This window comes from Nesiotobacter zosterae (assembly GCF_033843645.1).
In the GTDB taxonomy this organism is placed as follows: Bacteria; Pseudomonadota; Alphaproteobacteria; order Rhizobiales; family Stappiaceae; genus Pseudovibrio; species Pseudovibrio zosterae.
The window spans coordinates 1-197,742 of the sequence record NZ_JAWXVZ010000010.1 but is presented as its reverse complement, the minus strand read 5'-3'; the positions used below and the strand labels follow the sequence as shown (position 1 = coordinate 197,742).

The window sequence follows — 197,742 nt, the reverse complement described above, 5'->3', positions numbered from 1 at the left end:
CTCTCGAGACTGACCATCTCAAAAGCGGTCTGCTGGGGGGAGGGTTTCTTCAACATACCCCATTGAATCAAAAGTCCCCGCATAAAGCGAGGACTTTCAATCACTTTGTCAGCAGTCTGAGCCGCCTCATGTGGGCGGCTTTTTCTTGAACCTGATCTGGCCCGATTAGGCGTAGAGACGACGTTTTTCCGTCACCGCCACATCTGCGAGAGCATCTGAAACAGCACTGCGAATTTCCACCAAAGAGAAAGGCTTGGTAAGAACATCGCGAACGGCTCCGTTCAGCTCATCTGAACGTTCCCGTTGATCTGCATAGCCCGTCATCAGCAGGATCGGCAGGCCGGGGTAGCGCTGGCTTGTTTGCATGGCAAGCGCAATTCCGTCCATTTCCGGCATGCGGATGTCCGAGAGCAGCAGATCGAACGCGCCTTGCTCGTTGTTCAGAGCTTCGGCGGCTTCGCTGCCATCTGCCACTGCTGTGACGCTGTGGCCGTCCAGTTCCAGTGCGCGCTTCACAAATGCGCGAACTGCGTCATCATCCTCAGTCAGAAGTACGCGGGCCATAAAGTCCCCCTTCTAAGCGTCACCGTCCTGTGGCACGAATCCGATAAACGGTAGCTGTCGCCACGCATGACCCATGTCCATGCCATATCCGACCACAAACTTGTCTGGGCAGTCAAACCCGACATAGTCTGCCTCGATATCTGCCTTGCGGTGCATGGGCTTGTCCAACAAGGCAGCCACGCGAACGGATTTGGCGCCGCGCTCAGCGATCATGTCGCGAGCGAACTTCAATGTCCGTCCGGATTCCAGAATGTCATCGACAAGAATCACGTCCCGGTCCGTGACATCGCTCTCTATGTCACGCAATACCTTAACATGCCCTGAAGATACGGTGGCCGCACCGTAACTTGACAGGTGAAGGAATTCCATTTCCGGTGCAATTTTTGCAGTATGCAAAGCGCGGGCGAGGTCAGCGGCAAACATGAAGCTGCCCTTCAGCACGGCTACGACCAGCAGGTTTTCTGGCTGATCTTTTGCAATGGCTTCCGCAACGCCGGTAACGCGTTCGGCAATGGCTTTCTCATCGTATAGAACGCGGATTTCCGGGGTACCGGTCATCTTGTGCTCGCTCTTCTTTGTTGGCGCTCTACGAAGCGCATTTGAATGTCAGCGGCTCGATCCGGTGGCTGGGCCAGCCGAGTTCTGAACCTGGTTTTAGTCGCCGGATCCAACGTCATCAGGCGCGGTTCAACCGTCCAGGCGTACAGCTCACTGAAATCGTGAGAACGCAGGGACAACCTGACCGCCGGAATCTCGACGCGTCTGCTTGTGATGTTTTCGATGGAACCTTCGACCACAAGAACGGTCACGCCGTCCTGCACTTCGCGGAAGGTTCTCAAGTCCCGAAACTCCAGACCGCGCAGATTCACCGTGAGCCCGACCATCTGATAGAGGCCAGCGAGATCCGGGAACTGTCTTACGATCGTGTCTCTATAGCTTACTGTCATCACGCAGGCCAGCAGAGAAGCTGCAAAAAGTCCCAGGCCAGTTAGTCTGCGTAGACGTTTGCTTGTACTGTGTTTTGGCTTCGCCAAATGCGAGTAGCGCGAGCGCGTCTTTTCTCGGCTTTTGGTCTTGTCCTTGTCGCCTTCGTTGCCAGCTGAGGGCTCTGCGGCGTTTTCCGGTGTGCCGGGAACTGCCGTGTTACCGTCTTCATCGCCCGAAGCGTCATCTGGATCGGCTGGTTCCTCAGGAGGCTCAACGTCCTCCTCCTCTTCGTCGTCGGCATAAGAGCCTTTGTTCGCCTCGGCCTTGCGGGCGGCACTTTCCCGGTCCAGCTGCTGCCATTCGGCGTCGGCTTCCTTCTCATCAAGGGATTTGGAGTGAGGCTCTTCAGCGGTTGCCCGCCAGCTGGTGCCACAGCGGGTACACTTCACCGTCCGACCTTCCGCGCCAATCTTGTCGCTAGGAATTTCGTAGGTCGTCTTGCAATCCGGGCATTTGATCTTCAGTTTCATGGAAGACCTAGGGTTCCCCTGGCTGTGTTCTACAGTGCCCGTTAGCGCCAGCCACTTGGCAGACGGGTGTCTCGGCCTAACAGAATCTTCATATGATTAAGGAACTGTTAAACCCTGATTTCACATTAGCTATAAACCCAAATATGGAAATGCAAGTGACTGATTTATCCGAATTTAGCGGCCAGTCAAACATTTGGGGATAGTTGCAGAATGAAAGGGGATAGCCTTAACAGTCCATTAACAGCCACCATGTAGCGTTCCGCTAACATTAAGGAGCAGGCGGTGATTAGGTTTGAAAACGTGGGGTTGCGCTATGGCATGGGGCCGGAGATCCTCAAGGATCTGACTTTCTCCATTGAACCCCAGTCCTTTCAGTTTCTTACAGGGCCTTCGGGTGCGGGGAAAACCAGCCTGCTGCGCCTGCTGTTCCTGTCGTTGCGCCCGACCCGAGGTCTGATTTCCGCATTCGGTACGGACACCTCCCAGGTGACCAAGTCCCAATTGCCCGCCATGCGCCGCCGCATTGGCGTCGTGTTTCAGGACTTCCGCTTGCTTGACCACCTGACCACCTACGAAAACGTGGCGCTGCCGCACCGGGTGGCTGGCAAAATGGAATCGGATTATCGCTCCGATGTGATTGATCTTTTGAAATGGGTGGGCTTGGGCGACCGCATGCATGTGATGCCGCCGGTGCTTTCTGGCGGTGAAAAACAGCGAGCGGCGATTGCAAGAGCGCTGATCACGCGCCCTGAAGTGTTGCTGGCGGATGAGCCCACCGGTAACGTGGATGCGCCGCTGGCCCGCCGTCTTCTGCGTCTGTTCATAGAGTTGAACCGCCTTGGCACATCTGTGCTGATCGCGACCCACGATCTGCATCTTCTGGAACAAGTCAACGCGCGCCATCTGGTGTTGCATGACGGCCGGCTTCTAATCGATGAGTAATGGAATGGAACGACGCGAACCCTCCATGTCTTCTGAAGAGCGGCCCAAGCGCGCTGCCGGGCCTCGTCCTGCCAAGAAGGGCACTGTAGCGGCTGGCGTGAAAGCCAAGATGGCCCAGAAGCTTCCCAAAAAGGGTGAGGGACAAGGACGCAGGCCAAAGAAGGCCAGACAGGCACCCATCGTGCCGCCGCAAGCTGTTGCAGGGCGTGCGTTGATGCTGGTGGTGGCCATCATGAGTTTTCTTGCCTGCCTTACTGTGGGCTTCGTGACAGTCGTCAATGATGCGGCCACCGACTGGAGCAACGATCTGGTTCGTGAGCTTACCATCCAGATCCGTCCTGTGGACGGGATCGACATGCTTCAGCAAATTGATCGCACGGTGGCACTGGCTCAAGAGTTTCCCGGCGTTGGGCACGTGCGGGCGTTGTCGGACACCGAAACGCAGGAGCTGCTGCAGCCGTGGCTTGGCGCAGGGCTCGACCTGGAAGACCTGCCGGTGCCGCGCCTGATCATGGTGAAGGTAGACCAACCCGAACTGCTTGATCTGGGAGAGCTGAAACGCACTGTTGAAGACCAGATACGCGGCTCCAGTCTGGATGATCACCGCCTGTGGACCCAGCAGCTGTCGTCCATGGCGAACGGCGCTGTGGTGATTGGCTTTGGCATTTTGGTACTTGTGCTGGCCTCCATGATCCTGTCTGTGGTGTTTGCCACCCGTGCCGCCATGTCCGGTAACAAGGAGGTGGTGGAGGTGCTGCATTTTGTTGGTGCTGAAGACCGTTTCATCTCCGCCGAGTTCCAACGGCACTTTCTGGTGCTCGGCCTCAAGGGCGGTATCGTTGGCGGGGCGATTGCCTGCCTAAGCTTTCTTTTGATTGAGTTTTTAGGAAACACGAGCACCGAATTTGGCGCTGCCGGGCAGGCACAAGCTTTGCTTGGCACCATCTCTGTCAGCCTTGCAGGCTATATAGGCGTGGTGTTGGTGGTGGTGCTGGTCGCAGTTCTTACTGCCGTCACGTCGCGGATTGCAGTACACTCACATCTTGCGGGGATGGACTAGGTTTACTCGATTTTGGAGTTCACTTTTGGCCACGATCTGGTGTTACATTGCCCTCAACAAGTCTGAGGTGAATGGTAAAACTGGATCCAGCGCAAGGTGGCGAGCGTTCGGATCATTCTAGAATGACGGATGAAAAACTTCTTGCTCCTGCTCGCAAGGACGACCAGAACCCCGAAGACAACAAGGGGCAATCTGGTGGCAACATGGCCTTGAGAGGGAGCGTCGAACATGATTTGGCTGAACTTGAACCGGCTGCGCCCCGCCGCCGGTCGCGCCTGTTTGCGCTGAAGCTGACGCTCGGGGTGATCCTTGCCAGTGTTCTGATCTGTCTGGCTTCCTTTGCCATCAGCTTTTACGGCTATGTGGCCATGCTCAACTCCAAGCCGACTGAGGCCATTCGCGCGGCAGATGGCATTGTGGTGTTCACCGGTGGGCGTGAGCGCATCTCCAAGTCGCTTTCATTGCTGGCCGAAGGCAAGGCGAAGCGCCTCCTCATTTCCGGCGTACATCCTGACACCACGGTCGAGCAGATTTCGCTCATGACCGAGCAGAAACTGGCGTTGTTCCGCTGTTGTGTAGACTTGGATCGCAAGGCGCTGAACACCATCGGCAACGCGTCGGAAACGGCGAACTGGGCCCACGAAAATGGCTTTGCCAGTCTTGTTGTGGTGACCAGCGCCTATCATATGCCACGCGCTCTTGCAGAGTTGCAGGCGTTGTTGCCGGAAGTGGAGCTGATCCCCAACTCCGTGTTCCATGAAGGCCTCGACTTGCGCAATTGGTATTCAGATCCTGCAACAACAAAGCTTCTCCTTCGTGAATTTGTGAAGTATACCCTCGTGCGGTTGCGGGTGTTTTGGTACTCCCTGACATGATGATCCGGCCTTGAGGCTGATGTTCCATGACGGCACCTTGCTGCGCCCTTTTGGACGCGCGGGTGCGATGACACTGACTGGGTATGATGATTTTACTGCGATCCATTTTATTTAACCTGTTGTTTTATCTCAGCACACTGGTTCTGATGATCGCATTCGTGCCGATCTTTTTTCTGCCGTGGCGTTGGGGCTTCTGGATCCTGCCGATCTGGTGCAACGTGAACCTGTTCCTGTTGCGATGGATTGGCGGTGTGAAATCAGAGTTCCGCGGCCTTGAGAACTTGCCGGAGGAAGGCTGCATCGTCGCAAGCAAACACCAGTCGGCGTGGGAAACCTTCGCGTTGCTGGCGCACCTGAAAGCCCCTTCGTTCATTTTGAAACGCGAACTGCGCCGCGTGCCTATCTTTGGCTGGTACATTACCAAGCTGCGTCAGATCCCGGTGGACCGCGGCAAGGGCTCAGCGGCCTTGGTGTCCATGGCGCGTGCTGCGGAGGAAGCTATTGAGGATGAACGCCATATCATCATCTATCCGGAAGGAACGCGCCGTCCGGCAGGGGCGGAACCCAAATACAAATATGGCATTTCGCATCTCTACAGCGCGCTGAACTGCAAGGTGGTGCCAGTTGCCATCAATTCCGGCGTTTATTGGCCGCGCCATCGCTTCTTTCGTTTTCCGGGCACCATTACGGCCGAAATCCTGCCGCCAATTGAGCCCGGTCTTGAACAAAAGGAGTTTCTAGAACGCCTGGAACGGGATATCGAGACCGCTTCCGACCGACTTTTTGAGGAAGCTGCAGCGGCAACACCGGATAATATTATCGTGAAGGAAGCGCGTGCGCGCATGGCGGCGCGTGCCGAAGCCCTTGAAACTGCAGAGTAAACTTGGATTAACATTTGCAAGTTACATTGAAAGCCGATCGTGATCCGTCACGGTCGGCTTTTTTCTTGCGTTAGTTGCTTTTCGTTCATATTTTGTTCCTATACTCTCTATCAGTGAGTGGGTAATGAAGCGAGTATCAGCTGTGCAATATTCCCTTTTTCGGTCCAATCAGAGTGGCGGGCGTGCCGCGCGTGTATCCGAACTGCTGTCTGCAGGGGATCGTTTCCGTTATTGGGAAGGCAAATCGGGCCAGCGTTATCTGTTTTCCAAAATCAAGGAACAGGAGCTGCTGGACTATCCCGGCAGCGTGGTGCTGATGGCCGATGAGCGCATGGACCATGTGGTGGTCTGGTTGGGGCATGCGGATCAGCATGGCGAGCTTCACGGGGCCCACAGTGTGCCAAAGCGTCGGCGGCAGATGGCGTTTTACGTTCACCTGCTGTGCACCACCGACGAAGAGCGAAAAGAGACCCTGTCGGACCTTCAGGCGGGGCTGTTCTCCGAGTGAGCGGACTGCGTGCCCTGATGCACGAGGCGGGTCAGCTCCTTTTCCAACCATTCCAAGCCGTGATCGCGAATGCCCAGTTCGCGCATATGCCGCGCCGTGTTGATGACGTATTCCGGGTTTGCACCTGACTGACCCTTGGCGGACAACACGATTTTCAGCTGTTCTTCAAGCGGTAGAGCCCCGGCATACTGGGCATGACTGCGGTCGGCCACATAGGTGAGGGCCTGCACCGGATCATGTGGGCGTCCGTCCAACTGCACCCCGCGTACCGTTTCACGGTAGACCATGGTCTGCTGTTCACGCTCGCGCAAATAGGTGATGGTGCGGTCTCGGTTCTTCGCCGCGACACGGAAGGCCATTCCACGACAGGAACCACCCCGATCCAGCCCGAATACGAGGCCGGGATTGTCTTGTGTGCCGCGGTGGACCCATGAGTAAACACAGAGCGAGCGGTGGGCACCGCGCAACAAAGCCGGCACCGCCTCTTCGTAGTCGAAGCCGGGACGCCAGATGAGAGAGCCGTAGCCAAACACCCATAAATCTCGCATAACGTGCTAATTCCGTGTTTCTTTTTGCAGGGCTTCGGGTAACAGTCCCGCCGAAGCGATGCAATGACCCGTCAGTATGAGGTGAAAATTACTATCATGAGCGCGACCGCCAGTCCTAAGAAGCCCTCTAAAAAATCCTACATTATTCTTGGCGTAATGGTGGTTCTGGGGATAGCAGCCTGGTCAACCTACTGGAGTATCGGCCGGGGGATGATCAGCGATACGCTGACAAACACGCAAAAAGTTGCGGCCGCAGAAGGCGATGTCTTTGACTGCGCGAACAAGCGGGTTGGCGGTTATCCCTTCCGGTTTGAGGTGACGTGTTCTCCGCTGCGCATCGAGCGGGATGGGCAAACCGTGTTTGCTCACGAAGTCCGTGGTGTGGCGTTGGCCTATCAGCCGATGCACATGATTTTTGAAGCAGACAGCCCGTTTGAAGCGGTAGCTGGGCCGGGTGGTCCGGGCTACGCAGCTACCTGGGACATGGCGCGTTTGAGCGCTAATCTTGCAGAGCGGAAGATTGAAAAAGCCGACATGGTGATTGAGAACCCGTCACTTTCCGTTGTGGCGCTGGATACGCCGCTGACCATGGCGGCGCGCAATGCAGAAGTGCACATTCGCGCCAATGGCGAAGAAGGCGAGGCGTTGGACGCGGCAATTTTGCTGCAACAGCTCACCTCTGAAACCATGGCGTTGGATCTTCCAATTGATCTGGAGCTTATTGTGACTGCGCCAAAAGGCGGGTCGGCGCTGGAAGGCAAGGTGCGCAGTCTTCAAGATCTGTTGGTGGATGGCAAGGTTGACCTGATTGTGCGCAGCGCGCGGCTCTCTTCGGGCACGTTTTATCTTCAGACCGAAGGACCGGTGACCGTGGACGAGCAGGGCCGTCTGTCCGGCACACTGCCGGTGACCATTTCCGGGGTGGATCAGTTGGCAGCCGCTCTGAAGCCGCTGTTTCCTGAAGGCTCTCAACTGCCGCAGAACCTGCAGGCAACGGCGCTTTCCATCGGAAAGAGCAATATGGTGGATGGGCAGCCGACCATTCAACTGCCCATTACACTGGATCGCGGGCGCGCCCGCATTGCGTTCATCAATCTTGGACGCGTGCCAAACCTGTTTTAAGCGTTGGCAAGGGACAGTCGGTCGATGGAAACGTTGTAGCTCTGTTTGTCGCCCGGCTCTCCCATCTGCTCATAAAGCCCGGTTTCGACCTCGTTTTTGGCCGGAACCATCCAGCGCACATGGGACCAGTCGCGGTCTTTTCCGACGCCTGCCACATGCGCCACCAGGTGACGGCCAATGCCTTTGCTCTGGTAGGAAGGCATGACGTAAATGTCTTCCAGCTGGCCGATACGGCGGCCTGTAATCAGGTCTGGAAGGTCGTAGAACAAGGCAAACCCAACCAGCACATCCCCTTCATAAGCACCGAGGAATTCAGCACTGCCTTCCGCCAGCAGGCGCTCGGCATAGACTTCATCCGGACGGCGCGGTGCGCCGCGCTTCAAGGCTTGTGCGTTCTCTGCAATGAGAGGGGCAAGGGCCGGTGCATCGTCATGGACAAGTGGGCGAATGGTTTCAGCGCTCATGGTCTCTACGGTCCTGTCTAATTTCAAAGCTTTAGAAGCAGTGTCGCGAATTCAAACAGTAAATCAAGGGAGTGCTCGGCTTCTTTCGCTGAAACCCAAGGAAACTCCTCACCTCAGGTAAAAAATCCGGTGTTGATATATGAAAACACCGTGAAAACGTGTAGGACGCCTCACTGAAACCAAATGCGTTGAACGGCAGGGCCTTCATGGGGCAAATCACCCGCAATCAGGCGACGGCAATCGGCTTTACAGCAGTGATCATGTGGTCTTTTCTGGGGCCATTCGGTGCGCTGTCCGGCGAGGTGCCGCCATTTCTACTGAACGCGCTGTGCTTTACGGTTTCTGCTTCATTGGCTTTTGCCCGGCTTGCGATAAATCCCTCTCGCTTGATATTGCTTCGGCAACCGCTTCATGTGTGGGTGATGGGCACCGTGGGCCTGTTTGGCTATCACGCGCTTTACTTCATCGGCATTCGAAATGCACCGCCGGTGGAAGCGAACCTGATCAACTATCTCTGGCCGGTCCTGATTGTATTGTTTTCCGCTCTTCTGCCGGGCGAGCGTTTGCGCGTTCACCATGTAATCGGTGCGGGACTTGGGCTGGCAGGCGCGGGTCTTTTGATTGCGCGCGGTGGGGCGTTTGATCTGAGTTCGGATTCTACGGTGGGCTATGCGGCCGCCCTTGCTGCAGCGCTTGCATGGTCCTCCTATTCGGTGCTGTCGCGGCGCATGGGCAATGTGCCGACCGAAGCGGTGGCGGGCTTCTGTTTGATGACGGCGATCCTCTCCTACCTTTGCCATTTTCTTTTTGAGCAAACGGTGATGCCGCAGGGTCCGACGCAGTGGTTCGCGGTGGTGGGTATGGGCTTGATGCCGCTGGGCCTGTCGTTTTTCACATGGGACATTGGCATGAAGCGCGGCGACATTCAGGTGCTCGGTGCGTCCGCCTATGCTGCGCCACTTTTCTCCACATTGCTTCTGGTTCTGTTTGGCTTTGGCGCCTTTACATGGCCGGTGGCAGCGGCCTGCGCATTGATTGTGGCAGGCGCACTTTTTGCAGCTAAAGATATGATATTGCGAAAGAAATATTCAGCCTCCTAGGCGAAAGGCTGATTTAGTTCACCCCGCCCCGTAGGCTATGCTGTGTCGCAGATCAAACACCGTTTAGGGAGCGTGAACGATGGGACAGGCAGGGAACGGACCTCGGCCAAGGCGAAGTGTGTTGTATATGCCGGGCTCCAACGCGCGGGCGCTTGAGAAAGCCAAAACGCTGGACGTGGATGCGCTGATCTTTGACCTGGAAGACGCTGTGGCTCCAGAGGCCAAGGCAACCGCACGGGAACAGGTGGCAAGCGCGGTCAAAGGCGGCGGCTATGGGCATCGGGAGCTGATCATCCGCATCAATGGGCTGACATCCGAGTGGGGCCGGGCGGATCTGGACGCTGCCATTGCCGCCAAACCGGATGCCATCGCGCTGCCCAAGGTGAATGGCCCGGTGGACTTGAAGCTTGTGGCTGGCATCATGCAGGCGCAAGGGGCAGATCCGGCAATCAAGCTTTGGGCCATGTTGGAAACTCCACTGGCCATGCTCAATGCCAAAAGCATCTGCCTTGCGGCGCGCGAAGAAAGCTCCCGGCTGGAGGCGGTGGTGATGGGCACCAACGACCTTTCCAAGGAAACGGGCACCCACATTACCAAGGGCCGCGCTGAAATGATGCCATGGCTGATGTTATGTCTTGCGGCAGCCCGAGCTGCAGGGATCAGCATCATTGATGGCGTTTACAACAACTTTTCTGATATCGAAGGCTTTTCGGAGGAATGCACCCAAGGGGCGCGGATGGGCATGGATGGCAAGACGCTGATCCACCCAAGCCAGATTGACGCCTGCAACAGCGCTTTCGCGCCCTCTGATGAAGCGGTTCACTGGGCGCGCAAGGTTATTGCTGCGTTTGAAGCGCCTGAGAACGCGGGCAAAGGGGTGCTGCAGGTGGATGGCAAAATGGTGGAGCGCCTGCATGCGGAGATGGGCCAGAAGGTGGTTGCCATCGCTGATGCCATTGCAGCGCGTGCTGGCTGAGCAGAGCGGCTGTCATCGCCTTTTAGCAATTGCTTAGGCCACTGGCATTGCAGGGGTTTAGCTGATAGGTTCCGCTCCCTCTGGTGCCGAACACAGAACAACTTCGGCTCAATTTGTCATAAAAGGGGTGCTGCATGCGCTTGTTTCGCCTGATCACTGAACCGGATTCCTCAGAGTTCTGCCACCGCGTCACACAGGCGCTCAACCGTGGCTGGGAACTGCATGGTTCACCGACCATGACCTACGACGCAACACGGGGTGTCACCATTTGCGGCCAGGCCGTGATCAAGTACGTTCCGGATGAGGAATATACCCGCGAGACGAAACTCGGCGAGTGGTAAAAGCTGTGAAATTTCAGAGACCTGCGGCGCACTACGCAGGTCTTTTCGCGCTCGTAAATGCGTCATAGCACGATCTCGTAAACTTCCCCGAAGTCTTGTAGGCCTAGGTCAACAAACCGGGGTACATCACCGTGCTATCAATCTTTCTGAATGCAGTACTGCCCGTATTCGCGGCGGTGGTACTGGGCTACGTTTTTGGCTGGATGAAGCTGTTCAGCAAAAGCGAATCCATCATCATCAACAAAACTGTTTTCTATGTTTTCCTGCCAGCCTTGTTATTTAAACTGGTAGCGCAGGCCCCCTTTGACAAATTTGAGTACCTTTATGTCGTGGGCTACATCCTCGCGGAGGTACTGGTTTATGGCGTGACTTTCGTCGTTGCCTACAAGGGGTTCGGGCGGTGTGTGCGTGAAAGCCTGCTTCTGGGCATGGGAGCGGCATTTTGTAACCACACGTTTTTCATTCTGCCCATTGCAGAGGTTCTTTATGGCCATGACGCCACCTTGCCGGTGATCTCCGTCATTGTCATCGACAACCTTCTGGTGCTTGGCGGAACGGTTCTTGCGCTGGAACTGATGAGCAAGAACGGCAACGGTTCTCCCTTTCACAATTTGTGCGCAACGTTTTACACGAACCCGAACATCATGGCGTTGGTCTTGGGTCTCATGGTCAATCTGGCTGGCATCTCCACCGATAACGGGATTGGCATCTACGCCGATTTCTTGGGGAGCGCGGCGGCACCCGCCTCCTTGTTTGCGTTGGGGTTGGTGCTCAGCACCCAGCAGCTCAATGTCGCAAGCCCGCTTGTGTGGGGGGTGACCGCACTGAAGCTGGCGGTGGTTCCGGCCATGGGTTGGGTCTTGTTTGAACTTGCTTTCTCGCTCCCGCCGTTCTGGGTCGGGCCAGGTGTTTTGGTAGCAGCCGGACCAAGTGGGGTCCTCGCCTTTGTTATCGGCGTTCAATACAAGGTTCCTGAGGAGCTGCTCGCTCAGGTGATCCTGATGACGACCTTCTTCTCGGTGATCACGGTGACTGCCGTTGCCGCGCTGACCGTCTAGCGTCTCAGCCGAACTGCTCGGCTGGGGCGGCAAGCGCGGTGAACAGCTCAGTGCGCAGAGCGCTATCTGTTTTAAACTCACCGCTGATGTGACGAGTGATCATGGAAACGCCCGGTTTGCGGATGCCTCTGGTCGTCATGCACATGTGGGCAGCTTCAACGACCACGGCCACGCCGCGCGGTTTTAGGGTCTGCTCAATGGCCTCGCCAATCTGTGCAGTCAGGGTTTCCTGAATTTGCAGGCGCTTTGCGTAGAGCTCAACAACACGGGCAATCTTAGATACGCCTACAACCCGATCTGATGGCAGATAAGCCACATGGGCCTTGCCAATAATCGGTACAACGTGATGCTCACAGTGGGACTCGATGCGCATGTTGCGCAGCACGATCATGTCGTCGTAACCGTCAGTCTCTTCAAAAGTGCGTGAAAGGACCTCTCTCGGGTCTTCGTTGTATCCGGCAAAGAATTCCTCGTAGGCCCGGACTACGCGAGCGGGGGTGTCTATCAGGCCTTCGCGCTCCGGATTGTCTCCTGTCCATTTCAATAGGGTCCGAACGGCGGCTTCCGCTTCTTCGCGGGTGGGTCTGCTTTCTGCAGAATCGTGCGGTGTTGTTGGGCTTTGCTTGTTCTCGTTAAATCGCATCTCTACCAATATCCTTGATGGCGGCGGTGTGTTTTTTGTTTTGGTATAACATTACGCATCATTCAAGAGGCTCTATGCTGAGAAAATCAGAAGCGTGTGGCATCGCTACCTCAGAAAAACGGATGTTTGTCGTTGTTTTCAGGCAAGAATAGCGTCGACCAGACGCTTGTAGACGCGCCGGACTCGCTTCTTGTTGGCGTCGGACGTGGCATAGAAGTTCGAAAGACCCGGCGCGGCATTGACCTCCAACACGCAGCAGCCTTCAATCGCGTTTTCATTGGTTACGAGAACATCTATGCCAGCATAGCGCAGGCCCAATGCGGCGGTGGCGGTGGTCGCGATCTGTTTTACCGCCTCGCCCACATCCTCGGTTCTATCTAATGCCATGCCGCCGGTGGACAGGTTGGCATTTGGCAGCAGCTCCACTTCATCACCAGCCGCTGGAACGGTGTTCAGCGACAAATTCGTTTCCTTCAGATGCTTTGAAAGGCGCGGGTCATCAAGCGCGAGTTTGCGGCCCCCGGTTCGGGTGGCAGAGCGCGTCAGCTGGCGTTCAATGAGGGCGGCGAGCGAGGATGTGCCGTCTCCTGTGACGCTCAAAGCGCGGCGTTCGATCACCGCGAGCACTTCGCCGTCCAGTACGATGACACGGAAATCCCGCCCCGCAATCCCCTGTTGCAGCAGGGCGGAGCCATAGCGCGCAAGCACATGGTCAGCAGCCTCTTGCAACTCTGACCTCGTCGTTGCGCGCAAGACGTCAATGCCTTGAGAACCTTCATTCGGCTTCACGAAAACCGGGAACCCAACTGTCTCAGCAAAGCCCATTGCAGATGTAGCGCCGTGCATATGGGCCGCCGCCGCTGGATTGCGCAAGGCGACAAGGTCAATCTCAGCGTCTGTGTGAATGACAAGCCCCTTGGGGGTGTTCACACCCGCGTGCGCCAGCAGTCTTGAACAGAAGTCCTTGTCTGTGGCCACTCTGGCCGCCCCAAAGCTGTTCAGGGGCAGGCAGGTTCCCTTAAAAGGCAAGGGCCTGCCATCAGCGCACTGAATGACTCCCACGTGCTGGAAAGCCGGATCCACATAGACTTCGGCGCCATGGTCCGCGCAAAATTCGCAGAGCATGGCATTGCCCAAGGAAAGGCTTGGCAGTGTGGTGGCCAGAACAAATTCACCCATTCGAAGCTTCCAATGAAAAAGGCCCGGAAAACCGAGCCTTTTGATGCCTTTAGTCGACCAAAGCGTCAGTTGTTGCGACGGTTTTGTCGTGCATTGGCCAGATAGTCAATCTCGAAAAGTTCCGGGTTGGTCGGGCCATTTTCTTCAACGTTGTAGATGGCAACAGAGGTGTCGTAACCCTGATTGTCGCGGACGGTCCATTGCTTGAGCTTGAAGTCCTTTGTGTCGAAAATCAGTGTCAGGCGTCCTGAGGCAAAGCGCGTCTTGTCGTCGATCTGAACGGAAACAAGATCTTCTTCCACGTTGATGGCAGTCACATTGGCATCGCGGGTCAGGTCAATTTTGTCGGCCAGCAAGAAGCGCAGTGGCGTTTGTGACAGCGGCCATATGTCCTGTGTCTGCAGCTTGCGGTCCTTGATGGAGATCATGTCGCCATCGGCGATGATGTCCAGACTGGATGGCTTGTTGTAGTAAAAGCGCAGCTTCCCGGGACGGTGAATGAAGAACTGCCCTTCCACCCGGCCGCCCGTTGGGCCGAACTGGATGAACTCGCCGCGCATTGTCTTTACGGAGTTGAAGCTCTTGTTGATGGCCTGAATGGCCTGCGCCTGGCTTGGAGCCTGCGCCATGGCACCTGCCGGAAGCAGCAGGGCCGCAATGAGGCCAAGCACAATGCCGAGGGATGCAAAACCCAGCTTCATCCGCTTTGCATGTCCGGGGCGATTAGAAACCATCAATATAACTCCAACTCATCTTGGTAGCGCTACGCAGCAAACTCTGGTGCTCGTATAGGCCGGTCTCTTGGCAAAGTTTAGGCACGTCAGGTTAACTCTTGTTCATGTTCGCTACATCATTTCGTTATCGTCCGTGCGCAGCAGGATTTCACGCTTGCCGGCATGGTTTGCAGGGCCAATGATGCCCTCTTGTTCCATGCGCTCAATCAGCGATGCTGCACGGTTGTAGCCGATGGACAGACGGCGCTGGATGTAGGAGGTGGAGGCCTTCTTGTCCCGCGCCACAATGGCCACGGCCTGATCAAACAGGTCGTTGCTGGCGTTACCGCTACCCGCAGTCAGGGAATCGTAGCTGCCGCCTTCGTCCTCTTCTTCGGTCACTTCCTCCAGATACTGAGGTGTGCCTTGTGCTTTTAGGTGGTTCACGATCTCTTCCACCTCATCGTCCGAAACGAATGGGCCGTGAACACGTTGAGTTTTGCCACCACCGGCCATGTAAAGCATGTCACCCATGCCAAGCAGCTGTTCCGCGCCCATTTCACCCAAGATCGTACGACTGTCGATCTTGGAGGTTACCTGGAAGGAGATACGGGTTGGGAAGTTTGCCTTGATGGTACCGGTGATCACGTCTACGGATGGGCGCTGTGTCGCCATGATCAGGTGGATGCCCGCCGCACGGGCCATCTGTGCCAGACGCTGGATCGCTCCTTCAATGTCCTTGCCCGCGACCATCATCAGGTCAGCCATTTCGTCGACCACTACGACGATGAATGGCATCTTCTCAAGCGGCAGTTCTTCTTCCTCGAAGATCGGCTCGCCCGTGTTGCGATCAAACCCGGTCTGAACGGTGCGGGTGAAGCGCTCGCCTTTCTTCATGGCCTGCTCAACACGGGTGTTGTAGCCATCGATGTTGCGAACGCCCATCTTGGACATCTTCTTGTAGCGGTCTTCCATTTCGCGGACCGTCCACTTCAACGCCACAACAGCCTTGTTCGGGTCTGTTACAACAGGCGTGAGAAGGTGCGGAATGCCGTCATAAATGGAAAGTTCGAGCATCTTCGGGTCGATCATGATCAGCTTGCACTGCTCTGGCGTCAGGCGATAGAGCAGGGACAGGATCATGGTGTTGATCGAAACGGATTTACCGGAGCCCGTTGTACCGGCCACCAGCAAGTGCGGCATGCGGGCAAGATCTGCAATAACGGCTTCACCGTTGATGGTCTTGCCCAGCGCCATGGCGAGTTTCGCCTTGGACTTTTCAAAGTCGTTGGCGGCAACCAATTCACGCAGGAACACGGTCTCGCGGCGCGCGTTTGGCAGCTCGATGCCGATGGCGTTTTTACCCGGTATCACCGCAACACGGGCAGAGATGGCGCTCATGGAGCGTGCGATATCGTCTGCAAGACCAATGACGCGGGACGACTTGATGCCCGGCGCAGGTTCCAGTTCGTACAGAGTGACCACTGGTCCTGGCCGTACTTCGATGATTTCTCCGCGTACGCCGAAGTCTTCCAGCACACCTTCCAGAATGCGGGCGTTTTGCTCAAGTGCATCCTGACTTATTTGCTGACGGCCGTTGACTGGCGGCTCAGTAAGCAGCATCAGCGGCGGCAGTTCATAGTCGTTCTGGGGTTGAGCTGGCAGTGGCAGGCGGCCTTGGGCTTCCTGCTGGACGCGTTTGCCCGGCACCGGTGCTGGTGCCGGTGGGATTACGCGGCCACCTTGTTGGTCTTCCGGTTGAGCCTGAGGAGCGTTTATGTCCATTGGCTCTGGAGGGCTGGCGATGCCGATTGGACGCAAAGGCGCAGCAGGTGTTGGAACCGGTGCTTGCAGTGGCTCTTCAAATGCCTGCTCATCAGCATCAAAGTCTTCACCTGAGGCGTCATGGAACGGATGATGCGACGGATCAGGATCTTCCCAGGGTGCACGCGGGGAAGGGCAATCGTGTTCGAAGTCGACCGGCGCGCCTTGCGGTGCTGCATGGCTTGCCGCGGGCTGCTCGTAGGATACTGCGCCACGCTCGTAAAACTCACGCAGGCCGTCGTCCTCTTCAGGCAGCAGCTTGGCTGCCAGTTTGCGGCGCAGGTTGGTGATCAGACCGCCCTTCTGCTGTTCTGGAGCAGGTTCTTCCTCATAATAGACAGGCTGTTCATCTGAGGCGGCGTAGTCTGCATGGTATGGCTGCTCATGGGGCTGCTGGTCGTAATGCGCCTGAGCATAGCCTTCGTGCTCGTAGGGCTGCTGATAGCCCTCGTGTTCGTAAACCTCTTCTGCATGCGCATACTCCGGCTCGATGGGAGCAGGGTGGGCGGCATAAACATTGGCCTGTGCAGGCTGCTGTTTCTTCTTGAAGAAGGTTCTCTGAACAGCGCTGGTTGCCATCAACTTCCAATGGGACAACGCACCGATGGCCGCGGACAACCGGCCGTCTTCGTTGTCATCCTCGTCTTCATCGAAGCTGTCGTAGTCGTCATAGTCGGCGTCTTGTGCATTGACCGGCAACTCGGCCTGCGGTTCGTGCAACGGCGAGCGGCCGATCCATCCTGCGGCATGGGCCATCATGACGAGCGCAGGCAGGCCAAGGCCCACCGTACCCACCAACATTTTTGCACCATCCGTCAGACCGTTGAAGAAAGTATCTGGAACCGAAAACAGCCAGTCGCCCAAGAAACCGCCCATGCCCGTAGGCAGCGGCCAGCCTTGGGCAACGGGCAGAGCCGCAAGAGCGCCGGAGAAAATCAGCGTGCCACACACCCAGGTCGCCAGTCGCTTTCGGTTGAGGCCTGAACGATGGTACCAGAAAATACGCCAGCCCCAGACCAGAACGGGAAACAGAACCACCGCTGTCGCCAGACCAATGGACTGCATCAAAACATCCGCCACAATGGCGCCGATGCCGCCAAGTGCATTGCGTACCGGCTCCGTGGTGGAGTGGCTGAGGCTTGGATCGCTCACCGACCAAGTTGCAAGTGCGGCAGCAAATGCAATCGCGACCGTGATTACAGCCAGTCCGGACAGGGAAACCATATTGCGTTTCAACATGCGCTTGAACGGGCTTTCGGTGTCCTCAAGCGAAATGTTGGTTTTGCGCGGGTGATGCATGGTTGAGGCTTGATGCATTCGCTTACTCCAGACAGGTCACGATGCGATTGAACGCTTCGCGGCTTGTGTCGAGGCTATCTACAAGGGCAAGGCGGATGTAGTCCGCGCCGGGATTGAAGCCCTCCGGCATGTCGGAGGCGATGTAAGCGCCTGGAAGCACTTTCACACCAGCTTCGCGCCACAGCTTTTCAGCGGTCGCAACACCGCCACCCCAACGGGACACATCGAGCCACAGGAAGAAACCGCCATCATTCATGACAGAGCCGAACAGGGGAGACAGGATCTCTTCAGCGGCTGCGTACTTCTCATTGTAGAGGCGGCGATTTTCAACGACGTGGTCTTCGTCCGCATAGGCTCTAACAGCCAAAGCTTGCGCGGGCAGGGGGACTTGCGGTGCCGCGATATTGCGGAAGTTGGCAAAAAACTGAATGAACTCCGGATCACCAGCGGCAAAGCCACAACGCAGGCCCGGCAAATTGGAGCGTTTTGAAAGCGAGTTGAAGCTGACCACGTGGCTGAGCGTTCCATCCATGGCGCTTGCAGCTTCCAGAACACCGGTTGGCGGCGTCTCGCGGTAGATTTCCGAGTAGCACTCATCGGCAAAGATGAGGAAATTGTGTTTACGCGCCAAGCCTATGAGCTGCTTCCAGTAGGTCATGGGAGCGACGGTGCCTTGCGGGTTTGCAGGCGAGGCAAAGTAGAACGCAATTGTTCGGTCAAGCAGTGCCGGGTCCAGTACATCGAGGTCTGGCAGAATGCCGGTGCCTTGTTCCGGCAGCAATATTTCTTCTGCGCCTGCCATGTGCGCACCCGCGCCATAGGATTGGTAGAACGGGTTTGGCAGCAGAACCGCAGGGGTCTCAACGTCTTTTTTCAGATAATCACGGGCGCTTACGCAGGCAAAAACCAAACCTTCGCGTGAGCCATTGAGTGGAATGACACTCTTGTCAGCATCAAATGCGGCGTCCAGCCCATAGCGGGCTTTCAGCCATGAGCCGATGGCAGCGCGGAACTCCGGCGTTCCGTGAATGGGCGGATACTTGCGAAAACCTGCTTTGTTTTCGACCAGTACGTCCATGAACAACGACGGCGGTTCGTGCTTGGGCTCGCCAATCGTCATTGTGATTGGCTCAAGCGCGGGCTCGATTCCCTCCAGCTGATCGCGCAGGCGTTGGAAGGGGTTGCCGCCCGAAATTGGTTTTTTCTGATTGTTGGACACCGGATTTCTCGTCCTACTACTCTTTTGAAACTAGCTTAGAGCCGATTTCTAAAGATTTTTGGTAAATCTGACCTTAACCATATTGTCGATCCAGTATCTTCCAGTTGCAATTTCCCGCGGATTTAAGGGAATTTTGGTCTTAACTTGGCAATTTGCGAGGCGAAAACGGTGAGGGCGCTAAGCAGGAAAGGGCCTTGAATGGAGCGGGTTAGATCACGAGAGCAGACTGTCTTTGCGTTTGAAATCAGTGCCGATGGAGTTCTCCACGAAACCGCAGTGGAAGATGTGATTGATGCTCATCTTGGTGCGTCCAAAGGCGTGCATTGGTTACATGTCAAGCAAGAGGGCAATTCAGCAGAGGCGCTCCTGAACCAGTTGCCTTTGGATGCGGATCTCATTGAAAGCCTGAAATCCGCAGATGCGCTCCCAAGGTGCACCATTTTCGCTCAAGGCGTCTTGTTGAATCTTTTTGTATTCAAAGAACTTGATCAGTCATTTCTCCCCGATCTGGCGGTCCTTCGCATGTGGGTGAGCGAGCGGCTGGTGGTCTCTGTGTGTGATGACAAGTCCGGTATCATCCCCGCTTTGGGTGAGGAGGTAAAACGGGGTTTGCGCCTGCACAACGCGGCAGAACTGGTCTCCTTCATCGCCCTCAGTCTGGCCGATCGGGCAGAGCCACTTTTTGAAGCCTTGTCGGACCGAATTGAAAACATGGAGGATCTTGTGCTCCTGAAGGCCTTGCAGCCCTGGGAGACAGAACTGGCTCACATACGCCGGACGGCAACAATGATCCGACGCAGTCTTTTCACGCAGCGTGATGCCATTCGTGGCTTTGAGATTGAGAACATGGCCTTGATGAGCAGGGCGGCCCAGGTGCGTTTGAGAGAGGCGGCAGACCGCATTACTCGAATCGCTGAAGAAATGGATGCAATTCGGGAGCGAGCCGAAATCGTCCACGATCAGGTCATGTTCAACAGAGCCGAACAAACCAACCGATATATGCTCATGCTTGCAGTTGTTGCGGCAGTGTTTCTGCCGCTTTCGCTTATCACGGGTCTTTTGGGTATCAATGTTGGAGGTATTCCGGGCGCTCACAGTCCCTACGGCTTTGTCGTGGTGTGCCTTCTCCTGCTCGCCGTGGTGGCGCTACAAATTTACATTGTGCGCCGCCTCAAAATACTCTGATTGGCATCCAAAACCGCGGGCAGAGTAGCTAGAAGTCGCTGGTAATGCCTTTGACTTCCCAGTCTTGGTAGCGCGCAGGGTCCAAGCCTCCACGTCCGTCCACCTCAGCTGGTCGATTTGTGGTGACGGCATCGATTTCTGCTCGGCGGGCTTCGGCTTCTTTCAGCGCGCGCTGGGCAGCAGGCGGCAAATCCTCAAAACGCTTGCGCTTTGGGGCTTCCTCCACTTCTGAGGGCGCTGCAATCTCAGTGGTGGAGTAGTTCAGTTTGGAGCCTGTGTCGTTATGTCCAGTCATTACCAAAGCCTTCCCGCTTCTCTCAATTTTGCTGGTCCGGGTCTTGTTGGTGAGATCAATTCTGCCTAAGTGACTTATATCCGTCAAAATTTTAGGTAGTCTGCTTCGTGGCAACTTTTAAATGGTATACCCACCTTTATTTGTCGAGCGAAGCACCATCACAAATCTCAGACGACGGGAAAAACGCCCGTTGGTCATAGTCCTAAGAGAGGGTCTTTAGTCATCATGAACTACTTCCGAACAGCCATGCTGCTCGCTGCCATGACGGCTTTGTTCATGTTCGTTGGCTTTTTGATCGGCGGTACGGGCGGCATGATGATCGCGCTCCTGTTTGCCGGCGCGATGAACCTTTTCAGCTACTGGAACTCGGACAAGATGGTGCTGCGCATGCACCACGCGCAGCAAGTAGATGAGCGCCAAGCGCCGGAACTGGTTGGCATGGTGCGCACCATGGCGCAGCGGGCGAACATGCCCATGCCCAAAGTTTATGTGATCAACAACCCGCAACCAAATGCTTTTGCAACGGGGCGCAATCCTGAAAACGCAGCAGTGGCTGCGACCACGGGCCTCCTCAATACTCTCAGCAAAGAAGAAGTCGCCGGCGTGATGGCCCACGAGTTGGCGCACATTAAAAACCACGACACGCTAATCATGACCATTACCGCGACCATTGCTGGTGCGGTTTCCATGTTGGCGAACTTTGCGTTCTTTTTTGGCGGCTCTCGTGACAACAACAATCCGCTGGGTTTTGTCGGCGCGATCTTGATGATGATCCTCGCGCCGCTGGCAGCCAGCCTCGTGCAAATGGCAATATCCAGAACGCGAGAGTATTCTGCCGATAAGATGGGTGCGCAGATTTGCGGCAATCCGCTCTGGTTGGCGTCTGCTCTGAACAAGATTGCAGGTGGCGCCGCTCGCATTCCAAATCCGGATGCGGAACACAACCCGGCAACCGCGCATATGTTCATTATTAATCCCCTCTCCGGTGAGCGGATGGATAATCTGTTCTCAACACATCCGAACACGGAGAACCGCATTGCAGCTTTGCGTAACATGGCCTCTGAGGCCGGCATGACGGCATCAGGGTTTGCGTCGCAACAACAGGCGTCACGGCCAAACACTGGTCCTTCTGTACCGCCTTCCAATGCTCCCAAGGGGCCATGGGGCGGGGAGCAACCCAAACGGCCTAAAGGGCCGTGGGGTTAAACCCACCCTCCGCAAGTGGCATTTGCAGGCGCTCTCCAACAGAGCGCCTTTTGGATTCTTGAAGCGAGTTTGAAGACAAGCCAGTCAAACAGCCATTTCCTTATGGCCGGTTTTGTGTCATTAGGCACACCACCGTTATGACAAGTAGATGAATTTGAAGGGCTTGGCCTTTCTATCGGGGCCAGTTCGCGGCCCCAATCAGTAGGATTTTGGCGTCGATGAGCGCAGACAACAACACAACACAGGCCGCCGCACGTAAGGCTTCTGGCAAGAAGCGTGGCAAACCTGCCGCCAAAGGCGCAAAAGTACCTGCTGTGCAGCCGGGCACCGAGCCAGGCTATGCCGCACGCAAGGCTGCCACGGATCTTCTAGGCAAGATCATGTTCAAGCGCATGCCCCTCGATGGTGAACTGGATTTGCGCAATGGCCATCCGGGCTACAAGCGGCTTGAGCCCAATGATAGGTCTTTGGTGCGCGCAATTCTTGGAACCGCGTTGCGCCGCCGCGGTCAGATCCAAGGTGTTCTGGATGCGCTTCTGGAACGTCCGATACCGGAGAAGACAGGCCGCGTTCTTGATATTCTCCATGTTGCGCTGGCTCAAATTCTGTTCATGTCCATTCCAGATCACGCTGCGGTTTCGCTAGCTGTGTCGCTTGCCGGACGAGATGGCCGCGCCAAGCCCTATAAAGGCTTGGTGAATGCCGTATTGCGGCGTGCAACTCGGGAAGGCAGTGCCCTTCTTGAAGAGCAGAGCGCACCCGGGATCAACGCGCCAGACTGGATGTACAAACGATGGATTGAGGTATTCGGCGAAGAAACTGCTGCAGCGATTGCGGAAGCGCATCTGCTGGAGCCTTATGTCGATTTCTCGATCAAGGACGATGTGGCCAAGTGGCAGGAGCAACTGGGCGGTGAGTTGAGCTGCGGCAAGTCCGTACGTCTGGTGCCTGAAGGGGCAATCGATGTGCTCCCCGGTTTTGATGAGGGGGCATGGTGGGTTCAAGATTCGGCTGCAGCTGTTCCTGCGCGCCTTCTGGGCGATGTTGCTGGTCTTCGCGTGGCGGATCTGTGTGCTGCGCCGGGCGGCAAGACAATGCAGCTGGCGGCAGCAGGCGCCCATGTCACCGCTGTTGATGTGTCTGCGCGTCGCCTTGAACGCCTTTCTGACAATATGGCTCGCATGGGTTTTGAAGTTGAGACAGTCGCCTGTGACCTTCGAAACTACGAGCCAGATCAACAATTTGATGCCATTTTGCTGGATGCGCCGTGCAGTGCCACGGGCACCATCCGCCGTCATCCTGATGTTGCATGGCTGAAGCGGGAAGATGACGTCTCAAAGCTCGCAGACTTGCAGTACGAGCTGCTTACCAAAGCTGCGCACTGGCTGAAACCCGGTGGTTTGCTTGTCTACTGCACATGTTCGTTAGAGCAAGAAGAAGGTGAGCTTCAAATTCAGCGATTCCTCTTGGAATCCCCAGAGTTCTCCAGAGAAACCGTTGATGCAGAGGCATTTGCGCTTCCTGCCGCAACCGTCAACTCTCAGGGAGACTTCAGAGCTTTGCCCTGCCACAATCCGCAGAAAACGGCGAGATTGAGTGGCATGGATGGCTTCTTTGCGGCGCGGCTGCGCAAGTCCTGAGCTTACTGCGTCTTTTTGATCACACGCGGTGGCAATTCGCAATGATATGGTTAACGAGTTTTAAAGGCCTTTCAAGGCAATCCTGTGTCTCGTGGTTGAGACAGGCATGAAGGAGGCCTATAGCGGGTATGGCGTTGGGCGCGGTGTCTGAACAGGCGCTTCTTTGGCGTTTGATGGCGCAAAACATGGTGCAAGCAGCGGTTAGGGCCCTGCGTGGCGGTTCTGTCATGCGGTTTGGTTCCTTGCGCCACACACCATCGCGTCTGCTGATTGCCCCGCAAGATCTGCGTACAACCGATGCCACAAACGCGGCTGATATCTACGCCGGTCGGTTCCTGTTCTCCGGACACCTGGTGGAAACTGGAGGCGAATCTCCTTTTGAAATTCCAGCGCCGAGCGTTGAATGGGCAAGGGCCCTGCATGGTTTTTCCTGGTTGCGCCACCTGCGCGCTGCGGAAACTGCGATGGCGCAGAAGAACGCCCGAGCGTTGGTCGAAGATTGGATCAAGGCATGCGGGCGCGGCGATCCCGTGGGCTGGCGGCAGGAAGTCATAGCTCGGCGCATCTTGAGCTGGATGGCCCAATCTCCCTTGTTGCTTCAAGGATGTGAAGCGGACTTTTATCGTAAGTTCATGCGCTCTCTTGGCAAGCAGGTCCGATATCTGCGCCGCACCGCCGGTGAAGCGCCTGATGGGGTGCCCCGTCTGACCGTTGCCATGGCAGTGGCTTGTGCCTCGGTTTCCATAGAAGGGCAAGAGCGCCATATCCGCAAAGCGCTGAAGCGGCTTGATATGGAGCTGCAGCGCCAGATCTTGCCAGATGGCGGACATGTCTCTCGCCATCCCGGCGCAGTACTTGACATTTTGGTGGACCTTTTGCCGATCCGGCAGGCGCTGGTCATGCAAGGCCAATCGGCCTCTCCTGCCATGATGGAAGCCATTGATCGAATGATGCCGATCATCCGTTTCTTCAGGCATGGCGATGGCTCTTTCGCGCACTTCAATGGCATGGGCTCCACGCCGGGCGACGTGGTCGCAACCGTGCTGGCTTATGATGATGCCCGCGGGGCGCCCTCGCCAAGTGCGCCTTACTCCGGGTATCAACGTCTCTCGGCAGCGGACAGCCTGGTCATAATGGATGCGGGCGCACCGCCCCCGATCCAGTTCAGCGGTCAGGCCCATGCCGGAACGCTGTCTTTCGAATTTTCCTCGCACCGCAACCGAATTGTGGTGAACTGTGGTGTGTCTCAACGTGACCGCATTGAATGGCGTGCGGTGGCGCGCTCCACAGCGGCGCATTCGACTGCTTCTGTGGGCGAGACCTCGTCCAGCCGGTTTCTGAACAACCCCCGTTACGAACGCTATCTCGGCACGCCGATCGTGTCTGGGCCGCGTTCGGTTAGCGTGGAACGCTACGATGATGAGCTGGCTGAACGCGTAATTGCCAGCCATGATGGCTATGCTGCTCGCTTTCACCTGATACATGAACGGGATTTGACGCTTTCTCGTGATGGTACTGTTCTTGACGGTGTTGATCGGTTTCAAAAAACCGGCGAACCCGGCGAAAATGACCACTACACCCTCCGCTTTCATCTGCACCCTACTGTGAAGTGCTCCATGCTGACCTCTGGCCAGGCGATTATTCTGCAGTGCCCGGACGGTGAAGCTTGGGAGTTCATGGCCGAAGATGGCGCCGTGGAGTTGGAAGAGTCCATTTATCTTTCGGATGTGTTTGGACACCGCCGGACAAATCAGATTGTGATTTACGGCCGCGCCAGCGAACGGCCGAACGTAACATGGATGTTTCGCCGTGTTGCCGCTGCGAAAGGGCGGCGTAAATCGAACTAACTTTACCCGGCTTAGCAATAGCAACGATGTTTCCTTTCATTTCGTGTGCCGGAAAAAATCCATCCTCAGCCTTTATAATCCGTAGAAACCGTGGTACGGCGACGCCATCTTCGATGTGTAACCCTGCAAATACGTAAGGCTTGATGCTCATGGCTGTCCTGTCAAAAGGCATACCTGTTCCTGAAATGGTTCCGGTAAAGCGTGCTCTGTTGTCTGTTACCGACAAAACTGGATTGATTGCGTTTGCAAAAGCGCTGGTAGATCGCGGTGTTGAACTCGTCTCCACGGGTGGCACGCGCAAGGCCATTGAAGAGGCTGGTCTTGCAGTGAAGGATATCTCTGAAGTGACGGGCTTTCCTGAGATCATGGATGGTCGGGTGAAAACGCTTCATCCAAAAGTGCACGGCGGCTTGCTGTCCATCAGAGATGATGCGGACCATGTGGCGGCCATGGCGGATCACGGGATTACGGGCATCGACCTGCTCTGCGTGAACCTGTACCCGTTTGAGGAGACCGTTGCGTCTGGCGCCGATTACGCCAATGGCGTTGAGAACATTGATATTGGTGGCCCGGCCATGACGCGTGCCGCAGCCAAGAACCAGGCCTATGTGACGACACTTGTCGACCCGGCTGACTACGATGCCGTGATTGAAGCGCTTGATGCCAATGGCGGCCAATCGCCAATTGCACTGCGCAAGAAGTTGGCGCAAAAAGCCTTTGCCCGCACTGCGGCCTATGATGCGGCGGTGTCCAACTGGATGGCCGCGCAGATTGGTGAGAGTGCGCCGGACTATCGTGCCGTTGGCGGCAAGTTGAATGAAGTCATGCGCTACGGCGAGAACCCGCATCAAGCCGCTGGTTTTTACCTGACAGGCGAGAAGCGCCCCGGTGTGGCGACTGCCCGCCAAGTGCAGGGAAAGCAGCTTTCTTACAACAACATCAATGACACGGATGCTGCCTTTGAGCTGGTTTCCGAGTTTGATCCGGCCCGCACCGCTGCGGTGGCCATCATCAAGCACGCCAACCCTTGTGGTGTCGCCGAAGCGGCCACGCTGAAAGACGCTTATGAAAAGGCGCTTGCCTGTGACCCGGTGTCTGCTTTTGGCGGCATTGTTGCCTTGAATGGCACTCTGGACGCAGATGCCGCAGCAGAGATTACCAAGATCTTCACCGAGGTGATCATTGCGCCAGATGCGACTGAAGAAGCCATGGCGATTGTTGCCAAAAAGAAGAACCTGCGTCTTCTGCTCACCGGTGGCCTTTCCGACCCGCGCGAAGAGGGCGTGTTCGTGAAAAGCGTGTCTGGCGGTCTGCTGGTGCAAAGCCGTGACAACGGCGTGGTGGATGACCTTGACCTGAAAGTGGTGACCAAGCGCCAGCCGAGCGCGCAGGAGCTTGCAGACCTGAAGATGGCGTTTCGTGTTGGCAAGCATGTGAAGTCCAATGCAATTGTCTATGTGAAAGACGGGGCGACCGTTGGCATTGGCGCGGGCCAAATGAGCCGTGTGGACAGTGCCCGCATCGCCGCCCGCAAAGCGGAAGATGCCGCTGAAGCAGCGGGGCATTCCGAGCCTTTGACCAGGGGGTGCGTTGTCGCCTCTGACGCATTTTTCCCGTTTGCCGACGGTCTGCTTTCTGCTGCTGAGGCAGGAGCAACTGCGGTGATCCAACCGGGTGGCTCGATGCGTGACGACGAGGTGATCAAGGCGGCAGATGAGGCGGGGCTTGCCATGGTCTTTACCGGGATGCGCCACTTCCGCCACTAAGGATCCCTGATCAACTTTAAAGCTCTCAGAACCCGCAGCAAACGCTGCGGGTTTTTTTATTTCCGACATGAACTATGTTTAGTTTAATTAAAATTCTAAACTAGTTCATGGGCCTGTTTCAGCGTGAAGAGTGTTTGACGTGCCCTGTGACCGAGCAGACAAGGCAATCATTTGCTCTCCCAAAATACCGCACTCGAACTGACCGGGAATAACTCCGCCTGCAGGGTCAGGGCATGGAACCACTTCATTTCACATTGGTTCCCCGTTTTGCTTTGTGTCTATTTTGCCCTTCAAGTCGCCATTCGGCTTTTGAGTTCCGCCAATCTTGGGCTGGACGAGGCGGAACAGATCATCGCGGCGCAAAGCCTTGAGTGGGGGTATGGCCCGCAGCCGCCGCTTTATTCCTGGCTTGTGGTTGCCTTTTTCTCAGTCTTTGGCAAGAGCCTGTTTGCTCTGTCGCTTCTCAAGAACGCAACCCTGCTGCTTGGGTACCTTGGGGTGTGGTTCACGGCAAAACGCATGGGTGGCAAGACCTTCGCCGCGCTTGCGACGGCCTCGATTATTTTCCTTCCTCAAATATCATGGGAAGCGCAGCGTGCCTTGTCCCACTCCGTGCTGTTGTTTGCTGCCGCCTCGTGGACGGTGTACGTGATGCTGCTCTGCATTGATAAACCAACTTTGCTGCGCGCTGCCGCCTTGGGCGGGGTGGTGGCAATTGGGGCGCTTGCCAAGTTCAACTACTTCTTCCTCCTGGCAGCGGTGCTGATCGGGTGTTTGGCGCAGCCCGCGGGGCGGCGTTTGCTCTTCTCCCGCTATGCTGTGATTTCCATTGGGGTTGCCGCCGTGCTGCTGTTCATGCCAGCGCTTTGGATGGTACAAAATCAGGACCTTCTGTTCTCCCGCGTGCACAAGTTTGGCATTCACCGCGTTGAAGAGCCTTGGTATGCGGGGCCTTTCTCCCTTTTGCGGGCATCCATCAGCTTCATTGCTGTGTCACTAGCGGTCTATCTGCCCTTCCTGTTCTTGCGCAGGTCAGAGGATAAGGCCCCAAAGGCCGATGTGAACAAGTCCGCCTGTCAATTTCTCCTGGCGACCTTGCTTGCCGCTATCACCGTGATCTTTCTGGCGATGGTGATGAGTGGGACCACTGTTGTTAAGGACCGGTGGCTGCAGCCAACGCTGTTTGTGTTTCCTGTCATTTTGGCGGGGTGGGCGTGGCCGCGCATGACGCCAAACCGGCTGGCCTATGTGTTCGGCATTGCCGGGGCGTGTACGCTGGCAATAATGATCGCGATGCCGATCAACATGAACCGGGACAGCACCAAACGCCCCAGCGCGCACAAGATCCCATCCTCTGCCATTGCAGAGCGGGTGAACGCAAATGGCGCAGCCGTTGTGCTTGGGGAACCCAAGGAGTTTGTGGGGGCGGTGGGGTACCATCTTGAAGATGTGACCATCACCAGCCATGAGTATGCTGCGCTGCGCATTCCGTTCAACCGGCCGGTGATGCTGATCTGGCGCCACCCGCGCGACACCGAAGCCCCGGACAAGCTGAAGCGGCTTTATGAGCGCCTCTATGGTGAACCGCTCTCCCCAACAACGGCAACCAAGGTGGAACTGCCCTATGAGGGGCGTTCGGGTGCAACATTCACCTATTACGAACTGTTGGTGGAGTGAAACGTCCACCAGCCTGCCTAACGCTTTGGGAAGGTGTTGCTGTTAGACTAGCGCGTCTTGAGGCAGAGGGAATTAATGAGCGCCATGATGGGTGAGGATGCACCGGGCCGGGCAAAGCGGACACTGAAGGATCTGCTGCTCGCGCTGATTAACGCGACGCTGGTGCTGGTGATCCTGGCCGCGCTGGCGGTTGGGTGGGCCATTTACGCGGTGATGGATGTGACCGAAACGGCCGCAACGCGCACGGCGTCTGCCGTGGTTTCTGCCAGCGGCATCAAGCCTGCCGAGTGGCAAGCGGAGCTGCGCCGCCTCAATGATGAGCTGACGGCGCTTCGCCGGTCTGCGAACACGAACCCTGAGCTGAACGCCAAACTGACCCGCATTTCCAACCAGCTTGGCAGCATAGAGCAATCCTTGCGCACCTTGAGCGAGCCGGAAAAGCTCATCGAGGGGGATGTGGTCGACCGGGCGCTGCTGATGCTACAGCAGCGGCTGCACCAGTTCCGCCAGCAGGTGAGGGGCGATACCCCGGCCCCTGGCACTCCGCAAAGCGAGGCGCTGGGCGTTTCTGCCGACTGAGGCAAGCCCGCACCCCATCAAGCACTTTTGGCACCGCCGAGGCCCCCTCGCGGTGTATGGCGTCTGGAAGGAACCCGCCGGATGACGGGATGGCAAGGCGGGCAGGCTTTGCCTGCGCATTGTTGTGTTTGAGTCTTCGGCAAAGGCACAGCCGCCTTGCCCGGACACTTTATCATGAAAGGCACTGGCCCCCAGTTGAACAGACGCGAAAGGCAGTTGCCTGCCACCGCTGAACGCCCTTCACTGCGGACAAACCCCCCAGGATCATGCGGTCTCCCCTGGGTTACCTTCCACCGGACCTCCTGGAAAGATGCGTTACCTCTTCCAGCAGCCCCGCCCAGCCCACTTCGCGCCAGTGGACGGTCCACCGGCGGCCCGTTCAAGTGGGCATGGGTTCAAAATTAGAGGCGTCAGGACCAAGGGGAATAAGTTTTTCAAAGGGAAGGGGCCAGTCTATAAGCCGGAGGGGGAGGCGTCCAGCCGCACTGCACCTTCTGATTGTGATCCCTTTGGTTCAGTTGGGGGGCACCCTGTTTTGGTTTATCCTGACAACGGTCAGAGTGACGCAGCGTTTGCACCGGAGGGTTACCCATGTCAGTTCCAATTCACCGCAAGGCAACCGAAGCCGATTTGCCCGTCCTGCTCACCCTGGAAGAGCGCTACATGGCGGAGCTGGAACCCCAGCACTATGAGCATTGGAAAGCGGCGGAAGCTGCCAAGAAAAAGATGCTGGCGGACCATTTGCCCCAGACCCACGTGTCCGTGCTCGCCGATCAGGTGGTGGGGTTTTGCAGTTGGGGCCTGGTGCGAGAGGAGCCCAAGATCTTGCATCTTTATGTGATGCAGGACTTCCGCCGCTATGGCATTGCCGCCCAGCTTCTGGCGCTGGCCGAAGAGCAGGTGAAGCGCGCGGGCTTCAACCGGTGCAGCTACGCACCCATCAGCACCCACCCGGCACGCACGTTTCTGGAACAAGGCGGCTACAAGCTGGTGCGCGAGGACGGCGAGCGCCTGCACCTTTTGAAAACGTGGTAGTGGCAGAAGAGCATGGTTACGGCGGGTTTCCTGCGGATTGTGTGGCCGCGTTTTAGCGAGAGGCGCAAGTTTCTCCTTGTCATTCTGGATCCCGCATCAAGTGCGGGATGACGCTTGAGGGGAGGTGAGGGTGTTGGGGTTCCAAGGCGTTACTGATGTTGGGCGCGGGTATTGGGTCTCACGGGCGTTTTGGCGATGATGCAGAGGCTGCTTGTTGCGCAATGGCAGGACTGCTGGTCTTGCATCACCTCACCGCGCAACGTTCAAGTAACTTCAGGGCCTCTCCATTACCTCTCACTGTCATCCCGGCCCCCGAGCCGGGATCCAACGGGCGGTGCTACGTACTTGGGGGGCAGGCATGAAGCAAAGGCTTTCCCGTGGTGCTCTGGATCCCGCATCAAGTGCGGGATGACGGCTTTAATGTAGCGCAGGGCTGTGAGCCGATGAGACCCGCGGTCTTCTCCATTACCCCCAGCGTCATCCCGGCCTCCGAGCCTGGATCCAGCGGAAGCGGCCTATCATTTTAGACTGGCAATTTCATGTTGTTGTCGCCCCGTGGTGAAGGCCGCAGACTGAGGCATGGCGTATTTTGTATACATGACAGCCAGCAGACGGCACGGGACGCTCTATACGGGCGTGACCAACGACTTGGCCCGGCGCGTTTACGAGCACCGTGAGAAAATGGCGATGTCCTTTACGGCGCGCTATGGCGTGGCACAGCTGGTCTACTATGAGGAATACGAGCGGATTGTTGATGCAATTGCTCGTGAGAAAAAGCTGAAGCGTTGGAAGCGGGCATGGAAGGTGGAGTTGATCGAGGGATTTAATCCGGCTTGGAGAGATTTGTACCAAGAGTTGGCATGACGGGAATGGAAAGGCGTGCTGGCTTGGCTCTGGATCCCGCATCAAGTGCGGGATGACGCCAGCGGGGAGGTGAGGGTGTTGGGATTCCAAGGTGCTGCAGTTTAGAGGCGCTGGTTCTGGTTTCGTATGCGTTTTGGAGAGGTGCTTTCATTTTCTGAGAGTTGCCAAGGCTACCCTTCTTCCAACACCTCACTGCGCAACGTTCATGAGACCCACCGTCCTCTCTATTACCTCCCAGCGTCATCCCGGCCCCCGAGCCGGGATCCAGCGGAAGGTGCAACGCGTTCGGTCGGTCGGGCGCGGGGGATGGCTTTCCCGTGGTGTTCTGGATCCCGCATCAAGTACGGGATGACAGCTTTGATAAAGCGCAAGGCCGCGAGAGGTGCTGGGCTCTGAGTTGACATTAGGGTGTTGGTTGGCCCTGAGGGATGAGGTGCCAACAAAAAACGGGCCCGTGGAGAGGGCCCGTTCTTGATCCGAAGTCTTTCTAGAAAGTCTTAGCTGGAAACGAGGTTGCGGAGCACGTAGTGCAGGATGCCGCCAGCCTTGATGTATTCCAGTTCGTCTTCCGTATCGATGCGGCAGAGCACTTCGATGGTCTTTTTCTCGCCACTGGCGTATTCCACCTCGATGTTCACCATCTGACGCGGTTTCAGGTCGGCAACGCCATGGATGCTGACTTTCTCTGTGCCTTCGATGCCGTGGGACTGCCAGCTTTCGCCTTCCTTGAAGGTGAACGGCAGAACGCCCATGCCCACCAGGTTGGAGCGGTGGATGCGCTCGAAGCTTTGCGCGATCACGGCACGCACGCCAAGCAGCTTGGTGCCCTTGGCCGCCCAGTCACGGGAGGAGCCGGTGCCGTACTCCTTGCCCGCAAACACCACAAGCGGGGTGCCTGCTGCCTTGTAGTCCATGCAGGCGTCGTAGATCCATTCCTGCTTGCCGTCCTTCATGGTGACGCCGCCTTCAACGCCCGGCACCATCTGGTTCTTGATGCGGATGTTGGCAAAGGTGCCGCGCATCATGACCTCGTGGTTGCCACGGCGGGAGCCGTAGGAGTTGAAGTCCTTCACCGCGACCTGATGCTCCGAGAGGTAGGTGCCTGCCGGGCTGTTGGCCTTGATGGCCCCGGCCGGAGAGATATGGTCGGTGGTAATGGAATCGAGGAACAGACCCATGACCGCCGCGTTCTCGATGTCTTCGAGCGGCTTGGGGTCCATGGTCATGTCTTCGAAGTAGGGCGGGTTTTGAACGTAGGTGGACCCTGCGGGCCAGCCGTAGGTCATGCCGCCTTCAACCTTGATGGCCTGCCAGTGCTCATCGCCCTTGAACACGTCGCCGTAGCGCTGTTCAAACATTTCCTCGTTGATGGAGGTGCGGATGAGATCTGCAATTTCCTGCGTGGAAGGCCAGAGATCCTTCAGGTAGACCGGGTTGCCGTCCTGATCCGTGCCGAGCGGGTCCTTGGTGATGTCGATGTTCAGCGAGCCGGCAATGGCGTAGGCCACAACCAGTGGCGGGGAAGCCAGATAGTTGGCGCGCACGTCCGGGTTCACGCGGCCTTCGAAGTTGCGGTTGCCGGACAGGACGGAACAGGCCACAAGGTCGTTGTCGTTGATGGACTTGGAGATCTCTTCGGGCAGCGGGCCGGAGTTACCAATGCAGGTGGTGCAGCCATAGCCGGTGAGGTTGAAGCCCAGTGCATCCAGATCTGCCTGCACACCCGCCTTTTCCAAGTAGTCGGTGACCACTTGAGAGCCGGGGGCAAGGGAGGTCTTGACCCATGGTTTCACGGTGAGTCCCTTTTCGCGGGCCTTGCGAGCCACCAGACCCGCACCGATGAGCACTGACGGGTTGGAGGTGTTGGTGCATGAGGTGATGGCGGCAATGACCACGTCGCCGTTGCCGAGGTCGTGGTCGCGGCCTTCAACGGCTACCCGCTTGAACTCCTCGCCTGCCTTGTTGAACTCACTGGCCATGGTCTTGGCGAAGCCGCTGGAGGCGTCTTCCAGCGAGATGCGGTCCTGCGGGCGCTTTGGCCCGGCAAGGGAAGGCACAACGGTGGAGATGTCCAGCTCCAGCGTGTCGGTGAAGACCGGTTCTGGCGCGCTGGAATCGCGGAACATGCCTTGCGCCTTGGCGTAGGCCTCGACCAGTGCGATGCGGTCCTTGGCGCGGCCGGTGGCCTCAAGGTACTTCAGGGTGTCGGTGTCGACGGGGAAGAAGCCGCAGGTCGCGCCGTACTCTGGTGCCATGTTGGCGATGGTGGCAGCGTCTTCCAGCGACAGGTTGTCGAGACCGGGGCCATAGAACTCCACGAACTTGCCGACAACGCCCTTCTTGCGCAGCATTTCAACCACGGTGAGCACAAGGTCGGTGGCGGTGATGCCTTCGTTCAGCTTTCCGGTGAGCTTGAAGCCAACCACTTCCGGGATGAGCATGGAGATGGGCTGGCCAAGCATGGCGGCCTCCGCCTCGATGCCGCCCACGCCCCAGCCCAGAACAGCCAGGCCGTTGACCATGGTGGTGTGGGAGTCGGTGCCCACCAGGGTGTCTGGGTAGGCGATGGTTTCACCGTTTTCTTCCTTGGTCCAGACGGTCTGGGCCAGATACTCAAGGTTCACCTGGTGACAGATGCCGGTGCCAGGTGGCACGGCGCGGAAGTTGTCAAACGCGGACTGGCCCCAGCGCAGGAACTCGTAGCGCTCCTTGTTGCGCTCGTATTCCTTCTCCACGTTGAGTGCGAAGGCGGAGGCGGTGCCGAAGTAGTCCACCATCACGGAGTGGTCGATGACCAGATCCACGGGGACTTGCGGGTTCACTTTCTTCGGGTCGCCGCCGAGCTTGACCGCCGCATCGCGCATGGCCGCAAGGTCCACAACGGCGGGCACGCCGGTGAAGTCCTGCATGAGAACGCGTGCCGGACGGTAGGCGATTTCGTGGGTGGAGGTGCGGGAGACCAGCCACTGTGCCACTGCGGTGATGTCTTCCTTGGTTACCGTGCGACCGTCTTCAAAACGCAGCAGGTTTTCAAGCACCACCTTCAAGGAGAAGGGAAGCTTGGAAACACCCTCAAGGCCGTTCTTTTCAGCATCGGGAATGGAGAAGTAGGTGTAGCTCTTGTCGCCGACCGTCAGGGTCTTCTTGGCGCCAAAGCTGTCCAGGGATGTGGTCATTGCGAGCGATCTCCTTTTGGTTTGACAGTCTGGCGCATGGGTGTGCCCGACTGCGGAGCGGGTCTCTCTGGATCACCTTTGAAAAGGTGTTTTTGATATGCCCCTTTGCGGAGCGTTTTATTGAACCCCTCCGTGACGCGCTTTTGCAGTGGCGGCCCGAGAGAGGCGAAAAATCAGTTGTTGTCCCTATAGCGTTTTTTCGCAGTTCGTGCCAGATCCGCGACGTTGGGTGATGATGTCATCCCATCGGACAGCGGGGGTATTCGGCACAGGTTTTGCCAATAAAAACAGAGGGTCACCGCCTTCTCAATATTATATACATATGTATACAATAATTTCCAAGAGGGGATTGGCGATATTTTTTGTAAGCGCGGGCATCCTGAGAAAAGCGATGAGATGGGCGCGTTCATCTCCGGGGTATCACGTAACAGGATCAACCGCGTGCGCCAGTCCTTGAGGGTGCGGCTAAGCAATAAGTCTGGAAACCGCCGCAAAGACGCGTGTTTTCCGGAGAAGCCTCTGGAAATTTGCCGGTGTGGAGTGGTATTCCACTGGGCACGGGCCAACCCACCGTGCCCGCCCGCATGGCATTTAGGACAGACCAAACGTGGCAGCTGAAACCAACACCACTTCGACGCAACCGGGCTTGCGGATCGAGTGCCGGGCGCTTTCGTGCGATCGCGGCGGACGTGAGGTGTTCCACGGCCTGTCCTTTGCGGTTGGAGCTGGGGAAGCGCTGTTGGTGAAGGGGCCAAACGGCGTTGGCAAGTCCACTCTGCTGCGGGTGCTGGCCGGATTGGTGGTGAAATCCGGCGGTGAAATTTCGCTGGAGGGCGGGGAAGCGGAACGGCCATTTGCAGAACACTTGCATTACTTCGGCCATTTGGACGGGCTGAAGCCTGCCCTGACAACCCTCGACAATCTCTCTTTCTGGAAGACGTTTTGCGACCCGGTTCAAGGGCGTTGCGGCATGGACCCGCTCGAGGCGCTGGGCGTGCTTGGCATTGAGCATACGGCGTCGCTGCCTGCCGGTTTCTTGAGCGCGGGCCAAAAGCGCCGTCTGGCTTTGGCGCGGCTTTTGGTGGTGTGGCGTCCGATCTGGCTGCTTGATGAACCCAGCTCGGCGCTGGACAAGGCATCGGAACAAACGCTCCATGACCTGATCGAAGCGCATCTGGAAGCAGGCGGCATTGTAATTGCGGCGACGCACCTGCCGTTGAAGCTGAAGCGGGTGCAGGAGTTGCTGATGGAACCCGTCACCGCCGACGCGGCTGAAACCGAAGCTTATGCAGAAGGCGTAGTGTTCGGCGACGAAGAGGGATGGGGCTGATGAGCTGGATGGCTGCACTCTTCCTGCGGGACTTCAAACTGGCCGTGCGTGTGGGCGGGGGCGCGCTGATTGGTGTTCTGTTCTTTCTTGCCGTTGTCACCGTGTTTCCGTTTGGCGTTGGGCCGGATCTCACGCTGTTGGCGCGCATTGGCTCGGCGGTGCTGTGGATTGGCGCGTTGCTTTCGACGCTGCTCGGCCTTGACCGGTTGTTCCAGGCGGACCGCGAAGACGGCACGCTGGACCTTTATCTGCTGGCCGGTCGCCCCATGGAGCTGGTGGTGCTGGTGAAGTGTGCGGCTCACTGGGCGGCAACCGGCTTGCCGTTGGTCATTGCAACGCCGCTGTTTGCGCTGTTTCTCAATCTGGAGCCAATGGCCATCGCCGCTGTCACCTTGACGCTGGTCATCGGTACGCCCGCCTTGACGCTGATCGGGGCAGTGGGAGCCGGGGTGACGGTGTCGCTGCGCCGGGGCGGGGTGCTGCTTGCCATTCTGGTGGTGCCCTTGTCCATTCCCGTGCTTATCTTCGGGGTGAGCGCAGCCACTGCGGTGTTGTCCGCAACGGCCCCATTTCTGACGCCGTTCTTGTATTTAAGTGCCATCAGCCTTGTAGCGCTGGTGGTTGGTCCGGTCTCTGCCGCAGCGGCGCTGCGCTATGCGAGTGATTAGAGGGGGAAGGCTGGGCACGCCCTGCCATAATGCGACAATTTCGCGCAATCGCATCTTGGTGGGAACGGCGGTCGATCTATCTTATTGATGGTCGCGGCGTCCCAGTTTAGAAGAGTTTCATGAATTTCTACGATCTGGCAAACCCAACTTTCTTTTTGAACCTCGTGCGGCGTGTGCTGCCGTGGCTCGTGGGGATTACTTTGATCTTGTTTGCGGTGGGGCTGTATCTGTCCTTTGCCGCGCCGCAGGATTACCAGCAGGGCAACACGGTTCGGATCATGTTCATCCATGTGCCGTCCGCGTGGCTGGGCATGTTTTGCTATGCGATGATGGCCATGTCCTCCATTGGTTCGCTGGTTTGGCGTCATCCGCTGGCGGATGTTTCTGCCAAGGCCGCGGCGCCCCTTGGGGCCTGCTTTACCTTTCTGGCGTTGTTCACCGGTGCTGTGTGGGGTCAGCCCATGTGGGGCACATGGTGGGTTTGGGACGCGCGCCTGACCTCTTTCCTTGTGCTTTTCATCATGTATCTGGGCATCATTGCGCTCTGGAAGACCATGGACGACCCCAACAAGGCGGCACGCCCAATCGCGATCCTGACTTTGGTGGGCGCTTTGAACCTGCCCATCATCAAGTTCTCCGTGGACTGGTGGAACACCCTGCACCAGCCAGCGAGCGTGTTCCGCATGGATGGTCCGACCATCCACCCGTCCTTGTTGACGCCGCTCATGGTCATGGCGCTGGCGTTTACGTTCTTCTTCATCATGATGCACCTGATGTCCATGCGAAATGAAATCTACCGTCGCCGTATTCGTGCCATGCGTATGCGTGCTGCAGCTGCTCCAAGTGCGCGCGCCACTGTCGCGTCCGCCAAGAACGCGTGAGGAGAGGTGATCATGGAAAGCTTCCTTCCGGACCTTGGTCGACACGCTGGTTTTGTGATTGCAGCCTATGTGGTGGCAACACTGGTGATCGGCGGCATTGTTTTGTTCGTTCGCGCTGATCAGAAGAAGCAGGAAAAAGATCTGCAAGAGCTGGAGGCCATGGGCCTGCGCCGCAGATCACAGAAGAAGGGGTGAAGCTGTGAGCGATAACTCGGAGATCGAAAAGCCAGAACCCCGGCGTTGGTCGCCGTTTGTGCTGTTGCCAATTGTGGTGTTTGGAGCGCTGGCTCTGCTGTTTTTCTATCAACTTGTATCCGGCAATGATCCGCAAAAGCTGCCTTCGGCTCTGATCGACAAACCAGCACCCGAGTTTGTGTTAGGCCCGGTTGAAGGACTTATGAAGGACGGCAAACCCATGCCAGGCTTTGCCCATGAAGACCTTCTTGGTCAGGTTTCCGTGGTGAACGTGTTTGCTTCCTGGTGTGCGCCGTGCCGAGCTGAACACCCATACCTGATGGAGCTTTCCAAGGATGATCGCTTCCAGATTGCGGGTTTGAACTACAAGGACACAGACCCGAAGGCCGTGCGCTTCCTGACCGACCTGGGAAATCCTTATGACCGGGTGGGCGTAGACAGTGGCCGTGTCGGTATCGACTGGGGGGTGTATGGCGTGCCGGAAACCTTCATTGTCGATCGGGAAGGGCAGATCCGCTACAAGTTTGTGGGTCCGCTGGACGCGCGCAGTTTCAAAGAAGTCTTCTTGCCAGAACTTGAAAAAATCCTCTCAGAAAACGCCGGTTAAAGGCAGTCTGTAGCGTGCAGACCAGTCGCGTGTGCGGTCTCACCGTCTTGTGACTGTCACTTTAACTGGGATGTCTATAGGTTGCTATTCCGACGCAATGGCAAGGATTCTGGCACTGACATGATGTTGATGGTGAAACGCATACTGGTTTTGGGCGCGGTCTTCGCAGGGATTTCCATCGCACCCGCAGTGCATGCTGCTGAAGCGCAGAAGCCAAAAGCCATTGTGGAGCTGTTCACCAGCCAGGGTTGTTCCTCCTGCCCGCCAGCAGATGACATTTTGTCGGAGCTTGCCGATAAAGACGGCATTCTGGCACTGGCGTTTCATGTGGACTACTGGGACTACCTTGGGTGGGCGGACACATTTGGCTCTGCTGACAACACCAAGCGTCAGAAGATGTATGCGGAAGCCAATGGTGAGCGGAGCATCTACACGCCGCAAATGGTCGTGAACGGGCACCGTTCTTTCGTTGGCAGTGATCGCGCCAGCATCAAGAAAGCGCTGGAACGGCATGTGAGTTTGCCGCTGTCTGTGGAGACCTCTGTTCATGACAACATGTTTGAGGTCAGCGTCGATGGCGCTGTGCCCGGCCCCAAACTGATGGCGAGCGTATATCTGGTCAAGGTGAGCGACCGCGCCACCGTTAGTATCCGGCGCGGTGAGAATGCTGGGTCCAAGCGCGAATATCGCAATGTCGTTCGGGGGATCATGCCGATCGGCGTTTGGGATGGGGGGCCGGAGACCTACAAGTTGCCGCTATCTGAAGTGGGTGGCAACGGTGTTGAGCGTATCGTGGTGCTGGTCCAGAAGATGGTGAACGGTAACCCCTCTGACATCCTTGGAGTGGCGACGACTGCGCAGGTCAGCTTCTGAGGATTTCCCGCTGATAACCTATGGCTAAGTTCCTATCGATGTTTGGTTAGGTTTGATATACCTGCCAAACCTGTTAGGCATGCGCGTGATTGCGAACGGTGGCGCACTCACCAAACTATCAGATGGGCCAGAAGTTATGAACGAGAGCATGCGCTTTGCGCTCGGCAGCATTGTTGTCGGTTTGATTGTACTGGCGACAAAGTACGCGGCTTACCTCTACACCGGCTCTATTGCTTTTTACTCCGATGCGCTTGAGTCCATCATCAACGTGGCCTCGGCGCTGGCTGCAGCAGGCGCGCTGCATCTTGCCCAAAAACCAGCGGACCACAACCACCCTTATGGGCACACCAAGGTTGAGTACTTTGCTGCTGTGTTGGAAGGGGTGCTAATCGTTCTGGCGGCGGTGACCATCTTGCGGCAGGCCTATATCAGCATCATGGAAGGGCCGCAGCTTGAGTACTCCCTGTTTGGCTTCGTGCTGAACGGGGCGGCGTCTGTGCTCAATTTCATCTGGGCGAGCGCGCTGATGCGTGTGGGCCGCAAGCACCGCTCGCCGGCACTTGTTGCCGATGGCAAGCACATCATGACGGATGTCTATACTTCTGTGGGTGTGATTGTAGGCGTGGGGGCTGCTTATGCGACGGGCTGGACCATTCTTGACCCCATACTTGCCATTGTGGTTGCCGTGAACATTCTTTGGTCCGGCTGGCACCTTGTACGCGAGTCCATTGGCGGGCTCATGGATGAAGCGGCTCCGGAAGAAGAGCAGGAGCTGTTGCGCACCTTGATCTCAAAGCATGGCGAAGGGGCAATTGAGGCCCACGATTTGCGCACCCGCCATTCAGGGCATGTGACTTTCGTGGACTTTCACCTGGTGGTTCCGGCGGACATGACCGTGCTGGACGCCCACGAGATTTGCGATCGGATCGAAGAGGGTATTGCCAAGGAGTTGCCCGGCGCGCGGGTCACCATCCACATCGAGCCGGAAAACCACGCCAAACATTCGGGCATTGTGGTGATCTAGACCTGCTCCGGAGGCGCGCTGCAAATGAAAAGGCCCGGGTGGGAGAGCCCGGGCCTTTCGTTTTTTGGGAAGGTGATTGCTGGGAGTTTTCTCCCTTTGATGTTTAGAGGCGCTGAGAGCCCTGGCCGAATTCTGGGTAGGCTTCGACGCCAATTTCGACCTTGTCCAGACCCATTGCTTCTTCTTCTTCGCCGACACGGATGCCGATGGTTGCCTTGAGGGCGAACCAGACCGCCGCAGAAGCAATCACGGTGAAGACACCGTATGCAGCCACACCAAGCGCCTGAGTTGCGTAAGACGCGTCGGTGTTGGACAGCGGCACGATGAGCGTGCCCCAGATGCCTGCGATCAGGTGAACCGGGATTGCGCCTACAACGTCGTCGATCTTCAGCTTGTCCAGCAGCGGCACTGTGAAGACAACGAGCGCGCCGCCAACACCACCGATGATGATGGACTGCAGAACGGATGGTGCCAGTGGCTCAGCGGTGATGGACACGAGGCCAGCCAGGGCGCCGTTCAGGGCCATGGTCACATCGACCTTCTTGTAAAGGATCTGGGTCAGAACCACTGCAACGATCACACCACCTGCTGCTGCCATGTTGGTGTTCGCGAAGATGCGAGAGATGTCGGTCACGTCGCTGATGGTGCCCATTGCGAGCTGGGATGCGCCGTTAAAGCCGAACCAACCGAGCCACAGGATGAACGTGCCCAGAGTTGCCAGAGGCATGGAGGAACCCGGCATGACGTGAACCTGACCGTCTGCGCCGTATTTGCCTTTACGGGCACCAAGGATCAGCGCGCCAGCAAGCGCGGCCCAGCCGCCTACGGAGTGAACGAGTGTGGAACCGGCAAAGTCAGAGAAGCCTGCTTCTGACAACCAGCCGCCGCCCCACTGCCAGGAGCCTGCGATCGGGTAGATGAAACCGGTCAGCACGACAACGAAAGCAAGGAACGGCCACAGCTTGATGCGCTCGGCCAATGTGCCGGACACGATCGACGCTGCTGTTGCTACAAACACCATCTGGAAGAACCAGTCAGATGCAGTGGAGTAACCGGTGTCGAGAGCGTCGCCGCCGACCGGGTCGAAGGAGTAAGGACCAAAGGAACCCATGAAGCCGCCATCAACGCCGGTGTACATGAGGTTGTAGCCGGTGACCCAGAACATGAGGCCCGCGATGGAGTAGAGGCTGATGTTCTTCAAGCACTGCATGGACACGTTCTTGGAGCGAACGAGGCCTGCTTCGAGCATGGCAAAGCCTGCTGCCATCCACATGACGAGGAAGCCGCCAATGAGGAACAACAGGGTGTTGAAGATGTACTGAGTTTCAGGTGAGACCGGCGGTGTTTCCTGAGCCAAAGCCGGTGCAGCCATGGCGGCAAGGGCCGCGACTGACAGGCTTGAAAGGGTATAGATGCGCTTCATTTTTTCAGTTTCCCCTCGATTTTTCTAATTAGAGTGCGTCGGCGTCTGCTTCGCCGGTACGGATGCGAACGACCTGGTCGATGCCGTAAACGAAGATCTTGCCGTCGCCGATCTGACCGGTCTTGGCCGCGCCAGCGATGATTTCGACAACCTTGTCCGCCAGATCTGCATCCACGGCGACCTCGATCTTCAGCTTTGGCAGGAAGCTGACCGCGTATTCCGTGCCGCGGTAAATCTCGGTGTGTCCCTTCTGACGGCCGTAGCCCTTCACCTCGGTGACGGTGAGGCCTTGAACGCCAACGCTCGTGAGGGCGTCGCGCACCTCGTCGAGCTTAAATGGCTTGATGATCGCCATTACAATTTTCATAGTCAGCTCCCGCTCTACTGTTGACCAATCGGGAAATTCGTTCCCTGTGTTCCCCCGCGCTCTCCCGGTCCAAAACTGACTGCGCTCAGTTCAGGACCAGCAGGTCCGCGTTCGGCCTATTACATACAAGGAGTGTGCCAACTCGATTTTTCGGCGGAATTCTGCTGTTTTTGGGGTGTTGGTACTTCTTAAAAACCTATTAAAAACAGCGTTCTATCCGGGACATCTAGGTCGAGAGACTAGGTTTTGGGCAGAGCGACGCCGCGGCAGGTGTGGTGATAAAAAAATAGGCAGAGCACAAAATTTGCTCTGCCTAAAAAATAGTCAAACTGTAGAGGGAGGGGTCAGGCTCTAAAGCCGCCTTCCTCTAAAAAGCGCTGTTCTTCCGGTGTCGTTTCCCGGCCGACAAGGGCATTGCGATGCGGGAAGTGACCAAAGCGGCGGATCACGTCCATGTGGATCAGGGCATAGAGGTAGCCGTTCTGATCGCCCCAGCGGCGGAAAGCGTCCACTGCAATGGTTTGGTCCTCAATGTTTTCGGAGTGCTCAAACGGCAAGAAGAAGAACAGGCGAACCTCCCGTGGGTAGGCCAGGTGGTAGTTCTTTTCCATGGCTTGTCTGGCGATGGCGAGGGCCTTGGCATCATAAGCGAAGCTCTCGGCGGAGCCTCGGAAGAGGTTTCGCGGAAACTGGTCCAGAAGCAGGAGCAATGCCAACGCGCCATGGGGCGTTTCCTGCCAGCCGTCGTAGTCGCCCTTGGCGGCCTTACGCAGATCACCTTCAAACCGGCTTCTGATTTCCTCGTCGAATTCCGGCGTGCTTTGAAACCATTTTTCTCGGCCAGCTTCCCACCAGAACTCAAGGATCTCGTAGATTTTGTTAGACTCTGTTGTTGTCATGGGCCCCCCGACAGATTACAGAACCCGCCAGAGCACAGCGGGACTATTGGACTGGTGCGCATGTTACAGCCTGTTGGCTGCATCAGCATCACCTGATACCGTTCCAAATGGGAATGTCGTGATGGATTTTAAACAGCTTGATCTAAAAGGACTTAATTGTCCGCTGCCGGTCATGAAAGCGCGCCGGGCGCTGGCGCGCATGCGGGCGGGTGAGGGCCTTGAGGTGCATGCGACAGATCCGATGGCGCAGATCGACATACCGCACATGTGCAATCAGGACGGGCACACGCTGCATGGCGTGGAAACACAGCAGGACATTCTCGTGTTCCGAATTACCCGCGGCGCGGTTGAGGGCGCCTAGGTCAGCAGCTTTTCAATGGATGTGGCGAGGCGAATATCGCGTTTCGTCAATGCATTCACGTCATGGCTGCTAAGCGATATCTGCACATCTCTATAGTTGTTGGACCAGTCCGGGTGATGGTTCTGCTTTTCGCAAAGCAGGGCGACTTGTGACATGAAACCAAACGCCCGAACGAAGTTTTTGAATCTAAACGCTTTTTGAATTGATTTGCCGTCTATTGAAATTTTCCAGCCTGGAAGGCTCTCCAGCGCTGCGTCAATCTCTTGCTGGCTAAGCACGTCGGTCATCCAAAACTCCTCACAGGCTCGTGTTCGATATATTACCGCGCCAACAAGAATTCTGAGAAAAGGCGCTTATATTCAAGCCAATAATAACAAGAAAGGATTTCCCAATGTCCAACACGTGGTTTGCGTTTGCTCTCCTCCCAGCCATCAGTCTTTTTGTCGTGACTGTTGGTTTGAGCATGGCCGTCGCGTAACGACCTCCTTTTGTTTGACGTGGATGGGTATGCTCTGGATATGCGCAGCGCTTGCGATTGTGTGTATCATCTCGTCGTCTGATCCCTGATTTGGCGAGCGAGAACCCATCCATGTCAAAGACCCGCGTTCTTTTTGTCTGCCTTGGCAATATCTGTCGCTCTCCCTTGGCGGAGGGCCTGTTTACCCATCATGTCACAACCCACGGTGTGCAGGACCACTATGAAATTGGGTCCGCTGGCACGGGAGGCTGGCATGTTGGCAACCCGCCAGATCCACGCAGTATCGCCATCGCAGCGCAGCACGGCGTCGATATTGGCATGCAGCGGGCGCAGCAAGTTCACCCCAAGCACTTCACGAACTATGACTATCTGATTGGTATGGACGCCAGCAACGTTGAGCGTTTGCATCATCTAGCGCCCGCTGGCGCGCTGGCGCAGATCCGCATGCTGTTGGATGAGCAGCGCAAGGATGTGCCGGACCCTTACTATGAGGGGCCTGAGGGATTTGCGCTTGTCTATCGCATGGTGAACGAAGGAACGCTGGCCCTGTTTAAGCAGCTGGAAGCACGGCGCCTGTGACTGGCGCGCCTAGCGAAACATGCTGGCGAATTGTTGAACCTGTGTGCTGCCGATGCCGAACAGTTTGTTAAGCTTGGCATGCAGCCAGATCCCGGCATGGGTGAAGGCGTTTTCCAGGGTTTCTGGTTGTGCCCAACTTGGGGTCTTTCGATAGAGCAGCCAGTAGACGGCCCAGATCACGAAAAACGTCACGCCCCAGGATATCATCGTGTCGGACAGGAAGTGCCCGCCGAAGGCAACGCGATTTATCGAGAACACCAAAGCCGGGCCAATCGTGCCGATGGCGACTGGGAGCTTCCATTTTTTGGGGACGATGAAGACCAGAGCGACCAGCCAGATGGAAGAGGATGCCTCGCCTGAGACAAAGGAGCAGTTGGTCTGGCAATAATCGGAGCTTTGCCACACGCCGACGAAGGGATTGGAGCCGCCGAAAGACTCCACGTGACGAGGGCGGGGGCGGCCAATATTATTTTTGAGCAGAGCGTTGACGACGAGCCCGGGACCAATGATCAGAGTGCTTATAAGAAACAAGGGGGCGCGCAGATCAACCAGAGCCCTTAGCTTCGGCAAAAGCAGTTTAATGAGCAGAACGGCAAGAGAAAGGCCCACAACCCACGACACCAGGTAGTGTTTCATGTAGCGAATATCTTGCAAGAGTGGGCTTTTTGCCGCTGGGAAATAACCATCTGAGCTGTAAAACATCTGGCTGGCCCAGATATCTACTGCAGGAAACGCCAAAAAGAAAAGTGATACAGAAATAATGTATGCCGTTGTCAAGACAAACGGACACCTAGCGGAAATACTAGGAAGGTTTACATATGTACGCTTCACCCCAATGCCCCCATTGCGAGCGTCTAATGTTATTTTTGTATAATAAAATTCTGACGCAATGCGCAAGGGTATATAATCGATACGTGACGATAAATTAAATGAACGATGAATGTTTGATGGAGTTGCGCTGATGCCCCGGATCGCTTTCTGGTATGATTTTGCTTCCACCTATAGCTATCTCAGCGCCATGCGCATTGAGACCCTCGCAGTTGACCGTGGCATCTCCGTAGAATGGCGTCCATTCTTGCTCGGGCCAATCTTTAAAAAGCAAGGGTGGGAGACCTCGCCATTTAATCTTCAGCGTTCTAAAGGAAATTACATGTGGCGGGACATGGAGCGTCAATGTTCTGTTCTCGGCCTGCCGTTGGTACGCCCCAACCCGTTCCCGCAGAACAGTCTTTTGGCGGCGCGGATTGCCTATTGCGGGCGCAATGAAGACTGGATCGGCGCATTTACCCGTGCGGTCTATCACATGGAATTTGCGCTGGGCGAAGACATCTCAAACCCTGAGCTTCTTGCCGCGCTTCTGGTGGAGTTGGGAGCACCGGCAAAACGGGTGATGAATGAGATTGAGACGGCGGAGGTGAAAATCGGCCTGCGGGCGGAAGTCGCAACCGCAGAGTCGCTTGGTATCTTTGGCGCGCCCAGTTTCGTGACAGAACATGGAGAGCTGTTTTGGGGCAATGACCGGCTGGATGATGCGCTGGATGCGGCGTTCATGAGATTTGGCTAGAAATCCGCAGTGGTATAGAGGCAAAGGCGAGCTGCAAACTGGCTTGCTCTAACGGGTTTGACGCCTACGCCTTCCTTTTAAGCGCGCTGTTTTCAGGGGTGTTCTTTCATAGCCTGTGTGATCAGGGGACATTTTCTCAAGAGATTGGCTCTGGTGGGCGGGGTTTGGAGGGCTTATAAGGTCTTCTCTTCCTAAACGAGTATCCGTGGCATGGTCTTCGACTGGTGCCCGGTGCAAGAGAGCCTCATGTTTCAGCAGACCGTCCAGCTTGTGTTGCCCATATTCATCTTGATCGGGTTGGGTTATGCGTGCGCCTCCCTAAAGCTTCTCAAAGAGGGCGTGGGGCAGGCGCTTGGCTCCTTCTGCGTGACAATTCTGGTTCCTGTGCTGATTTTCAGGACGTTGACCGGCGCTGAGTTGGGTGACGTGTCGCCTTTTCCGTTTTGGCTGGCCTACTACTCGGCTTTGACGCTGGTTTACTTTGTTGCGGCCGCCATCGTGCGCTGGGGCTTCAAGCGCGAGGCCCGTGCGGCCGTTGTGGCTGGCCTTACCGCCGGGTTCAGCAATACGGGCCTTATCGGCATTCCATTGATATCGTCTCTTTTCGGGCCCGAAGGTCTGGTGCCGCTTTCCCTGATCATTGCGCTGCATATCCCGTTTGTGACGATCCTCTCAGTCTCTTTGATGTCCCGCGCTGTGGTGATTGATGGCTATGAGGAAGCGCGTCCGATCAACGAGGTGCTCCAGTCGGTCATAAAGAGCCTGATCAGCAATCCCATTATCATTGGTATCTTGAGCGGCGTTGCGGTGAACCTCGTTGGTCTCCCCATTCCGTCCATCGCCGAAACCGTGTTGACCTCCATGGCGACGGCGGCAACGCCCGTTGCGCTGTTTGCGGTAGGCATGGGACTGGTGGACTACGGCATTCGTGGCACGCTGAAGATTGCAACGGTGCTTAGTGTGCTCAAGATTGGCCTGTTGCCGCTGACCGTTTTCATCTTCATGAGCCAGTTCACGGATTTACCGCCCCTTTGGGTGGCTGTAGCAACAATGGGCGCTGCCTGCCCAACGGGCTTGAATGCGTATCTTCTGGCTGTGCAGTTCGGCACCGGGCACGCCATGTCTTCAAACGCGATCACAATCACCACCTTCACCGCGATCTTTACAGTGAGTGGGTGGCTGGCGTTCCTTCAGGCGTTCGGCTACTAGCCGAAGCCAAGGCGGGTGCGGATTTGCCGAGCCGTCACGCCATCAGCGCGGAGTTCGCGCAAGGATGTGTCTCGGGCTGATTTTGACAGCTTGCGCCCGTCATCATCCAGGATGAGTCCGTGATGTTGATAGGTGGGGCATGGGAGGCCAAGCAATTGCTGAAGCACCCGGTGAACTGCCGTGGCATAAAAGAGATCCTGACCGCGCACTACATGAGTGATGCCCTGAAGGGCATCATCCACCACCACAGAAAGATGGTAGCTGGTGGGCGTGTCCTTGCGGGCCAGAATGACATCTCCCCATTCGCTCGGCACGGCCGGGACATCGCCGGTCTCGCCTTGCGGGCCGACGCCCGTTTCTGGCCAGAACACTAAATCAGCAAGCTGCGCCAGCGCTTTTTGCATGTTGAGGCGCAGGGCAAAGGGGCGGCCCGTCACCGCGGGCTCTTGCGAGCCACCGGGATAAAGAGGGGCGCCATCCGGATCGCGAGGCCAAGGTGTCCCGGTCGCAAGTTCCTTATCGGCAATGGCCTGCTTAATCTCAGAGCGCGTGAGGTAGCCTCGGTAAAGAAGGCCCTTCTGCTCCAGCTCGTTGAGGGCTGCAGTGTATGCGCTCAGGTGTTCGGATTGGCGGCGAACGGGTCCATCCCACTCAAGACCGAGCCACTCCAGATCCTCAAGGGCATCCGCGCAAAGCTTGTCTGTGCAGCGCACGGTGTCTATGTCTTCTATCCTCACAAGGAAGCGTCCTCCCAGTTCTCGGGCAATGTGCTGATTGAGCAATGCTGAATAGGCATGGCCAAGGTGCAGGTGGCCATTGGGAGAGGGGGCAAAACGAAGGACGGGCGCAGACATTCAGGTTATGGTCTTTCTGTTGGAAGGCTGCTCAGGCTTGTTGAAGTTTAGTTTGCCGCACGCAGCTGGCAAGGGGAAGTAGTGTGAAACCCATTGAAACAGAAGAAGATATTGCACGAGAACTGCAGAGCCTGTTGCTGCTGGATGAACGGCTGCGCGGCGTTTTCGAGATTGCCGGGGTGGTGCCCTTGCGTCGGCGCGCGGCGGATTTCAAGGCGCTTTCCAACATCATCGTCTCACAGCTGATTTCTGTTGCCGCTGGCGCTGCCATTTTCGGGCGTCTGGAAGCGCTTGTGGATCCGTTTACACCGGAGGTCTTGCTGTCGAAGTCCCATGAGGAGTTGAAGGGGGTTGGCTTGTCCGGCTCCAAGGTCAACACCATTCGCAGCATCGCCGAACACATGGAAGATGGGCTTGATCTTATGCATCTTGCAGAAATGCCCGCCGATGTAGCCCAAAAAAAGCTTTGTGAAATCAAAGGCATCGGCCGCTGGACCTCTGACATTTTTCTTTTGTTTTGCGCTGGGCACCCAGATGTGTTCCCATCAGGGGATGTGGCTTTGCAAAACGCAGTGAAGGATGCCTTCGGGCTGGATGAGCGGCCGAAGGGCAAAGAGCTGGATCTGATTGCAGAAGCGTGGGCCCCGCATCGCGGCACTGCAGCGCGGCTTTGGTGGTCTTATTACAAGGCCCGCCGCGAAGGTCGCGAAACGCTGCCCATCTAGTTTGGGAGAGGCATATGGAAAGCCATGGTGTCCTTCGCCACGGTGCCAAGGAGACACCCGCTGAAAGTCTGGTGGTGCTGCTTCATGGATATGGAGCGGACGCATCCGATCTGATCACGCTTGCAGACGATCTGACAGAAGCGTTGCCGCGTTGCGAGTTTGTGGCCATTGAAGCGCCGCAGGTCTGCGACGTTTGGGCCGCAGGACGGCAGTGGTTTCCGCTCACGGAGCGGACGCCAAAGGAGTATCGCCTTGGGGCTGAGGCCGCAGCGCCTTATCTGGTTTCTGCAGTGGAAAAGGAAATGGCACGCGTTGGCGTGGAGCCGAGCTCAGTCGCGCTCTTCGGTTTCTCACAGGGCGCGATGATGGCCCTTCATGTGGGGCTTCATTACCCCAAGACATTTTCCGGCATTCTTGCATATTCTGGTGCGCTGCCTGCACCGGATACGCTCTGCCGGGAGGTGGCCAGCAAGCCGCCGGTTCTGCTGGTGCATGGCGAGGAAGACGACGTGGTGCCGTTCTGGAACTTGTCTGTGGCACAGACAGCCATGGAAAACGCGGAGGTGCCGGTGACTGCACAGGGCCTGCCGGGACTTGGCCATGGCATCAACGTGCACGGGATTGAGCTCGCGCGCACGTTCTTGATGGAAGTGTTCCACGAAAGCTGACAGGCGCTGTCCTAATTGGTACGGCTTGCGACGAAGTGCGCCAGCTCTGACAGAGGCTTGCCGCGTTCGCCGAACGGAGCGAGCAGCGCATCGGCCTCTGCGATCAAGTCTGCAAGCTTGGCGCGCGCAGCGTTTTCTCCCAACAGGCCGACAAGCGTGGCCTTCCCCATTTCCGCGTCTTTGCCGGTTGCCTTGCCGACGACCTCAGCATCGCCAACAACATCGAGAATGTCATCAGCCAGCTGGAAGGCAAAGCCGATCACTTCCCCGAAACGGGTCAGCGTGTCGACGGTTTCTTGCGGTGCATCGGTCAACAAAGCGCCAGCGCGGCAGGCATAGCGGATCAGGGCGCCGGTCTTCATGGACTGGAGGAGCCGGATTTCGGCCTCGGTACGATCGCGGTGTTCGGACTCCAGATCCAGCATCTGGCCGCCAGCCATGCCACCGACACCGGAAGCGCGGGCAAGCTCCTGAGACAGGACAAGGCGCACTTCGGCGCTTTCGGAGACTTCCCGGCGGGCAATCAAATCGAATGCGAGGGTCAGCAACCCATCACCGGCCAAGATAGCGGTGGCCTCATCAAAGGCGATGTGCGTGGTGGGTTGGCCGCGGCGCAGATCATCATCATCCATGGCGGGAAGGTCATCGTGCGCCAGGGAGTAGCAATGAATGCACTCCAGCGCCGCCGCAGCTGTGAGGACGCCGTCATCCTCGCGGCCCAGCATCTTGGCCGCTTCCACCATCAAGGCGGGGCGCAAGCGCTTGCCTCCTGCAAGGGCGGCATACTTCATGGCTTCAATGAGACGACTTGGGCGGGCGACTTCCTGCGGCTCTGGCTGCAAGGCTAGGGCGTTGGTCAAGGTTTGTTCCACACGCGCTGCAGAACTGGCGAGTAAGGTGCGGGCCGCGTCGCTCACGAAGTCTCTCCCGAAAAAGGTAGTGTGCCTGATTGGTTGCACTGCTGTCGCCTGAATGCCAAGCCGCGTCAAGCCCATGGCGCGAGAGGGGCTCCAATTTTTTGAGGGTGATAGAAGCAGCAGCTACGAAAAATGCGAGGGCTTCCGTTAGGAGAGTTGCGAAATTTCTCCGTTACAATACTCTTGAGTGTGGATTGCTTTGGAAGGAAGAAATGCGAGCTCTTGCCAGAATGCTGGAGCCCTTCCTTGAGAAGGGCCAGCTTATCATCATTGACGCAGAAAATGTACGCCATGAGCTTGGCGCGCGCGCGCCCGGCCCAAAGGCAGTGATACGCTTTCATGATAGGTGGCTACCCCTAAAGATGTTGTGGGATCCGGAGCTTGTGGGTGCAGAAGCCTACATGGATGGGCGTTTGACTTTGGAGGAAGGCACTCACGTCAACGATCTGATCAGCGTGTTCACGGTCAATCGCGGCCCGTTTAACGCGACTGCCCTGCAGAAAGTTGTTTGGTCTTTCAAAGATGGTCATGCGCGTAGAAAGCAGCGCCTTGATCTTTCGCGAAACAAGGCGCAGGTGCGCCACCACTATGACCTGAACACGGATCTCTACCGGCTGTTTCTTGATGACGGGCTGAATTACTCATGTGCTTATTACAGAACACCGGAGGATACACTTGAGCAGGCGCAGGCTGCCAAGTTGGACCATCTGATCGCCAAGCTCGACCTGAAACCCGGTATGCGCGTTCTGGAAATTGGCGGTGGCTGGGGGTCGTTGGCGATCCGCATGGCGCAGGCGGGGGCTGACGTAACATCGCTGAACGTGTCACCTGAGCAGATCCGGATTGCCGAAAAGCGCGTTGAGGCGCTTCGTTTGCAAAACAATGTCGAGTTCATCTGCAAGGACTACAATGAGTTTTCCGGGGAGTATGACCGGGTTATCTCGGTCGGCATGATGGAGCACGTGGGCATTGGCAATTTTGATGCCTACTTCGCCAAGGTGAAGGAATGCCTGAGCCCCAAAGGCTTTGGCGTCATCCATTCCATCGGACGCTACACGCCACCGGGCACGACAGGCCCGTTCTTGACCAAGTACATCTTCCCGGGCGGGTATGTGCCATCCCTCTCTGAGGTTTTTGCAGCAACGGAACGGCAGCGTTTGTGGGTGTGCGATGCCGAAATTCTGCGCCTGCATTACTATTATACACTCAGAGCGTGGCGGCTTCGGTTTGAGGCCAATTGGGACAAGGCTAAAGCGCTTTACGATGAACGCTTCTGCCGAATGTGGCAGCTCTATCTGAGCGCATGCGAGATGGGCTTTCTGGAAGGGAGCACAATGGTGTTCCAGCTTATCGTGTCACGTGAGCGGGACGCGGTGCCGCTGCTTCGCGACTTCATCGGCGACAATGAGCGCAAACTGCAGGCGGCGGCAGGGCACGACACTTGGTTTCAACGCGCTTGAACAAGAAAACCCGAGATGCGGGCGCACCTCGGGCTTTCAAGGGGAGGAATGTGTGAGCCGCGTTACTCAGAGGCTTCCAGCGCAATTGCGGCCGACTGAATGATCGACGCGTAACGCACGGCGGTCTGGATCATTTCGGAGGTCATGCCTTCTTTGCGCAGAACAGCTTCGTGGCTGTCGATGCACATGCCGCAGCCGTTGATGGCGGAAACGGCGAGGGACCAAAGTTCGAAGTCTGCCTTGTCAACGCCGGGCTTGCCAATCACGTTCATGCGCAGCTTTGCAGGCATGGTGCCATACTGTTCGTTGGAGGACAGGTGAACAAACCGATAGTAAACGTTGTTCATGCCCATGATGCTGGCTGCTGCCTTGGCGGCTGAAAGCGCTTCTGCAGAAAGATGCGGCGTTGCTTCAGCGATCATGGCGTCCTTAACGGTCTTGTTGCGGGAAGCAATGCCACACGCGACGAACAGGCCGTACTTCTGCTGTGCGGTCAGGCTTTCATCAGAAGCCATCGTGCCAAGGTTCAGACGAACGTCCTTGGCGAAGTCACCAAGAGCGGATTTCAGGCTATCAATGGACATGGATTTTACTCAGCAATGTTCTGGGAACAAATAGGGCGGGGGCAGAGGAGCCGGATGAACCGGCTCACTCTTCAAATGCAGGGTGTCGCGGCTTAGGCTGCGAGAACGTCGCCGCCAACTTCACGGTTACATGCGCAAAGTTCGTCGGTCTGCAGAGCGTCGAGAACGCGCAGGGTGTCCTTCGGGTTACGGCCAACGTTGAGGTTGGTCGCGTAAACGTGCTGGATGGTGTTTTCGTTGTCGACGATGAAGGTGTAGCGGTATGCAACGCCTTCTGGCGCGCGAACGCCAAGACCATCAACGAGGGAACCATTGGTGTCTGCGAAAGACCAGATTGGGAGCTTGTCCAGATCTGGGTGATCGCGACGCCATGCCAGCTTCACGAATTCGTTGTCGGTGGAGCCGCCGAGAACAACTGCGTCACGGTCTTCAAACTCGGAAGCCAGACGCGCAAACTCTGCGATTTCAGTTGGACAAACGAATGTGAAGTCCTTTGGGTAGAAGAAGATAACCTTCCACTTACCGTCGAAGCTCTTTTCGGTGAGCGTTTCGAAAGCGGACTCGCCGTTTTCTTCGTGCTTGTTGAAGCCTGGCTTAACACCGGTTACAGAGAATTCTGGAAGCTTATCGCCAATACCGAGCATGATCGTCTCCTGCATGAAATGTGGGCCACATGACGGTGTGGCCTTATCGAAACCTTTATGCTGCGCTGCACAGCGCCGCTTACGGGTTTTTTATGGGGCAGGATTGTTGTTCGGTCAAAACGATAATTGCGAACATTGCTATCGGAAAAAACGATACCACATGTTGCAATTGTTATAATTCGCTGAAAACTGCCGTTTTTTAGAATCATTCTGAAATGGCGCTGAAATCTGTGACACGCTGACGCATCATGTTACCCACACTTAGACAGCTCCAATACTTCAAAGCACTGGCGGATCACCTGTCCTTTTCCAAGGCGGCAGAGGCCTGTCATATTACCCAGTCAACGCTCTCGGCTTCAATCAAGCAGCTGGAAGACATTCTTGGTTGCGAGTTGGTGGACCGCTCCGGCCGCGCGTTGGTTTTGACCGAAGCCGGTGAGCATGTGCTGCAGCGGGCAACTGAGCTTTTGCGCGATGCAGAAGACCTCGTGCACGGTGTGCAGTCTGATCAGGAACCGCTCACTGGACGTTTCCGCTTGGGGGTCATTCCTTCAATTGCGCCGTTTTTGTTGCCGCGTTTTCTGCCAGCGCTGCGCGGTCGGTATCCCAGATTAAAGCTGTTTTTGCGTGAGGACCTCACCCGCAACCTGATCTCTGCTCTTCGAGAAGGGCGAGTTGATGCTGCGTTAATTGCCTTTCCCTACAATGCGGAGGGATTTGAGCAGATGGTTGTGGGCCGGGATGAGCTGATTTTGGCTGTGCCGGGTGCGCATCGACTGGCGAATGCTGCTGTGATTGATGTTGATTCGATTATGAATGACACGTTGCTGCTGCTGGAAGACGGACACTGTTTGCGCGACCACGCACTTGCAGCAACTGGCGGGCGTTTGAGTGTTGGCGGAGAGGACTTCCAGGCAACATCCATGACGACCTTGATCCAGATGATTGACAATGGGCTTGGTCTCACATTGGTGCCGTCTTTGGCTGCAAAAGCAGGGGTTACATTGGGAACCAATTTGAAGTTGGTTCGGTTGAACAATGAAACAGCCTATCGGGACATTGGTCTGATCTGGCGCAAGAAGTCGGCCTTTGACAAGAATGCCCGTGTTTTGGGGCGGGCTGTAGAGGAGTTTTTGAGCGGGGAACCGCTGAGTGCCGAGGAGGTAATGTGACACTGACACGCTCGGGCAGCCGGTCCCGCCGCAAGAAGGGGCGCATCAAGCGGTTTTTGCTAAAGGTGCTGGCGATCCTGTTGGTGACGCCGGTTGTGTTGACGGTCGTCTATTCAGTGGTGCCGCCCGTCTCAACCTTGATGCTTGGGCGCTATGTGACGTTGCAATCCGTGGAGAGGGATTTTGTTCCGCTCGAGGAGATCTCGGTACATCTGCAACGCGGCGTGGTGATTTCGGAAGACAGTTTGTATTGCGAGCATGGCGGCGTGGACTGGGCGGCGATGCAGACTCAGGTCGAATCGCTTCTTGAAGGGGAGCGGGCCAGAGGGGCCAGCACCATTCCAATGCAGCTGGCAAAAAACCTTTTTCTTTGGAACAGCAGAAGTTATCTGCGCAAAGCGGTGGAAGCGCCGCTGGCAATCATGCTCGATTCCATGCTTACCAAGCGTCGGTTGCTCGAAGTTTATCTGAATACTGTGGAATGGGGTGAAGGAATCTTCGGCGCTGAGGCCGCCGCGCAGCACTATTTTGGGGTGTCAGCGAAGGATTTAAGCAGGCAACAGGCCGCTTTAATGGCCACAACCCTGCCAAACCCTATCCTTAGAAACCCAGCGAAACCTAATGCTGGACATCGCAGACTTGCCAGTGTAAATCAGCAGCGAATGAAGGTGGCCGGGGACGTTCTTGCTTGCACGTCCGCCGAACGGCAGTGATGTGAAATTTATTTCTCAAAGGCACTGGCGTTACGGTGAATTAGCCTGTATAACCCCCGCCATTCTGACACTTTTGTGTTTTCGCACGTTGAGGCTACGCGCCCGGCGCGTGAGTATTGACGAAAGAGAGAGCTACGATGGCAGTTCCTAAGAGAAAAGTTTCGCGCATGAAGCGCGGCTTTCGCCGTTCTGCGGACGCCCTGAACCAGCCGACTTACGTGGAAGATAAGGATTCGGGCGAACTGCGTCGTCCGCACCATGTCGACCTCAAGACCGGCATGTACCGGGGTCGTCAGATCCTTCAGCCAAAAGACGACGTCTAAGGCTGAACGCGAAGAACGCGACTGACTTATAAAAGACGAGGCCGTCCATTTGGGCGGTCTTTTCTTTTTTGGATTGATGCCTTGCAAACCCTGTTTCAGGGCATCGCAAGTGAAAAAAAAGCCGCCCGGCATAGCGAGGGCGGCTTTTTGCATTTCATCAGTTCAAGCCTTTAGCCATTCGCAATGTACTGAGCACCGTTGATGGTGAGCACTGCGCCTGTCATAAAAGCGGCTTCCGGTGAAGAGAGGTAGCGCACGAGACCTGCGATCTCTTCAGCCTTGCCAAGGCGGCCGACCGGGATCTGGCCGATAATGCCCTCCAGTACCTTTTCCGGCACTGCAGCTACCATGTCGGTATCAATGTAACCGGGACAAATGCAGTTGACGGTAATGCCTTTTCGGGCAGTCTCCTGTGCGAGGGCCTTGGTGAAGCCAATGACACCTGCTTTTGCAGCTGAATAGTTGGTCTGGCCGAGTTGGCCCTTCTGCCCGTTGATGGAGGAGATGTTTATGACGCGACCGGAGCCCCGGGCCCGCATTCCCTCGATCACTGGCTTTGTCATGGTAAACATGGAATCGAGGTTTGTGCGGATAACCGCGGACCATTCTTCAAAACTCATTTTATGAAACCACCCGTCGCGGGTAATGCCCGCATTGTTGACGAGGACTTCAATATCACCCAATTCTTCGCTTACTTGTTGTATTCCAATTTCGCATGCTGACGCGTCCGACACATCCCACTTGTAAACCTTGATGCCGGTTTCAGCGCTGAACGCTTCCGCCTTCTCAACGTTACCCGCATAAGTGGCTGCGACAGTGTATCCCGCCTCTTGCAAGCCCTTTGAGATCGCTGCACCTATTCCGCGTGTGCCGCCAGTTACCACTGCAACTTGTCCCATCAACGCATCCTCAACATCTCTTTGAAATTTTTTAAGTACCGTAGAGTACAAAAGCATAATGGCGGAACGTCAAGCGCTCCGCCATTAGGTAATGGTATGGGTTTTTAGAGGCTTAGATGCGTTCTACGCACATTGCGACACCCATGCCGCCGCCGATGCAAAGTGTTGCAAGTCCTTTGCTGGCTTCAGATCTTTTCATTTCATGTAAAAGAGTTACAAGAATTCTTGCTCCTGATGCGCCAATTGGGTGACCGATGGCAATAGCACCGCCGTTGACGTTTACTTTCTCAGGGTCAAGTCCGAGGCCAATATTTACCGAACACGCCTGAGCTGCAAACGCTTCGTTGGCTTCGACAAGGTCCAGATCTTCCACGGACCAGCCGGCCTTCTCCAGTGCCTTCTTGGAGGCTGGGATCGGGCCTGTCCCCATAATGGCAGGATCAACACCCGCAGTTGCCCAAGACGCGATGCGGGCCAGTGGAGTGAGACCGCGCTTTTCCGCCTCAGCCGCTGTCATGAGAACAATGGCGGCAGCGCCGTCGTTGATGCCGGAGGCGTTGGCTGCTGTGACGGAGCCGTCTTTGGCAAATGCAGGGCGAAGCTTCTGCATGGCTTCCATGGTGGCACCGTGACGGATGTATTCGTCATCCTCAACGATGCGTTCGCCTTTGCGCTCCTTCACCGTGACAGGGGTGATCTCTTCCTTGAACTTGCCAGCCTTTTGAGCAGCCTCGGCCTTGTTCTGTGATTTGACTGCGAACTCGTCCTGCTGCTCACGGTTGATCTGGAATTTTTCGGCAACATTCTCAGCGGTCTGCCCCATGTGGTAGCCGTTGAAGGCATCCCAGAGGCCGTCCTTGATCATGCTGTCGATCATCTTGTAATCGCCCATCTTTACGCCGGAGCGCAGGTGCTGGCAGTGTGGAGACAGGGACATGTTTTCCTGACCGCCTGCAATAACGATGGAAGCATCACCGGACTGGATCTGCTGCATGCCCATGGCAACGGTGCGAAGACCGGAGCCGCAAACCTGGTTCACAACAAGCGCGGTGGAAGTGTCTGGCAGGCCAGCATTGATTGCAGCCTGACGGGCTGGGTTCTGACCCTGGCCGGCGGTGAGCACCTGACCGAAGATCACTTCATCAACATCCTCAGGAGAAACCTGGGCGCGTTCCAAGGCGGACTTAATTACTGCAGCGCCGAGATCGTGTGCTGGCACATTGGCGAAGGATCCATTGAAAGACCCGACCGGGGTGCGGGTTGCACTTACGATTACGACATCATCTGGATTGCTCATGACAAAACCCATGCTTCAAAAAGGACAAAAGGCAGCACGCACGCCCACGTTTAAATGAACAAGGGGTGCGGCTAATGAGAAACACCTGCGGATGATACCTAGAGTTATTAGTGTTTTTCCAGTTTAAAAGAGGCGTTTTCTTTTCGACTATAGTGCACCACGGAAAACGGTAGCGCTCGCATGGGTAGATGACGTAAGCTATCGTTTTGAGGGAGCTTCCTGCCTTTTCAGTAGGATTTTAAGAATAACGCTGGCGGCAATGCCAGCACCGGAGCACAAGTTACACAGATGGCCAAAACAGACGCGCCGACCATCATCAAGAAGTACGCCAACAGGCGTCTCTACAACACGGGCACCAGTACATATGTGACGCTTGAAGATCTGGCCGTCATGGTCAAGGACGAGGAGGATTTTGTCGTCTATGATGCCAAGTCAGGCGACGACATCACCCGCTCGGTTCTCACGCAGATCATTTTTGAGCAGGAGAGCAAGGGGCAAAACCTGCTGCCGATCGCATTCCTTCGCCAGTTGATCCGATTTTACGGCGACAGCATGCAGACACTGGTGCCAAGTTATCTTGAGTACTCCATGTCGTCTTTGACACAGGAGCAAGACAAACTGCGTGAACACATGACGCAGGCATTCGGCTCGTCAGCGCTTGATGTGATCGAAGACCAGACCAAGCGCAACATGGAGATGTTTGAGCGCGCCATGCGGATGTTCTCGCCGTTTGATCCGACCGGCAACCCGTTCGCAGGTGCAGCGCCAACTCATCAAAGCGCGCCAAAGCAGGCCGAGCCTAAAAAAGAAGAGCAGTCTTCTTCTGATCTGGCTGACTTGAAGCAGCAGCTTGCCGACATGCAAAAACAAATCGCAGCGCTGGCGGATACAAAAAAGTAAATCAGGCTGCGAAATAGGCGAGCCGGTTTGAGCTATTGAATGGGCTGCCTCTGCGGTACGGGGCAGCCCTTTTCGTATCACCCCACGTCCGCGGTGAAACCAGCTGCCTCGATACCGGCAATGGCGCAGATTTCGTCGTTGTCTGATGTGTCTCCGGTTACACCGACGGCTCCAACAACCTTGGCTGTTTCCGGATCCCGAATGAGCACTCCGCCCGGTACCGGCACGATGCCGCCCCCTGCCACGCCGTTAAGCGCCTGGACGAAGTGCGGCCGCGTTTGAGCGTTTTCGTTGAGCCAGCGGGAGCCTTCTCCTAAAGCGACCGCGCCATACGCCTTTCCGATGGCAATTTGCGGGCGCATGAAGGAAGAGCCATCTTGCCGCTCCACTGCAATCAGGTGCCCACCTTCGTCCAGCACCGCGATTGTCAGGGGTTTGAAGCCTTCCTCGCCGCTCTTCTGATAGGCGGTCGCGATGATGTTGCGCGCGGTGGCAAGATTTAAAACAGGCATTTCCATCCTCATGGCTGATTTGTTTTGTGTTCTGATCTGGCTTAGCATCTCTACGTATTTTCGATTAGTGTTTGTTTTCGAAAAACACTGATGCCGAAAAATGCTCGGTATAGTGGGGGATAATTCATGTTCAGAGATTTTCAGGCACCCGGGCGTTCGCCGGTGTATGCGCCCAATGCCATGGCGGCCACGTCACATCCGTTGGCAACTCAAGCGGCCCTCGAAATTTTGAGAGACGGGGGAAACGCAGCAGATGCTGCCGTTGCGGCCATCGCCGTGCTTGCCGTTGTTGAGCCGCACATGACGGGCATTGGCGGTGACTGCTTCAGCCTGGTGGCGACGCCTGATGGCCGTCTGCATGGCATGAACGCCTCCGGTAGGGCCGCCCAAGACGTCTCTGCTCAGAAGCTGCGCGATGCAGGGGAAACAGAGATCGCCGCTGACTCCGTTCACTCCGTCACCGTACCTGGTGCCATTCGCGGCTGGGAAAAGTTGCTCAAAGACCATGGCCGTTTTGGCTTAGCCAAAGTGTTTGGCCGTGCCATCGAGTATGCCGACAAGGGCTTTGCGGTTGCGCCGCGCGTGGCAGCAGACTGGCAGCAAAAGGTAGATCTGTTGCGTAAGGATGCCGGATCGACGCGGTTCTACCTGAAAGACGGGAGAGCACCGCACACCGGTGAAGTGATGCGCCTGCCTGCGTTAGCAGAGACGTTGCGGGCAGTTGCGGAGAGCGGTTCCTCGGCTTTCTACGAGGGCGCAATTGCCGAGGATATGGTGACCACGTTGCGGGCAAAGGGAAGCTATCTCACCCTTGATGACTTTTCTGCGATGGAAGCTGATGATCTGACGCCGATCACAACGGACTATCGCGGTGTGACGGTAGCGGAGCTGCCGCCGAACGGGCAGGGCATCATTGCGCTTGTCATGCTGGAAATCCTGAAGCGCTTCGATCAGGAGGGGCTTGATCCGCTGGGTGGCGATCGGTTCCACTTGCAGATGGAAGCAGCCAAGCTGGCCTATGCCGGGAGAGACCGGTTTTTGGCCGATCCGGAATCCATGCGTTTTTCAGCGAGTGAGTTTCTCCAAGAGAACTACATTGACCGTCTTGCAGGCATGATCCGCATGGATGCTGCGCTGCCGCGGCAGACTGAACAGATCCTCTGCCCAAGTTCCGATACGGTTTATCTGAGTGTGGTCGATGCCGATGGCATGGCGGTGTCGCTTATCAACTCCCTCTACAATGGCTTCGGATCCGGCATTACTGCGCCAAATTCCGGTGTCTTGCTTCAAAACCGGGGCTCTTGTTTCTCACTGGAAGCGGGGCATGACAATGAGCTCTCGGGAGGCAAGCGGCCATTGCACACCATCATTCCGGCGATGGCGATGAGGGACGGCAAAGCGTTTCTTTCTTTCGGGGTGATGGGCGGCGGCTATCAACCTTGCGGTCATGCGCACGTCCTTTCAAACATGTTGGACTACGGCATGGACGTTCAAGCTGCCCTTGATTGCCCCCGGCTGTTTTTGAATGAGCGCAACCTCTCGCTGATTGCGGAAATGCATGTACCTGAGGCGACAATAGCCAGCCTGCACGCACGGGGGCACGAAGTGGAACGGACAACCGCCGCCATCGGGGGTGGACAGGCCATTTTGTTTGACCGTGTCAATGGCGGCCTTGTTGGCGGGTCTGACCCGCGTAAAGACGGCTGCGCGCTGGGCTATTGAGGCGGCGCAAAAGAAAATCCCCGAAGCGTGTCCCCGAGGCGTCCGACCGAAGTGTGCCAAGGGGATTTTCGGGTTCAAGCTGAGTGCGTGAGGATGCGGCCGCAGCCAAATCGTCGGGTCGATTTAAACGTTGCCTTATAGCTCATGCTTGAGGTCTGCGGATCGGCGCGCCGTTTCTCACGGGTTTGCGGATCCTTGTCTCTCACGGCAATCAGGTGCGCTACAAAGGGTGCGTTGCTGCGGTACGAGACAATCTGGCCAAGGTTGTCTTCCTGAGCTGTGGCGCCGTCAGATGGCGTGCCATCAACCGGGACAAGCGCACGGCCTGAGCGATGAGGACGATTTGGGACATGGGTTGCACGGTGTTGGTGTGCCGCGCGTAGGGTCGGGCCTCTGCGCACCGTGGCACGGTCCGCATGATACTCAGTACTGGCAGTCAGTCGGGTTACTCGCATACATCCTCCCCGCAGGCGCTGTCCCAATTTGGGGCAGGCCGTGGCCTTGCGGTGTATGCTTCGCAAGCCCTGTGCCAAGCGTTAATCTTTGCTTAACGATTTCACGGCGACCAACAGGGCGACAGTCCCGACTTGTTGCCCAAGACTGGTTTGGGGTGAATAAGCAGGCTCTGAGATCTTGAGGGCTGTGCTTAGAGCTGGGCGAGGGTCTCTTCTGGCCCCTCGATGAGCAGTGTGGCACCGTCCTCTGTGAAAGTGCGGTCCAAAACTCTCAAGGATAGCAGGGAGATACGGCGTTCAAGCTCAGAGGTGTCGGCAAAGGAAACGGAGACCTTCTTTGTCTTGATCGGGAACCATTGTTCCAATTCGGCACAGTTTATGGCCGCGTTTGCAGCGCCGGAATACGCCCGTGCCAAACCGCCTGTGCCCAGCTTTGTGCCGCCGAAATATCGCACTACGATAATGCCGCAGTTGATGAGCCTGGCGCCGATCATGGTCTTGAGCATAGGCATGCCGGATGTTCCGGCGGGCTCGCCATCATCCTTTGCCCCTTCATCAATACGCCCCTCATCCAGCATGCGCCGGAACGCGGTGACATGATGGTTGGCTTTGCGGTGTTGATCGCGCAGTTCGGAGAGGCGGGTTTCGAAGCGGTCATAGGGAACCAGAAAAGCGAGGAAGCGAGACTTCTTCTCTTCCAGCTCAGCCTGAAATTCCCGAGTGACCGTATAGAGCGGCATGCGTTTCCGTGAGTTGTCTAGTTCTGCTTCTGAGGCTTTTTAAAGTGCTTGGACAGCTTGAGGGCCTGGCCCTGGTAGTTGGAGCCAATCCCCTCGCCATAGAGGGTTTCAGGCCGTTCCTGCATGGTTTCGTAAACGAGACGTCCGACTGTCTGACCATGCTCCACGATAAAGGGCACTTCATGAGAGCGTACTTCGAGAACAGCACGGGAGCCGGAACCTCCGACTGTCGAGTGACCAAAGCCCGGATCAAAGAAGCCAGCGTAGTGCACGCGAAATTCACCCACCAGCGGATCAAAGGGTACCATTTCGGCGGCGTACATGGGCGGCACGTGAACGGCTTCCTGCGACACCAGAATGTAAAACTCGTTGGGGTCCAAGATTAGCGAGGCATCGCCGCGGTTATAAATCGGCTCCCAGAACTCCTCCGGGGTTTGCGCTTCTTTCTTGTCCACGTCGATGACGCCAGTATGGCGTTTGGCGCGGTATCCGATGAGGCTATCCTTGCCCGTGCCCTTCAAGTCGATTGAGAGCTGCACGCCGCCGCCGATCAGATCGTCTCCGCCCGACACCAGTGTGTGCTCTTCATGCACCTTGAGAAGCTCTTCATCTGAGATCAGGGCATCTCCATTTCTGAAGCGGATCTGTGAGAGGCGGGTGCCTTCACGCACGAGGACAGGGAAAGTGCGCGGGGAAATTTCTGCGTAAAGCGGGCCGGAGTAGCCTTCGCGGACACTGTCAAAGGCGCGGCCTTCATCGGCAATGACACGGGTGAACACATCAATGCGGCCCGTGGAGCTCTTTGGATTTGTGGTGGCGGACAGGCCCTCAGGCAGCTTCAGGGCTTCCTGAAGCTTTACGATGTAAACGCACCCGGTTTCCAGCACGGCGCCTTTGGTCAGATCAATTTCATGCAAAATGAGGTTTTGCAGCTTGTCTTCCACAAGGGCACCGGGACCCGGGAGGAAAGAGGCACGAACGCGCCACGCCTTGGCTCCCAGCCGGAGGTCCAGGCTCGCAGGCTGGATCTGGTCTTCATCTGGTTTGCGCGGCGCCGAAATGGCCCCGGTTGCAAACATGTTGGCGATTGTTTTCGCAGGAAGAATTCCACCCATACCGGTAGGTCCCATGATCTGATTTGCTGTCTGCTCAACTGCAGTAAAGCGCAGCTCGTGTTTTCTCAAGTGACTTCCGTGATTACAGGACAATGAGGCACAGGCCAAGGCTTCTGTGATCTGGTTTTGAGGATACTTCAAGAAAGCAGGGCCACAAATTTGTTTGACGCACCCTTGTCTTTGGCCTAATCAAAAGGCCTGTTTTGTGGTGATTTGGGCCGGCCGGCTTGCTGCCACGTAAAATAAGTTGCTAAAGGGCCGGGTTCTTGTAGCAAGACCCTGGCTATTTCGGCCGGGGTTTTTTGTTTTCAGAAACGGGCCACTCTATGAGCAGGGCAGTTCTCGAAAACCGATGATGGCAAGGACGCATAATGAGCACAGACAACAAAGACACTTGGAAGCCAGCCACCAAACTCGTGCATGGAGGGACCACGCGATCCAGTTTTGGTGAAACGTCTGAAGCCATGTATCTGACACAGGGCTTTGTGTATGGCAGTGCTGAAGCGGCAGAGGCTCGTTTTCTGGGCGAGGAGCCGGGCTACATCTATTCTCGCTATGCAAACCCCACCGTCTCCATGTTTGAAAAGCGCATGTGCGAGATCGAGGGCGCAGAGGCTGCGCGGGCGACCGCCTCCGGTATGGCAGCTGTGCATTCTGCCCTGATGGCTTCAGTGAGGGCGGGCGATCACGTGATTGCACCGAAGGCCCTGTTTGGGTCTTGCCGATACATCATCGAGCAGTTGCTGCCTCGTTTCGGGGTCGAATCGACCCTTATTGACGGGACTGATTTTGAGCAATGGAAGGCAGCTCTGCGCCCGAACACCAAAGTCGCCTTCATGGAAAGTCCAACCAACCCGACGTTGGATGTGATTGATATTCAGGCCGTTGCAGATCTCATGCACAACGCCGGTGCGCGTCTGATCGTCGACAATGTGTTTGCAACTGCCATTTGGCAATCGCCTCTGGCGCTGGGCGCTGATGTGGTGATATATTCCGCCACCAAGCACATCGATGGGCAGGGACGCTGCCTCGGGGGTGTGGTGCTTTCTGATGAGAAGTGGATCACCGAAGAATTCCATGATCCTTATAAGCACACTGGCCCGGCCATGAGCCCGTTCAATGCCTGGGTGCTGCTGAAGGGGCTTGAAACGCTGCCTCTTCGCGTTGAGCGCCAAACCTATACTGCAGGCAAGGTCGCCAATCTGCTGGCTGAGCATGACGCTGTTTCTCGCCTTGTCTATCCTGGCCGTGACGATCATCCTCAGGCGGAGATCGCCAAGAAGCAGATGCGGGGTGGTTCGACCATGTTGGCGTTTGATCTTGCTGGCGGCAAGGAAGCGGCTTTCAAGTTCTCCAACGCGCTGAACATCGTGCAGCTTTCCAACAACCTGGGCGATGCCAAGAGCCTGATCACACATCCGGCAACCACCACCCACCAGAGTGTGGCGGAAGAAGCGCGACTTGAGCTGGGTATTTCTGACAAGACCCTGCGTCTCTCCATAGGCATTGAAGACACGGATGATTTGCTGGCGGATGTAGAACAGGCATTGGCGCAGGTTTGATCCGTCCTACGCCAGGGAACTCAAGGGCGCTCAGGCGCCCTTCTTGTTCATGCGCAACAGGTTGGCGTGAAAGCACCAGTGCGGCGCTGTTGGTTGACAGGCTTGTCCGTTGTCCCTATCACGGTGGACAAGGTTGAGAGGCCTGCCGCTCACGAGCCAATGGGCTTATGGTGAAGCTCTCTGTCATCACGGCATAACAAGCAGATCCCTAGTTTTCAGCGGTCTGCGGTAATGTGGGCACCCGCAGAGTAATGCTGATGACAATGAAAGGATGCTTTCATGCCCGCAGCTCTGTCTGTTCCAACCTTGAGCACTGCCAAGAAACGAGCCCGTGAAGTGCGCGCTAACCTTGCACTGATTGGGAAGGTGATCACCCATTCCGAAGCCTTGGAGCACGTTGCAAAGGAGCTTGGTTTTCGCAACTGGAATGTGGCCGCCGCACGCCTTTCCAACAGACCACAACTTCATCTTTCCATTGGTGACCGTGTCTCGGGCCGGTATTTGAAGCAGCCCTTCGAAGGTACTGTGCTCTCAGTTCACCCGATTGGCCACGGGGATGCCTATCAGTTGACGCTGCAATTTGACGAGGCGGTTGATGTGGTCAGATTTGAGAGCTTTTCTGCCTACCGGCAAAGAGTCAACGCCACCGTGTCACCAGAGGGCGTGACGTGGGCCAAAACCAGTGATGGCGCTCCGCATCTGGTGCTCGATCTGTAAAAGCGAAAGGGGTTGGCAGGAAGCGCAAGCGACTACTTCTGTCAGCCCTGATTTGAAGCTATGTGGTTGAGTTTGCTAATTCTTTTGGCTCGCCAGCGGAGGCGATGCCGGAAACCGTGCGATAGATGTCAATATGGCGGGAGATGACCTCGTTCCAAGTGATCGCCTTGTTGGACATATGTGCGCCTTGGGTCAATCGATCGAAAATGCCGTTTTCGTTGTTCATCACTTTAAGCAGTGTTTCCCGATCTTGCTTAAAGTCCCCTGATAGGAACAGGCCGTTCTCGCCGTCGACAATCAAGTCTCTTGTTAGTCCAACAGGCGTGGTCAGGACTGGCGTCCCAGAGGCAATAGCTTCCGGAATGTTCGCTGGCCCTCCTTCATGCGCACTGAGCATGAGAAGGAAGTCAATCTCCTTGTAGACCTCCGGAAAAAGCTGGTAGGGCAGGAACTCATAACAACGGCAGCTAAAGCCAAAGCTCTCTAAAAGGGCGGCATCCTGACTTCGCCCTTCCCCAATCAGATAAAACTCTGCGCTGCCCGGTGGAAGGGTTTGAAAGATCTCTTCCAGAAGGACCTCTCCCTTGACGCGGCGGCCATAGCGCCGTGAGATGAAGCCGAGCTTGAGAGGTTCGCCAGTTTTGTATGTACGGAGAGGCTTTTTGCTGAAAAGCTTGGGATCGTAGCCATGGGGAACCACCACTGTGTGGTGCATTCCGTGTTGGGCTAGAAACTCCGCTTGACCCGTGTTCAGGCAGATTATGCGCTCTGCTTGACGGTACTTTGACTCGAAGCGGTCAAACGATACAAAGGGGTCGCTGTCCTCCAGGTCGTGATGGACTGTCACAACGCTGCGTGCAGGCAGGTGCTCTTCAAGCTGCGGTCTGTGAAAGTGATAGATGTCCGCTCCTGGAAGTGCCTTTTCTGAGATCGCAAGGTCAAACCGGCCGTCTCTGGCAAATCTCCTGAAAAGGTCCGCGAAAATCTTGCTGCCCAAGTCCCGGGTTATGACGAAGTTCACTTTCATGCCAACGCCTCTTCGAAGGTTGGGCGAATGCTGATTTCGCTGGCCTTGGATTTGATATGTGGGAGGCTTTGGGGCTCCTGGAGCATCGCCGAAATTCGATGTAAAGGACAGTTGTTGGCGAGGAACAGGTGATCCAATATCATGAATGAGAGATACGCCTCCAGACCTTCGTATTCCTCCAAGGAAAGCGTGCAGACGAGCTTGTTGTCTTCGACAATTTTCCGCAGTTCACCTGTGGAACTCAGATTATTGGTAAACCCACCTTGGTCGTAGAAGGCACCACCTATTACGTAAGGCTTGAAGCCTTCCAGAGCGGCCTCAATCGCGCCTTGCGAGCACAGCGTGAACACGCCGCTGCATTCTCTTAGAAGCTGCCGCAAGTTCGAGTTTTCCAAAAGCACAAGGCGTTCTTTTTGGTGAGCTGGCAGGCATTCTTGCCAGTCTTGGAGATACTTGAGCGTCACGTTGCCGAGATCACCGTACTTTGCCGTTTCCCAAGGATGCGCCTTGAATACGACAAGTGCATCTTCATCTGCCAGCAAGGCCTCAATCATTTTCTTGTAGGCAGGAATCGTGGACAAAACCGTGCCATCGCCCGAGATGATGGAGTAATCATTGATCACTTGTCCGAGTATCAGATGGACGTTTTGGTAGCCTTGTGTAAATGAAAGAGCCTGCTCTGGCGGCTGCGTAACATTCTTGTTCTTCATTGAGCGAAAGGCATTGTGGGCCTGAATGGCTCTGATGCGCTTTGCCTTACTGTCGAGATCTGAGTTCAGATCAGCCACGATGTGATTGGAATGTCGGCTGTTCGAAGAATTAGAGATTGGTGTGTATCTGTGCTCCAGATAAAAGTGATTTCCCGTGAGAAATGTTTCGGCTACATAACACCTGACTTGTGTTTTTCGCAGTATTTGCATGAGTGTCCTGCAGTATATTCGGGACCCTGAAAATATGACTGCGATATGTTGTTTGTCCAAGTCAGGTATTTTCTGCCAGAAATCGAACCAAAAAAGCGCGGCGGCATAGCAATTTAACAGAGTGGTGCGGTCATGTTCCCAAGCAATATCGAAAACAACTGCGCTGTCTTTCTCTATTTGTTGGCTTTGCCAGTGCTTGAGGTGAATGCGGGCACATAGCAGCTCCTCAAACACCAGTTCTCTGATCGGAGTGCTGTGCCGCTTTAAAGCCTTCAACTCGGCGGATGATTTGTTTTCAATATTCTTCAAGTATGAGGCTAGTGCTGAACTGTGTTCGTCATAATTGCCGTTGGCTTGCATCAACTGGAAGGCATAGGTGTCTGGCTTGATGCCCAGTGTTACTTGGGCTTTTGAAGCCTCGAGGTACTTGTGAAGAGAAGAGAAATTTCGCCGGTTTAGGTGGAAGTCTTCTGTGAGCAGTAGTTTGGTTCGCCGCGATGACAGGGGTGCATGAAGTTGGTGGTTTAATCGCTCGCTACTCCTCCCATACTCCCTAGCGAAATATTGATCAGTAGTGACAGTTGTAAACGGCACTTCAGCATTGCCGTCTGCAACTTTTTCTTCCAGGCGTTTGATGTTAAGTCGCATGGTGCGAAGTTCAATCAGACTTTTCAAATACCCGATGAAGCGCAAATAGAAAAACTTCAAAGCAAAGCTCCTGTCTTAAACCTTGACGTTTCTTCCTGCCAACTCGTTCAGAACAGATAGTTCTTTAAAGTACAGAGCTATTCTGCCTCTATAGGCGCGCGAAAACGCAAGTTCATTCCGAAGGAAAAACACGTTGTACTGACCTGGTGTTTCAACGTCCCGCGTTACAGGCGAAAACCCAGCCTGTTTGAGGAGCTCATAGTTCTGAAAAACTGTCTTTTGGCCGGACCAGATTTCGTAGTCTTCAACTTCAGCATAGATTGCTATTGTATTTTTGAGGGTTTCTGTCGCACCTCTGAGCACTTCAAAAAGGTGCCCCTCGACATCTATTCGCAAAACAGTCGGGCGCTTTAGTTCCGGTTGAGAGATGGCATCCAGAGTTACGCACTCGACATTGGTGGTGTCGTACAGCTCTCCGGGTTTACGCATCAAAGAATTGTTTTTGTACAGGTCGCTCTGGGTTTCTTTCTGTTTTTGCTTGAAAAACGGAATGACGCCAGAGCGGTCAGAGGCGGCTTTGTTGATGTATTGAAAGTTGGGTGGCGGTGGAGAGCGATCAAACTCCATTTCGAAATGTTCGAAGACTTCAGGATCGGCTTCAAGCGCCAAGGCAGTGCAGTTCTCAAGCTTTTTTGCCAGAGTAAGTGACGTGTCTGCCTCGTGGGCGCCGACCTCAACAAACAGTTCGGGTTTTGCGACCCGGGTAACGATATCCATGAACAAGCGTTCGTGGCACTCGTTTGATCTGCGCTTGTAGTGCATATCAGTTGTATTGTAGAGCAAATTGCACAGCAAAAACTGATTGGTGTACTCAAACGCCTGCCACATGAATGCCCCGAACTGATTTAGATACCAGTGATTGATAGGTAGTGGCGGGCAGTATGGTATCCGCGGTCTGTGTCGAACAAACCTCTCATTTTCGCACCGTGTTTGTCGCTGGTCTGAAGTCAAGGAGTCCAGCGCAATGGATCGGTGAGCGCGTTACTGGCGGTCGAAGATCGAGCCCATACGTGGGCTAAAGAGGCGGTCGTAGGTTTTCAGCAGGAAGTTATCTGTCATTCCAGCGATGTAGTCGCAGATGACACGCGGATCGTTATCGGCCTGCGTCCATTTTGCATAAGCATCTTCCGGTAAGAAAGATTTGGGGTCGGAGGCAAAGACCTCGAACACCGAGACCACCATTTTTTGGCCTTTGAACTCCAGATGCTGGACACGCGGTGTGAAGATCACGAAATCAGCGACGAGTTTCTGCAGAGCTGAAAGGAACTCGTTTGGTTGATCCTTCAGCTTCACGCGGTACTTCAGCAGCGGGTGCTCGAATGCATCCAGCTGCTTCAGTTCAATATTTGAAATGAAGTGATGAACGAGCAATGAGATGTACATCTTCCGCCGGGAGCCATCGCCAAACAGGCCTCCTACCATTTTTTCGAAGGCGTTGTTGCCAATCTTGTCGGAATAGCGTTCTGCTTGTTCGTCCAGAAACGCCGTGCAGGTGTCATCGCCAATGCGGTTGCGGAACTGATCTTCCGTAATCAGGCCCAGAGCAATCGCGTCTTCCAAGTCGTGAACGCCGTAGGCAATGTCATCGGCCACATCCATAATTGAGCAATCAAAGCTCTTGTGTTTCGCTTTGCCATGTTTTCCCGCGCGAGGTTGCACTTCAACGAACGCTTCTCGGTCGGTGATGCTGAAGGGTGCAAGCAGCCAATCAACCACATCTTGTTCCGTGTCCATGTATGCCTTTGGCGGAACACATGCCTTGTGGTCGATGAGTTGCACGGCTGTGGTGTTCGCGTGAAGGCGCGGTTTGACGTCGCTGTTGCTCGCAGCGCTGAATGAAACGGGGTACTTCAGCAGGCCAAGAGCAACGCGGCGGGTTAGGTCTGCGCCGTTTTCAGGCGAGAAGGCTTCCAGCTTGGAAAGAATGCGCAGGCTGTGCCCATTGCCCTCGAAGCCGCCATTTGCGCGCATGCAATAGTTCAGTGCCACTTCACCCCCATGCCCGAAAGGGGGATGGCCCAGATCATGGGCAAGGCCAAGCGTTTGAACCAGGTTTTCGGCGGGCAGCCATTCGGCTGCTGGGTGCTGTGTGCTGGAGAGAAGACCACGCAGCTGTTTGACGAGGCCGCCTGCAATCTGTGCCACCTCCATGGAGTGGGTGAGGCGGGTTCGGTAGAAGTCGCTATCCCCGAGATTGAGGATCTGCGTTTTTCCCTGGAGGCGCCGGAAGGAAGCTGAATGCACAATGCGGGAGTAGTCGATATCGAACGGATCCCGTGGATCGTCCACGCGCTTTTGCTTGCCGCTTTTTCTTTCTGTCCAGCTGCTGTTCATTCTGCCCTCGCGCTGCCTACGTGAACCAACGTGCCCTCTATGTGCAAGGGAAAGAAGCTGAAAGCAAGCGACGGAAAAAGTTAAACCCGCCTTCATTTCCGAAGGCGGGTTCATTTTGTTCCCCAGGACGGTGATTTGGTTTTTTACTGTCCTTTGTCCGCCAGCTGTTTGCGCTTGGCCAAAGTGCGAAGACGCAGAGCGTTGAGCCGGATGAAGCCTGCCGCATCCTTCTGATCGTAAGCGCCGTTGTCGTCTTCAAAAGTCACCAGCTCTTCAGAGTAGAGCGAGAGCGGAGAAGACCGGCCGACAACCATGACATTGCCCTTGTAGAGCTTAAGGGTCACCGTGCCGCTGACCATTTCCTGGCTCTTGTCGATCGCCGCCTGAAGCATCTCACGCTCTGGAGAGTACCAGAAGCCGTTGTAGATGAGCTTGGCATAGCGAGGCATCAGCTCGTCTTTAAGGTGTGCTGCGTCGCGGTCAAGAGTGATGGATTCCATCGCCCGGTGGGCCTTGATCAAAATGGTGCCGCCCGGCGTTTCATAGATGCCGCGGGACTTCATGCCGATGAACCGGTTTTCCACCAGGTCCAGACGTCCGATGCCGTTCTCGCGGCCAAAATCGTTAAGCTTGGCAAACAGAGTTGCCGGAGACATGTGGACGCCGTTGATGGAAACGGGGTCACCTTTCTCAAAGCCGATCTCAAGTGTTGTTGCATGGTCCGGCGCATCCATTGGATCGACGGTCCGCTGGTACACATAGTCCGGCGCTTCTTCTGCTGGATCTTCCAGAACCTTACCTTCTGAAGAAGAGTGCAGCATGTTTGCGTCAACGGAGAACGGCGCTTCGCCGCGCTTGTCTTTTGGCACCGGAATCTGATGTTTTTCCGCAAAGTCGATCAGATCGCTACGAGATTTAAGCGTCCAGTCGCGCCAAGGGGCAATCACCTTGATATCCGGGTTGAGGGCATAGCAGGCCAGCTCGAAGCGAACCTGATCGTTGCCCTTGCCTGTTGCGCCGTGGGCAACGGCGTCGGCACCGGTTTCCTCTGCAATCTCGATAAGGCGCTTGGAAATCAGCGGCCGTGCAATGGAGGTGCCGAGGAGGTACTCGCCCTCGTACAGAGCGTTGGCCCGGAACATTGGGAACACAAAATCCCGAATGAACTCTTCCCGGAGATCATCAACATGGATCTCTTTTACGCCCAGAAGCTCCGCCTTTCGTCGTGCTGGTGCAAGCTCTTCGCCCTGACCGAGGTCCGCGGTGAAAGTTACAACCTCGCAGCCGAATTCGGACTGGAGCCACTTGAGAATAATCGAGGTGTCGAGCCCGCCAGAATAGGCAAGCACAACCTTTTTGATGTCGCCTTGGGCCATGATTAATTCCAGTTAAAAGATACGCGCCGGGCGGCGTTTGTGCCGTCCAACGCGGCGCACAATACCCGGCCTACTCTTTAAAGCAAGAGGGGCAATGGGCACACTGACGACCCTTTAGCTGTCAAAGAGCTCCAATCAGGCCACTATAGCATAAGCAGCGTTTTCCTTGCGTGGAGAAGGGCTGTATTTTGGTCAAATTGTAATTCCATGAAAAGTATAGGTTTTTGATTTGGTAAGTATAGCTTTTTCTGAAAAAGGATAGGTTGGTGCAGGTGTTCGTGAGATATGCGCCAGTTGCATGTCTTAGCTATTGGTTGCGGCAAAAAAACATGAATAAAACTACCGCAACGGCCTAAATGTTTGGTCTTGTTTGTAGTTTTTATCGTCTCTTGGCTGACGGAATTTGCAGAAAAACACCGCAAATTCCGTTTCCAGGGGAAATGTCGCCCTGTTTTTTAGGGGGTCAAGGGCGACTCATTTGGCACCTGGCACCCACCCTTTGGGCGCAAGTTCAAACCCTTCAAACTGAAACCCTGGTGCGACGGTGCAGCCGACAAGGGTCCAGCTTCCGAGGGCGCGCGCTGATTGCCACGCCCCTGCCGGAACCACGCCTTGCGGGCGCTGCCCAGCGAAAAGATCCGTTCCCAGTTCAAGAACTGAAGGAGCCGCCTCACCATCACTGATGGACAAGGCGAGGGGATCGCCCGCATAAAAATGCCAGATCTCGCAGGCATCCACCTTATGCCAGTGAGAAACCTGCCCTTCCTTCAAGAGGTAATAGATGGCCGTACAGGCCCCGCGGGGCTGTGGGCTTCCGCCATCGCGAAAGGTCTCCACGTAGTAGCCACCTTCCGGATGGGGCTGCATGTTCAGCTCCCGAATGATGTCGTCAGCAGAAATGGGGCTCATCACGCCATATCCTTCCTCTGGCGAATTTCCGCAAAGACGTCGGAGAGCGGGGCCCCCTCCATGCCAAGATGCTTCTGGATGGCGGGGTTCGCAGCGCGCAGGAACGGATTTGTAGCCAGCTCAAGTTTGAGTGTTGTGGGTAGCGTTGCCTTGTCCTCGCGGCGTAAGGCTTCGATTTCTGCCACACGCTTGATCAGCTCTGTGTTTTCCGGATCTATGGTCAGGGCAAAGCGTGCGTTTGACAGGGTGTACTCATGCCCGCAAAACAAAACAGTTTCCTCAGGCAGCGTGTCAACGATATGGGTTAGAGAGGCCCACATCATTTGCGCATCGCCTTCAAACAGGCGGCCGCAGCCCAAAGCAAACAGGGTATCGCCAGTGTGTGCGAGACCTGCGTCTTCAAACCACCAGGTTATGTGGTCCAGTGTATGGCCGGGCGTGGCCAGCGCGCGAACTTTCAATGGGCCAGCCATAATGTGGTCGCCGTCTTCCACGCCAACCTCGATCTCCGAGAGTTTTTGCTGGGTGCGCGCCGGCCCGACCACGCGGGCGCCGGACTTTTCTTTCAGCTCGCCAAGACCACCGACGTGATCCCAGTGGTGGTGGGTGATGAGAATGTCGGTGAGGTTCCAGCCCTCGGCCTCAAGCACAGCGAGGTAAGGGGCAGCGTCCGGCACATCCAAAGCGATGGTCGTGCCGCTCTGCGGGTCGTGGACAATGACGCCGAAGTTATCTGAAAGGCAGGTAAATTGCCGATATTCGACCTGACTCATGACGGGGCTCCCGGTTTTAGGCAAGTTCGGAGGGGCGATCATCGGGGTAGGTCCATTGAAATTCAACCAGCAATTATGGGAAAGGCGGCGATAAGGTGTCGCGATGGCTGGCTGGCACCTTGATCCGGCATTGCGCAAACACTGCGCTGACCCCATAAAGGAAGTGTTGCACTACACACGGACGGCTGCATGTATCTTGATGTTCGACATCTTCGCGAGTTCTACGATTTGCCGCTTGGGCGCACACTTCGTGTACTCGTTGGAGCGCGTGTGCGCGAGATTTGGCCGGAAATGCGTGGGCTCAGCATGCTCGGCATTGGGTATGCAACACCTTTCATGCGTCAGTATTTGAAAGAATCCAACCGTCTCTTTGCAGCAATGCCTGCGGCACAAGGCGTCATGCGCTGGCCACGTGAGCACACGCGGCCCAACTCTGCGTTTCTAACGGAAAACGACGCGTTGCCGCTGCCAGATGCGAGTATTGACCGGATTATTCTGGTGCATGGGCTGGATATGGCGCATGACCCTGATGGTTTGATGACGGAAGCCTATCGGGTTCTGGCTCCCGGAGGGCGCCTTCTGGCGATTGTCCCGAACCGTAGAGGGGCATGGTGCCGTTCTGAGGTGTCACCGTTTGGGTATGGCAGGCCCTATTCCCGGCCCCAGTTGGAGAGCTTTCTGACAAGCCATATGCTCTCAGTGGTCACGCGAGAAGAAGCGCTTTATGTGCCACCCACGAAGTCACGCATGATTTTGAAGTCGGCGCGTTCATTTGAGCGCATTGGACAGGTTTTGTGGCCTGCTTTTGCTGGTCTTCTCGTGGTAGAGGCTGAAAAGAAGGTCTACCGTGGCATTATGAACCGCAACAATCGCTTTGCCCGCGTGTTGCAACCCGTGTTCTTGCCGGACGGCAAAACGGCGGGTGTTCAGGCGATGGATGGTTCTGGGAAACAGGACCCGCACCCCAGCTGCTGAATGGTGTTAAGCGGAGCTGCTACTTGCGCTTGAGAAGAAAGACGGCCTGATCACCAATAAGGTTCCACACCCACCATGGCGCATTGAAGCCAATGGGTTCGCCCTTGGCGTTGAGCGCTTGTGCCTTCAAAACCTCGGCGTCCACTTCCTTTGACAGCTCAACAAAATCGCGGATGGTGCAGAAGTGAATGTTTGGCGTGTCGTACCATGTGTATGGCAGATAGTCGGTTACGGGCATGCGGCCTTTGGTCAGTAGCTGCATGCGGTTGCGCCAGTGGCCGAAGTTTGGGAAGGACACGACAACTTTTTTGCCGATGCGCAGCAGCTCCTGCATGACCTGCTTTGGGTCTTTTGTTGCCTGAAGCGTCTGGCTGAGGATTGCGTAGTCAAAACCGTCATCTGGGTAGGCGCTCAGATCCAGATCCGCGTCACCTTGAACGACGGACAGGCCTCGGGCCACGCATTTGTTGACGCCAGCCTGAGAAAGCTCGACACCGCGACCATCAATATTGTGACTGCGAATAAGGTGATCCAAAAGGTCTCCGTTCGCACAGCCGATGTCGAGAACTCGCGCGCCGGGTTTGGTGATCAGATCGCTGATGAGGCGGTGGTCGCCGCGAATGGTGTTGGGTACGTGCTTGTTCATGTCGATTTTGAAACCATTTGAGAAACAGGGAGCTGGCCACGCATAGCGCTTCAGGCGTTGAGGCCGCGCGCTTCTGCAGCACTGTTCAGGAAGCCGGATACGGTTGCAAACATCTCTGGTTCGTTCAGCAGAAATGCGTCGTGCCCTCGGTCGCTGTCAATCTCGACGAAGGAAACATTGGCTGCCGCAGCATTCAGAGCCTGAACTACTGCTTTGCTCTCTGATGTGGGGAACAACCAGTCTGTCGTGAATGACACAACGCAGAAGCGGGTCTTGGTGTGCAAGAAGGCGTTGGCCAGTTTGCCCCCGTGCTGAGCTGCCAGGTCGAAGTAGTCCATGGCGCGTGTCACATAAAGGTATGAGTTGGCATCGAACCGGTCCACAAAGGTCATGCCTTGATGGCGCAGGTAGCTCTCGATCTGGAAATCGGCGTCGAAGCCGAAGGTGATCTCGGAGCGGTTCTGCAGGTTGCGCCCGAACTTGTTGTGCAGCGACATGTCAGACATGTAGGTGATGTGCGCCGCCATACGGGCCACGGCAAGACCCTTGGTTGGACGTTTGCCATGTCTTTCGTAGTCGCCATTTAGCCAGTCCGGATCGGCCATCACGGCCTGCCGACCAACTTCGTGGAATGCGATGTTTTGTGAAGAATGGCGCGGTGCAGTAGCGATTGGGACGGCTGCGAAGACCTTTTCCGGATAAGCTGCGGCCCATTGCAGGACCTGCATGCCACCCATTGATCCACCAACAACGGCGAACAGGGTTTCGATGCCGAGCGCTTCCACAAGCTTTGCTTGGGAGCGGACCATGTCGCCAATTGTAACCACCGGCATGGTGAGGCCGTAGGGTTCGCCAGTTGCAGGACTGGTTGAGGCCGGGCCTGTGGTGCCCATGCATCCGCCCAGAACGTTGGCGCAAATAACGAAGAATCGATCCGTATCCACGGGCTTGCCAGGGCCGACCATCATCTCCCACCAACCGGGTTTGCCGGTCACGGGACTGGTGGACGCGACGTATTGGTCGCCGGTCAAGGCATGGCAAATGAGGATTGCATTGGTCTTCTCCTCATTGAGACTACCGTAGGTTTCGTAGGCGATTTGCCAAGGCGCAAGTTCGGTGCCGCCGTCAAGTTTCAAGGGCATGTCCAGACCAAATCGCATGACCTTGCTGGATGGGTGATTCACTTCATCCTGTTGGCCTATCGCATCAACTGCGCGTTCTGTTGCAGTTGCTTCGGTCTCGCTCGCCCCTGTGGCAGTACCAGCGCTGTCGGTCATTTTATCTCCGGCATGGAAACGGATCGTCGTTCCATCTTATCTTTGTTTTGACAAGAATTTTGCAAGTTTGCTATGGGCCGGGGCTAAGCGTGTCAATGTTTTCTTTTGATTTCGCTCGCCGAGTTTTCTATGTCTGTGCGGTAACTTCATCAGCCCTGAATGGTATGGTATGGCATTTCCAACTGAACCTATGAAAAAGATTGAAGGTTTGAAAGAGGTGCGCGCCCGCGTCGATGCGGTTGATGCGCAGCTACACGAACTTTTGATTGAGCGTGCAGCCCTTGTGGGACAGCAACGGGCTCTTGAAGAAGCCGCCGGTTTGTCACAGCCGCTCCACCATCCAGCGCGCGAGGCTGAAGTTCTGCGCGCGCGCGTGGAAGCGCATGCCGGACCATTGTCGCTGCTGACAGTCGAGCATTTATGGCGTGAGATCATTGCCGGATCCGCTTCGGCGCTGGGCGGTGTCACACTGCACATGGATGGTGCCAGCAATGCAGCAGCGTTGATGGAAAGCGCTCGGTTCTATTTCGGTTTCGACGTGCCGCTTTCTGAGGAGATTGATCCACCGGCGGTGCTGGCTGCAGTTCATGAAAATGCCGGGGATCTGGGCATTGTCGGGCTTGAAGAGCGCGCTGAGCAGCCGTGGTGGCGCGGCCTTGGCATTCGCAGCGATGGCAGCAGCGGTCCAATGGTTGTGGCGCGGTTGCCGTTCCTGGTCATGGATGAACGTGCAGCGGACTTGCCCGCTTTGGTGATTGCCGGGGCGTATGACACAGAGGCTGTTACAGATGTGCGGGTGTATGATGCTCGCTGGAACGGCACGCCCCCCGTCTCATTGATGAGCCAGGGTATTGAAGTGTTGAGTTTTTATCGCACTTACGAAGGCGTTGATGCATTGCTTGCCGTCTCAGGTGATTTAAGCTCTGCCGACCTTCAGGAGGCCTTCTCAGCTTCCGGGGCCCTGCCGGACAAGCTGCGCCTTGTGGGTGGCTATGCAGCCCCAATCGACATTGATGGTGAATTTGATGGTGACCCGGAGGCCGATGAACGGTCCGACCGGGATAGTGAAGAGGACTAAGTCTTATGGATCAGCCGGTTTTACGCCCTGTTCCCCGCCCTGGTGTTATGCAGATTGCACCATACGTTCCCGGCAAGTCCAAGGGCAACGGGCATGGAAAGCTCCATAAGCTGTCCTCCAATGAGACGCCGCTTGGTGCCAGCCCCGCCGCACTGGAAGCCTACGGCTCAGTGAAGTCACTGGAGCTATACCCCGATGGCGCGGCTACGGAACTTCGCGAAGCTATTGCCAAAGTGAATGGCCTCAATGCAGGCAACATCATTTGCGGCTGCGGTTCCGACGAAATCTTGAGCCTTATTGCCTATGCCTATCTTGGTGAAGGTGATGAAGCGATCTACTCGGAGCATGGCTTCCTAGTTTACAATATCGCCATTCTGGCTGCAGGGGCGACGCCTGTTGTGGCGCCCGAGACAGACTGTACGGCCAATGTTGATGCCATCCTTGAGCGGGTAACAAGCAAGACCAAAATTGTCTTTCTTGCAAACCCGAACAATCCAACCGGCACCTATCTTCCTTTTGATGAAGTGCGCCGTCTGCATTCCGCTTTGCCAAAGTCGACGCTGCTGGTTCTGGATGCAGCCTATGCGGAGTACGTTCGCCGCAACGATTATGAGGCCGGTCTGGAGCTTGTTGCCACCTCTGACAACGTCATCATGACCCGCACGTTCTCCAAGATATATGGTCTTGCTGCTCTGCGTGTTGGGTGGGGCTATGCGCCAGATCACGTGATCGACGCCCTGAACCGCATTCGCGGTCCGTTCAACATGAACAGTGCGGCCATTGCGGCTGGCGCTGCTGCGGTGCAGGATCAGGCGTTCGTTGAAGCGGCGGTGGCCCACAATGAAAAGTGGTTGCCATGGGTAACTGAGGAATTGACCAAGATTGGCCTCAGGGTAACCCCAAGCGTCGGCAATTTCGTTCTCATCCATTTCCCGGAGGAGGACGGGAAGCGAGCAGCTGATGCAGATGAGTATCTGCTGGACCGCGGCTGTGTGCTGCGGCAGGTGCGCGCTTACGGCTTCGACAACGCGCTTCGCATGTCCATCGGCACAGAGGAAGCGAACCGTGACGTTGTTGCCGCTCTCACTGAGTTCCTTAATACCAACTGATAGAAAGCCATATGTCTGAACCCTCCTTTAGCCGTGTCGCGCTGATTGGCATCGGTCTGATCGGCTCGTCGCTAGCCCGCGTCATGCGCCGCGAGAATATTGCGGAAGAAATCGTGATCTCCACTCGGTCTGAAAGCACCTTGCAGCGTGCTGAAGAGCTGGGCCTTGGCGACCGATATTATCGTGACGCGCGGGAGGCCGTGGAGGGTGCAGACCTCGTGATCGTGTGCGTGCCGGTTGGTGCCTGTGAGGCTGTGGCAGAGCAAATTGCGCCGGGCCTTGCGCCGGGCGCAATCGTCACGGATGTGGGCTCGGTGAAAGCCAACGTCATCAAGGCCATGAAGCCCTATATTCCGGACAACGTACACTTTATCGCGGGGCATCCGATCGCAGGTACCGAATATTCGGGTCCTGATGCTGGCTTTGCGTCACTCTTTGAAAACCGTTGGTGTGTCTTGACCCCGGAATTGGGCACTGATGAAAAAGCGGTGGCAAAGCTCAGTCAGTTCTGGCGACGTTGCGGATCCGACGTGGAGACGATGGATGCTGAGCACCATGATCTGGTGCTGGCTGTTGTCTCCCACCTGCCGCACATCATTGCCTATAACATCGTCGGCACCGCAGATGACCTGGAAACGGTTACCCATTCTGAGGTGATCAAGTACTCGGCTTCAGGTTTTCGTGACTTCACCCGTTTGGCTGCATCTGACCCGACCATGTGGCGCGATGTCTGCCTGAACAACAAAGAAGCCATTCTGGAAATGCTCGCTCGTTTTTCCGAGGATTTGTCCGCGCTACAGCGTGCTATCCGTTGGGGAGATGGCGACATGTTGTTTGACCTGTTCACGCGCACGCGCGGCATACGTAGCCAGTTGATTGAAGCTGGTCAGGAATCCGCCGCCCCGAACTTCGGTCGTCAGAACGAACGTGGTGAGCCGGGCGAGTAAGGCTTTTCGCAGGAAGAAGATATCGGGGCAGGGTGTGGCAACCGCACCTTGCCCCCTTTTTTATGGGCCGCGATTTCACACACCATCTATTAATCCTGTATGGCGTGAACGGCTCACGTGCATTGGTGTGGTTCGTCTTCAGGTTTATCAACCCAGGAGACAAAACCATGAATTATTGCGTGATCCCAGCGAACACTTACGGCTCGATCCAAAGTGGCGACTTTAATGACATTCAGTTTCTTACAGGTGGGCAGGCTTCGTGCACCGTGATTGTCGTAAAGCTGCCAGACCAATCTACTGCGATGGCCCATATCTTGTCTGCAAACCTCAATGGCGCGGGAGGTAATCCGATCGCACCTGCCGTTTGCGCCGAGCGATTGGCCGGATTCTGGGATAATTATCTAGCCGTATCCAACAAGGGCAATGTCCAGTTCATCAAGGGCGCCCAACCTGGTGACTCAACAGATATCGCAATCCAGGCTGTAAAAGATGCGCTGGAAGACGCAAATAGGCCGGGTGAATTCAACGATGTTCAAAATGAGGGCAACCCGGAATATGCGGTGGCGGGCGATGGGAACATCATAACGGACGGCATTCCTACTTGGGCGCAGGCCAAGAATGCTCTGCTGGGGCTTACCGACAACGCAGCGGTGCAGGGTAACATCAATGTTGCCATGTTTGTTGGCATGAATGGCAACACACTGCATGCCAATACAGAGCTTGTTGAAGGGATCAATAACGTGGCAATCAACGTGGGTTAATGCGTCCAAGGTTGCAGTTTTGGCCCCTTTGGCACTGAATTGAGGGCTTTACTCAGATCGTCAGCCCGTTAAGGTTGTGACCCAAAGTAGACGCAGCGTTTATCGGAGGATAAGCGCTGCCTGCGTCTGTTGTTGTGGAAGGCGACAAGGCGTAGTGGGGCAACTGAGTGTTCTTGGGAGGGAGCTGCTCAATGGGCTTTATCGATCCGATCGCGTACTCTGTACCGGCGTTCGTCATTCTGATGATTGTCGAGGGAGTTGTGGCCCTTCGAGGTCAGTGGCGCGGATATACTTTCAAAGATACGGTGATCAGCCTTTCGATGGGCATTGGAAGCCTCGTTGTGAAGGTCGCGTTTGGCGCAGCCGCCAGCTATGCGGCGCTGAGCTGGGCCTATGGAAATCGGCTTATAGAGGACATCCCTGTGGCGTGGTGGAGCGTTGCCATCTGCTATCTGCTCTACGATCTGGCGTATTATTGGGAGCACCGGTTTGGCCATGAATATCGTTGGTTTTGGGCGAGCCATGTGAACCACCATTCATCCCAGCACTATAACCTCTCAACGGCGTTGCGGCAGACATGGACCGGCACCATAGCGCTAACATTCATTTTCGGCATGCCCGTCGCCTTTCTCGGCTTCCCGCCGGAAATGGTCTACTTCGTGGCCTCTCTCAACCTCGTCTACCAGTTCTGGATTCATACGGAGCTGGTGGATCGGATTGGGCCTCTGGAATATGTGCTGAACACCCCAAGCCACCACCGGGTGCATCACGCGACCAATCCTCGTTATCTGGATTCCAACTATGGCGGCACGCTGATCATCTGGGATCGCATGTTCGGCACCTTCACCGAGGAAGTAAGGGAGGAGCCGCCGCGCTATGGCATCGGTAAGGAGCTGGAAAGCAACAACATCTTTTACGTCGCATTCCATGAATGGATGGCGATGCTGAAAGACCTCAAAGGCGTGCGGAGCTTTCGTGAGCTTGTTGGCTACACGTTTGGTCCGCCGGGCTGGTCGCCAGATGGATCTCGCATGACCACAGCCCGGGCAAAGGCAAACTGGAAGCGCCGCCAAGCCAAGAAGAACGCTCAAGAAAACATCAGGGTAGACGAGGGGGCGCTCAAGAAAACGCCGGTCGCGGAGGATGCCGCTGGTTGAATGCAAAAAAGGGAAGGCACAGAACCTTCCCTTTTTCAATTGCTATGAGGCCACGAGCTTACGCTGCGCCTTTGTTTGCTGCACGTTCGGCGCGTTTACGTTCATGCGGGCACAACAGAGCCTTGCGAAGGCGGATTGACTCCGGGGTCACTTCCACCAGCTCATCGTCGGCGATGTAAGAGAGCGCACCTTCGAGGCTCAGCTTCATCGGCGTGGTCAGCTTTACGGCATCGTCCTTACCGGCAGAACGGATGTTCGTGAGCTGTTTGCCCTTGAGAACGTTCACCTCAAGGTCATTGCCACGGGTGTGCTCGCCGATGATCATGCCCTGATACACCTTGGTGCCCGGATCGATCATCATTGGGCCGCGGTCTTCCAGGTTGAAGAGCGCATAGGCAACCGCTTCACCCTGCCCGTTGGACAGAAGAACACCGGTGTGGCGACCCTGGATCTGACCCTTGTAGGGTGCGTACTCATGGAACACGCGGTTGAAAATCGCGGAGCCACGGGTGTCAGACATCAGTTCAGCCTGATAACCGATCAGCCCGCGTGTTGGCGCATTGAACACCAGACGCGTACGACCACCACCGGATGGACGCATTTCAAGCAGCTCAGCTTTACGCTCAGTGAGCTTTTGAACCACTGCACCGTGGTACTCGTCATCAACGTCGATGATAACTTCTTCGATTGGCTCCAGGCGGTTGCCAGCTTCATCTTCCTGATAAACCACACGCGGACGGCCAACGCACAGCTCGAAGCCTTCGCGGCGCATGTTTTCAATCAGGATCGCCAGCAGAAGTTCGCCGCGACCAGAAACGATGAAGGCATCGGCCTCGTCGGTCTCTTCGACGCGCAGCGCCACGTTACCTTCAGCTTCCTTCAAAAGGCGCTCACGGATAACGCGGGACTGAACCTTCGAGCCTTCGGTGCCAGCCAACGGGCCATCGTTCACACGGAACATCATGGAGAGGGTTGGCGGATCGATTGGCTGTGCTTGGATCGGTTCTGTCACCTGTGGGTCGACAATGGTGTCTGCAACGGTGGCCTTGGTCAGACCTGCGATGGAGACGATATCGCCCGCTTCGCCTTCTTCAATGGGCTGGCGTTCCAAACCACGGAAAGCGAGAACCTTGGAGATGCGGCCGGTTTCAATCAGCTTGCCATCACGTGACAGTGCTTTGACTGGCATGTTTGGCTTGGCGGTGCCGGAGGCGATGCGACCGGTGAGAATGCGACCGAGGAACGGATCAGACTCAATGGTTGTTGCCAGCAGGCGGAAATCGCCTTCTTCGGATTCCGGTTCCTGAACCTTGTCGAGGATCATGTCGAAAAGCGGTGCCATGTTCTCTTGCGGGCCGGTTGGCTCAAGAGCCATCCATTCCTGCTTGGCAGAACCGTAGACGACAGGGAAATCGAGCTGTTCTTCGTTCGCATCCAGAGATGCAAACAGGTCGAATACCTCGTCCAGCACTTCGTCGGCACGCTGTTCTGGTTTGTCGATCTTGTTGATCGCAACGATTGGCTTGAGGCCAAGCTTGAGGGCTTTGCCAAGCACAAACTTGGTCTGAGGCATGGGGCCCTCAGCCGCGTCTACCAGCAACACAACGCCGTCGACCATGTGAAGGATGCGCTCAACTTCACCGCCGAAGTCGGCGTGGCCAGGGGTGTCGACAATGTTAATTCGTGTATCGTTCCAAACGAGAGAGGTGTTCTTGGCAAGAATGGTGATGCCGCGTTCACGCTCGATATCGTTGGAATCCATCATGCGTTCTTCGGTGCGTTGGTTTTCGCGGAAGACGCCGGATTGCTTCAGCAGTACGTCGATCAGGGTTGTTTTGCCGTGGTCAACGTGGGCAATAATCGCAATATTGCGAAGTTTCATGAAGGCTCCATAAGGCCATAAGGAAGTTTCGTGCGCGCAAGCATTTTGCGGCACATGCTTCTTCCTGCGATTACTCTCTATGAAAGACGGGTTCTTCTATCCTATTTATGTGACAAAATGAACTGCTCTACAGTCTAAATTGTACCCGTCTTTGGTTGGGGCAAGAAACCTAAGGTCATCTCGCCAAAACGTCTCGGAGGCCCTCAACTAGCTGCTATGGTAGAAGGTCCAATCTTCTTCCAAGAGTAACCCGCCCTTACGCATTACGCGTAGCAGCGGCTCTGTGCCCGCTATTTCGTAGCCGTAGACCCACTGGCATTCGTGCCAAGAGGTTCCGACAATGTCAAACCGAGTACGGGGCTCCAAAGAAAATTCTTCAAAAGGTCGTACTGGCTTAAGCGCGCCTTTAATAGCCAGTGTCAGCCCCGGGGTCAACGCCACAAACACCTCTTCGCTCTCCGTGAAAAGGTTGCGCCAAATACGTCCAGGATTATCAATATGATGGTGGAACGAAAACCCGCGCTCATCAAAGCTGAGGCGCAGTTCGTCAAGCTCCAAGTCCGTTCGATTGGCTTCAGGCAGATGCACGCATGCCTCCCGGGCGTACCCCGATGAACTTAAGTATTGCCTAGTTACGTATAGATCAGGTGTGTCAGTTCTATGGTCGCGCAACATTTACGTAGGGCCGAATGCGCTTCATTAGACTGCGTAGTTTATCGCATTGCAATCCTGACTATTTGAGTCAACTAGAAGTCCTGATGGTATGTTGGATTGGCTGTGCCTCCTGAAAAAGTGGGCAGCCTTAGGCTATGGTGGAATGCTCCTGTCCTCAATGGATTGGCTCAATGACGGATTGAAAAAGCTGGCTTCGAAAGTGGGGCCAAATCAGACGTTTCACGAAAATATCGCAGTCTACCGGTTCGACAACCCCACCGTGGTGTCCCTCGCCGAACATCAACCAGCCTTGCTTGTCTTCGCGACCGATTCCATTGTCGGTCATGTCGCTGGCCACCAAAACAACTATGCCGCGCTCACTTGCCTGCTATTGAGCCCCGCTGAGGCAATCGATCTGGAAGTATCTGCGGCGTCGCGAGAAAAGCCTGCTTGTTTCCTGAAAGCCGAGATTGATCGCGGTGCGGCGTCAGATCTGTTTCTGGAACTCACCGATGAGTTCAGCCCTATGCCATCGGAACAGTCTTTTGGGCCCTCATTCGAGCTGGAGAGTGCGGCGCGCCATTGTGTCTGGCGTTTGGTTCAATGCTTGTCCAACGAGAGGGATGCGAGCTTTCTGACAAAAGGCTATTACCGCGAGCTCTTGTACCATTTGGCTTTGTCGCAGCAAGGGGCGGCGTTTCGGCGTCTGTTCCATGTTTCGGAAAAGCGGCAGGGTATCAACCGCGTGCTTCAACTGCTCAAAAGCGAGTATTCCAACTCTGCGTTAACGGTGGAGGAGATGGCCCGCATTGCATGCATGAGCACGTCTTCTTTTCATGAGGGGTTCAAGGCTGCCACCTCAAAGTCCCCTCTGCAGTACATCAAAAACATTCGCCTTCAAAGAGCACGATCAATGATGTTGTCGGAGGGGTTGAGTGCCAGTCAGGCTGCCTTTCGTGTTGGATATGCCAGCGCATCGCAGTTCAGCCGCGAGTATAAAAGGTTATTCGGCTACTCACCTTCGCAAGACCTTTCGAGGTTTCGCAACCTGTGATCCATGGTATGTTCACTTTACGTAATGACAATTTGCAGATATAAATTTGCGTTATTTATAAGCTTACCTTACAAAATTTCAGAGGGCGTATGTCGAAGACAGAGCGAGAAAGTTTCGGATTTGTACTTCTAGATACGGCGCGGGCCTATCGCCGCGCATTTGAAGCAGAAATCACAAAAAAGGGTATGGGGATTACGCCCGGCATGGCTCGGGTTCTTGCCTATATTTACCACTATCCAGGACTGCGTCAGAACCAGGTCGCAGAGGGCATGATGGTGGAACCCATGACGGTCGTCGGTCATCTGGATGCGCTGGAACGTGCTGGCTTTGTGGAGCGAAAGCGGCATCCTGAGGATCGGCGGAGCAAAATGACGGAGATCACTGGCAAGGGTTTGGAGCTGGTAGAGCAGCTTAAGCGTATTGGAGAGCAAGTGCGTGGGATGTCAGGGCCGCATATGTCAGCTGAGGAGTTTGATGCACTTCAGGATCGGTTGCGGGAAATGCGTGATCAGTTAAGTGTCGGGGCCAAGTCGGAGCTCAGATCGTAATGCACTCTCCGCTCGTGAGCGAACGACGCGCATCAATTATTGGGGCCGTGCTTGTTGCACTTGGCCCCATTTCTCTTGCGCTCTACACACCGGCCATGCCGGAGCTTGTTGATGTGTTTGGCACCCAGATGTCGACCATCAAGCTCACAATGACGTGCTATTTTGTTGGCTTCACAGTCGCGCAATTGGTATGTGGGCCGCTGTCTGATGCCTATGGACGCCGACCCATCCTGCTATGGTTTTTAGGAACGTACCTTGTCGGCAGCCTAATGGCTTTTGCGGCCAGCACCATCGACTGGCTGCTTATCGGCCGATTTATTCAGGGCCTTGGTGCCTCCTGCGGAATTGCTGTCTCTCGCGCCATCATTCGAGATCAATTCACCGGTGACAAGGGCGCGGCGATCATGAACCTGATCGGCATGATGCTGGCCGCCGGGCCGGCTTTTGCGCCGCTTATTGGTGGGGTCACTCTTGAGCTCCTAGGTTGGGAGGCGATTTTCGCGTTCATGGTGCTCTACGGGCTCGTGGTGCTGGGTATTGTTTTGGTGTGGTTGCCGGAGACCAACCGATACAAAGACCCGGCGCTGATAAACCCGAAGCGGCTCGCAGCCTCATATGGCTTGCTTCTCTGCCACCCGGTGTTTCTGATACCTGCATTGATCCTAGGTTTAACCATCGGTGGATTTTACATGCTCGCCACGGTATTGCCGTTTGTTCTGATTGAAGTTGTGGGTCTGACCCCTACAGAGTTCGGCTTGGGCATGCTGATGCAAACCGGGTGCTTCTTTCTTGGCGGTGTGTTGACTCGCCAGCTTATGAAGCGTCTGCAATCCGACACTGTGGCGGCTTTGGGGTCTATGTTCGGGGTCGCAAGTGGGCTAGGGCTGATCTATGGCTATTTCTATCTGGAGCCAGGTTACTTCAGCATCATGCTTCCTGTGGGCGCGTTTGCCTTTGCAAATGCCTTGATCTTGCCGTCCATGACTGTACGCGGCTTGCATCCGTTTCCCCGTATCGCAGGTGCCGCTTCGGCCATGATGGGTTTTGTTCAGATCGGCGTTGGCTTGCTGGGCAGCGCCATTGTGGCGGTTTTCATTCCGGACCCGCTGCTGGCACTTGCGGTTGTTTTGCCCGGCATGACGTTCCTAACCGCGATTTTGTATTGGGGAGGCCATGCGATCCTTCCAAAAGAAGTCCCCGTGATGGACCAGGTGGCGCCTTAGAATGCATGAGGTGAAACAACTCTTGTGCGGTTTGCCGGCACCACACCCTGCCTTGGCTTGATTTCTTGTCGAAAAAAGAGCATGTCCCGTGATCAATGTTGCTGCTAATGCCATGATCACGGGGGAGCCCTTGACCGCAGTTTTCTCAAGTTCTTTACTCGAGGCCTCCAAGCGCCCACTGGTGATGGGCATTTTGAATGTCACTCCGGATAGTTTCTCGGATGGCGGGTGTCACAACGGCCCGGCAGAGGCTTTGGCTCACGCTCAGCAAATGATTGCAGAAGGTGCCGACATTCTCGATGTTGGGGGCGAGAGCACGCGGCCTGGAGCGACGCCAGTGGCAGCTGGTGAGGAGTTGTCGCGCGTACTGCCTGTACTGGAGCGCATTAAGGATCTGGGCGTTCTCATTTCAATTGATACGTACAAGGCGAGCGTAGCGCGGGCGGCGGTTGCCGCAGGGGCTCATATCATCAACGACGTATGGGGGCTGCAAAAAGACCCGGATATGGCGGCCGTGGTGGCTGAGGCGAATGTGCCGGTGATCATGATGCATAACCGGACCGAGGCGGATCCTGCCCTTGATATCCTCTCGGAACTTGATCGGTTCTTTGAGCGTTCGTTGAAGTTGGCGGAGGCTGCGGGCATTCCCAGTCACCACCAAATACTCGATCCGGGGTTCGGGTTCGGCAAGACCCTTGAGCAGAACTATCAAGTGCTTCAGAACTTTTCCGCGTTGAAGAAGTGGGAACGTCCGGTCCTGGCCGGTGCCTCGCGCAAGCGCATGGTGGGGCATGTGTTAAACGTGGAGACGGAGGAGCGCTTGTTTGGGTCGCTCAGTGTACATGTGCTGGCGTTGCAGGCTGGAGCACAAATTGTGCGGGCTCACGATGTGAAACCGCACGCGGATGCCGTGCGAATTGTGCAAGCCATGAAGGAAATGGGCGGGCGATATGCAGAGTAATGTGGTGATGGCCGCCTTGGGCCTTGGCTCGAACATGGGCGATACCAAGTCCTACATTGAGGCCGCGATTTCAGCTCTGTCTGCGTTTGAGGGCATTGAGGTGGTGGGGAGGTCCTCAGACTACCGCACCCCTCCGTGGGGGCCCGTACCTCAGGACGACTACCGCAACTGCTGCGTTACCGTCAAAACCCATTTGTCACCAAAGCGCCTGCTTGAGGCGTGCCTTGGTATCGAGAAACAGCTTGGGCGTGTGCGTGATGAACGCTGGGGCCCACGGACCATTGACATTGACGTTCTGCTTTATGGGGAAACCCGAGTGGAAGATGACGTTCTCAGCGTGCCCCATCCGCGCATGATGGAGCGGGCTTTTGTGCTGGTGCCGCTGGCGGAAATCTGGCCGAATGCGCTGATTGGCGGCGGTCTCACCGTGGCTGGTGCGTTGGAAAAATGCCCGGATAAAAACGGCATCAGCAAGCTTTAAAAATCGTCTGCTTCCATCCGGCTCATTGCTTATCTGCGAGTTTTTCGCAAATAGGGGTTGAAGCTACAGCGACTAGAGGTCCTATCTCTAAGTGCGAAGTGATTTGCATGGAGAAAAAGGATGTCTGACAAGATGGCTCACGCTTCCTGTTGTGGTAGCTCTAAAGCACATGTTGGTGCGCATCATCACGTCGCGCATGTTGGTTCTGACTGCGGCTGCAGCGCACATGTTCACGCCGCCGAACAGGGGGCTAGTGGCAGCGAAGCGAAAGAAGGCGGGGCGAAAGCCGACACCTGCTGCAGTTCGGAAGCTGAACCCGAACCACGACCCATAAAAGCCTCGGAGAGTTGTGGCTGCTGTAGTGGTGAAAAAGCCCTTCCGGACGTGAAAGACTGGAACGGGGCGCGTTCTTTCCGAGTAGAGGGTCTGTGCTGCGCGGAGGAAATCGGCATTTTGCGCCGAGCTGTCGGGCCTGTTGTTGGATCCGCCGACAATCTTGGCTTCGATATCCTCAACACCAAGATGATAGTCTCACCAACAGCCAGCAATGTTAGCGATCAAACCATCATCAAAGCCGTGAACGCTACAGGCATGAAGGCTACGCCATTCGTCGACAGCGAAGCCGATGAAGCACGAGAGCGGATGCACAAGCGCCTTGGTTCATTCACGCTGGCCTCAGGCATCCTGTGGGGGATCGCTCTTGTTCTGCAGGCTGCTCAGTACCTTGGATCGGGTTCACAGCCTGACCTCCTTCAGGTTCTTTCAGGCACGCCGTCACTTGGCGTTGAGATCGTTTATCTTGCTGCGATTTTTGCCGGTGCTCGGTTGGTTGCTCCCAAAGCCTGGTACGCGCTGAAAACGCTGCGCCCGGACATGAACCTTCTCATGATGGTAGCTGTAGCTGGTGCAATCGGGATTGGCGAGTGGTTTGAAGGGGCAACAGTCGCCTTCCTGTTCTCTCTATCGCTGTATCTGGAGAGCTGGAGTGTCGGGCGGGCCCGCAAGGCCGTTGCAGCCTTGATGGATATTGCGCCAAGCACGGTACGCATTAAGCACTCTGATGGTCGGGAAGACGTAGTGGACGTCAAGTCCGTTGTGCCGGGGACGGTTTTTGTGGTGCGCGGCGGAGACCGCATTCCTCTTGATGGCATCGTTCGGTCAGGCATCGGCAGCGTGGATCAGGCTCCGATCACAGGTGAAAGCGTGCCCGTGATGAAGGAAGTCGGTGCGGACGTTTATGCTGGCACGATCAATGGTGAAGGCACCTTTGAGGTTGAAGCTACCAAGGGCGCAGACGATACCATGCTGGCGCGCATCATTCGCATGGTGAGCGATGCTCAAGGGCGACGTGCGGCAGCTGAGCAATGGGTAGACAAATTTGCTCGAGTTTATACCCCGGCTGTCATGGTGCTTGCGCTTTTGATGGCGGTTGCGCCGCCAGTGCTGTTTGGCCCCTCGTGGGAGGAGTGGTTTTACCGCGCGCTTGTTCTGCTCGTGATTGCCTGCCCCTGTGCATTGGTTATTTCAACACCTGTTTCAATCGTGGCAGGGCTCACCTCTGCTGCCCGCAATGGCGTGCTCATCAAGGGTGGCGTTTACCTGGAACTGCCCGCGCACCTTACAGCGCTTGCTTTCGACAAGACCGGAACGATCACCGAGGGACGACCAACGGTTACTGATGTCGTGCCGCTGAACGGTCATGGCGTGCAAGAATTGCTGCGAAGAGCAGCGTCACTGGAGGCGCGCAGTTCCCATCCCCTTGCGCAGGCCATAGCGGAATGCGCAAATGAGGAGGGCGTTGAGTACGAGCCCGCTGAAAACGTGGAACTGTTGCCGGGGCGTGGTTTGTCGGGTCAGCGGGATGGCAAGACCTACTGGCTCGGATCGCGCCGCTTCCTGCAGGAAAAGCGTTTCGATATTGGAGAAGCCAATACGCTCGCTGCCGAACTTGAGGCTGATGGCAAGACCGTGGTTCTGGTTGGTACGGATCACCATGTTTGCGGGGTAATTGCCCTTTCGGACAAGATCCGCGAGACCGCTGCCGCCTTGGTCAAGGACCTCCATGACGCTGGCGTTCAGAAGCTCGTCATGTTGACTGGCGACAACAAGGCGACAGCCGAGAAAGTGGCGAAGGCCGTCGGCATTGATGAAGTGCGCGCCGAACTTCTGCCGGAAGACAAGGTGGCGGCAGTCGAAGAGTTGGAACGCACGCATTCAATTGTCGCGATGATTGGCGATGGCGTCAACGATGCTCCGGCCATGGCTCGGGCGAACTTTGGGGTCGCCATGGGCGCTATCGGCTCTGATGCCGCCATTGAAACCGCGGATATCGCCTTGATGAAGGATGACTTGTCGCGCTTGCCATGGCTGATAGGTCATTCAAAGCGAACGCTTGCAATCATCCGTCAGAACATAGCGTTTGCTTTCGTGGTGAAAGGCTCGCTGGTCGTGTTGACAGCGCTGGGTCTTTCCAGCCTATGGGTGGCCATTCTGGGAGATGTGGGCGCCACGCTGGTCGTGGTTGCAAACGCTCTTCGGCTGCTAAAGGACCGCTAAAATTTGATGAACTTGAGAATTGGCCGCTCTGGGCGAATAGATCGGCCAATTCCTGTCACGCGGGTATCGTGTTGCAGAGGTCAGTTTCTGGTCTTCCGCCCAGTTCATGAACAGCGGATGCTAGCGCGGGTGGCGGTTTTGATCGTTTTGCTGACCAATCCACCAGCATCCGGACTTGCGTCCGGCGACCAGCCAGTAAGCAAAGCCTGCGATGAAGCCTGCAGATGTGACAATGGATGAGCCCGGGCGAAGGGCAAGCGATGTTCCATCAGAGGGCAGTTGATCGCCTATGGACCAGATGGCCAAGGCGATAAGGCCAGCTGCGCCCACATGATAGACAACACCTTTCCAGCGCATTGTCTCAGCAAAGCCGACGGCAAACACGGCCGGAATCAGGGCGAGGGAGCCGATCATACTGGCTGAAACGACGGTCGAGCCCGTCATGGCGATAAAGCCAATTGGATCGGTGTCTGGCCCGCTGGCGCGGAAATAGCCCCATGAGAAAAACAGGCCAGCAGCGATCACTGCGGCGATGAACCCGCAGATTATCCTCATTAGCTGGAAAAAAAGTTTGCTGCTATCGACCATCTCGCGCCCCAAATCTTGTTGGTCTGAGCAGGCGCACTGCGCGACTTTCAAGAGTGCCGAACCCCTGCTGCAAAACAGATCGCAAGTTCATGCCTGAATGTCCAGCGGGAAGAGCTGAGAAAAGGGGGATCTCGGGCGAGCGTTTTGCACGCCCGAGAGAAAGCATTGTCTAAGAAAAGCTTAGGCTTCGCCGGCCGCTTGAGCTTTTTCGAGTGCTTCGCGCTCAGTCTTGCGAAGACGTTCGGACGCGGACTTCAGCTGGCCACAAGCCGCGAAGATGTCCCGGCCGCGCGGGGTGCGGATTGGGGACGCATAGCCTGCACGATTAACAACATCAGCAAACGCTTCAATCTGTTCCCACTCTGAGCACTCATAGGGCGAGCCCGGCCATGGGTTGAATGGCAAAAGGTTGATTTTCGCCGGAATGCCTTGGAGCAGCTTCACCAGTTTCTTGGCATCGTCGAGACTGTCATTAACGCCCTTCAGCATCACGTATTCAAAGGTGATACGCTTGGCGTTGGACAGGCCCGGATAGTTGCGGCAGGCGTCAAGCAGCTGTTCCAGCTTGTACTTGCGGTTGATTGGTACAATCTCGTCGCGCAGCTCATCATTGACGGCGTGGAGAGAGATCGCCAGCATGCAGCCGATTTCGTCACCGGTTCGCTCGATCATTGGAACAACGCCGGAAGTTGAAAGAGTGATGCGGCGCTTTGAAAGCGACAGGCCGTCGCCGTCAGACGCAATCAACAGTGCCTTCTTGACACTCTCGAAGTTGTAGAGCGGCTCACCCATGCCCATCATTACAATATTGGTGATGCGGCGGCGGTTGGAGTTGTTCTCCAGCGCACCTTCCGGGGCATCCGCATCAGGAAAGTCGTTGAGGCGGTCTTTGGCAATGAGGAGCTGGGAGAGAATTTCCTCAGCAGTCAGATTGCGTACCAGCTTCTGTGTGCCGGTATGACAGAAGGTGCAAGTGAGGGTGCAGCCGACCTGAGAGGAAATGCAGAGGGTGCCGCGGTCTTCCTCCGGGATGTAAACTGTCTCTACTTCCACGGGCTTACCAGCGCCGCGAGAGGGGAAACGGAATAGCCATTTGCGGGTGCCGTCTACAGAAACCTGTTCACTGACGATTTCAGGACGGGCAATGGTGTAAGCGAACTTCAGGCGATTACGCAGCTCTTTTGAGACGTTCGTCATCTTGTCGAAGTCGGAAATGCCGCGAACATAGAGCCAATGCCAAAGCTGGTTGACACGCATGCGCACCTGCTTCGGGGCTACGCCGACCGCTTCCAGCGCCTTGCCGAGGTCCGTCCTGTCCAAGCCGATCAGGGTTGGTTTCTCATCGGCAGATTTGGCCACAGCTTCGTCGTCTACCGCAGCAATCTTGATGAGTGGGTCGCTATGCTTGTGCGCGATGTCCAGCGAAATCGCCATGGGGTCTACTCTTTAAGCTCGTTGATTGTCGTTTGCAGCGCAGCTGCTCGCAATGTGCGGCGCGCTCTGCGTTCCTTGCAAATATAATGGGCGGCAGCGTTTTCGCCACCGCCCGTTAGGCGTCGTTATACCTGAATTTGCGGAGGTTGAAAGGGCTTTTGATGGTTTAAAGCCCAAATCGTGCGCCGAGTTTTGCTAAGTTTCTGTTTGAGAATATAAATCAGAAAATCGCATCTGCCCGTTTTGCCTCTGCCAATACCTAGTGTTTAACGGCAAGCCGCATTCGCATCATTGATGGAAGCTGTAATGCCGCTCAAAGAGAACTTGTATGTGGTCTGAGTGCCGCGTCCGGATACACCGGAAATGGTCATTTCTCGACCGGCTTTCATAGCGTTTATCAGACGCTGCTCTTCTGCAGCATTCTGCACCCAAGCGCCGTCGCCCTTGGTAAACATTGTGAATGTGGTGCCGTCCACGTTTGCTGTCACAGTGGAGCCTTCACGGAAATTGTAACCTACAATGACGCTTGGTTCATTGTTGACCTGCTCATTAGGGCGGGTCGAGACGAAGAAAAATACGTCGCCGTGGTTACGGTCCGTGGGCAACAGCTGCGTTGGCTTTGATACCGCGTAGCAGATTTTGCCGTTCTGACCGCTAAACGTGTAAGCACCCCAGTCCCGGTTCTGTTTAACCAGATTGGCTGACTGCGCATGGGCCGCTGCGCCAGAGATACCTAGAGCCATAATGGCAGTGATCAGGATACGTGCTTGCATCTTCTCCAAACCGCTTCGTTTGCGCTGCTCAACATTTGGTGCGCGCATGAAACACACCATAAACTTAGTTTTAAGGTTACCTTAAAGATGGTTACTAAAGGGTTGAAGACCCTTAGCCTGTCGTGGAAACTTAAAACACTGTAATTTCTAGCGTTACGCTGGCAGCATAAACTTGGCGACAGTGTGGCGTGGTTGCATTGTCCTCCAGACAATCCGTGGAGGCCCGGGCAAGACTTCGTGTAACTCCTTATCCGTCAAACAAAATGGGGCCTTTTTTGATGGCGACGAGCCGGCGCCGCGTGCTGCTTCAGAGCGCAAAACTGCGCTGATATCGATGTATCTAGCGCGTTTTCAGGAAGGCTTTGGAGCTGGGCCGATACACTGTTCATGCTACGGAAAACCGTAAGCCAGCACAGAAAGCCTCTACAATTCAGGCGGGTATTGCCGTTTAAGTCAAAAGAGGTGCCGTTTGGGAATGCGCGTGTACGGCAGGCTGTTTTTCCGGCATGCGAGCGCCTGTGAATTTGGTTGATGTGCGTGGAAAGCTGCATTTACACGCTCGAATCACGCTTAATTCAGCTGGTTCCCGGCACTTTTCGCCCGGTGCGAAACAAGGGAGCGCCGTGAACATGCTCAAGCATGGGGTCCTTGGGGGCACCTGCGGTAAGCGAGCGCTCCGCATACTTGCCATGAACCTTGAAGCGGTCATAAAGCACGATGCCAGCCGCGATGCCGATGTTAACGCAAAACTTAGTTGGGATTTTCACCATGAAGTCGCAGCGTTCTTGCATCTGCGGCGACAGAGAACCACGCTCAGGCCCCAAAATGTAGGCCGCCTGCAGTGGGTGACCGAAACTGGGCAAATCTACTGCGTCGTCAGTCAGCTCCACACCAACCAGTTTGCAGCCACGCGGAAACATCATTTCTTCCGGTGATGACCATGCAAAGTAGGGCAGGTGGTCCGGGCTTTTGGAGGTGTCGGCTTTCATGGCCTTACCAAGTCGCGGATCCGCATCAACGGAGAAAAAGTAACTGGCGCCGAATGCATGAGCGGTGCGCATCAAGGTGCCGAGGTTCATGGTTTTAGACAGGCCTTCAGAGCCCACTGCAAAGTAGCCGCGCATGCGTCTCGTTCTTTTTGGTTGTTCCTTGGGCATCCTTTACCCCCAAGCGCCCATGGGGATCAAGAGTGGCAGGCAAATGAAAGGCCCGGAGGTTTGCCGGGCCTTCAATAAAACTCAAGCTTCGAGAACGGCAACCACCGGTGCGTGATCCGATGGTTTTTCCCAGCCGCGCGCGTCACGCATAACGGTGACATCCTTGGTGTGGTTCGCGGTGCCTGCCGTCATCCATACATGGTCCAGACGGCGCCCCTTGTCGGCCTTGGACCAATCCTTGGCGCGGTAGCTCCACCACGTGTAGACCTTTTCTTCCATCGGTATGTGCTTGCGCATGGTGTCTACATATTTGCCAGCGTTACGAACCGCTTCGAGCCGTTCACACTCCAGTGGGGTGTGGGACACCACTTTCAGCAGTTGCTTGTGAGACCAGACGTCTGTCTCATAGGGCGCGATGTTGAGGTCTCCAACTACAATGGATTCACCTTCAAAGGTGGAGAACCAGCTTTCCATTTCATCCAGGAACTTGAGCTTGTGCGCAAACTTGTTGTTCAGTTCGGGATCTGGAATGTCGCCGCCCGCTGGTACATAAAAATTGTGCAGGCGGAATGAGCTGCCGTTGAACGCGATGTCAGCCGCAATGTGGCGGGTATCGCCCATGCCACAGAACTCTCGACGCTCCACGTTTTCGAGAGGAACGCGGGAAATCAAGGCTACGCCGTGGTAGCCCTTTTGGCCATGAAACTCGATGTGACGGTAGCCCAGTTTCTCCAGTGCGGCAGACGGGAAGCTGCCATCTGGACATTTGGTTTCCTGAAGGCACAACACATCCGGTGCGTGGTCCAGCAGCATTTTCTCAACGATTGGCAGGCGTAGGCGCACCGAGTTGATGTTCCAGGTGACGATTTTCAGTCTGTTGCTCATGGCGGGCTTGGCGTTCCGGTGGTTCTGAAGGGACGGACGTTTGAGCCCCGCATATGGATATGCTGTCGCGCGGGCTCAATGAGCTGTTAACCCAATGCACAAGTGTTTTACTAGCGAAAAAATGGGGTCTTCGATACACTTGGTCTAAACAATAAGATCCCTAGGAGGGGACGATGCCCAAACCATTGGGAGTTTCAAGAGTTTTAAGCATCTCGTTTGCTCTGAGCGTGCTGGCCTCAGCCAGTTGGGCACAGATGCCAAGCTCACCGGTTGGGCCCGCAGGCGGCGGGTTCACGCCCAGTTACGGTTCTGGTGGGTCCTCGAGCTTTAATGCGCCGTTGGGCGCCTATCCCGAGGCGCTGGGACCGGCCAGCGACCGACCTGTTGGTGCCTATCCTGATGCGACTGTTCCCAACCGAAAGCCGCCTGAGGTGGTGGGCATTCCCAAGCCAAAGAATGATGGAACTCCGCTTGTCATTCCGTTTGGCAATCGCGCTGACCCAAACTCTCCTAATGCCGATCGGGAGGGGGCGGGCAACATCAAGTAGCTTTGAACCGGGGTGCAGTTCAACCGTTCGGGCATGAGACATGGAGATGGCTCATGAAACGCATTCTGTTGCTCGCCTCTGGCTTGATTGTCGGGATGATTATGTTTGCGCAGGTGTCGGCCTATGCTTCCTGGACCGCCTATGCCACCACGCGCGTCAACATGCGTACTGGACCCGGCACGCAGTTTCCAATCCTGTTGCAAGTACCTCAGACCGGTGTGGCTGTCGTGCACCGCTGTTTGCGCAGTAGGTGGTGTGATGTGTCTTTTCGGGGAGTCCGCGGTTGGGTGTATGGTCGCTATCTGAAATCCGGACCCTTGCCGCGCACCTATGTACAGCCTCGCATCTATGTGCAGCCCGTGCCTGTGACGCCCTATTACAGCTATCAGTTCGGGTTCGGAACGCCGCTTTATTACCGGCGCCACAATCCATGGCGTAAAAGGTATTACAAGCGGCGCTATTACTACCGGCATTGGTAGGTGTGATGCTCAGCCTTGTTTGCGTTCTATGAGAGCAACAATGTCGGATATGATTTTCGTAATGTGAAAGTCCTTTGGCGTGTAGACCGCCTCAACACCCTTCTTTTTGAGTGCTGCTGCGTCTTCTGGCGGGATGATGCCGCCTAGAATGATAGGTACATCCTTAAGGTTCCGGTCTAGCAGCGCTGCAAGTATTCCGTCCATGAGCGCTCCGTGAGAGCCGGAGAGCACAGACAGTCCGATGACATCCACCCGTTCTTTTTCTGCGGCTTCGGCAATCTGTGCAGGTGTCAGGCGAATCCCTTCGTAGACGACCGACATGCCGCAGTCGCGCGCCCGCGCGGCGATCTGCTCCGCGCCGTTAGAATGGCCATCGAGCCCTGGCTTCCCAACAAGTATTTTAACTCTGCGCCCCAATTTCATGGATAGCGCATCGACCCGCGCCTTGATCCCCTCAAGCCCGCTGGTGTCGTTGCGCATTGCAGTGCTAACCCCCGTGGGAGCACGATACTCTCCGAAGACACTGCGCAGAGCAAAGCCCCATTCCCCTGTTGTGACGCCAGCCTTGGCACAGTCAATGGACGGGGGCATGATGTTTTGACCGCGTGAAGCTGCTGTTTTTAGCGCGGCGAGTGTTTCTTGCACCCTTCGCTCGTCGCGTGTGGCACGCCATGCTTGAAGGTTTGCGATGGCTTCTGCTTCAACCTCCCGAGAGACGCTGAGGATGTTTTCGCTGTTGTTGACTGTAAGCGGAGAGGGCTCGGTTTCGGTCCACTGGTTTACGCCAACAACGACCTGATCGCCGCTCTCGATCTGTTCTACTCTGGCGCCATTTGCCTCCACCAGCTGTCGCTTCATGTAGGCTGTCTCAATTGCCTTTACCGCGCCGCCCATCTCTTCAATGCGTTGAAGTTCTTCGCGCGCCTCTGACTTGAGTGCCTCAACTTTTCTCGTAATCTCGGTGGAGCCATCAAAAATGTCGGCGTATTCCAGAAGGTCGGTTTCATAGGCCATGATTTGCTGCATCCGAAGCGACCATTGCTGATCGAAAGCGCGTGGCAAGCCAAGAGCTTCATTCCATGCGGGTAGCTGCACTGCACGGGCGCGCGCATTTTTCGAGAGTACAACAGCCATCATCTCGATAAGGATGCGGTAGACGTTGTTTTCTGGTTGCTGCTCAGTCAGGCCCAGCGAGTTGACCTGAACGCCATAGCGGAAACGGCGGTACTTTTCCTCGTTCACGCCATAGCGCGTCAGGCAAATTTCATCCCAAAGTTCGGTAAAGGCGCGCATCTTGCACATCTCAGTGATGAAGCGCATGCCAGCGTTTACAAAAAACGACATGCGGCCCACCACCATCGGAAATTCTGCTTCAGGGACAGTCCCGGACGCCTTGAGGTGATCGAGCACCGCTATTGCGGTTGCCAGTGCGAAGGAAAGCTCCTGAACGGGTGTCGCGCCTGCTTCCTGCAGATGATAGGAACACACATTCATGGGGTTCCATTTTGGCATGTTTGCGTAGGTCCACGAGATCACATCGGTGGTGAGCCGCAGTGACGGCGCAGGCGGGTACACATAAGTTCCTCTGGAGAGGTACTCCTTGATGATGTCGTTTTGCGTCGTGCCACTCAGGGCATCTCGGGCAACGCCCTGCTCATCTGCCAAGGCCACGTAAAGTGCCAGCAGCCAAGGCGCGGTGGCGTTGATGGTCATGGAGGTGTTCATCTGGTCAAGGGGAATGGCGTCGAACAGGGCCCGCATGTCTCCCAAGTGGGCTACGGGCACACCTACCTTGCCAACTTCACCAGCGGCGCGTGGATCATCAGGGTCATAACCGAGTTGGGTGGGCAGGTCGAAGGCGATGGAAAGACCTGTTTGTCCCTTTGCCAGGTTGCGCCGGTAAAGAGCGTTGCTCTCCTTTGCAGTGGAGTGACCGGCGTAGGTGCGAAACATCCAGGGCCTGTCTTTCGACCGAGTGGTTTCGCTAGCTGGCGTCATTGATCTTTCCTCCGTTCACTTGCACCAGTGTAGCGTCATTTTTCGACAGATTGGATCTGCCCAAAAGGCGCAAGTTTCTGCGGTCCACTTTTTAGCTTGAATAAATATCGAATCACGGATAAAAAATATCCATGAATTGCAGAGGGGTTGAACATGAAGTTTGGGGACGGTGTTGAGCAGGCCATCCATTCCGTTGCGATGCTCGCGGGGCTGGGGAAAGGACAGGTGCTTTCTGCTGCCGCCTTGGCAGAGTTTCACGGTATCTCTCCCAGCTATCTCTTGAAGCACCTACAGGCTCTGTCTCGAGCCGGGATTGTTGCAACAGTTCCGGGGCCCAAAGGGGGGTATCACCTCGCCAAAACCCCGAAAGAGATATCCCTGTTGGATGTTGTTCTTGCGGTTGAAGGTCCAGAGCCAGCGTTTCGCTGCAAGGAAATTCGGCGAAACGGCCCCAACCCTCTGCCTGAGAAGTATTATTCTGCGCCGTGCCAGATCAATGCCGCCATGTTGCGTGCTGAGAGGGCATATCGCGCCGAGTTGAGACAAGTGACGATTGCGGACCTTCTGGCACAAGTGACCAAAGACGATGATGGCTCGTTGGCTGCCCGAAGCTGCGCTTTTCTGGATGCGAATGTTCGCACCCAGTCTTAACAATCCAATGAGGAAGAAAAGGAATGCCGATGGAACCCCGGATTGACTACATGAAGGCTTCTCCAGATTCATTTAAGGCCGTTTGGGCTTTGGAGCAGTTTGTCTCCAAAGAGGCTGGCCTTGATCCTCGTCTTCTCCATCTCTTGAAAATTCGAGCTTCTCAAATCAATGGATGCGCGTTCTGCATTGATATGCATGTGAAGGAAGCGCGTAAAGATGGGCTTGGAGAGCAGTGGATCGCGCTCATCTCGGCTTGGCAAGAATCTCCTCTTTATGACGAACGGGAGCGCGCTGTTCTTGCGTGGACAGAGTCGCTTACCACCGTTTCAGAGAGTGGTGCGCCGGACGCGCACTATGAGATGTTGAAGCCTTTCTTCTCAGAGGACGAAATCACAAAACTGACCGTCGCCATCGGCACGATCAATGTCTGGAACCGTATTGCGATTGCATTCCGCGTTCCGCATCCAGTAGACCCGACCAACTGAGAAGATTGAGGCTGCCCCACGTGGGCTTCTTCGAGCGAAAAGGTGTGCTGCGCCGCGTTATCGTGGTGCAGCATGCTGCAAACTGACTAGCGAACCTAAGCAATAGTATCATAGGCACGGGCTCTCCTCCGGTCCGATACTCTGATTATGCCCTCGTCCTCAAAAAATGAATATTGCGTCGCAATATGGCTGGCGTAGGGTGTTCATGCGCGGATCCATCTCTGGACGCATGTAGCGAGTGAGGAGGAAACCATGAGTTCAATTGCGAATGTCGATCCTGCGAGCCTTGATGAGGCTGCAGGGGAACTCAAAGACCTCTATGAGATTGGTGAGATACCGCCTCTCGGCCACGTTCCCAAGAACATGTACGCCTGGACCATCCGCAAGGAGCGGCATGGTGCGCCTGAAGACGCCATGGTGAAAGAGGTGATCCCTACATGGAAACTGGACAGCCATGAAGTGCTTGTTCTCGTGATGGCGGCTGGCGTCAACTACAACGGTATCTGGGCTTCGCTGGGTGAACCCATGTCGCCGTTGGACGGCCATCAGATGCCTTACCATGTGGCCGGATCGGATGCAGCAGGCATTGTCTGGGCTGTTGGCTCCAAGGTGCGCCGCTGGAAAGTGGGCGATGAAGTGGTCGTGCACTGCAATCAGGATGATGGCGATGATGAGGATTGCAATGGAGGCGATCCCATGTTTTCCGCCAGTCAGCGGATTTGGGGGTATGAGACACCGGATGGTTCGTTTGCGCAGTTCACGCGGGTGCAGGCTCAGCAGCTTATGGATCGACCGCGTCACCTGACCTGGGAGGAATCTGCTTGCTACACACTCACACTTGCGACGGCCTATCGGATGTTGTTCGGCCATGCGCCGCATATTCTGAAGCCGGGGCAGAATGTACTCATTTGGGGTGCTTCAGGCGGTCTTGGTGTGTTCGGTGTTCAGCTTGCGGCTGCTGCGGGCGCAAATCCCATCGGCATCATTTCTGACGAAGACAAGCGCGACTACGTCATGTCGCTTGGGGCCCGTGCGGTGATCAACCGAAAGAACTTTGATTGCTGGGGGCGTTTGCCAACGGTGAACTCTGAGGACTTTGAAAACTGGCAGAGCGAAGCCCGCCGTTTTGGCAAAGCCATCTGGGCTGTAACCGGCAAAGGCAACGACGTAGACCTGGTCTTTGAACACCCCGGCGAGATGACATTTCCAGTATCTACAATGGTGGTCAAGCGGGGCGGCATGGTGGTGTTTTGCGCCGGCACCACTGGTTTCAACCTCACCTTCGACGCCAGATATGTCTGGATGCGCCAAAAGCGCATTCAAGGCTCGCACTTTGCTCACCTCAAGCAAGCCAGCGAGGCGAACCAGTTTGTGATCGACCGGCGCATAGACCCCTGCATGAGTGAAGTTTTCAGTTGGGAAGATATTCCCAAGGCGCACACCAAAATGTGGAAGAACCAGCACATGCCGGGCAACATGGCCGTGTTGGTAAACTCTCCTCGCCCGGGTCTGCGCACATTTGAAGATGCGATCGCCGACTAAGATTTTACTACGAGGCCCTTCTAAGGGAAACCGCGTGCCTTAGATACACCTCCGTGGTTGGGGGAAGAAGGCTGTCTGCCGTCAACTAAAGCTAGATGTTGTGGTGCGGTTTACGATGCGATGACTTGAAGGTTTCGTTTAAAGGCATCTTAAATCAGTATTTCCAATTCTATTGCAGTATATCGTAGTGATGTGGGGTGTAGTAGCAATGTATTAACTGGCCTGGGCTGAGGTCCTTCATGTTGCTCTGATGTTATACCTTGACATATCGATAACATAAACTATGCTCTCGGCCGTCGTTGGGTGAACTCGGCCGCAAAAGGTCTATTTGTCCGATGCAATTTGTCGTGGGCGTTGGCTCAGTCTGTGTAGCTAATACCGGCACACTATTTGGAAACGCCGGTATCCTTGCATCCCCGTTTATGGGAGAGTATCTCTTGCGAAAATTCAATGTTGCGATTGCCGCCTTAGCTTTTGCTGTGCCGGTCAGTGGATCGATTGCAGTTGCCGCGGAGCCAGTTTGTGAGATTGATCGCCCGGTTGTATTTGCTGGGCTTGATTGGGACTCCAGCGCTTTTCACAATTCGGTTGCCAGCTTCATCCTGGAAAATGGATACGGGTGTGAGACCGACATCATTCCGGGTTCAAACATTCCGTTGATTAACGGGTTGGCTCGCGGCGATGTTGACGTACACATGGAAATCTGGCCAACCAACGTTTCTGATGCGCTGCAGAAGGGGCTGGACGCGAACGCGTTTGTTGATCTTGGCGTAAACTTCCCGGATGCGACACAGGCGTGGTATGTGCCAAAATATCTGGTTGAAGGCGAAGATGCTCCAGCCAAGGGACTGAAGTCCGTCTACGACCTGCCCAAGTACAAAGAGGTGTTTACGGACCCAGAAGAGCCTGGCAAAGGCCGGTTCTATAACTGCATTGCAGGCTGGGTTTGTGAGGTGTTCAATACCAAGAAGCTGCATGCCTATGGGCTGACGGATGATTTTGTAAACTTCCGCAGTGGTACAGGCGCGGCCTTGGCCTCCGCCATTGAATCCAACATTCTGCGCGAAAAGCCGATCCTGTTTTACTACTGGGGCCCGACATGGGTCATGGGCAAGGTTGGCGATCAAGTGGTTGCGCTGGAAGAGCCAGCTTTTGACGAGGCCATTTGGCAGAGCGTGACAGAAGAGAGCGACCCGTCTCAGGTGACTGAGGCGACGGAATATCCGATGTCTGCTGCCCACATCTTCGTGAACACGGAGTTCAACGAGGCTGCGCCGAAGCTGAGCGCGTTCCTGACTGCGTACGATACGAACAGCGCAATTGTTTCTGAAGCACTTGCATACATGCAGGAAACGGGCGGTTCATCTGACGATGCAGCAGCTGATTTTCTTCGCAAGAACAAAGAACTATGGACAGGTTGGGTTCCAGAGGACGTAGCTACGCGGGTTGATGCGGCGCTCTAGACGACAACTTTGAAAGGATTTCACCTGAGGGCTACCCCCTCAGGTGTGGTAGAGTTAGGGCTGTCAGGGGATGAGACGCCCTGTTCGCACACTTGTTTGGGTCTCTGCTTTGGGAGGTCTGCTTGTGCCGCGTACAATGACAAGCATGCACCTCAGGTGCTGTGCAACGAATAGGTGACCTTTTTTGGGCACCAGGGGATTTTCGAGGTTGGTGCATGGAGTGCGTAACCTCCTATTGGAGTTAGGTCTGTTGTCAAAGGTAAATGCTGTATTTGCCGCATTGGTGTTAGCCCTGCCGTTCTCGGCGGGTTCGGGTGTTGCTGCTGAACGCACCTGTGAAGTAGAGCGCCCTGTGGTATTTGCGGGTCTCGATTGGGATTCAAACGCATTTCATAATTCTGTAGCGGGCTACATTATCGAACATGGGTATGGCTGTGAGACCGATATCATCCCAGGGTCCAGCATTCCGCTCGTTAACGGCATGGCCCGGGGCGATGTCGACATCACCATGGAGATTTGGCCGAAAAACGTTTCCGAGGCCCTGACAAAGGGACAGGAGCGCGGGGACTTTGTTGATCTCGGCATCAACTTCCCGGACGCAAAGCAGGCTTGGTATGTTCCCAAGTACATGGTTGAGGGCGACGATGCGCCTGCGAAAGGTTTGAAAACCGTTTTCGACCTGCCGAAGTACAAGCATCTGTTTGAAGACCCGGAAGAGCCGGGAAAAGGGCGGTTCTACAACTGTATCGCAGGATGGGCTTGTGAGGTTTACAACACCAAGAAGCTCAATGCTTATCAACTAAACGACCATTTCGTTAACTTTCGCCCTGGCACAGGCGCAGCACTTGCTGCTGCCATTGAGTCAAACATCAAGCGCGAGCGCCCAATCGTCTTCTTCTACTGGGGGCCGACGTGGGTAATGGGCAAGATTGGTGATCAGGTCGTCGAGCTGGAAGAACCCGCTTTTGATGAAGCAATCTGGCAGGCCGTGACGGATGAAAACGACCCAACCAAGGTCACTGAAGCCACCGCTTATCCGCTAAATCCGGCTCATGTTTACGTGAATACCGAGTTCTCCAAGGAGGCACCCGACCTCGTGGAGTTTTTGACAGCTTATGAGACAAGCAGCGCAATTGTGTCTGGCGCCCTGGCCTACATGCAGGACACGGGTGGCACCACTGATGATGCCGCGATTGAGTTTCTTAAGCAGAATAGGGGCCTGTGGACTGCATGGGTTCCTGAGGATGTTGCCGCAAACGTCGATGCTGCTTTGAAGCAGTAGTTGGCTGCGGCCCTGAGTGCGCGGAGCACGGGCTGACCCGTGCTCTTCTATTAATAACTGTGAGAGGAAATTATGGACTCCGTCCTATTCCCAGATATCGGAAGACCCATACGTGTTGCGACCAACAATTTTGTAGACTATTTGGTCATAAATTACGGAGACGGCTTTGAGGCCTTCTCGAACTTCATCCTGTTCTTCTTGGTTCAGCTCGAGCGTTTCTTGCGCTCCGCCGATCCTGTTGTTGTCTTGCTGTGCGTTGCGTTGCTTACCTACGCTGCCAGCCGCCGCATTGGACTGACCATCGGAATGGTTGTTGCTATGTGGCTGGTAGGCGCGTTGGGGCTGTGGGAGCAGGCCATGCAGACCATCGCTATCATGCTGGTCTCGGTTGCTCTTTCTGTGATGATTGGCATTCCGGCAGGTGTATTGGCGTCACGGTCCGAGCGCTTCCGCGCCGGTTTGAACCCCGTGCTCGACCTTATGCAGACGATTCCAAGCTTTGTGTACCTCATTCCAGCGGCCATGCTGTTTGGCCTTGGTAAAGTGCCCGCAATTCTGGCGACCGTAATTTACGCTGCGCCGCCTCTGATCCGTCTGACCGACCTCGGTATCCGAATGGTTGATTCAGAAGTGGTTGAGGCCAGCCGCGCGTTCGGCGCTACCCGCTGGCAGGTGTTGAAAGGGGTGCAGATCCCGTTGGCGCTGCCTTCCATCATGCAAGGTGTAAACCAGACAATGATGATGGCGCTCGCGATGGTCGTGATCGCATCCATGATTGGTGCCCGTGGTGTGGGTGAAACCGTGCTGCTGGGGCTGCAAAGAAACGACTCTGGTCAGGGCCTTGTTGGTGGTATCGCCATCGTTATCCTTGCAATTCTCTTCGACCGTATCACGCAGTCCGCAGGTCAGCGCATGCAGGCCTATCGCAAAGTGAACGGATAGGAGAAGCATCATGGTAAAAATTCAAGTCAAAAACATTACCAAGATCTTTGGTCCGCGCTCTGCGGAGATGCTCAGCAAGGTCAAGGCTGGCATGGGCAAGGAAGAGCTTCTTGCCGAAACCGGACATACGCTTGGTCTTGACAACGTATCCCTGTCCATCGGCAAGGGCGAGATCTTCGTGATCATGGGGCTTTCCGGTTCTGGTAAGTCCACCATGATCCGTCACTTCAACCGCTTGATCGATCCAACTGACGGCCAGATCATCGTTGATGGCACGGATGTAATGTCTTTGAACCGGAAGGAGCTCGAAGACTTCCGTCGCCACAAGATGAGCATGGTGTTCCAGCGCTTTGGCCTTTTGCCTCACCGTACTGTTGTTCAGAACGTTGCCTATGGCCTGGAAGTGCAGGGTGTGAAGCGCGACCAGCGTGAAACCAAGGCGCGTGAGTGGATTGAAGCTGTGGGTCTGGCCGGTTTTGAGGACCAGTATCCAAGCCAGCTTTCTGGTGGCATGCAGCAGCGTGTGGGTCTGGCCCGTGCGTTGGCTACGGATGCTGACGTTCTCCTGATGGATGAAGCGTTCTCTGCCCTTGATCCACTGATCCGCTCCCAGATGCAGGACCAGCTGGTGGAGCTTCAGGAGAAGCTGCACAAGACCATCGTCTTCATTACGCACGATCTGGATGAAGCACTGCGCATTGGTGACAAGATTGCGATCCTGAAGGATGGCAAGCTGTCTCAGGTGGGTACGCCGCCAGAAATTCTGTTGCAGCCAGCTGATGACTACGTTCGTGCCTTTGTGCGCGATGTGAACCGTGCTCGCGTTCTGACAGTTGACACCGTTATGCAGCCGCCAGAGTGGCGCATTACGCATGACAACATGGAGCGCGCTCTGGCTGATATGCGCCGCAAGGGTGAAGAGTTTGGCTACGTTGTCGAGAACAAAGAGTTCCGTGGCGTGGTGACTCAGGAAGCGCTTGAGGAGGAGATTGCCAAGCCAGGTGATAATCCTTCGCTCTACGAGTTTGCTGATGACAGCGGCAGTGTCGATCTGGAAAGCACCATTGAAGAGGCGCTGCCAGCAACGCTGGAAAGCGATTATCCGGTGCCAGTCGTTGATGAGTCCGGTCATTTTAAGGGCGTTCTCAGCAACGAAGAGGTTGGCAGCATTCTAACGCCTCCGGAAGAGGAGGAAGTAGAAAGTGATGCGGCTGAAAAGGATGATTCCGCCTCAGGTGCCGAAGCGGAAGAAAAGAAAACCTCTGGTGAAAGCGTCAAGCGCGCTTCTTGATGATTGCCACCAGAATAGTTGAGGGAAAAGGCCGGAAGTTTCCGGCCTTTTTCTGTTTTGTCGTTGTGTCTCCCCAGATCCGCCGTATTGGTGGCTAGGGTTTGCCCACTACGCTCTGCAGGGGAATAGAATGCGGAAATTGAACTGGAAGCTGCCGGCTTTGTTCGCGGCTATGTCGATGGTTTTGGGAGCTTGCGCGATAGCGCCTGACGAACCTGCCTATTATCGCAGTCTGGAAGCATCAGATGCGATGATTGACCAGCAGGTGGCGGCGCAAATGATTTCCGGTTACCGTGAGCAGCATGGTCTTGGTCCAGTGCGCGTTGACGCCAAACTCACCTCTTTGGCTGAGGCCAAGGCAAAGGACTTGGCTGTTTCCGGAGGCTCGAATGTGTCCGGCCGGGAGGGGGAGGCGCTTGCGCGGCGTATGAGCCAGATCGGGGAGGGCGATACCTATGCAGTGGAGAACACCAGTGCGGGCTATCGACGTTGGGCAGAAGCTTTCTCCGGGTGGCGGGACTCCCCAAAGCATCAGGCGGTCATGCTCGATCCTGATATCACCCGCATAGGGATTGCCACCGCTTACGCCCCGTCTTCCAAGTACAAGGTGTTCTGGAGCATGATTGCGGCCTCTGATTGATGTATCTATCATAGATTTTGATAGGTATTGGCTGCCTTGCAGCGTGTCTCTGAAGGGACTGGAATTGATTTCCCACTGAAACTCAGAGAAACCTATAAAAATCAACCAGTGCTTCTAAGCCCGCGTGAGCGGGCTTTATTTTTTTACTATGCTTCCTCGACTTGTCTGAGGCACCCAGCTTATTCGTCGAAAACGCGGACAGGGCTGGGCCATTGATGCGGTGCCCGCGTTTTGCTTGGCGCGCATACAAGAACTACTTCGAAGAAATCAGGTAGTACTTTTCATGATTTTTCTGCTGTAGATTTATTATGTAAATCTGTAAATTAGATATGTATATTTATACAAACCATAAGTATTTATTGAAACTGCAAAAAGTATGAATATCTTCATACCAAAGACCAGTTAGCCTAAAAGTTGACAATGATAAAATTGTGACTATTATCACGTCTGCTGAATCGGGCTCTTGCGGACTTTGACGTCTTTTGAGAGTCCATATTAAACTCGGGTCCCGGCCCGAATTGAACGAGTTCGTCTCTCCTTTTATTTGATAACGGGAGATGGATGACTATAACCTCGTGTACCGGAGATTTCTCTTGATTAGAGCTACACTCACGCTTGCTGCTGCTGCAATTGCGTTGCCGCTGTCCATTGGTTCGAGCGCCGCTTCTGAAGCGCAATGCGAAATCGATCGTCCAGTTGTGTTCGCAGGTCTCGATTGGGATTCCAACGCGTTCCACACGTCTCTTGCCAGCTACATCATGGAGCACGGCTACGGATGTGAAACGGATGTCATTCCCGGCTCCACCATTCCCCTGCTGAACGGCATGGCCCGTGGTGACGTTGATGTGACCATGGAGATCTGGCCCGACAACGTGACTGAAGCGTTGCAGAAAGGCCAAGAAAACGGCGACTTCGTCGACCTTGGCATCAACTTCCCTGACGCACTTCAGGCTTGGTTTGTGCCGAAGTACCTCGTGGAAGGGGATGACGCACCAGCCAAGGGCCTCAAGTCCGTTCAGGACCTTCAAAAGTTCAAGGATGTTTTTGAGGATCCAGAAGAGCCTGGCAAAGGTCGTTTCTACAACTGTATCGCAGGTTGGGGCTGTGAGGTCATCAACACCAAGAAGCTGAATGCTTATGGTCTGACTGAAGACTTCGTCAACTTCCGCCCAGGTACAGGTGCGGCTCTGTCTGCAGCGATTGAAGCCAATGTGAAGCGCAAACAGCCAATCTTGTTCTACTACTGGGGTCCAACTTGGGTGCTCGGTAAGGTTATCGACGATCTTGTGATCCTGGAAGAGCCTGCCTTCGATCAGGAAATCTGGGATCAGCTTTCCGAAGAAACCGACCCGACCAAGGTGAAGGAAGCTGTCGCTTACCCACTGTCCAAGGTTCACGTCTACGCAAACTCAGAGTTTGCTGAACAGGCTCCGCAGCTGGTTGAGTTCCTGACCAACTATGAAACCACCAACGCGATTGTGTCTAAAGCTTTGGCTTACATGCAAGACACGGGTGGCACCACTGACGATGCGGCCATTGAGTTCTTGAAGACCAACCGCGACATCTGGGTGCCATGGGTGCCGGAAGAGGTTGCGGCACGTGTTGAGGCTGCGCTGGAAAGTTAAGCTTTTCCAAACCGCTAGAGTTTACAGAAGGGCACTCAGAGTACTGGGTGCCCTTTTTTGCTTTTATCGTTTGCCAAGTAGGCCTTTGATCTTGGCGATGGCATATTGTCTTGCGAGGCTTGCTTGAGTAAGCACCGCTTTGGCAAAGGTAAAGCGCAGACCTGATCCAATGGTCAACGTCGCGTGCTCAAACCGGTCCTGCCACACCACGTTGGCCATGCGATTGTCAGTTGAGGTCAGCGAATCCGCGCCATTGAAGCCCGGATCGCGCAAATTGACGGCGCTGCTGTAGAACAGAAGCTGTGTCCCTGGAGAAACCTTGCTGTAGGCTTCGTTGAAAGCGGTTTTCCATCCAAACCATCGCTTACCTGCCGCCAGCCAGAGCTTGATGGCAACGGGCTCGCCGGCCAGCGTCATTTGGTCAACGCGGGCCTGTTCGTTTTGCGCTGCCTGCGCGAACATCTCTCGCGTAAAGGCGAGGGCGTTTGAGCGCTGTATGAGAGCGGAGCCTTGGTGCCCTTTCCAACCTTTCTGCTCAAGGTCCAGAAAGGCCTCCAGCCCTTCGAGAGCTTCTTCAGCGGTTGAGCTGGCAGAAAAGGCAAGCTCTCCCTGTTTTTCCAATTGCCGCCCATAGCGTTGGATGCGCTTGCCAGATTTGGACGCAAGCGCCTGCTGTAGTGCCTCGAATCCCGCCTCTCCACCTCGTTGAAAGGCGCGGTCCGTCTCTTTGCTGCGCGCGACTTGCCAGCCCTTGGTCTTTGCAACTTCTTTCAGTTGCGCTTGCACGAGGCCTCCATTGCTGTGGAATGGCAGTACCAGCATATTCCAAGGCGAGAGCTGCAACGCGGTTTCAATCACCTGTTCCAGCGCCTCTTTTGGGGCATCAGGTGCCAACAGCAAGGTTCCGAGTGGACCATAGTCGCCTGCAAGGCCCTGCGGCACCTTAAGCAGTGGCAGCGGGCCTTTCATCAGAACTGGCAGCGTGGCCAGTGCGCGGCCACTCCCCGTCTCTCGTGCCATGATCAGCTTCAGGCGGACTTTTGTCATATGACGCTGATAGGCCTTTATGAACGCGGGGCCGAAAAAGGGATTGGGCTCTATGGCTTCTTGCGTCAGCGCGGCCCACTCTGCCTCGACCTCCTGCCAGTTGGTCTGGTCATAGATGGTTACGGTGAGCGCGGATTGCTTCATGAAATCGCAGCCGGGCTGGCAGATTGGGCGAGAAAGAACGGGCGCACGCCGAGGCGTTTGAGCGTTACGCTGTAGACGAGGGCAGCTTCTGTGAAAATAGCGAGGGTTGTCGAGAGCGCTGCGCCCATCAAACCCAGCTGAGGAATGAGAAGGACATTCAAAGCAACGTTCACGGCAAATACAAAAGCATAGATCCATGCGCATCGCATTTGGTTGCCTGACATGATGAGCAGCGCATCTGCCGGTCCAAGGGAGGCGCGCGCAAGGACGCCGAGGATCAGGATGTAGAGCGCTGGCAGGCCCTCTGTGAAGTCTGAGCCGAACAGGCTGAGCAGAAGGGGCGCAACGGGCACCAAAAGAATGCCCAAAAGCAGCGTGGGATAGAATGTCATCTGCGCTGCGGTGCGGGTGTAGGCATGCAGCCCATGGGTATTGCCGCTGTGATAAAGCCGTGAGAGCCGGGCGGCGCTTACCGAGCGTACGGCGTAGAAAACGAAGTGCAGAAGTGCCAGCGTGCGGGATGCCGCGAAATAGATGCCCACCTGATGCGGATCAAGCCAGTAGCCCACCATCAACACATCGGCGCTGGTGATGAGCTGAAAGAACCCATCCACGAGCAACATCGGACCGGAAATCAGCAGCCAGTATTTGAACTCGAACACCTTTGGTGCCTTGGTCACCTTGCTTTTCAGCCGTTTGTGCATCATGAGCGTTTGCAGCGCTGCGACAGCCCAAGCGGAGAAGATAACACTCAGGCAGGCGGTTGTGGCTGTTGCTGCAAAGCCCAAAAACCAGGCTGAGACCATGGCAAGGATGATCAGCAGGGGGCGCCAGATGAAAATCGGCATCATGGCCACCAGTTGCCAATCATAGGCGCGGGCAATGCCCTCCAATACGCGGGAATAAACCGTGATGGGCAGACAAATCGCCATCAGAAGCAATGGCAGCACGAAGTGATTGTCCAGCACGTCTGAGAGTGCCCAGGTCAGCAGCGCGCCAAGCCCTGCGATCAGGGTTGCGCTTGCAAAGCCGACTGTCTTGGCGGTGTAGAGCAATCCGTTCAGTCGGCCGTGGTCTTGGCTGGCCTCGTATTCCGGGATGAAACGCAACACGGAGTTTGAGAACCCGAAGCAGGAGAACAAGCTGAAAATGATCAGCAAGGTCCACACGGTGACGAAAATACCGTATTCGGTGCCGCCGAGGAAACGTGCCAAGAACACCTGCAGTGCATAGGCCAAGGCCGCGCTTGCCACACGAATGAAAAAGACAATCAACGCGCCCCGGTTTGCCGCCGCTTGGTCATCCGTGCCCCATATCGCGCTGTCAACCTTGGCGGCATAGGGCAGCAAGGCATGCAGGCGGTTTGGCAGCATCTTTTCAGCCAGTGGGGCGAGAAGGATTCGCAAGAAGAGCTCCCTGGGATTTGGCGGGTCAAAAGATGTTGGGGTGCAAAGATTAATATTTTAATCAATGAAGCGCTCGATCTGCGCGCCGGGCATGCTGCTCTTTTGCTTCGTGTTTTTGCGTTGCGGCGCTGAATTTTGGTTGCCCATAAAAACTGGGGGTAAATGAGCGCTTGACTCTCGAGTGTTCTCGCGGAATCAATATAAGAACATTACAAGAACAAATAGCGAATACGGCGAGATTCGATGAGCTCTCGAACGGCAGAAATTGAAGTCTTGCGCCGCCGCCTCGCGGTTCTGGAAGGACGCCTCCCTCAGGAATCGCAGATGAGTTTGGCTCCTGCACCCGCCGCCTCGATTATGCAGGAGCCAACTCATACCCCTTCCGGTTCTGAGGTTGAAGGGGCCGCGGGTGTGTGTGTAGCGCCTGCAGGTCAGAGCCGGCACCGTTTGTGTCTGGGCGTTGAAGAGCTGGACCAGCTCTCCGCACAGCATGGTTTCAAGCTGGGTACCTTACATGAATTCACATCAACTGAAGTGCGCCAGAGCGGAGCGCTGACCGGCTTTGTAGCCGCTTTGGCGATCCTGTGTCTGAAGAAGCGCGACGGCATGGTTCTGTGGGTGCTGGATGAGATGGTGCAGCGCGAGGCAGGCCTGCCCAGTGCGCAGGGCTTTTTGCAGTTTGGTCTTGATCCGGCGCGGCTTTTGATTGTTGCCCCGCATCGGGTTGAAGAGGTTTTGTGGGCGCTGGAGGAGGGCAGCCAATGCCGGGCTCTGAGCGTGGTTGTGGGCGAGATGCAAGGGGATTTCAAATCGTTGGACCTGACAGCAACGCGCCGGTTGGCGTTGCGTTCAGAGCGGTCCGGGGTGCCTGTGTTCTTGATGCGGCACAGCGGTCAGGCTGCGGTCAGCGCAGCCATGACCCGCTGGCGGGTGACGCCACTGCGGTCTGAAGCGGTGGGTCTGCGAAACAAGGGAGCATTTGTTCCTGCACGTGCCTTGATGGCGGCACCGTGTTGGCACGTGGAACTGGAAAAGAACCGGGACGGGCGGCTCGGTTCCTGTGAACTGGAGTGGAACCATGCAGAGCAACGGTTTAAACGCATCTCCCGCCCTGAATGCGGGACTTCCCTTGGCACCCCGGCGCCTGAAGCAACGCATCCTGTGTCTATGGTTCCCCGAGCTGGCCACAGACCGCATCTGCCGCAGGGATCGGGGCAGGTCGTGGCGCTCCGGCGACGCGGTTGAACCCCTTGCCGTTTATGGCAAGCGCCGCAATGCGCACCGTCTGATCTGCATTAATGCGCCTGCGCGCAAGGCGGGCATAGCGTTGGGCGAGGGGCTGAGCGATGCCTGTGCCCGTGTCCCTCACTTGCGCACAGAAGAAGAAATTCCCGAAGCAGATGAAGCGCTGCTTGCCGCTCTGGCAGATTGGTGCGATCGCTATACCCCCCTTGTGGCGCTGAGTGGAGATGATGGTCTTCTGCTGGACATTACAGGCTGCGCCCATCTGTTTGAGGGTGAAGAAGCGCTTCTGGAAGATTGTGTGACGCGCCTTTCTGCGCAAGGCTTTACCGTTCGCGCCAGCGTGGCGGACACGGTTGGGGCTGCTTGGGCGTGTGCCCGCGCCAAGGGCGGGGTCATCGCGCCGGGTGGCCAGCGCGACGTTCTGGAGCCTATGTCGCTCTCCCTGCTGCGCCTTGAAGAAAACTGTGTTGCCGCGCTCAACAAGGTCGGCCTGAAACGCATTGTAGATGTGCTGGACCGGCCTCGCGCTCCTCTTGCCAGCCGCTTTGGCGGGGAATTGGTGCGCCGACTCGATCAGGCTCTAGGCCTTGAGGGGGAGCCGATCTCTCCGCGGCTGCACATCCCGGCGCTGGTTGCGGAGCGTCGGTTCTTTGAGCCAATCTCCCGGCAGGAGGATGTGGAGGCCATCATCTTGGCACTTGGCGATCACATCAAGGCTCAACTGGAAGATCGGGGACAAGGCGGCCGTGCGTTTGAAGTGGCGCTTTTCCGCGTTGATGGTGTCGTTAACCGCTTGATGGTGGGCACCAGTGGGCCCATCCGCGAGCCTTCCTTCATTCTGCGTCTTTTCAGGGAGAAGCTGAAGTCTGTTGGCGATGAGCTGGATGCCGGGTTTGGCTATGACCTTGTGCGTCTGAGTGTGCTTGAGGCCCAGTCCTGCACCCCCGGCCAGTTGGACCTAAGCGGAGCGCGAGACGAAGATGAGGATTTGGCGCAGCTGGTAGACCGTCTTGGCGCCCGGCTCGGCATTGCGCGGGTGGCGCGGTTTCTTCCCGGCGACAGCCACATGCCGGAAAAACGTGCAGCGCTGGTGCCAGCTGCTACCGTGCGAGAAGACGCGATCTTTTGGCCGGATGAGCATCTCTTATGGGACAACACATCCCTCGAGCGGCCGTTGCGGTTGCTGGCCCGCCCGGAGCCGGTGGAGGCCGTGGCCATGGTGCCGGAAGGCCCGCCCTTGCGGTTTCGCTGGCGCAAAGCGCTCTACGAGGTTGCCCGATCGGAGGGGCCAGAGCGCATTGCGCCGCCGTGGTGGCAGGGGCCCCAGCCCACGCGGGACTATTTCCGTGTGGAAGACAGCGAAGGGCGGCGTTTCTGGCTGTATCGCGAGGGCCTGTTTGAGCGGGAGGTGCCGAACCCGCGCTGGTTCCTGCAGGGCTTGTTCAGCTAGGTTGGGGAGGCGCGGATGAGTGGACATCTCTTGCGCCAGTCCTTTGTCGAGTTGGGCTGTGCCACAAACTTTTCTTTTCTGCATGGGGCTTCACACCCGGAGGAACTGGCGTTTACCGCTGGCGAACTTGGCATGCCGGCGCTCGGTGTGACGGATCGCAACACTTTGGCTGGCGTGGTGCGCGTGCATACCGCCGCAAAGGAAGCGGGCATTCGCACGCTGGTGGGATGCCGACTTGTTTTTTTGGATGGCACGCCGGACATTCTTGTCTGGCCTACGGATATTGAGGCTTATCAGCGGCTGTCTCGCCTTCTCACCATCGGCAATCGCCGTGCGCCGAAGGGCGAGTGTCATCTGCACCTTGAAGACCTGATGGGGTGGGGTGAGGGGCTTGTCATGGCGCCGGTGCCGCTGGCGCTGCCACGCCAGGCAGATGAAGCTGCGCTTTGCCGCGTGCTGGGGCGTTTGACGGACGCGTTTGGAGCTCGGGTCCGGCTCGCGGCCCGGTTCCTTTATCATGGTAGCGATAGACGTTGGTTGGGGCGTCTTCAGGAAATTGGTGCCCGGCAGGAAGTGGCGCTGCTAGCTACCAATGATGTTCTCTATCACAGGCCGGAGCGCCGCCCCCTTCAGGATGTCATTTCTTGCATTCGCCTTCACAAGACGCTGGAGACCGCAGGCCGCCTGCTGGAAGCCAATGCAGAGCGGCACCTGAAACCCTATGGCCCCATGCTGGACTTGTTTCAGGATTGCCCGAGCGCCGTGTCTGAAAGCCTGCGCGTGGCAGACGAAATCACCTTCTCGCTGGATGAGCTGGCCTACACCTATCCGGATGAAACCTTCGCGTCAGGCTTGCCGCCGCAGGAGGAGCTGTCACGCCTTGCCGAGGAGGGCATGCAGCGGCGCTATCCGGCCGGGGTGCCGGACAAGGTGCGGGCTACGGTGGCGCGCGAGCTGGAGCTGGTGGAGGCGCTGCAATACGCGCCGTACTTCCTGACGGTCTATGACATCGTGCGTTTTGCCCGGTCCCGAGGCATCCTGTGTCAAGGGCGCGGCTCGGCGGCAAATTCGTCGATCTGCTTTTGCCTTGGCATCACGGAGGTGGACCCTGATCGCGCAGATTTGTTGTTTGAGCGGTTCATTTCGCCTGAGCGCAAGGAGCCGCCGGACATTGACGTGGACTTTGAACACGAGCGCCGCGAAGAGGTGATCCAGTACATCTATGAGAAGTACGGGCGGGAACGGGCCGGGCTCGCCGCCACGGTGATTTGCTATCGCTCCCGCTCTGCCTTGCGGGAGGTGGCCAAGGTCTTTGGCTTTTCAGAGGACGCGATGAACGCCCTCAGCGGCACCATCTGGGGACGATCCGACCGGGGTGGCACGCCGGGGCAGATCCGAGATGCCGGACTGGATCCGGAGCAAGCCGTCATGGCACAGGTCTTGAAGCTGGCCCACGAGCTCATCGGCTTTCCTCGCCATCTGTCGCAGCATGTGGGAGGCTTTGTCATCACGCGGGGGCGGCTTGATGATGTGGTGCCTATTCAAAACGCCGCCATGGCAGATCGCACGGTAATCGAATGGGACAAGGATGATCTGGACGCTCTTGGCATTTTGAAGATCGACATTCTGGCACTTGGCATGTTGTCGGCCATTCGCCGAGCGTTGGTCATGCTCAAGGAAGATTATGGCGTCACCCATTCTATCGCCAGCATTCCGGCGGAGGAGAGCCAAGTCTATGACATGATATCGCGGGCTGACACTCTTGGCGTGTTCCAGATCGAGAGCCGGGCACAGATGAGCATGCTGCCGCGCATGAAACCGCGCACCTTCTACGATTTGGTGATTGAGGTCGCCATTGTACGCCCGGGTCCCATTCAGGGCGACATGGTACACCCTTACCTGCGTCGGCGTCAGGGGCTTGAGCAAGTGAATTTCCCCAAGGAAGAGTTGCGCGAGGTGCTGGGCAAAACATTGGGCGTGCCTCTGTTTCAGGAGCAAGCCATGAAGATTGCCATTGTGGCAGCTGGATTTGAGCCTGCGGAGGCGGACCGCTTGCGCCGCGCCATGGCCACGTTCCGCCGGGTTGGGACCATTGGCACCTTCCAGCGCAAGATGGTGGAGGGCATGGTGGCCCGCGGCTATGAAGCGGACTTTGCTGAACGCTGCTTCAAGCAGATTGAAGGGTTTGGGGAATATGGTTTTCCAGAGAGCCATGCGGCCAGCTTTGCGCTGCTGGTTTACGCGTCTGCCTGGATCAAGGCGCGCTATCCGGATGTGTTTTGTGCGGCGCTTCTCAACTCCCAGCCCATGGGCTTTTATGCACCAGCGCAGTTGGTGCGCGATGCCAGAGAGCATGGCGTTGAGGTGCGCGAGGTAGACGTGAACATGTCCGAGTGGGAAACCATTCTGGAACCGGGCAGTCCGGCCCGCAACAAGCTGCATTATCGTCATCGGGAGATGGCTGAGACTGTATACTCAGACCGGGCGGTGCGGTTGGGGTTTCGCATGATCAAGGGTGTTCGTCAGGAAGATATGGCGCGGCTCGTTGCCCGGCGTGGCAGAGGGTATGATTCGGTGCGTGATCTGTGGCTGCGCACCGGACTGCCGCGCGCGGTGATTGCGCGACTTGCGGAAGCGGATGCCTTTCGCTCCTTGGGGTTGGACCGGCGCACGGCCTTGTGGGCGGCTCAAGGGCTTGAGCAGGGCGGGGCCGCAGAGCGGTTGCCGCTGTTTGACCGGGCCGATCTAGATAATCTGCGTCCAGAGCCGGACGTGAATCTGCCGCCCATGCACCTTGGAGAGCACGTGGTGCTGGATTATCAGAGCCTGTCGTTGTCTTTGAAGGCGCATCCCGTTTCGTTTGTGCGTCCCGCTTTGCAGCGCATGCGTGTCACGCGGGCGGCGGATCTTGTGAACCTGCCATCAGGGCGGCGGGTTACCGTTTCGGGTCTGGTGCTTGTGCGTCAGCGGCCCGGGTCAGCCAAGGGCGTGATATTCATGACCCTTGAGGATGAAACCGCCGTGGCCAATGTGATCATCTGGCCAAAATGCTTTGAAAAATACCGACCCATCGTGCTGGGTGCCCGTTTTGTGAAGGTCTCTGGCCATCTGCAAAACGCAGAGGGGGTCATTCACGTGGTTGCGGAAAAACTTGAAGATGCCAGTGGTCTGCTGTCCCATCTGTCCGCCCAAGGGCTGGAGGATGCGGCGCTTGCCCATGCAGATGAGGTCAAGCGACCGGTGCAGGAGCTTGCGCCAAAGATCCGCCCAAAGCGTGGATTGGCGCAGCTCATTCAGGAAGTGCCGGAAGTTGCGCAGGATTACGAAAACCTCTCCCGCACGGCTCAACGGGTCATGCCGAAGGGGCGCAACTTCCATTAGGCATCTTAAACGCCGTTTGGCAGTGGAAGTGGCTCAACGTAGAACCAGCGGTCCTTCTTCTTGCGGAACAGGCTGAGTTCCTTGTGTTCGTACATCTGGCCACGGGCAAGGAACTTGGCCTTGAACAGCACCAGGCCTTCCTTGTCCTGCGGGCTGCCCTTGGCTGCATCCAGAACGTCGAGGGTAAGCCAGTGGGTCTCATTGGCCCATTCACGCACTTCCATCTCGTTCATGGTTTTCTGAAGCGGTGGCCACAGGGTATCGCGAATGAACTTCACGTTCTTTTGCGTGTACGCCGTGTACCGGGCGCGCATCAAGTCTATGGCTTTCTCCGGTTCCGCTGTCCCTTCAATGAAAGGCTGGCAGCATTTTGCATAGGCTTCACCTGAATGGCAGGGACAGTTTTGCGAAGTCGTCATTGTCTCTCTTCTTAGCTTTCAAGATCAGTGTCTTTCGACAGTCTACCGTGCCGGTCTGGTCATCAAGCCGGACCCAACAAGGGCTCAGGTGCCCGTAATTGAGAAGCCCCTTACTTCTTATCCAGTTGATTTAAAGGAGGCATGGTTTCAAAGTGCATACCAAACTTTCACGGCTCGTCGAATAGTCTTTCGGGGACTATGGGCATGAAAAGGTTGGATTGATGCCAAATGACATCTTGATCGTGGGCGCGGGGCCTTCTGGATTGACTGCCGCCATTGAACTGTATCGACGTGGCTATCGCCCGCGCATCATTGATCAACTGCCAGAGCCGAGCCCTTATTCGAGAGCGCTTGCCATCAATCCGCGGACGTTGAAGATCCTTGGTCCGTGTGGGGCGCGAGACGCTCTTGTCCGGCGCGGAAACAAGATCCGGACTGCCCGCCTGTTCGGGCCAGAAGGAGAGCTGGTCAAGATTGACCTCGGTCAGCTGCCTGCGCCCTATGACTTCATGCTTATCTTGCCGCAGACAGAAACGGAGGAGGTCCTTGCTGAAACTCTTCAGGACTATGGCGGCACTATTGAGCGCGGCACCACGCTGAAATCATTGCACCAGATCGGTGGGCGATCTCAAGTCGTCTTGACGCTGCCGGATGGCTCGGACCAGCATGTCTCGCCGGATGTGGTCATTGGAGCAGATGGGGCACATTCGCCGACACGCCACATGATCGGCCAGTCTTTCAAGGGCTCCGCCTACGAAAACGAGTGGGGCCTTGCCGATGTGGAAGTGGAGACGGATCTGCCGCTGGATGGCATCAGCGTTTTTGACCGCGCTCCCGTGCTGTTCGCTTTGTTCCCGCTTGGAGGCAAACGGGTCCGGCTCATGTCGGATCAGGCGGATATTCTTGAACATGTCCCCGAAATGCTGCGCATTGCAGAGGTTCACTGGCACAGCACCTTCAAGATTTCCCATCGTTTGGTGGACAGTTATCAAAGCGGCTCCGTGTTCCTTGTGGGCGATGCAGCGCATATCCACTCGCCTTTTGGTGGGCGCGGCATGAACATGGGCATTGAAGATGCCGCTTGGCTTGCCTGGCAGATCAGCACGGGGCGCACGGATGAGTACACGGAGGACAGACGGCCCGTCGCTCATCAGGTCATTGAAAGCGTGGATCCTTCCACGCGGCTCATGGCCTCGGAGCGTTTTTGGGCGAAATTTGTTCGGCGCACGCTCATTCCTCTTTATGCGCGGTCTCATCGGTTTCAGGATCGGTTTTTGCCGGTCATTTCTGCCAGTGACACCCCGTTTCCGCCATGGCTTTCCGTTGAAGGCATCGGATCAGGCGACCATACCGAGATGGAAACCTTGCCCCGCACCGCTAGACACGGCTGAGAATAAAATTCACGCGCGCGGCAACAGGGACCTTGGGTAAAAGGACCGTGTTGTAACCGAGCGCTTGATAGGCACGTTCGAGGCGGGCGAATTCAGCTTTGGCGTCTTCCAAGCTATGCCTGCGCTCAGCGTCGGTTATGTAGATTTCAGGCCAAGGCGGGGCGAGAAACACTGTCTGCGCATAGCGATACATGTGAGCGTGTGCGCGATATTCCGTTGACCCGGTGGCGTGTTCAAACGCGGCAACCGCATCAATCAGAGAACGGTCAAAGAACACCGGACCGCTCAGTCGAGCAGCTGCCGAGTGATCTTTTAAGCAGCAAGCCATGGCCTCTCTTGCAAAAGCCGCGAGATCGATCCAAGGCAGAGCGGTGCCGCCGCTTTGCACTTGATCTTTCACAACTCTGCGTCCCGGCTCGCAGATGGTCGCGTGTCCTTGGCGATCCAGAGCAGACAGAATCGTAGACTTCCCTCCGCCGGAACAGCCTGAAATAACGAAGAAATTTTGCATGAAGGATCCAGCTGTCAGCACGAAAGTGCGATGCAGAAAACCATAGGAGAACCAAACGCCCAAAGCGCAGGACCACGTCAACTTTTAAGGAAGGGAAATTAAGGGTATTGGAGCGGGCGATGAGATTCGAACTCACGACATCAACCTTGGCAAGGTTGCGCTCTACCCCTGAGCTACGCCCGCATTTTCCAATGCGTCTCACCGAAACTGGTGTGGGTATCACCAGATTTCTCACGGGTGATGAGAAATTGGAGCGGGCGATGAGATTCGAACTCACGACATCAACCTTGGCAAGGTTGCGCTCTACCCCTGAGCTACGCCCGCATTCCGTTTCGAAGAGCCCCGGTGTGGAGCCCGTCGGTGAGGTGGGCGTTATATGGCAAAAGCTTCTGACGAATGCAATAAGGAATTTTCATTCTCGTGATTTCTTTTGCAACTCCTGTGGATTTTATTTGCCAGCACCATGCAACGTTGGTCGGCCAAAATATCTGTTTTATAAGGAGAATTCTTGCTTCTTGCGGTTGTTTCAAGCTAAAAACATCCGCTGATTGATCAGGGTTTCTTTTTATAGGGCGGGAGAGCTGAATGGCTGCGACACGTGAAGAGCTGATGGCCTTTTTCGATGAACTGGGGATCGAGACATCCACAGTGGAGCACAAAGCTGTCTTCACCGTTGCTGAGTCCGATGAGGTCTTGGACCACCTTCCAGGTGGGCACACCAAGAATCTGTTCTTGAAGGACAAGAAAGGAAACCTGTTCCTAATTGTGGCGGAGCAGAGCGCGCGGATTGACCTCAAGGCGGTCGGCCCGCTAATCGGTGCATCTGGGCGCGTGTCTTTCGGCAAGCCTGAGCTACTTATGGAAGTACTTGGTGTTGAGCCGGGATCCGTGACGCCGTTCTCGCTGATCAATGACCGGGGGAACCAACGCGTTTCTGTGATCTTTGATGCTCACATGATGGGTCATGAACTCTTGAACTACCATCCGCTGAAGAATACGGCGACAACATCAATCAAAGCCGAGGACTTGATGAAATTTGCCAGAGCTTGTGGTCATGAACCGCGAATTCTAAAGGTTTCGGAACAGTCCCAAGATATCGAATAGGCCTCATACGGGCGAATGATTGTATTTCAGGCGCCAAGACGCCATGTTAGGCCTTAACGACCAATCGATTTCAGCCGCAGAGTGTGTGGCAAAAGAACAAGGGATCAGTGCAACATGAGTGGATCCGGATACTCAGTGAGCGGCAGCTTTGGCGGTGCAATGTCAGGTGGTTATGGCGGCGGTTATGACACCGGCGCGGCAAGCTCGGGCTCAGCGCCTGCTTCCGCAGCAGCAGGCGACCTGATCAAAGACACGACGACGCAGACCTTCATGCAGGATGTCATGGAGGCATCCATGCAGACACCTGTTCTGGTGGACTTCTGGGCACCATGGTGCGGCCCATGCAAGCAGCTTACCCCCGTGTTGGAATCCGTTGTTACCGAAGCTGGCGGGGCGGTGAAGCTGGTTAAGATGAACATCGAAGAGTTTCCGGAAATCGCCGGGCAGATGGGCATCCAGTCAATTCCGGCAGTTGTTGCCTTCAAGCAAGGTCAGCCTGTCGACGCTTTCATGGGCGCGCAGCCGGAAAGCCAGATCAAATCCTTCATTGAGCGACTTGGTGTGAAGATTGGCCCAAGCGATACGCAGGTTATGCTGGAACAGGCTGAGGCTGCCCGTGCCGCTGGTGATGTGACTCAAGCGGCTCAGGCCTACGCGGGTGTTCTGTCCATGGACAGCGACAACGTAAAGGCTATTGCTGGTTTGACCCAGTGCTTTGTTGCGGCAGACGAACTGGACCGCGCCAAGCAGACTCTGGAGATGACGCCGGAAGACAAGCGTGATGATCAAGACTACCTTGCTGCGCTCAAGGCCATTGAGCTAGCAGAACAGGCCGGTCAGGTGGATGATCTGGCGGACCTGCGCGCACGCATTGAAGCCAACCCCGCTGACCATCAGGCGCGTTTCGACTATGCCATTGGTCTCAATGCGCGGGGTGAGAAGCAGGAAGCAGTGGATCAGCTGATCGAGATCATGCGGCGTGATCGTGAATGGAATGAGGATGGCGCTCGTCAGCAGTTGCTTCAGTTCTTTGAGGCTTGGGGCTTCAAGGATCCGGCTGCAACGTACGGTCGACGCAAGCTGTCATCCATACTCTTTGCTTAAACGTAGAAGCCTCATCAGACAGTCCATGGAAAGTGATGAAATGACAGTTGGCAATGCAACCTACGCTTCGATAGAGGATGTTCCGAAGGTTGTTCCCCTGTTTCCGTTGCAGGGCGCATTGCTGCTGCCTCGCTCACATATTCCACTCAATATCTTCGAGCCGCGCTACATTGCGATGATCGACGCTGCCATGCGCACAGATCGGGTGATCGGCATGATTCAGCCGGATTTGGGTATCGATGAAGAGGACCCAAATCCGCGCCCGCCGCTGTGTAGTGTCGGATGCCTCGGCAGGATTACGTCGTTTCAGGAGAGCGGGGACGGGCGCTATCTCGTAACGCTGTCTGGCGTGACGCGCTTTGATCTGCTCGGCGAGGTTGAAGATCGTGCACCTTTCCGCCGCGGTGCCATTGACGCGACCCGGTTTCTGGAAGACCTCACGCCCGGCGTGGGGGAGGAAGACGTTGACCGGGAAAGCGTGCTGAGCGCGTTGCAAACTTATCTGGATGTGAACGAGCTGGAAGCGGATTGGGAAAGCGTAAACACAGCGTCGACCGAGGTTTTGATCAACGCCCTTTCCATGATGAGCCCTTATGGGCCCAAGGAAAAGCAGGCGCTTCTGGAAGCGGACTCGTTGAAAGTGCGGGCCGATACTCTGATTGCGCTGGCGGAGATGGAGCTGGCGAGGGATAACCCAGGGCAGGGTCCGTCCATCCAGTAGGGTGGGCCTTGGTCTTTGTTCCAGAGAATTGAAAAGAAGCTATGACTGAGAAAACTGCTCACAAACTTGATCGCCGTCTGCTCGAATTGCTCGTTTGTCCGGTCAGCAAGACCACGCTCGAATATGACGAGGAGAAGCAGGAGCTGATTTCCCGGGCAGCAAAGCTCGCTTATCCCATCCGAGATGGCATTCCGGTGATGTTGGCTGAAGAAGCGCGCAATCTGGAAGATTAAGCTAGAGTTTCAGAAGCCGTTTCAATGCGGCTTCTATCTCCCCGGCATCGCCCTCGACCCTCAACGTCTTGAATCGAGATGTTGTTCCCGCTTCAACATGCACAAATGACTTGGGTGTTTTCAGGCTCTTGGCCAAAAGCTGCTCAAGTGCTTTGTTGGCGGCCCCCTTTTCAGGGACTGCGCGCACCTTAGCAGCCAAAAACACCTTGCCATCTGATTGCTGGAGAAACCCTTCTACCGCGTCCTTGGAGGATTTTGGTGTGAGGCGGACCTTTATGAAAAGCCCGCCGTCAGTCGGCGTCCAAGGGAGGTCTTTGGGTGCCAAGGGACTTAAAATACGTTTGGATAGACGTAGCGCACGATCACGTTCTGCAGGAAGAAGATCCCGATCAGCAGGACGATCGGCGACAGGTCCAGTCCGCCCATGCTTGGCAGGAGGCGGCGTATCGGCCGCAGAAGAGGCTCTGTCAGATTGTAGAGCATCTGTCCAATCATGGAGACAAACTGGTTGCTTGGGTTGACGATGTTAAAAGCGTAAAGCCATGAAAAGATTGCGCTCGCGATGATAACCCATGTGTACAGGTTAAGGATGAGCATAAGGACGTCAAGAATAGCCAACATGGATTGCCAGGTCTCCGAATACTAATAGGCAGGTGTATTGTGCTTGCCGCCATCGCCCACTCTCAGCCAATGACAACGGCCCTTGGTCTGATGTAGCTGCGAAAAACCACTGCTGCAAGAGCGAGCATGGGCCTTTTGCCTTTAAATTGCGTTGAAATGCCTTGGGTTATTCGCTTGGCAGCTGGTGTTCAGCGGGCGCTGAGCAAGCCGAGCGCGTGCCCTGACAGATTTCGCAGCCGCTAAACGATGTGCGCGCTTCAGCAGAAAGTAAACTGTGAGAGAGACCAGCTCTCTGGAGACCATGTTGAACAGCTCGTGGCCGTGTTGGGTGAGAACACCTCACCCAACACTTGAATGGGGCCACGTGAAACTGTTGATGGCGCGCCCAGCTGTGTGTGCTGAAATACTTCCGCCTCGATCAGGCGGGTCGGACGCTGCTGTTTGTCTTCTGCGCGAATGGTCTGCAGAAGGGTGTCAACAGCGTCGTGTGCGCGTGCGTCCTCCTGCGGCTTTCCGAGTGTATGCACGGAAGCCAAGGCAAGCGTGCCAGCAATAATTGCTGGCACAGCAAATTTGAACCAACGGAGAGACATATAGAGGTCTTTATAGATGTGTTTTTGTGATTTTTTTATTAGTTCCCAACTGCGGCAATTTTGGGGTGTCGCAGAGGATTAGTGCAACTGTTGAAAAATCCTGAAGGGATGAGGCTTCCGGTTTTTGCAACAGATCTCCAGTTTATTTCCAAGCGTCCGCACGAAGAGATGCGTACCAGGTAATAGCTGGCTTTTCTTTTACTACATCTTGACTATGCGCCTGTGAGGCAGGAGCAAGTAGAAGGGGGAGTGCCAATGCGGCAATTGCAGGAACTACAATCTGTAACCAACGAAGAGATTTCATTTTTTGTTTCCCTTTCTTTGTTGTTGACAAGGAGAGAGATAGTCCAAACTTTCAGCTTTGGCTAGAGGCCCCCTGTGGAATATCAGAGGGCAAAAACCCTAAAAAACGGCAGAATTCTGGGATACTTAGCCGTGCTACTAGTTTTCTCAAGGGCAGCTATGCACTAATCACTACCACTTAAAGTGGCTTTCTGGCCGGAAAGTCTGGGGGATGTGAATATCTTTCGCGGAAGTAACGCCAAGTTGTTGCATCAGAGCGTCGGCGATGCGGTGCGCGATTCCATAAGAGATCTTGAATCCACCTGTTGCGATCCAGATTTTCTCATGAGTCGGCATTTGACCGACAAGCGGGTCGCGCTTTCTGCACTTCGGGCGTATGCCTGCCCATCGGTTGATTATTGGCGCATCCTTCAAAACAGGGCAGAAGGCAATGGCCTTGTTCAGCATACCCTGAAGCGTGTCTTCTTCTGTCTTTGTATCTTGCCACTCCCGCTCTGACGTGGAGCCGACGGCCACACTTCCGTTTTCGTGGGCAATGACATAGATGCCGTCGTCATAAATCACGGGCAAGTCATGGGGCAGGTCCAGCTTGAGGGAGAGGGACTGGCCCTTTACGCCGCCGCCGATGTGCTGACCTGTGAGGTCCTCAATGAGGTCAAACCCTTCATACCCTGCTGAAAGAACCAGATGGCCTGCGCTCACGGGCTCGGCGCTTGAAAACGTCAGCTTGCCTGTTGCTTCATCAAAGCTTTTGAACTCGGTGTGTTCCATCAAGGTGATGCGCGGCTGGAGGTAGGCTTTAAGCGCTGCCGAAACCAGGCGCGGGTTGGCACGGGCTGCCAATGTGTCCCAGATGAAGCCAAGCGGTGCTGCTGCGGCAGCTGGCCAGCCTGCGTGAGGCGACGCGTCCAAGACGGAAAAACGGAAGCCGGTTTCCGCTGTTGCCCAGCGGGTCTTGCTTTCCTCCTGCCGATGCAGGGCGTGGTCGAGCTTGTCTTGAGTATAAAGTGGCATCAGTCGCCCGACGCGGCGGTAACCCGTAGACAGGCCGGTGGCATCTTCAAGCTGGGCGATGCCATCCGAGAGGGTCTTCAGGGCCTCGAATTGAAACTGTTTCTTGTCATTCCACTGGCTTGGAATGTGCGGCATCAAAGCGCCAAGCAGGCCGTGGCTGGCACCGCTGGCAACCGTGTTTTTTTCAATCAAGACAACACTCAGGCCGTGGTCGCAGGCGGCTTTTGCGACAGACAGGCCGAAAATTCCAGCGCCTACAATGGCGATATCAAAGGCTTTCATGTATTCATGCCTCGGTTCTTTAGATGCTTGTGCTTACACAGTGAGAATTGGCCGTTCATATGACAGAAAAAGCTGAATTGGAATGGCGCAACGAGGATGTGCCGTTTTCGTCACGTTTCGACGATACCTATTTCTCCAAGGCCGGAGGTCGTGAAGAGACAAACTATGTGTTTGTTGAGGGCAATGGTCTGGAGCAGCGGATGACACAGGTTTCAAGCCTGGTTGTGGCAGAACTGGGGTTCGGCAGCGGCCTTAATTTCTATGAGACTGTCTTGCACCTTCGCCGACTGCCCAAGGACACGCGACCTGCGCTCACGTTCATCTCCTTTGAGCTTTATCCCATGGCGGAGGAGGAGATTCGAAAGACCATCCGGCCGTGGCCAGAGTTGATGCCCATTGCTGAAGAGGTGTTGTGTCACTGGCAGCTCAAGCAAGGATGGATGGAGGTTGCTCTTGAGGACGTGACCCTTTGTCTTGGCGTGGGAGATGCCAATGAGCTGATCAAGACCATGCCTAAAGCGGCAGATGCCTGGTATCTGGATGGGTTCAATCCCTCCAAGAACCCGGAGTTGTGGTCTGAAGAGCTACTGCGAGCTGTGTTTGATCAGACGAATGAGCAGGGCACCTTTGCCACGTACACGGCTGCTGGCTGGGTGCGGCGAAATCTGCAGGCGGCAGGCTTTGCGGTAGAGCGTGCCAAGGGGTTTGGCACCAAGCGGGAAATGCTCAAGGGGCGTAAAATCGCAGGCCCCTCGAGCTAGTGTTGTTTCAGAAGTGGTTCAGCACTCTGGAAGGTTCACAGCCAAGCCGCCAAGGCTGGTTTCCTTGTACTTGTCGTTCATCTCTTCGCCGGTCTGGCGCATGGCTTCGACGCAATTGTCGAGCGGCATGTAATGAGAGCCGTCACCGCGTAGAGCCAGTGATGCTGCGGAAACGGCCTTGATGGCGCCAAGCCCATTGCGTTCAATGCACGGTACCTGCACCAGTCCCTTCGCCGGATCACATGTCATGCCGAGGTGGTGTTCCAGAGCAATTTCAGCTGCATTTTCAATCTGCTCATTGGTGCCACCCAGAGCCGCGCACAGGCCAGCTGCCGCCATGGCAGCTGCGGAGCCGACCTCACCCTGGCAGCCGACTTCTGCGCCGGAAATTGAGGCGTTGTGCTTGATGATGCCGCCAATAGCTGCAGCGGTCAGCAGGAAGGTGCGAATTCCTTCATCATTGCTGCCCGGACAGTGGTCTCTGTAGTATTTAATGGTCGCCGGAATGACACCTGCAGCGCCGTTGGTTGGAGCTGTTACGACCTGACCACCGGCAGCATTCTCCTCATTGACCGCCATGGCATAAACCGAGAGCCAATCATTGGCCACATGGGGCATGGACATGTTCAGGCCGCGTTCTTCCTGAAGTTGGCGATAAATGGCAGCCGCGCGGCGTTTTACCTGAAGGCCTCCCGGCAGGATGCCCTCTGTTTGCAGCCCGCGTTCAATGCACTTGTCCATTACAGACCAAATGCGCCAAAGCTGCGCGTCCAGATCATCTACCGCCTGCCGGGCCTGTTCGTTGGCAAGCTTCATTTCTGCAACGGACTTGCCGGAGGTGGTGCCCAGCTCCAACATTTGTTTGGCTGAGGCAAACGGGAACGGTACCGGCGGGAGCTCGCCGTTGGTCGCGAGGGTGGCTTTGCCTTCCTTCATCGCTGACAGCTCGTCTTGGGTGAGAACGAAGCCACCCCCAACGGAGTAATAGATTTCACGAAAGTGAAGCGCTCCTGCAGCATCGTAGGCCTCCAGCACCATGCCGTTGGCGTGCCCCGGCAGGTTCGCTTCGAAGTCGAACACCACATCTGTTTCCGGATTGAAGGCTAGCGCAGGCAGACCTTCTGGTGTGATTTGCTTGTGAGCGGCAATGGAGGCTTCAATGGCTTCCGTTTCTTCCGGATCCAGTGTCTCCGGTGTGCAGCCAGCCAAGCCAAGGACCACGGCCTTGTCTGTTGCATGGCCTTTTCCGGTCCACGCCAAGGAGCCGTGAAGAATGCACTTTACAGCAGCAGCATCTCCTGCCCCTGGCCATCTTCTGGAGCCATCGCGCAGTTCATCCAAAAACTTGGCAGCGGCGACCATGGGGCCCATGGTGTGGGAAGATGAGGGGCCAATGCCGACTTTAAAGATCTCGAAGATGCTCAAAAACATAAGTGGGTGCTCGGATATTATGCCTGAGAAGACTCAGGTGGTTTCGTTTCGCCTTAGATAGGCGGTTTGGCGTGTCAGCGCCAGCGTTAGAATGCAGGTCTTGGACAGTCGCTTCGGTGATCGTTGGATTTAATAATGAAAGCATCATGCATTTAAATGTTGCAAAAGATTCGGCCGCGGGTCGATTACTTCACTTATCCACCTCCGAAAAGAAGCTGTTTCGAGAATTTCACCAGTTGAAATTGGGGATCATGTAGAGCTGGTGCACGCGAAAATGCAGCTGCAGGCGTGCAAATTCGCAACACTCGGCCTTAGATCTGCTTTTTCATAAAACTTACAGGTGTTTTGCGGATATAGTTGCCGCAGAGATTCTACAGGTGGGATTTATCATGAAGCTTCTTGCCAAAGTGGCGTTGACCGCCGCTCTGATGGCTGGCGTGAGCGCGCAGGCTCTGGCTGACGATGGCATCTTGGTTGATGACCTGACGCCAACCGAGGCCAGCAAACAATATGTAGTTGATATCGGTGTGGCCGGTGTCATTACGCCAAAATACGACGGCGCGGATGATTATGTGGTTTATCCGCTGCCTTTGTTTGCCTTCAGCCGCTTTTACTTGCCGGGCTTCGGTCAGGTTAAGGATGGCGGTACGCAGAGCCTTTTCTTCTACCCTTCGTTTGGTTTTGTTGGTGAGCGTGAGCCTTCAGACGATGCGCGCCTTGCAGGGACCAAGAAGGTGGACTGGGCTGGTGAAATCGGCTTTGGTGGCGGTTTCCGCTATGATGCGTTCCGGATGTTTGCCGAAGTTCGCCACGGCTTCAATGGCCATACCGGCATTGTGGGCCGAGCTGGCATCGACTACATCACAAAGCCGATGGACAAGCTCACACTTGCGATCGGTCCGCGTGTCGATTTTGCCGACTCTGATTATATGGAGACCTACTTCAGCACGACATCCAGTGCGGTCGTGGGTGCCTACAGCGCAGATGGTGGTTTCAAGAGCGTAGGGGCCATTGCCCGTGTCAGCTATGAAGCAACTGAGGATGTGTCATTGCACCTTCAGGGCGGCTGGGATCGCTTGATTGGTGATGCCGCAGACAGCCCGATCAGCTTGGACGACGATCAGTTCACCGTCGCGATCGGCGCAACATATCGCTACGACTTCAATATCTTTGACTAAGAATTGAAGCTCTGAGCAGATTTGTTTTTTTAAAGCCCTGCTTTGATCACTCGGGATCGGAGCAGGGCTTTAGTTTGATGTCCTCGGAGATGATAGTGGTTTCGTCGCCGCAGGCCAGCAGGAAGGTTGCGTCGTTCAAACCTCGGGCGTTTGTAAAGTTAGCGCCGATCAAGCGGCTTCTCCTGAAAAATGCACCGCTCAGGTCAGCTCCCGAAAAATTTGCGCCTGTCAGGTTGGCACTTGCGAAGCTGACGCTCTCCATCTTCGCATTGGCAAAGTTCGCCCCTTGCGCCTTCACCCGGTCCAGATCAGAGCCTTTCATACGGGCGTTCGTGAAGTTGGCGCCCACAAGATTGGCGCGCTGCATGTTTGCTTCACGCATCATGGAGTTGGTGAAGTTTGCACCTTGCAGAGACGCCCGAATGAACATGGCGTTGCGCAGGTCCGTTCCCTTGAAGCTGGCCTTGTCGCCCATGGCGCCGTTCAGGTCAGCATCACGCATATCGGCTTCACCAAAGTCTGCGTTGCTGACGTTGGCTTTCTCCATGTCGACGCCGCGCATCTGGGCGATTGCGAAGTTCGCACCGGTGAGGTCTGCTCTTTCCAGCTCTGCGCGTCTTAAATCCGAAGCCTGAAAATTCGCGGAAATCAGAACGGCATTTTTGAGATCGGCATCTCTAAAGACGCTGCCCTGCAGGTCTGCATTTTCTAGGTTCAATTCGCGCAGATCAGCCAGCCGTAGATCGCACTCGATGCATTTTCCGGTATCGAGCAACATGTCTACAGTCGTTACCTGAGCGTCGACCAATGTTGGGCCGGATGGGTCGCACAGGAAAAACAGCGTGGCGCAAGCAGCAGCTTTCATGGGTGTGCACTTCTTTCGAGTTTATATGAGCCCGTAGCCTGTCAATTTTACAGCACCACAGGGCACGGTGCCAATAAAATCACATGAGGGTTTCAAGTCTATCTAAACCACCGTATTTTCTTTCACTTGTTTCTCACAGTGCACCTGCGGGACACGGATTGGACAAACTTTTTGATATTCAATTTTATGGAGTATTGGGTGCGCTCTGGCATCATCAACTAAAGCGGGAATGTGCGATGACGCAGCGGCCATGAAGTAATGGCAGCTTCAGGTGGAAGTCACAGATAGGGTCGCGAACATCTGTGACTTCCACCTAAGTGCTGACTACGCAATACCTAATGTCAGCATCACCTTGATACTCAACAAACCTTTCCAAATGGTTGGCAGACCTGATTTTTCGCTGTCAGGGAAAAACCGGAATGCCAGGGTTTCCACTGGAAAGAGATCAGTCGAGAGGGGCGAAATGAAAGAGCCTCCCGGCTTTTTGCCGAGAGGCTCTTTTTGAAACTAGAGGCTGAAGACGCACTACCTGACATCAGCTGACGCACAGGTTGCAAAAGGCTTGCCAGATGTGAACGCAGTGACGCGGCCCAGATGTAGCCATAGTTTCTGCTTGGACAACAAAATCGAGGTTAATTTAACAGGGTGTTAAAGTGTGGTGAATTGCATAATGCGATGCGCTCTGCCTTAGACCCTTAAGAGAATTCTTTCTCGAGATCCAATGTGCTTCGTTCTCCCAGGTGTTCATAGTTCTCAGCGCTCCACTTCTTGGCCGCGTTGCGCCCAATCTCAAACAGCAGTTCTATGAATTCCCATTGAGGATTCAATTTTGAAGAGGAGCCGAACGGGAGTAGATCGTGGGTGGCTTCGATTCGGTGCATAAACACTTTCGTGTAGTGATTCGCATCCAGCTTTCCTTGCTCCAGCAGGCGGGAGACGAATTCGATGGCGCGCAGCTCTCGGAGCAAGGTTGAGTTGAACGTGATCTCGTTCAGCCGCTCGGCAATCTCTTGGGCTGTTTTCGGCAATTCTGCGCGTGCCACTGGATTGATCTGAATGAGCAACACATCTGTCGTGGGCGACCGCTTGAACAACGGAAACAATGGGGGATTGCCCATGAAGCCGCCATCCCAATAGGCCTCGCCATCAATCTCTACCGCCTGATAGACGGTTGGTAGACATGAGGAGGCAAGCACCGCGTCAGCGGTGAGTTCTCCATCGGTGAAGATCTTGATTTTGCCGGTGCGCACGTTTGTGGCTGCCACATACACTTCCACGCGATCGCAGCGACGCACGCGCTCGAAATCGATCTGGCTTTCCACCAACTCCCGCAGTGGATTGTAGTTTAAGGGATTGAGCTGATAGGGAGAGGCGACGCGGGAGACAAGATCCCAAGCCATGAAGGGCACGGAGTTGTCCAGGCTCCAGTTTCCGAAAAAAACATCAATTGGACTTCGTTGAAAAGGGCTCATGTGACTGGCCTTACTGACAGACTGCCAGAAGTTCCGTAGCGCCTCTCTCGCGCCGTCTTCTCCGCCTTTGGCAAGGCCATCTGCCAAGACGACCGCGTTCATAGCCCCAGCGCTGGTACCCGAAATCGCCTCGATCTGCAGTTTTTCATTTTCCAGAAGCCAGTCCAAGACGCCCCAGGTGAAGGCGCCGTGGGCGCCTCCACCTTGAAGAGCCAGTTTAATTTTCTTCTGGTTTTCTCGTGCCATGCTGCGCACTCCTTCGCAGATGTTCAAGGGTCAGGAGGGCTATTGAGCAGTCCAGCCGCCATCAATCGGGATCATGGACCCGGTTATGGAGGAGGCAGCGTCCGTACACAGGAACAGGGCCACGCCAGCTACTTGTTCAACTGTAACGAACTCTTTCGTTGGCTGAGCTGCCAGAAGCACATCTTTTTTGACCTGTTCCTCTGTCAAACCACGGGCCTTCATGGTTTCAGGGATTTGCGCTTCAACCAACGGCGTCCAAACATAGCCCGGGCATATAGCGTTGACGGTGATTTTGTGCTCAGCCACTTCCAACGCTACCGTCTTGGTCAGGCCTGCGATGCCATGTTTTGCTGAGACATACGCTGACTTGAAAGGCGAGGCGACCAGCGCGTGGGCGGATGCAGTGTTGATTATCCGTCCCCAACCTCTCTTCTTCATATGCGGAACTGCTGCACGCATTGTGTGGAATGCGGAGGAGAGGTTGATGGCGATGATGGCATCCCATTTTTCGACCGGAAAGCTCTCGATGGCCTCCACATGTTGGATGCCTGCGTTATTGATTAGAATGTCTGCCGTGTCGAACGTGGAGACAGCGGTCTCAATCATGTCTTCGATTTCCGCCGGCTTAGTCATATCCGCACCATGGTAGATGCACTTGACGCCGAACTCGCTCTCAATTCCTGCTCGTTCGGTTTCAATCGCTTGTGGGTCTCCAAAGCCGTTGATGACGATGTTCGCCCCTTCAGCTGCAAGTGCCTTGGCATAGGCGAGGCCGATTCCTGATGTCGATCCTGTAATTACCGCGGTTTTCCCTGTCAGCATCACGTTGCTAAGCTCCCTCTCTGGTGGCGCTGCATTCTTTCAGCAATTCTACGTGATATATGTGTAAAGCCGTAGGTTCGTGCTGCAAAGCACAAAAAACCCTAGGGAAGGTAATTTGTTACGGGGGCAGAATGGCAAAGCGGCTGTATTCTTCGCCTTTGGTTTGGTAAGTCCGTATGCAGATGTTAGAACTTTAGGGATCGGTGATTAGATGAGTGCAGTTATTTCTGCGGCCGCTGGCGGGGCAGGTCGGCGAGGCGCCAAGCGCGTTTTGGTTGCTGGTGGCGGCGGTTTTATCGGTGCCAACTTGTGTCGCGTTTTGCTTGCTCAGGGACACACCGTTATTGCGCTGGACAACTACTACAGCAGTGCGCGCCGGAACCTTCTGGATTTGGAGTCGCAGACCGGTCTGACGCTCATTGAACATGACATTATTGAACCGCTGCTGCGCCTTGAGCTGGGTGAGCTGGATGAAATATACAATCTCGCCTGTCCGGCCTCACCGCCACACTATCAGCGAGCGCCGCTGTTTACGCTGAAAACTTGTTTTAATGGCACCATGAATCTTTTGGATCTGGCGGTCCTCAAGAACGCGCGGTATGTGCAAGCTTCAACTTCCGAAGTTTATGGCGACCCGCAGATTCATCCGCAGCCCGAGAACTATTGGGGCTATGTGAACCCGGTTGGTATTCGTGCCTGTTATGATGAAGGAAAGCGGGCCGGTGAAACGCTTTGCATTGAGTACATGCGCCAGTATGGCGTTGACCTCCGAATTGCCCGTATCTTCAACACTTATGGTCCGTTCATGGATCCCAATGACGGCCGTGTGGTCTCGAACTTCATTGTCCAAGCACTGTCCGGGCAAGATCTGACGGTTTATGGCGATGGAAGGCAAACGCGTTCGTTTTGCTACGTTGATGACATGGTTCGCGGACTCTTGGCGCTCATGAAGGCACCAAAGGCCCCGGATGGACCGGTGAACCTGGGTAATCCATCGGAGTTCACCATGTTGGAACTGGCAGAGCTTGTTCTTGCCAAGGTTTCCTCGAAAGCTCGTCTCCGCTTTGAGCCCTTGCCGCAAGATGACCCTCAACGCCGTCAGCCAGACATATCAAAAGCGCGTGAGCATCTCTCGTGGCGACCTTCTGTTTCTCTTGCTGAAGGACTTGAAAAAACAATCAAGTACTTCGAAATGCGGTTGCATGCTGACATTGCGGCTGCGGAATAGACCTTCTAAAAAGAGAAGTAGAAATGACTGTGGAATTGGGGCAGCCAGTGCTGCCAAAAGTGCTTGTGGTTCTTGGCAATTACAAGCAAAGCAACTTTATCGCTGACGCAATTCACTCCATCAGGAACCAGAGCTATCCGCATTTCAAATGTGTAATTGTTGACGATTGTTCAGGTGACGGTTCTGACCTAGTCATTGAGGAACTGCTCAGCAGGCTTGGTGATGACCGTTTTTGTTTCGCGCCGACTCCAGAAAATCTCGGTCAAATGGGGGCGATGATTCATGGTTTATCGCAGGTAGACGAAGGTGAGTTTGTTGCGTTCATCGATGCTGACGATTTCTGGCGCGAGGATTACCTGCTTTGTCATGTTGCCATGCATCTGAACCCCGTTCAGCCGGTTGCTGTAACATGCTCCAACATGACGCTTGTCGATGAGGGCAAGTGCATGCAGGGAATTCATGTACCATTGATCAGGCAAGATGCTCGTGCGGTCCGCTTGATCGAGATCGACAGTTTGTTCAATCGCGATAACATTCTTCAACAGTTCGCAGTTCCGTTTGATGTTGCAGGACGATTGATAACGGATCCCGAGTCCGCATGGAACTGCTCGGCGACGTCCGGTGCTGTGTTCCGCCGCGCAGCACTCGAAGCCACCTTGCCGTCGAAGCCAAGCACTATCAGGATCTGTGCGGACTCCTATTGGGTTCAGGCAGCCCATTATCTTGGCGGAACCATTTGGATTCAAAGCCCGTTGGGCTATTATCGTATCCATGGCAGCAACGGCTTTTCTTTCGGCAAGTTAACTGGGATTGGCGGGTTGAGGTGGCACTCCAGGCAGGGCGTTGCCGAAGCAATCAAAGGTGAGCTGGATGCATGGATTGCGCGCAACTCCGACTTGCTTAAATCAAAGGGCCGCCTAAAACCACTCCGTCGTCTGAAGACTGTTGAAGAGCTTCGGATGCGAGAGCCGAAATGGCTGTTCCGTGGTGTTGCCTCTGTTTTCAAGCGATATTTGCGCTTGAGGGATTGGTTGAGAGGGAAAAAGTATTAAGTAAGGCGGGTCGGGTGCGTAGTTGACCTTATGGTGGTCTATTGACACGCCATTGTAACTGCGGCACTCCGTGTGTCGACGTTTAGCACTGCCAGTGGACCAAAGATGACAAAACCTGCCGGGGATTACTTTTCGAAACCATTTCCACGCCGCAAGTCAGTTGGTGTGAATGTCGGCGGCGTTGTGGTGGGCGGAAATGCCCCTATCGTTGTGCAATCAATGACGAATACGGATACGGCGGATGCGGATTCCACCGTGGCTCAGGTTGCTGCGCTCGCGCGCGCCGGGTCAGAGTTGGTGCGCATAACCGTCGACCGGGATGAGTCGGCCGCCGCGGTTCCCCGTATCAAGGAGCGGCTGGAGCGCATTGGCATCGATGTACCGCTGATTGGTGACTTCCATTACAATGGCCACAAGCTCTTGGCGGACCATCCGGGCTGCGCCGAGGCGTTGGACAAATACCGGATCAATCCCGGAAATGTTGGCTTTAAAGCCAAGCGGGACAAGCAGTTTTCCCAGATCATCGAGATGGCGATCAAGCATGACAAGCCGGTTCGCATTGGCGTCAACTGGGGCTCTCTTGATCAAGAATTGCTCACGCATTTGATGGACCAGAACCAGAAGAACGGTTCTCCGATGACGGCTGAGGAAGTCATGCGGGAAGCCATTTGTCAGTCCGGTCTTCTGTCCGCACAACGGGCTGAGGAGCTCGGGCTGGGGCGTGACAAGATCATCCTGTCGGCAAAAGTGTCGCAAGTTCAAGATCTTATCGCTGTTTACACCGATCTGGCGCAGCGTTGTGACTACGCTCTTCACTTGGGCCTGACGGAAGCGGGCATGGGGACGAAGGGGATTGTTGCTTCGGCGGCGTCCATGGGTGTCCTGCTCCAACAGGGAATTGGTGACACGGTTCGCGTATCCCTGACACCAGAGCCGGGTGGTGACCGAAGCCGAGAAGTGCAGGTTTCTCAAGAGCTTCTACAAACCATGGGCTTCCGCAGCTTTGTGCCGATCGTCGCCGCGTGTCCAGGGTGTGGGCGGACAACCTCCACCGTTTTCCAAGAGCTGGCCCAGGACATTCAGGGGCATATCCGCGAAAGCATGCCTGTATGGCGCGAAAAATATCCCGGTGTCGAGAGCCTGAATGTGGCGGTTATGGGCTGTATTGTGAACGGTCCGGGCGAATCCAAGCACGCCGACATCGGCATTTCGCTGCCGGGCACAGGGGAAGAACCTGCAGCTCCGGTGTTTGTAGATGGCGAAAAAACGGTGACCTTACGCGGCCCGAACATCGCCAACGAGTTCAAGGCGATGGTGCTGGAGTACATCGAAAAACGCTTCGGGACCGGCGCGTCTGGCGCGGATGAAAAAGAGATATCCTCTGATGTCGCTTGAGCGCTTCATAAAGAAGCCGGAGGATTTTCGGTCTCATGAAGGCGATGGGCTGAAGCCTGTCGTGCTGCTGATCGGCGCGCAAGGGGTGCGCACCACCTGCGGCCTCCAGGGGGCCGCATTTGCCCTTCAGCGCCTCGAACATCAGGTCTGGCAAGTTCCAACGGCCATGATCCCATGGCCAAGCAGTCATGGTCCAAGTGCAGCCTTTGTTCCTCAAGATGCTGATTTCAAACGGCTTATCGACGACATCATCAATGCTCCTTGGCTTGATCAGGTGGGCGGTATTTTCACCGGCTGCTTAGCGAGTGCCACGCAGGTCCACGAGGTTGCGCGGCTGATACAAGCTGTGCGTGGCTTGAACCCAAGCGTCACCTGCCTCTGCGATCCGGCGCTGGGCGGCACTGAGGAAGAGGCGGTCAATCCAGACTTGCTCAAGAGCTTGATTGAAAAGTTATTCCCGCTCGCCAATTGTGTGACTCCCAACCGTGAGGAACTTGCGGTGCTGAGTGGCTTCAGTGCCGAGACGGAACAGGAAGCGGTGGCAGCGGCCCGTCTGCTGGATGTGGAGCATGTGGTGATAACTTCGGCACCAGCCCTGCGCCGAAACAGCATGGCCAACATTCTGGTCGAGCCTGGATTGGCCACGATCATTGAACATGCGCAGGTTCCCAACGCACCCAAAGGGGCTGGGACGCTTTTGTCAGCGCTGTTTTATGCCCGCTGGCTGGACGGCGCAGCGCCAGCGGACGCGCTGAAAAAGGCAACGGCATCAACGTTTGAACTGGTGGCCCGGTCCGTCAAGATGGCGGGGGATGAGCTTCTTATCCCACAGAACCAGGGCGTCTTGCTGCAGCCAATGGCACTGATCAACGCTCGCCGAATTGTGGAGGCGCCCGCCCGTGCCTGATGGCGAACCCGTTTGGGTCGCGGGAGTTGATGGGTGCCGGGCAGGGTGGTTAGCCATCTTTCGAGACGTGAACAAGGTGGCTGAGCCAACTTTGCGTTTGTTTGAAAGATTTGCGGATATTCTGCGTTCGCCAACGCAACCAGCCAAAATCGCCGTGGACATGCCCATTGGACTTCCCGATCACATGGGCTCGACGGGACGCGGTGCGGAGAAGGCGGTGCGCGCTCATCTGGGCATGCGACAGTCCACGGTGTTCGCTATCCCCTCTCGGAAAGCCGTTTACTGCGAAGACTATTGGGAGGCTTGTGAGGTGGCCATGGCAACCTCCAGCCCACCCCGGAAGGTTTCCAAGCAGGCATTCTATCTGTTCCCGAAAATACGCGAGCTTGACGAAGTTATGCTCCCTGCGCTGGAAGAGACTATCTTCGAAGTTCATCCGGAGATGGCGTTCTGGCGGCTGAATGGGCAGGCGCCGATCCCTCTTCCGAAGAAGGTCAAAGGGCAACCGAATGGGGCCGGGTTGGATATGCGACGGGATTTATTGACACAGTTTGACTATTCAAAGCGCTTTCTTGATCAGAAGCCGCCGAAGGGCGCTGGCAGAGATGATGTGCTGGATGCCTGTGTGAACGCTGTCATCGCTGAAAGGCTCTTTCACGGCGAGGCTGAGCCGTTCCCGCAGGACTTTCGGCGCGACGGGCGCGGCTTACGCATGGCGATCTGGGCGTGAGAGCTGCCTAGTTGATTGGCGTGCCGACAACAGCAAGGTCTGCGGTGGGGATGTCCGCATAGGGCCTCAGGTAGTCCGCGGAGTAAAGAGCCGTATCGGATTGAACGCTGGTTGGACGCGAGGCGTGGGTGACGGAAAAGCCGGCTCGGGTCATGGTGTCTATCAGGCTCTTGAGTGAGAAATGCAGGGTGTGCGGTTCAAACAGAATGCCATCTCTGCTGCCCGCTTTGAGCCGCTGGATATGATTTGCCCCGTCTGGGACAAAGATGACCAGTTTCCCCTCCGCCTTAAGCAGGGCGCGAAACTTGGCCAAGGTGCCTATCAAGTCCTCAGCCGCCAAGTGCTCAAGGACGTGGCTGGCGTAAATGGCGTTGAGTTTCAAATCCGAATTTTCCAGTGTGGTAACGGTGACCCCCAACTCCCCTTGGAGAATTCGCAGGGCGTACTGATCGCTCTCAACGGCGTACTTGGTCCGGGCTACAGATTCATGCAGGAGGATACCCACGCCGCATCCAAAATCCAATATGGCGTGGTCTTCATGATCGCCAGCGAGCGAAAGCATCAGCTTGGCCCGGTTTTTCATGCGTTCGTAGGTCTTGCTCTGCAAGAACTCGTTTTCTGGGCCGAAAAAGGGTTTGCCGGAGGTTCTGAACTGCTGCACGTCATGCGCATATTGCGCGCTGTAATATTTGTCTAAATCGAATGTCATTTTAGGCACATGTGCGGAACCGCAGGTCGCGCATCGCACCAGCAACAAAGTTGAAAACAGATGGCTGCGTTGCGGATAGGCGCCTACTTCCAAGCTGGTGGCGTCCAAGCAGTCGCAGAGCTTGTGTTCCAGCAACTGCTCCATGTTCAAAAAGTGGGGAACGGACTGCTTGAGCCGAGAGAGTTCACCGACGTTGGCATCATACCGTTGCTTGAAGGCGGTCAGGCTCGTCTTCATGTCGTCGAAATGTCTTGCCTTGAACAGGCTCTTTTGACACTTCTCGAGGCTGACGAGAGCGTCCTTGAAGTCTTTGCTCATTGACTACTATCCAATCCTGCAAGGCAAGCATGGCATGCAATTTACAAAGGATTCGACGTTCATCAACTCGGTTCTTTTGGCGCCACGGTTTCCCGTGGGCGTTGGTTTGGGCCAGGTAAGGCTCTAGAAAATAAAGGAAAGGGCCGCAAACGGTGTTTGCAGCCCTCATGTCAATTGGTGGTGTTTCGGCTTATGGCTTGGCAGCTGGGATCGGGGCGTTCGGATCTGGTGTGCCGATCTGTGCCACCTTGGCCTTGTCACTTTCCCCGCTCTGACCGAATGGGAAAATGCTGTCGAAAAAACCGAAAGCACGTGAGCCTGAGCCCTCATCGGCAGTCTCTGCAGGAGACGGTTGGGCGGTGAGCGCAAGCGGTGCCACGGTGGCTTGAGCGCTTGGTGTGCTTGCCACGGTGGTTGAGGCTGGTGCTGAGCGCGGGGCAGTGCGTGCAACAGATGTTGGCGCAGGTGTATCGGTTGCCAATGGCGCTTCGTCAGCCTGATCATTGCCAAAGAAGGCTGCGATTGCGGCCTTGCGACGGGCGCTTTCTTCCTCAGCCAAAATAATTTTGGCCATTTCCTGAGCGTCGCTCTGCTGCTTCTTGTTGAAAGCAACCGCGATGCCCTCTGGCAACTGGTAGTCTGGGCAGGCTATGCGTGGGTTGAACTTGGCTCCGCGCTGGGTCGGCTGCGCGTTAAAGACATAGCGGCTGTCACAGACGTCGATCTTTGGCGGTACCTTGGCGATCTCGAAGTGGTCGTAACCTTCCTTCAGCATCTGCCAAAACTCGAAGTGTTCGTTGTGACGGTGGCGTGCCATGTTCTCCGGTGTCATGCGGAAGGGGAACGCCTGTACCTGAAAATCGCGCTGACCGCCCATGAAGCTGTCACGAGCCAAGGCGTAGATGTCCGCCATTTGCTCGTCAGTCATGGCATAGCAGCCACGGGATGAGCAGGCACCATGGACCATCAAATGTGACCCTGTGCGCTCGTGGGCGCGGTCAAACTTGTTAGGATAGCCGAGGTTGAAAGAGAGGTAGTAGTTTGAGTTCGGGTTCATGAGGCCGGGTGTAACGGTGTAGAACCCTTCAGGGGCCTGACGGTCACCCTCTTTGAATTTCGGACCGAGCTTGCCGGACCATTTGCAGATATCAAAGGTATCGAGCTTTTCGTAGGTGCCGTCACGGGTCTGCTTCCAGATCTCCAGCTCGGACTCTTCCTTGAAAATGCGCACGAGAATAGGAGAGGTCTTCTCCATGTTTTCGGCTTTCATTTTCCGCTGAAGATCGGCGCTGACAGGGCGCTGATGCTTGGCATCTGTAAACTCTGAGGCCTGACAACCGGCGAGAAGTCCTGCAACCGCCAAAACGGCCAGTTTCTTCATCGTACCTGCATAGGCACTTTCAAGCTTCTTCTTCATGCAGCGCGCCCCATTTTTCCGTTTTTGGCAGAGCCTGACACAGTGAACCCGACACTGTGTCCGCAGGAAAAATCTTAGACAGGTATAGTTGATAGGTGGTTACCCGTCGAGTGAACAGAATTGCATTGTTAATATCTTGTTTGAAACAAACTTGCTTTCCCAGAGTATTTGCAGTCCCTAACGAAGAAAAGGTGCCAAATTGTGGCACCTTTTCCAAATAAAACCGACTTGTTGCCGTGGGCTAGCCCAGTTCGCGGCCAATTCGCAGGAATTTCTCGCGGCGATGGGTGCGCAGGCTGGCGCCGTCCATCTGGGTTAGAGAATGCAGCGCGTTTTCAAGGGTCTTGCCAGCGCTGTTCACCACGGTTTCCTTGGCGCGGTGGGCGCCGCCAATTGGTTCATCGATGATCTCATCAATGATCTTCAGCGACATGAGGTCCTGAGCGGTGATCTTCATGTTGGTGGCCGCTTCCTGTGCCTTTGCGCTGTCGCGCCACAGAATGGAAGCACCTGCTTCTGGAGAGATCACGGAATAGATGGAATGCTCCAGCATGGCGACATGGTTTGCTGTGGCAATGGCGATCGCGCCACCGGAGCCACCTTCGCCAATAACGAGGGAAACGCTTGGAATGGTCAGACCCAGACAGGTATCTGTTGAACGGGCGATGGCTTCTGCCTGACCGCGTTCTTCGGCACCAATGCCAGGGTATGCGCCGGCGGTGTCAACGAAGGACACCAGCGGAATGTCGAAACGGTTTGCCATTTCCATGATGCGCACGGCCTTGCGGTAGCCCTCCGGGCGGGCCATGCCGAAGTTGCGCTTCAGGCGGCTTTCCGTGTCGTGTCCTTTTTCCTGACCGATAACGGCAATGGACTGACCACGAAAACGACCAAAGCCTGCGATGATGGCATTGTCCTCGGAGAACTTGCGATCACCGGCAAGTGGCGTGAAATCTGTGATCAGACCGCTGATGTAATCCACGGAATGCGGACGGTCCGGATGGCGGGCGATCAGGGTTTTCTGCCAAGGAGTCAGCTTGGAATAGATATCCCTCAAAGCTGCGTCGGCTTTTTCCTGAAGGCGGGAGATTTCGTCATCAACGTCAACCGCTTCACCGCCCTCGGCCAGGATCTTGAGTTCCTGGACCTTGCCTTCAAGGTCGGCAACCGATTTTTCGAATTCTAGGTAACTGCGCATATAGACATTCACTCGTAACAAGCTGCAGGTTCAACCTGTCATGGTTGGACAAGGAACCGCGCGTAATTTTTGGCGCGACACTGGCGTTGAAGGGCCTTTGTGTCAAGGTCTCCGGAGATAAAACTGGGTGTGCGTTCGGCCGAGCGCAATATGTGACAGGTATTTTTGCTAGTTTCCAGCGTTGGATGCTGTGCTGAGCGCAGAAACCATGTCGAGGCGCTCAGCTTGTATCAGCAGGGTACCTGTGGGGGTGGGAATAGAAATCCGATAGGGGATCAAAACCCGCGAAGAACCTACCGGCGCAAACCACGCTTCAATATCATTTGCTTGTTGAAGCATTTTCACGTTCTTGCGCTCAGGGCGGTGTCCTGCGACCGGATCCCATCTCACTTTGCAGACAACCACATCACCGTCATAGCCGCGGCCGGAGACGGACTTGATTGTTTTATATTCCATTTTTACGTCGAAGCGGGTCCAGCCGTCATAAATCGGCAGCGTGCGATTGCAGACGGAGGCATCCAGCACCTTGGCGCGCGATGGTGCGGGCACCACTGCCGCGCTGAGCGGGTCCATGGCATTTCGCTTGTGACGCTTTGTCATTTTAATACGCGTCTTGGAGGGTTTGAACTGGGGCACCACTTCAGCCTGACGCACATGGCCAGAACCTTGACGCAGGTTTACGAAAAAATCTCGGTTCGCTGCCTGAGACGCCATGGTGTAGCGCGATGGCAGAACTCGCTTGCCTTTGAGCCAGCCGGTTGCCTCTGCGCCGCCTTTACCTGTGGAGAACAGGGTGCCGATTCCCGCAGGCTCCATTCCCACCTTTGCGGAGTATGCGTTGCCTTGCAGAACCAGAGACAAAGAGCCACGTCCAACAGTGAAGCCAGCTATGGAAATGTCATAGGTGCCACCCACCTGCTGGGTCTTAGCTTCTGTAGTAGTTGTGGATAGTGTTGCAAAAGCGAGAAGAGCACAAACACTGGACACGACTTTGCGCATGTGGGAATGCGCCCGAGACTTTATTGGGAACACGATCCAATACCTCCATGGCCCCTTTGTTTTTATGTGGGCGGCCGACTTTCTCTGGACTACTCCATTGTTCCAGAGATTTCTTGACGACAATAGTGGAACAAGGTAACGCCGAGGTTAAGAGCACGAGAAATGTTCTATTCCGCTTGAAATGCGAGGCGGACTCGTGCAAAGCCTTGACGAAATCGCCTGCACTCTTTATAGCAGGCCGACTTTTCATTACAGCGCCGGATGTGGCACCGCTGGACTCGTAGAGGTCCGCGACCTCCCGGTTTAACTCAAGCACCCGCGTTTGAAGGCGCGGGTGAACTAATTAAAAAGGGTGACCCTCATGGCACGCCGCTGCGAACTGACCGGCAAAGACGTGATGACTGGCAACAACGTCAGCCACGCAAACAACAAGAACCGTCGTCGTTTTCTGCCTAACCTCTGCAACGTTTCTCTGATGAGCGACACGCTGGGCGAAACTTACAAGCTGCGCATCTCCGCACACGCTCTGCGCTCCGTTGAGCACCGCGGTGGTCTGGATGCCTTCCTTCTGAAGGCTGTTGAAGCAGAACTGTCTCCAAAGGCACGTCTGCTGCGCACCGAAATCAAGCGCCGTCAGGCAGCTGCTGCGTAATCAGCTGACACAAGCTTCATGACAGCAGCAAAAACAAACACAGCGCGCCCGATCGCGATTGGCATCATGGCGATGACCGCCGTGGTTGTCGCGTCCAACATTCTGGTTCAGTACCCTGTTCACGGAATGCTCGGTTCGATCAATCTCGCTGATCTGCTGACATGGGGCGCGTTTACGTATCCGGCCGCGTTTCTGGTAACGGACCTGATCAACCGTCGTTTCGGGCCTCAAGCTGCCCGCCGCGTGGTTTATGCAGGTTTCGCCGTTGCCGTTGTGCTGTCGATCGTGCTGGCGACGCCGCGCATTGCTCTGGCATCAGGATCTGCGTTCCTGTTCGGACAGCTGTTTGATGTTGCCGTGTTCAACCGCCTGCGTGGCGGGGCATGGTGGAAGGCTCCCGTGATCTCTTCCACGCTCGGCAGCATTCTGGACACATTGCTGTTCTTCAGCATCGCGTTTGCAGGCAGCTTTGCATTCCTTGGCTACCACGATGATTTCGCGGTTGGCTCCGCGCCTTTGCTTGGCGCGTTTGCTCTGGAAGTTCCTCGTTGGATCTCCTGGGCGTTGGGCGACTTCTGCGTCAAGCTGATTGTGGCCATGGGGCTGTTGGTGCCTTACCGCGTTCTGATGATGTGGCTGGTGCCTGCGGAACAACGCACCGCCTAAGCGACACGATACGGACAAACGACTTTCAAAAAAGGCTCTGCTTTCAAAGCGGGGCCTTTTTTGGTTTTGGGCTTCAGGTCTTGGAATAAGGTCAGAGGTCGAGACGGAAACGCAGCAGCAGTGTGCGCTGAAGCAGGCTGCGGTTATCATCGGACATGAGCGTGAGAATGGTTGCTCCGTCCGCCCGCTGATGCACGGTGAGCACTTCCATGTTGTCGATCTGGTAGCCGAAGTCGGCAGTATAGAGGATTGTGCCGGATAGCCGCGCGCCCGGCTTGAGCTGTGACGCACTGATGTGGCGCAGGCGCATCTGCAGGCCTTCGCGCAGGTTAAACAGCCTCTCAAGAATGAGAAGGTCACCGGATGGCAGGAACGCAGCGTCCGTCACATCAAAGTTGCCATGGCGCACAATCTCGAAATCTTTCGCTTGGCCGTTGGCGCTGATGATGAAGCCGGGCCGATTGTCTGCAAGACTGCGGCCGCGCTCCGCAATGGCAATGAGCTTGCCTGAAAAGGGGGAGTCGGCTGGACCCGCGGCAATGGCTTCGAGTCCCTTGTTGCCGCCGAGCTGATGCACAGGGGCGGGAACTGGTAGAGAGCTGGCCCGAGGGGGGACCTCCTCAATGGGGGCAGGGTATGAAAACAGGCCGCCGCGCCCTTCATAACTGGCGATGAGCCGCGCCGGGGTGACGGAGGTATCCAGCGTCAGGGCTTCCGTATCGGCTCTGCGGCTTCCAGGGAGAGGCCTTCCCTTGTCATCGACCATCGGGGCGATTGCGCCGTCAAACACGCTGAGAGGCCGTCCGTCGACGTCCTGGCGCAGATTGAAGCGCACCCAGTAGCCCGCATCTGTGATTGTAGTGAATGCGGAGCCATCCGGCGCTGAGACCGCACCGGATATGCCGCCGAAATGGCGCTCCTGCGCCCACAGCTGCAAGCCGCCAAGAAACAGGAGCGGGCCGAAACGGCGCAGCTCGCCATCACTGATGCGAAATCGTGTCAGCGGTTTGTAGCGTATGGGAATGCTCTGAAACGTGGCGGCGGCACGGGCAGGGGATGACAGCCATGGCAGGGCGTGGCTGGTGATCCCGGCTCCCACTCCGGTCAGGAATGCGCGCCGGGACAGTTTCATCCGTACTTGCGACCGCGACGTGGACGGTTGTCGACCTGAGCGTTTTCATCAAACAGGTCCGCAAGTTGGTCGGTCATGGCGCCTGCCAGCTCTTCCGCGTCCACGATGGTGACCGCACGGCGATAGTAGCGGGTGACGTCGTGGCCAATGCCGATGGCGATCAGCTCCACCGGAGAACGGGTCTCGATTTCATCAATGACCTTGCGCAGGTGCTTTTCGAGATAGTTGCCCGGATTGACGGAAAGCGTGCAGTCATCCACCGGCGCACCGTCGGAGATCATCATCAGGATGCGGCGCTGTTCCGGGCGGCCAAGCAGACGCTTGTGGGCCCAATCCAATGCCTCGCCATCAATGTTCTCCTTCAGCAGGCCCTCACGCATCATCAGGCCGAGGTTGCGCTTGGCACGTCGCCATGGCGCATCAGCGGACTTGTAGATGATGTGGCGCAGGTCGTTGAGGCGACCCGGATTGCCCGGCTTGCCTGCTTCGAGCCACGCTTCGCGGGATTTGCCGCCCTTCCACGCCTTGGTGGTGAAACCAAGGATCTCCACCTTCACGCCGCAACGCTCAAGGGTGCGCGCCAGAATGTCGGCGCACGTGGCCGCAACGGTGATGGGTCGCCCGCGCATGGAGCCGGAGTTGTCGAGAAGAAGCGTGACGACCGTATCGCGGAACTCAGTGTCCTGCTCCCACTTGAACGCCATGGGCTGCATGGGGTCGATGACCACGCGGTGCAGACGGGCGCTGTCGATGATGCCTTCTTCCAGATCGAAGTCCCATGACCGGTTTTGCTGCGCCATCAATTTGCGCTGCAGGCGGTTCGCAAGGCGAGATACAGCACCGGACAGGGTTGCCAGCTGCTTGTCGAGGAACCCGCGCAACCGGTCCAGCTCTTCCTGATCGCAAAGCTCTTCCGCCGTGATGGTTTCATCGTGGGCGTGGGTGTAGACCACATAGTCGTCTTGTGGCGGCTGGTTGGTGAAAGGCAAATCCTGACGGTCCTGGGTGCCGGGCTCTTCGCTGTCGGCAGCCATGTCCTCGTCGCTCATCTGCTCCATCTGGCTTTCGTCGCCTTCGGTTTCACCCGCCTGCTGCTCCTCGCCAGAATGTTGCTCATCCTGTGGCGGGGCTTCCTGATCGCCTTGGTCTTCCTGCGTCTCACCAGAGGTGTCCTGACGCTGGTCCTGATCCTCGGGGCTGCCTTGTTCCTCTTCCGGATCCTCTTCCGGATCTTCGCCGAGTTCGTCCGCCATCTCCAGATGGGATAGCAGATCGCGCATCTTCAGGGAAAATGCACCCTGATCTTCGAGCACGCCCATCAGATTGTCGAGGTCGGTACCCGCCTTGTCCTCGATCCACGGGCGCCACAGGTCCACGAGGTTCTGCGCGCTCTTGGGCGGTTTGCGACCTGTCAGACGTTCGCGCACCATGAGGGCGACGGCGTCTTCCAGCGGCGCTTCTTCCCGGCTGGTGGCCTTGGAAAGTTCGCTTTTGCGATAGCGGTCTTCCAACATGGCGTCGATGTTGTCGCCAATGCCAACCATTCGGTTCGCCCCAACAGCCTCACAGCGGGTCTGCTCGACCGCGTCATAAATGGCGCGAGCGTTCTGGCCCGTGGGGCTGAAGCGGTTGTGGATCGCCTTGTTGTGAACCGCGCGGCGCAGAGCCATGGAGTCGCCAAGGCCACGGGTGATCTGGATGTCGCGCAGGGTCAGGCTGCGCGGCAAATCCGGAAGCCGGATCTTGTCGCCGACCATGCCGGGCGGGTCATTGGAGAACGCCACGTCCAGCTCAGCCTCAGCAGAAATGGCCTTTACAGCGGAGCTGATGGCCTGCTTGAGAGGCTGAGTGACTGGCTTGTTCTGCCCGCGAGAGTTGCTGTTGCTGCGCCCTGCCATGTGGGCCTCAGCTCAGTGCAACGTTGGCTGCCGATTCAGAAAGCTCTTCGCCAAAGCAACGCTGGTAGAACTCGGAGACCAGCGCCTGTTCCATGTCGTCACACTTGTTGAGGAATGTGACACGGAAGGCAAAACCGATGTCGCCAAAAATCTCGGCATTCTCAGACCATGTGATGACCGTACGCGGGCTCATGACAGTGGAAATGTCACCGTTGATGAAAGCGTTACGGGTCAGGTCTGCCACGCGAACCATCTTGTTGACGGTGTCGCGGCCGCGCTCGTTGGCGTAGTGCGGAGACTTGGAGAGAATGATCTCGACTTCGTTGTCATGCGGCAGGTAGTTCAGCGTTGTCACAATCGACCAGCGGTCCATCTGACCCTGGTTGATCTGCTGGGTGCCGTGGTAGAGACCGGAGGTGTCGCCCAGACCAACGGTGTTGGCAGTTGCGAACAGACGGAAGGCTGGATGTGGACGGATGACGCGGTTCTGGTCGAGAAGAGTGAGGCGACCGGAGACTTCCAGAACGCGCTGGATCACGAACATCACGTCAGGGCGGCCTGCGTCGTATTCGTCAAACACGAGAGCAACGTTGTTCTGAAGCGCCCATGGCAGGATGCCGTCCTTGAACTCGGTGACGGTTTGCCCCTCTTTGATCACGATGGCGTCTTTACCAACGAGATCGATACGGCTGACGTGGCTGTCGAGGTTGACGCGCACGGTTGGCCAGTTGAGGCGTGCCGCGACCTGCTCGATGTGAGTGGACTTGCCGGTGCCGTGGTAGCCTGTGACCATGACGCGGCGGTTGCGGGCAAAGCCTGCAAGAATGGCCAGCGTTGTGGTCTTGTCGAAAAGGTAGTCCTTGTCGATGTCCGGAACATGTTCATCCGCCTTGGAAAAAGCAGGAACCTTCAGGTCGGTATCGATGCCGAATACGTCGCGAACGGAGATTTCGATATCCGGAAGGGTTTCGGATGCGTAGGTTGAGTCTGTCATCTGTCCTCCAAGGCCCGACCTACAGAGCTGGCCGGGTGGAAATTCCTAGGTCTCGGTGCGCAGCAGGGCGCTTAACACAGTCCAGCCTTTTTGAGGGTGTTGTAGGCTTGAATGATTTCTCGCAGTCGGTCCTCAGAGGACCGGTCACCGCCGTTGGCGTCAGGATGGTGTAGTTTTACTAGCTCTTTATAGCGCGATTTGATCTCTTGGCCACGGGCAGTTGTGCTTAAGTTCAAAGCTTCAAATGATCTTTTCTCAAGAGCGAGCACCTTACGTCGCGGTGCTTGGCGGTTGGCCCGGCCTGTTTGCGCTCCGTTGAAGAAGTCATGAGGATCGTCATAGGCGTCTTCATTCAACGTGCTGCGGCTGCCATCGCGCTGCGCCCCCGTAGCCGAATTGACCCCCATTTTCCAAGTGGGCCGGTGTCCGGTGACGGAATCCCGCTGATAGGTGCGCACGGTCTCGTCGTCCATGCCGGAAAAATAATTGTAGCTCTTGTTGTAGAGCCGCACGTGATCGACACAGAAGTGGAAGTACTGGCCTTCCCGGTCGCGGCCCTTGGGCGCACGATGGGTGCCGGGCTTGTTGCACCCTTCCCATTCACACTGCGGATTGCGCGCCTGTTGCTGGCGCTCCTTGTCCGGCTTGACGCGAATGCTATCGAAAAGGGACGAATTCAGCTTCATTTTCCGTCATTCACAGTTGCGTGGTGGTTATTGGTTCTGACGAAACAGAACCGACCTAGATAGAAGGAACCGACCATTTAAAGCAAGGCCTTGACCGCTCTTTCATCTCAGGGAATACAGGGTATATGAGCATGAAAGATACCATAGCAAGCAAGCTCACGGCCGAGTTTTCGCCTAAGCTGCTCGAAGTGATTGATGAATCTCATCTGCATGCTGGACATGCCGGATGGCGGGAAGGTGGCGAAACCCATTTTCGGATTCGCATAGTTTCCACAGCCTTCCAGAACCAAAACCGGGTTGCCATTCATCGTATGGTCAACAAGGCTTTGGCGGATGAGCTGGCGCAGAGCGTGCATGCTCTGGCGATTGATGCCAAGGCCGAGTGAGCCTCAGGTGTTTTTGAAAAAAATAAAGCGCTCAGACACGGGCTGAGCGCTTTTTTATTGGGGTCTGTTGGACGGTCAGGCTGACGCTGCAGCTTCGCGCGGCTTTGGTTTGGTGAGCGGCATCATGCGCAAGCGTGTGATGCGGTTCTTCTCGCGCTGAAGGACCGTGAAGCGGAATCCGTGGAAGGTGAAAACCTGACGTTCCTCAGGGATCATCTTGGCCTCATGGATTACCAGACCGGCGATGGTGGTGGCTTCTTCATCCGGCAGGTTCCATTCGGTCGCCCGGTTCAGGTCGCGGATGGGCACGGAGCCATCGACAATCACAGAGCCATCGGCCTGCGGGTTGAGGCCCGGCAACTCGATGTCGTGTTCGTCGGCAATTTCGCCCACGATTTCTTCAAGGATGTCTTCCAGCGTCACAAGGCCCATCACCTCGCCATATTCGTCGATGACCAGAGCAAAGTGGCTCTTTCGCTTCAGGAAGGCATTCAACTGGCTTTGCAGGCTGGTTGTGTCTGGAACGTACCACAGCGGGGTCAGCACCTTGGTGATGTCCAGCTTGCTGGTGTCGCCTTTTACGGCAGAAAGGGCGCGCAGCACATCCTTGGCGTGAAGCAGGCCGATGAAGTTGTCTGGTTCGTCGCGCCACAGGGGGATGCGGGTGTGGGTGCTGTTGAGCACTTCTTCCACCAGCTCTTCGGCAGGCATGTCTGCATTAAGCGCAAACAGCTTGGTGCGGTGGATCATGACATCCGAGACTTCCAGATCCACCAGATCAAGCACACCGCCAATGCGGTCTTTCTCGTCCTTGACCAGTCCGCCTTCCAGGTGCTGCAGATCCAGCGTGCCGCGCAGCTCTTCATGCGCTGACAAAATGGAGGCGTCATCGCCCACATTTACGCCAAGCAGACGCAGCAGGTTGCGAACAATGACCTCAATCAGCGCAATGATGGGGCCGAACAGGGCCACGAGCGGGCGCACAATTGGAGCCACCGCGGTGGCGAACTTGTCAGGATTGGAAATGGCCCAGGTTTTCGGCAGTACCTCGGCAAAGATCAGGACCATGAGGGTCATGATCAGGGTGGCGTAGGCCACGCCCGCATCTCCAAACAGCTTCAAGAGGACCGAAGTCGCCAGCGCTGACGCGAAGATGTTGACAAGGTTGTTGCCGAGCAGCAGCGCGCCGATCAGGCGTTCGCGGGCCACGATGAGCTTGGAGACAATGGCGGCTTTCCGGTTTCCTGATTTCTCCAGCTGATGCATGCGCGCACGGGATGCGGCCGTGAGCGCTGTTTCCGAGCCCGAAAAGAACGCGGACATGAACAGCAGCACGATAATGCAGGCTACGGAGACCCACAGGGGAAAATCGGTCATTGAGCTAGTTGCTCCTCCAAAAACGCGCGTAGGGGCTCTGGGTCAACAGCCTTTTCCTGAAATGACTGTCCGATGCCGCGGGCCAGAATGAAGGTCAATTGTCCACGGCTGACCTTCTTGTCCTGAGCGATCAGGTCCATGAATGTGTCGAGCGGTGGGAGTTGACCGGGAATCTGGCGTATACGTGTGGGCAAACCGACTGTTTTCAAGTGGCGTTCGACCCGCTCGGCATCATCTGTGCTGCAAATGCCGAGTTTTGCAGAAAATTCGAAGGCCATGACCATGCCGATGCTGACACCTTCGCCATGGACGAGCCGGGTGCCGTCGTAAGCCACAGCGCCTTCGAGCGCATGGCCGAAGGTATGGCCCAGATTGAGGAGGGCGCGCTGGCCGGCCTCACGTTCATCAGCGGCGACAACGGCGGCCTTGGCGCGGCAAGAATGGGCGACGGCTTCGTCGCGTTCTTCTCCGCCGGCGAAGATCGCCGCGTAGTTGGTCTCCAGCCAGTCAAAAAACGGGGCATCGTTGATGAGGCCGTATTTGGCCACTTCCGCGTAACCTGCCCGGAACTCGCGCTCTGACAGCGTGTCGAGCACCGCCGTGTCGGCCAGAACCAGTGATGGCTGATGAAATGCACCGATGAGGTTCTTGCCATGGCGGGAGTTGATGCCGGTTTTGCCGCCCACGGAGCTGTCCACTTGAGAGAGCAGGGTGGTTGGCACCTGAATGAACTTCATGCCGCGGCGCACCACTGCGGCCACAAATCCGGTAAGATCACCCACAACACCGCCGCCGAGTGCGATCACGGCATCGCCGCGCTCCAGACGCAGGGCGAGAACGTCATCCACCAGACGCTCGAACATTTCGAAGCGCTTGGTCTTTTCGCCCGCAGGAACGGTGAGCGTGGTGCTGTCGATGCCACTGGCCTTGAGGCTGCTTTCCAGCGTCTTCAGGTGCAGCTTGGCGACGGTTTCATCGGTGACGATGGCCACACGAATGCCCGGAAGGCGGGCGGTGATCTCTTCGCCGGCACGCTCAATCAGATTGCGGCCTATGAGGATCGGGTAGGATCTGTCCCCCAGATCCACCTCAACGGTTTTAATTGGGCTTTGATCGGTCACGACTCGGATCCGTCTGTCTGTTCTGTCTCGGTTTCAGCCGGTGTCAGCGGGGGCAGGTTGTGCTCCAGAGCCTGAAGGATTTCCTCCATGACCGCCTCATGGCTCACATCGCGGGACCAGATGGTCATGTCGGCTTGCGCGTAAATCGGCTCGCGTTCGCTCATGAGCTTTTTCATGGTCGCTTCCGGGTCGGCTGTTTGCAGCAGCGGGCGGGTGGGCCGTTTGCGCACGCGTGCCATGATGATGGGCAGTTCTGCCCGCATCCAGACCGAAATGCCGTTGTTCTTGATGTTGCCGCGCGTCTCATCATTCATGAACGCGCCGCCACCTGTGGCAAGCACCTGTGGACCTTCTTGCAGCAAGCGGGCAATTACGCGTCTTTCGCCTTCGCGGAAATAAGCTTCGCCGTGCTCTGCGAAAATTTCACTGATGCTGCGGTCGGCGGCGACTTCGATTTCTGCATCCGCGTCAACAAAGGGCAGCGACAGATATTGCGCCAAACGGCGTCCCACTGTTGATTTTCCGCAGCCCATTATGCCGACGAGGACAATCGTTTTGCCATGGAGACGCTTAACAATTTTTGCAGCCCGTTTCTTTCGAGCTGCCGCCTTGTTCTCAATGGCGGTCACGCTGCACCCTCACCATATTCCTTACTCTGTTTGCTTTGACATTATAGAGGGGCACTCTGTCAAGAAGTGTTGCGCAACTGTGGGGGCAAGTGAACTTGATGTGAGTGGAGTAAACAGTCTATTTTCCAATTTCTTATAGGGTGTCCGCAAACGGGGCCGTGCGCCGGGCGCGGCGGCCTGACTTTCACGACGGGAGCTGACTGGTAAACCATGCCTACATTGACGCGTTTGTTGTCGTTCGTCGGCCTTATTGTGATTGCCGTTGTGTTGGCGATGTATGCGCTCTCCAACTTTGTTGAGCCGACACCGAGAGAAATTACCGTCACCATCGAGAAGGATTGGTAAGGCAGGATGCGGGCAAGCCGGGAAGTTGAAGCTTTCTTTGAAATGCTGGCCGTGGAGCGGGACAGCGCGTTCAACACGCTTGAGAGCTATCGTACCGATCTGGAAGACTATGACGCCTACATGGTGCGGGAAAAGCGTGAGCTGATCCATGCCACCACCGAGGATGTGCGCGGATACCTGATCGAGCTGTCTGACCGGGGCTTTGCCGCCTCGTCGCAGGCGCGCCGTCTGTCCGCGCTGCGCCAGTTCTACCAGTTCTGCTATGCGGAAGGCTGGCGGCAGGATGACCCCACCCGCACGGTAGCAACGCCGAAAAAAGCGCTCACCTTGCCGAACGTGCTGAGTGAAGAGGAGGTCGATGTGCTGATCGGCTTCGCTGAGGCGGAAGCGCAAAAGCAGCATGAAACCGATGCCAAGCAACTGCGCGCCGTACGCGTCTACACGCTTCTTGAGGTGCTGTATGCCACGGGCCTGCGCGTTTCCGAGCTGGTGTCGCTGCCTGTAACCGCTGCCCTGCGGGATGGCCGGTTGATCACAGTGCGCGGCAAGGGCAACAAGGAGCGGGCGGTGCCGCTCTCACAACGGTCGCAGGCGGCCATGGCAGACTATGTGCGGTTGCGCGCGGCCATGGGACGGTATGCGGACAGTGTGTGGCTGTTTCCAAGTCATGGAGAGAGCGGGCATGTGACACGTCAGGCCTTTGCCCGAGATCTGAAAGACCTTGCTGTGCGCGCCGGGCTGGAGCCAGCCAAGGTTTCACCACACGTACTGCGCCACGCATTTGCTTCGCATCTGTTGCAGAACGGGGCTGATTTGCGTGTGGTGCAACAGCTCCTTGGCCACGCGGATATCTCTACCACGCAGATCTACACCCACGTGCTGGATGAGCGTTTGAAGCAGATTGTCGAGGATTATCACCCGCTTGCGCAGATGTAACAGGTCGAGGCGCACCAAGGTGCGCTTACTCGATCTGATTTTCAGGAAGGTGCTTTATGGTGCCCCTGGCCCGACTCGAACGGGCACTCCGGTTAAGGAAACGGATTTTGAATCCGTCGCGTCTACCAGTTCCGCCACAGGGGCGGCTCCTCAAAGCTCGGTGGACTATAGCGAGAAGTTTTCGCAGGTCAACGCCCGGTTTGCAGCTAATCACAGCTAACCTTTTATTATTGGGGAGCAACTGCCTAATTTGGACAGTCAGGTGGGCTTTTTGTGGTACGGGGTTTTGCTGGGTCACGAACTTCGGCGTGACTTGAATTCGCAAAGGGGCTAAAGCCAAAGCATGATACGTCGACTTTATGACTGGACACTCTCGCTCGCTTCCGGGCCTCGGGCGCCCGCAGCGCTTGGCACCGTGTCTTTTGTTGAAAGTTCTTTCTTCCCCATTCCGCCAGACCTTCTGCTTGTGCCGATGGTGATCAGCCAGCGCTCCAAGGCGTGGTGGTATGCTTTCATTTGCACAGTCACCTCTGTTCTCGGCGGTGTTGCTGGCTACCTGATTGGCGCGCTCTTGTTCACACAGGTGGCGGAGCCGGTGCTGGATTTTTACGGCTATCTGGACAAGTTCCAGCAGTTTCAGGGTATCTTTGAAACATGGGGTTGGTGGTTTGTGTTCATCGCTGGGCTGACGCCGTTCCCGTACAAGGTGATTACCATTGCCAGCGGCGCGTTTGCGTTGAACCTGCCAATCTTCATAGTGGCAAGTGTGGTATCACGGGGACTGAGGTTCTTTGTTGTTGCCGGACTGCTGTACCTGTTCGGTCCACCCATTCGGACCTTCATTGAGAAGCGTCTGGGCCTTGTCTTTACCGTGTTTGTTGTAGTGCTGGTGGGTGGCTTTGCACTGATCAAGTTTATCTAGGGGCCTGCAAATGGAATTTGTATCCCGCTCATTTATGGTAGCGCTCACCTATCCGAAGCGCGTTTCGGCCGCGCTGGTGGCGTTCGGCTCCATTCTGGCGCTTGCCATGGCGTGGAGCTTTCAGCTCGCCGGGTATCTGCCGTGTCAGCTCTGTCTGGCGCAGCGGGTGCCATATTACATTGCCGCTGTATTGGCGCTTGCGGCGCTGGGCTTTGCGTTTACGGAGCGGTTCCGCTGGATGACCAGCCTGCTGCTTTTGGTTTGCGCGGGGCTGTTTGTTTACGGCGGTGGCATTGGCATTTATCAGGCCGGTGCTGAGTGGGAATTCTGGCTTGGTCCCAACGATTGCGGCGGGCCTGTTTCGTCCATCAATGATGCCTCCAACATGCTGACAGCGCTGAGCGAAACCCGTGTGGTGAGCTGCTCGGTACCGGCAATCCGGATTCTGGGGCTGTCCTTTGCCGGGCTGAACACGCTTTATTCCATCGGAATCACGTTTGTGGCGCTGTGCGGTGTTCTCCTGAGCCCGCGCAAGGCTGGCTGAGATCGCCTGAGGCAAGCAGCCTGTTTGAAAACAAAAAAAAGCCCGTCCGCAAGCAGTGTTGCGGACGGGCTTTTTTGATCCGGAACCGGCAGCTTACTTGTCGCCCTCGGCGTTGTAGCGCTCAATGGATTCCTTAATCAGACGCTTTGCTTCGTCGGCACCGTGGATGCCTGCAATACGAACCCACTTGTTCGGCTCCAGGTCCTTGTAGTGCTCGAAGAAGTGCTCCACCTGCTTGATGGTGATTTCTGGCAGGTCTTCGATGGACTTTACGTTTTCATAGCGACGGGTCAGCTTGGTGCTCGGCACTGCGATGATCTTCTCATCCTGACCGGACTCGTCTTCCATGATCATGACGCCGATCGGGCGGCAGTTCATGACAGCACCTGGAATGATTGGACGCTGGTTTACCACCACAACATCGATTGGGTCGCCGTCACCACACAGTGTCTTTGGCACAAAACCGTAGTTCCCTGGGTAGCGCATTGGGGTGTAGAGGAAGCGGTCCACGAACATGGCGCCGGACTCTTTTTCCATCTCGTACTTGATTGGCTCACCGCCAACAGGGACCTCAATGATCACATTGATGTCTTCCGGCGGATTTTTGCCAATAGGAATGCTTTCAATACGCATTTATGTATACTCCGATTTGAATTGGTGCCTGTATTGCAAGGGCTGCGGCGCGTTGCAAGCCGTTTTTAAGTGCTATTGCGACGCTTTGTGCGCTGACCTGCACCAACTCCATGGATTTTTTATGAACGGAGACTGGATGGTTCGATTTTCATTGAGGCCCGTGGGTATTTTGTTGTGTTTTCTCGTTTTTCCCACAGTGGCCTTGGCGGAGAACGTGCGCACACCGCTCGATTTCGCCAGCAATTGCCAGTTGACCAAGATATTTGATGGAGAGGCGGCGGCCGAGTGGATCTGTGAAGGATTTCAGGACATCCCCGTCTGGGTTTCCGGGGGATCCTCCAAGTTTTCTGTAAGTTATGGGGCAACCGCAGACAAGGAGCCCGCGGCTACACAAACACTGGAGCCCGATAATCGGCCAGGGCGGCAAGTGGAGTGGGTGCTGGAAGACGGCGAGCCGGTGGCTACCATTCTGCGCTGGATTACCCGCATCGATCAGAGCCTTGATCCGGCGGATGCCTATCGGGGAGAGGTGCTGGTCGTGACCCAGCTCGGCCAAGGGCAAACCTGCCATATTGGCTATGTGGATGCGTTGGCGAACCGGGACCCTCATCAGCTGGCGCGGGATGCGGCCAATCTGTTGGCGGGCATCTGGGATTGCTCGCAGTCGCCAAAGCTTTTGGGCCGTGGCGGGCGCTCTCTAGGGTTTTAGGGAAGTCAGAAAGAGAAGAAGTTCGGCCTCACCAGATCTTTTGAGGGGGGTATGGGGGCATCGTCAGGGAGACCTGGCGAAACCGAACTTTCATTGGCAACAACAAAAATATCGATTTTCAACGTGGCCTCTAAATGACTCAAATAAGTCAAAACTGAGATACTTCAGGGGTAACTTTCTGGCGTCTTTACGCTGGGTGAGTTTTGCCTGCAAAATGGTCGAGATGCGTGAAGCTTGCGCTCGGAGTGAGAATGGCGCAGTCTAATCCATTAGCACTGCATCTGCGGGGCATTTTGTGTTGGTTCTGGAGCCGGAGGCACCATGAGTGAAGGTGATGAAACTGTGATGACAAGCGGCGCTGTGATGTCTGTTGGGACGGGTGCCGCGCAAAACAGGAAACCGCACAAAGCAATCATTGCCTTCCATCGAACCGAACTTGACCTGATCTTGAGAATCTATGGGCGTATGGTCGCTGCCGGAGAGTGGCGCGACTATGCCATTGACCACAGCACGGAGAAGGCGGTGTTCTCCATTTATCGCCGTGCCAGTGAGATGCCGCTCTATCGGGTGGAAAAAGACCCAAAGTTGGCGCGCAAGCAAGGTGCTTACAGCGTCATCGGCGCAGGAGGCGTGGTGCTGCGGCGCGGACAGGACCTTGCCACCGTGCTGCGCGTTCTGGAAAAGAAGCGCCATTTGCGGGTGGTGGACTGATCCCTCTCTTAAAGATCTGGAAAGACGGATTTGACCATGGCGGCGAGTTTGGGTGCCATGGGGCGGGACTTTGGTGACAGAATGGTCGCCGCCGGGTCTGCGCCCTTGCGAATGGTGTAAAGAAACGGGAGCTGCAGGACAGCCAGCAAAAGCAGACCGAAGGCAAAGGCCGGATTGATGCCGGACAACAGAAACAGCCCGACAAAACAAAGTGCCATGACACCCCAGAACAAAGCCGTGGCCTTGCCAGGTGCTTCAGCGTGATAATCCCTGAAGCGATAAACAGCGCGGGCATATGGCGCGAACAATGGACCCCGAAACATTGTGGCGAAGCTCCTCCCTGAAGCGTTCTTGATGGTGTTGGCATGCCTATAAAAAGAGCCCGGAGTGGGGGCTCCGGGCTCTCTGATTTGGGCTAAGCCCGTTCGGACGTGAGGATTACTCGCGGTTGCCGAACAGAGACAGCAGCATGATGAACAGGTTGATGAAGTCCAGGTACAGACGCAGCGCGCCCATGATGGCCTTCTTGCCTGCGGAATCCGCGCTGTCGGACGCTGCATACATTTCCTTGATCTGCTGGGTGTCGTAGGCGGTGAGGCCTGCAAACACCAGTACGCCAATCACGGAGATTGCGAACTGCAGGGCGGAAGAGCCCAGGAAAATGTTGACCACGGACGCGATGATGATGCCGATCAGACCCATGAACAGGAAAGAGCCCCATGCGGAGAGGTCTTTCTTGGTGGTGTAGCCGAACAGGCTCAACGCGCCGAAGGAAGCAGCGGTGATGAAGAACACCCGCGCAATGGAATTGCCGGTGTAAACCATGAAGATCCACGACAGGGACAGACCCATGAGGGCTGCGTAAATCCAGAACGTGGTCTGAGCAGCGCTGGCGCTCATTTTGTGAATGCGGGCGCTCAGGAAGAATACAAGACCCAGAGGAGCCAGCATCACAACCCAGCGCAGGGGAGTGGTGTAGATTGCGGCACCAAATGCGGTCAGCTGGCCGGTAGCCCCGTCGATTGCCATGTTAAAGCTTGCCAGCGCAACCAGACCGGTGATCGCAATGCCAATTGCCATGTAGTTGTAAACGCGGAGCATATGGGCGCGCAAACCAGCGTCATAGACGCCTGCATCGGCGCGTGCGCCGGCCATACCAAACCGCTGCGTGTTATTGCGGTCGAAGGTCGACATTTTGCAAAACCTCTCTTTTGGTTCCTAAGGACGAGTGCGGACACTCAGATAAAACTACTCTGAAATATGGTCGCAATGAGGGCGTAAAACAAGAGAAATCGACCTTAAATTTTCGTCACCTTGCTGATTTTAATGGTGGTTCCCAAAAGTTTGAGGGGATGCGTAGTCTAAACGTAAATATAAGTTATTTCATTCGAAGTGTTTTGGGTGTGGTGGCACGGCTGTAGTCTTTCTACAGTCGTGCCGATAACTTGATTTATAGATTTCTTAGTACTGGGGCGGGTTTTTCTCCAAGAACTCGCCATGTTCCCAGTAAGCCAAACCCAATAGTGAAGACCAGAGCGCCAACAACAGCGGCAAGTGCCGTGCCCGGAAGCATAGAGAACTCACCGCCCATGATATCAACCATGACGAATCGGGCAGCAAGGCTTCCGGCCAGAAGCGAGAACAAGGCTGTGGCGAGGCCGAGCAGCATGTACTCTGCCAGATAGGCATAGACCAAGCGGCCGCGCGTGGCACCGAGGGTCTTCAGGATCACAGCGTCGTAAATGCGGTTGCGGTGACCTGCGGCCAGTGCGCCGCCCAGTACCAGAACGCTGGCGATGAGCGTGATGGAGGACGCACCACGCACGGCCCAGGACAGCTGGCCCACCAGATTGTTCACCTGCGCGATGGCGTCCTTCACGCGAACGGACGTGACGGTTGGATAGGCCTGTGTGACCTGCTTCAACAGCTCCAACTCGCGTTCCACGGTTGGGTTGTCGTCCCACGTGATTGTGGCGAGGTGAGTGTGTGGCGCGCCGGCGAAGGTGTTTGCCGAGAACAGCATGACGAAGTTGATTGACATGGAACGCCAGTCCACCGTACGAAAGTTGGCGATTTCTGCCGTGATTTCCCGGCCGAGTACGTTGACGGTGACTGTGTCGCCGACCTCAAGGCTAAGGTTGCGACCGATTTCCTCAGCGAAGGAAACCAGTGGCGGGCCTGAATAGTCTTCCGGCCACCATTCTCCATCCACCACCTCGGAATTCTCCGGAAGGGTGTTGGAATAGGTGATGCCGCGATCGCCGCGCAACACCCAGCCATCATCTGGCGGCGGAGGCACTTGGTCCGACGGGATGCCGTTCAGCGCTGTAATGCGACCCCTCAGCATCGGCACGGTGTCCAGATTGCCCTCTGGGGCCTGTTCTGAGACGAAGGAGAGGAAGCCGTCCTTCTCGTGGTTCTGAATGTCCACGAAGAAGAAGCTGGGCGCATCCTGCTCCGCCGTTTGCGTGAGGGTGCTGCGCAGATTGCCATCAATAAGGGCGAGGGCGACGAGCAAGGTCAGGCCAAGACCCAGTGACAGAATGACTGACGGCGTGAGTGCGCCAGGCCGGTGAAGGTTGCTGATGGCCAGACGCCACTCGGTGGAGCGGACATGAGGGGTGCGCTTTGCCGCCCACATGATGAAACGGGCAACAAGAATGAGCAGAACATAGGCACCGATTGCTGCAACCAGATAAAGCATGGCGATGTTCTTGTCGTAGGCGAGAGCCAGAGCGAGAACAGCCAGAACGGTCAACGTGCCAAGCATGGCGAAGACGTAGCGCTTCTTCGGGTAGCGATTTTTGTGGCTCACGCTGTCGCGAAACAGCACGGTTGGCGGCACGTCATGGGCCCGGCCAAGTGGCCAGATGGCGAAGGCCAGAGCTGTAAGGCCGCCGTACAGCGCGCCAAGCAGCAACTCAAGGGGGTAGATGCCAACGCTGGCACCGATGGGCAGCACGGGTGCCAGCAAGGTGAGGGCGATGAGCGGTATGATGGCGCCGAGCACCAAGCCCACCAAAATGCCAATGCCTGCCAGTGCCATGATTTGCACCAGATAAATGCGGAACACGAAACCACCGGAGGCGCCGACACACTTGAAGCTGGCAATCACCTCGCGTTTTGTGTCGAGATAGCTGCGCACGGCATTCGCCACACCCACACCGCCCACAACAAGAGCCGTCAGGCCGACGAGGGTGAGGAACTGGGCAAAGCGCTGGATATTGCGCTGGAGCTGGGGCGAAGCGTTGGCGCGCGATTGTATGCGCCAACCGGCGTCTGGAAAGGCTGCCTTTGCCTCTTCAATCACGGAGTTCAGAGCGCCATCTGTCTCCAGATCTGGCAGCTTGATGCGATAGTGAAAAGTAACGAGGCTTCCCGGCTGGATGAGCCCTGCGGCCTCCAAGGCCTGCGGGGCTACCATGAGGCGCGGGCCAATGGCCATGCCGTTGCCGAGACGGTCTGGCTCCAACTCGATGGTATCAGCAACGCGAACCTGAATGCGGCCCACGGAGATGACATCTCCAACCTCGATGTTCAGCCGGGCAAGCAGGGCAATGTCTGCAACGCCGTTCCAAAGGCCATCCTGCGCGTTGGTGTTGAGCACAGAGTGGAGCGGTTTGCCGCTTCCAAGGACCGCTTCGCCATATAGGGGGTACGCGCTGTCCGCCGCTTTCAGCTCGATAAGGGTTTGCTCTCCCTTTTCCGGCTGGCGTGCCATGGCTCGCAAGGTCGCCACCTCGGACATCTGGCCGAGACCTTCCAGATAGGTGCGTTCGATGTCAGTTGCCTGACGATGGATGAGAGAGAAAGACAGATCGCCGCCGAGAATGGATTGGCCTTCCGACGCGATGCCTTCGGTGAGGGCGCGAGACACGGAAGCCACACCGGAGATGGCCATGACGCCAAGGGCGATACAGGCGATGAAGACGAAAAAGCCTTTCAGTCCGCCGCGCATTTCGCGCAGGGCGAACCGGGCTGCGAGCTTGAAGCCGGGTGTGCTGATTGGTTTCATGCGGAGGCCTCACGCAGCTGCGGGATCCGCTCTTCGATCTCGCCGGAGCGAACGGTGACTTTGCGCTCGCACTTTTCAGCAAGGGACGGGTCGTGGGTCACCAGGATCAGCGTCATGCCGCGCTCGCGCTGGGCGGTGAACATGAGGTCGATGATCTGCTGGCCGGTGCTTTCATCCAGGTTGCCTGTCGGTTCATCGGCGATGAGGATGTCAGGATTTGCCACTAGGGCACGGGCAACGGCAACGCGCTGCTGCTCGCCGCCGGAGAGCTGGGTTGGGTAATGGTTGACGCGGTCGCCAAGGCCAACGGCGGTCAACTCCTTACGCGCGCGCTCGAACGCATCTTTATGACCGGCGAGTTCCAGTGGTACCGCCACGTTCTCAAGTGCTGTCATGTTGGGAACGAGGTGGAACGACTGGAAGATGATGCCGACATTCTGGCCGCGAAAGGTGGCAAGGGCGTCTTCACTTAATTGTGAAAGGTCCTGACCTGAAGCGATGACCTTGCCTTCATCGACTCGTTCGAGCCCTGCCATCACCATGAGCAATGTGGATTTGCCCGAGCCTGAAGGGCCGACCAGACCAACCGACTGGCCCTTGGCAATGCTGAGGTCAATTCCCTTGAGAATGTGAACCCTTCCAGCACCTTGGCCTAGGCTGAGGTGCACGCCTTCAAGCGTAATAGCAGGTTGGTTGGTCATGTGTTGGCCTCGGTTGCGTTCTGGTATCCGGTAAAAGTGAGATTTAAAGTCTTGCTAAGTACTCAGCAGATACGACATATGGGAGGTGTGCAAGATACTGTCCAGTATTCAAGGTTGTTCCATGCGATCCCGCAATGTTTTTCTCCAGTTGGTCGCGCTTATGGCTTTATGTGTTGCCTCCACAATTTCTGCCAAGGCCGAAGACACAATAAAACTCGTCGCTTTTGGTGACAGTTTGACAGCGGGATACCTGCTGGCTCCCGAAGATGCTTTCCCGGTTCAACTTGAAAAAGCGCTGCGGGCAAGAGGGCACGACGTAACCATCGTCAACGCAGGCGTGTCAGGTGATACCACCTCCGGCGGGCTGTCGCGGCTCGATTGGTCAGTAGGCGAAGACGTGCAGGGGGTTATTCTGGAGCTGGGGGCCAATGATGCGCTGCGCGGCCTCGACCCTGCAACGACGCGGGCCAACATGGATGAAATGGTTCGGCGCCTGACCGAACGCGGTGTGAAGGTGCTGGTGGCCGGGATGCTGGCGCCCCGCAATTTGGGGGAAGAGTACGCGGAGCTTTACGATCCCATCTTTCCGGAGATCTCCCAGAAGTATGAGGCGCTGTATTATCCCTTCTTCCTTGAAGGGGTTGCGGCAAACCCCATGCTGAACCTCGCCGATGGGTTGCACCCGACTGGCGAAGGTGTCGCGGTGATCGTAGAAAACATTTTGCCATCCGTTGAAAAGCTTATAGATCAGATCAAGGCTGAGCGTGCTTCAGCAGAATGATCACTTTTCCTCCGGCCATTGAACGGCGCGCTGCGCGCTGGGCATACCACGCCGGTTGGATCGGCACGGAGCGATCCGGCACCGTGCCGCATTAAAACTCCAAGAGAAAACGACGTCGTTCTGATCTGCAGAACATGAGGGGATACTATGGACTTTCGAAAACTGGGTCGCACGGACCTGAATGTGAGCAGCCTGTGTTTGGGCACCATGACATTCGGCGAGCAAAACACAGAGGCGGAAGGCCATGCGCAAATGGACTACGCCCTCGATCACGAGATCAACTTCTTCGACACGGCCGAGCTCTATTCAATCCCGCCAAAGGCCGAAACCTGGGGCCGGACTGAAGAGATCATCGGCAGCTGGTTCAAGGCACGTGGCAACCGGGACAAAGTGGTCCTCGCTACCAAAGTGGTTGGCCGCTCCGGCATGCAGTGGTTCCGCAAGGACGGCAGTGACACCCGTCTCAATCCGCAGCAAATGCGTGAGGCGCTTGAAGGCAGCTTGCGCCGCCTCGGCACAGACTATATCGACCTTTATCAGCTGCATTGGCCAGATCGTCCAGTTTCCCAGTTCGGTGCCAACCCGGCAATCTGGGGCAACCCGCAGCCGTCAGAGGACGAGACGCCGATCCATGAGATCCTTGAAGTGCTGGATGGCTTCGTCAAGGAGGGCAAAGTGCGCCACGTGGGCCTCTCAAATGAGAGCGCTTGGGGCACCATGAAGTTCGTTCATGAATCAGAAGCGCGTAATCTTCCACGCGTTCAGTCCATCCAGAATGCATACTCGCTGATCAATCGTAAGTTTGAAGTGGGTCTGGCGGAAATTGCACAGCGCGAAAACGTCGGCCTCCTTGCTTACTCCGCTTTGGCTCAAGGCTACCTGACCGGCAAGTACAGAAATGGTGCGCTGCCTAAGGGATCTCGCAAGCAACTGTTTGAACGTATGGGCCGTTACGAAACCCCGGGTGCTGGAAAAGCGATCGAAGCGTATCTGTCGCTGGCCGATGAGCTGGGCATCGATCCATCGGTCATGGCACTGGCCTTTGCACACACGCGCCCGTTTGTGACTTCGGTCATTCTGGGAGCAACCACCATGGAGCAATTGCAGGTGGATGTGAGCGCTGCGCGCTTTGAGATTTCAGAGGAGCTGGAAGAACGGCTTAATAGCATTCATCTGGTGCACACCAATCCGTGCCCATGATTTGAACCAGTTAGTCAAATTAACGTGAGCGTTAGGGCCGGAACCGAAGAGGTTTCGGCTCTTTTTTGTGGGAAACCCGCCAAAGCTGGTTTTCTAAATGCTGTTTTGAATCGGAGTCGCGAGCCTGTGATTTTTCTCTTGTACAGCTGAATCGAACGTGCTCAAAATTTTGGTATCGGCGTTAGCGGAGGGTTTGACCATGCCCCGACTGTTCACCGGCCTTGAGATTCCATCTCAGACCAGGCTCATGCTAACAATGCTCCAGGGCGGGCTGAGAGGTGCTCGCTGGATAGACTCCGAGAACTATCACATCACGCTTCGGTATATTGGTGATATCGATGATCAGCTGGCCTATGAAGTGGCGGCGGAGCTGTCACGTGTCCGCCGCGATCCGGTGGAGATCCGGCTGACGGGGCTTGGATCCTTCGGGAATGGAAAGCCACACGCTGTCTGGGCCCGTGTGGAGCCATCGGCTGAACTTTACGAAATGCAGGCAGAGCAGGAGCGTATTCTGCAGCGGCTGGGGTTGCCCGCAGAGCGCCGCAAGTACAAGCCGCATGTGACGCTGGCGCGCCTTCGAGGCACCAGCTCGGTAGATGTGGCCAACTGGCTCAGTCTGCGCGGGAGCTTCCAGGCCCCCTCGTTTCAGGCCTCGCGGTTCGTACTGTTTTCGTCCAAGTCCAAGATTGGTGGCGGTCCGTACGTGGTTGAAGAGGCATACCCTTTGGCAGCCTGAAGCCGCTAGCCTCAGGTTTCAAACGGGATCAGGCCGCGCGCTTCCTTGAGGTGCGGCCATTCCTCAAGCTCGCAGCAGAGCTGGGGGATCTCCTTAAGCTCGGATGTGGCCGGGAGGGGTTCCAACACGGATGCGCGCGCGGGCGAAAACTCTTTAAGCGCGCTCTTGGGCTGTTCTAGCGGGGTTAAAGTGCCCGCTTGTGTGGCGGCGGCGAACAGCAATGTGGCAGCAGCACCCATCGCGTAGGCATACATGTGACCCCTCCCGTAAAAATTGATTAAAATTTTAAATAAAAATGTAAGGGTACACAAATGAATTTATTAAAACAGAGTTAACAACCCTGTGGGGAAATTCCGCTTGGGTAAGGGTCAGGCGAGGAAGCGGCGCGCAATCACGTGCGCCTGTATCTCCGCGGCACCTTCAAAGATGTTCAAGATGCGCGCGTCGCAAAGCAGCCGCGAGACCTCATACTCCAGCGCAAAACCGTTCCCACCGTGAATCTGAAGGGCATTGTCCGCTGCTGCCCAGGCAACGCGTGCGGCGAGCAACTTGGCCATGCCTGCTTCCAGATCACAGCGGGCACCGCTGTCCTTCTGTTCTGCGGAATGGTAGGTAAGCTGGCGCGCAATCACGATTTCAACGGCCATCATGGCGAGCTTGTCTGCAATGCGCGGAAACGCGATGAGCGACTTTCCGAACTGCATTCTTTCTTGGGCATAGCGTAGGCCGACCTCCAACGCGGCTTCGGCCACACCAACGGCACGGGCAGCGGTCTGAATGCGCGCGGCCTCGAAAGTTTGCATCAACTGCTTGAAGCCTTGGCCTTCTTCATTGCCAAGAAGATTGTCAGCCGAGACGGCAAAGTCATCGAAGGCGATTTCATATTCCTTCATGCCCCGATAGCCCAGCACCTCAATCTCACCGCCCGACATGCCTTGTGCTGGGAAAGGGTCTTCATCGGTCCCGCGGGGTTTTTCGGCGATAAACATGGAGAGGCCTTTGTATCCGCTCTCCTGCGGGTTGGTGCGGGCAAGCAGGGTCATGATATCGGCGCGCACCGGGTGGGTGATCCAGGTCTTGTTGCCGGATATGCGCCAGTTGCCGTCTTTTTTTACCGCTCGGGTTCTGAGGGAGGCGAGGTCGGAGCCGGTATTGGGTTCGGTGAAAACTGCGGTTGGCAGTATCTTGCCTGAAGCAATGTCGGGTAGCCATTTTTGCTTTTGCTCAGGGGTGCCGCCACTCAGAATAAGCTCTGCGGCGATTTCTGATCTGGTGCCGAGGGAGCCGACGCCAATGTAGCCTTTGGAAAGCTCCTCAGACACCACGCACATGGCGATCTTGCCAAGGCCCAGTCCGCCATATTCTTCGGAAATGGTAAGCCCGAACACGCCAAGGTCCGCCATCTTTTCAAGCACGGAGAGGGGGATATAGGCATTCTCCAGATGCCAGGTGTGGGCGTGTGGGGTGACTTCAGCATCGCAGAAGCGGCGCATCTGCTCACGGATCTGCTCGGAAGTCTCATCAAGGCCAGAGGCACCAAGCATATGGGCGCTGCCGCGCTCTTGCATGAGAGCCACAAGGCGCGCGCGCAGTTCTGGCGTGCTGCCCTCCGCAATAAGCTCTTCCAGTGCCTCGGTTCTGTAGCCTTGAATGATTGGCGCAGTCAGCCCGAGGTCCAAAGGGCGAAGCATTTCACCCTGACTCATGGGAAGCCCGCCGAAAACCTGCGCTGTGTATTCGCTAAACCCGATGGCGATGATGATGTCTTCCAGCTCGGTCAATTGCTCGGCGGCCACAAGTTTCTCATGAAAGGCCAGCAGCTGGCGAAGCGCCTCAATATAGGTTCCGAGCCATGCGATACCGTGGGCCGCGCGCTGGTGCTGTTCCAGCAAAAGGGAGTTGATCTTGCCGTCCTCTGTGACTTTTGCGCGAACGGCCTGCTTGGCGTCTTCAAAAAGAGCAGTTAGGCTTGCAACGGCAACCTGCCGACGCCAATGCGATGTGTTCTGCGGGTTTGCCAAGAGGTCTGCAAGTATCGCCAAGGGGATCTCCCGTGCCTGCTTGTTGTGGTGCGGTGCAACGGTACGCCTGTCAAACTCCTGTGCAATGCCCTAATAGTGGCATTCCAATTTCTTGCGGGCGGACCCTATTGGGTTTGGTGGTTATGGTGGAGCTGGTCGGAAAAAGCGCTGATGGAGATCATGGAACAACCGGGACTATTGCGACGGATCTATCGAGTGCTTGCAGATGCCATTGGTCATTTTGCCAATGACGACGGCTTTGCCGTGGCGAGCCATGTTGCGTTGTCCGGCTTGCTGGCGCTGTTTCCCTTTCTGATTTTTGTCGCAGCGCTCTCAGGTTTCTTGGGGCTTCAAGATGTGGCGCAGCAGGCTTCTGAGCTGATTTTCGATGCTTGGCCCAAAGAAGTCGCGGGGCCTGTTTCGGGAGAGATCCAAAGCGTGCTGACACAGCCGCGTGGAGACCTTCTGACGTTCGGTGTCATTGTCACGATCTGGTTTTCTTCCAATGGCGTGGAGGCGCTGCGTACCGCGCTGAACCGGGCCTACCGGGTCAAGGAGAGCCGCAACTGGTTTTACTGCCGCCTGCAATCCATCGTGGTTGTTCTGCTGGGCTCTTTGGTGCTGGTGGTGTTTACGGCGCTGATCATTCTTGGGCCGCTGATTTGGAACACTGTGGTGGACCACGTACCGGTGCTGCAGGAATTCGGTTATCACGCGAGCATCATTCGATATGGTGTGACCTCAATCCTCTTGGTGGTTGCCCTGTTTGGCGCGCATGTGGTGCTGCCCGCAGGGGAGCGAACGGTGACTGATGTGCTGCCCGGCGTTGTGATTACGCTGGTGCTTTGGATCGCCTCCGGCTCCGCCTTTGGTGCATATCTGGCGCGGTTCGCCAACTATGTGTCCACCTACGCGGGCTTGGCGGGCGTCATGACGGCATTGATCTTCCTTTATCTGACGGCGGCCATTTTCATTCTGGGTGGGGAATTTAATGCCGCGATCATGCGCCAGCGCAAAATCCGAAACTGGAAACAATCCGCCTTGGCGGAATAGACGTGCCGGATCTGCCTTTACGAAAACGTTTGCGCAGTTTGAGCCGTGTCGCCATGTATTTCCTTCGAGGAAGAAAATTTTCAGAACCTTCTACCTCTAGGTAATGATTCTTCACGTGCTAACAGAAAAGTAAGTGCCTTGTTTAGTTTCGGTGAGGGTGCCGATTTTGACTTGATATTCAGGATTAAAATACCAAGGCGTTTTCATATTAACTGCGTAAAATATTAGAAATGTGCGTTCCAGGGGCTTTTGGGGCGCACTTTGTTTGGACTCTCTAAACCCTTTTGCTCTGTAATTTACCCCACAAAATTACGTATTCAAAAATACCGACTTCTTGTCGAGGGGACAGAGCTGCAATGGTCAACTTCAAGGGGATCTTCCGAAAGGGCGGAGGAGCGGAAGCCTCCGGTGTTACGAAGCCGGGGCTCGGCGCCAAGCTGAGCCTCAGGGTGCGCATTCTGGCGCTCTGCGGCATCATGGTGATCGGCTTCGGTGTCATTGGTGGCGTTTTCGTCTGGTCGCAATCTCAGTTGAATGCTGCTTTCGAGCGCGCAGGTGCGTACTCCGGTCTGTCGTCTGCCGTGCGGGATGTGGCGATCATTGCTGGCGCTCTTGAGGCCTTGCAAAAAGAGTACGAGCTGCTGCCCGGCGAGGCGCAGAAGGAAAAATTTGATCAGCTCAGCGCCATTGCCAAAGAGCGACTGGAAGACATCCGCTCTTTGCCCGTTGCGTTGGATTACACCCTTGAGGTGAGCGATGCCCTAGACACCTTGGCGGGCATCAATGGTGCATTCGAGATGATGCATCAACACCAGATGATGCTGGGCTTTGATGGGGATACCGGCCTGCGCGGCAGCATGGCTGCCAGCCTCTCTGAAGCGACACGCGTGCTGAAATCTGCCACGCGGCGAACGAAAGATCCGCTGGCGCTGCGCCTGATTGGCTCTCTGGGGGACATCCAGAGCGCAGAGAGCGGCTTTATCTTGAATGAGGCCGACACCTATCTCGGTGATATGGAGCTGGCCTATTCGCGCTTTGACCGCACCTTGCCACGTGTGGAGTTGCCAGCCGACAAGGCGCAGGTGATAGAAGCGGGCGTTAAGGCCCACCGCGCAGACTTTGAGCAGTTGACGGAGCTGACCATCAAACGGCGTAGCAGCTCAGAGCTGCTGGCCAACTTGTTTGACCTCTTGCCGCCGCGACTGGACGCCTTGAAGGTGGCGGCAGAAGAGGGGGCGGCTGCGGCGGGAGCGCAGTTGGCCAAGACCACCCAGACCACGCAGCTTCTGGTGGGCTCAGCCATTGTGGCAACGGCCATTGCCGCGCTGCTCGCCGGGCTGGTGATTACCTCCAGCATCATGCGGCCTCTGCAGAGCCTGCGCATTGTGATGAGCAAGCTGGCCAAAGGAAACACGGAAACGGAGATTCCGCTTCATCAAGGCGGGCGCGAACTTGCCGCAATGGCAAACACGCTGCATGTGTTCCGCGATAGCCTGATTGAGCAACGAAAGCTTCAGGAAAAGCAATCTCTTGAGAACCGAAGCCGGGAAGAGCGGTCGCAGCAGATCGACAGCTTCATTGCAGCCTTTGAGCAATCCGTTGCTGCCTCTTTGAGCAGCTTGCACACCGCCGCCGAAGGATTGGGGCAGGCCTCAACCGAAGTGGAAAGCGCAGCGGATAATGTGTTGCAACAAGCTGACTCGGCTGGTCAGGCTGTGGGCAGTGCGGCTCAGAACGTTTCAAGCGCATCAGCGGCGACCGAGCAACTTGCCATGTCGATCAATGAGATTGCCAAGCAAGCTGAAAGCTCAACCCGGGTTGCGGGGCGCGCGGTGCATGGTTCCAAAGCCACAGAAGAAACCATGACAATGCTGAGCGATGCAGCTCATCGCATTGGTGAGGCGGTAGGGCTCATTCGTGACATTGCCAGCCAGACGAACCTTCTTGCGCTGAACGCCACCATCGAGGCTGCGCGTGCCGGCGAACACGGCAAGGGCTTTGCCGTTGTGGCTTCGGAAGTGAAGAATCTCGCAAATCAAACCAGCCAGACAACGGAGGAGATTGCGGAGCAGGTGGAAGCCATCCAGCAGGCCTCTGGCAATGCGGTGACGGCGATACAGGAGGTGGGTGCGATCATTCAGGAGATGAATGAGATGACCGCCGCTGTTGCGGCCTCCGTTGAGCAGCAGAACGCGGCTGTCCAATCCATCTCGGAGAATGTGGCCAGCGCCACGCAAAGCTCCCATCTGGGTGCAGAAGCCATGCATACGGTCTCCGAGGCGTCTGGTACTGCCCGTGCGACCGGTGGCAGTGTGTCCCAATATGCTGCCATGCTTTCCGAGCAGGCGGACAGTTTGCAACACGAAGTCAGTGCCTTTCTTGAGAAAGTGCGCGCGGCTTAAGATCAAGTCATCAACAACAGAGATGCTTGGGGCACCCCTTCGAAAGGAGGGGTGCCCTTTGTTTGCCACGATTGTCAAATCACCTTAAGACCAAGTTAGAGTAGTTTTTCGTGCTCGAACGGCAGAGCGCGGAGGACCGGCCAGGAGATCTATATGACTGAAAAGATTGTGGTAGTTGGAGCAGGGCAAGCGGGCAGTCAGGTTGTCCAGACGCTGCGCCAAAAAGGGTTCGAGGGAGACTTGGTCCTGATTGGCGATGAGCCTCATTTGCCGTATCAGCGCCCGCCGCTCTCGAAGAAGTTCCTGAAGGGTGACGTTGGTGAGGAGACTCTCTATCTGCGCCCCAAGGAGTTTTATGAGGTCAACAAGGTTGAACTGATCTCGGGCGATCCAGTTGTTGCTGTTGATCGCCAAAAAAAGGTGCTGGAACTGAAAAGTGGCAGCTCTGTTTCCTATTCCAAGCTTGTCTTGACCACCGGAACCAAAGCGCGCGCACTCCCGATTGAAGGTGCGCAGCTCGATGGTGTCCTTTCTTTGCGCGGCATTGCTGATGTTGAGGCGCTACGGCCTTTGGTGGCACCAGGCAAAAAGGTCGTGATCATCGGCGGCGGGTACATTGGCCTTGAGGTGGGTGCAGTCGCCAAAGACCTGGGCCTTGATGTGCGCATCGTGGAGCTGCAAGAGCGGCTGTTGAAGCGCGTCGTTTCGGATGATGTTGCCCGCTTCTTTCATGAGTTGCACGAAGAGAAGGGCGTCGCGTTTCACTACGGTGTTGGTGTCGAGCGCATTGAAGGGGATGGCCGAGCAGAAGCCGTTGTGCTTTCTGATGGCACGCGCCTTGAATGCGACTTTGTGCTCTCAGCCGTTGGCGCAATGCCGAATGATGCACTGGCCGAGGCCGCGGGCCTGGAGACGGATGATGGCATTATCGTGGATGGTCACGGGCAAACCTCTGACGAAGACGTGTGGGCCTGCGGTGACTGTGTGCGGTTCTTCTCGCAGCGCTATGGGCGATCCATCCGGCTTGAGAGCGTTCAAAATGCCATTGATCAGGCCAAGACAGTTGCCGCCAGCCTGATGAATGAAGCGCCGGACTATGACCCGCTGCCGTGGTTCTGGTCAGATCAGTACGACATCAAGTTGCAGATTGCAGGCCTGTCTCATGGCTATGAGGAGGCGATTACGGTTGGATCGCCAAAGACCGGCAGTTTCTATGTGGCCTATCTCAAGGATGGAAAGTTGGTGTGTGTGGACAGCATCAACCATCCGCGTTCCCACATGATGGCGCGCCGGGTCATGGGCCAGGACTGGCATGAGGACTTGCTGCCGCCAGCTTGAAGCTGGCGGCCCTGCTTTTTGCCTCGATCAGCGGACGGCTTCGCGGATGACGCGGAGCACTTGATCGGAAATTTCAAGATGAACCATGTGGCCGACGCCTTCAAAGATGTGCTTCGCGATGGTGCCCGGCGCATTATCCGCATGGCTTGGCGGGAGAACCCGGTCTTGCGTGCCCCAGACCAAGGACATTGGCAGCGGCAACTCTCCAAGCTGATCCAGCGGAAGCACGCCCTGAGTCTCCCCATCAAGAAAGGCATCGCTGATGATTTTGAGCACGTCTAGGGCCCCGGGCCGGGCGCGCTGCTCCGCCACATATTCCGGGAGTTTGCGCGGGAGCTTGTACTCATAGCCGTAGAACTGCTCCAGCAGAGGGGCTTGTTCTTCTGCGGTTTGGGCCGCCGCATAGCGGCGCAGCAGTTGGGCGTTGATTTCCGGCCCAAAACCGCCTGGCGCGAGCAATGTCAGGCTGGCCACTCGGTCTGTGGCGCGCAGCGCAATGAGCGAAGCGACAGCCCCACCCAATGAGTGCCCAACCAGGTGAAAGCGATCCAGCGCCAACGCATCCAGAGATTGATTCACTGCCTTGGCGGCGACGACCGCATTTCCGACCTTTGGCCAGTCGAGTGCTTTTCCATGGCCCGGTAGGTCGAAGGCTATGCTGCGATGTTTATTCTCAAGATTGAGTTGAATATTACTCCACGTGAGCGCGTCGCTGCCGAACCCATGCAACAGAACGACAGGGGCTTGATCTTTCGGACCTTTTTCAACGTAAGGCAAACAGGTGGGCGCTTCGGCGTTAACCTCTGACAAGATTTTCTCCCAATATCTTAAGTAGTTCTGCCTGCAAGATACAGAAGCCACGCAAGATTGATAGAAGGAATTGGTCTAGGTCGAAGGGGGTGAGAAGGGGCTTACTCAACGTTCGAAATGCGCAATGCAGCTGGGTAATATTTTAGTAAATTGCTAAGTTATTATCACCCGGTATTTCCGGGAGAATACGGTGTTTGGTATTGCGCTGTACATTAGTTTTAAACTAGTTTCCGTTAATCCTTCAAACGTTCGCGATAGAAGAAGTTCGGAAGCCGGTTGGCGAGAACTAACTCTGAGTTGAAACAGCGCCGCTCGGGCTGGCGCGTTTACGATCTATTTTGCCTCGGGGGGCATGATGAATTCCTACGTTAACACGTTGGTTAAGACCGCCGTTAAATTGATTGTCAGTGCCGGCATCGTTCTTGGCGTCAGCGGCACCGTTCAGGCCGCGCAGTATTGGAACGCGGAGCAGAAGCAGTGGGTGTCCTACACACCTTCTATCGAGAGTGCGAACCGTCTCGCGCGCCAGAAGTTCAAGCGCAAGGTGGTGTCTTACAGCACTGGCGAGAAGCCTGGCACCATTATTGTTGATACCGACAATCGCTACCTCTACCACGTTCTGGAAGATGGCAAGGCGATGCGCTACGGCATCGGTGTTGGCCGCGAGGGCTTTGAGTGGTCTGGTGCCGAGCGGATTACCCGCAAGGCGAAGTGGCCGGGCTGGACACCGCCACCAGAAATGGTTCGCCGTGAAGCGAAAAAAGGCCGCAAACTCCCAAGCTTCATGCCAGGCGGTCCTGAGAACCCAATGGGTGCGCGCGCGCTTTACTTGGGTAACACCATTTATCGTATCCATGGCACCAACGAAGACTGGAGCATCGGTCATGCCGTTTCTTCCGGCTGCATCCGCATGTTCAACAGCGACGTTGAGCACCTTTACGACAACGTGAAGGTTGGCGCCAAGGTCGTTGTGCTTTAAGCGCTGCCATAGACCAATGGATTTGCAGAGAAGCCGGCTTCGCGCCGGCTTTTTTGTTGCCTACTTGAAGCCTTCCGGTAATGGACGACAACAGCCCAAAAAGACACGGTCTGGCTGACCCTCTTCACTCAGGACCAGATGGGCGATGCCCCATACGAAACTGTCGAGCGGGAGGAACGGGCAGGCCTCCTCTGCAACCGTCAGGACGGCCTTGGAGGTTGGGCCCTGTGCCTGAAGTACACCGTAGCGGAAGCCAGAAACCGTGCCTGCAGATGAGATCGGCAGGGACAGATCCTCCCCATTGATGGATGTGAAGGTGGCTTCTTCCTCTGCCCATGACAGGTTCCATCCCGGTTCAAATCCACCGCACGACCCGGCTGCTGGCAAGGGCGAGTTCAAGAGTGGTATGGCTTCAGCCTTGCGAAGTTTGTTCTGCAGAACCCAGCCTGTTACCTCTCCCTGACTGACCTCTTGCCATGTTTGGTCAACGAACAGGCGCGTTGTGCCACTGGATGTGACCATTTCACCTTGTTGCAGCGTTATCTGCGGCTTCTCACGAGAACCAGGGAAAGCGTAGACATCTTCTGGTTCAACTATCTTGTAGTAGCCCGGATCGGCAGCGAATGCGCTGCTCGAAAGAGTGAGTGCGATGGCGGACAGGCCAAAGGCAAGGCGGTGTGCCCACGTCATGATTGGCTCCTTGAAGGCGTTTCACCTTGAAGACGTAGCAACAGATTGGTGCATTGTTGTGATTGCACAAAAAAAGCCGGTGCGAAAACACCGGCTTTCCATAGGTTGATGTCTTTCAGGCCTTAGACCAAGGCACCGTGACAGTGCTTGAACTTCTTGCCGGAGCCGCATGGGCAGGGTTCGTTACGTCCAACCTTGCCCCAGGTTTCGGGGTTGGACGGGTCGCGATCCTGCGGTGCGCTTGCTGCGCGAGCCTGTGCCATCTGCTGATCGGCAAGAGACATTTCGTCTTCGCCGGTCTGCGGATTAATGTGGTACGCATGCATTTCCGGGAGGTCGGCGTTGGTTGGCATCTGCGGTGCCTGTTGCTGGACCAGCTCCACGCGCAGCAGCTGCGACGTGGTCTGCTCACGCAAGTTGGCCAGCATGGCTTCGAAGAGTGTAAACGCCTCGGTCTTGTACTCCTGAAGCGGATCACGCTGACCATATCCACGCAGACCCACCACTGAGCGCAGCTGGTCAAGGTTCATCAGGTGCTCGCGCCACAAGGTGTCAAGGGTCTGAAGCAGTACAGCCTTTTCAACCTGACGCATGATATCTGCGCCGTAGTTGGCGGTCTTGGCTGCCATGGCTTCGGAAGCTTCCTTCTTCAGGCGGGCAATGACCTCTTCGTCGGCAATGCCTTCTTCGGCGGCCCAGTCCTTGATCGGCAGATCCATGCCGAGCTTGGTCTTGACCTCTTCTTCAAGGCCTTCCGTGTCCCACTGTTCCGGGTAGGCGCGTTCTGGAATGTGTGCCGCAACCAGATCTTCAATCACCTCGTCGCGCATTTCTTCAACGGCTTCATGGATGACATCGCCATCCATCATTTCCAGACGCTGTTCAAAGACGACCTTACGCTGGTCGTTCATCACGTCGTCGAACTTCAGCAGGTTCTTACGAATGTCGAAGTTGCGCGCCTCAACCTTCTGCTGAGCCTTTTCCAGCGCCTTGTTGATCCAAGGGTGGACGATGGCTTCGCCTTCCTTCAGGCCCAGCTTCTTGAGCATGGAGTCCATCCGGTCGGAGCCGAAGATGCGCATGAGATCGTCCTGAAGAGACAGGAAGAACTTCGAGTGACCAGGGTCACCCTGACGACCGGAACGACCGCGCAGCTGATTGTCGATGCGGCGGCTCTCATGGCGTTCGGTAGCGACAACATAGAGGCCGCCAGCCGCCAGTGCGCGCTGCTTGAGAGCATCGATCTCTGATTTGATCTCTGCTGCCTTGGCATCGCGCTCAGCGCCTTCCGGCATGTCGCCCAGTTCGGCTGCGATGCGCATCTCTGCGTTGCCGCCGAGCTGAATGTCGGTACCGCGACCAGCCATGTTGGTGGCGATGGTGATTGCCCCCGGCACACCGGCCTGTGCGATGATCTGCGCTTCCTGTTCGTGGTAGCGCGCGTTCAGAACGGCGAAGATCTTGGCCTTCTGCGCTTCTTCGGTGCTGGCGTAGAGCGGCTTGAACGCGTTTGGATCGGAAAGGTCAGCCTGCTTGTAGCCATGCTTCTTGAGAAGCTCAGCCAGAATCTCGGACTTTTCAATAGACGTGGTGCCCACAAGAACCGGCTGTTCGCGCTTCTTGCAGTCGTCGATCAACTCAATGATTGCATTGAATTTTTCTTCGACCGTACGGTAGACCTCATCGTCATCATCCACGCGCTGAACAGGCACGTTGGTTGGAATGTCGATGACTTCCAGATTGTAGATGTCCATGAACTCTTCCGCTTCGGTCATGGCTGTACCGGTCATGCCGGCCAGCTTGTCGTACATGCGGAAGTAGTTCTGGAAGGTAACCGACGCGAGGGTCTGGTTCTCAGGCTGGATAGCGACCTTCTCTTTCGCTTCCAGTGCCTGGTGCAGGCCTTCAGAGAAGCGGCGGCCCGGCATCATGCGGCCTGTGAACTCATCGATGATCACAACTTCGTTGTTGCGAACAATATAGTCCTTGTCGCGCTGAAACAGCTTGTGCGCCTTGAGGCCTTGCTGAAGGTGGTGAACCGCAGAAACGTTCTCCACATCGTAAAGCGAGGGGCCCTTGAGCAGACCTGCTTCGGACAGGAGCGTTTCCAGCTTTTCGTTGCCCACTTCCGTGAAGGTTGCGGTGCGCTGCTTTTCATCGATCTCGTAGTCTTCTTCCGTCAGATGCGGAATGAAGGTGTCGATGGTGTTGTAGAACTCCGTCCGGTCTTCGAGCGGACCGGAGATGATGAGTGGTGTACGGGCTTCATCCACAAGAATGGAATCCACTTCGTCGACGATGGCGAAGTGGTGAGAGCGCTGCACCATGGACTCTCGATCGTACTTCATGTTGTCACGAAGGTAATCGAAGCCGAACTCGTTGTTGGTGCCGTAGGTCACGTCGGCCTTGTAGGCCGCTGCACGGTCCTGATCGCTGATGCCGTGGACAATCAGGCCGGTGGTCAGGCCGAGGAAGCGGTAGACCTGCCCCATCCATTCCACGTCACGAGAAGCCAGATAGTCGTTCACCGTGACCACGTGAACACCTTTGCCGGTGAGTGCGTTCAGATACACCGGCGCGGTCGCCACGAGGGTCTTACCTTCACCGGTACGCATTTCGGTGATTTGACCGTTGTGGAGAACCATGCCGCCAATCAGCTGCACGTCATAGTGACGAAGGCCGAGCACGCGCCGGGATGCTTCACGGACCGTCGCAAACGCTGGTACGAGTACGTCGTCCAGGCTTGCGCCGTTGGCCAGTTGCGCACGGAATTCGTCGGTTTTTGCCTTGAGCTGCTCATCGGAGAGCGCCTGCATTTCAGGCTCAAGGGCATTGATCGCGTCAACCTTCGGCCGGAGTGCCTTGATCTTGCGATCGTTCTCTGATCCAAAAATCATTCGGGCGAGTGCGCCGAGCCCCACCATGTGGCGGTCCTTCCTTTTTCGGGCGCCGGTAACCACGTTCGTGGAGGGCCCTAGAAATCGTCAAAATTCTGATCTATGCAACCCGCGACTACAGCGAGTCAGCGTACCGGTCACACTATCTCGAAAGCCCTTGGGAAAATAAATCGGGCGAAGTGAGAGATAAGAGGGGGCTAGATACTTGTCAACGCTCTCTGCAGTCGCAATTCTGCGCATTGTCATTGTTGCTCCCCGTTCGGGACTATAAGCAACCTAAAGAAAGAGTAATCATGCTTCCAAAGTTTTCGTCAGTACTCAAGAGCTCGGCAGCTGTTGTTGCGCTTGTCATCGGTCTTGGCTCGGTTAGTGCTTTTGCGCAGGATGTCGACAATGTTGTTGCTACGGTGGACAAGGCTGAGATCACAGAGGGTGATCTGGCATACGCCGCGCAGGATTACGCTTCTCAGTTGCAGCGCGTTCCTCCGACCGAATGGCGCGGTGTTCTGACTGATGTGCTTGTGGAAATGAATCTGTTGGCCAATGCGGCAGAGGCTGAAAGCCTTCAGGACGATCCTGATTTCAAGCGCCTGATGGAATTTGAACGCACGCGTGCCTTGCGCAATGCCTATTTCCAGAAGTTCATTCAGAACTCGGTGACCGAAGACGACATCAAGGCGGCCTACGACGAGCAGTATGCAGATTATAAAGGCGACACCGAGGTCTCGGCCCGTCATATCCTTCTGGAAACCGAAGAGGACGCCAAGGCCGTGATTGCGGAACTGGATGGCGGCGCGGACTTTGCAGAGTTGGCCAAAGAGAAATCCACAGGCCCAAGCGGGCAGAACGGTGGCCAGCTTGGCTTCTTCGGCAAGGGGCAGATGGTTCCTGAGTTTGAGGAAGCAGCGTTTGCACAGGAGCCCGGCAGCTACTCCAAGGAGCCGGTGAAGAGCCAGTTCGGCTTCCACGTTATCCTTGTTGAAGAAGCGCGCGAGCGTCCGGCACCAGAACTGGCACAGGTTTCTGACCAGATCCGCCAGAACCTCATTCTTGATAAGTTCCGCGCGACCGTGGAAGAGCTGCGGGAGAAGGCAGAGGTCAACATCGTTGAGCCGGAAGCAGCGGCTGACGAAGCGGACCAGGCGGAAGAAACCGCAAACTGAAGCAATAATTGCGGCGACTGCAATACAGTTTGTCGCGGCTAGAGCTTGTCATTCAGGCTCCGTTTGGCTACCTCCAAACGGAGCCTTTTTATTTGGGCCGATTTTCTTCTGGAGTTTCTCATGTCCGACCAAATTTCTCCTCTTGCGCCTAAAGTTTTTCCGGAAATGCCTGAAGTCTCAGGTGTGCGACTGGCGACGGCAGCAGCTGGGTTGAAATACAAAGGCCGAACGGACGTGCTGCTTGCGCTCTTGAGCGAGGGCAGTCAGGTCGCGGGCGTGTTCACTAAGTCAAAGTGCACTTCTGCTCCGGTTGATTGGTGCAAGGCCCTGCTGCCAAACGGGCGGATCAAGGCGCTGCTCATCAACTCCGGAAACGCCAACGCGTTTACGGGCAAAAAGGGCAAGGCGGCGGTTGAGCTGTCGGCCAAGATCATTGCAGAAGCAGTGGGCTGCCCTGAGAACGAGGTGTACCTCGCGTCCACCGGCGTGATTGGTGAGCCGCTCCCTGCAGAAAAGTTTGCGGATGTGGCGCAAGAGCTGGTGGCATCAGCCCAGCCGCAGGGTTGGAAGCAAGCTGCATCGGCCATCATGACAACAGACACCTACCCCAAATACCTGACGAGAACGGTTCGCGTGGGGGCTGTAAACGTGGTGCTGAATGGCATCGCGAAGGGCGCAGGAATGATTGCGCCTGACATGGCAACCATGCTCGGGTTTCTTTTTACCGATGCGCCAATTGCAGCGCCAGCGCTTCAGGGCATGCTGAGTGATACGGTGGGTGGCAGCTTTAATGCGATTACCGTGGACAGCGACACGTCCACCTCTGACACGGTGCTGCTAGCGGCAACCGGTGAGGCTGGCGGAGAGTGGATTGAAGACCCGCAAGATCCGCGTCTTGCCGAATTCCGCGTTGCGCTTTCAGAAATGATGGTGGAGCTGGCGCACCAGATCGTGCGCGACGGCGAGGGCGCGACAAAGTTTGTGGAAGTGCGCATTGAGGGCGCTGAAAGTGATTCATCAGCGCATACGGTGGCCCTTGCTGTGGCAAATTCGCCGCTCGTGAAAACCGCTGTTGCCGGTGAAGATGCCAACTGGGGCCGGGTTGTGATGGCTGTTGGAAAAGCCGGAGAACCTGCAGACCGGGATCGCCTTGCCATATGGTTTGGTGATGTGCGTGTTGCCGTGGAAGGTGAACGCGATGCCGGTTACAGCGAAGAGGCCGCCTCTGCCGTGATGAAAGAGGATGAAATCCTGATCAAGGTGGACCTTGGACTCGGCAGCGGCTCTGCTCGAGTTTGGACGTGTGATCTGACAAAGGAATATGTGGCAATCAATGGCGACTACAGAAGCTGACCCGCTTAAGGGCTTTAAGGATGTGGACCTTGCTCAGGTGTTTCGGCTGGAACAGTCCAACCTGAATTGTTACCCGAGCTTGATGACCCACTATGACAGGCAATGGATGATGCGGTTTGCGCCCGGCAATCCGGCGCGGCGTGTGAATTCGCTGAATTTCTTTGACAAGAGCGATGACGATCTGGTGGCGGAGCGTCTGGTTGCTGCCCGCTCACTGAGCGGCCAGGTTGGGGTTCCGTTCGTTGTGCGCTGGACACCTTTGATGCCCGAGGCGCTGGACCGGCACCTTGAGGAGGAGCAGTGGACACGCTACGACCCGACCTTGGTGCTGGAGCGCGGCATCTGGGCGGCAAGCGATCCCGAGTTGCCGAGGGACTACTCAATCGAGCGGTTCAGTCAGGAAGCATGGACCAGCCACTACATCAGTGTGGGCGGGACTGATCCAAGCAAGATCACCGCGCCTGCGGTGAAGGCCATGTCCGAAACCTTGGCACGCATCACTTCCGAGAAGCTGTGTCTGACAGTGTTGGACCCAGCAGGGGAAGCCTGTGCAGTGCTGCTTGCGGTGTTGGACCGGGATTGCATGGGCTTGTTTGCCGTTGCTACGCACCCTGAGCAGCGCCGCAAGGGGTTTGCGCGTGCGCTGCTTGTGGAGGCACAGCGCATTGGCGCGCTGAGCGGCTGTCACAGGGCCTGGTTGCAGGTCGTGGCGGAGAACACAGCAGCGGTTGGCCTATATGAGTCGATTGGCTATCGCGAAGCTTATCGCTATCACTATTGCAAACAATAGCTTACCGCGGAGCCAAAAGCTTATTCAGCTATGGTTTCTCACTGGTAATTGCTGTGTTTCAAATCAGGACAGGCATTTCTTATGAAAATGGTAATGGTTACAGCCTGTGCGCTGTTTGACGCGGACGGAAGGGTTTTGCTGGCGCAGCGGCCCGAAGGAAAGGCTCTGGCGGGATTCTGGGAATTTCCCGGTGGAAAGCTCGAGCAAGGCGAAACACCGGAGGACGGCCTCATTCGCGAATTGCGCGAAGAGCTGGGAATTACGGTTAAGAAAGAGTGCCTCGCTCCGCTGACTTTCGCCAGCCACACTTACGAGGATTTTCACCTGCTGATGCCACTTTATGTGTGCAGACGCTGGGAAGGTACACCTGTTGGTGCAGAGGGACAGGCACTGACTTGGGCCCGCCCGGTACGGCTGCGAGACTATAAAATGCCACCGGCAGATGAGCCACTTATTCCGCACCTGATTGATCTGGTGTCCGGATAGTAAAGAGTAGCGGCCCTGCCTGAAAACGAGGCGGATATGGTGTTTAAACGGCAGGGCACGGACATTTCAAAGGCTGGCTTCACAATCGCTCACATGTCCAAAGATGAGCGTGGGGCGACCGCTGTTGAATATGGCCTTATTGCAGCTCTGATTGCTCTAGCCATATTCGGAAGCCTTGCAGCAATCAGCTCCAGCTTAAACTCGACCTACGAGACTGTGGGTGTGGAGCTTCAGAAGATTGGCGACTAAGCTGTTCGCTCAGACTTTCTTCTCTACCGTTCCCAATGCTGCAGCAAGACTCTGCTTTGCGCTTCCCGGGCGCAGGGGTTTTTGCTGGCTCTCGTGAGGCGCCCAGCCCGAGAGTGAGGCGAAGGTGAACGTTGCGCGGATGCGCCCATCTTCATCCCGATAATTTTGCGCATAGTGTTCTGCGGCCTTCATGAAAACGGCGCGCGGTGTGAAGCGCTTGCTGCGTTCTGCCAAGGGGTTGGTCGCGCCCATGGCCCTCAGGTCTTTGATGAGGTCAAACAGCGTATCGTAGCGTACGGTAAGCTTGTCCAGATCTGCGACGGGAAGCGCGAACCCTGCGCGTTGCAGCAGACCGCCAAGGTCTCTGGTATCCGCAAACGGGATTACGCGCGGAGAAACGCCACCGGTTACCTCCATCTCAGCACGCATGAAGCTGTCTCGCAGCTCAATCAGGCTGTCGGTGCCAAGAAGCAGCCCCAGAAACAGCCCATCCGGCTTCAGCGCTCGCCGGATTTGAACCAGAGTTCCCGGCAGATCGTCAAGGAGCTGAAGGTTCAAGGAGGAGACAATCAAGTCAACGCTTTGCTCTGCAAAGGGCAGGACAGCGTCATCAATCACCAGATCCGGGGTGCCACTGTTCTGATCAGGCGTGAATAGATCAGCCCGAATGACCCGCTGCACCTTGCCAGAGTTTCGCAGCGCTTCGGTGGTGTAGTTGCCATGCCCTCCCAGGTCGACAGCGGTTTCAAAGCTACGGCTCAACATCATGAGGCGGTCTTCAAGATCCTGAGCGGCTGCCTTGAGCAAAAAGTCTGCCCCTGCCACCGGCTTGGCAAGGGCCTTCTTGCGGCGTTGCATGATCAGGGAGCGGTCAAATAGAGAGGGATGGCTCATCGTTTTTGCGAGACTTCCAGTGTGCTGAACTTGCCCGAAGGGAGAGAGGCGGTGCCACCATGCCGCTGAATCTCGTGGCACGTGGATCCGGGGAGCCCCACCCAGCGGGTGCTGTGATACGGTAACTTGTTGCCTTAAATAGGGTAAATTCCGTGCAGGGTCTACGCTTTTCCCCTCAGCTGGCCTCTGCCCTGCGCACCAGTGTGCGGATTGGGCAGCAACTGGTTGACTTCGTTGTACCGCCAACCTGTCCGTCCTGTGGCATCTGCCTGCAGGAACGTGCGGGCCTGTGTGCTGCGTGCTGGGGATTGGTGCAGTTTCTGTCGCCTCCGTGGTGTGATCGGCTTGGGACCCCCATGCCTTATGACTGCGGTCCTGGCGCTGTGAGCCCTGCGGCCATTGCGGAACCGCCCGACTATGATCGGGCACGCGCTGCTGCAAGCTACACAGGGCCAGCGCGGGACATTGTGCATCAGTTCAAGTTTTCCAATCGGCCTGCGTTGAGCAAGGTTCTCGCTCCCATGATGGTGCGAGGCGGCGCGGAGCTGTTTGAGAGCGACCCGTTACTGGTGCCGGTACCATTGCACAGGTGGCGGCTCTTGAAGAGAAGCTACAATCAGTCAGCCTTGCTGGCACATGCCATCTCCGAGTTGACGGGCCTGCAGCACGATGTCTTTGCGCTTCAGCGCATTCGTCATACATCCGGGCAGGTGGGGCTCAAGCGTGCCGAGCGGCGCAAGAATGTTCGCAAAGCCTTTGAAGTGCCGGAAGAAAAGCGATTTGTTGTCACGGGGCGACATGTGGTGCTTGTCGATGATGTGCTGACCACTGGGGCGACAGCGGAGTCTTGTGCGCGGGCCTTGAAGCGGGCAGGCGCTTCCGCCGTTGATGTTCTGGTGTTTGCGCGGGTGAACCCTGAACACGAATAAGTGAGCCCGTTGCGAGTGGCGGGCTTTTCCTCTTCGACTTACATCCCAGGCTGGCAACTCTTGCGAATGCGGCCTCTCCCGCCATATAAACAGCGTTCGTTGCTTGCCAACCGTTAAATTGATGTGCCTGACCAGACGCAGGTGAAGAGGAAAAGAACAATGACTGAAGTCGTGCTTTACACACGCGACATGTGTGGTTTTTGCGCACGTGCCAAACGCCTGCTTGAAGAAAAGGGCGTAGAGTACACCGAGTACAACGCCTCTGACGACCCGACCTACAAGACAGAAATGATTAAGAAGGCAAACGGTGGTCGCACCTTCCCGCAGATCTTTATCGGATCGGAACATATCGGTGGCTGCGATGACCTTTACGCACTTGAGCGTCGCGGACAGCTTGACGCCCTTTTGGCAGCGGGTGTCTAATCACCGCAGTCAGTTTTGAAAGGGGGGGATGGGATCCATGCAGGAGTTTGTTGCAGCTTGCGTGCAGATGCGCTCCGGACGCGATGTACGAGCGAATCTGGATGCCTGCGAAGTCTTGGTGCGTGAAGCCGCCAAGGACGGCGCCATCTATATCCAGACGCCTGAGATGACCAACGTTCTTGAGCGCAGCCGTGAAGCGCAAATGGCAGCGGTCAGTTCTGAGGCGGAGGATCCCTTTCTTGCCCGGATGACAAAGGTTGCAGCCGATCTGCAGATCTGGCTACACCTTGGTTCTTTGGCAATTCGGCGTGATGATAGCAAACTCGCTAACCGGGCTTTCCTTCTGGCACCGGATGGATCCGTGGCTGCGCGTTATGACAAGATCCACATGTTCGATGTGGACTTGCCAGATGGTGAAAGCTGGCGGGAATCCAAGACCTATGAGCCAGGAACATCCAGCCCGGTGGTGGCGCTGCCATTTACCAAGATTGGTTTGGCCATCTGCTATGATGTGCGGCAGCCCGCGCTCTTTCGCGAACAGGCAAAGCATGGCGCTCAGGTGTTGACAGCACCAGCGGCCTTTACGCGCCAGACTGGGCGTGCTCATTGGCATGTGCTCCAGCGCTCCCGTGCCATTGAAAATGGCGCATTCGTTGTTTCAGCCGCGCAAGGCGGAGTGCATGAAGATGGGCGCGAGACCTATGGACATAGCCTTATTGTCGATCCGTGGGGACGCGTTATAGGTGAGCTGGACCATGATGAGCCCGGCGTGTTGCTGGCTGAGGTTCGATTAAAGCTATCGGAAGACGCACGTGCCCGCGTGCCAGCCATTGCGAACGCACGAGGGTTTTCCATAGAGGACGTTGCGCTTTAGTGCGCCGGAGAAACGCAAGTGATCAATTACGCGCTACTTTGTGACAAGGGACATAGCTTTGATGCGTGGTTCAGAAACTCCACGGATTTTGATGCACAGGCTGAGCGCGGCCTGATCTCCTGTCCCGTGTGCGAGTCAACATCCATATCCAAAGGGCTTATGTCGCCAAACGTGGCAACGGCACGGGGCAAGGCGAAGGCTCGAGAGGACTTGCAGCGTCAGGCTGCGGCACAAAAGCAAGCAACCCAGGCCGCGCCCGCGCCCGCCGCTCAACCGACGCCCGAGGCAAGCACCCCCGTGCCTGCGAATGTCGGGGCAGGTGCCCCTCCGCCTGAAACCGAGGGAACAACGCTTTCTTTGAACACTGAGCGCATGAAGGAACTGTCGGAAGCGATCCGCCAGTTTCGAAAACATGTAACGGAAAGCGCCGAAAACGTTGGCGACAAGTTCGTGGAAGAAGCGCGCAAGATGCACTACGGCGAAACCGAGGAGCGCGGCATATACGGTCAGGCTTCCCTCGATGAAACGCGAGAGCTGCTTGATGAAGGCATTGACGTGTTGCCGCTGCCCGCGCTGCCGGAAGATCGCAACTGAGCTAGCTCATGACAAAGCGCGGGGTGAGATTCAACCCGCGCTCTCTACTTGTTCCCTCAAAACAGGTTCATTCTTCGCTTGAAGAAGTGGCCTTGGCTGTGGCGCGTGCCTTTGGGCGTGCTGGCGCACGTTTGGCCGCCGGTGTCGGCTTGGCTGGTGTAAGCGCTTCTTCCGCTGCCTTCAGGCCTGACAAAGACTCGGTCAGCGCATCAGACGCCTGCGCACTGTTTTCGCTCATGGTCTTTGTCAGGATATGAAGCTGCTCAGCGTTATGGTCGCGGTAGTCTTCAAAAGCAGACTGCCAGAACTCCGTGCTGATGTGCGCGACTTCTGCACCGTTGGGGCATGAACAAAGTTCGCGCATATAAGCAAAGCGCTCGTCCATGCGATGCCGTATGAAGTCCATTTCCTTGTCTGCGAGCTGCTGACTGGCCTTCATCATGGAGCTCTGGGCTTTCATGACGGATTCCAGTGGCCCTACAGTGGACTTTTCAAGGCCTTCTGCCCACACGCGCCACGGTGTGCCGCCCATTGAGCTGTTCCACATTTCCATGGCTTCTTTAAATTGATCATCGAAGTTGAACATATGACCCCCCGGAAGGTTGGTAAGAGTTCGTGGCGACCGTTCGGCCGCTTTTCGTGGGGGACGGGAAAACAAAGGGAGCCGTCCCTAAAGAAAGCTGAGAACCAGCTTCCGTTAGGTTAGCTTAGAAATGGTGCGGCGCACACTCCCTAAAAGTAGGACTATGCCCTTACCAGCCACTCTTGAAGTGCTTTAGTGGTAATGGAGGGTTGCTCGAGTGTTGAAAGATGTCCGCATTCCGGTACGGTGACGAGCGCGCTGGAAGTAATTGCTGCATGCATTTCCTCGGCGCGGTCGAGAGGCATTACTTGATCGTCAGTCCCAACGAGAACCAAAGTGGGGCAGGTGATGGCCTTGAGATTTTCGCGCTGGTCAATGCGGCTCATCACGGCTTTTTGCTGCCGGACAAAAGCCTCCGGCCCCACGTCCTGCGCCATCTCGATCACGGTTTCCTTCAGCTCGTAATCTTCATGCCGACTTGGATGAACCCAAGCAGGATAAAGACTTGGAGCAACCTTGTCGTAACCGCCCTCTGCGGCAATGCGGATCTGCTTGGAGCGGATTTCCGCTTGTTCCGGTGTGTCGGCTCTGGCATTCGTGCTCAAGAGCGCAAGACGTGTCACGCGGTCTGGTGCTTGCCGCATAACCTCTAGGGCGATGTACCCGCCCATGGAAAGCCCGATGAGAGCAAACCGTTCTGGTGCTTCGTTCAAAAGCTGCTCTGCGATTTCTGCTATGCTCTCTTTTTCACAGGTATTTGCCACCATGATTGGCTGGTCGGCAAAAGCAACAATCTGCGGTGCAAACAGCGCGGCGGTGCAGGCAAGGCCTGGGACAAAAACCAATGGCTCATTGGTGACGACCTTTCTCATGCCGGGTTCCTTCTGTTGCTCAGCCTTGTTGCATCAATTTTCAGGTTTGCTTGCAATTACCATATAGTTCACGTCCAGGTCGCGGGAACGGGACCAGCTGTCAAAAAGTGGATTGTAGCTCACCCCACAGCGCTCAAAGATATGCATGCCGCCCGCACTGATGGGGGCCTCCAGCTCTTCAGGCGTGACGAGTTTTTCGTAGTGGTGAGTTCCTTTTGGTAGCCAGCGAAGCACATATTCGGCACCGACAATGGCAAGCGCGTAGGCCTTCATCGTGCGATTGATGGTGGCAACAAACATGAGGCCGCCCGGCTTCACGAGCTTGGTACATGTTTCCATAAACAGCGGCACATCCGCAACGTGCTCAACTACTTCCATGTTCAGGACGACATCAAATTGCTCACCGGCGGCTTCCAGCGCTTCGGCGGTCTGGGCGCGGTAGTCGATATCAAGGCCCGATTGTTCGGCATGGAGTTTGGCAACTGCGATGTTCTTCTCGGCTGCGTCTGCACCTGTAACCGCTGCGCCCATACGTGCCATGGGTTCGCTAAGCAAACCGCCGCCACAGCCAATGTCCAAAAGGCGAAGGCCTTCCAGAGCGGTTGGCGACTTCTCATCGCGGCCGAAATGAGCGGCGATGTACTCCTTGATGAACGCGATGCGCACCGGGTTGAATTTATGTAGCGGGCGAAATTTTCCGGTCGGGTCCCACCACTCGGCTGCGATCGAGGAGAAGTGGTCGATCTCTGCCGTGTCAACGGTCCCAGTGTGTTCAGGGGTGGTGGGCTTTGAGGCGGTCATTTGTCAGAACTCCAACTTATTCAGGTCACTGGTGGTTCGCCGGCGCGTTTTTGTCAAGCCACTGGTTGCGATAAGAGGGCTGTAGCTGTATGCATGAGCGCCAACTGTGGCAGTAAGTTCTGTGCTTCAAGGCCCTCGGAGGAAATTGGGAAGCGATGGCCCGTTTGGTAATGAAATTCGGCGGCACATCAGTTGCCGACCTTGATCGCATCCGCAACGTAGCGCGGCATGTGAAGCGTGAAGTGGAAGCTGGCAACCAGGTTGCCGTTGTGGTTTCGGCCATGGCAGGTGTGACCAACACACTGGTTGGCTACACGAAGGACGCTGCAGCGCTGCATGATGCGCGCGAATATGATGCGGTGGTTGCTTCCGGTGAGCAGGTCACCTCTGGTCTCCTTGCTATCGTGCTTCAGGACATGGGTGTTGAGGCCCGCTCCTGGCAGGGGTGGCAGATCCCAATTCACACGAATGAAGCGCATGGCGCAGCTCGTATTGAGCGAATCGAAGGCGGAACCGTCATCGAACGCCTTGAGCGCGGTCAGGTTGCTGTTGTAGCCGGCTTCCAAGGTCTGGCTCCAGACAACCGCATTGCGACGCTCGGCCGTGGCGGCTCTGACACAAGCGCTGTAGCGCTGGCTGCGGCAATCCACGCAGACCGTTGTGATATCTACACGGACGTGGACGGTGTATATACAACGGACCCACGCATTGTGCCTAAAGCGCAGCGTCTGGACCGGGTGTCGTTTGAAGAAATGCTCGAGATGGCGTCACTGGGCGCCAAGGTGCTTCAGGTTCGCTCCGTGGAAATGGCCATGGTGCATGGCGTGCGGACGTTTGTTCGCTCCAGTTTTGATGATCCGGATGCTCCGCAGGTTGGCAATGGCGGATTGCCACCGGGAACGTTGATCTGCGATGAGGACGAAATATTGGAACAGCAAGTTGTCACTGGCATCGCCTTTTCGAAGGACGAAGCGCAAATCTCCATCCGCAACGTGGCCGACAAGCCAGGTGTGGCCAGCAACGTGTTTGGTCCGCTGGCTGACGCCAACATCAATGTGGACATGATCGTTCAGAACATTTCCCCGGATGGAAAGACAACCGATATCACCTTCACTGTTCCTGAAACGGAATATGAGCGTGCGCGCGCCGTAATCGAAGCCAACTCTGAGGGCATTGGTTATGAGACGCTGGAAGGCACGACTGATGTGGTGAAGGTCTCCGTGATCGGGATGGGCATGCGCTCTCACGCCGGTGTTGCTGCGGACTGTTTCCGTGGGCTGGCTGGCAAGGGCATCAACATCCGCGCGATCACAACATCAGAAATTAAAATCTCTGTGCTGATTGATTCTGCCTATACGGAACTTGCGGTGCGGACTCTGCATTCGCTATATGGTCTCGACGGTTAAATTAGGTGAGTCGACATGTTGCGAGCGGCTGTACTAAACTAGCGCAGCCGCTAGCCCGACTTGAGGTCGAATGACAAACGATAGGTAGGACAAGGTATGCGCAGCAGCTTGGCCGGACCGCGCGTTCTCTTGCGTCGCCTTCGCGAGGTGATGGCAGAACCCATCAACGCGCAGGAGCGGCTCGACAAGATTGTTCGGCTTATTGCAGCAAATGTGGTTGCGGAAGTGTGTTCCGTCTACATACTGCGAGCCGACGGCGTTTTGGAGCTGTATGCAACAGAGGGCCTGAACAAGACGGCTGTTCACAAGACGGCCCTCCGGATTGGCGAGGGCCTTGTGGGCCTTATTGCCTCTGATGCCCGACCATTGAACCTACCTAATGCGCAGGCGCACCCGGCGTTTGCCTATCGCCCTGAAACAGGCGAAGAGAACTACAACTCCTTCCTTGGTGTTCCTATCCTGCGCGCGGGCCGCACGCTCGGTGTTCTGGTTGTTCAGAACATGGCGCATCGGACCTATTTTGAGGATGAAGTCGAGGCGCTGCAAACCACCGCCATGGTGATTGCAGAAATGGTAGCTGCGGGCGAGCTGGAAGCCATCGCACAGCAAGGCACAACGATTGACCTTGCCAGACCGATGCACCTCAAGGGCGTGCCGCTTTCAGACGGCGTAGGCTTGGGCCATGTGGTTCTCCATGAACCGCGTGTTGTGATTACCAACCTGATTGCTGAGGACGCGGATGCTGAAAAGGAGCGTCTGGACGGCGCCGTCCAGCGTTTGCGCCTTTCGCTTGATCACATGCTTGCCAATGGCGATTTCTCCCAGCATGGAGAGCACCGTGAGGTTCTGGAAGCCTACCGGATGTTCGCCTATGACCGGGGGTGGGTGCGCAAGATTGAAGAAGCCATTCGCAACGGCCTGACGGCCGAAGCCGCCGTTGAGAAAGTGCAGAGCGACACTCGCGCTCGTATGCTGCGTCAGACCGACCCTTATCTGCGGGAGCGTCTGCACGATCTGGATGACCTGGCGCTGCGTCTGATCCGCGAACTCATGGGCCGTGGGCACGGCGCCTCGGAAGGTGAGTTGCCGCAGGACGCCATTATTGTTGCGCGCAACATGGGTGCTGCTGAACTTCTTGACTATGATCGGGATCGCATTCGCGGTCTTATTCTGGAAGAGGGCGGGCCGACCAGCCACGTAACCATCGTGGCTCGGGCTCTTGGCATCCCAGCCATCGGGCAGGTGGAAGATATTGTGTCGCTCGTCGAGGCGGGTGATCCGGTTATCGTTGACGGCGAAGTGGGACAGGTTTTCATCCGCCCCGCTCCGGATGTGGAACAGGCCTTTGCCGACAAGGTGCGGTTCCGTGCCCGTCGTCAAGCGCAGTACAAACGTCTGCGCAACAAGCCAACGGTGACGCTGGATGGCACAGATGTCACTCTGCAGCTTAACGCTGGCCTCTTGGTAGATCTGCCGAGCATGAACGATGCGGGCGCGGCTGGCGTTGGTCTGTTCCGGACCGAACTGCAGTTTATGGTGGCATCGTCGTTTCCGCGGATGAAAGAGCAGCAATCGCTCTATTCCAAGGTATTGGATCAAGCGGGTGACAGGCCGGTCACCTTCCGGTCCCTTGATATTGGCGGCGATAAGGTTTTGCCTTACATGCGCCTTGCACAAGAAGAGAACCCGGCCATGGGCTGGCGTGCGATCCGCTTTGGGCTTGATCGGCCAGGGCTTTTGCGCACACAGATCCGTGCATTGCTGCATGCCGGAGCTGGCCGTTCCTTGCGCATCATGTTCCCGATGATTGCGGACGTGGATGAGTTCCGCAAAGCGCGCGATTACGTTGAGCGTGAACTGCGCCACCTGCGTCAGCACGGTCACGCGACCCCGGAGACATTGCGCCTTGGCGTGATGGTGGAAGTGCCGGGCCTGCTGTGGCAGCTGGAAGAGCTTTATGAGGAAGTGGACTTCGTCTCGGTTGGCTCAAACGATCTGTTCCAATTCTTCAATGCGGTGGACCGTGGCAATACACTGGTAGCAGATCGCTTTGACACTCTGCATCCCGGCTTCCTGCGCGCTTTGAAGCGCATCGTGGAAGTGGGCGATCGCATGCATGTGCCTGTCACCCTGTGTGGTGAACTTGCAGGGCAGCCGCTTGCCGCCATGGCGTTGCTGGGTATTGGCTATCGCAGCCTGTCCATGTCGCCATCCGCAATTGGTCCGGTGAAAGCGATGTTGCGCAGTCTGGATCTGCGTAAGCTATCAGCGCGGCTACTGCCAAGACTGGAGCCCGGACACACGCCGGAGAACATGCGCCAGTTCCTGGCCGACTTTGCTTCCGAGCACGATATTCCATTATAGAGACCTAACTTGGCGAGCCGAACGGCGCAGCGCAGTTCGCGCTTGCGGTGCCGTCCGGTGTCCGCCTGCTTTTGCTTAAGGAGAAGCGCGCGAATGTTGGCGCAAGAAAAACTGGATACACTGCTGTCGCGCTTTGACCAGATTGAGAGTGAAATGGCGTCTGGCCCAAGTGCCGATGTCTACATCAAGCTTTCTCGGGACTATGCCCAATTGGAGCCGATCGTTAAGTCCATTCGCGAATTACGGCAGGCTGAAGCTGAGTTTGCAGATGCACAAGCGCTGCTTGACGACCGCGATACGGATGCGGAGATGCGTGAGTTGGCGCAGCTTGAACGGGATGAGCTGGCGGGCAAGATTGAAGAACTGACCCAAGTGGTGCGGATCGGTTTGTTGCCGCGAGATGAAGCCGACTCAAGTGACGTCATTCTGGAAATTCGCGCCGGTACTGGCGGCGACGAAGCGGCATTGTTCGCTGGCGACCTGTTTCGTATGTACCAGCGCTTTGCCGACAGCATGGGCTGGAAGGTGGAGGTCATTTCCACCAGTGAAGGCGAGATGGGCGGTTTTAAGGAAATCACTGCCGCGGTGACGGGTCAGGAAGTTTTTGCCAAGCTCAAGTTTGAGTCCGGCGTTCACCGGGTACAGCGTGTGCCGGAAACCGAGTCCGGTGGCCGTATTCACACATCTGCTGCGACAGTTGCGGTGTTGCCGCAGGCAGAAGAGGTCGATGTCGACATCAACCCGGCAGACCTGCGCATCGACACCTACCGCGCATCTGGTGCTGGCGGTCAGCACGTAAACACCACGGATTCTGCCGTGCGTATTACCCACGCGCCAACGGGGATTGTCGTTGCCGTTCAGGATGAACGCTCTCAGCATAAGAACAAGGATCGCGCTATGAAGTTGCTGCGCGCCAAGATCTATGATGTTGAGCGTGAGCGTGCGGCCGCTGAGCGCACGGAAAGCCGCCGTCTACAGGTGGGGTCAGGTGATCGCTCGGAGCGTATCCGCACCTACAATTTCCCGCAGGGCCGCGTTACAGATCACCGGATTGGTCTGACACTCTACAAGCTCGACCAGATGATGGCAGGCGAAGCAACAGGCGAAGTGATTGACGCCTTGATTGTAGACCATCAGGCAAACCTGTTGGCCGAAGAAGGGCTTTAAACGCGCATGCAGCCAACGCTTCAACACTTGTTTTTGAAATTGCGCGATGCGTTTCGTGAAGCAAAGTTGGCTGAGCCGGAGACGGACGCCCGGTATCTTGTGGCGGCAGCCGTTGGTGTTGAGCCAAAGATGCTGCCGCTGCACTACGACCAGGTCTCTGGCCCTGAAATTGTTCAAAAGCTTGAGAAGCAAGCAGCGTTGCGCCTTGGTGGCATGCCTGTCGGCCGCATTCTTGGCCAGCGGGATTTCTGGGGGCTGACTTTCACTCTGAGCGAGGAGACGCTGGAGCCGCGCCCGGATACGGAAGTGCTGGTGGAAGCCACGCTTGACTACTGCTTGAATCACGGCGGCCTGCAGAAGGACTGGGTGTTTGCAGACATTGGCAGTGGCACAGGTGCAATTGCCATCGCATTGCTCACGGAATTACCAAATGCTCGTGCCGTTGCTGTTGATGTGAGTGAAGATGCGCTTCTCACAACACGGCGAAATGCAATTTCAAATGGTGTTGGCGAGCGCCTCTATCCGGTGCGTGCTTCATATCTGACGGCGCTGGCGCCAGCTTTCGACTTCATCGTCAGCAACCCCCCATATATCAAGGAGGAGGTCGTTAAAGAGCTGTCGGTAGAGGTGAAAAATCATGATCCAATTGTGGCGCTGTCTGGCGGACCGGACGGGCTGGATGCCTACCGTGAGTTGATTGGAGACGGGGCGCATTTGCTAAGGCAAGATGGCGCATTGCTTCTTGAAATCGGCTGGGACCAGCAGCTTCTTTTGCGCCAACTTATTGAAAATAGTAGCCTTACGCATGCGGAATGCCGGCAGGATTTGGGTGGGAACGACCGAGTCGTGCTCGCAAAATCTACTCAGCCTAATGGTTGTTGAGTAATTCGGAAAAAAGGCCTTGGAAATCGGCGCAGAACAAGCTACGTTCATCTCGCCGGCTGATGTTACCAGCGATTAGCTGCATCGGGGCGGGTGCTCAAGACATTTGAGGAAGACCCGAACAATAACGCCGAGGAATTGTGCGCAGCAAGAAATTCGGCAGTCCCGTGTATCGTTGTGTAAGACTGAAGGCGTGTTATAGCGCATTCAAAATCATTGTTGGCTTATCGCAAGACCCAAATTGACCAAATTCCAGTACACGCAGATTTTTAACTGAAGTGCGTACTGTATTTGCGAACACGACAGACCTATTGAAACGGCATATGGACGTTCCAAGGGAATCCACTTGCCCTATGGAAGATTGGCTTCGGCTGATCGCCGTTCGTGAAAGTTAACGGCATAATGAGACCAGGAAATCAGAATAACAAACGAATGCGTGGCCGGGGCCGGAAGGCACCTAATCCGTTGACACGGAGCTACGAGTCCAACGGACCTGATGTAAAGATCCGAGGAACTGCAACGCATATCGCCGAAAAGTATCAGCAGCTCGCGAGAGATGCACATGCTTCCGGCGATCGTGTGGTGTCAGAAAACTACTATCAGCACGCCGAACACTACTTGCGCATTGTTGCAGCTGCTCAGCCGCAAACAAATCAGCAAAGTTCTTCTTCACATCGTTCCGATGCGGATGAAGATGCTGGTGCAAATCAGACCGAAAGCACAAAGCCTGTAGCCGCCGAGAATGCGCAGCCATCAGAAACGTCTGAAGAGCAGCCGCAACCGGTGATCGGTTTGGATACGCCGCAGCCCTTCATTGAAGAGGAGCCTGCCAAGAAAGCTCCTCGACGTAGCGCGAAAGCTGCGGAACAATCTGAAGAAGACGTTGATGCGGACGGCGCTTCCGATCACGAAGAAGATGAGGACGACGACAAGCCGCGTCGCCGCACCCGCGGCACTCGTGGGCGTGGTCTTCGCCGCGCCGCATCTGCTCCTGTTGCTGCGCTGCCTGAAGAAGGTGGAGCGGATGGAGAAGTTGCCGAGGTTGCTGCCGCGGAAGGCGATGGCGAAACGGCTGCCCCGCGTGCCAAGCGCACGCCGCGGGTTCGCACGCCGCGCGTCCCGAGGTCTCCGCGTACACCTCGTACCCGCCGGACAAAGGCGGCTGACGAGTCTGCTGAGGCACCAGAGGGTGCTGAAGGCTAAAACGCCAAAGTTCTCAAGGCCGGGGTTCTGCTCCGGCCTTTTTATTTCCCGCATTTTCTGTTGCGGCGATTGGGCCAGTACTTAAGCGCAGGCGCAGGGCCTTCTTAACTCTCCTCAAATTCCGTTATGGGTACGTCTCGCCAAGAACTTGTTCTTGGGGGGCTTTTGTTGTCTCATTGCCACATTATATCAAAGGAGCGGGGCGAAATGCTCCGTTCCGGACGCTCTCAATGGGGTTCGGAGTTTCCATGTGCTGCTCATGCTTCGGGTGATGCAGCGACAGAGGAGAGTTCTATGGATTTTGAGAAGTACAGTGATAGAGCCCGTGGCTTTGTCCAATCTGCGCAGACCTTTGCACTAGGGCAAGGGCACCAGCAATTCACTCCTGAACACATTCTGAAGGTTCTTCTGGATGACTCGGAAGGCCTGTGCGCAGGCTTGATTGAGCGGGCAGGCGGTCGTGTGGCCGATGTCCGGCTAAAGAACGATGCGGATCTCGCCGCGCTGCCAAAGGTGAGCGGCGGCAATGGTCAGCTCTACTTGGCGCCTGCGACGGCGCGTTTCTTTGACCAAGCAACCAAGCTGGCTGAAAAGGCAGGCGACTCGTTTGTCACTGTTGAACGTATGCTGCTTGCATTGGCCATGGATAAGGACAGTGCCGCCGGGCGTGCTTTGCACGAGGGTGGTGTCACGCCAAACAGCCTGAACGAAGCGATCAACCAGCTTAGACAGGGGCGCACTGCGGATTCAGCGGGTGCTGAAAATCAGTATGACGCCCTCAAGAAGTACGCTCAGGACCTCACCCAGCAGGCACGAGACGGCAAGTTGGATCCTGTGATTGGACGTGACGAAGAAATTCGTCGAGCCATTCAGGTTCTGTCGCGTCGAACCAAAAACAATCCGGTCCTCATCGGTGAGCCGGGCGTGGGTAAAACCGCCATCGCCGAAGGACTCGCTCTGCGCATCGTGAACGGCGATGTGCCGGAATCCTTACGCGACAAGCGCTTACTTGCACTGGACATGGGTGCGCTCATTGCCGGGGCCAAATATCGCGGTGAGTTTGAAGAACGCCTCAAAGCCGTGCTTTCCGAGGTGCAATCCTCAAACGGCGGAATCGTTCTTTTCATTGATGAAATGCACACGCTGGTTGGCGCGGGCAAAACGGACGGTGCAATGGACGCCTCCAATTTGCTCAAGCCAGCGCTGGCACGTGGAGAGCTGCACTGCGTGGGTGCAACTACGCTCGACGAATATCGCAAGCATGTTGAGAAAGATGCGGCACTGGCCCGCCGCTTCCAGCCAGTGTTTGTCAGCGAGCCGACGGTTGAAGATACGATCTCCATTCTGCGCGGCATCAAAGAAAAATATGAGCTGCATCATGGCGTCAAGATCGCCGATAGCGCGATCGTCTCGGCGGCGACACTCTCCAACCGCTATATCACGGATCGTTTCTTGCCGGACAAAGCCATTGATTTGGTCGACGAAGCGGCAAGCCGTTTGCGCATGCAGGTGGATTCCAAGCCGGAGGAGCTGGACGAGCTGGATCGACGCATCATTCAGATGAAGATCGAACGCGAGGCGCTCAAAAAAGAAGAGGATGCGGCCACCAAGGATCGTCTGTCCCGGCTTGAAAAAGAGCTGAGCGATCTGGAAGAGCAGTCGCGTGCCCTTACGCAAAAGTGGGAATCTGAGAAAAACAAGCTCAACAGTGAGCAGAAAATCAAGGAGCAGCTGGACGAAGCGCGGATTGAGCTTGAAAAGGCACAGCGTGCGGGTGATTTGGCGCGCGCCGGTGAACTTGCCTACGGTGTGATACCGGATCTGGAAAAGCAGCTGACAGTCGCTGATGAAGGTCAGGATGCGGAAGCCATGCTTCGCGAAACAGTAGACAGCGAAAACATCGCGCAAGTGGTGTCTCGTTGGACGGGCATTCCGGTCGACAAGATGCTTGAAGGCGAGCGGGAAAAACTGTTGCGTATGGAAGATGAGCTTGCAAAGCGCGTGATTGGTCAGCAGGAAGCGGTTCATGCGGTCTCGACAGCTGTGCGCCGGGCCCGTGCTGGTCTGCAGGATCCGAACCGCCCGATTGGCTCTTTCATGTTCCTTGGCCCGACCGGTGTGGGCAAGACTGAGCTCACCAAGGCGCTGGCTTCTTACCTGTTCGACGATGAAACGGCCATGGTTCGCATCGACATGTCCGAGTTCATGGAGAAGCACAGTGTGGCCCGCCTGATTGGTGCGCCTCCCGGCTATGTTGGCTATGAAGAGGGTGGAGCACTGACGGAAGCAGTGCGCCGGCGGCCCTATCAGGTTGTGCTGTTCGATGAAATCGAGAAAGCGCACGGCGATGTGTTCAATGTGTTGTTGCAGGTGCTGGATGATGGCCGTTTGACCGATGGTCAGGGCCGTACCGTGGATTTCCGCAATACCTTGATCATCATGACCTCCAACCTCGGCGCCGAGTTCCTTGCAGCCCAAGGCGAGGGCGAAGATGCAGAGGCGGTTCGTGGGCCGGTGATGGAGGCTGTACGAGCTCACTTCCGTCCCGAATTTCTCAATCGCCTTGACGAGATCATTCTGTTCCACCGCCTGAAGCGCACTCAGATGAATGAAATCGTCAAGATCCAGCTTCATCGTCTTCAGCGTTTGCTGGATGAGCGCCATATTACGCTCAAGATTGATGAAGAGGGGATGGAGTGGCTTTCAGAGAAAGGGTATGACCCGGCTTACGGGGCACGTCCGTTGAAGCGCGTCATTCAGAAACAGGTTCAAGATCCGCTTGCCGAACAGCTCCTTGCTGGCAAGATTCAGGAGGGTCAGACGGTAACTTGTTCAGCGGGAACGGATCGCATGCTCTTTGACGTTGCTGAGAGCTGATATCGGTCAACAGACTATGCAAAAAGGCAAAAAGGCGGCTTTCGGGCCGCCTTTTTCATGAGAACGGTAGAGCTGTTGCTTTATTGGGCGACGGCTGCCAAGCGCCGGTTAGGCGTGCCTTGTGATACAAGCGCATCAATACGGTCACGCTCACGCTTGAATGCGATAAGAACATCGCCTTCCAGGTTGCGCCCTTTGGGAAGCTTGATCTTGAGTGGGTTCACAAAGCGATCGTTCACCTTCACCTCGTAGTGGAGGTGGTTACCGGAGGACAGGCCGGAAGAGCCCACATAGCCGATCACTTGGCCCTGATGAACGCGGGCACCCTGTTTTGTGCCATCGGCAAAGCGGCTCATGTGGCTGTAGGTCGACACATATCCGTTGGCATGTTGGATCTGCACATGGCGCCCATAGCCGCCGGTCCACGCGGCTCGAATGATGAGGCCTTCACCGGATGCCAGAATTGGCGTACCGCGTGGGGCCGCCCAGTCAACGCCGGTATGCATGCGGCGTGTCTTGTGAATCGGGTGGCGTCTCATGCCGAAGCCGGAGGTGAAGCGCCCGCCCGCAATGGGTTTGCGGAGCAGGAATTGCTGAGCGCTCTGGCCGTTTTCATCATAGTAGTCCACTTCGCCGTCCAGCGGGTTGCGGAAACGATAGAAGCGATGAACACGGCCATTTGCCTGCAGTGAGGTAAACAGGATTTCGGAGGCAGATTTGCTGTCTTCCTCGGGTAAACCGTAGAAAACGCTGATTGCATCTCCCGGACGTATCGTGGAGTTGAAGTCCACGTCATGGGAATAGATGCGTAGCAACTCTTTAATCAAAGACTTGGGGATCTCGTTTTCCAAGGACGTTTGATAGATGCTGTCGTAGTAGGTCGCGGTTGGGTTCGAGCCGCTGCTGTCAAAGTTCAGATTGTTGAACGCTGTTGCCTGAAGCCCGGAGGATGGCGCTGCAGCCTCGATGAACTGGCCCTGGTCATTGCGCGCGATCGTGCCGACATGCTCTTCATTCTCATAGACGCTGACGCGGAGCAGGCGTCCCTTGGACAGTTCGGGCAGAGCTGGATCCAGAGCAAAGCGCAGCACTTGCCCAACGCGAACCTGGTCGAGACCAATGTCCTCCTTGAAGCGCGTAACGATCTTGTTCGCTTCAAGCTGTGAGCCTTCGTTGTCCAAAATCAGATCCAGCAGGACATCGTCCTTACGAACAGGATGTATGTGTTCTTCAACTGTCGCTGTAGGTTGGGCAGACACGGACATTGCCTGAAAGGACACGTTCTCTTCCGTGATGCGCACTTCCAGATTGTCGAAGTCCATTTCCATGATGGGCGCGAACCGTTGCGGTTCTGCGGCATAGGCGGGTATGGCAGCAATGTCCGTGCGGTTGTCCAGCATGAACAGGGCAGCTTTTTTCACCTCTTCCATCACATTGTTTTCGGGATCCGTCTTTACTGCCGTCAGGCCAAGGGCGCTCATGGGGAAGTCCCGTTGGGAGATGGTGACTTCACCCTCAACGTCTGCGCCATAGATTGCGTCGCTTGTTGCCTGAACCGGCGTGATGTCTTCGCCCTGATACATTGCAATCGGATCGAACGGCGGTATCTCATAACTGTCGTCGGCATCGTGCTCGCCAATCAGGCTGGCGGTCACCAGCGCATAAGGCTGGGCCCGAACATGGTCACGGCCACCTTCGCGGCGTACTACGTTGACCGGGATAATCATCCGGTTGGAAAAGCCCGCGTCATTGCTGATTACGCGGTCGCCTTTACCACCTCGGTTATGTGCAAGATGTTCGCCTTCGTCATCACTTGCGGCCTGGTAGGGGGTGGAGATGGTATACTGGCCGTCCAATGAGGCCATCAAAGCGCCGCCCATCAAAACAATAGAGGTGACGCCTGTCAGAACTGTGCCGATCAACCAACGGGCATTGAGCGCAGAACTGGCATCTGCCGTGTTTGCGGTGCTATCGATTGCCAATGCGTGCTCAGTGCCCAGATCAATCTGTGCAACGCCCGCAGCGTTGTGGTGACCTGCATACATTCTGTTATCTGTTTCCCACCCTAGTCGCCTTTATATATAGGCTGTCAGATTCAAGCGGTTTCATGATCGTCGCTGAGCCCCCAGCGCCTCTATCATAAATGCATTCAGATTACGGCTGCAATTTGGCTTTCACCAACCCCTATTAACAGGGAGAATACCTTGTGTACTCACTGCGACTCTCTCCATAGCGTCAACCGAAAAATCAATTAAAAATCAACTTCTCCCGAGGCCCTGTGAATTTTATGAAGTTTTTATATCAAGGCCGTTGACAGTTGGGGATGGTCGGCCTATAACCCGCTCCACGCCGCCGGGACGGAGCGCTTGAGCGCCTCGGACGGAGCGGCAAAAAGATCAGAGATTTGAGGCAGTTAGCCTTGAGTTTCGCGGAAGATGGAAGTCTTCAGTTCATTGACAATTATATATTGTGAAGGAAGAGAAACGCAGGCGGCGGTTTTTGTTTGAAGCGGCTCGGCAGCGATGCTGAGCATTTAAGCAAGAGCTTAGCCA

Annotated in this window: 190 protein-coding genes, 3 tRNA genes, 1 pseudogene and 1 riboswitch; of the genes and pseudogenes, 109 read left to right on the top strand and 85 right to left on the bottom strand. The window is 56.1% G+C overall.

Annotation, left to right across the window (positions count from 1 at the left end; translation table 11 throughout):
* Positions 1–165: 165 nt before the first annotated feature.
* From Q3Y58_RS15825 to Q3Y58_RS15815, 3 genes are read right to left on the bottom strand one after another with little or no spacing between them, the layout of a single operon-like run.
* Entirely contained in the window at positions 166–564 is a 399-nt protein-coding gene (locus tag Q3Y58_RS15825; RefSeq protein WP_274217617.1) for a response regulator, read from the bottom strand.
* A 12-nt stretch (positions 565–576) separates the two neighbouring features.
* Entirely contained in the window at positions 577–1,122 is a 546-nt protein-coding gene (hpt, locus tag Q3Y58_RS15820; RefSeq protein WP_274217616.1) for a hypoxanthine phosphoribosyltransferase, read from the bottom strand.
* Positions 1,119–2,021 carry an MJ0042-type zinc finger domain-containing protein gene (locus Q3Y58_RS15815; RefSeq protein ID WP_319622891.1) on the bottom strand — a complete coding sequence of 301 codons (903 nt, stop codon included), beginning with the start codon at positions 2,019–2,021 and terminating at the stop codon, positions 1,119–1,121. Before Q3Y58_RS15815 ends, hpt begins: the two co-directional genes overlap by 4 nt.
* Before the next feature lie 282 nt (positions 2,022–2,303).
* On the opposite strand from Q3Y58_RS15815, the gene ftsE reads away from it, so the two are divergent.
* From ftsE to Q3Y58_RS15790, 5 genes are all read left to right on the top strand, one after another.
* Entirely contained in the window at positions 2,304–2,963 is a 660-nt protein-coding gene (gene ftsE / locus Q3Y58_RS15810; protein WP_274217614.1) for a cell division ATP-binding protein FtsE, read from the top strand.
* Between the two features lie 4 nt (positions 2,964–2,967).
* Entirely contained in the window at positions 2,968–4,023 is a 1,056-nt protein-coding gene (locus tag Q3Y58_RS15805; RefSeq protein WP_319622890.1) for a cell division protein FtsX, read from the top strand.
* Positions 4,024–4,145: 122 nt separating this feature from the next.
* A complete protein-coding gene (locus tag Q3Y58_RS15800; RefSeq protein WP_274217612.1) occupies positions 4,146–4,898 on the top strand; it encodes a YdcF family protein in 753 nt (250 codons plus the stop codon).
* 83 nt (positions 4,899–4,981) lie between these two features.
* Positions 4,982–5,779 carry a lysophospholipid acyltransferase family protein gene (locus tag Q3Y58_RS15795; RefSeq protein WP_319622889.1) on the top strand — a complete coding sequence of 266 codons (798 nt, stop codon included), beginning with the start codon at positions 4,982–4,984 and terminating at the stop codon, positions 5,777–5,779.
* A 124-nt stretch (positions 5,780–5,903) separates the two neighbouring features.
* Complete coding sequence (locus Q3Y58_RS15790) at positions 5,904–6,287, top strand: hypothetical protein (protein ID WP_319622888.1); 384 nt, start codon at positions 5,904–5,906, stop codon at positions 6,285–6,287.
* Here Q3Y58_RS15790 and Q3Y58_RS15785 read toward each other — a convergent pair.
* On the bottom strand, positions 6,263–6,835 hold the full coding sequence (locus Q3Y58_RS15785) for a gamma-glutamylcyclotransferase (RefSeq protein ID WP_319622887.1): 573 nt from the start codon (positions 6,833–6,835) through the stop codon (positions 6,263–6,265). The genes Q3Y58_RS15790 and Q3Y58_RS15785 overlap by 25 nt on opposite strands.
* A 63-nt stretch (positions 6,836–6,898) precedes the next feature.
* Between Q3Y58_RS15785 and Q3Y58_RS15780 the strand changes: the two genes are divergently transcribed.
* Positions 6,899–7,957, top strand: coding sequence for a DUF2125 domain-containing protein (locus tag Q3Y58_RS15780; protein WP_319622886.1), 1,059 nt, complete (start codon positions 6,899–6,901; stop codon positions 7,955–7,957).
* On the opposite strand, the gene Q3Y58_RS15775 is transcribed toward Q3Y58_RS15780, so the two are convergent.
* The gene (locus Q3Y58_RS15775) at positions 7,954–8,421 is read right to left on the bottom strand and encodes a GNAT family N-acetyltransferase (RefSeq protein WP_274217608.1); all 468 of its coding nucleotides are present in this window, start codon (positions 8,419–8,421) and stop codon (positions 7,954–7,956) included. The two genes, Q3Y58_RS15780 and Q3Y58_RS15775, sit on opposite strands and share 4 nt — an antisense overlap.
* A 206-nt stretch (positions 8,422–8,627) precedes the next feature.
* Between Q3Y58_RS15775 and yddG the strand changes: the two genes are divergently transcribed.
* The 4 genes from yddG to Q3Y58_RS15755 all read left to right on the top strand — a co-directional run bounded on the left by yddG (position 8,628) and on the right by Q3Y58_RS15755 (position 11,896).
* Positions 8,628–9,521, top strand: a complete 894-nt coding sequence (gene yddG / locus Q3Y58_RS15770; protein ID WP_319622885.1) for an aromatic amino acid exporter YddG — start codon at positions 8,628–8,630, stop codon at positions 9,519–9,521.
* Positions 9,522–9,600: 79 nt separating this feature from the next.
* Positions 9,601–10,497 carry an HpcH/HpaI aldolase/citrate lyase family protein gene (locus Q3Y58_RS15765; RefSeq protein WP_319622884.1) on the top strand — a complete coding sequence of 299 codons (897 nt, stop codon included), beginning with the start codon at positions 9,601–9,603 and terminating at the stop codon, positions 10,495–10,497.
* A gap of 134 nt (positions 10,498–10,631) precedes the next feature.
* Positions 10,632–10,838: a DUF1737 domain-containing protein gene (locus tag Q3Y58_RS15760; RefSeq protein ID WP_274217605.1), complete on the top strand. Its 207-nt coding sequence runs from the start codon at positions 10,632–10,634 to the stop codon at positions 10,836–10,838.
* 131 nt (positions 10,839–10,969) lie between these two features.
* The gene (locus Q3Y58_RS15755) at positions 10,970–11,896 is read left to right on the top strand and encodes an AEC family transporter (protein ID WP_319622883.1); all 927 of its coding nucleotides are present in this window, start codon (positions 10,970–10,972) and stop codon (positions 11,894–11,896) included.
* Between the two features lie 4 nt (positions 11,897–11,900).
* Here Q3Y58_RS15755 and folE read toward each other — a convergent pair whose 3' ends face one another.
* The 5 genes from folE to Q3Y58_RS15730 form a co-directional block, all read right to left on the bottom strand.
* Positions 11,901–12,539 (bottom strand): GTP cyclohydrolase I FolE, encoded by a 639-nt coding sequence (folE, locus tag Q3Y58_RS15750; protein ID WP_319622882.1) that lies wholly within the window; start codon positions 12,537–12,539, stop codon positions 11,901–11,903.
* 138 nt (positions 12,540–12,677) lie between these two features.
* The gene (locus Q3Y58_RS15745; RefSeq protein WP_319622881.1) at positions 12,678–13,718 is read right to left on the bottom strand and encodes an ATP-dependent carboxylate-amine ligase; all 1,041 of its coding nucleotides are present in this window, start codon (positions 13,716–13,718) and stop codon (positions 12,678–12,680) included.
* 65 nt (positions 13,719–13,783) lie between these two features.
* A complete protein-coding gene (locus tag Q3Y58_RS15740) occupies positions 13,784–14,452 on the bottom strand; it encodes a LolA family protein (RefSeq protein WP_274217601.1) in 669 nt (222 codons plus the stop codon).
* Between the two features lie 111 nt (positions 14,453–14,563).
* The gene (locus Q3Y58_RS15735; RefSeq protein WP_319622880.1) at positions 14,564–17,572 is read right to left on the bottom strand and encodes a DNA translocase FtsK; all 3,009 of its coding nucleotides are present in this window, start codon (positions 17,570–17,572) and stop codon (positions 14,564–14,566) included.
* Between the two features lie 4 nt (positions 17,573–17,576).
* Positions 17,577–18,773 carry an aminotransferase class I/II-fold pyridoxal phosphate-dependent enzyme gene (locus Q3Y58_RS15730; protein ID WP_319622879.1) on the bottom strand — a complete coding sequence of 399 codons (1,197 nt, stop codon included), beginning with the start codon at positions 18,771–18,773 and terminating at the stop codon, positions 17,577–17,579.
* 198 nt (positions 18,774–18,971) lie between these two features.
* On the opposite strand from Q3Y58_RS15730, the gene Q3Y58_RS15725 reads away from it, so the two are divergent.
* Positions 18,972–19,958: a CorA family divalent cation transporter gene (locus tag Q3Y58_RS15725; protein ID WP_319622878.1), complete on the top strand. Its 987-nt coding sequence runs from the start codon at positions 18,972–18,974 to the stop codon at positions 19,956–19,958.
* A gap of 28 nt (positions 19,959–19,986) precedes the next feature.
* On the opposite strand, the gene Q3Y58_RS15720 is transcribed toward Q3Y58_RS15725, so the two are convergent.
* Positions 19,987–20,253, bottom strand: a complete 267-nt coding sequence (locus Q3Y58_RS15720; protein ID WP_319622877.1) for a DUF1674 domain-containing protein — start codon at positions 20,251–20,253, stop codon at positions 19,987–19,989.
* Positions 20,254–20,478: 225 nt separating this feature from the next.
* Between Q3Y58_RS15720 and htpX the strand changes: the two genes are divergently transcribed.
* The 8 genes from htpX (at position 20,479) to Q3Y58_RS15680 (ending at position 30,867) form a co-directional block, all read left to right on the top strand.
* Positions 20,479–21,459: a zinc metalloprotease HtpX gene (htpX, locus tag Q3Y58_RS15715; protein WP_319622876.1), complete on the top strand. Its 981-nt coding sequence runs from the start codon at positions 20,479–20,481 to the stop codon at positions 21,457–21,459.
* Positions 21,460–21,677: 218 nt separating this feature from the next.
* A complete protein-coding gene (gene rsmB / locus Q3Y58_RS15710) occupies positions 21,678–23,099 on the top strand; it encodes a 16S rRNA (cytosine(967)-C(5))-methyltransferase RsmB (protein ID WP_319622875.1) in 1,422 nt (473 codons plus the stop codon).
* Between the two features lie 128 nt (positions 23,100–23,227).
* On the top strand, positions 23,228–24,946 hold the full coding sequence (locus tag Q3Y58_RS15705; protein WP_274217594.1) for a heparinase II/III family protein: 1,719 nt from the start codon (positions 23,228–23,230) through the stop codon (positions 24,944–24,946).
* 149 nt (positions 24,947–25,095) lie between these two features.
* Entirely contained in the window at positions 25,096–26,712 is a 1,617-nt protein-coding gene (gene purH, locus Q3Y58_RS15700; RefSeq protein WP_319622874.1) for a bifunctional phosphoribosylaminoimidazolecarboxamide formyltransferase/IMP cyclohydrolase, read from the top strand.
* A 267-nt stretch (positions 26,713–26,979) separates the two neighbouring features.
* Positions 26,980–28,389: an ArnT family glycosyltransferase gene (locus Q3Y58_RS15695; protein WP_319622873.1), complete on the top strand. Its 1,410-nt coding sequence runs from the start codon at positions 26,980–26,982 to the stop codon at positions 28,387–28,389.
* Between the two features lie 75 nt (positions 28,390–28,464).
* Positions 28,465–28,968, top strand: a complete 504-nt coding sequence (locus Q3Y58_RS15690) for a hypothetical protein (RefSeq protein WP_319622872.1) — start codon at positions 28,465–28,467, stop codon at positions 28,966–28,968.
* Positions 28,969–29,559: 591 nt separating this feature from the next.
* Positions 29,560–30,003 carry a GNAT family N-acetyltransferase gene (locus tag Q3Y58_RS15685; protein WP_274217590.1) on the top strand — a complete coding sequence of 148 codons (444 nt, stop codon included), beginning with the start codon at positions 29,560–29,562 and terminating at the stop codon, positions 30,001–30,003.
* A 579-nt stretch (positions 30,004–30,582) separates the two neighbouring features.
* Entirely contained in the window at positions 30,583–30,867 is a 285-nt protein-coding gene (locus tag Q3Y58_RS15680) for a GIY-YIG nuclease family protein (RefSeq protein ID WP_319622871.1), read from the top strand.
* 497 nt (positions 30,868–31,364) lie between these two features.
* Here the strand turns inward: Q3Y58_RS15680 and acnA are convergent, their stop codons facing one another.
* The gene (gene acnA, locus Q3Y58_RS15675) at positions 31,365–34,043 is read right to left on the bottom strand and encodes an aconitate hydratase AcnA (RefSeq protein ID WP_319622870.1); all 2,679 of its coding nucleotides are present in this window, start codon (positions 34,041–34,043) and stop codon (positions 31,365–31,367) included.
* 646 nt (positions 34,044–34,689) lie between these two features.
* On the opposite strand from acnA, the gene ccmA reads away from it, so the two are divergent.
* The 7 genes from ccmA (at position 34,690) to Q3Y58_RS15640 (ending at position 39,621) form a co-directional block, all read left to right on the top strand.
* On the top strand, positions 34,690–35,373 hold the full coding sequence (gene ccmA / locus Q3Y58_RS15670; protein WP_413697835.1) for a heme ABC exporter ATP-binding protein CcmA: 684 nt from the start codon (positions 34,690–34,692) through the stop codon (positions 35,371–35,373).
* 8 nt (positions 35,374–35,381) lie between these two features.
* Positions 35,382–36,041, top strand: coding sequence for a heme exporter protein CcmB (ccmB, locus tag Q3Y58_RS15665; protein WP_274218290.1), 660 nt, complete (start codon positions 35,382–35,384; stop codon positions 36,039–36,041).
* A gap of 119 nt (positions 36,042–36,160) precedes the next feature.
* Positions 36,161–36,922 carry a heme ABC transporter permease gene (locus Q3Y58_RS15660; protein WP_274217588.1) on the top strand — a complete coding sequence of 254 codons (762 nt, stop codon included), beginning with the start codon at positions 36,161–36,163 and terminating at the stop codon, positions 36,920–36,922.
* Positions 36,923–36,934: 12 nt separating this feature from the next.
* Complete coding sequence (ccmD, locus tag Q3Y58_RS15655) at positions 36,935–37,117, top strand: heme exporter protein CcmD (protein WP_274217587.1); 183 nt, start codon at positions 36,935–36,937, stop codon at positions 37,115–37,117.
* A 4-nt stretch (positions 37,118–37,121) separates the two neighbouring features.
* Complete coding sequence (locus Q3Y58_RS15650) at positions 37,122–37,724, top strand: DsbE family thiol:disulfide interchange protein (protein ID WP_319622868.1); 603 nt, start codon at positions 37,122–37,124, stop codon at positions 37,722–37,724.
* A 129-nt stretch (positions 37,725–37,853) separates the two neighbouring features.
* Positions 37,854–38,597 (top strand): DUF1223 domain-containing protein, encoded by a 744-nt coding sequence (locus Q3Y58_RS15645; protein WP_274217585.1) that lies wholly within the window; start codon positions 37,854–37,856, stop codon positions 38,595–38,597.
* 136 nt (positions 38,598–38,733) lie between these two features.
* Entirely contained in the window at positions 38,734–39,621 is an 888-nt protein-coding gene (locus tag Q3Y58_RS15640; RefSeq protein ID WP_274218289.1) for a cation diffusion facilitator family transporter, read from the top strand.
* Positions 39,622–39,724: 103 nt separating this feature from the next.
* On the opposite strand, the gene Q3Y58_RS15635 is transcribed toward Q3Y58_RS15640, so the two are convergent.
* The 3 genes from Q3Y58_RS15635 to Q3Y58_RS15625 form a co-directional block, all read right to left on the bottom strand.
* Positions 39,725–41,044, bottom strand: coding sequence for an ammonium transporter (locus tag Q3Y58_RS15635; RefSeq protein ID WP_274217584.1), 1,320 nt, complete (start codon positions 41,042–41,044; stop codon positions 39,725–39,727).
* Between the two features lie 28 nt (positions 41,045–41,072).
* Positions 41,073–41,411: a P-II family nitrogen regulator gene (locus Q3Y58_RS15630; RefSeq protein ID WP_274217582.1), complete on the bottom strand. Its 339-nt coding sequence runs from the start codon at positions 41,409–41,411 to the stop codon at positions 41,073–41,075.
* A gap of 344 nt (positions 41,412–41,755) precedes the next feature.
* Complete coding sequence (locus tag Q3Y58_RS15625; protein ID WP_319622867.1) at positions 41,756–42,310, bottom strand: DUF924 family protein; 555 nt, start codon at positions 42,308–42,310, stop codon at positions 41,756–41,758.
* A gap of 121 nt (positions 42,311–42,431) precedes the next feature.
* On the opposite strand from Q3Y58_RS15625, the gene Q3Y58_RS15620 reads away from it, so the two are divergent.
* The gene (locus tag Q3Y58_RS15620; RefSeq protein ID WP_274217580.1) at positions 42,432–42,671 is read left to right on the top strand and encodes a sulfurtransferase TusA family protein; all 240 of its coding nucleotides are present in this window, start codon (positions 42,432–42,434) and stop codon (positions 42,669–42,671) included.
* Here the strand turns inward: Q3Y58_RS15620 and Q3Y58_RS15615 are convergent.
* The gene (locus tag Q3Y58_RS15615; protein ID WP_274217579.1) at positions 42,668–42,958 is read right to left on the bottom strand and encodes a 4a-hydroxytetrahydrobiopterin dehydratase; all 291 of its coding nucleotides are present in this window, start codon (positions 42,956–42,958) and stop codon (positions 42,668–42,670) included. The two genes, Q3Y58_RS15620 and Q3Y58_RS15615, sit on opposite strands and share 4 nt — an antisense overlap.
* A gap of 302 nt (positions 42,959–43,260) precedes the next feature.
* Between Q3Y58_RS15615 and Q3Y58_RS15610 the strand changes: the two genes are divergently transcribed.
* Complete coding sequence (locus Q3Y58_RS15610; protein WP_319622866.1) at positions 43,261–43,728, top strand: low molecular weight protein-tyrosine-phosphatase; 468 nt, start codon at positions 43,261–43,263, stop codon at positions 43,726–43,728.
* A gap of 9 nt (positions 43,729–43,737) precedes the next feature.
* On the opposite strand, the gene Q3Y58_RS15605 is transcribed toward Q3Y58_RS15610, so the two are convergent.
* Positions 43,738–44,505 carry a phosphatase PAP2 family protein gene (locus Q3Y58_RS15605; RefSeq protein ID WP_274217577.1) on the bottom strand — a complete coding sequence of 256 codons (768 nt, stop codon included), beginning with the start codon at positions 44,503–44,505 and terminating at the stop codon, positions 43,738–43,740.
* Positions 44,506–44,689: 184 nt separating this feature from the next.
* Between Q3Y58_RS15605 and Q3Y58_RS15600 the strand changes: the two genes are divergently transcribed.
* Positions 44,690–45,292 (top strand): 2-hydroxychromene-2-carboxylate isomerase, encoded by a 603-nt coding sequence (locus Q3Y58_RS15600; protein ID WP_319622865.1) that lies wholly within the window; start codon positions 44,690–44,692, stop codon positions 45,290–45,292.
* Between the two features lie 246 nt (positions 45,293–45,538).
* The gene (locus Q3Y58_RS15595; protein ID WP_319622864.1) at positions 45,539–46,501 is read left to right on the top strand and encodes an AEC family transporter; all 963 of its coding nucleotides are present in this window, start codon (positions 45,539–45,541) and stop codon (positions 46,499–46,501) included.
* On the opposite strand, the gene gluQRS is transcribed toward Q3Y58_RS15595, so the two are convergent.
* Positions 46,498–47,355, bottom strand: a complete 858-nt coding sequence (gluQRS, locus tag Q3Y58_RS15590; protein WP_319622863.1) for a tRNA glutamyl-Q(34) synthetase GluQRS — start codon at positions 47,353–47,355, stop codon at positions 46,498–46,500. The genes Q3Y58_RS15595 and gluQRS overlap by 4 nt on opposite strands.
* 83 nt (positions 47,356–47,438) lie before the next feature.
* Here gluQRS and Q3Y58_RS15585 point away from each other — a divergent pair, with 83 nt between their 5' ends.
* Positions 47,439–48,080: a DNA-3-methyladenine glycosylase family protein gene (locus tag Q3Y58_RS15585; protein ID WP_319622862.1), complete on the top strand. Its 642-nt coding sequence runs from the start codon at positions 47,439–47,441 to the stop codon at positions 48,078–48,080.
* A 14-nt stretch (positions 48,081–48,094) separates the two neighbouring features.
* A complete protein-coding gene (locus tag Q3Y58_RS15580) occupies positions 48,095–48,748 on the top strand; it encodes an alpha/beta hydrolase (RefSeq protein WP_274217572.1) in 654 nt (217 codons plus the stop codon).
* 11 nt (positions 48,749–48,759) lie between these two features.
* Here Q3Y58_RS15580 and Q3Y58_RS15575 read toward each other — a convergent pair whose 3' ends face one another.
* Positions 48,760–49,665 (bottom strand): polyprenyl synthetase family protein, encoded by a 906-nt coding sequence (locus Q3Y58_RS15575; RefSeq protein ID WP_413697833.1) that lies wholly within the window; start codon positions 49,663–49,665, stop codon positions 48,760–48,762.
* 212 nt (positions 49,666–49,877) lie between these two features.
* Between Q3Y58_RS15575 and Q3Y58_RS15570 the strand changes: the two genes are divergently transcribed.
* Positions 49,878–51,125: a cyclopropane-fatty-acyl-phospholipid synthase family protein gene (locus Q3Y58_RS15570; RefSeq protein WP_319622861.1), complete on the top strand. Its 1,248-nt coding sequence runs from the start codon at positions 49,878–49,880 to the stop codon at positions 51,123–51,125.
* Positions 51,126–51,187: 62 nt separating this feature from the next.
* Here Q3Y58_RS15570 and Q3Y58_RS15565 read toward each other — a convergent pair whose 3' ends face one another.
* Both Q3Y58_RS15565 and Q3Y58_RS15560 read right to left on the bottom strand, forming a co-directional pair.
* Positions 51,188–51,709: a carboxymuconolactone decarboxylase family protein gene (locus tag Q3Y58_RS15565; RefSeq protein WP_274217570.1), complete on the bottom strand. Its 522-nt coding sequence runs from the start codon at positions 51,707–51,709 to the stop codon at positions 51,188–51,190.
* A gap of 92 nt (positions 51,710–51,801) precedes the next feature.
* Positions 51,802–52,353: a peroxiredoxin gene (locus Q3Y58_RS15560; RefSeq protein ID WP_274217569.1), complete on the bottom strand. Its 552-nt coding sequence runs from the start codon at positions 52,351–52,353 to the stop codon at positions 51,802–51,804.
* 248 nt (positions 52,354–52,601) lie between these two features.
* Between Q3Y58_RS15560 and Q3Y58_RS15555 the strand changes: the two genes are divergently transcribed.
* The 3 genes from Q3Y58_RS15555 to rpmF all read left to right on the top strand — a co-directional run bounded on the left by Q3Y58_RS15555 (position 52,602) and on the right by rpmF (position 54,561).
* Positions 52,602–53,525 (top strand): hydrogen peroxide-inducible genes activator, encoded by a 924-nt coding sequence (locus Q3Y58_RS15555; RefSeq protein ID WP_274217568.1) that lies wholly within the window; start codon positions 52,602–52,604, stop codon positions 53,523–53,525.
* Complete coding sequence (gene mtgA, locus Q3Y58_RS15550) at positions 53,522–54,238, top strand: monofunctional biosynthetic peptidoglycan transglycosylase (protein WP_319622860.1); 717 nt, start codon at positions 53,522–53,524, stop codon at positions 54,236–54,238. The genes Q3Y58_RS15555 and mtgA overlap by 4 nt, the downstream gene beginning before the upstream one ends.
* 137 nt (positions 54,239–54,375) lie before the next feature.
* Positions 54,376–54,561 (top strand): 50S ribosomal protein L32, encoded by a 186-nt coding sequence (rpmF, locus tag Q3Y58_RS15545; protein WP_274217565.1) that lies wholly within the window; start codon positions 54,376–54,378, stop codon positions 54,559–54,561.
* Positions 54,562–54,731: 170 nt separating this feature from the next.
* On the opposite strand, the gene phbB is transcribed toward rpmF, so the two are convergent.
* Entirely contained in the window at positions 54,732–55,460 is a 729-nt protein-coding gene (gene phbB, locus Q3Y58_RS15540; RefSeq protein ID WP_274217563.1) for an acetoacetyl-CoA reductase, read from the bottom strand.
* Positions 55,461–55,572: 112 nt separating this feature from the next.
* Positions 55,573–56,757 carry an acetyl-CoA C-acetyltransferase gene (locus tag Q3Y58_RS15535; protein ID WP_274217562.1) on the bottom strand — a complete coding sequence of 395 codons (1,185 nt, stop codon included), beginning with the start codon at positions 56,755–56,757 and terminating at the stop codon, positions 55,573–55,575.
* A gap of 288 nt (positions 56,758–57,045) precedes the next feature.
* On the opposite strand from Q3Y58_RS15535, the gene phaR reads away from it, so the two are divergent.
* Positions 57,046–57,657: a polyhydroxyalkanoate synthesis repressor PhaR gene (gene phaR / locus Q3Y58_RS15530; protein WP_319622859.1), complete on the top strand. Its 612-nt coding sequence runs from the start codon at positions 57,046–57,048 to the stop codon at positions 57,655–57,657.
* A gap of 77 nt (positions 57,658–57,734) precedes the next feature.
* Here phaR and Q3Y58_RS15525 read toward each other — a convergent pair whose 3' ends face one another.
* The gene (locus Q3Y58_RS15525) at positions 57,735–58,169 is read right to left on the bottom strand and encodes a GlcG/HbpS family heme-binding protein (protein WP_319622858.1); all 435 of its coding nucleotides are present in this window, start codon (positions 58,167–58,169) and stop codon (positions 57,735–57,737) included.
* A 126-nt stretch (positions 58,170–58,295) separates the two neighbouring features.
* Between Q3Y58_RS15525 and ggt the strand changes: the two genes are divergently transcribed.
* Positions 58,296–59,891: a gamma-glutamyltransferase gene (gene ggt / locus Q3Y58_RS15520; protein WP_319622857.1), complete on the top strand. Its 1,596-nt coding sequence runs from the start codon at positions 58,296–58,298 to the stop codon at positions 59,889–59,891.
* A 74-nt stretch (positions 59,892–59,965) separates the two neighbouring features.
* Here ggt and Q3Y58_RS15515 read toward each other — a convergent pair whose 3' ends face one another.
* The 3 genes from Q3Y58_RS15515 to Q3Y58_RS15505 form a co-directional block, all read right to left on the bottom strand.
* Positions 59,966–60,346, bottom strand: a complete 381-nt coding sequence (locus Q3Y58_RS15515; protein WP_319622856.1) for a hypothetical protein — start codon at positions 60,344–60,346, stop codon at positions 59,966–59,968.
* Positions 60,347–60,537: 191 nt separating this feature from the next.
* On the bottom strand, positions 60,538–61,086 hold the full coding sequence (locus Q3Y58_RS15510) for an IMPACT family protein (protein WP_319622855.1): 549 nt from the start codon (positions 61,084–61,086) through the stop codon (positions 60,538–60,540).
* Between the two features lie 17 nt (positions 61,087–61,103).
* On the bottom strand, positions 61,104–62,201 hold the full coding sequence (locus tag Q3Y58_RS15505; protein WP_319622897.1) for a 2'-deoxycytidine 5'-triphosphate deaminase: 1,098 nt from the start codon (positions 62,199–62,201) through the stop codon (positions 61,104–61,106).
* A gap of 195 nt (positions 62,202–62,396) precedes the next feature.
* Positions 62,397–62,475: riboswitch (SAM riboswitch) on the top strand.
* Positions 62,476–62,572: 97 nt separating this feature from the next.
* Here Q3Y58_RS15505 and Q3Y58_RS15500 point away from each other — a divergent pair.
* The gene (locus Q3Y58_RS15500) at positions 62,573–63,763 is read left to right on the top strand and encodes an O-succinylhomoserine sulfhydrylase (protein ID WP_274217556.1); all 1,191 of its coding nucleotides are present in this window, start codon (positions 62,573–62,575) and stop codon (positions 63,761–63,763) included.
* Positions 63,764–64,042: 279 nt separating this feature from the next.
* The gene (locus Q3Y58_RS15495; protein ID WP_319622854.1) at positions 64,043–64,480 is read left to right on the top strand and encodes a glyoxalase superfamily protein; all 438 of its coding nucleotides are present in this window, start codon (positions 64,043–64,045) and stop codon (positions 64,478–64,480) included.
* A 58-nt stretch (positions 64,481–64,538) separates the two neighbouring features.
* Here the strand turns inward: Q3Y58_RS15495 and Q3Y58_RS15490 are convergent, their stop codons facing one another.
* From Q3Y58_RS15490 to gloB, 7 genes are all read right to left on the bottom strand, one after another.
* Complete coding sequence (locus Q3Y58_RS15490; protein ID WP_319622853.1) at positions 64,539–65,507, bottom strand: glycosyltransferase family 4 protein; 969 nt, start codon at positions 65,505–65,507, stop codon at positions 64,539–64,541.
* The gene (locus tag Q3Y58_RS15485; RefSeq protein WP_319622852.1) at positions 65,504–67,135 is read right to left on the bottom strand and encodes a capsular polysaccharide export protein, LipB/KpsS family; all 1,632 of its coding nucleotides are present in this window, start codon (positions 67,133–67,135) and stop codon (positions 65,504–65,506) included. Before Q3Y58_RS15485 ends, Q3Y58_RS15490 begins: the two co-directional genes overlap by 4 nt.
* Positions 67,136–67,150: 15 nt before the next feature.
* Complete coding sequence (locus Q3Y58_RS15480; RefSeq protein WP_319622851.1) at positions 67,151–67,963, bottom strand: FkbM family methyltransferase; 813 nt, start codon at positions 67,961–67,963, stop codon at positions 67,151–67,153.
* A 153-nt stretch (positions 67,964–68,116) separates the two neighbouring features.
* Positions 68,117–69,469: an anti-phage deoxyguanosine triphosphatase gene (locus Q3Y58_RS15475; RefSeq protein WP_319622850.1), complete on the bottom strand. Its 1,353-nt coding sequence runs from the start codon at positions 69,467–69,469 to the stop codon at positions 68,117–68,119.
* A 143-nt stretch (positions 69,470–69,612) separates the two neighbouring features.
* Positions 69,613–70,845: an argininosuccinate synthase gene (locus tag Q3Y58_RS15470; RefSeq protein ID WP_274217550.1), complete on the bottom strand. Its 1,233-nt coding sequence runs from the start codon at positions 70,843–70,845 to the stop codon at positions 69,613–69,615.
* 474 nt (positions 70,846–71,319) lie between these two features.
* Complete coding sequence (locus tag Q3Y58_RS15465; RefSeq protein WP_319622849.1) at positions 71,320–71,754, bottom strand: cupin domain-containing protein; 435 nt, start codon at positions 71,752–71,754, stop codon at positions 71,320–71,322.
* On the bottom strand, positions 71,754–72,527 hold the full coding sequence (gloB, locus tag Q3Y58_RS15460; protein ID WP_319622848.1) for a hydroxyacylglutathione hydrolase: 774 nt from the start codon (positions 72,525–72,527) through the stop codon (positions 71,754–71,756). The genes Q3Y58_RS15465 and gloB overlap by 1 nt, the downstream gene beginning before the upstream one ends.
* Before the next feature lie 189 nt (positions 72,528–72,716).
* Between gloB and Q3Y58_RS15455 the strand changes: the two genes are divergently transcribed.
* Positions 72,717–73,502 carry a methyltransferase domain-containing protein gene (locus Q3Y58_RS15455; RefSeq protein WP_274217547.1) on the top strand — a complete coding sequence of 262 codons (786 nt, stop codon included), beginning with the start codon at positions 72,717–72,719 and terminating at the stop codon, positions 73,500–73,502.
* Between the two features lie 19 nt (positions 73,503–73,521).
* Here Q3Y58_RS15455 and metW read toward each other — a convergent pair whose 3' ends face one another.
* Positions 73,522–74,148: a methionine biosynthesis protein MetW gene (gene metW / locus Q3Y58_RS15450; RefSeq protein WP_274217546.1), complete on the bottom strand. Its 627-nt coding sequence runs from the start codon at positions 74,146–74,148 to the stop codon at positions 73,522–73,524.
* Between the two features lie 50 nt (positions 74,149–74,198).
* Positions 74,199–75,425, bottom strand: coding sequence for a homoserine O-acetyltransferase MetX (gene metX, locus Q3Y58_RS15445; protein ID WP_319622847.1), 1,227 nt, complete (start codon positions 75,423–75,425; stop codon positions 74,199–74,201).
* 190 nt (positions 75,426–75,615) lie between these two features.
* Here metX and Q3Y58_RS15440 point away from each other — a divergent pair, with 190 nt between their 5' ends.
* From Q3Y58_RS15440 to Q3Y58_RS15420, 5 genes are all read left to right on the top strand, one after another.
* Positions 75,616–76,503, top strand: coding sequence for a chorismate mutase (locus Q3Y58_RS15440; RefSeq protein WP_319622846.1), 888 nt, complete (start codon positions 75,616–75,618; stop codon positions 76,501–76,503).
* Positions 76,504–76,508: 5 nt separating this feature from the next.
* The gene (hisC, locus tag Q3Y58_RS15435; protein WP_319622845.1) at positions 76,509–77,612 is read left to right on the top strand and encodes a histidinol-phosphate transaminase; all 1,104 of its coding nucleotides are present in this window, start codon (positions 76,509–76,511) and stop codon (positions 77,610–77,612) included.
* Positions 77,613–77,623: 11 nt separating this feature from the next.
* The gene (locus tag Q3Y58_RS15430) at positions 77,624–78,559 is read left to right on the top strand and encodes a prephenate/arogenate dehydrogenase family protein (RefSeq protein ID WP_274217542.1); all 936 of its coding nucleotides are present in this window, start codon (positions 77,624–77,626) and stop codon (positions 78,557–78,559) included.
* A 32-nt stretch (positions 78,560–78,591) separates the two neighbouring features.
* Complete coding sequence (locus Q3Y58_RS15425) at positions 78,592–79,320, top strand: hypothetical protein (protein ID WP_319622844.1); 729 nt, start codon at positions 78,592–78,594, stop codon at positions 79,318–79,320.
* Positions 79,321–79,511: 191 nt separating this feature from the next.
* Positions 79,512–80,477, top strand: a complete 966-nt coding sequence (locus Q3Y58_RS15420) for a sterol desaturase family protein (RefSeq protein ID WP_319622843.1) — start codon at positions 79,512–79,514, stop codon at positions 80,475–80,477.
* A 58-nt stretch (positions 80,478–80,535) separates the two neighbouring features.
* Here the strand turns inward: Q3Y58_RS15420 and typA are convergent, their stop codons facing one another.
* The gene (gene typA, locus Q3Y58_RS15415; protein ID WP_274217539.1) at positions 80,536–82,359 is read right to left on the bottom strand and encodes a translational GTPase TypA; all 1,824 of its coding nucleotides are present in this window, start codon (positions 82,357–82,359) and stop codon (positions 80,536–80,538) included.
* Between the two features lie 207 nt (positions 82,360–82,566).
* On the bottom strand, positions 82,567–82,947 hold the full coding sequence (locus Q3Y58_RS15410; protein ID WP_274217538.1) for a hypothetical protein: 381 nt from the start codon (positions 82,945–82,947) through the stop codon (positions 82,567–82,569).
* A 229-nt stretch (positions 82,948–83,176) separates the two neighbouring features.
* Between Q3Y58_RS15410 and Q3Y58_RS15405 the strand changes: the two genes are divergently transcribed.
* The 6 genes from Q3Y58_RS15405 to Q3Y58_RS15380 all read left to right on the top strand — a co-directional run bounded on the left by Q3Y58_RS15405 (position 83,177) and on the right by Q3Y58_RS15380 (position 89,836).
* The gene (locus tag Q3Y58_RS15405) at positions 83,177–84,067 is read left to right on the top strand and encodes an AraC family transcriptional regulator (RefSeq protein ID WP_319622842.1); all 891 of its coding nucleotides are present in this window, start codon (positions 83,177–83,179) and stop codon (positions 84,065–84,067) included.
* Positions 84,068–84,156: 89 nt separating this feature from the next.
* On the top strand, positions 84,157–84,615 hold the full coding sequence (locus Q3Y58_RS15400; RefSeq protein WP_274217536.1) for a MarR family winged helix-turn-helix transcriptional regulator: 459 nt from the start codon (positions 84,157–84,159) through the stop codon (positions 84,613–84,615).
* Entirely contained in the window at positions 84,615–85,838 is a 1,224-nt protein-coding gene (locus Q3Y58_RS15395) for a multidrug effflux MFS transporter (RefSeq protein WP_274217535.1), read from the top strand. Before Q3Y58_RS15400 ends, Q3Y58_RS15395 begins: the two co-directional genes overlap by 1 nt.
* Before the next feature lie 112 nt (positions 85,839–85,950).
* Entirely contained in the window at positions 85,951–86,799 is an 849-nt protein-coding gene (gene folP / locus Q3Y58_RS15390; protein ID WP_319622896.1) for a dihydropteroate synthase, read from the top strand.
* Positions 86,789–87,280: a 2-amino-4-hydroxy-6-hydroxymethyldihydropteridine diphosphokinase gene (gene folK, locus Q3Y58_RS15385; protein WP_274217534.1), complete on the top strand. Its 492-nt coding sequence runs from the start codon at positions 86,789–86,791 to the stop codon at positions 87,278–87,280. Before folP ends, folK begins: the two co-directional genes overlap by 11 nt.
* Positions 87,281–87,400: 120 nt before the next feature.
* The gene (locus tag Q3Y58_RS15380) at positions 87,401–89,836 is read left to right on the top strand and encodes a heavy metal translocating P-type ATPase (RefSeq protein ID WP_319622841.1); all 2,436 of its coding nucleotides are present in this window, start codon (positions 87,401–87,403) and stop codon (positions 89,834–89,836) included.
* Positions 89,837–89,956: 120 nt separating this feature from the next.
* On the opposite strand, the gene Q3Y58_RS15375 is transcribed toward Q3Y58_RS15380, so the two are convergent.
* The 5 genes from Q3Y58_RS15375 to xth all read right to left on the bottom strand — a co-directional run bounded on the left by Q3Y58_RS15375 (position 89,957) and on the right by xth (position 94,673).
* The gene (locus Q3Y58_RS15375; RefSeq protein ID WP_319622840.1) at positions 89,957–90,424 is read right to left on the bottom strand and encodes a translation initiation factor 3; all 468 of its coding nucleotides are present in this window, start codon (positions 90,422–90,424) and stop codon (positions 89,957–89,959) included.
* A gap of 180 nt (positions 90,425–90,604) precedes the next feature.
* Complete coding sequence (gene rlmN, locus Q3Y58_RS15370) at positions 90,605–91,858, bottom strand: dual-specificity RNA methyltransferase RlmN (protein ID WP_274217531.1); 1,254 nt, start codon at positions 91,856–91,858, stop codon at positions 90,605–90,607.
* Between the two features lie 266 nt (positions 91,859–92,124).
* Positions 92,125–92,679 carry an invasion associated locus B family protein gene (locus tag Q3Y58_RS15365; RefSeq protein WP_319622839.1) on the bottom strand — a complete coding sequence of 185 codons (555 nt, stop codon included), beginning with the start codon at positions 92,677–92,679 and terminating at the stop codon, positions 92,125–92,127.
* 527 nt (positions 92,680–93,206) lie between these two features.
* Positions 93,207–93,755 carry an RNA methyltransferase gene (locus tag Q3Y58_RS15360; RefSeq protein ID WP_319622838.1) on the bottom strand — a complete coding sequence of 183 codons (549 nt, stop codon included), beginning with the start codon at positions 93,753–93,755 and terminating at the stop codon, positions 93,207–93,209.
* Positions 93,756–93,869: 114 nt separating this feature from the next.
* The gene (xth, locus tag Q3Y58_RS15355) at positions 93,870–94,673 is read right to left on the bottom strand and encodes an exodeoxyribonuclease III (RefSeq protein ID WP_319622837.1); all 804 of its coding nucleotides are present in this window, start codon (positions 94,671–94,673) and stop codon (positions 93,870–93,872) included.
* A gap of 173 nt (positions 94,674–94,846) precedes the next feature.
* Here xth and Q3Y58_RS15350 point away from each other — a divergent pair, with 173 nt between their 5' ends.
* The gene (locus Q3Y58_RS15350) at positions 94,847–95,221 is read left to right on the top strand and encodes a hypothetical protein (protein ID WP_274217528.1); all 375 of its coding nucleotides are present in this window, start codon (positions 94,847–94,849) and stop codon (positions 95,219–95,221) included.
* Positions 95,222–95,274: 53 nt separating this feature from the next.
* Positions 95,275–95,700 carry an SH3 domain-containing protein gene (locus tag Q3Y58_RS15345; protein ID WP_319622836.1) on the top strand — a complete coding sequence of 142 codons (426 nt, stop codon included), beginning with the start codon at positions 95,275–95,277 and terminating at the stop codon, positions 95,698–95,700.
* A gap of 9 nt (positions 95,701–95,709) precedes the next feature.
* Here the strand turns inward: Q3Y58_RS15345 and Q3Y58_RS15340 are convergent, their stop codons facing one another.
* Entirely contained in the window at positions 95,710–97,698 is a 1,989-nt protein-coding gene (locus Q3Y58_RS15340) for a methylmalonyl-CoA mutase family protein (protein ID WP_319622835.1), read from the bottom strand.
* A gap of 153 nt (positions 97,699–97,851) precedes the next feature.
* On the opposite strand from Q3Y58_RS15340, the gene Q3Y58_RS15335 reads away from it, so the two are divergent.
* The 9 genes and pseudogenes from Q3Y58_RS15335 to Q3Y58_RS15295 all read left to right on the top strand — a co-directional run bounded on the left by Q3Y58_RS15335 (position 97,852) and on the right by Q3Y58_RS15295 (position 107,619).
* Positions 97,852–98,349, top strand: a complete 498-nt coding sequence (locus Q3Y58_RS15335) for an RrF2 family transcriptional regulator (protein ID WP_319622834.1) — start codon at positions 97,852–97,854, stop codon at positions 98,347–98,349.
* Positions 98,350–98,378: 29 nt separating this feature from the next.
* Positions 98,379–98,834 carry a carboxymuconolactone decarboxylase family protein gene (locus Q3Y58_RS15330; protein ID WP_274218284.1) on the top strand — a complete coding sequence of 152 codons (456 nt, stop codon included), beginning with the start codon at positions 98,379–98,381 and terminating at the stop codon, positions 98,832–98,834.
* Positions 98,835–99,086: 252 nt separating this feature from the next.
* Positions 99,087–100,376, top strand: a complete 1,290-nt coding sequence (gene ccrA / locus Q3Y58_RS15325; RefSeq protein ID WP_319622833.1) for a crotonyl-CoA carboxylase/reductase — start codon at positions 99,087–99,089, stop codon at positions 100,374–100,376.
* Between the two features lie 437 nt (positions 100,377–100,813).
* The gene (locus Q3Y58_RS15320) at positions 100,814–101,839 is read left to right on the top strand and encodes an ABC transporter substrate-binding protein (RefSeq protein WP_319622832.1); all 1,026 of its coding nucleotides are present in this window, start codon (positions 100,814–100,816) and stop codon (positions 101,837–101,839) included.
* Between the two features lie 250 nt (positions 101,840–102,089).
* Positions 102,090–103,121 (top strand): ABC transporter substrate-binding protein, encoded by a 1,032-nt coding sequence (locus tag Q3Y58_RS15315; RefSeq protein WP_319622831.1) that lies wholly within the window; start codon positions 102,090–102,092, stop codon positions 103,119–103,121.
* 72 nt (positions 103,122–103,193) lie between these two features.
* Positions 103,194–104,063, top strand: coding sequence for an ABC transporter permease (locus Q3Y58_RS15310; protein ID WP_274217520.1), 870 nt, complete (start codon positions 103,194–103,196; stop codon positions 104,061–104,063).
* Between the two features lie 10 nt (positions 104,064–104,073).
* Positions 104,074–105,213 (top strand): annotated as a pseudogene (locus tag Q3Y58_RS15305) (quaternary amine ABC transporter ATP-binding protein); the annotation flags it as partial.
* A gap of 271 nt (positions 105,214–105,484) precedes the next feature.
* Positions 105,485–105,994 carry a CAP domain-containing protein gene (locus Q3Y58_RS15300; protein WP_319622829.1) on the top strand — a complete coding sequence of 170 codons (510 nt, stop codon included), beginning with the start codon at positions 105,485–105,487 and terminating at the stop codon, positions 105,992–105,994.
* Between the two features lie 593 nt (positions 105,995–106,587).
* Positions 106,588–107,619 (top strand): ABC transporter substrate-binding protein, encoded by a 1,032-nt coding sequence (locus Q3Y58_RS15295; RefSeq protein WP_319622828.1) that lies wholly within the window; start codon positions 106,588–106,590, stop codon positions 107,617–107,619.
* 63 nt (positions 107,620–107,682) lie between these two features.
* Here the strand turns inward: Q3Y58_RS15295 and Q3Y58_RS15290 are convergent, their stop codons facing one another.
* Together Q3Y58_RS15290 and Q3Y58_RS15285 are read right to left on the bottom strand one after the other, a co-directional pair.
* A complete protein-coding gene (locus Q3Y58_RS15290) occupies positions 107,683–108,810 on the bottom strand; it encodes a GNAT family N-acetyltransferase (RefSeq protein ID WP_319622827.1) in 1,128 nt (375 codons plus the stop codon).
* Entirely contained in the window at positions 108,807–110,216 is a 1,410-nt protein-coding gene (locus tag Q3Y58_RS15285) for a lipopolysaccharide biosynthesis protein (RefSeq protein WP_274217515.1), read from the bottom strand. Before Q3Y58_RS15285 ends, Q3Y58_RS15290 begins: the two co-directional genes overlap by 4 nt.
* 243 nt (positions 110,217–110,459) lie before the next feature.
* On the opposite strand from Q3Y58_RS15285, the gene Q3Y58_RS15280 reads away from it, so the two are divergent.
* Genes Q3Y58_RS15280 through Q3Y58_RS15270 form a run of 3 tightly spaced genes read left to right on the top strand, consistent with a single transcriptional unit; the run spans position 110,460 to position 116,292 of the window.
* Complete coding sequence (locus Q3Y58_RS15280) at positions 110,460–111,461, top strand: ImuA family protein (RefSeq protein ID WP_319622826.1); 1,002 nt, start codon at positions 110,460–110,462, stop codon at positions 111,459–111,461.
* On the top strand, positions 111,346–112,911 hold the full coding sequence (locus Q3Y58_RS15275; RefSeq protein ID WP_319622825.1) for a Y-family DNA polymerase: 1,566 nt from the start codon (positions 111,346–111,348) through the stop codon (positions 112,909–112,911). The genes Q3Y58_RS15280 and Q3Y58_RS15275 overlap by 116 nt, the downstream gene beginning before the upstream one ends.
* A 15-nt stretch (positions 112,912–112,926) precedes the next feature.
* On the top strand, positions 112,927–116,292 hold the full coding sequence (locus tag Q3Y58_RS15270) for an error-prone DNA polymerase (protein WP_319622824.1): 3,366 nt from the start codon (positions 112,927–112,929) through the stop codon (positions 116,290–116,292).
* Positions 116,293–116,297: 5 nt separating this feature from the next.
* On the opposite strand, the gene Q3Y58_RS15265 is transcribed toward Q3Y58_RS15270, so the two are convergent.
* Positions 116,298–116,711 (bottom strand): YchJ family protein, encoded by a 414-nt coding sequence (locus Q3Y58_RS15265; protein ID WP_274217511.1) that lies wholly within the window; start codon positions 116,709–116,711, stop codon positions 116,298–116,300.
* Positions 116,712–116,932: 221 nt separating this feature from the next.
* Between Q3Y58_RS15265 and Q3Y58_RS15260 the strand changes: the two genes are divergently transcribed.
* Positions 116,933–118,102 (top strand): FAD-dependent oxidoreductase, encoded by a 1,170-nt coding sequence (locus Q3Y58_RS15260; protein WP_319622823.1) that lies wholly within the window; start codon positions 116,933–116,935, stop codon positions 118,100–118,102.
* Here the strand turns inward: Q3Y58_RS15260 and Q3Y58_RS15255 are convergent.
* The 3 genes from Q3Y58_RS15255 to Q3Y58_RS15245 form a co-directional block, all read right to left on the bottom strand.
* Complete coding sequence (locus Q3Y58_RS15255) at positions 118,089–118,613, bottom strand: AAA family ATPase (protein ID WP_319622822.1); 525 nt, start codon at positions 118,611–118,613, stop codon at positions 118,089–118,091. The two genes, Q3Y58_RS15260 and Q3Y58_RS15255, sit on opposite strands and share 14 nt — an antisense overlap.
* A 108-nt stretch (positions 118,614–118,721) precedes the next feature.
* Positions 118,722–118,796 (bottom strand) — tRNA-Gly (locus Q3Y58_RS15250).
* A 66-nt stretch (positions 118,797–118,862) separates the two neighbouring features.
* Positions 118,863–118,937 (bottom strand) — tRNA-Gly (locus tag Q3Y58_RS15245).
* 261 nt (positions 118,938–119,198) lie between these two features.
* Here Q3Y58_RS15245 and Q3Y58_RS15240 point away from each other — a divergent pair.
* The 4 genes from Q3Y58_RS15240 (at position 119,199) to Q3Y58_RS15225 (ending at position 121,775) form a co-directional block, all read left to right on the top strand.
* Positions 119,199–119,717, top strand: coding sequence for a prolyl-tRNA synthetase associated domain-containing protein (locus Q3Y58_RS15240; protein WP_274217508.1), 519 nt, complete (start codon positions 119,199–119,201; stop codon positions 119,715–119,717).
* Positions 119,718–119,831: 114 nt separating this feature from the next.
* Complete coding sequence (gene trxA / locus Q3Y58_RS15235; RefSeq protein ID WP_319622821.1) at positions 119,832–120,821, top strand: thioredoxin; 990 nt, start codon at positions 119,832–119,834, stop codon at positions 120,819–120,821.
* Positions 120,822–120,861: 40 nt separating this feature from the next.
* Positions 120,862–121,542, top strand: a complete 681-nt coding sequence (locus Q3Y58_RS15230; RefSeq protein ID WP_319622820.1) for an LON peptidase substrate-binding domain-containing protein — start codon at positions 120,862–120,864, stop codon at positions 121,540–121,542.
* A 41-nt stretch (positions 121,543–121,583) separates the two neighbouring features.
* Entirely contained in the window at positions 121,584–121,775 is a 192-nt protein-coding gene (locus tag Q3Y58_RS15225; RefSeq protein ID WP_274217505.1) for a Trm112 family protein, read from the top strand.
* A gap of 1 nt (position 121,776) precedes the next feature.
* Here the strand turns inward: Q3Y58_RS15225 and Q3Y58_RS15220 are convergent, their stop codons facing one another.
* The 4 genes from Q3Y58_RS15220 to Q3Y58_RS15205 all read right to left on the bottom strand — a co-directional run bounded on the left by Q3Y58_RS15220 (position 121,777) and on the right by Q3Y58_RS15205 (position 124,588).
* Complete coding sequence (locus Q3Y58_RS15220) at positions 121,777–122,100, bottom strand: DUF167 family protein (RefSeq protein ID WP_319622819.1); 324 nt, start codon at positions 122,098–122,100, stop codon at positions 121,777–121,779.
* A gap of 5 nt (positions 122,101–122,105) precedes the next feature.
* On the bottom strand, positions 122,106–122,396 hold the full coding sequence (locus Q3Y58_RS15215) for a YggT family protein (RefSeq protein ID WP_274217503.1): 291 nt from the start codon (positions 122,394–122,396) through the stop codon (positions 122,106–122,108).
* 257 nt (positions 122,397–122,653) lie between these two features.
* Positions 122,654–122,989, bottom strand: a complete 336-nt coding sequence (locus tag Q3Y58_RS15210; protein ID WP_319622818.1) for a hypothetical protein — start codon at positions 122,987–122,989, stop codon at positions 122,654–122,656.
* A 474-nt stretch (positions 122,990–123,463) separates the two neighbouring features.
* The gene (locus Q3Y58_RS15205; RefSeq protein WP_319622817.1) at positions 123,464–124,588 is read right to left on the bottom strand and encodes an NAD(P)/FAD-dependent oxidoreductase; all 1,125 of its coding nucleotides are present in this window, start codon (positions 124,586–124,588) and stop codon (positions 123,464–123,466) included.
* A 59-nt stretch (positions 124,589–124,647) separates the two neighbouring features.
* Here Q3Y58_RS15205 and mnmC2 point away from each other — a divergent pair, with 59 nt between their 5' ends.
* Positions 124,648–125,349 (top strand): tRNA (5-methylaminomethyl-2-thiouridine)(34)-methyltransferase MnmC2, encoded by a 702-nt coding sequence (gene mnmC2 / locus Q3Y58_RS15200; RefSeq protein WP_319622816.1) that lies wholly within the window; start codon positions 124,648–124,650, stop codon positions 125,347–125,349.
* 18 nt (positions 125,350–125,367) lie between these two features.
* On the opposite strand, the gene Q3Y58_RS15195 is transcribed toward mnmC2, so the two are convergent.
* Positions 125,368–126,780, bottom strand: coding sequence for an L-serine ammonia-lyase (locus Q3Y58_RS15195; protein WP_274217499.1), 1,413 nt, complete (start codon positions 126,778–126,780; stop codon positions 125,368–125,370).
* A 389-nt stretch (positions 126,781–127,169) separates the two neighbouring features.
* Here Q3Y58_RS15195 and Q3Y58_RS15190 point away from each other — a divergent pair, with 389 nt between their 5' ends.
* On the top strand, positions 127,170–127,958 hold the full coding sequence (locus Q3Y58_RS15190; RefSeq protein WP_319622815.1) for a MipA/OmpV family protein: 789 nt from the start codon (positions 127,170–127,172) through the stop codon (positions 127,956–127,958).
* A 46-nt stretch (positions 127,959–128,004) separates the two neighbouring features.
* On the opposite strand, the gene Q3Y58_RS15185 is transcribed toward Q3Y58_RS15190, so the two are convergent.
* The 3 genes from Q3Y58_RS15185 to Q3Y58_RS15175 form a co-directional block, all read right to left on the bottom strand.
* Positions 128,005–128,823, bottom strand: a complete 819-nt coding sequence (locus tag Q3Y58_RS15185) for a pentapeptide repeat-containing protein (protein ID WP_274217497.1) — start codon at positions 128,821–128,823, stop codon at positions 128,005–128,007.
* A gap of 695 nt (positions 128,824–129,518) precedes the next feature.
* Complete coding sequence (locus Q3Y58_RS15180) at positions 129,519–130,541, bottom strand: patatin-like phospholipase family protein (RefSeq protein WP_319622814.1); 1,023 nt, start codon at positions 130,539–130,541, stop codon at positions 129,519–129,521.
* Positions 130,542–130,580: 39 nt separating this feature from the next.
* A complete protein-coding gene (locus Q3Y58_RS15175) occupies positions 130,581–131,363 on the bottom strand; it encodes a 3-hydroxybutyrate dehydrogenase (RefSeq protein WP_319622813.1) in 783 nt (260 codons plus the stop codon).
* A 211-nt stretch (positions 131,364–131,574) separates the two neighbouring features.
* Between Q3Y58_RS15175 and Q3Y58_RS15170 the strand changes: the two genes are divergently transcribed.
* From Q3Y58_RS15170 to Q3Y58_RS15150, 5 genes are all read left to right on the top strand, one after another.
* Positions 131,575–132,591, top strand: a complete 1,017-nt coding sequence (locus Q3Y58_RS15170; RefSeq protein WP_319622812.1) for a UDP-glucuronic acid decarboxylase family protein — start codon at positions 131,575–131,577, stop codon at positions 132,589–132,591.
* Between the two features lie 23 nt (positions 132,592–132,614).
* The gene (locus tag Q3Y58_RS15165) at positions 132,615–133,643 is read left to right on the top strand and encodes a glycosyltransferase (protein WP_319622811.1); all 1,029 of its coding nucleotides are present in this window, start codon (positions 132,615–132,617) and stop codon (positions 133,641–133,643) included.
* A 105-nt stretch (positions 133,644–133,748) separates the two neighbouring features.
* Positions 133,749–135,038: a flavodoxin-dependent (E)-4-hydroxy-3-methylbut-2-enyl-diphosphate synthase gene (ispG, locus tag Q3Y58_RS15160; protein WP_274217491.1), complete on the top strand. Its 1,290-nt coding sequence runs from the start codon at positions 133,749–133,751 to the stop codon at positions 135,036–135,038.
* On the top strand, positions 135,028–135,945 hold the full coding sequence (locus Q3Y58_RS15155) for a bifunctional hydroxymethylpyrimidine kinase/phosphomethylpyrimidine kinase (protein WP_319622810.1): 918 nt from the start codon (positions 135,028–135,030) through the stop codon (positions 135,943–135,945). The genes ispG and Q3Y58_RS15155 overlap by 11 nt, the downstream gene beginning before the upstream one ends.
* Positions 135,938–136,675, top strand: a complete 738-nt coding sequence (locus tag Q3Y58_RS15150; RefSeq protein WP_319622809.1) for a DUF429 domain-containing protein — start codon at positions 135,938–135,940, stop codon at positions 136,673–136,675. Before Q3Y58_RS15155 ends, Q3Y58_RS15150 begins: the two co-directional genes overlap by 8 nt.
* 7 nt (positions 136,676–136,682) lie before the next feature.
* Here the strand turns inward: Q3Y58_RS15150 and Q3Y58_RS15145 are convergent, their stop codons facing one another.
* From Q3Y58_RS15145 to Q3Y58_RS15130, 4 genes are all read right to left on the bottom strand, one after another.
* A complete protein-coding gene (locus tag Q3Y58_RS15145; protein WP_319622808.1) occupies positions 136,683–137,702 on the bottom strand; it encodes a class I SAM-dependent methyltransferase in 1,020 nt (339 codons plus the stop codon).
* Between the two features lie 190 nt (positions 137,703–137,892).
* Positions 137,893–139,119 (bottom strand): L,D-transpeptidase family protein, encoded by a 1,227-nt coding sequence (locus tag Q3Y58_RS15140; RefSeq protein WP_319622807.1) that lies wholly within the window; start codon positions 139,117–139,119, stop codon positions 137,893–137,895.
* A gap of 241 nt (positions 139,120–139,360) precedes the next feature.
* Entirely contained in the window at positions 139,361–140,317 is a 957-nt protein-coding gene (locus tag Q3Y58_RS15135) for an acetyl-CoA carboxylase carboxyltransferase subunit alpha (protein ID WP_274217486.1), read from the bottom strand.
* A 168-nt stretch (positions 140,318–140,485) separates the two neighbouring features.
* Complete coding sequence (locus Q3Y58_RS15130) at positions 140,486–141,316, bottom strand: DUF3108 domain-containing protein (protein WP_274217485.1); 831 nt, start codon at positions 141,314–141,316, stop codon at positions 140,486–140,488.
* A gap of 361 nt (positions 141,317–141,677) precedes the next feature.
* Here Q3Y58_RS15130 and rpmB point away from each other — a divergent pair, with 361 nt between their 5' ends.
* The gene (gene rpmB / locus Q3Y58_RS15125; RefSeq protein WP_274217484.1) at positions 141,678–141,968 is read left to right on the top strand and encodes a 50S ribosomal protein L28; all 291 of its coding nucleotides are present in this window, start codon (positions 141,678–141,680) and stop codon (positions 141,966–141,968) included.
* Positions 141,969–141,986: 18 nt separating this feature from the next.
* Positions 141,987–142,634, top strand: coding sequence for a queuosine precursor transporter (locus tag Q3Y58_RS15120; protein WP_274217483.1), 648 nt, complete (start codon positions 141,987–141,989; stop codon positions 142,632–142,634).
* Between the two features lie 91 nt (positions 142,635–142,725).
* Here Q3Y58_RS15120 and Q3Y58_RS15115 read toward each other — a convergent pair whose 3' ends face one another.
* The 4 genes from Q3Y58_RS15115 to Q3Y58_RS15100 all read right to left on the bottom strand — a co-directional run bounded on the left by Q3Y58_RS15115 (position 142,726) and on the right by Q3Y58_RS15100 (position 147,344).
* Entirely contained in the window at positions 142,726–143,766 is a 1,041-nt protein-coding gene (locus tag Q3Y58_RS15115) for an esterase-like activity of phytase family protein (protein WP_319622806.1), read from the bottom strand.
* On the bottom strand, positions 143,763–145,664 hold the full coding sequence (gene cobT, locus Q3Y58_RS15110; RefSeq protein WP_319622805.1) for a cobaltochelatase subunit CobT: 1,902 nt from the start codon (positions 145,662–145,664) through the stop codon (positions 143,763–143,765). Before cobT ends, Q3Y58_RS15115 begins: the two co-directional genes overlap by 4 nt.
* A gap of 7 nt (positions 145,665–145,671) precedes the next feature.
* Complete coding sequence (gene cobS / locus Q3Y58_RS15105; protein ID WP_274217480.1) at positions 145,672–146,658, bottom strand: cobaltochelatase subunit CobS; 987 nt, start codon at positions 146,656–146,658, stop codon at positions 145,672–145,674.
* Positions 146,659–146,729: 71 nt separating this feature from the next.
* Positions 146,730–147,344 carry a J domain-containing protein gene (locus tag Q3Y58_RS15100; RefSeq protein ID WP_319622804.1) on the bottom strand — a complete coding sequence of 205 codons (615 nt, stop codon included), beginning with the start codon at positions 147,342–147,344 and terminating at the stop codon, positions 146,730–146,732.
* 125 nt (positions 147,345–147,469) lie between these two features.
* Here Q3Y58_RS15100 and Q3Y58_RS15095 point away from each other — a divergent pair, with 125 nt between their 5' ends.
* Positions 147,470–147,730: a BolA family protein gene (locus Q3Y58_RS15095; RefSeq protein ID WP_274217478.1), complete on the top strand. Its 261-nt coding sequence runs from the start codon at positions 147,470–147,472 to the stop codon at positions 147,728–147,730.
* A gap of 75 nt (positions 147,731–147,805) precedes the next feature.
* Here Q3Y58_RS15095 and Q3Y58_RS15090 read toward each other — a convergent pair whose 3' ends face one another.
* The 3 genes from Q3Y58_RS15090 to Q3Y58_RS15080 are packed head-to-tail and all read right to left on the bottom strand — an operon-like array spanning position 147,806 to position 150,857.
* Positions 147,806–149,107 carry an HlyC/CorC family transporter gene (locus tag Q3Y58_RS15090; RefSeq protein ID WP_274217477.1) on the bottom strand — a complete coding sequence of 434 codons (1,302 nt, stop codon included), beginning with the start codon at positions 149,105–149,107 and terminating at the stop codon, positions 147,806–147,808.
* Positions 149,104–150,237 (bottom strand): 3-dehydroquinate synthase, encoded by a 1,134-nt coding sequence (gene aroB / locus Q3Y58_RS15085; RefSeq protein WP_274218283.1) that lies wholly within the window; start codon positions 150,235–150,237, stop codon positions 149,104–149,106. Before aroB ends, Q3Y58_RS15090 begins: the two co-directional genes overlap by 4 nt.
* The gene (locus Q3Y58_RS15080) at positions 150,225–150,857 is read right to left on the bottom strand and encodes a shikimate kinase (protein ID WP_319622803.1); all 633 of its coding nucleotides are present in this window, start codon (positions 150,855–150,857) and stop codon (positions 150,225–150,227) included. Before Q3Y58_RS15080 ends, aroB begins: the two co-directional genes overlap by 13 nt.
* Positions 150,858–151,067: 210 nt before the next feature.
* On the opposite strand from Q3Y58_RS15080, the gene Q3Y58_RS15075 reads away from it, so the two are divergent.
* On the top strand, positions 151,068–151,202 hold the full coding sequence (locus Q3Y58_RS15075) for a hypothetical protein (protein ID WP_274217475.1): 135 nt from the start codon (positions 151,068–151,070) through the stop codon (positions 151,200–151,202).
* A gap of 6 nt (positions 151,203–151,208) precedes the next feature.
* A complete protein-coding gene (locus Q3Y58_RS15070) occupies positions 151,209–152,138 on the top strand; it encodes a site-specific tyrosine recombinase XerD (protein ID WP_274217474.1) in 930 nt (309 codons plus the stop codon).
* A 57-nt stretch (positions 152,139–152,195) separates the two neighbouring features.
* On the opposite strand, the gene Q3Y58_RS15065 is transcribed toward Q3Y58_RS15070, so the two are convergent.
* Positions 152,196–152,282 (bottom strand) — tRNA-Leu (locus Q3Y58_RS15065).
* Positions 152,283–152,481: 199 nt separating this feature from the next.
* Here Q3Y58_RS15065 and Q3Y58_RS15060 point away from each other — a divergent pair.
* The gene (locus Q3Y58_RS15060) at positions 152,482–153,060 is read left to right on the top strand and encodes a YqaA family protein (protein WP_274217473.1); all 579 of its coding nucleotides are present in this window, start codon (positions 152,482–152,484) and stop codon (positions 153,058–153,060) included.
* Between the two features lie 10 nt (positions 153,061–153,070).
* A complete protein-coding gene (locus Q3Y58_RS15055) occupies positions 153,071–153,604 on the top strand; it encodes a disulfide bond formation protein B (RefSeq protein WP_274217472.1) in 534 nt (177 codons plus the stop codon).
* Positions 153,605–153,697: 93 nt separating this feature from the next.
* Here the strand turns inward: Q3Y58_RS15055 and ppa are convergent, their stop codons facing one another.
* Positions 153,698–154,237, bottom strand: a complete 540-nt coding sequence (ppa, locus tag Q3Y58_RS15050) for an inorganic diphosphatase (RefSeq protein ID WP_274217471.1) — start codon at positions 154,235–154,237, stop codon at positions 153,698–153,700.
* A gap of 136 nt (positions 154,238–154,373) precedes the next feature.
* On the opposite strand from ppa, the gene Q3Y58_RS15045 reads away from it, so the two are divergent.
* Complete coding sequence (locus Q3Y58_RS15045) at positions 154,374–154,946, top strand: hypothetical protein (RefSeq protein WP_319622802.1); 573 nt, start codon at positions 154,374–154,376, stop codon at positions 154,944–154,946.
* A 321-nt stretch (positions 154,947–155,267) separates the two neighbouring features.
* Positions 155,268–155,657 carry a DUF2794 domain-containing protein gene (locus Q3Y58_RS15040; RefSeq protein ID WP_413697832.1) on the top strand — a complete coding sequence of 130 codons (390 nt, stop codon included), beginning with the start codon at positions 155,268–155,270 and terminating at the stop codon, positions 155,655–155,657.
* An 8-nt stretch (positions 155,658–155,665) separates the two neighbouring features.
* On the opposite strand, the gene Q3Y58_RS15035 is transcribed toward Q3Y58_RS15040, so the two are convergent.
* From Q3Y58_RS15035 to Q3Y58_RS15020, 4 genes are all read right to left on the bottom strand, one after another.
* Positions 155,666–155,980, bottom strand: a complete 315-nt coding sequence (locus Q3Y58_RS15035; protein WP_274217469.1) for a hypothetical protein — start codon at positions 155,978–155,980, stop codon at positions 155,666–155,668.
* A 115-nt stretch (positions 155,981–156,095) separates the two neighbouring features.
* Positions 156,096–156,851, bottom strand: a complete 756-nt coding sequence (locus Q3Y58_RS15030; RefSeq protein ID WP_274217468.1) for a Bax inhibitor-1/YccA family protein — start codon at positions 156,849–156,851, stop codon at positions 156,096–156,098.
* A gap of 256 nt (positions 156,852–157,107) precedes the next feature.
* Entirely contained in the window at positions 157,108–159,672 is a 2,565-nt protein-coding gene (locus Q3Y58_RS15025; RefSeq protein WP_319622801.1) for an ABC transporter permease, read from the bottom strand.
* Positions 159,669–160,373: an ABC transporter ATP-binding protein gene (locus Q3Y58_RS15020; protein WP_319622800.1), complete on the bottom strand. Its 705-nt coding sequence runs from the start codon at positions 160,371–160,373 to the stop codon at positions 159,669–159,671. The genes Q3Y58_RS15025 and Q3Y58_RS15020 overlap by 4 nt, the downstream gene beginning before the upstream one ends.
* A gap of 121 nt (positions 160,374–160,494) precedes the next feature.
* Here Q3Y58_RS15020 and Q3Y58_RS15015 point away from each other — a divergent pair, with 121 nt between their 5' ends.
* From Q3Y58_RS15015 to thpR, 3 genes are all read left to right on the top strand, one after another.
* Positions 160,495–161,154, top strand: coding sequence for an arylesterase (locus Q3Y58_RS15015; protein WP_413697831.1), 660 nt, complete (start codon positions 160,495–160,497; stop codon positions 161,152–161,154).
* 147 nt (positions 161,155–161,301) lie between these two features.
* Positions 161,302–162,354 carry an aldo/keto reductase gene (locus Q3Y58_RS15010; RefSeq protein WP_319622799.1) on the top strand — a complete coding sequence of 351 codons (1,053 nt, stop codon included), beginning with the start codon at positions 161,302–161,304 and terminating at the stop codon, positions 162,352–162,354.
* Between the two features lie 199 nt (positions 162,355–162,553).
* Positions 162,554–163,090 carry an RNA 2',3'-cyclic phosphodiesterase gene (gene thpR / locus Q3Y58_RS15005; RefSeq protein WP_319622798.1) on the top strand — a complete coding sequence of 179 codons (537 nt, stop codon included), beginning with the start codon at positions 162,554–162,556 and terminating at the stop codon, positions 163,088–163,090.
* Positions 163,091–163,101: 11 nt separating this feature from the next.
* Here the strand turns inward: thpR and Q3Y58_RS15000 are convergent, their stop codons facing one another.
* Positions 163,102–163,344: a hypothetical protein gene (locus tag Q3Y58_RS15000; protein ID WP_274217463.1), complete on the bottom strand. Its 243-nt coding sequence runs from the start codon at positions 163,342–163,344 to the stop codon at positions 163,102–163,104.
* Positions 163,345–163,458: 114 nt separating this feature from the next.
* Entirely contained in the window at positions 163,459–165,126 is a 1,668-nt protein-coding gene (locus tag Q3Y58_RS14995) for an acyl-CoA dehydrogenase family protein (protein WP_413697834.1), read from the bottom strand.
* A 156-nt stretch (positions 165,127–165,282) separates the two neighbouring features.
* On the opposite strand from Q3Y58_RS14995, the gene Q3Y58_RS14990 reads away from it, so the two are divergent.
* The 3 genes from Q3Y58_RS14990 to Q3Y58_RS14980 all read left to right on the top strand — a co-directional run bounded on the left by Q3Y58_RS14990 (position 165,283) and on the right by Q3Y58_RS14980 (position 169,904).
* Complete coding sequence (locus tag Q3Y58_RS14990) at positions 165,283–166,164, top strand: YihY/virulence factor BrkB family protein (protein WP_319622797.1); 882 nt, start codon at positions 165,283–165,285, stop codon at positions 166,162–166,164.
* Between the two features lie 356 nt (positions 166,165–166,520).
* A complete protein-coding gene (locus Q3Y58_RS14985; protein ID WP_319622796.1) occupies positions 166,521–168,566 on the top strand; it encodes a methyl-accepting chemotaxis protein in 2,046 nt (681 codons plus the stop codon).
* A 153-nt stretch (positions 168,567–168,719) separates the two neighbouring features.
* Complete coding sequence (locus Q3Y58_RS14980) at positions 168,720–169,904, top strand: NAD(P)/FAD-dependent oxidoreductase (protein WP_319622795.1); 1,185 nt, start codon at positions 168,720–168,722, stop codon at positions 169,902–169,904.
* Between the two features lie 27 nt (positions 169,905–169,931).
* Here Q3Y58_RS14980 and Q3Y58_RS14975 read toward each other — a convergent pair whose 3' ends face one another.
* Positions 169,932–170,714: an alpha/beta fold hydrolase gene (locus Q3Y58_RS14975; RefSeq protein WP_319622794.1), complete on the bottom strand. Its 783-nt coding sequence runs from the start codon at positions 170,712–170,714 to the stop codon at positions 169,932–169,934.
* 355 nt (positions 170,715–171,069) lie between these two features.
* Here Q3Y58_RS14975 and Q3Y58_RS14970 point away from each other — a divergent pair, with 355 nt between their 5' ends.
* Positions 171,070–171,693: a L,D-transpeptidase gene (locus Q3Y58_RS14970; RefSeq protein ID WP_319622793.1), complete on the top strand. Its 624-nt coding sequence runs from the start codon at positions 171,070–171,072 to the stop codon at positions 171,691–171,693.
* Between the two features lie 60 nt (positions 171,694–171,753).
* Here Q3Y58_RS14970 and Q3Y58_RS14965 read toward each other — a convergent pair whose 3' ends face one another.
* The gene (locus Q3Y58_RS14965; protein ID WP_274217458.1) at positions 171,754–172,383 is read right to left on the bottom strand and encodes a hypothetical protein; all 630 of its coding nucleotides are present in this window, start codon (positions 172,381–172,383) and stop codon (positions 171,754–171,756) included.
* Between the two features lie 122 nt (positions 172,384–172,505).
* Complete coding sequence (gene secA, locus Q3Y58_RS14960; RefSeq protein ID WP_319622792.1) at positions 172,506–175,307, bottom strand: preprotein translocase subunit SecA; 2,802 nt, start codon at positions 175,305–175,307, stop codon at positions 172,506–172,508.
* 266 nt (positions 175,308–175,573) lie between these two features.
* Here secA and Q3Y58_RS14955 point away from each other — a divergent pair, with 266 nt between their 5' ends.
* From Q3Y58_RS14955 to Q3Y58_RS14935, 5 genes are all read left to right on the top strand, one after another.
* Complete coding sequence (locus Q3Y58_RS14955) at positions 175,574–176,443, top strand: peptidylprolyl isomerase (RefSeq protein WP_274217456.1); 870 nt, start codon at positions 175,574–175,576, stop codon at positions 176,441–176,443.
* Between the two features lie 120 nt (positions 176,444–176,563).
* Positions 176,564–177,796, top strand: a complete 1,233-nt coding sequence (gene argJ, locus Q3Y58_RS14950) for a bifunctional glutamate N-acetyltransferase/amino-acid acetyltransferase ArgJ (RefSeq protein WP_319622791.1) — start codon at positions 176,564–176,566, stop codon at positions 177,794–177,796.
* A complete protein-coding gene (locus Q3Y58_RS14945; protein WP_274217454.1) occupies positions 177,777–178,586 on the top strand; it encodes a GNAT family N-acetyltransferase in 810 nt (269 codons plus the stop codon). Before argJ ends, Q3Y58_RS14945 begins: the two co-directional genes overlap by 20 nt.
* 81 nt (positions 178,587–178,667) lie before the next feature.
* Positions 178,668–179,072 carry an 8-oxo-dGTP diphosphatase MutT gene (gene mutT, locus Q3Y58_RS14940; RefSeq protein WP_274217453.1) on the top strand — a complete coding sequence of 135 codons (405 nt, stop codon included), beginning with the start codon at positions 178,668–178,670 and terminating at the stop codon, positions 179,070–179,072.
* A 36-nt stretch (positions 179,073–179,108) separates the two neighbouring features.
* Positions 179,109–179,321, top strand: a complete 213-nt coding sequence (locus Q3Y58_RS14935) for a Flp family type IVb pilin (RefSeq protein WP_413697830.1) — start codon at positions 179,109–179,111, stop codon at positions 179,319–179,321.
* Positions 179,322–179,330: 9 nt separating this feature from the next.
* Here Q3Y58_RS14935 and Q3Y58_RS14930 read toward each other — a convergent pair whose 3' ends face one another.
* On the bottom strand, positions 179,331–180,215 hold the full coding sequence (locus tag Q3Y58_RS14930; protein WP_319622790.1) for a methyltransferase domain-containing protein: 885 nt from the start codon (positions 180,213–180,215) through the stop codon (positions 179,331–179,333).
* 152 nt (positions 180,216–180,367) lie between these two features.
* Between Q3Y58_RS14930 and Q3Y58_RS14925 the strand changes: the two genes are divergently transcribed.
* The 4 genes from Q3Y58_RS14925 to Q3Y58_RS14910 all read left to right on the top strand — a co-directional run bounded on the left by Q3Y58_RS14925 (position 180,368) and on the right by Q3Y58_RS14910 (position 183,035).
* A complete protein-coding gene (locus Q3Y58_RS14925) occupies positions 180,368–181,144 on the top strand; it encodes a ComF family protein (RefSeq protein WP_319622789.1) in 777 nt (258 codons plus the stop codon).
* 159 nt (positions 181,145–181,303) lie between these two features.
* Entirely contained in the window at positions 181,304–181,567 is a 264-nt protein-coding gene (grxC, locus tag Q3Y58_RS14920; protein WP_319622788.1) for a glutaredoxin 3, read from the top strand.
* A gap of 37 nt (positions 181,568–181,604) precedes the next feature.
* A complete protein-coding gene (locus Q3Y58_RS14915; RefSeq protein WP_319622787.1) occupies positions 181,605–182,441 on the top strand; it encodes a carbon-nitrogen hydrolase family protein in 837 nt (278 codons plus the stop codon).
* Positions 182,442–182,459: 18 nt separating this feature from the next.
* A complete protein-coding gene (locus Q3Y58_RS14910; protein WP_319622786.1) occupies positions 182,460–183,035 on the top strand; it encodes a DUF1178 family protein in 576 nt (191 codons plus the stop codon).
* A 67-nt stretch (positions 183,036–183,102) separates the two neighbouring features.
* Here the strand turns inward: Q3Y58_RS14910 and Q3Y58_RS14905 are convergent, their stop codons facing one another.
* The 3 genes from Q3Y58_RS14905 to ubiG all read right to left on the bottom strand — a co-directional run bounded on the left by Q3Y58_RS14905 (position 183,103) and on the right by ubiG (position 185,291).
* Complete coding sequence (locus Q3Y58_RS14905) at positions 183,103–183,621, bottom strand: phasin family protein (RefSeq protein ID WP_319622785.1); 519 nt, start codon at positions 183,619–183,621, stop codon at positions 183,103–183,105.
* Positions 183,622–183,779: 158 nt separating this feature from the next.
* Positions 183,780–184,490, bottom strand: a complete 711-nt coding sequence (locus tag Q3Y58_RS14900) for an alpha/beta fold hydrolase (protein WP_319622784.1) — start codon at positions 184,488–184,490, stop codon at positions 183,780–183,782.
* A 33-nt stretch (positions 184,491–184,523) separates the two neighbouring features.
* Positions 184,524–185,291 carry a bifunctional 2-polyprenyl-6-hydroxyphenol methylase/3-demethylubiquinol 3-O-methyltransferase UbiG gene (gene ubiG, locus Q3Y58_RS14895; RefSeq protein WP_319622783.1) on the bottom strand — a complete coding sequence of 256 codons (768 nt, stop codon included), beginning with the start codon at positions 185,289–185,291 and terminating at the stop codon, positions 184,524–184,526.
* A gap of 155 nt (positions 185,292–185,446) precedes the next feature.
* On the opposite strand from ubiG, the gene Q3Y58_RS14890 reads away from it, so the two are divergent.
* The 6 genes from Q3Y58_RS14890 to clpB all read left to right on the top strand — a co-directional run bounded on the left by Q3Y58_RS14890 (position 185,447) and on the right by clpB (position 195,190).
* The gene (locus Q3Y58_RS14890; RefSeq protein ID WP_319622782.1) at positions 185,447–186,697 is read left to right on the top strand and encodes an aspartate kinase; all 1,251 of its coding nucleotides are present in this window, start codon (positions 185,447–185,449) and stop codon (positions 186,695–186,697) included.
* Between the two features lie 96 nt (positions 186,698–186,793).
* Positions 186,794–189,061: a phosphoenolpyruvate--protein phosphotransferase gene (ptsP, locus tag Q3Y58_RS14885; RefSeq protein ID WP_319622781.1), complete on the top strand. Its 2,268-nt coding sequence runs from the start codon at positions 186,794–186,796 to the stop codon at positions 189,059–189,061.
* Positions 189,062–189,154: 93 nt separating this feature from the next.
* A complete protein-coding gene (gene prfA / locus Q3Y58_RS14880; protein ID WP_274217439.1) occupies positions 189,155–190,228 on the top strand; it encodes a peptide chain release factor 1 in 1,074 nt (357 codons plus the stop codon).
* Between the two features lie 6 nt (positions 190,229–190,234).
* Entirely contained in the window at positions 190,235–191,110 is an 876-nt protein-coding gene (gene prmC / locus Q3Y58_RS14875) for a peptide chain release factor N(5)-glutamine methyltransferase (protein WP_319622780.1), read from the top strand.
* A 465-nt stretch (positions 191,111–191,575) separates the two neighbouring features.
* Positions 191,576–192,313 (top strand): DUF4167 domain-containing protein, encoded by a 738-nt coding sequence (locus Q3Y58_RS14870; RefSeq protein WP_413697829.1) that lies wholly within the window; start codon positions 191,576–191,578, stop codon positions 192,311–192,313.
* Positions 192,314–192,607: 294 nt separating this feature from the next.
* Complete coding sequence (clpB, locus tag Q3Y58_RS14865) at positions 192,608–195,190, top strand: ATP-dependent chaperone ClpB (protein WP_319622778.1); 2,583 nt, start codon at positions 192,608–192,610, stop codon at positions 195,188–195,190.
* A gap of 80 nt (positions 195,191–195,270) precedes the next feature.
* Here the strand turns inward: clpB and Q3Y58_RS14860 are convergent, their stop codons facing one another.
* Complete coding sequence (locus Q3Y58_RS14860) at positions 195,271–197,235, bottom strand: M23 family metallopeptidase (RefSeq protein ID WP_319622777.1); 1,965 nt, start codon at positions 197,233–197,235, stop codon at positions 195,271–195,273.
* Positions 197,236–197,742: the final 507 nt, after the last annotated feature.

Coding starts and splice junctions, on each gene's coding strand:
- Q3Y58_RS15825 (WP_274217617.1), bottom strand. CDS start 564: ATGGCCCGCGTACTTCTGACTGAGGATGATGACGCAGTTCGCGCATTT.
- hpt (WP_274217616.1), bottom strand. CDS start 1,122: ATGACCGGTACCCCGGAAATCCGCGTTCTATACGATGAGAAAGCCATT.
- Q3Y58_RS15815 (WP_319622891.1), bottom strand. CDS start 2,021: ATGAAACTGAAGATCAAATGCCCGGATTGCAAGACGACCTACGAAATT.
- Q3Y58_RS15805 (WP_319622890.1), top strand. CDS start 2,968: ATGGAACGACGCGAACCCTCCATGTCTTCTGAAGAGCGGCCCAAGCGC.
- Q3Y58_RS15800 (WP_274217612.1), top strand. CDS start 4,146: ATGACGGATGAAAAACTTCTTGCTCCTGCTCGCAAGGACGACCAGAAC.
- Q3Y58_RS15795 (WP_319622889.1), top strand. CDS start 4,982: ATGATGATTTTACTGCGATCCATTTTATTTAACCTGTTGTTTTATCTC.
- Q3Y58_RS15790 (WP_319622888.1), top strand. CDS start 5,904: ATGAAGCGAGTATCAGCTGTGCAATATTCCCTTTTTCGGTCCAATCAG.
- Q3Y58_RS15785 (WP_319622887.1), bottom strand. CDS start 6,835: ATGCGAGATTTATGGGTGTTTGGCTACGGCTCTCTCATCTGGCGTCCC.
- Q3Y58_RS15780 (WP_319622886.1), top strand. CDS start 6,899: ATGACCCGTCAGTATGAGGTGAAAATTACTATCATGAGCGCGACCGCC.
- Q3Y58_RS15775 (WP_274217608.1), bottom strand. CDS start 8,421: ATGAGCGCTGAAACCATTCGCCCACTTGTCCATGACGATGCACCGGCC.
- yddG (WP_319622885.1), top strand. CDS start 8,628: ATGGGGCAAATCACCCGCAATCAGGCGACGGCAATCGGCTTTACAGCA.
- Q3Y58_RS15765 (WP_319622884.1), top strand. CDS start 9,601: ATGGGACAGGCAGGGAACGGACCTCGGCCAAGGCGAAGTGTGTTGTAT.
- Q3Y58_RS15760 (WP_274217605.1), top strand. CDS start 10,632: ATGCGCTTGTTTCGCCTGATCACTGAACCGGATTCCTCAGAGTTCTGC.
- folE (WP_319622882.1), bottom strand. CDS start 12,539: ATGCGATTTAACGAGAACAAGCAAAGCCCAACAACACCGCACGATTCT.
- Q3Y58_RS15745 (WP_319622881.1), bottom strand. CDS start 13,718: ATGGGTGAATTTGTTCTGGCCACCACACTGCCAAGCCTTTCCTTGGGC.
- Q3Y58_RS15740 (WP_274217601.1), bottom strand. CDS start 14,452: ATGGTTTCTAATCGCCCCGGACATGCAAAGCGGATGAAGCTGGGTTTT.
- Q3Y58_RS15735 (WP_319622880.1), bottom strand. CDS start 17,572: ATGCATCAAGCCTCAACCATGCATCACCCGCGCAAAACCAACATTTCG.
- Q3Y58_RS15725 (WP_319622878.1), top strand. CDS start 18,972: ATGGAGCGGGTTAGATCACGAGAGCAGACTGTCTTTGCGTTTGAAATC.
- Q3Y58_RS15720 (WP_319622877.1), bottom strand. CDS start 20,253: ATGACTGGACATAACGACACAGGCTCCAAACTGAACTACTCCACCACT.
- htpX (WP_319622876.1), top strand. CDS start 20,479: ATGAACTACTTCCGAACAGCCATGCTGCTCGCTGCCATGACGGCTTTG.
- rsmB (WP_319622875.1), top strand. CDS start 21,678: ATGAGCGCAGACAACAACACAACACAGGCCGCCGCACGTAAGGCTTCT.
- Q3Y58_RS15705 (WP_274217594.1), top strand. CDS start 23,228: ATGGCGTTGGGCGCGGTGTCTGAACAGGCGCTTCTTTGGCGTTTGATG.
- purH (WP_319622874.1), top strand. CDS start 25,096: ATGGCTGTCCTGTCAAAAGGCATACCTGTTCCTGAAATGGTTCCGGTA.
- Q3Y58_RS15690 (WP_319622872.1), top strand. CDS start 28,465: ATGAGCGCCATGATGGGTGAGGATGCACCGGGCCGGGCAAAGCGGACA.
- Q3Y58_RS15685 (WP_274217590.1), top strand. CDS start 29,560: ATGTCAGTTCCAATTCACCGCAAGGCAACCGAAGCCGATTTGCCCGTC.
- Q3Y58_RS15680 (WP_319622871.1), top strand. CDS start 30,583: ATGGCGTATTTTGTATACATGACAGCCAGCAGACGGCACGGGACGCTC.
- acnA (WP_319622870.1), bottom strand. CDS start 34,043: ATGACCACATCCCTGGACAGCTTTGGCGCCAAGAAGACCCTGACGGTC.
- ccmB (WP_274218290.1), top strand. CDS start 35,382: ATGGCTGCACTCTTCCTGCGGGACTTCAAACTGGCCGTGCGTGTGGGC.
- Q3Y58_RS15660 (WP_274217588.1), top strand. CDS start 36,161: ATGAATTTCTACGATCTGGCAAACCCAACTTTCTTTTTGAACCTCGTG.
- ccmD (WP_274217587.1), top strand. CDS start 36,935: ATGGAAAGCTTCCTTCCGGACCTTGGTCGACACGCTGGTTTTGTGATT.
- Q3Y58_RS15645 (WP_274217585.1), top strand. CDS start 37,854: ATGGTGAAACGCATACTGGTTTTGGGCGCGGTCTTCGCAGGGATTTCC.
- Q3Y58_RS15640 (WP_274218289.1), top strand. CDS start 38,734: ATGAACGAGAGCATGCGCTTTGCGCTCGGCAGCATTGTTGTCGGTTTG.
- Q3Y58_RS15635 (WP_274217584.1), bottom strand. CDS start 41,044: ATGAAGCGCATCTATACCCTTTCAAGCCTGTCAGTCGCGGCCCTTGCC.
- Q3Y58_RS15630 (WP_274217582.1), bottom strand. CDS start 41,411: ATGAAAATTGTAATGGCGATCATCAAGCCATTTAAGCTCGACGAGGTG.
- Q3Y58_RS15625 (WP_319622867.1), bottom strand. CDS start 42,310: ATGACAACAACAGAGTCTAACAAAATCTACGAGATCCTTGAGTTCTGG.
- Q3Y58_RS15620 (WP_274217580.1), top strand. CDS start 42,432: ATGGATTTTAAACAGCTTGATCTAAAAGGACTTAATTGTCCGCTGCCG.
- Q3Y58_RS15615 (WP_274217579.1), bottom strand. CDS start 42,958: ATGACCGACGTGCTTAGCCAGCAAGAGATTGACGCAGCGCTGGAGAGC.
- Q3Y58_RS15610 (WP_319622866.1), top strand. CDS start 43,261: ATGTCAAAGACCCGCGTTCTTTTTGTCTGCCTTGGCAATATCTGTCGC.
- Q3Y58_RS15600 (WP_319622865.1), top strand. CDS start 44,690: ATGCCCCGGATCGCTTTCTGGTATGATTTTGCTTCCACCTATAGCTAT.
- Q3Y58_RS15595 (WP_319622864.1), top strand. CDS start 45,539: ATGTTTCAGCAGACCGTCCAGCTTGTGTTGCCCATATTCATCTTGATC.
- gluQRS (WP_319622863.1), bottom strand. CDS start 47,355: ATGTCTGCGCCCGTCCTTCGTTTTGCCCCCTCTCCCAATGGCCACCTG.
- Q3Y58_RS15580 (WP_274217572.1), top strand. CDS start 48,095: ATGGAAAGCCATGGTGTCCTTCGCCACGGTGCCAAGGAGACACCCGCT.
- Q3Y58_RS15570 (WP_319622861.1), top strand. CDS start 49,878: ATGCGAGCTCTTGCCAGAATGCTGGAGCCCTTCCTTGAGAAGGGCCAG.
- Q3Y58_RS15565 (WP_274217570.1), bottom strand. CDS start 51,709: ATGTCCATTGATAGCCTGAAATCCGCTCTTGGTGACTTCGCCAAGGAC.
- Q3Y58_RS15560 (WP_274217569.1), bottom strand. CDS start 52,353: ATGCTCGGTATTGGCGATAAGCTTCCAGAATTCTCTGTAACCGGTGTT.
- Q3Y58_RS15555 (WP_274217568.1), top strand. CDS start 52,602: ATGTTACCCACACTTAGACAGCTCCAATACTTCAAAGCACTGGCGGAT.
- rpmF (WP_274217565.1), top strand. CDS start 54,376: ATGGCAGTTCCTAAGAGAAAAGTTTCGCGCATGAAGCGCGGCTTTCGC.
- phbB (WP_274217563.1), bottom strand. CDS start 55,460: ATGGGACAAGTTGCAGTGGTAACTGGCGGCACACGCGGAATAGGTGCA.
- Q3Y58_RS15535 (WP_274217562.1), bottom strand. CDS start 56,757: ATGAGCAATCCAGATGATGTCGTAATCGTAAGTGCAACCCGCACCCCG.
- phaR (WP_319622859.1), top strand. CDS start 57,046: ATGGCCAAAACAGACGCGCCGACCATCATCAAGAAGTACGCCAACAGG.
- Q3Y58_RS15525 (WP_319622858.1), bottom strand. CDS start 58,169: ATGCCTGTTTTAAATCTTGCCACCGCGCGCAACATCATCGCGACCGCC.
- ggt (WP_319622857.1), top strand. CDS start 58,296: ATGTTCAGAGATTTTCAGGCACCCGGGCGTTCGCCGGTGTATGCGCCC.
- Q3Y58_RS15515 (WP_319622856.1), bottom strand. CDS start 60,346: ATGCGAGTAACCCGACTGACTGCCAGTACTGAGTATCATGCGGACCGT.
- Q3Y58_RS15510 (WP_319622855.1), bottom strand. CDS start 61,086: ATGCCGCTCTATACGGTCACTCGGGAATTTCAGGCTGAGCTGGAAGAG.
- Q3Y58_RS15505 (WP_319622897.1), bottom strand. CDS start 62,201: ATGGGTGGAATTCTTCCTGCGAAAACAATCGCCAACATGTTTGCAACC.
- Q3Y58_RS15500 (WP_274217556.1), top strand. CDS start 62,573: ATGAGCACAGACAACAAAGACACTTGGAAGCCAGCCACCAAACTCGTG.
- Q3Y58_RS15495 (WP_319622854.1), top strand. CDS start 64,043: ATGCCCGCAGCTCTGTCTGTTCCAACCTTGAGCACTGCCAAGAAACGA.
- Q3Y58_RS15490 (WP_319622853.1), bottom strand. CDS start 65,507: ATGAAAGTGAACTTCGTCATAACCCGGGACTTGGGCAGCAAGATTTTC.
- Q3Y58_RS15480 (WP_319622851.1), bottom strand. CDS start 67,963: ATGTGGCAGGCGTTTGAGTACACCAATCAGTTTTTGCTGTGCAATTTG.
- Q3Y58_RS15475 (WP_319622850.1), bottom strand. CDS start 69,469: ATGAACAGCAGCTGGACAGAAAGAAAAAGCGGCAAGCAAAAGCGCGTG.
- Q3Y58_RS15470 (WP_274217550.1), bottom strand. CDS start 70,845: ATGGCCCAAGGCGACATCAAAAAGGTTGTGCTTGCCTATTCTGGCGGG.
- Q3Y58_RS15465 (WP_319622849.1), bottom strand. CDS start 71,754: ATGAGCCCCATTTCTGCTGACGACATCATTCGGGAGCTGAACATGCAG.
- gloB (WP_319622848.1), bottom strand. CDS start 72,527: ATGAGTCAGGTCGAATATCGGCAATTTACCTGCCTTTCAGATAACTTC.
- Q3Y58_RS15455 (WP_274217547.1), top strand. CDS start 72,717: ATGTATCTTGATGTTCGACATCTTCGCGAGTTCTACGATTTGCCGCTT.
- metW (WP_274217546.1), bottom strand. CDS start 74,148: ATGAACAAGCACGTACCCAACACCATTCGCGGCGACCACCGCCTCATC.
- metX (WP_319622847.1), bottom strand. CDS start 75,425: ATGACCGACAGCGCTGGTACTGCCACAGGGGCGAGCGAGACCGAAGCA.
- Q3Y58_RS15440 (WP_319622846.1), top strand. CDS start 75,616: ATGAAAAAGATTGAAGGTTTGAAAGAGGTGCGCGCCCGCGTCGATGCG.
- hisC (WP_319622845.1), top strand. CDS start 76,509: ATGGATCAGCCGGTTTTACGCCCTGTTCCCCGCCCTGGTGTTATGCAG.
- Q3Y58_RS15430 (WP_274217542.1), top strand. CDS start 77,624: ATGTCTGAACCCTCCTTTAGCCGTGTCGCGCTGATTGGCATCGGTCTG.
- Q3Y58_RS15420 (WP_319622843.1), top strand. CDS start 79,512: ATGGGCTTTATCGATCCGATCGCGTACTCTGTACCGGCGTTCGTCATT.
- typA (WP_274217539.1), bottom strand. CDS start 82,359: ATGAAACTTCGCAATATTGCGATTATTGCCCACGTTGACCACGGCAAA.
- Q3Y58_RS15405 (WP_319622842.1), top strand. CDS start 83,177: ATGCTCCTGTCCTCAATGGATTGGCTCAATGACGGATTGAAAAAGCTG.
- Q3Y58_RS15400 (WP_274217536.1), top strand. CDS start 84,157: ATGTCGAAGACAGAGCGAGAAAGTTTCGGATTTGTACTTCTAGATACG.
- Q3Y58_RS15395 (WP_274217535.1), top strand. CDS start 84,615: ATGCACTCTCCGCTCGTGAGCGAACGACGCGCATCAATTATTGGGGCC.
- folP (WP_319622896.1), top strand. CDS start 85,951: ATGATCACGGGGGAGCCCTTGACCGCAGTTTTCTCAAGTTCTTTACTC.
- folK (WP_274217534.1), top strand. CDS start 86,789: ATGCAGAGTAATGTGGTGATGGCCGCCTTGGGCCTTGGCTCGAACATG.
- Q3Y58_RS15380 (WP_319622841.1), top strand. CDS start 87,401: ATGTCTGACAAGATGGCTCACGCTTCCTGTTGTGGTAGCTCTAAAGCA.
- Q3Y58_RS15375 (WP_319622840.1), bottom strand. CDS start 90,424: ATGGTCGATAGCAGCAAACTTTTTTTCCAGCTAATGAGGATAATCTGC.
- rlmN (WP_274217531.1), bottom strand. CDS start 91,858: ATGGCGATTTCGCTGGACATCGCGCACAAGCATAGCGACCCACTCATC.
- Q3Y58_RS15365 (WP_319622839.1), bottom strand. CDS start 92,679: ATGCGCGCACCAAATGTTGAGCAGCGCAAACGAAGCGGTTTGGAGAAG.
- Q3Y58_RS15360 (WP_319622838.1), bottom strand. CDS start 93,755: ATGCGCGGCTACTTTGCAGTGGGCTCTGAAGGCCTGTCTAAAACCATG.
- xth (WP_319622837.1), bottom strand. CDS start 94,673: ATGAGCAACAGACTGAAAATCGTCACCTGGAACATCAACTCGGTGCGC.
- Q3Y58_RS15350 (WP_274217528.1), top strand. CDS start 94,847: ATGCCCAAACCATTGGGAGTTTCAAGAGTTTTAAGCATCTCGTTTGCT.
- Q3Y58_RS15345 (WP_319622836.1), top strand. CDS start 95,275: ATGAAACGCATTCTGTTGCTCGCCTCTGGCTTGATTGTCGGGATGATT.
- Q3Y58_RS15340 (WP_319622835.1), bottom strand. CDS start 97,698: ATGACGCCAGCTAGCGAAACCACTCGGTCGAAAGACAGGCCCTGGATG.
- Q3Y58_RS15335 (WP_319622834.1), top strand. CDS start 97,852: ATGAAGTTTGGGGACGGTGTTGAGCAGGCCATCCATTCCGTTGCGATG.
- Q3Y58_RS15330 (WP_274218284.1), top strand. CDS start 98,379: ATGGAACCCCGGATTGACTACATGAAGGCTTCTCCAGATTCATTTAAG.
- ccrA (WP_319622833.1), top strand. CDS start 99,087: ATGAGTTCAATTGCGAATGTCGATCCTGCGAGCCTTGATGAGGCTGCA.
- Q3Y58_RS15310 (WP_274217520.1), top strand. CDS start 103,194: ATGGACTCCGTCCTATTCCCAGATATCGGAAGACCCATACGTGTTGCG.
- Q3Y58_RS15300 (WP_319622829.1), top strand. CDS start 105,485: ATGCGGAAATTGAACTGGAAGCTGCCGGCTTTGTTCGCGGCTATGTCG.
- Q3Y58_RS15290 (WP_319622827.1), bottom strand. CDS start 108,810: ATGAAGCAATCCGCGCTCACCGTAACCATCTATGACCAGACCAACTGG.
- Q3Y58_RS15280 (WP_319622826.1), top strand. CDS start 110,460: ATGAGCTCTCGAACGGCAGAAATTGAAGTCTTGCGCCGCCGCCTCGCG.
- Q3Y58_RS15270 (WP_319622824.1), top strand. CDS start 112,927: ATGAGTGGACATCTCTTGCGCCAGTCCTTTGTCGAGTTGGGCTGTGCC.
- Q3Y58_RS15265 (WP_274217511.1), bottom strand. CDS start 116,711: ATGACGACTTCGCAAAACTGTCCCTGCCATTCAGGTGAAGCCTATGCA.
- Q3Y58_RS15260 (WP_319622823.1), top strand. CDS start 116,933: ATGCCAAATGACATCTTGATCGTGGGCGCGGGGCCTTCTGGATTGACT.
- Q3Y58_RS15255 (WP_319622822.1), bottom strand. CDS start 118,613: ATGCAAAATTTCTTCGTTATTTCAGGCTGTTCCGGCGGAGGGAAGTCT.
- Q3Y58_RS15240 (WP_274217508.1), top strand. CDS start 119,199: ATGGCTGCGACACGTGAAGAGCTGATGGCCTTTTTCGATGAACTGGGG.
- trxA (WP_319622821.1), top strand. CDS start 119,832: ATGAGTGGATCCGGATACTCAGTGAGCGGCAGCTTTGGCGGTGCAATG.
- Q3Y58_RS15230 (WP_319622820.1), top strand. CDS start 120,862: ATGACAGTTGGCAATGCAACCTACGCTTCGATAGAGGATGTTCCGAAG.
- Q3Y58_RS15225 (WP_274217505.1), top strand. CDS start 121,584: ATGACTGAGAAAACTGCTCACAAACTTGATCGCCGTCTGCTCGAATTG.
- Q3Y58_RS15215 (WP_274217503.1), bottom strand. CDS start 122,396: ATGTTGGCTATTCTTGACGTCCTTATGCTCATCCTTAACCTGTACACA.
- Q3Y58_RS15210 (WP_319622818.1), bottom strand. CDS start 122,989: ATGTCTCTCCGTTGGTTCAAATTTGCTGTGCCAGCAATTATTGCTGGC.
- Q3Y58_RS15205 (WP_319622817.1), bottom strand. CDS start 124,588: ATGAAAGCCTTTGATATCGCCATTGTAGGCGCTGGAATTTTCGGCCTG.
- mnmC2 (WP_319622816.1), top strand. CDS start 124,648: ATGACAGAAAAAGCTGAATTGGAATGGCGCAACGAGGATGTGCCGTTT.
- Q3Y58_RS15195 (WP_274217499.1), bottom strand. CDS start 126,780: ATGTTTTTGAGCATCTTCGAGATCTTTAAAGTCGGCATTGGCCCCTCA.
- Q3Y58_RS15190 (WP_319622815.1), top strand. CDS start 127,170: ATGAAGCTTCTTGCCAAAGTGGCGTTGACCGCCGCTCTGATGGCTGGC.
- Q3Y58_RS15185 (WP_274217497.1), bottom strand. CDS start 128,823: ATGAAAGCTGCTGCTTGCGCCACGCTGTTTTTCCTGTGCGACCCATCC.
- Q3Y58_RS15180 (WP_319622814.1), bottom strand. CDS start 130,541: ATGGCACGAGAAAACCAGAAGAAAATTAAACTGGCTCTTCAAGGTGGA.
- Q3Y58_RS15175 (WP_319622813.1), bottom strand. CDS start 131,363: ATGCTGACAGGGAAAACCGCGGTAATTACAGGATCGACATCAGGAATC.
- Q3Y58_RS15170 (WP_319622812.1), top strand. CDS start 131,575: ATGAGTGCAGTTATTTCTGCGGCCGCTGGCGGGGCAGGTCGGCGAGGC.
- Q3Y58_RS15165 (WP_319622811.1), top strand. CDS start 132,615: ATGACTGTGGAATTGGGGCAGCCAGTGCTGCCAAAAGTGCTTGTGGTT.
- ispG (WP_274217491.1), top strand. CDS start 133,749: ATGACAAAACCTGCCGGGGATTACTTTTCGAAACCATTTCCACGCCGC.
- Q3Y58_RS15155 (WP_319622810.1), top strand. CDS start 135,028: ATGTCGCTTGAGCGCTTCATAAAGAAGCCGGAGGATTTTCGGTCTCAT.
- Q3Y58_RS15145 (WP_319622808.1), bottom strand. CDS start 137,702: ATGAGCAAAGACTTCAAGGACGCTCTCGTCAGCCTCGAGAAGTGTCAA.
- Q3Y58_RS15140 (WP_319622807.1), bottom strand. CDS start 139,119: ATGAAGAAGAAGCTTGAAAGTGCCTATGCAGGTACGATGAAGAAACTG.
- Q3Y58_RS15135 (WP_274217486.1), bottom strand. CDS start 140,317: ATGCGCAGTTACCTAGAATTCGAAAAATCGGTTGCCGACCTTGAAGGC.
- Q3Y58_RS15130 (WP_274217485.1), bottom strand. CDS start 141,316: ATGCGCAAAGTCGTGTCCAGTGTTTGTGCTCTTCTCGCTTTTGCAACA.
- rpmB (WP_274217484.1), top strand. CDS start 141,678: ATGGCACGCCGCTGCGAACTGACCGGCAAAGACGTGATGACTGGCAAC.
- Q3Y58_RS15120 (WP_274217483.1), top strand. CDS start 141,987: ATGACAGCAGCAAAAACAAACACAGCGCGCCCGATCGCGATTGGCATC.
- Q3Y58_RS15115 (WP_319622806.1), bottom strand. CDS start 143,766: ATGAAACTGTCCCGGCGCGCATTCCTGACCGGAGTGGGAGCCGGGATC.
- cobT (WP_319622805.1), bottom strand. CDS start 145,664: ATGGCAGGGCGCAGCAACAGCAACTCTCGCGGGCAGAACAAGCCAGTC.
- cobS (WP_274217480.1), bottom strand. CDS start 146,658: ATGACAGACTCAACCTACGCATCCGAAACCCTTCCGGATATCGAAATC.
- Q3Y58_RS15100 (WP_319622804.1), bottom strand. CDS start 147,344: ATGAAGCTGAATTCGTCCCTTTTCGATAGCATTCGCGTCAAGCCGGAC.
- Q3Y58_RS15095 (WP_274217478.1), top strand. CDS start 147,470: ATGAGCATGAAAGATACCATAGCAAGCAAGCTCACGGCCGAGTTTTCG.
- Q3Y58_RS15090 (WP_274217477.1), bottom strand. CDS start 149,107: ATGACCGATTTTCCCCTGTGGGTCTCCGTAGCCTGCATTATCGTGCTG.
- Q3Y58_RS15075 (WP_274217475.1), top strand. CDS start 151,068: ATGCCTACATTGACGCGTTTGTTGTCGTTCGTCGGCCTTATTGTGATT.
- Q3Y58_RS15070 (WP_274217474.1), top strand. CDS start 151,209: ATGCGGGCAAGCCGGGAAGTTGAAGCTTTCTTTGAAATGCTGGCCGTG.
- Q3Y58_RS15060 (WP_274217473.1), top strand. CDS start 152,482: ATGATACGTCGACTTTATGACTGGACACTCTCGCTCGCTTCCGGGCCT.
- Q3Y58_RS15055 (WP_274217472.1), top strand. CDS start 153,071: ATGGAATTTGTATCCCGCTCATTTATGGTAGCGCTCACCTATCCGAAG.
- ppa (WP_274217471.1), bottom strand. CDS start 154,237: ATGCGTATTGAAAGCATTCCTATTGGCAAAAATCCGCCGGAAGACATC.
- Q3Y58_RS15045 (WP_319622802.1), top strand. CDS start 154,374: ATGGTTCGATTTTCATTGAGGCCCGTGGGTATTTTGTTGTGTTTTCTC.
- Q3Y58_RS15040 (WP_413697832.1), top strand. CDS start 155,268: ATGAGTGAAGGTGATGAAACTGTGATGACAAGCGGCGCTGTGATGTCT.
- Q3Y58_RS15035 (WP_274217469.1), bottom strand. CDS start 155,980: ATGTTTCGGGGTCCATTGTTCGCGCCATATGCCCGCGCTGTTTATCGC.
- Q3Y58_RS15030 (WP_274217468.1), bottom strand. CDS start 156,851: ATGTCGACCTTCGACCGCAATAACACGCAGCGGTTTGGTATGGCCGGC.
- Q3Y58_RS15025 (WP_319622801.1), bottom strand. CDS start 159,672: ATGAAACCAATCAGCACACCCGGCTTCAAGCTCGCAGCCCGGTTCGCC.
- Q3Y58_RS15020 (WP_319622800.1), bottom strand. CDS start 160,373: ATGACCAACCAACCTGCTATTACGCTTGAAGGCGTGCACCTCAGCCTA.
- Q3Y58_RS15015 (WP_413697831.1), top strand. CDS start 160,495: ATGCGATCCCGCAATGTTTTTCTCCAGTTGGTCGCGCTTATGGCTTTA.
- Q3Y58_RS15010 (WP_319622799.1), top strand. CDS start 161,302: ATGGACTTTCGAAAACTGGGTCGCACGGACCTGAATGTGAGCAGCCTG.
- thpR (WP_319622798.1), top strand. CDS start 162,554: ATGCCCCGACTGTTCACCGGCCTTGAGATTCCATCTCAGACCAGGCTC.
- Q3Y58_RS15000 (WP_274217463.1), bottom strand. CDS start 163,344: ATGTATGCCTACGCGATGGGTGCTGCTGCCACATTGCTGTTCGCCGCC.
- Q3Y58_RS14990 (WP_319622797.1), top strand. CDS start 165,283: ATGGAGATCATGGAACAACCGGGACTATTGCGACGGATCTATCGAGTG.
- Q3Y58_RS14985 (WP_319622796.1), top strand. CDS start 166,521: ATGGTCAACTTCAAGGGGATCTTCCGAAAGGGCGGAGGAGCGGAAGCC.
- Q3Y58_RS14980 (WP_319622795.1), top strand. CDS start 168,720: ATGACTGAAAAGATTGTGGTAGTTGGAGCAGGGCAAGCGGGCAGTCAG.
- Q3Y58_RS14970 (WP_319622793.1), top strand. CDS start 171,070: ATGAATTCCTACGTTAACACGTTGGTTAAGACCGCCGTTAAATTGATT.
- Q3Y58_RS14965 (WP_274217458.1), bottom strand. CDS start 172,383: ATGACGTGGGCACACCGCCTTGCCTTTGGCCTGTCCGCCATCGCACTC.
- secA (WP_319622792.1), bottom strand. CDS start 175,307: ATGGTGGGGCTCGGCGCACTCGCCCGAATGATTTTTGGATCAGAGAAC.
- Q3Y58_RS14955 (WP_274217456.1), top strand. CDS start 175,574: ATGCTTCCAAAGTTTTCGTCAGTACTCAAGAGCTCGGCAGCTGTTGTT.
- argJ (WP_319622791.1), top strand. CDS start 176,564: ATGTCCGACCAAATTTCTCCTCTTGCGCCTAAAGTTTTTCCGGAAATG.
- Q3Y58_RS14945 (WP_274217454.1), top strand. CDS start 177,777: ATGGCGACTACAGAAGCTGACCCGCTTAAGGGCTTTAAGGATGTGGAC.
- mutT (WP_274217453.1), top strand. CDS start 178,668: ATGAAAATGGTAATGGTTACAGCCTGTGCGCTGTTTGACGCGGACGGA.
- Q3Y58_RS14935 (WP_413697830.1), top strand. CDS start 179,109: ATGGTGTTTAAACGGCAGGGCACGGACATTTCAAAGGCTGGCTTCACA.
- Q3Y58_RS14930 (WP_319622790.1), bottom strand. CDS start 180,215: ATGAGCCATCCCTCTCTATTTGACCGCTCCCTGATCATGCAACGCCGC.
- grxC (WP_319622788.1), top strand. CDS start 181,304: ATGACTGAAGTCGTGCTTTACACACGCGACATGTGTGGTTTTTGCGCA.
- Q3Y58_RS14915 (WP_319622787.1), top strand. CDS start 181,605: ATGCAGGAGTTTGTTGCAGCTTGCGTGCAGATGCGCTCCGGACGCGAT.
- Q3Y58_RS14905 (WP_319622785.1), bottom strand. CDS start 183,621: ATGTTCAACTTCGATGATCAATTTAAAGAAGCCATGGAAATGTGGAAC.
- Q3Y58_RS14900 (WP_319622784.1), bottom strand. CDS start 184,490: ATGAGAAAGGTCGTCACCAATGAGCCATTGGTTTTTGTCCCAGGCCTT.
- ubiG (WP_319622783.1), bottom strand. CDS start 185,291: ATGACCGCCTCAAAGCCCACCACCCCTGAACACACTGGGACCGTTGAC.
- Q3Y58_RS14890 (WP_319622782.1), top strand. CDS start 185,447: ATGGCCCGTTTGGTAATGAAATTCGGCGGCACATCAGTTGCCGACCTT.
- ptsP (WP_319622781.1), top strand. CDS start 186,794: ATGCGCAGCAGCTTGGCCGGACCGCGCGTTCTCTTGCGTCGCCTTCGC.
- prfA (WP_274217439.1), top strand. CDS start 189,155: ATGTTGGCGCAAGAAAAACTGGATACACTGCTGTCGCGCTTTGACCAG.
- prmC (WP_319622780.1), top strand. CDS start 190,235: ATGCAGCCAACGCTTCAACACTTGTTTTTGAAATTGCGCGATGCGTTT.
- clpB (WP_319622778.1), top strand. CDS start 192,608: ATGGATTTTGAGAAGTACAGTGATAGAGCCCGTGGCTTTGTCCAATCT.
- Q3Y58_RS14860 (WP_319622777.1), bottom strand. CDS start 197,235: ATGTATGCAGGTCACCACAACGCTGCGGGCGTTGCACAGATTGATCTG.